At 36.2% G+C, this 230,686-nt stretch carries 195 protein-coding genes and 2 tRNA genes (2 of these 197 only partly in view); 92 read left to right on the forward strand and 105 right to left on the reverse strand.

Going from position 1 to position 230,686, the window contains the following annotated elements:
• A protein-coding gene (gene msrA, locus SJY44_RS12590) for a peptide-methionine (S)-S-oxide reductase MsrA (RefSeq protein WP_396589986.1) crosses the window boundary here: on the reverse strand, window positions 1-167 show its 5' portion. 394 nt of this gene lie to the left of the window's left edge; only the first 167 of its 561 coding nucleotides appear in the window; its start codon is at window positions 165-167; its stop codon lies beyond the left edge, outside the window.
• A 159-nt stretch (window positions 168-326) separates the two neighbouring features.
• Here msrA and SJY44_RS12595 point away from each other — a divergent pair, with 159 nt between their 5' ends.
• On the forward strand, window positions 327-989 hold the full coding sequence (locus tag SJY44_RS12595; RefSeq protein WP_298926924.1) for an ABC transporter ATP-binding protein: 663 nt from the start codon (window positions 327-329) through the stop codon (window positions 987-989).
• A 4-nt stretch (window positions 990-993) separates the two neighbouring features.
• Window positions 994-1,758, forward strand: a complete 765-nt coding sequence (locus SJY44_RS12600; protein ID WP_396589987.1) for a TIGR02757 family protein — start codon at window positions 994-996, stop codon at window positions 1,756-1,758.
• Here SJY44_RS12600 and SJY44_RS12605 read toward each other — a convergent pair.
• The 3 genes from SJY44_RS12605 to SJY44_RS12615 form a co-directional block, all read right to left on the reverse strand.
• Window positions 1,755-3,578, reverse strand: a complete 1,824-nt coding sequence (locus SJY44_RS12605; RefSeq protein ID WP_396589988.1) for a cytochrome-c peroxidase — start codon at window positions 3,576-3,578, stop codon at window positions 1,755-1,757. The genes SJY44_RS12600 and SJY44_RS12605 overlap by 4 nt on opposite strands.
• A 71-nt stretch (window positions 3,579-3,649) precedes the next feature.
• Window positions 3,650-5,221: a hypothetical protein gene (locus SJY44_RS12610; protein WP_396589989.1), complete on the reverse strand. Its 1,572-nt coding sequence runs from the start codon at window positions 5,219-5,221 to the stop codon at window positions 3,650-3,652.
• Between the two features lie 216 nt (window positions 5,222-5,437).
• Complete coding sequence (locus SJY44_RS12615; protein ID WP_396589990.1) at window positions 5,438-6,574, reverse strand: Gfo/Idh/MocA family protein; 1,137 nt, start codon at window positions 6,572-6,574, stop codon at window positions 5,438-5,440.
• A 141-nt stretch (window positions 6,575-6,715) separates the two neighbouring features.
• Between SJY44_RS12615 and SJY44_RS12620 the strand changes: the two genes are divergently transcribed.
• The 10 genes from SJY44_RS12620 to SJY44_RS12665 all read left to right on the forward strand — a co-directional run bounded on the left by SJY44_RS12620 (window position 6,716) and on the right by SJY44_RS12665 (window position 16,254).
• Window positions 6,716-8,203, forward strand: a complete 1,488-nt coding sequence (locus SJY44_RS12620) for a S10 family peptidase (protein WP_396589991.1) — start codon at window positions 6,716-6,718, stop codon at window positions 8,201-8,203.
• A gap of 12 nt (window positions 8,204-8,215) precedes the next feature.
• Window positions 8,216-8,797 carry a hypothetical protein gene (locus SJY44_RS12625; RefSeq protein WP_298926943.1) on the forward strand — a complete coding sequence of 194 codons (582 nt, stop codon included), beginning with the start codon at window positions 8,216-8,218 and terminating at the stop codon, window positions 8,795-8,797.
• Between the two features lie 43 nt (window positions 8,798-8,840).
• Window positions 8,841-9,470, forward strand: coding sequence for an SGNH/GDSL hydrolase family protein (locus tag SJY44_RS12630; RefSeq protein WP_396589992.1), 630 nt, complete (start codon window positions 8,841-8,843; stop codon window positions 9,468-9,470).
• Between the two features lie 119 nt (window positions 9,471-9,589).
• Complete coding sequence (locus tag SJY44_RS12635; RefSeq protein WP_396589993.1) at window positions 9,590-10,510, forward strand: M43 family zinc metalloprotease; 921 nt, start codon at window positions 9,590-9,592, stop codon at window positions 10,508-10,510.
• A gap of 3 nt (window positions 10,511-10,513) precedes the next feature.
• Complete coding sequence (locus SJY44_RS12640) at window positions 10,514-10,966, forward strand: hypothetical protein (RefSeq protein ID WP_396589994.1); 453 nt, start codon at window positions 10,514-10,516, stop codon at window positions 10,964-10,966.
• 8 nt (window positions 10,967-10,974) lie between these two features.
• The gene (locus tag SJY44_RS12645; protein ID WP_396589995.1) at window positions 10,975-11,982 is read left to right on the forward strand and encodes a glycosyltransferase; all 1,008 of its coding nucleotides are present in this window, start codon (window positions 10,975-10,977) and stop codon (window positions 11,980-11,982) included.
• 102 nt (window positions 11,983-12,084) lie between these two features.
• Entirely contained in the window at window positions 12,085-14,007 is a 1,923-nt protein-coding gene (locus SJY44_RS12650; protein WP_396589996.1) for a BatA domain-containing protein, read from the forward strand.
• The gene (locus SJY44_RS12655) at window positions 14,004-15,257 is read left to right on the forward strand and encodes a dihydroorotase family protein (RefSeq protein WP_396589997.1); all 1,254 of its coding nucleotides are present in this window, start codon (window positions 14,004-14,006) and stop codon (window positions 15,255-15,257) included. The genes SJY44_RS12650 and SJY44_RS12655 overlap by 4 nt, the downstream gene beginning before the upstream one ends.
• Before the next feature lie 4 nt (window positions 15,258-15,261).
• Window positions 15,262-15,585, forward strand: coding sequence for a hypothetical protein (locus SJY44_RS12660; RefSeq protein WP_396589998.1), 324 nt, complete (start codon window positions 15,262-15,264; stop codon window positions 15,583-15,585).
• A gap of 9 nt (window positions 15,586-15,594) precedes the next feature.
• Window positions 15,595-16,254 (forward strand): alpha/beta hydrolase, encoded by a 660-nt coding sequence (locus tag SJY44_RS12665; RefSeq protein ID WP_396589999.1) that lies wholly within the window; start codon window positions 15,595-15,597, stop codon window positions 16,252-16,254.
• Here SJY44_RS12665 and SJY44_RS12670 read toward each other — a convergent pair.
• Window positions 16,251-16,745: a hydrolase gene (locus SJY44_RS12670; RefSeq protein ID WP_396590000.1), complete on the reverse strand. Its 495-nt coding sequence runs from the start codon at window positions 16,743-16,745 to the stop codon at window positions 16,251-16,253. The two genes, SJY44_RS12665 and SJY44_RS12670, sit on opposite strands and share 4 nt — an antisense overlap.
• A gap of 5 nt (window positions 16,746-16,750) precedes the next feature.
• Window positions 16,751-17,515: an MBL fold metallo-hydrolase gene (locus SJY44_RS12675; RefSeq protein ID WP_298927818.1), complete on the reverse strand. Its 765-nt coding sequence runs from the start codon at window positions 17,513-17,515 to the stop codon at window positions 16,751-16,753.
• Between the two features lie 87 nt (window positions 17,516-17,602).
• Here SJY44_RS12675 and SJY44_RS12680 point away from each other — a divergent pair, with 87 nt between their 5' ends.
• Window positions 17,603-19,054 (forward strand): TonB-dependent receptor, encoded by a 1,452-nt coding sequence (locus SJY44_RS12680; protein WP_298926968.1) that lies wholly within the window; start codon window positions 17,603-17,605, stop codon window positions 19,052-19,054.
• Window positions 19,055-19,127: 73 nt separating this feature from the next.
• On the opposite strand, the gene bcp is transcribed toward SJY44_RS12680, so the two are convergent.
• Window positions 19,128-19,580 (reverse strand): thioredoxin-dependent thiol peroxidase, encoded by a 453-nt coding sequence (gene bcp / locus SJY44_RS12685; protein WP_396590001.1) that lies wholly within the window; start codon window positions 19,578-19,580, stop codon window positions 19,128-19,130.
• Window positions 19,581-19,635: 55 nt separating this feature from the next.
• Between bcp and nth the strand changes: the two genes are divergently transcribed.
• Window positions 19,636-20,298 carry an endonuclease III domain-containing protein gene (gene nth / locus SJY44_RS12690; RefSeq protein WP_396590002.1) on the forward strand — a complete coding sequence of 221 codons (663 nt, stop codon included), beginning with the start codon at window positions 19,636-19,638 and terminating at the stop codon, window positions 20,296-20,298.
• Window positions 20,299-20,546: 248 nt separating this feature from the next.
• Here the strand turns inward: nth and SJY44_RS12695 are convergent, their stop codons facing one another.
• Window positions 20,547-21,128: a sigma-70 family RNA polymerase sigma factor gene (locus SJY44_RS12695; RefSeq protein ID WP_298926975.1), complete on the reverse strand. Its 582-nt coding sequence runs from the start codon at window positions 21,126-21,128 to the stop codon at window positions 20,547-20,549.
• A 247-nt stretch (window positions 21,129-21,375) separates the two neighbouring features.
• Here SJY44_RS12695 and uvrA point away from each other — a divergent pair, with 247 nt between their 5' ends.
• Together uvrA and SJY44_RS12705 are read left to right on the forward strand one after the other, a co-directional pair.
• Window positions 21,376-24,153, forward strand: a complete 2,778-nt coding sequence (uvrA, locus tag SJY44_RS12700; protein ID WP_396590003.1) for an excinuclease ABC subunit UvrA — start codon at window positions 21,376-21,378, stop codon at window positions 24,151-24,153.
• A gap of 36 nt (window positions 24,154-24,189) precedes the next feature.
• Entirely contained in the window at window positions 24,190-24,771 is a 582-nt protein-coding gene (locus SJY44_RS12705) for a Crp/Fnr family transcriptional regulator (RefSeq protein WP_396590004.1), read from the forward strand.
• Window positions 24,772-25,255: 484 nt separating this feature from the next.
• Here SJY44_RS12705 and SJY44_RS12710 read toward each other — a convergent pair whose 3' ends face one another.
• Window positions 25,256-25,339, reverse strand: coding sequence for a hypothetical protein (locus SJY44_RS12710; RefSeq protein ID WP_396592092.1), 84 nt, complete (start codon window positions 25,337-25,339; stop codon window positions 25,256-25,258).
• A gap of 424 nt (window positions 25,340-25,763) precedes the next feature.
• Here SJY44_RS12710 and SJY44_RS12715 point away from each other — a divergent pair, with 424 nt between their 5' ends.
• Window positions 25,764-27,008 carry a hypothetical protein gene (locus tag SJY44_RS12715; protein WP_396590005.1) on the forward strand — a complete coding sequence of 415 codons (1,245 nt, stop codon included), beginning with the start codon at window positions 25,764-25,766 and terminating at the stop codon, window positions 27,006-27,008.
• A gap of 50 nt (window positions 27,009-27,058) precedes the next feature.
• Here the strand turns inward: SJY44_RS12715 and SJY44_RS12720 are convergent, their stop codons facing one another.
• The 4 genes from SJY44_RS12720 to SJY44_RS12735 are packed head-to-tail and all read right to left on the reverse strand — an operon-like array spanning window position 27,059 to window position 32,507.
• A complete protein-coding gene (locus SJY44_RS12720) occupies window positions 27,059-28,519 on the reverse strand; it encodes a lipopolysaccharide biosynthesis protein (protein ID WP_396590006.1) in 1,461 nt (486 codons plus the stop codon).
• Window positions 28,504-29,787 (reverse strand): glycosyl transferase family 1, encoded by a 1,284-nt coding sequence (locus SJY44_RS12725; protein ID WP_396590007.1) that lies wholly within the window; start codon window positions 29,785-29,787, stop codon window positions 28,504-28,506. Before SJY44_RS12725 ends, SJY44_RS12720 begins: the two co-directional genes overlap by 16 nt.
• On the reverse strand, window positions 29,787-32,222 hold the full coding sequence (locus SJY44_RS12730) for a YfhO family protein (RefSeq protein ID WP_396590008.1): 2,436 nt from the start codon (window positions 32,220-32,222) through the stop codon (window positions 29,787-29,789). The genes SJY44_RS12725 and SJY44_RS12730 overlap by 1 nt, the downstream gene beginning before the upstream one ends.
• 24 nt (window positions 32,223-32,246) lie before the next feature.
• On the reverse strand, window positions 32,247-32,507 hold the full coding sequence (locus tag SJY44_RS12735; protein WP_396590009.1) for a DUF4834 family protein: 261 nt from the start codon (window positions 32,505-32,507) through the stop codon (window positions 32,247-32,249).
• 85 nt (window positions 32,508-32,592) lie between these two features.
• On the opposite strand from SJY44_RS12735, the gene SJY44_RS12740 reads away from it, so the two are divergent.
• Together SJY44_RS12740 and SJY44_RS12745 are read left to right on the forward strand one after the other, a co-directional pair.
• Complete coding sequence (locus SJY44_RS12740; protein WP_396590010.1) at window positions 32,593-33,576, forward strand: transporter; 984 nt, start codon at window positions 32,593-32,595, stop codon at window positions 33,574-33,576.
• A 66-nt stretch (window positions 33,577-33,642) separates the two neighbouring features.
• Window positions 33,643-34,761, forward strand: coding sequence for a GTP cyclohydrolase (locus SJY44_RS12745; RefSeq protein WP_298927001.1), 1,119 nt, complete (start codon window positions 33,643-33,645; stop codon window positions 34,759-34,761).
• On the opposite strand, the gene SJY44_RS12750 is transcribed toward SJY44_RS12745, so the two are convergent.
• From SJY44_RS12750 to SJY44_RS12760, 3 genes are all read right to left on the reverse strand, one after another.
• A complete protein-coding gene (locus SJY44_RS12750; protein WP_298927002.1) occupies window positions 34,762-36,021 on the reverse strand; it encodes an aminotransferase class I/II-fold pyridoxal phosphate-dependent enzyme in 1,260 nt (419 codons plus the stop codon).
• 127 nt (window positions 36,022-36,148) lie between these two features.
• Window positions 36,149-37,189: a PLP-dependent cysteine synthase family protein gene (locus tag SJY44_RS12755; RefSeq protein ID WP_396590011.1), complete on the reverse strand. Its 1,041-nt coding sequence runs from the start codon at window positions 37,187-37,189 to the stop codon at window positions 36,149-36,151.
• Window positions 37,190-37,261: 72 nt separating this feature from the next.
• On the reverse strand, window positions 37,262-39,400 hold the full coding sequence (locus tag SJY44_RS12760) for a S9 family peptidase (RefSeq protein WP_396590012.1): 2,139 nt from the start codon (window positions 39,398-39,400) through the stop codon (window positions 37,262-37,264).
• Window positions 39,401-39,460: 60 nt separating this feature from the next.
• Between SJY44_RS12760 and SJY44_RS12765 the strand changes: the two genes are divergently transcribed.
• Window positions 39,461-39,787, forward strand: coding sequence for a YbaB/EbfC family nucleoid-associated protein (locus SJY44_RS12765; protein WP_396590013.1), 327 nt, complete (start codon window positions 39,461-39,463; stop codon window positions 39,785-39,787).
• A gap of 6 nt (window positions 39,788-39,793) precedes the next feature.
• On the opposite strand, the gene SJY44_RS12770 is transcribed toward SJY44_RS12765, so the two are convergent.
• Both SJY44_RS12770 and SJY44_RS12775 read right to left on the reverse strand, forming a co-directional pair.
• Complete coding sequence (locus tag SJY44_RS12770) at window positions 39,794-40,819, reverse strand: threonine aldolase family protein (RefSeq protein WP_396590014.1); 1,026 nt, start codon at window positions 40,817-40,819, stop codon at window positions 39,794-39,796.
• A 13-nt stretch (window positions 40,820-40,832) separates the two neighbouring features.
• Entirely contained in the window at window positions 40,833-43,235 is a 2,403-nt protein-coding gene (locus tag SJY44_RS12775) for a zinc-dependent metalloprotease (RefSeq protein ID WP_396590015.1), read from the reverse strand.
• 82 nt (window positions 43,236-43,317) lie between these two features.
• On the opposite strand from SJY44_RS12775, the gene prfB reads away from it, so the two are divergent.
• From prfB to SJY44_RS12795, 4 genes are all read left to right on the forward strand, one after another.
• Window positions 43,318-44,413 (forward strand): peptide chain release factor 2 gene (prfB, locus tag SJY44_RS12780; RefSeq protein WP_396590016.1). Its coding sequence is split into 2 segments (ribosomal slippage): window positions 43,318-43,380 and window positions 43,382-44,413, totalling 1,095 coding nucleotides; the frame shifts between segments, so codons are not numbered across the junction.
• Between the two features lie 14 nt (window positions 44,414-44,427).
• On the forward strand, window positions 44,428-44,769 hold the full coding sequence (arsC, locus tag SJY44_RS12785) for an arsenate reductase (glutaredoxin) (RefSeq protein WP_396590017.1): 342 nt from the start codon (window positions 44,428-44,430) through the stop codon (window positions 44,767-44,769).
• A 124-nt stretch (window positions 44,770-44,893) separates the two neighbouring features.
• Window positions 44,894-45,370, forward strand: a complete 477-nt coding sequence (locus tag SJY44_RS12790; protein WP_396590018.1) for a hypothetical protein — start codon at window positions 44,894-44,896, stop codon at window positions 45,368-45,370.
• Window position 45,371: 1 nt separating this feature from the next.
• Complete coding sequence (locus tag SJY44_RS12795; protein WP_396590019.1) at window positions 45,372-47,894, forward strand: TonB-dependent receptor domain-containing protein; 2,523 nt, start codon at window positions 45,372-45,374, stop codon at window positions 47,892-47,894.
• A gap of 27 nt (window positions 47,895-47,921) precedes the next feature.
• Here SJY44_RS12795 and SJY44_RS12800 read toward each other — a convergent pair whose 3' ends face one another.
• On the reverse strand, window positions 47,922-48,095 hold the full coding sequence (locus SJY44_RS12800) for a hypothetical protein (protein WP_163422079.1): 174 nt from the start codon (window positions 48,093-48,095) through the stop codon (window positions 47,922-47,924).
• 142 nt (window positions 48,096-48,237) lie between these two features.
• Between SJY44_RS12800 and fumC the strand changes: the two genes are divergently transcribed.
• Entirely contained in the window at window positions 48,238-49,635 is a 1,398-nt protein-coding gene (gene fumC / locus SJY44_RS12805) for a class II fumarate hydratase (protein WP_396590020.1), read from the forward strand.
• 76 nt (window positions 49,636-49,711) lie between these two features.
• On the opposite strand, the gene SJY44_RS12810 is transcribed toward fumC, so the two are convergent.
• Window positions 49,712-50,599 (reverse strand): hypothetical protein, encoded by an 888-nt coding sequence (locus SJY44_RS12810; protein WP_298927033.1) that lies wholly within the window; start codon window positions 50,597-50,599, stop codon window positions 49,712-49,714.
• A 168-nt stretch (window positions 50,600-50,767) separates the two neighbouring features.
• Here SJY44_RS12810 and SJY44_RS12815 point away from each other — a divergent pair, with 168 nt between their 5' ends.
• Together SJY44_RS12815 and SJY44_RS12820 are read left to right on the forward strand one after the other, a co-directional pair.
• Window positions 50,768-51,544, forward strand: coding sequence for an MBL fold metallo-hydrolase (locus tag SJY44_RS12815; protein WP_396590021.1), 777 nt, complete (start codon window positions 50,768-50,770; stop codon window positions 51,542-51,544).
• A 66-nt stretch (window positions 51,545-51,610) separates the two neighbouring features.
• Window positions 51,611-52,297 carry a hypothetical protein gene (locus tag SJY44_RS12820; RefSeq protein WP_396590022.1) on the forward strand — a complete coding sequence of 229 codons (687 nt, stop codon included), beginning with the start codon at window positions 51,611-51,613 and terminating at the stop codon, window positions 52,295-52,297.
• Between the two features lie 6 nt (window positions 52,298-52,303).
• Here SJY44_RS12820 and ettA read toward each other — a convergent pair whose 3' ends face one another.
• From ettA to SJY44_RS12835, 3 genes are all read right to left on the reverse strand, one after another.
• Complete coding sequence (gene ettA, locus SJY44_RS12825; protein WP_396590023.1) at window positions 52,304-53,995, reverse strand: energy-dependent translational throttle protein EttA; 1,692 nt, start codon at window positions 53,993-53,995, stop codon at window positions 52,304-52,306.
• A gap of 31 nt (window positions 53,996-54,026) precedes the next feature.
• Window positions 54,027-54,203 carry a CAL67264 family membrane protein gene (locus tag SJY44_RS12830; protein WP_233782090.1) on the reverse strand — a complete coding sequence of 59 codons (177 nt, stop codon included), beginning with the start codon at window positions 54,201-54,203 and terminating at the stop codon, window positions 54,027-54,029.
• A gap of 72 nt (window positions 54,204-54,275) precedes the next feature.
• Window positions 54,276-55,259: a Gfo/Idh/MocA family protein gene (locus SJY44_RS12835; protein ID WP_396590024.1), complete on the reverse strand. Its 984-nt coding sequence runs from the start codon at window positions 55,257-55,259 to the stop codon at window positions 54,276-54,278.
• Window positions 55,260-55,326: 67 nt separating this feature from the next.
• On the opposite strand from SJY44_RS12835, the gene SJY44_RS12840 reads away from it, so the two are divergent.
• Window positions 55,327-56,955 carry an acyl-CoA carboxylase subunit beta gene (locus SJY44_RS12840; RefSeq protein ID WP_396590025.1) on the forward strand — a complete coding sequence of 543 codons (1,629 nt, stop codon included), beginning with the start codon at window positions 55,327-55,329 and terminating at the stop codon, window positions 56,953-56,955.
• Here the strand turns inward: SJY44_RS12840 and SJY44_RS12845 are convergent, their stop codons facing one another.
• The 16 genes from SJY44_RS12845 to SJY44_RS12920 all read right to left on the reverse strand — a co-directional run bounded on the left by SJY44_RS12845 (window position 56,956) and on the right by SJY44_RS12920 (window position 77,175).
• Window positions 56,956-59,118 (reverse strand): TonB-dependent receptor plug domain-containing protein, encoded by a 2,163-nt coding sequence (locus SJY44_RS12845; RefSeq protein ID WP_396590026.1) that lies wholly within the window; start codon window positions 59,116-59,118, stop codon window positions 56,956-56,958. It abuts the gene before it with no gap.
• A gap of 183 nt (window positions 59,119-59,301) precedes the next feature.
• Window positions 59,302-61,059, reverse strand: a complete 1,758-nt coding sequence (locus SJY44_RS12850; protein ID WP_396590027.1) for a hypothetical protein — start codon at window positions 61,057-61,059, stop codon at window positions 59,302-59,304.
• Window positions 61,060-61,201: 142 nt separating this feature from the next.
• Window positions 61,202-62,944 (reverse strand): carboxypeptidase-like regulatory domain-containing protein, encoded by a 1,743-nt coding sequence (locus SJY44_RS12855; protein ID WP_396590028.1) that lies wholly within the window; start codon window positions 62,942-62,944, stop codon window positions 61,202-61,204.
• Between the two features lie 83 nt (window positions 62,945-63,027).
• Window positions 63,028-64,374, reverse strand: coding sequence for a M24 family metallopeptidase (locus SJY44_RS12860; protein ID WP_396590029.1), 1,347 nt, complete (start codon window positions 64,372-64,374; stop codon window positions 63,028-63,030).
• A gap of 32 nt (window positions 64,375-64,406) precedes the next feature.
• The gene (locus tag SJY44_RS12865) at window positions 64,407-65,522 is read right to left on the reverse strand and encodes an AMP-binding protein (protein WP_396590030.1); all 1,116 of its coding nucleotides are present in this window, start codon (window positions 65,520-65,522) and stop codon (window positions 64,407-64,409) included.
• Window positions 65,503-66,441, reverse strand: coding sequence for a lysostaphin resistance A-like protein (locus tag SJY44_RS12870; RefSeq protein WP_396590031.1), 939 nt, complete (start codon window positions 66,439-66,441; stop codon window positions 65,503-65,505). The genes SJY44_RS12865 and SJY44_RS12870 overlap by 20 nt, the downstream gene beginning before the upstream one ends.
• Complete coding sequence (locus tag SJY44_RS12875) at window positions 66,432-67,484, reverse strand: o-succinylbenzoate synthase (RefSeq protein WP_396590032.1); 1,053 nt, start codon at window positions 67,482-67,484, stop codon at window positions 66,432-66,434. Before SJY44_RS12875 ends, SJY44_RS12870 begins: the two co-directional genes overlap by 10 nt.
• Before the next feature lie 158 nt (window positions 67,485-67,642).
• Window positions 67,643-69,604, reverse strand: coding sequence for a sensor histidine kinase (locus tag SJY44_RS12880; RefSeq protein WP_396590033.1), 1,962 nt, complete (start codon window positions 69,602-69,604; stop codon window positions 67,643-67,645).
• Between the two features lie 559 nt (window positions 69,605-70,163).
• Window positions 70,164-70,919: a response regulator gene (locus SJY44_RS12885; protein ID WP_298927073.1), complete on the reverse strand. Its 756-nt coding sequence runs from the start codon at window positions 70,917-70,919 to the stop codon at window positions 70,164-70,166.
• Between the two features lie 33 nt (window positions 70,920-70,952).
• Window positions 70,953-71,861 (reverse strand): 1,4-dihydroxy-2-naphthoate octaprenyltransferase, encoded by a 909-nt coding sequence (menA, locus tag SJY44_RS12890; protein WP_396590034.1) that lies wholly within the window; start codon window positions 71,859-71,861, stop codon window positions 70,953-70,955.
• A gap of 2 nt (window positions 71,862-71,863) precedes the next feature.
• Window positions 71,864-72,463, reverse strand: coding sequence for an SPOR domain-containing protein (locus SJY44_RS12895; RefSeq protein ID WP_298927078.1), 600 nt, complete (start codon window positions 72,461-72,463; stop codon window positions 71,864-71,866).
• Between the two features lie 163 nt (window positions 72,464-72,626).
• Window positions 72,627-73,457 carry a S1 RNA-binding domain-containing protein gene (locus SJY44_RS12900; protein ID WP_396590035.1) on the reverse strand — a complete coding sequence of 277 codons (831 nt, stop codon included), beginning with the start codon at window positions 73,455-73,457 and terminating at the stop codon, window positions 72,627-72,629.
• Between the two features lie 75 nt (window positions 73,458-73,532).
• The gene (locus SJY44_RS12905; RefSeq protein WP_298927083.1) at window positions 73,533-73,874 is read right to left on the reverse strand and encodes a DUF2853 family protein; all 342 of its coding nucleotides are present in this window, start codon (window positions 73,872-73,874) and stop codon (window positions 73,533-73,535) included.
• Window positions 73,875-73,915: 41 nt separating this feature from the next.
• Window positions 73,916-75,655, reverse strand: a complete 1,740-nt coding sequence (gene menD, locus SJY44_RS12910; protein ID WP_396590036.1) for a 2-succinyl-5-enolpyruvyl-6-hydroxy-3-cyclohexene-1-carboxylic-acid synthase — start codon at window positions 75,653-75,655, stop codon at window positions 73,916-73,918.
• Between the two features lie 55 nt (window positions 75,656-75,710).
• Complete coding sequence (locus tag SJY44_RS12915; protein ID WP_396590037.1) at window positions 75,711-76,772, reverse strand: chorismate-binding protein; 1,062 nt, start codon at window positions 76,770-76,772, stop codon at window positions 75,711-75,713.
• A complete protein-coding gene (locus SJY44_RS12920) occupies window positions 76,753-77,175 on the reverse strand; it encodes a hotdog fold thioesterase (RefSeq protein WP_298927091.1) in 423 nt (140 codons plus the stop codon). Before SJY44_RS12920 ends, SJY44_RS12915 begins: the two co-directional genes overlap by 20 nt.
• A gap of 73 nt (window positions 77,176-77,248) precedes the next feature.
• Here SJY44_RS12920 and SJY44_RS12925 point away from each other — a divergent pair, with 73 nt between their 5' ends.
• Window positions 77,249-77,884, forward strand: a complete 636-nt coding sequence (locus SJY44_RS12925; RefSeq protein ID WP_313789622.1) for an esterase — start codon at window positions 77,249-77,251, stop codon at window positions 77,882-77,884.
• Window positions 77,885-77,887: 3 nt separating this feature from the next.
• Entirely contained in the window at window positions 77,888-78,286 is a 399-nt protein-coding gene (locus SJY44_RS12930; RefSeq protein WP_396590038.1) for a VOC family protein, read from the forward strand.
• On the opposite strand, the gene SJY44_RS12935 is transcribed toward SJY44_RS12930, so the two are convergent.
• From SJY44_RS12935 to SJY44_RS12950, 4 genes are all read right to left on the reverse strand, one after another.
• Window positions 78,279-79,208: a hypothetical protein gene (locus SJY44_RS12935; RefSeq protein WP_396590039.1), complete on the reverse strand. Its 930-nt coding sequence runs from the start codon at window positions 79,206-79,208 to the stop codon at window positions 78,279-78,281. The two genes, SJY44_RS12930 and SJY44_RS12935, sit on opposite strands and share 8 nt — an antisense overlap.
• A gap of 84 nt (window positions 79,209-79,292) precedes the next feature.
• Complete coding sequence (locus tag SJY44_RS12940; RefSeq protein WP_396590040.1) at window positions 79,293-80,549, reverse strand: NAD(P)/FAD-dependent oxidoreductase; 1,257 nt, start codon at window positions 80,547-80,549, stop codon at window positions 79,293-79,295.
• A gap of 1 nt (window position 80,550) precedes the next feature.
• Complete coding sequence (locus tag SJY44_RS12945; protein ID WP_396590041.1) at window positions 80,551-81,561, reverse strand: 4-hydroxyproline epimerase; 1,011 nt, start codon at window positions 81,559-81,561, stop codon at window positions 80,551-80,553.
• The gene (locus SJY44_RS12950) at window positions 81,562-82,470 is read right to left on the reverse strand and encodes a dihydrodipicolinate synthase family protein (protein WP_298927104.1); all 909 of its coding nucleotides are present in this window, start codon (window positions 82,468-82,470) and stop codon (window positions 81,562-81,564) included.
• A 130-nt stretch (window positions 82,471-82,600) separates the two neighbouring features.
• Between SJY44_RS12950 and SJY44_RS12955 the strand changes: the two genes are divergently transcribed.
• Entirely contained in the window at window positions 82,601-83,443 is an 843-nt protein-coding gene (locus SJY44_RS12955; protein WP_396590042.1) for an AraC family transcriptional regulator, read from the forward strand.
• A 71-nt stretch (window positions 83,444-83,514) separates the two neighbouring features.
• Complete coding sequence (locus tag SJY44_RS12960; RefSeq protein WP_396590043.1) at window positions 83,515-85,071, forward strand: M28 family peptidase; 1,557 nt, start codon at window positions 83,515-83,517, stop codon at window positions 85,069-85,071.
• A 54-nt stretch (window positions 85,072-85,125) separates the two neighbouring features.
• On the opposite strand, the gene SJY44_RS12965 is transcribed toward SJY44_RS12960, so the two are convergent.
• A tRNA-His gene (locus tag SJY44_RS12965) sits at window positions 85,126-85,201 on the reverse strand.
• A 329-nt stretch (window positions 85,202-85,530) separates the two neighbouring features.
• Between SJY44_RS12965 and SJY44_RS12970 the strand changes: the two genes are divergently transcribed.
• Window positions 85,531-87,618, forward strand: a complete 2,088-nt coding sequence (locus tag SJY44_RS12970) for an ATP-binding protein (protein WP_396590044.1) — start codon at window positions 85,531-85,533, stop codon at window positions 87,616-87,618.
• On the opposite strand, the gene bshB1 is transcribed toward SJY44_RS12970, so the two are convergent.
• The 3 genes from bshB1 to SJY44_RS12985 are packed head-to-tail and all read right to left on the reverse strand — an operon-like array spanning window position 87,619 to window position 90,966.
• Complete coding sequence (gene bshB1, locus SJY44_RS12975) at window positions 87,619-88,341, reverse strand: bacillithiol biosynthesis deacetylase BshB1 (RefSeq protein WP_396590045.1); 723 nt, start codon at window positions 88,339-88,341, stop codon at window positions 87,619-87,621.
• Window positions 88,342-88,351: 10 nt separating this feature from the next.
• Window positions 88,352-89,521, reverse strand: coding sequence for a trans-sulfuration enzyme family protein (locus SJY44_RS12980; protein WP_396590046.1), 1,170 nt, complete (start codon window positions 89,519-89,521; stop codon window positions 88,352-88,354).
• Between the two features lie 35 nt (window positions 89,522-89,556).
• Entirely contained in the window at window positions 89,557-90,966 is a 1,410-nt protein-coding gene (locus SJY44_RS12985; RefSeq protein WP_396590047.1) for an MATE family efflux transporter, read from the reverse strand.
• Between the two features lie 254 nt (window positions 90,967-91,220).
• On the opposite strand from SJY44_RS12985, the gene SJY44_RS12990 reads away from it, so the two are divergent.
• Complete coding sequence (locus SJY44_RS12990) at window positions 91,221-92,525, forward strand: M14 family metallopeptidase (RefSeq protein WP_396590048.1); 1,305 nt, start codon at window positions 91,221-91,223, stop codon at window positions 92,523-92,525.
• 4 nt (window positions 92,526-92,529) lie between these two features.
• Here the strand turns inward: SJY44_RS12990 and ccsA are convergent, their stop codons facing one another.
• Entirely contained in the window at window positions 92,530-95,700 is a 3,171-nt protein-coding gene (gene ccsA / locus SJY44_RS12995) for a cytochrome c biogenesis protein CcsA (RefSeq protein ID WP_396590049.1), read from the reverse strand.
• Window positions 95,701-95,874: 174 nt separating this feature from the next.
• Entirely contained in the window at window positions 95,875-96,552 is a 678-nt protein-coding gene (locus tag SJY44_RS13000; RefSeq protein ID WP_396590050.1) for an RNA polymerase sigma factor, read from the reverse strand.
• 103 nt (window positions 96,553-96,655) lie between these two features.
• Here SJY44_RS13000 and SJY44_RS13005 point away from each other — a divergent pair, with 103 nt between their 5' ends.
• From SJY44_RS13005 to SJY44_RS13040, 8 genes are all read left to right on the forward strand, one after another.
• Window positions 96,656-97,030, forward strand: coding sequence for a hypothetical protein (locus SJY44_RS13005; protein ID WP_396590051.1), 375 nt, complete (start codon window positions 96,656-96,658; stop codon window positions 97,028-97,030).
• A 105-nt stretch (window positions 97,031-97,135) separates the two neighbouring features.
• Window positions 97,136-97,513: a hypothetical protein gene (locus SJY44_RS13010; RefSeq protein WP_396590052.1), complete on the forward strand. Its 378-nt coding sequence runs from the start codon at window positions 97,136-97,138 to the stop codon at window positions 97,511-97,513.
• Between the two features lie 84 nt (window positions 97,514-97,597).
• Complete coding sequence (locus tag SJY44_RS13015; RefSeq protein WP_396590053.1) at window positions 97,598-98,359, forward strand: Rossmann-like and DUF2520 domain-containing protein; 762 nt, start codon at window positions 97,598-97,600, stop codon at window positions 98,357-98,359.
• Window positions 98,343-98,870, forward strand: a complete 528-nt coding sequence (locus SJY44_RS13020; RefSeq protein ID WP_396590054.1) for a KdsC family phosphatase — start codon at window positions 98,343-98,345, stop codon at window positions 98,868-98,870. Before SJY44_RS13015 ends, SJY44_RS13020 begins: the two co-directional genes overlap by 17 nt.
• On the forward strand, window positions 98,863-99,465 hold the full coding sequence (locus SJY44_RS13025; RefSeq protein WP_396590055.1) for a Maf family nucleotide pyrophosphatase: 603 nt from the start codon (window positions 98,863-98,865) through the stop codon (window positions 99,463-99,465). Before SJY44_RS13020 ends, SJY44_RS13025 begins: the two co-directional genes overlap by 8 nt.
• A 36-nt stretch (window positions 99,466-99,501) precedes the next feature.
• Complete coding sequence (locus SJY44_RS13030) at window positions 99,502-100,458, forward strand: septum formation inhibitor Maf (protein ID WP_396590056.1); 957 nt, start codon at window positions 99,502-99,504, stop codon at window positions 100,456-100,458.
• A 104-nt stretch (window positions 100,459-100,562) separates the two neighbouring features.
• Window positions 100,563-103,094, forward strand: a complete 2,532-nt coding sequence (locus SJY44_RS13035; RefSeq protein WP_396590057.1) for a PIG-L family deacetylase — start codon at window positions 100,563-100,565, stop codon at window positions 103,092-103,094.
• 111 nt (window positions 103,095-103,205) lie between these two features.
• The gene (locus SJY44_RS13040; RefSeq protein WP_298927143.1) at window positions 103,206-104,912 is read left to right on the forward strand and encodes a sodium:solute symporter; all 1,707 of its coding nucleotides are present in this window, start codon (window positions 103,206-103,208) and stop codon (window positions 104,910-104,912) included.
• A gap of 48 nt (window positions 104,913-104,960) precedes the next feature.
• Here SJY44_RS13040 and SJY44_RS13045 read toward each other — a convergent pair whose 3' ends face one another.
• Window positions 104,961-105,806, reverse strand: a complete 846-nt coding sequence (locus SJY44_RS13045) for a DUF2911 domain-containing protein (RefSeq protein ID WP_298927145.1) — start codon at window positions 105,804-105,806, stop codon at window positions 104,961-104,963.
• Between the two features lie 214 nt (window positions 105,807-106,020).
• On the opposite strand from SJY44_RS13045, the gene SJY44_RS13050 reads away from it, so the two are divergent.
• From SJY44_RS13050 to SJY44_RS13080, 7 genes are all read left to right on the forward strand, one after another.
• Window positions 106,021-106,518, forward strand: a complete 498-nt coding sequence (locus SJY44_RS13050; RefSeq protein WP_298927148.1) for an SRPBCC family protein — start codon at window positions 106,021-106,023, stop codon at window positions 106,516-106,518.
• 4 nt (window positions 106,519-106,522) lie between these two features.
• Window positions 106,523-107,215, forward strand: a complete 693-nt coding sequence (locus SJY44_RS13055) for an SDR family oxidoreductase (RefSeq protein WP_298927150.1) — start codon at window positions 106,523-106,525, stop codon at window positions 107,213-107,215.
• Window positions 107,215-108,525, forward strand: a complete 1,311-nt coding sequence (locus SJY44_RS13060; protein ID WP_396590058.1) for a cryptochrome/photolyase family protein — start codon at window positions 107,215-107,217, stop codon at window positions 108,523-108,525. Before SJY44_RS13055 ends, SJY44_RS13060 begins: the two co-directional genes overlap by 1 nt.
• A gap of 116 nt (window positions 108,526-108,641) precedes the next feature.
• A complete protein-coding gene (locus tag SJY44_RS13065; RefSeq protein ID WP_298927155.1) occupies window positions 108,642-110,069 on the forward strand; it encodes an amidohydrolase in 1,428 nt (475 codons plus the stop codon).
• A gap of 75 nt (window positions 110,070-110,144) precedes the next feature.
• The gene (locus tag SJY44_RS13070; protein WP_396590059.1) at window positions 110,145-111,029 is read left to right on the forward strand and encodes a VOC family protein; all 885 of its coding nucleotides are present in this window, start codon (window positions 110,145-110,147) and stop codon (window positions 111,027-111,029) included.
• 2 nt (window positions 111,030-111,031) lie between these two features.
• Entirely contained in the window at window positions 111,032-112,036 is a 1,005-nt protein-coding gene (locus SJY44_RS13075) for a pirin family protein (RefSeq protein WP_396590060.1), read from the forward strand.
• A gap of 159 nt (window positions 112,037-112,195) precedes the next feature.
• On the forward strand, window positions 112,196-114,169 hold the full coding sequence (locus SJY44_RS13080) for a tetratricopeptide repeat protein (protein WP_396590061.1): 1,974 nt from the start codon (window positions 112,196-112,198) through the stop codon (window positions 114,167-114,169).
• Window positions 114,170-114,196: 27 nt separating this feature from the next.
• On the opposite strand, the gene murA is transcribed toward SJY44_RS13080, so the two are convergent.
• From murA to SJY44_RS13095, 3 genes are all read right to left on the reverse strand, one after another.
• The gene (gene murA, locus SJY44_RS13085; RefSeq protein ID WP_298927165.1) at window positions 114,197-115,504 is read right to left on the reverse strand and encodes a UDP-N-acetylglucosamine 1-carboxyvinyltransferase; all 1,308 of its coding nucleotides are present in this window, start codon (window positions 115,502-115,504) and stop codon (window positions 114,197-114,199) included.
• Window positions 115,505-115,519: 15 nt separating this feature from the next.
• Window positions 115,520-116,185 (reverse strand): DUF4290 domain-containing protein, encoded by a 666-nt coding sequence (locus SJY44_RS13090; protein ID WP_298927168.1) that lies wholly within the window; start codon window positions 116,183-116,185, stop codon window positions 115,520-115,522.
• Between the two features lie 85 nt (window positions 116,186-116,270).
• Window positions 116,271-116,558 (reverse strand): DUF493 family protein, encoded by a 288-nt coding sequence (locus SJY44_RS13095; RefSeq protein WP_298927170.1) that lies wholly within the window; start codon window positions 116,556-116,558, stop codon window positions 116,271-116,273.
• Window positions 116,559-116,647: 89 nt separating this feature from the next.
• Between SJY44_RS13095 and SJY44_RS13100 the strand changes: the two genes are divergently transcribed.
• From SJY44_RS13100 to SJY44_RS13120, 5 genes are all read left to right on the forward strand, one after another.
• On the forward strand, window positions 116,648-117,211 hold the full coding sequence (locus tag SJY44_RS13100; protein WP_298927173.1) for an ATP-binding protein: 564 nt from the start codon (window positions 116,648-116,650) through the stop codon (window positions 117,209-117,211).
• Entirely contained in the window at window positions 117,211-119,103 is a 1,893-nt protein-coding gene (locus SJY44_RS13105; RefSeq protein ID WP_396590062.1) for an ATP-dependent DNA helicase RecQ, read from the forward strand. Before SJY44_RS13100 ends, SJY44_RS13105 begins: the two co-directional genes overlap by 1 nt.
• Window positions 119,081-120,049 carry a methionyl-tRNA formyltransferase gene (gene fmt / locus SJY44_RS13110; protein ID WP_396590063.1) on the forward strand — a complete coding sequence of 323 codons (969 nt, stop codon included), beginning with the start codon at window positions 119,081-119,083 and terminating at the stop codon, window positions 120,047-120,049. Before SJY44_RS13105 ends, fmt begins: the two co-directional genes overlap by 23 nt.
• Before the next feature lie 176 nt (window positions 120,050-120,225).
• Window positions 120,226-120,498, forward strand: a complete 273-nt coding sequence (locus tag SJY44_RS13115; RefSeq protein WP_055392938.1) for an HU family DNA-binding protein — start codon at window positions 120,226-120,228, stop codon at window positions 120,496-120,498.
• Window positions 120,499-120,623: 125 nt separating this feature from the next.
• A complete protein-coding gene (locus SJY44_RS13120) occupies window positions 120,624-121,184 on the forward strand; it encodes a YqgE/AlgH family protein (RefSeq protein WP_298927185.1) in 561 nt (186 codons plus the stop codon).
• Between the two features lies 1 nt (window position 121,185).
• On the opposite strand, the gene SJY44_RS13125 is transcribed toward SJY44_RS13120, so the two are convergent.
• Together SJY44_RS13125 and SJY44_RS13130 are read right to left on the reverse strand one after the other, a co-directional pair.
• A complete protein-coding gene (locus SJY44_RS13125; protein WP_396590064.1) occupies window positions 121,186-122,031 on the reverse strand; it encodes an aminotransferase class IV in 846 nt (281 codons plus the stop codon).
• A 54-nt stretch (window positions 122,032-122,085) separates the two neighbouring features.
• The gene (locus SJY44_RS13130) at window positions 122,086-122,469 is read right to left on the reverse strand and encodes an START-like domain-containing protein (protein ID WP_396590065.1); all 384 of its coding nucleotides are present in this window, start codon (window positions 122,467-122,469) and stop codon (window positions 122,086-122,088) included.
• A 136-nt stretch (window positions 122,470-122,605) separates the two neighbouring features.
• On the opposite strand from SJY44_RS13130, the gene SJY44_RS13135 reads away from it, so the two are divergent.
• A tRNA-Met gene (locus SJY44_RS13135) sits at window positions 122,606-122,682 on the forward strand.
• 323 nt (window positions 122,683-123,005) lie between these two features.
• Here SJY44_RS13135 and SJY44_RS13140 read toward each other — a convergent pair.
• The 7 genes from SJY44_RS13140 to SJY44_RS13170 all read right to left on the reverse strand — a co-directional run bounded on the left by SJY44_RS13140 (window position 123,006) and on the right by SJY44_RS13170 (window position 131,557).
• A complete protein-coding gene (locus SJY44_RS13140; protein WP_396590066.1) occupies window positions 123,006-123,428 on the reverse strand; it encodes a hypothetical protein in 423 nt (140 codons plus the stop codon).
• A gap of 85 nt (window positions 123,429-123,513) precedes the next feature.
• Window positions 123,514-124,071: a hypothetical protein gene (locus SJY44_RS13145; protein WP_396590067.1), complete on the reverse strand. Its 558-nt coding sequence runs from the start codon at window positions 124,069-124,071 to the stop codon at window positions 123,514-123,516.
• A 41-nt stretch (window positions 124,072-124,112) separates the two neighbouring features.
• A complete protein-coding gene (locus SJY44_RS13150; RefSeq protein WP_396590068.1) occupies window positions 124,113-125,891 on the reverse strand; it encodes an OmpA family protein in 1,779 nt (592 codons plus the stop codon).
• 2 nt (window positions 125,892-125,893) lie between these two features.
• Window positions 125,894-127,468 carry a hypothetical protein gene (locus SJY44_RS13155; RefSeq protein ID WP_396590069.1) on the reverse strand — a complete coding sequence of 525 codons (1,575 nt, stop codon included), beginning with the start codon at window positions 127,466-127,468 and terminating at the stop codon, window positions 125,894-125,896.
• A 7-nt stretch (window positions 127,469-127,475) separates the two neighbouring features.
• A complete protein-coding gene (locus tag SJY44_RS13160; protein WP_396590070.1) occupies window positions 127,476-128,093 on the reverse strand; it encodes a hypothetical protein in 618 nt (205 codons plus the stop codon).
• 10 nt (window positions 128,094-128,103) lie between these two features.
• Window positions 128,104-128,919, reverse strand: coding sequence for a DUF4412 domain-containing protein (locus tag SJY44_RS13165; protein ID WP_396590071.1), 816 nt, complete (start codon window positions 128,917-128,919; stop codon window positions 128,104-128,106).
• A gap of 304 nt (window positions 128,920-129,223) precedes the next feature.
• A complete protein-coding gene (locus tag SJY44_RS13170; RefSeq protein WP_396590072.1) occupies window positions 129,224-131,557 on the reverse strand; it encodes a response regulator in 2,334 nt (777 codons plus the stop codon).
• Between the two features lie 717 nt (window positions 131,558-132,274).
• Between SJY44_RS13170 and SJY44_RS13175 the strand changes: the two genes are divergently transcribed.
• Together SJY44_RS13175 and SJY44_RS13180 are read left to right on the forward strand one after the other, a co-directional pair.
• Window positions 132,275-134,194, forward strand: a complete 1,920-nt coding sequence (locus SJY44_RS13175; protein ID WP_396590073.1) for a DUF294 nucleotidyltransferase-like domain-containing protein — start codon at window positions 132,275-132,277, stop codon at window positions 134,192-134,194.
• On the forward strand, window positions 134,194-134,871 hold the full coding sequence (locus SJY44_RS13180; protein WP_298927193.1) for a 3'-5' exonuclease: 678 nt from the start codon (window positions 134,194-134,196) through the stop codon (window positions 134,869-134,871). Before SJY44_RS13175 ends, SJY44_RS13180 begins: the two co-directional genes overlap by 1 nt.
• Window positions 134,872-134,874: 3 nt before the next feature.
• On the opposite strand, the gene acs is transcribed toward SJY44_RS13180, so the two are convergent.
• Window positions 134,875-136,815 carry an acetate--CoA ligase gene (acs, locus tag SJY44_RS13185; RefSeq protein WP_298927826.1) on the reverse strand — a complete coding sequence of 647 codons (1,941 nt, stop codon included), beginning with the start codon at window positions 136,813-136,815 and terminating at the stop codon, window positions 134,875-134,877.
• Between the two features lie 166 nt (window positions 136,816-136,981).
• On the opposite strand from acs, the gene SJY44_RS13190 reads away from it, so the two are divergent.
• Window positions 136,982-138,400 (forward strand): amidohydrolase family protein, encoded by a 1,419-nt coding sequence (locus SJY44_RS13190; RefSeq protein ID WP_396590074.1) that lies wholly within the window; start codon window positions 136,982-136,984, stop codon window positions 138,398-138,400.
• 15 nt (window positions 138,401-138,415) lie between these two features.
• Here SJY44_RS13190 and SJY44_RS13195 read toward each other — a convergent pair whose 3' ends face one another.
• From SJY44_RS13195 to SJY44_RS13210, 4 genes are all read right to left on the reverse strand, one after another.
• The gene (locus SJY44_RS13195) at window positions 138,416-140,191 is read right to left on the reverse strand and encodes a sodium:solute symporter family protein (protein ID WP_396590075.1); all 1,776 of its coding nucleotides are present in this window, start codon (window positions 140,189-140,191) and stop codon (window positions 138,416-138,418) included.
• A gap of 3 nt (window positions 140,192-140,194) precedes the next feature.
• Window positions 140,195-140,449 carry a DUF4212 domain-containing protein gene (locus tag SJY44_RS13200; RefSeq protein ID WP_299167769.1) on the reverse strand — a complete coding sequence of 85 codons (255 nt, stop codon included), beginning with the start codon at window positions 140,447-140,449 and terminating at the stop codon, window positions 140,195-140,197.
• A gap of 107 nt (window positions 140,450-140,556) precedes the next feature.
• Complete coding sequence (locus tag SJY44_RS13205; RefSeq protein ID WP_396590076.1) at window positions 140,557-141,510, reverse strand: phosphoribosylaminoimidazolesuccinocarboxamide synthase; 954 nt, start codon at window positions 141,508-141,510, stop codon at window positions 140,557-140,559.
• Between the two features lie 6 nt (window positions 141,511-141,516).
• Window positions 141,517-142,470, reverse strand: coding sequence for a PhoH family protein (locus tag SJY44_RS13210; RefSeq protein ID WP_298927205.1), 954 nt, complete (start codon window positions 142,468-142,470; stop codon window positions 141,517-141,519).
• Between the two features lie 123 nt (window positions 142,471-142,593).
• Between SJY44_RS13210 and SJY44_RS13215 the strand changes: the two genes are divergently transcribed.
• The 5 genes from SJY44_RS13215 to dnaN all read left to right on the forward strand — a co-directional run bounded on the left by SJY44_RS13215 (window position 142,594) and on the right by dnaN (window position 147,362).
• Window positions 142,594-143,424: an S-adenosyl-l-methionine hydroxide adenosyltransferase family protein gene (locus SJY44_RS13215; protein WP_396590077.1), complete on the forward strand. Its 831-nt coding sequence runs from the start codon at window positions 142,594-142,596 to the stop codon at window positions 143,422-143,424.
• Window positions 143,425-143,727 carry an antibiotic biosynthesis monooxygenase family protein gene (locus tag SJY44_RS13220; protein ID WP_298927211.1) on the forward strand — a complete coding sequence of 101 codons (303 nt, stop codon included), beginning with the start codon at window positions 143,425-143,427 and terminating at the stop codon, window positions 143,725-143,727.
• The gene (gene gldF / locus SJY44_RS13225) at window positions 143,727-144,458 is read left to right on the forward strand and encodes a gliding motility-associated ABC transporter permease subunit GldF (RefSeq protein WP_396590078.1); all 732 of its coding nucleotides are present in this window, start codon (window positions 143,727-143,729) and stop codon (window positions 144,456-144,458) included. Before SJY44_RS13220 ends, gldF begins: the two co-directional genes overlap by 1 nt.
• The gene (gldG, locus tag SJY44_RS13230; RefSeq protein WP_396590079.1) at window positions 144,458-146,122 is read left to right on the forward strand and encodes a gliding motility-associated ABC transporter substrate-binding protein GldG; all 1,665 of its coding nucleotides are present in this window, start codon (window positions 144,458-144,460) and stop codon (window positions 146,120-146,122) included. The genes gldF and gldG overlap by 1 nt, the downstream gene beginning before the upstream one ends.
• 121 nt (window positions 146,123-146,243) lie before the next feature.
• Window positions 146,244-147,362, forward strand: a complete 1,119-nt coding sequence (dnaN, locus tag SJY44_RS13235) for a DNA polymerase III subunit beta (protein ID WP_396590080.1) — start codon at window positions 146,244-146,246, stop codon at window positions 147,360-147,362.
• Window positions 147,363-147,413: 51 nt separating this feature from the next.
• On the opposite strand, the gene SJY44_RS13240 is transcribed toward dnaN, so the two are convergent.
• Window positions 147,414-147,773, reverse strand: a complete 360-nt coding sequence (locus SJY44_RS13240; protein ID WP_396590081.1) for a DUF4870 domain-containing protein — start codon at window positions 147,771-147,773, stop codon at window positions 147,414-147,416.
• An 87-nt stretch (window positions 147,774-147,860) separates the two neighbouring features.
• Here SJY44_RS13240 and mnmE point away from each other — a divergent pair, with 87 nt between their 5' ends.
• Both mnmE and SJY44_RS13250 read left to right on the forward strand, forming a co-directional pair.
• On the forward strand, window positions 147,861-149,231 hold the full coding sequence (gene mnmE, locus SJY44_RS13245; RefSeq protein ID WP_396590082.1) for a tRNA uridine-5-carboxymethylaminomethyl(34) synthesis GTPase MnmE: 1,371 nt from the start codon (window positions 147,861-147,863) through the stop codon (window positions 149,229-149,231).
• A gap of 50 nt (window positions 149,232-149,281) precedes the next feature.
• Window positions 149,282-150,025: a tyrosine-protein phosphatase gene (locus SJY44_RS13250; RefSeq protein WP_396590083.1), complete on the forward strand. Its 744-nt coding sequence runs from the start codon at window positions 149,282-149,284 to the stop codon at window positions 150,023-150,025.
• On the opposite strand, the gene SJY44_RS13255 is transcribed toward SJY44_RS13250, so the two are convergent.
• Genes SJY44_RS13255 through SJY44_RS13265 form a run of 3 tightly spaced genes read right to left on the reverse strand, consistent with a single transcriptional unit; the run spans window position 150,026 to window position 155,182 of the window.
• Window positions 150,026-152,398, reverse strand: coding sequence for a GumC family protein (locus tag SJY44_RS13255; protein WP_396590084.1), 2,373 nt, complete (start codon window positions 152,396-152,398; stop codon window positions 150,026-150,028).
• Between the two features lie 19 nt (window positions 152,399-152,417).
• Window positions 152,418-153,191, reverse strand: a complete 774-nt coding sequence (locus SJY44_RS13260; RefSeq protein WP_396590085.1) for a polysaccharide biosynthesis/export family protein — start codon at window positions 153,189-153,191, stop codon at window positions 152,418-152,420.
• 47 nt (window positions 153,192-153,238) lie between these two features.
• Window positions 153,239-155,182, reverse strand: coding sequence for a polysaccharide biosynthesis protein (locus tag SJY44_RS13265; protein WP_396590086.1), 1,944 nt, complete (start codon window positions 155,180-155,182; stop codon window positions 153,239-153,241).
• A 289-nt stretch (window positions 155,183-155,471) separates the two neighbouring features.
• On the opposite strand from SJY44_RS13265, the gene SJY44_RS13270 reads away from it, so the two are divergent.
• From SJY44_RS13270 to SJY44_RS13290, 5 genes are all read left to right on the forward strand, one after another.
• Window positions 155,472-156,560, forward strand: coding sequence for a glycosyltransferase family 4 protein (locus tag SJY44_RS13270; protein ID WP_396590087.1), 1,089 nt, complete (start codon window positions 155,472-155,474; stop codon window positions 156,558-156,560).
• A 43-nt stretch (window positions 156,561-156,603) separates the two neighbouring features.
• On the forward strand, window positions 156,604-157,830 hold the full coding sequence (locus SJY44_RS13275; RefSeq protein WP_396590088.1) for a DegT/DnrJ/EryC1/StrS family aminotransferase: 1,227 nt from the start codon (window positions 156,604-156,606) through the stop codon (window positions 157,828-157,830).
• Between the two features lie 2 nt (window positions 157,831-157,832).
• Complete coding sequence (locus tag SJY44_RS13280) at window positions 157,833-158,423, forward strand: sugar transferase (protein WP_396590089.1); 591 nt, start codon at window positions 157,833-157,835, stop codon at window positions 158,421-158,423.
• Between the two features lie 15 nt (window positions 158,424-158,438).
• Window positions 158,439-159,410 carry a GNAT family N-acetyltransferase gene (locus SJY44_RS13285; protein ID WP_396590090.1) on the forward strand — a complete coding sequence of 324 codons (972 nt, stop codon included), beginning with the start codon at window positions 158,439-158,441 and terminating at the stop codon, window positions 159,408-159,410.
• A 70-nt stretch (window positions 159,411-159,480) separates the two neighbouring features.
• Window positions 159,481-160,467 (forward strand): GNAT family N-acetyltransferase, encoded by a 987-nt coding sequence (locus tag SJY44_RS13290; protein WP_396590091.1) that lies wholly within the window; start codon window positions 159,481-159,483, stop codon window positions 160,465-160,467.
• Window positions 160,468-160,477: 10 nt separating this feature from the next.
• Here the strand turns inward: SJY44_RS13290 and SJY44_RS13295 are convergent, their stop codons facing one another.
• Window positions 160,478-161,707 carry a GNAT family N-acetyltransferase gene (locus SJY44_RS13295; protein ID WP_396590092.1) on the reverse strand — a complete coding sequence of 410 codons (1,230 nt, stop codon included), beginning with the start codon at window positions 161,705-161,707 and terminating at the stop codon, window positions 160,478-160,480.
• Between the two features lie 220 nt (window positions 161,708-161,927).
• The gene (locus SJY44_RS13300; RefSeq protein WP_396590093.1) at window positions 161,928-163,430 is read right to left on the reverse strand and encodes a polysaccharide lyase family 1 protein; all 1,503 of its coding nucleotides are present in this window, start codon (window positions 163,428-163,430) and stop codon (window positions 161,928-161,930) included.
• 392 nt (window positions 163,431-163,822) lie between these two features.
• On the opposite strand from SJY44_RS13300, the gene SJY44_RS13305 reads away from it, so the two are divergent.
• The 12 genes from SJY44_RS13305 (at window position 163,823) to SJY44_RS13360 (ending at window position 176,922) form a co-directional block, all read left to right on the forward strand.
• On the forward strand, window positions 163,823-164,848 hold the full coding sequence (locus SJY44_RS13305) for an NAD-dependent epimerase (protein WP_396590094.1): 1,026 nt from the start codon (window positions 163,823-163,825) through the stop codon (window positions 164,846-164,848).
• Between the two features lie 160 nt (window positions 164,849-165,008).
• On the forward strand, window positions 165,009-166,010 hold the full coding sequence (locus SJY44_RS13310; protein ID WP_396590095.1) for an SDR family oxidoreductase: 1,002 nt from the start codon (window positions 165,009-165,011) through the stop codon (window positions 166,008-166,010).
• A 129-nt stretch (window positions 166,011-166,139) separates the two neighbouring features.
• A complete protein-coding gene (locus tag SJY44_RS13315) occupies window positions 166,140-167,468 on the forward strand; it encodes a UDP-glucose dehydrogenase family protein (protein WP_396590096.1) in 1,329 nt (442 codons plus the stop codon).
• Window positions 167,469-167,482: 14 nt separating this feature from the next.
• A complete protein-coding gene (locus tag SJY44_RS13320; RefSeq protein WP_396590097.1) occupies window positions 167,483-168,553 on the forward strand; it encodes an acyltransferase family protein in 1,071 nt (356 codons plus the stop codon).
• Window positions 168,550-169,836, forward strand: coding sequence for a nucleotide sugar dehydrogenase (locus SJY44_RS13325; RefSeq protein WP_396590098.1), 1,287 nt, complete (start codon window positions 168,550-168,552; stop codon window positions 169,834-169,836). Before SJY44_RS13320 ends, SJY44_RS13325 begins: the two co-directional genes overlap by 4 nt.
• Before the next feature lie 53 nt (window positions 169,837-169,889).
• Entirely contained in the window at window positions 169,890-171,215 is a 1,326-nt protein-coding gene (gene murJ, locus SJY44_RS13330; protein WP_396590099.1) for a murein biosynthesis integral membrane protein MurJ, read from the forward strand.
• Between the two features lie 85 nt (window positions 171,216-171,300).
• The gene (locus SJY44_RS13335) at window positions 171,301-172,392 is read left to right on the forward strand and encodes an O-antigen ligase family protein (protein ID WP_396590100.1); all 1,092 of its coding nucleotides are present in this window, start codon (window positions 171,301-171,303) and stop codon (window positions 172,390-172,392) included.
• Entirely contained in the window at window positions 172,389-173,465 is a 1,077-nt protein-coding gene (locus SJY44_RS13340; RefSeq protein WP_396590101.1) for a glycosyltransferase family 4 protein, read from the forward strand. Before SJY44_RS13335 ends, SJY44_RS13340 begins: the two co-directional genes overlap by 4 nt.
• A complete protein-coding gene (locus tag SJY44_RS13345; protein WP_396590102.1) occupies window positions 173,462-174,001 on the forward strand; it encodes an acyltransferase in 540 nt (179 codons plus the stop codon). The genes SJY44_RS13340 and SJY44_RS13345 overlap by 4 nt, the downstream gene beginning before the upstream one ends.
• Window positions 174,002-174,109: 108 nt before the next feature.
• On the forward strand, window positions 174,110-174,691 hold the full coding sequence (locus SJY44_RS13350) for a serine O-acetyltransferase (RefSeq protein ID WP_396590103.1): 582 nt from the start codon (window positions 174,110-174,112) through the stop codon (window positions 174,689-174,691).
• A 1-nt stretch (window position 174,692) separates the two neighbouring features.
• On the forward strand, window positions 174,693-175,751 hold the full coding sequence (locus tag SJY44_RS13355) for a glycosyltransferase (protein WP_396590104.1): 1,059 nt from the start codon (window positions 174,693-174,695) through the stop codon (window positions 175,749-175,751).
• 61 nt (window positions 175,752-175,812) lie between these two features.
• A complete protein-coding gene (locus SJY44_RS13360) occupies window positions 175,813-176,922 on the forward strand; it encodes a glycosyltransferase (protein ID WP_396590105.1) in 1,110 nt (369 codons plus the stop codon).
• A 29-nt stretch (window positions 176,923-176,951) separates the two neighbouring features.
• On the opposite strand, the gene SJY44_RS13365 is transcribed toward SJY44_RS13360, so the two are convergent.
• The 3 genes from SJY44_RS13365 to SJY44_RS13375 all read right to left on the reverse strand — a co-directional run bounded on the left by SJY44_RS13365 (window position 176,952) and on the right by SJY44_RS13375 (window position 179,752).
• Window positions 176,952-177,959 (reverse strand): polysaccharide deacetylase family protein, encoded by a 1,008-nt coding sequence (locus SJY44_RS13365; RefSeq protein ID WP_396590106.1) that lies wholly within the window; start codon window positions 177,957-177,959, stop codon window positions 176,952-176,954.
• A gap of 287 nt (window positions 177,960-178,246) precedes the next feature.
• Window positions 178,247-178,873, reverse strand: a complete 627-nt coding sequence (locus tag SJY44_RS13370; RefSeq protein WP_396590107.1) for a GNAT family N-acetyltransferase — start codon at window positions 178,871-178,873, stop codon at window positions 178,247-178,249.
• Window positions 178,874-178,885: 12 nt separating this feature from the next.
• On the reverse strand, window positions 178,886-179,752 hold the full coding sequence (locus SJY44_RS13375; protein ID WP_396590108.1) for a 3-keto-5-aminohexanoate cleavage protein: 867 nt from the start codon (window positions 179,750-179,752) through the stop codon (window positions 178,886-178,888).
• 283 nt (window positions 179,753-180,035) lie between these two features.
• Between SJY44_RS13375 and SJY44_RS13380 the strand changes: the two genes are divergently transcribed.
• Both SJY44_RS13380 and SJY44_RS13385 read left to right on the forward strand, forming a co-directional pair.
• Window positions 180,036-182,285 carry a TonB-dependent receptor plug domain-containing protein gene (locus SJY44_RS13380; RefSeq protein ID WP_396590109.1) on the forward strand — a complete coding sequence of 750 codons (2,250 nt, stop codon included), beginning with the start codon at window positions 180,036-180,038 and terminating at the stop codon, window positions 182,283-182,285.
• A gap of 2 nt (window positions 182,286-182,287) precedes the next feature.
• A complete protein-coding gene (locus SJY44_RS13385) occupies window positions 182,288-182,656 on the forward strand; it encodes a heavy-metal-associated domain-containing protein (RefSeq protein ID WP_396590110.1) in 369 nt (122 codons plus the stop codon).
• Window positions 182,657-182,733: 77 nt separating this feature from the next.
• Here the strand turns inward: SJY44_RS13385 and SJY44_RS13390 are convergent, their stop codons facing one another.
• The 18 genes from SJY44_RS13390 to SJY44_RS13475 form a co-directional block, all read right to left on the reverse strand.
• A complete protein-coding gene (locus SJY44_RS13390; protein ID WP_396590111.1) occupies window positions 182,734-182,958 on the reverse strand; it encodes a hypothetical protein in 225 nt (74 codons plus the stop codon).
• Between the two features lie 119 nt (window positions 182,959-183,077).
• Window positions 183,078-184,442, reverse strand: a complete 1,365-nt coding sequence (locus SJY44_RS13395) for a tyrosinase family protein (protein WP_396590112.1) — start codon at window positions 184,440-184,442, stop codon at window positions 183,078-183,080.
• Between the two features lie 23 nt (window positions 184,443-184,465).
• Window positions 184,466-187,105 carry a fibronectin type III domain-containing protein gene (locus SJY44_RS13400; RefSeq protein WP_396590113.1) on the reverse strand — a complete coding sequence of 880 codons (2,640 nt, stop codon included), beginning with the start codon at window positions 187,103-187,105 and terminating at the stop codon, window positions 184,466-184,468.
• 352 nt (window positions 187,106-187,457) lie between these two features.
• The gene (locus SJY44_RS13405; protein WP_396590114.1) at window positions 187,458-188,639 is read right to left on the reverse strand and encodes a GNAT family N-acetyltransferase; all 1,182 of its coding nucleotides are present in this window, start codon (window positions 188,637-188,639) and stop codon (window positions 187,458-187,460) included.
• A gap of 261 nt (window positions 188,640-188,900) precedes the next feature.
• The gene (locus tag SJY44_RS13410; RefSeq protein ID WP_396590115.1) at window positions 188,901-190,073 is read right to left on the reverse strand and encodes a GNAT family N-acetyltransferase; all 1,173 of its coding nucleotides are present in this window, start codon (window positions 190,071-190,073) and stop codon (window positions 188,901-188,903) included.
• A 39-nt stretch (window positions 190,074-190,112) separates the two neighbouring features.
• A complete protein-coding gene (locus tag SJY44_RS13415; protein WP_396590116.1) occupies window positions 190,113-191,060 on the reverse strand; it encodes a hypothetical protein in 948 nt (315 codons plus the stop codon).
• 3 nt (window positions 191,061-191,063) lie between these two features.
• Window positions 191,064-192,431, reverse strand: coding sequence for an MBOAT family O-acyltransferase (locus SJY44_RS13420; protein WP_396590117.1), 1,368 nt, complete (start codon window positions 192,429-192,431; stop codon window positions 191,064-191,066).
• Between the two features lie 94 nt (window positions 192,432-192,525).
• Window positions 192,526-194,232, reverse strand: a complete 1,707-nt coding sequence (locus SJY44_RS13425; RefSeq protein WP_396590118.1) for a carbamoyltransferase — start codon at window positions 194,230-194,232, stop codon at window positions 192,526-192,528.
• A gap of 30 nt (window positions 194,233-194,262) precedes the next feature.
• Entirely contained in the window at window positions 194,263-195,432 is a 1,170-nt protein-coding gene (locus SJY44_RS13430; RefSeq protein ID WP_396590119.1) for an OmpA family protein, read from the reverse strand.
• Between the two features lie 118 nt (window positions 195,433-195,550).
• Window positions 195,551-196,009, reverse strand: coding sequence for a hypothetical protein (locus SJY44_RS13435; RefSeq protein ID WP_396590120.1), 459 nt, complete (start codon window positions 196,007-196,009; stop codon window positions 195,551-195,553).
• A 4-nt stretch (window positions 196,010-196,013) separates the two neighbouring features.
• Window positions 196,014-197,156: an N-acetyl-alpha-D-glucosaminyl L-malate synthase BshA gene (gene bshA / locus SJY44_RS13440; protein WP_298927284.1), complete on the reverse strand. Its 1,143-nt coding sequence runs from the start codon at window positions 197,154-197,156 to the stop codon at window positions 196,014-196,016.
• 29 nt (window positions 197,157-197,185) lie between these two features.
• A complete protein-coding gene (locus tag SJY44_RS13445; protein ID WP_396590121.1) occupies window positions 197,186-200,098 on the reverse strand; it encodes a glycoside hydrolase family 3 N-terminal domain-containing protein in 2,913 nt (970 codons plus the stop codon).
• 89 nt (window positions 200,099-200,187) lie between these two features.
• Window positions 200,188-200,673 carry an ABC transporter ATPase gene (locus SJY44_RS13450; protein ID WP_396590122.1) on the reverse strand — a complete coding sequence of 162 codons (486 nt, stop codon included), beginning with the start codon at window positions 200,671-200,673 and terminating at the stop codon, window positions 200,188-200,190.
• Between the two features lie 30 nt (window positions 200,674-200,703).
• Window positions 200,704-201,558 carry a LamG-like jellyroll fold domain-containing protein gene (locus SJY44_RS13455; RefSeq protein WP_396590123.1) on the reverse strand — a complete coding sequence of 285 codons (855 nt, stop codon included), beginning with the start codon at window positions 201,556-201,558 and terminating at the stop codon, window positions 200,704-200,706.
• Window positions 201,559-201,579: 21 nt separating this feature from the next.
• A complete protein-coding gene (locus SJY44_RS13460; protein WP_396590124.1) occupies window positions 201,580-202,371 on the reverse strand; it encodes a (Fe-S)-binding protein in 792 nt (263 codons plus the stop codon).
• 10 nt (window positions 202,372-202,381) lie between these two features.
• On the reverse strand, window positions 202,382-203,704 hold the full coding sequence (locus tag SJY44_RS13465; RefSeq protein WP_396590125.1) for a 4Fe-4S dicluster domain-containing protein: 1,323 nt from the start codon (window positions 203,702-203,704) through the stop codon (window positions 202,382-202,384).
• 3 nt (window positions 203,705-203,707) lie between these two features.
• Complete coding sequence (locus SJY44_RS13470) at window positions 203,708-204,673, reverse strand: MlaD family protein (protein ID WP_396590126.1); 966 nt, start codon at window positions 204,671-204,673, stop codon at window positions 203,708-203,710.
• A gap of 67 nt (window positions 204,674-204,740) precedes the next feature.
• On the reverse strand, window positions 204,741-205,943 hold the full coding sequence (locus tag SJY44_RS13475) for an N-acetylmuramoyl-L-alanine amidase (RefSeq protein WP_396590127.1): 1,203 nt from the start codon (window positions 205,941-205,943) through the stop codon (window positions 204,741-204,743).
• 130 nt (window positions 205,944-206,073) lie between these two features.
• Between SJY44_RS13475 and SJY44_RS13480 the strand changes: the two genes are divergently transcribed.
• Both SJY44_RS13480 and SJY44_RS13485 read left to right on the forward strand, forming a co-directional pair.
• Window positions 206,074-208,758 (forward strand): putative LPS assembly protein LptD, encoded by a 2,685-nt coding sequence (locus SJY44_RS13480; protein ID WP_396590128.1) that lies wholly within the window; start codon window positions 206,074-206,076, stop codon window positions 208,756-208,758.
• 58 nt (window positions 208,759-208,816) lie between these two features.
• Window positions 208,817-209,197: a RidA family protein gene (locus tag SJY44_RS13485; RefSeq protein ID WP_396590129.1), complete on the forward strand. Its 381-nt coding sequence runs from the start codon at window positions 208,817-208,819 to the stop codon at window positions 209,195-209,197.
• On the opposite strand, the gene SJY44_RS13490 is transcribed toward SJY44_RS13485, so the two are convergent.
• The 4 genes from SJY44_RS13490 to SJY44_RS13505 form a co-directional block, all read right to left on the reverse strand.
• Window positions 209,190-210,041 (reverse strand): N-acetylglucosamine kinase, encoded by an 852-nt coding sequence (locus SJY44_RS13490; protein ID WP_298927302.1) that lies wholly within the window; start codon window positions 210,039-210,041, stop codon window positions 209,190-209,192. The genes SJY44_RS13485 and SJY44_RS13490 overlap by 8 nt on opposite strands.
• Window positions 210,042-210,112: 71 nt before the next feature.
• A complete protein-coding gene (gap, locus tag SJY44_RS13495; protein WP_298927304.1) occupies window positions 210,113-211,114 on the reverse strand; it encodes a type I glyceraldehyde-3-phosphate dehydrogenase in 1,002 nt (333 codons plus the stop codon).
• 21 nt (window positions 211,115-211,135) lie between these two features.
• Complete coding sequence (gene pfkA, locus SJY44_RS13500) at window positions 211,136-212,122, reverse strand: 6-phosphofructokinase (RefSeq protein WP_298927306.1); 987 nt, start codon at window positions 212,120-212,122, stop codon at window positions 211,136-211,138.
• Between the two features lie 131 nt (window positions 212,123-212,253).
• The gene (locus SJY44_RS13505) at window positions 212,254-216,675 is read right to left on the reverse strand and encodes a translocation/assembly module TamB domain-containing protein (RefSeq protein WP_396590130.1); all 4,422 of its coding nucleotides are present in this window, start codon (window positions 216,673-216,675) and stop codon (window positions 212,254-212,256) included.
• Between the two features lie 102 nt (window positions 216,676-216,777).
• Here SJY44_RS13505 and tsaD point away from each other — a divergent pair, with 102 nt between their 5' ends.
• The 3 genes from tsaD to SJY44_RS13520 are packed head-to-tail and all read left to right on the forward strand — an operon-like array spanning window position 216,778 to window position 218,876.
• Window positions 216,778-217,806, forward strand: coding sequence for a tRNA (adenosine(37)-N6)-threonylcarbamoyltransferase complex transferase subunit TsaD (gene tsaD / locus SJY44_RS13510; RefSeq protein WP_396590131.1), 1,029 nt, complete (start codon window positions 216,778-216,780; stop codon window positions 217,804-217,806).
• A gap of 36 nt (window positions 217,807-217,842) precedes the next feature.
• Window positions 217,843-218,169, forward strand: coding sequence for a TfoX/Sxy family protein (locus tag SJY44_RS13515; protein ID WP_396590132.1), 327 nt, complete (start codon window positions 217,843-217,845; stop codon window positions 218,167-218,169).
• Between the two features lie 2 nt (window positions 218,170-218,171).
• Window positions 218,172-218,876, forward strand: a complete 705-nt coding sequence (locus SJY44_RS13520; RefSeq protein WP_298927315.1) for a 16S rRNA (uracil(1498)-N(3))-methyltransferase — start codon at window positions 218,172-218,174, stop codon at window positions 218,874-218,876.
• Here the strand turns inward: SJY44_RS13520 and SJY44_RS13525 are convergent.
• On the reverse strand, window positions 218,873-219,658 hold the full coding sequence (locus tag SJY44_RS13525) for a DUF1223 domain-containing protein (RefSeq protein WP_396590133.1): 786 nt from the start codon (window positions 219,656-219,658) through the stop codon (window positions 218,873-218,875). The genes SJY44_RS13520 and SJY44_RS13525 overlap by 4 nt on opposite strands.
• A 39-nt stretch (window positions 219,659-219,697) precedes the next feature.
• Here SJY44_RS13525 and SJY44_RS13530 point away from each other — a divergent pair, with 39 nt between their 5' ends.
• The 3 genes from SJY44_RS13530 (at window position 219,698) to SJY44_RS13540 (ending at window position 222,650) form a co-directional block, all read left to right on the forward strand.
• Window positions 219,698-220,348, forward strand: a complete 651-nt coding sequence (locus SJY44_RS13530; RefSeq protein ID WP_396590134.1) for a DUF4159 domain-containing protein — start codon at window positions 219,698-219,700, stop codon at window positions 220,346-220,348.
• Window positions 220,349-220,351: 3 nt separating this feature from the next.
• Window positions 220,352-221,452, forward strand: coding sequence for an AI-2E family transporter (locus SJY44_RS13535; protein ID WP_396590135.1), 1,101 nt, complete (start codon window positions 220,352-220,354; stop codon window positions 221,450-221,452).
• 73 nt (window positions 221,453-221,525) lie between these two features.
• Window positions 221,526-222,650, forward strand: a complete 1,125-nt coding sequence (locus tag SJY44_RS13540) for a class I SAM-dependent methyltransferase (protein WP_396590136.1) — start codon at window positions 221,526-221,528, stop codon at window positions 222,648-222,650.
• Between the two features lie 49 nt (window positions 222,651-222,699).
• On the opposite strand, the gene SJY44_RS13545 is transcribed toward SJY44_RS13540, so the two are convergent.
• The 6 genes from SJY44_RS13545 to SJY44_RS13570 form a co-directional block, all read right to left on the reverse strand.
• Window positions 222,700-223,587 (reverse strand): type IX secretion system membrane protein PorP/SprF, encoded by an 888-nt coding sequence (locus SJY44_RS13545; RefSeq protein ID WP_396590137.1) that lies wholly within the window; start codon window positions 223,585-223,587, stop codon window positions 222,700-222,702.
• Between the two features lie 16 nt (window positions 223,588-223,603).
• Entirely contained in the window at window positions 223,604-228,133 is a 4,530-nt protein-coding gene (locus SJY44_RS13550) for a gliding motility-associated C-terminal domain-containing protein (RefSeq protein WP_396590138.1), read from the reverse strand.
• Window positions 228,134-228,141: 8 nt separating this feature from the next.
• The gene (locus tag SJY44_RS13555; protein WP_396590139.1) at window positions 228,142-228,687 is read right to left on the reverse strand and encodes a DUF4347 domain-containing protein; all 546 of its coding nucleotides are present in this window, start codon (window positions 228,685-228,687) and stop codon (window positions 228,142-228,144) included.
• Between the two features lie 260 nt (window positions 228,688-228,947).
• A complete protein-coding gene (locus tag SJY44_RS13560; RefSeq protein WP_396590140.1) occupies window positions 228,948-229,454 on the reverse strand; it encodes a Crp/Fnr family transcriptional regulator in 507 nt (168 codons plus the stop codon).
• Window positions 229,455-229,719: 265 nt separating this feature from the next.
• The gene (locus SJY44_RS13565) at window positions 229,720-230,439 is read right to left on the reverse strand and encodes a M15 family metallopeptidase (RefSeq protein ID WP_396590141.1); all 720 of its coding nucleotides are present in this window, start codon (window positions 230,437-230,439) and stop codon (window positions 229,720-229,722) included.
• On the reverse strand, window positions 230,439-230,686 hold the 3' portion of the coding sequence (locus SJY44_RS13570) for a prolyl oligopeptidase family serine peptidase (protein WP_396590142.1). It continues 478 nt past the right edge of the window; 248 of the gene's 726 nt are visible here — the last part of the coding sequence; the start codon falls outside the window, past its right edge; the stop codon is at window positions 230,439-230,441. The genes SJY44_RS13565 and SJY44_RS13570 overlap by 1 nt, the downstream gene beginning before the upstream one ends.

Below are 230,686 nucleotides of genomic sequence, written 5' to 3' on the forward strand. Positions count from 1 at the left end.
CTTCCGGTACAAATTTCTCGATATGCTGGATTTTTGATTTCTCCTCCCGTATATCCCGAAACTACCTCTTGAACGCCATTAAGCCTTTGAAAAACAGCTTCTGTACACCAAAAACAACCGCCAGCAAATATGGCGGTTTCTAAAGAATTATTATTCTGTTTATTCATTCTTTTGTAAAGTTAAACAAAGTTAGTGATTCCACAATTTGAAACCAATTATAAAATTTTGATAAGTAGTCGTTACAAGATGCTAAAACTTTATTTGAAACTTACGATTTTTGTTCACTCAACTGTAATCATTACTTTCACCCCAATAAGCGGTTTTACATGATAAAGGCGAATAACATCCAAAAATACTATGGTGACCTTCAAGTTTTAAAAGGGGTTGATCTAGAGATAAAAAAAGGCGAAGTGGTATCCATTGTTGGTGCATCTGGGGCCGGGAAAACCACATTGCTGCAGATTTTGGGCACCTTGGATTCCCCTTCCAACAAAAAGGAAAGTTCATTGTTAATTCATGATACGGATGTTACTCAACTAAATGACAAGAATTTGGCTAGGTTTAGAAATGAACATATTGGATTTATTTTTCAGTTTCATCAATTATTACCAGAATTCACCGCTTTAGAAAACGTCTGTATTCCAGCTTTTATAAAAAAAACTCCTAGGGCTCAAGCTGAAAAACGCGCAAAGGAGCTTCTAGACTTTTTAGGTCTTTCTGATAGATATGACCACAAACCCAACGCTTTATCCGGCGGTGAACAACAACGTGTGGCTGTAGCCCGCTCATTGATTAATAACCCTTCTGTGATTTTAGCAGATGAGCCCAGTGGTAACCTAGATTCTGAAAGCGCAGATAACCTTCACCAACTTTTCTTTCAACTTCGTGATGAATTTGGACAAACCTTTGTTTTGGTGACCCATAATCTAGAACTGGCCAACATGGCGGACAGAAAGCTAACCATGGTTGACGGATTGATTGTTTCTTGATCTTATGACAAAATCCGAGCTGAAAGATTTTCTGGATGAAAAGGTAGTGCAATACAATAATCCCAAGTTCCTTGAAGATGATCCCCTACAGATTCCACATCGTTTTTCAAAAAAGGAAGATATAGAAATCAGTGGTTTTTTAACTGCTACCATAGCCTGGGGAAACCGAAAGAGCATCATAAACAATGCCTCGCGAATGATGGAGCTTTTAGATAATGCTCCTTATGATTTTGTTTTAAATCACACCGATACAGATTTAGAAAAATTGGTTCCTTTTGTCCATAGAACATTTAATGGCAATGATTTGTGCTATTTTATCCAAAGCCTGCAAAACATATATACCAAACACAATGGGTTAGAAGCTGTTTTTGTGAAGCATCAGCAGAAAGATTCATTGCAATCCGCTATATCAAAATTTAAAGCCATTTTTTTTGAATTGCCACATCAAACCAGAACCATGAAACATGTTTCCGACCCTAACAAAGGGTCTGCCGCAAAACGCATCAATATGTTTTTACGCTGGATGGTTAGGGACAGCAACACCGGGGTTGATTTTGGTATTTGGAAGCAACTAAGCTCAAGCCAACTCTCATGTCCCCTAGATGTGCATTCTGGCAATGTCGCCCGAAAACTAAAATTAGTAAAGCGGAAACAGAATGATGCCAAAGCTTTAGCTGAGTTGGATAAAAGCTTAAGAAAACTGGACTCAAAAGATCCAGTTAAATACGATTTCGCACTTTTTGGACTTGGAGTTTTTGAAAAGTTTTAATACACCTCTCCTACCTCAGTATCTGTAAGGGTTTTTATAAAGGCCACTAGTGCTTTCTCTTCTAATTCCGATAGTTGTAGATTATCAAAAGGAAGAGTTTGGTATGGTAAATCAAAGCCTAGCCCACCACCCCCACCAAGGTTGTAGAAATTGATTACTTCCTCCAAACTTTTATAAACTCCATTGTGCATATATGGTCCCGTTAGTTCTGCATTTCTAATTGTTGGAGTTTTAAACATCCCACGATGTACCTCCAATTCCTCATTATGCCTCCAATAAAACCCTAAATCATCATCTAATGTTTTGTTGCTAGAAGTTTCAGGCACACCAACAACTTCCTTTTCATGCTCCGTAAAGAATGGTGGAACCGTCCCATTTGTTAACGGTATAAAATGACAGGTAGCACAAAGTGCTTTGCCCATATATAAATTAAAGCCCAATTTTTCTTCTTCAGTAAAAGTGTCCTCCTCACTACGGATGTTTTTATCAAACTTAGAATTGAATGCGTTCAACGTTGAAATATAAGAGGATATGGCACGAATGATTTCCGTATTCCTAGCAGAAATTCCGCCATACGCATCTTTAAACAGTGGAATATATGTGGTGTCCGCTAAAATTTCTGTTGAAAATTCATGTACAGAACTATCAAACTCCTTATCATTCGTAAATACAGATGTAATTTGATCTAATAAATTCGGAGATCTGCCATCCCAAAAAAAGCTTTGTTGAAAAGCTGCATTAATCAATGTTGGTGTATTTCGCTGCAATAACTTTCCGTTCTTATCCAAGTTTAAAGCTATTCCGTCTGCCCATGCTTTATTTGGATTATGGCATGTAACGCAGGCCATTTTTCCATTTTGGGACAGTTTGGGGTCAAAAAAAAGTTTCTTGCCCAATGCAATTTTTTTTTCTGTGGGGTTACGGTTGATGGCCGGTGTAAAAAACTCAACATTAAACGAATCTTCTTCAAAAAAAGTTGGTGCATCAAAATTGAAGGGTTTGTTGTTTACTCCAACCCACAACTTACTTTCTTTACGTATGGCAACCCAATCTCTTGTAATTGGATTCATATATTGCCGAATAAAAGTATAGCGGTCAAAGGTCTCAAAATTGGTGTTTGACTTAACAAAACCCACAGCCTTTTCTATATTGTTTTGAAACTGCAAATCCAATTCTTGATTTTTATTTAGAATTATTTTTCCAATACTTTTAGTATAGACCTCTTTTAGACTTTCCAGGGAAACTATGGTTTCATTTAATCCAAGCTGGCTTACCGGTGTATCAAAACCAGAAATTGACAGACTAATAATCCGCATTAATTGTTGGTGGGTGGCAATAAAGAAACGTTGGGGAGTAACTTCTCTATCACGTATGTAGTTTTGAAGGTTTTTGAGCATCCCAATGGTAATTGAGACTTCCTCTTTATATCGTGTTTCACTTTCCTCACCTTCATAAATACTTTCTTCAATTTTTTGTAAACCTACTGGCAGTAATATCTTTTGACTATCATCAGTAACGACCGGAAGCGCAGGCCCATTGGCTCTATGCCCTACTCCAGGGTTAAGATATGAAGCATATGATTCTGCTTTTTTAAAGGAAATTCTTGCCTTTTGGAATACTACTTTTGCACCATCACTCGTCATTGGCAGTTTTGAGAGCTCATCCAAAGCGGTTATGGCATCGGTAATATGCTTTAAATAATAGTCCTTAACGGGTTTCCAATCAACTTTGCTTTGTTCATTTGAAGCAATAACACTTTCTTTTGGCTTTTGCTTACAGCTGAGACTAAAAACCAATAAAACAACTAATAGGCGATTCATTTCTGGCAATTTTTTAAAGAAAGAAAGACCTCCATTAAAAATGGAGGCCCTTACATTGATAATACTTAAACTTATCTGGGGAGTCCTTTTAAAATAACTATTTGACCTCCTTGATCATCTTCTCTTGCACCGTTTGCTATAGCGGTTGCATTAGTTTCCATATCATGACCGTCAATATTCTTAAAATCATCACTTTCCCAATAATGAGGCTGTAGGTTCAACAAGAATGTATTTGGAACGCCTATTTTGTCCGATATATCCTCCAATGCTCCAAATTCTCCACTAAAACCGGTACTTCCATTAGGGTCGAGGTCTTGTCTAACTACTAATTCCAATACTGTTTTGATGTTGTTACCATCCAAATCGGACTGATAGATATATGCGGCATGCCCCCTATCAAAAGAGTTAGGGTCTTCCTGAACGTAAACAAAGTTTTCGGTAACGGTAATGTTATCTGGACTTTGTAGGCTTGCTAAGTTTCCGTCCATATTATTGGTATCTGTATTACCGGAAATAATCTGTGTCAACTTTCCAGTAAGTGGATTCGCCTCATCCAATTCCAATTTATAAACTGTTCCCCAGTCGTTGTATGTACCTCTACCAGGTCCTCTTCCGGTCACAGCGACAAATACATTTCTTCCGTTTTCATCAGACCCCTTTTGGTAGTCCACGTCTTCTACCCTCATAAATGCTGATGCAAAAACTGCTACACAAGCATCCTCCATTTCAGACTTGGTCAAAGAAGCACCATTGGGTATTTCCACGAACTCAAAATCGTATGTCACGCCATAATCCAAATTACTTTCATTATAAATTGTGGAGGCGACAACATCGGTAACGCCATCTGCACCATCAGAAATTTGCTTAAGTCTTAATACGTAAATCTTTCCATTGTTTAGGTCCGCATCCCCTTCTTCTGAATAATATAAAGTTATCTGACCTTCGGAACCGCTGGAATCATCATCTCCACCTATTATTACAGTTTTACCAGTGTAAGCATCTTTTGGTAATGGAACTGCGTTTTCCCAGGAGAATTCACCTAAAGCATCCAAACCAAAATCTGCGGTTGGGGTTGGGGTGTCAATATAGGGGTCTATCCCTTTAACATCATAATTAAAGCTTTCAGAAGCGGAAAGAAAAAGGTCGGTTGCCCCACCATGTATATCAGCTTCCCACATAGTACCTGAACATTGACGTGCAAAATCAGCAACACCAGAGTTCAATAACCAATCCCCGCCTATAGGGTTCAGGTTTTCATCCAATTCTATTCGTGCAACTGCATAATCGTCTTCCGCATTTACAATATATAGGTAACCATCACTATTGGGGTCCTTTAAAAATCCAGCACCATCTGCTGCTCCTACAAACTGAAATCCATCATCAAGTATATCAGTTGAGCTAACTAGGGAATACGCTTTTACAAAATTGAACTGAGGTTGAATGGCCACCAAAGGTTCCAATTCTGATTTGTTTTCAAACATGGTAGCAGCTGGAATAAAGTCTTCCCCGTCCTGGCCATCTTGACCATCCACTCCATCTACACCATTGGTTCCATCCAGTCCGTCTTCACCATCACAACCAGTAAAGCCAAACCCAATGGCTATTGTAAATATTAATCCAAATAACAATTTCTTCAAATTCATAATTTTAGTTTTAGGTTTTGTTGAATTCTCCAAAACTATTTATGAACCCTTAGCATTTGGTTACCTCAATATATTGATTTGATTATGTCATTTTTAAGAAACTGTTAGTTTGTAAAGTTTAAGTGTACTTAATGTTCCTAAAATTTAAGCTAAATGTTAACTTCATTTTTTAGAAACCCTGAATGGACCGTGATGTATGAAATAGCTATGGAATCACTATCCTGCAAAACCATAATTAGGAGTAAAGTTTAGTTTTACTTTCTGGCCTCCTTTGGAAATGGATTCATATATCGCCTCCACAATCATCATATCCCGTTTTCCCATTTCACCAGGGACTCGATTGATTGTATTAAGCTGAATATGCTTTGCAAAGTCGTCCATTTGTAATTTTTGCTGGCTTTCTTGGGGGAAATTTAACTCGCCTTGGGAAGTCCTTCCTGCTAAGGGAATATAAGTACTAGCAGGGTCCAGTTCAAACCAACCTCTTTCACAGGAAGCAAAAAGTCTGTTGGCCCTTACATTGTGTGAAGTCATAATGTTTCCAACTGCACCGCTTTCAAATTCAAATTGGGCAGTAATTGTTTCGTCGGTATCTTTAAAATAGGATGGTCTTGTGCTATACTCTTGGGCTGCAACCGAAATTGGGTTTTCCCCTGTTCCATAAATAACGCTTTGGATTGCATAAACCCCCATATTCATTAATGCCCCGCCTCCAGATAATTTTTTGTTCAACCGCCATTGGTCAGGGTCGGACATGGAGCGGTACCCTGCATCTGCAGAAATATAGTTTATGGAACCGAAAGCTTTTTCTTTCACCAATCGCTTTACTTCTTGCGTATATGGTTCCGAATGCAATCGATATCCAATCCCCAGTTTGACGTTGTTTTCCTCACACGCTTGAATTATGGCATCGCATTCCTCCACGTTCATTGCCATTGGTTTTTCGCAAATGACATGCTTTCCCGCTTTGGCTGCCCTAATAGAAATATCTGCATGCATGCTATTTGGAAGCACTACATAGACCACATCAATAGCGTCATTTTTGACGATTTCATCAAAATTTTGATAGTTGTAAATATTCTCCTTTGGAATACCATATTTACTGGCCCAAACTTTTTCTTTTTCCGAGGTTCCTGTTACTATTCCCGCCAAATAACAATATTCTGTTTCTAATAATGCTGGTGCCAATTGATAAGTACTATAACTACCAAGACCTACCAACGCAATACCCAATTTCTTTTTATTTTGATTCGTTCCCATTGCACAGGCCATTGGTGCAGCCGCCATTAATGTAACCCCTCCTACTCCTTTGGTTAAGGTTGAGTTAAAATCCCTTCTAGAAATTTTTTTCACGACATCTGGTTTTAGTGACAAAAACTAAAGTTATAAATAAAAGGCTCTTAATGATAGGTTTCAGTCTAATTAGAATTGCTTTAATACAGAAAAATGTCATCCAAAATACTTAATTTTAATACCAGACTAATTTAACACGAAATGATAAAAAATCAACTTGCCTTTTGCATGTTATTATGCACCACAATTGCATTCTCCCAAAATAGAAAATTACCAATAGACACCACTGTTACCACCCAGCACAGTGTTACCATAAACGGTACAAGTCTTAATTACACAGCAACTACAGGAACCCAGCCTGTTTGGGATGACATGGGAGAGCCCATAGCTTCTCTTCATTATACGTACTACACTAGAAATAATGTAAAAAACAGGGCAGAGAGACCATTATTGATATCGTTTAATGGAGGTCCAGGTTCGGGATCCGTTTGGATGCACCTTGCATACACAGGCCCTAGAGTTCTTAAAATAGATGATGAAGGTTACCCAACCCAACCATATGGGGTGAAGCAAAACCCCTATTCTGTTTTGGACGTTACCGATATTGTTTATGTTAATCCAGCAAATACGGGATACTCCCGTACCATTCCTGAAACAGGCGACAAAGTTGACCGAGATAAGTTTTTTGGAATTAATGCTGATACCAAATACCTTGCGGAGTGGCTGAATACCTTTGTTACACGAAACAATCGCTGGAGGTCTCCTAAATACATTGTAGGGGAAAGCTATGGTGGAACTCGGGTAATGGGACTTTCTTTGGCTCTACAAAATCAACAATGGATGTACCTTAATGGGGTAATTATGGTTTCCCCTGCAGATTATAAGGTAATTCGAGTTGGTGGTCCAGTTTCAAGTGCATTAAACTTACCTTACTATACAGCAGCTGCGTGGCATCATAAAGTATTGCCTTCAGATTTACAAGGCAAAGATTTATTAGATGTTTTACCAGAATCTGAAGAATATACCGTCAACACTTTAATACCAGCAATAGCCAAAGGTGGTTTTATTTCTGATGCAGAACGTTCGGCCGTAGCTAAAAAAATGGCCTATTATTCCGGATTGAAGGAAAAGGATATACTCGATCATAATCTAAATGTTCCCACTCAATTTTTTTGGAAGAATTTATTGAAGGACAAAGGAGCTTATAATATAGGAAGGCTGGATAGCCGTTATTTAGGGATTGACAAGCAACTTTTTGGCGACAGTCCTGATTACTCAGCTGAGTTGACTTCATGGTTACATAGCTTCACTCCTGCTATTAACTATTATCTACAAGAAGAGTTAAAATTTAAAACGGACATCAAGTATAATATGTTTGGCCCAGTGCATCCGTGGAATAACGAAGATGATAATACCAGAGACAACCTTCGTCAAGCAATGGCCCAAAACCCCTATTTGAATGTTTTGGTTCAATCTGGGTATTATGATGGGGCAACAACTTATTTTAATGCTAAGTACACTATGTGGCAGGTAGACCCCAGTGGACGAATGAAAGATCGTTTTGAGTTTAAAGGCTATCGTTCTGGCCATATGATGTACCTAAGACGTGAAGATTTGCAAAAAGCCAATGACGATATAAGATCCTTTATTCTTAGGACTATGACAAAAGGAAAAAGTGCTAAATACTAATAACTAAAGAATATGAAACAGTATGTAATCTTCTGCTTAATGATGGTTTTTGCCATGCAAGTTGGCGTATCACAAGAAGTTCCACCAAAAGAATGGCAGATAAAAACAGCATTATTGGCCGTGCCAGCCGACTATAAGGATGGAGCAAAGGTATATGGATATGATGCCAATGGAAATTTTACCACCTTAAGAGAAGGTGACAATGATTATATAGCACTAGCTAATGACCCAAAAAAAGAAAAATTTTCCACAGCGGCATATCATAAAGACTTGGATCCTTTTATGGCAAGAGGTAGAGAGTTAAAAGCCCAAGGGAAGGAATTTAAAGAAATTTTTGATATCCGAGAGGAGGAAGTGAAATCTGGTAAACTAAAGATGCCAGATAAGGCAACGCTATGCGTATTTACTGGAGAGGTTAGCGCTTATTCGCAAGAAATTGAAAATGGCTATGTTCGTTATGTTTTTTATATTCCTTTTGCTACAGGAGAATCTACTGGACTGCCAACAACACCTACCCCTCCAGGTCATGCATGGTTGATGGATCCTGGAACGCACAGAGCACATATTATGATTACGCCTCCAAAGAAAAAGTAAAATGCGCCTTTTAATAGTAATATACCTTTTATCAACCCTATATATGAGTGCTCAAGATTGGCCGAATCTGACCAAATATCAAAAAGCGAATAGTGAGTTGACTGAGCCTTCTTCTGATGAAAAAAGAGTTGTCTTTATGGGCAATTCCATCACCGAAGGCTGGTCCATGGCTAACCCCAATTTTTTTTCTGACACGGCTTATGTAAATCGCGGTATTGGCGGACAAACCACTCCTCAAATGTTACTGCGATTTCGGCAGGACGTAATTAACCTAAATCCCAAGGTAGTGCTCATTCTTGCGGGCACTAACGATATTGCGGGAAACACTGGCCCAATGACCCTTGAACAAATTAGGGACAATATCCTTTCTATGGTTGAATTGGCAGAAATAAGTGGTATCTGCCCAATTATTTGTTCCGTTTTACCTGCTTACGATTATTCGTGGCGCCCAGGTTTAAATCCAAACACCAAAATACCAAAACTTAATACAATACTCAAAAGAGTAGCCGAAGAAAAAGGTATCATCTATCTTGATTATTTTACTGCAATGGCAGATCAAAGAAACGGACTTCCAAAAGACTTGGCTGAAGATGGGGTTCATCCCACAAAGAAAGGATATGACATCATGGAAGTTCTAGCGACTAAAGCTATCAAAGAAGCGTTAGCTAAATAAAGAACAACTAAACTTACTGTGAAAATGAACTGGTTTTTACCATGGGGTATCCACTAAGGTGCTAGATATGTTAGCCTTCAAAGATGTAGCAAAGAAAGTTAAAGGCATAATCTAAAAAGTTGAAAAAAAGAGCATTTAAAAAAATCGTTTTGTTGATACTGCTATCATCAATCGCATGTTCTAAGAACGATGAAGGGGTGTCACCTGTTGACCCAAAACCAGGTCAAGACGTAGTGTTCCTTCCGGTTGTAGTTCACGTGATTCATTTTGGCGAAGCCATAGGAGAAGGTCCAAACCTTTCGGATGAAAGAATACAGCGTCAAATTGGGATATTGAACGAGGATTTTAGACGTAAGCAAGGAACAAGAGGCTTTAATAATCATCCGGCAAGTGAAGATTCAAAAATTGAATTTATTTTGGCCAAGCAAACCACTGATGGAGTATCCACGAATGGTATTAATAGAATAAACGCTGATCAAGTTACCATACCAGATTTGGGTTATAACCAGAACCATTATGCGCAGTATGATTATTGGCCGCCAGATCAATTCGTCAATATATGGATAACTCCCTTACCAGAGTCCGCCATGTGTCTGGCTTTAGGAGAAGCCACCGGACCGGATACTGAGCTCCCTGGCAGTGAATTCTTAGCTTTGCCAGGACCTAACGATGCAGAAGGAATACTTGTAAATTGGATGCATTTTGGAGAATCCGATATTGATTGTCATGCAAAATATGGTCGAACGTTAACACACGAGATGGGGCACTATTTAGGATTGCTCCATACTTGGGGCAACAGGGACTGTGAATCAAATGATTATTGCGATGACACACCGGCAGTTGATGAGCCGGTTTACGGTCGAACAACCTTTATGGGTTGCAATAATGAAACTGTATTGATTGAGAATTATATGAACTATACGGAGGACGATGTAATGAACATGTTCACAAAAGATCAAATAGCTAGAATGCACTATGTATTAAAAAATCATACAGGTCGAAAAGCATTAATTAATAGTGTTGGCCTTAGTAATCCCTAAAAAATGTCTCATTCCAATCCAAATAAGTGGCACAAAAAACCATTGACAGATCATTCACAACTAAGCGATAAAGAATTTGAAGCTTTGTTTGAAAAAGGAGACCTACCTCCTTCTCTCTTTAGTCATGAAGCACATCTAAGATTGGCCTGGCTTTACATTAAAAAATATGGCCAAGAAAAAGCGGCTGAAAAAACATGTGAAGAAATAAAACAGTTTGACCGTTTACATGGGAAAGGAGATAAATTCAATACCACTGTTTCTGTTGCTGCCATCAAAATGGTACATCATTTTATAAAAAAATCAGAATCCAATGATTTTTATACGTTTATAAATAAATTCCCAAGGTTAAAGACAGGTTTTAAAGAGCTGTTACATCAACATTATGGCCTGGATATCTTTTCAAATAAAGAAGCCAAAACCAGTTTTATAGAACCCGATTTGCTGCCTTTTGATTAATTTGCAAAATGCAAGACCCTAGGGTAAGTATTCTAATTCCCTTTAAAAATACAGCGCACTTTCTTTCAGAATGCCTAGACTCCATTTTAGAGCAAACGTATTCTAATTGGGAGGTATTGGCAGTCAACGATCATTCTGAGGATGGGAGTTTAGATTTACTCACTGTTTATGCTCAAAAGGATTCGAGAATCAAGGTTTTCAACCATGAAAATCATGGCATCATCACTGCCCTGAGAACTGCTTATAAGAATAGCTCGGGAGATTTTATAACACGAATGGACTCCGATGACATCATGAAACCCAATCGGCTTGAGGTTATGGTAAAATCCTTGATTGAAAATGGAAAAGGACATGTAGCGATTGGAAAAGTAAAATACTTTTCAGAAAGGGGAATCAGCAATGGATATGAGCGTTATGAGGCGTGGTTAAATGAGTTAACTGAAGTTGGAGAGAATTACAATGAGATTTACAAAGAATGCGTAATCCCTTCACCTTGTTGGATGACATATAAAAAAGACCTTGATACCAGCGGTGCATTCGAGCCGGACAGGTACCCTGAGGATTACGACCTTACCTTTCGATTTTATGAAAAAGGATTGAAGGTTATTCCTTGTAATGAAATTTTACACCTTTGGCGAGATTATGATAGCAGAACTTCCCGTACCAGCGAACATTATGCCCAAAATTATTTTTTGGAAATAAAGCTTTACTATTTTTTGAGACTGGATTATGACAAAAACCGCCCATTAGTACTTTGGGGTGCAGGATTTAAGGGAAAAACCATTGCAAAAAGTCTTTTGGAAAATGAAATTGATTTTATCTGGCTATGTGATAACCCACAAAAGATTGGAAAAAACATCTATGGTAAAGAGTTGGTACATTTTAAAACCCTGAAGGATATAGAAAGCCCTCAAAGTATTATTTCTGTTGCCAATGAACAGGCCCAAAAAGAAATTAAGGGCTTTTTCAAAGGCATAAATCAACAGTCCATGCATGACTATTTTTTCTTTTGCTAGGACAACATCAATTCATGCGTAAATAAATTACCAAAGTCTTAACAACATAAATTCTAAGTCAAAATTGTTTTAATCCCTATATTTGTTCAATCAAAGTTGGGAATGCAATTTAAACATCCAGAAATCCTTTGGGCCCTCGTACTTCTTTTAATTCCCATTTTAATTCATCTTTTTCAATTACGCCGTTTTAAGAAGACTCCTTTTACCAATGTAGCTATGCTACAAAAAGTAGTTTCTGAATCCAGAAAAAGTAATACACTAAAAAAATGGTTGCTATTGCTCACCAGACTGTTGTTATTTGGTGCCTTAGTAGTTGCTTTTGCTCAGCCTTTTTCTGCAAAAAAGACGGCTTTACAGCAAAAGGAAACCGTAGTTTATTTAGATGATTCTTTTAGTATGCAAGCGAAAAGTAATGGCCTTTCATTGATGGAAAAATCTATTCAGGATTTAATAAAAAATATTGACCCTGAAAGTACTTTTAGTCTCTTTACAAATGAGAGAACTTATAAAAACGTTACCATCAAGGATATTCAAAACAACCTGCTATCACTTCCCTATTCACATAAACAATTAAGTCTTGAAGAAATACAACTAAAAGCTGGAACCTTATTTTCCAATACTGACAATACATCCAAGGATTTAGTTTTCATTTCAGATTTTCAGACAAGAATGGGAACATTGACCAACGATTTGGACTCAATCATCAATACCTACTACGTCCCTGTACGCCCAAAAGAAGCTCAAAATGTTGCCATTGACTCTGTCTATTTGGAAAACAGTACAACAGAGCAATCTAAACTTACGGTATTGTTGTCAGGAGAGTTAAATGATGAAAACTTGCCCATATCCTTGTACGATGGTGAAATCTTGATTGCCAAAAGTTCTGCTGATTTTAAAGCAAATGGAACAGCCGAAGTTGAGTTTTCAATTCCTTCAAACAAGGAATTAAATGGGCACTTGCGTATTGTGGACAATAGTTTGAGGTATGACAATCAATTCTTTTTCAATATTAATAAGAAAGAAAAAATAAAGGTTTTGGCCATTAGCGATTCAGATAGTGGTTATTTGGAACGCCTATTTACTCAAGACGAATTTATTTACAATAAGTACCTATTGAATCAGTTGGACTACAGTGTTTTGGACCAACAAAATGTTGTGATTCTGGATAATTTGAAAGTTATTCCCAACAGTTTACAAAAAGTACTTCGTACTTTCAAAGAGGACGGAGGAACATTGATCATAATTCCCTCAATAGAAAGCGATTTGACTTCTTATAACCAGTTTTTATCTGGTTTCTTTGCTACTCAGTTTGTTGAAAACCTGAACGTAAATAAGAAAATAACCACTATTTCTTTCCAACATCCATTGTACAAGAATGTTTTTGAAAAAGAAGTGTACAATTTTCAATATCCCAACGTAAAACAATTTTTTAAAATTCAATCTAGAGCGCCTAAAATACTTTCTTTAGAAGGGAATGAAGCCTTTTTGTCAGGTACTGATGGGTTTTACTTTTTCTCTACTTCTTTAGAAATTCAAAACTCAAATTTTAAGAATTCACCTTTAATCGTGCCCACTTTCTACAATATGGCAGCATTCAGTTTAAAAGCGGCTGATGCATACCATACTCTTGGAAGAACAAATACAATTGATATCCCCATAGGTTTGGGTAATGATAACATATTAAATGTGTCAAAAGAAGGCTATGAGTTTATTCCTTTACAGCAGACATTTCCAAATAAAGTAAGATTGACTTTTGGGGACACCCCTACTGTTGACGGTATTTTCAGCATCAATAATGAAGGTGAACCCTTTAAAAATATAAGCTTTAACTACCCTAGAAATGAGAGCAATTTGAGTTATTTAGATATTGACACTATTGAAAATAAAAACACACAAGATTCCATTACTTCCCTTTTTGAGTTTTTGGAAGCGGAAAGCAGTATTACCGCTTATTGGAAATGGTTTGTTATTTTAGCACTGCTTCTAGCCCTTGTGGAAGTAATTATTCAAAAATTTGTTACATGAACATTCTGCTGAAGTCTGCAAAAATAGTATGTCCAGAAAACAAGGCACTGCATTTAAAAAAGCGGGACATACTTATAAAAAAAGGAATAATTGAAAAGATTGCTGCATCTATTGATACACCCTCCGGGGTTAAAACAATTGAGCGTAAAAATCTTCATGTTTCCTTAGGTTGGTTTGATACGAGTGTAAGTTTTGGAGAACCCGGCTTTGAAGAAAGGGAAACCATAGAAAATGGTCTTGGTGTTGCAAGCAGCAGTGGTTTTACGGATATTATATTGAATCCGAATACAAATCCATTACCAGATTCAAGTTCAGATATTGTTTTTTTGAAAGAAAGAGCAAATGGAAATAGTACAAACTTGTATCCCTTAGGGAGCCTTACCGTTAATTCTGAAGGAAAAGACTTGGCAGAACTCTTTGATATGAAGAATTCGGGAGCGGTAGCTTTCTATGACTTTAAAAGACAGATTTCTAACCCAAACCTTTTAAAGATTGCACTGCTATATGCTCAAAATTTTGATGGGCTTGTGTATTCTTATCCGCAAGACGGACAAATAAAAGGAAAAGGTATCGTGCATGAAGGACATGTTTCCACGATGTTGGGGCTAAAAGGAATACCGGCCATGGCAGAAGAACTACAGATAGCCAGGGACTTGTTTATTTTGGAATACACAGGTGGAAAACTGCATATACCCACGATTTCAACAGCAAATTCTGTAAAACTTATTGCCAATGCTAAAAAGAATGGCTTAGATATAAGTTGTAGTGTGGCTATCCATAATTTGATCTATACCGATGAAAATTTAAAAGAGTTTGACACAAATTATAAAGTAATGCCTCCCTTGCGAACCAAATCTGATTGTAAGGCACTCATCAAAGGGTTGAAAGATGGAGTGATTGATTTTGTAACCTCGGACCACATACCAATTGATATTGAAGATAAAAGAGTGGAATTTGATAATGCAGCTGCTGGAACCATAGGATTAGAATCTGCATTTGGAAGTTTGATCCAAATTTTTGACTTGGAAGATACCATTGCCCTTTTAACTAAAGGCCGAGAACGTTTTGAACTGGAAACCCCAACTTTTAAAGAGGGCACAAAAGCTTGCGTAACTTTGTTTGAGGTTGATTCTGACACTATTTTTAGTATGGACAATATTCACTCCATCTCTAAAAACAGTATGTTTTTGGGTTCTCCATTAAAGGGTCGGGCATACGGCGTAATCAATAACAATCAAATCTTAATCTAATATTTTGAGCGAGGCTAATTCAGGAAAAACCGCTGCAATAATAGGATATATAACAATCGTGGGATGTCTTATTGCAATTACAATGAACATGGAACCTAAAAATTCTTTTGCTCGTTTTCATATACGTCAAGCATTTGGAATTCATGTGTTTTTTCATGCGTTGGCCATTGTATTTACCTTTATGGGTGTAGTCTATGCCCCTTTTGTCCTCTATATTCTTTACTTGATACTTTTGGTGTCTGGATTTGTACAGGCATCAAATGCAAAAACCAAACCGCTGCCTTTTTTAGGCGACCATTTTCAAAAATGGTTTACCTTTATTGCATAATTTAGATAGATGTCCCCCACCCCATTATCTTTAGAGTACCTACTTCGTCCTTCATCCATCAAATCGGGTAAAATCCCTGCATGTTTTATGTTTCATGGTTATGGTAGCAATGAAGAAGATTTGTTCTCATTTGCCCCTGAGCTCCCCGAAGAATTGTTAGTGATTTCAGTCAGGGCACCTTATGACCTTGAGCCTTTTGGACATGCTTGGTATGCCATTAATTTTGATGCTGAATATGGAAAGTGGAGTGATGATGAGCAAGCAAAAGTATCTAGGGATAAAATAGTTTCCTTTATTGATGAGGCTTGTGATGCTTATAATTTAGATAAAGAAAACATTACGTTATTGGGTTTCAGCCAAGGAACAATTCTTAGCTACTCCGTTGCACTGTCCTTTCCTGAAAAAATAAAAAATGTAGTTGCTCTTAGTGGATACATCAATAAAGGTATTTTATTGGATGGTTATGAAACTAAAAATCATAGTTCTTTGAATATTTATGCCTCTCATGGTCAAGTTGATCAAGTAATTCCTTTGGAATGGGCACAAAAAACTCCGGATTTTCTTAAAGCTCTAAATATTAATCATAAATATGAGGAGTTTCCCATAGGTCATGGGGTCTCACAACAAAACTTTTATTCATTTAAAGAATGGTTGGTTAAGCACATTTAGTTGCTTCGGGCATAAAGCAAGTGATCCATTAAAATAAAATCTACTCCCAAATCATCTTTAAGCTCATATTTAATCACCAAATCTCCCCAGTATTTGCCATCGGAAAAATCAGCTAGAATCCATTTGTGATTCAATATTTTGATTTTATTGATTTTAAAATCATTTTCCATGCCTTCATATGGCACCAAAGGATTATTTCCTTTTTTTTCATTGGTTTCCAGTAGTTTATCTTCAATGTAACGGGCGGGGTTCTTTAAATTCAGGTGGTCATAGTACGCCAATGCATCATCATTGTTCTCTAATGAGAAATATTGAATATCCAGTATTTTCAATTGAGATTGTTGAAGGGAATCTTTTAACTCAGTAACTTCTTTCTTTAAGTCACCAATATCTTCGTTAACAGCTTTTTCAAAATTGCCTGTACTTATAAATTGGTACAGGACTATTAAGGCGGCAAATACAAAAAGGTAAAGGAAAATCTTGTTTTTCATTATTCTTAAATCTTCAATTGTAAATTATCGTAAGCCAAAAATATATTCTTTGGAAGTTTTTTCTGCACTTCTTCATGAAAGCCCAACATATGGCTAATATGAGTGAAATAAGTTTTTTCTGCCCCTACCATTTGTGCAAAGGCAATTGCTTCTTGTAAATTAAAATGTGAGTGATGAGGCTCCTCTCGAAGCGCGTTGACCACCAGCACCTTTGCTCCCATCATTTTTTTAATTTCTGCTTCTTCAACACTTTTCACGTCTGTTAAGTAAACAAAATCACCAAAACGGTACCCAAACACTTGAAGACGGTTGTGAAAGGCTTCAATAGGTATTACTTCCAAGTCTTCTAGTTGAATAGACTCATTATTGACAACCTTGGTAACTTTTACGGCAGGTGCTCCAGGATATCTATTTTCATCAGCAAAAATATAATCAAATCTTCTGTTAAGTGAGCTAATTACTCTTTCGTGTGCATAAATGGGGATATCACCTTGCCGAAAGAAAAAAGGTCTAATATCATCTATTCCCGCGGTATGGTCTGCGTGTTCATGGGTAAACAGAATACCATTCAATTTGGTTACCGAATTTGTCAACATTTGCTGTCTAAAATCTGGTCCGCAATCAATTACGTAATTAAAGTTTCTCCATGAAATCAGTACAGAAACCCTTAGTCTTTTATCTCTTGGATCCTTGCTCAAACATACTGGATGATCACTTCCAATTACAGGAATTCCTTGAGAGGTTCCTGTTCCTAAAAAAGTAATGGTCATCATATCATCCATTAAAATCAAAATTATAACTTATTTATTTAATAGATTGGATGAAGAGTGTAACTTTGCTCATATAAAATACTGGTTATGTCCACTGCAACAAGCAACCAAAATCCTTTTGAAAATATTCCTTCGACAAAGGCAAAAACACTAAGAATCAATTTAAATCCCAATATCTACGGAACTTTTGCCGAAATAGGTGCCGGTCAAGAGACCGCAAGGCAATTTTTTAGAGCCGGGGGTGCATCTGGAACTATTGCAAAAGCTATGAGTGCCTATGATAAATCTTTTAGTGATGCAATATATGGTGTTGAAGAAGATGGCCGGTATGTGACACAGGCACGCTTAAAACGTATGTTGGCTCATGAAATGCAATTGGTGGAAGAGCGAATTAGCCGCGAAAACAACCCTGATTATCTTTTCTTTTCTTTTGCCAATACCGTGGCAACCATTGATTTCTCAAAACGATATAAAGGACATGGTTGGATTGGTATCCGGTTTCAATTGGATCCAAAACAAAAAGAATTTGATGAGATTGTTTTACATATCCGCTTTAAACAAACCGAAGCAAGATTACAGCAAGAGACATTGGGTACCTTGGGTGTTAACCTTATTTATGGGGCATTCTTTAAAAACCACAAACCAAAGAAGTTATTAAAATATCTGTACGATCATATTGATAAGGATACCATAGAAATTGATATGGTCAATTTTACTGGGCCTCATTTTAAAGAAGTTGACAATAGATTAATGAGTCTACAGCTTATTAGAAATGACATGACAGATGCCGTAATGTTTGGACCTGATGGAAATAACTTGTTACCGGCTTCAGTACTTTATAAAAAGAACATTTTAGCCTTAAGAGGTAGTTTTAGGCCAGTTACCAAGGTAAACATGGACATGTTCCAAAAATCGTATGACATTTTTATACGGGAACAAACCGTGGAATATGAAAATACCATTGTAGTTTTTGAAATTACCCTCTCTAATCTTAAAGCATCTGGAGAAATTGATGAACAAGACTTTATGGACCGTGCAGAGCTTTTAAGCTCATTAGGACATACCGTGCTGATCTCCAAATTTCAGGAATATTACAAACTTGTAGAATACTTTAATAATTATACCAAAGCTAAAATTGGACTTACCATGGGAGTTAACAATTTGGTTGACGTTTTTGATGAAAAGTACTATCGTGATTTAAGTGGTGGTATTCTAGAAGCTTTTGGAAAGTTATTCTTTAAGGATTTGAAGGTGTACTTATACCCCATGAAGGATGTTGCTACTGGGCAAATCATGACCAGTAACAATGTGAAGGTACACCCGAGAATGAAGGAACTTTACAAGTTCTTTAAATATAATGGGAAGGTAATGGACATTATAGATTATGATCCAGATATCATGGATATTTTCTCAAGAGAGGTATTAAAGCGAATTACTACTGGCGAGGACGGATGGGAAGAAATGCTTCCAGAAGGTATCGCAGAAATGATTAAAGAAAAACAGCTTTTTACCAGAAAGTTATTACCAGAAAAAGCCTAGAAATCATCTTTGTAATAACAAAAAACAGCACTTTCCAAATGTGGAGGTGCTGTTTTTTAAGTATAGTTAGTGTTTAGTTTAAAAGTTGTGCGGCGTGATCTTTCGTCTTTACTTTTTCTATCACCCTTTCAATTACTCCCTCTCCATCAATGACAAAAGTGGTTCTATGCAATCCGTCATATTCCCTCCCCATAAATTTCTTAGGACCCCATACACCAAAGGTTTCTATTACCGTATGGTCTTCATCTGCCAATAATGGGTACTGAAAAGCATATTTATCTCTAAAATTTGTTTGTTTTTTCTGAGAATCTTCGCTGACCCCTAAAATTTCATATCCTTGTTCCTGCAAAAGTTTGTAATTATCCCTCAAATTACAGGCCTCAGCAGTGCAACCTGGAGTATTTGCGCGGGGATAGAAAAAAACCACCAATTTCTTTCCTTTATAATCTCTAAGATTAATAGTGTTTCCATCTTGGTCTTTTGAAGAAAATTCAGGTACTTTATCACCCACTTTTAGCATGTTCATATGTATTCAATCTTTAATTTATTGTTTAATATATTTTTTATAAAGTTAAACAAAAATGAATAAACTTGACAAAATTAATTTCACGATTAAAACGTTGGATGAACTTTATCCAACAATCCCAATACCTTTAGACCATAAAGACCCATATACATTATTGGTTGCTGTGCTCCTATCTGCACAAAGCACAGACGTACGCGTAAATAAAATCACTCCTCTACTATTTGAAAGGGCTGACAATCCGTATGATATGGTAAAACTTACTGTTGATGAAATACGTGAGATTATTAGACCAGTAGGCCTCTCCCCTATGAAATCTAAAGGCATTCATGGGTTATCGCAGATTCTGATTGAAAAGTATGATGGAGAAGTACCACAAGAAATTGAACTATTGGAAGAATTTCCAGCTGTTGGGCATAAAACTGCCAGCGTAGTGGTTTCTCAAGCATTTGGAATTCCGGCCTTTCCGGTAGATACCCATATCCATAGACTTATGTATCGCTGGGGGTTCACCAATGGTAAAAATGTGATACAGACTGAAAAAGATGCCAAGCGATTATTTCCCAAAGAAATCTGGAATAAATTGCATCTTCAAATAATTTGGTATGGCCGGGAATATTCTCCAGCAAGAGGATGGGACATTGACAAAGACATCATTACAAAGACAATTGGGCGAAAAACAGTGCTTGATGAATACTATAAAACCAAAAAGAGCCGCTAATTGCGGCTCTTTTTGGTCTTTTTTTGAAGTTGTTAATTCAACGTTACTTCAAATTTGTGTTTTTTGTAATCAACTACTTGAATCGATTTAGAGTAGCTCAGCAAGAAATCAATTGTTTCTCGTCTAGCTTTTACCGATTTAACGGCTTTTTGTTCTTCAGAGTAAATGTTTTCCATATTCTAGCATTAATGTTACAATTAGATAACGCCGCTAAAATGGAAATATTGCTATGTTCGACCTAATGCAGATTAATTCGTTAAAACGATATTATTGCGCTCAACTATCTTTCTTAGGTTGATTAGAGCATATCGCATTCTTCCTAAAGCTGTATTGATGCTCACTCCTGTATTCTCGGATATTTCCTTAAAACTCATATCCTTATAGATTCGCATCATCAAAACTTCTTTTTGATCTTCAGGTAATTCATCAATCAAAAACGTTAAATCGCTATCAATTTGATCTTTGATGATTTGTTTCTCAGCATTTAGCTTTTCATCTCTTATAACAGAGAAGATGTTGAAATCATCACTACCCTCAAACTTGGGCATTCTTTTATTCTTACGGAAGTGGTCAATGATAAGGTTGTGTGCAATACGCATTACCCATGGTAAAAATTTACCTTCTTCACTATAAGAACCTCTCTTAAGTGTTTTAATTACCTTAATAAAAGTATCTTGAAAGATGTCCTCTGCAACATCTCTGTCCATTACTTTAGAATAAATAAAACTGGAAATTCTTTGGTTATGCCTGTTGATTAAGACTTCAAGAGCCTTTTCTTCACCAGCAATGTAATTCTTTACTAATATCGAGTCTTCAATCTGTAGTTCCATACAAATTACTTTTTGGTTAAAATTAGGAGCCTCCCTTCTGTTAAGAAAGACTTTAGTTATTAGCTTAATTTTAAAAAAGTAATTATTTCTGTATAGGCCTATCAGGTTTTTAATTACACATCAAATATAGATAAACAGTGTGCCCAGTAAAAAACAATGTTGTGATTTGGGCATTTTTAGATGTTAACTGATACAATATACGTATTAAGTGTGGTGTAGCGTATCTTTGAAACGCAAATTTTAACATATGACCCTTATCAAGAACGTGGATCCCAAGCGTAATATTATTATTAAAGGTGCTAAACTTCACAATTTAAAGAATATAGATGTTGTAATTCCTAGAAATAAGCTGGTAGTGATTACTGGGCTTTCAGGTTCTGGCAAATCTAGCCTTGCTTTTGATACGCTATATGCCGAAGGTCAAAGACGCTATGTAGAGAGTCTTTCTTCGTATGCAAGACAATTTTTAGGAAAACTGGACAAACCCAAAGTAGACTATATAAAAGGTATTGCTCCTGCCATAGCCATAGAGCAAAAAGTTAATTCTACAAATCCAAGATCAACAGTAGGGACTACAACAGAAATCTACGATTACTTAAAATTACTATATGCCCGTATTGGTAAGACCATATCCCCAGTTTCTGGCAAAGAGGTCAAAAAAAATACGGTTACAGATGTTATCAATTACATAAAACCTTTAGAATTGGGCACCAAGCTATTACTCTTGGCGCCTATTACTATTAAGGATGAACGAGACCCAATAAAGTCTTTAGAGCTTTTCTCTAAACAAGGGTATGCGCGTATTAAATATAAAGGAGACGTTTTACGAATAGATAATGCTCCAGCAACTATTGGCAGAAACTTTGATTTGGTTGTGGACAGGGTCATTGTAAAAGATGATGAAGATTTTTACAATCGTTTGGGCAATGCAGTGGACAACGCATTCTTTGAAGGAAATGGTAAATGTATCATTGAAAGCTTAGAAAGTGGCGAAACCAAAACCTTCAGCAATCAATTTGAATTGGATGGAATAAAATTTTTAGAACCCAACGTACACCTCTTTAGTTTCAATAACCCTTATGGAGCTTGTCCCAAATGTGAAGGTTATGGAGATGTAATAGGTATTGATGAAGATTTGGTCATTCCAAATACGGCCTTGTCAGTTTTTGAAAACGGAGTTTTCCCTTGGCGAGGAGAAAGTATGGGATGGTACAGAGACCAGTTAGTAAATGCCGCTTACAAGTTTGATTTTCCAATTCACAAACCTTGGTTTGAATTAACTGAGAAACAAAAACAATTGGTGTGGGACGGTAATGAACACTTTATAGGTATACATGCATTTTTTCAACAACTAGAAGAAAAAAGCTATAAAATTCAGAATAGAGTAATGCTTTCCCGTTACCGTGGAAAGACCAAATGTTCAGTTTGTAAAGGGAAACGATTGCGAGAAGAAACCAACTATGTAAAAGTAGGCGGGTATTCTATTTCGGATTTAATTGAATTGCCGATAAAAAAGTTGACTCCATTTTTTGAAGAATTACAACTTTCTGAGCATGACAATACCATAGCTAAAAGATTACTAAAAGAAATCACCACCCGATTGGATTTCTTGAGCAAAGTAGGATTAAGTTATCTAACGTTAAATCGAAAATCGAACACACTATCTGGCGGAGAAAGCCAACGTATCAATTTGGCCACTTCTTTGGGCAGCAGTTTGGTGGGGTCCATGTATATTTTAGACGAACCCAGCATTGGTTTGCACCCAAAAGATACCGAAAACCTAATTGAAGTATTGTTGTCCCTTCGAGATTTGGGAAACACTGTTATTGTGGTTGAGCATGACGAAGATATCATGAAAGCCGCTGATGAAGTTATAGATATAGGTCCAGAGGCGGGAACCTTAGGTGGTGAAGTTGTTGCTACAGGTAGCCTGGACCAAATTCTGACATCCAATTCCCTAACAGCAGATTACTTAAATGGTACCAGGGAAATCAAAGTGCCTTCAGAACGTAGAAACTCCAAGCATTACATTCAAATAAAGGGAGCAAGAGAAAACAACCTTAAAAACATAGACGCTACCTTTCCTTTAAATGTACTTACCGTGGTAACGGGAGTTTCCGGTAGTGGAAAAAGTACTTTGGTCAAAAAAATATTATACCCCACTATTTTAAAAGAAGTAGGTGGTTACGGTGAAAAAGCCGGTCAGTTTACTAAAGTAGAAGGCAAATACAGTCATATAAAACATGTAGAGTTTGTAGATCAGAATCCAATCGGTCGTTCTTCTCGATCTAATCCGGTTACCTATATAAAGGCCTATGACGATATCCGTAATCTTTTCTCTTCGCAAAGGTTGAGTAAATTAAGAGGGTATCAACCCAAGCACTTTTCATTTAATGTAGATGGAGGACGTTGCGAAAAATGTAAGGGAGAAGGTGAGATTACAGTAGAAATGCAATTTATGGCGGACGTGCATTTGGAATGTGATGTCTGTTCTGGTAAACGTTTCAAAAAAGAAATTCTTGAAGTTCAGTTTGAAGGTAAAAGTATTGATGACATCTTAAACTTGACAATTGATGAAGCCATTGAACACTTTAAAACCCATAAACAAGACAAGATTGTAAACAAGTTACAACCATTGCAGGATGTAGGTTTAGGCTATGTTACTTTAGGGCAATCCTCCTCTACCCTTTCTGGTGGCGAAGCACAACGTATTAAATTGGCTTCCTTTCTAGTAAAGGGAAATACCAAGGAAAAAGCATTGTTCATTTTTGATGAACCTACCACGGGACTACATTTTCACGACATAAAAAAACTGCTGAAATCTTTTGATGAACTTATAGCCAAAGGACATTCCGTTATTGTGATAGAGCATAATATTGAATTGATAAAATGTGCTGACTATATTATTGACCTTGGTCCAGATGGTGGTGAAAATGGAGGCTATTTACTAGCCGAGGGAACTCCAGAAGAGTTGGTTCAAAATAAAAATTCACATACTGCAAAGTACTTGTCAGAAAAACTATAACATATATAATGTTCTGATAACTATTTTCAATACGATATGCCAGAAGAAATAAATCCTTTGTTAACGTTTATTCTCGATACTGTTGCCATCCCAAAAAGTGAGGCACAGGAAATTGTGGCCAGTTTTCAACATAAGAAATTGAACAAAGGTGAATTTCTAGTAAGGGAAAATCAAATAAGCGATGACTACTTCTATTTAGAAAAAGGTTTGATGCGCACATTTTTATATGATTTGGAGGGCCATGAAATAACAACCGATTTTTTTGTTGAAAACAATATTGTCTTTGATGTTACTTGTTTTTTCAATCGTGTTCGTTCAGAAGTTAATGTTCAAGCAGTTACAGAATGCACTGGCTATCGAATTTCTTACGAAGAACTCAATGCCCTTTTTCATAATAAACATGCTTTTCGTGATTTTGGCCGTGCCGTCCTGGTGAAGGGTTTTATTGCTTCCAAAAAAAGAAGTTATGCCATGATCAACAAAACGGCGGAAGAGCGATATCGAGGATTATTGACTACTAATCCCAAGATTTTGAAATATGCTCAATTAAAACATATTGCCTCATATCTTGGAGTAACAGATAGCACGTTGAGCAGACTTAGAAGAAATCTGCAGTAATATTATTTCTTGCCTTTTGTCAAGTAATATTTATAAGGTTCAATGGAAATTTGTCATATAAACTTTATACAAATGGCAGAATCATCAATGTATCTATCCATAGGGTTTGTGCTGACCACCCTAATTACACTTTGGTTTCTTTTCAAAGCATCAAAGAACATAAAAGTGATAGTGGGTATTACCATCTGGATGATAATCACGGGCATACTTGGAATTTCCGGGTTTTACAGAAATGTAGAAGCTTTTCCGCCACGGTTTGTTTTTTTAATTGGTCCGGCAATCTTATTTATTCTAGCCGTTTTTCTGTTGCAGGATGGACGTAAGTTTGTGGATGGTTTGGATTTAAAATGGTTAACACTGCTTCATATGGTTAGAGTTCCTGTTGAGTTTGTCTTGCTTGCCATCTTTTTAGATGGATTGATTCCCGAACTCATGACTTTTGAAGGCTACAATTACGATATACTCTCAGGAATTACGGCTCCTATTATTTATTATTTGTTTTTTGTAAAAGGTTGGATTGGCAAAAAAGGCCTGTTACTTTGGAACATTGTCTGTTTATTGCTCTTATTAAACATCCTTACTATAGCCATTTTTAGCGCTCAAACTCCTTTCCAAAAATTGGCGTTTGACCAACCCAATATAGGTGTAGCGTATTTCCCATTTGTATGGTTGCCAGCTGTAATTGTACCTATCGTATTGTTTTCCCATTTGGCAAGTATTAGGCAATTATTGGTGATTCTTCCCAAAAAACTTTAAAGAATAAAAGGTTGACCTAGCTCTATGTCAAATGGGCATCAAACCAAACTCTCCTTTCATGAAATTCACCATCATCAATCTTAGAATTAAGTCTGCAAATAAAAATATCTAAATCATTTTTAAAATAAATACCTAATAATCAATTAGTTAGATTTAATTATTTTTTTTTGGCACGCTGTTTGGTATTTACTTGTCGGGATGTGAATAATTGCATTCGGAATTTAAAACCTTATAGTATGAAACATTTAGTACTCATTTTTGCAGCGGTTCTTTTAGGTACTCCAAGTATCAAAGCTACCACCATGGAAGATAAGGTTGCCATCAGCAATGCTTATAGATACGGAAACTCTTTCATTTTTGTAGAAAATGGAATTACGTTTTCTGTATATCCCGATGGAGAATTTGATTTTTATATAGACAATCAAGTAAATGTTGGTGTCAATGCCCGTGTTGGGAATGTTGGTTTAACATTTAACTCAGGATATAACTACAACCCTTTTGTTCAATATGATGATTACGGTTCTGTAGTACAAGTAGAAAACATCCCTGTTTATTATGACCATTACGGACGTGTATCACAAATAGGTAGTATTGATGTATGGTACAGAAACGGTCGTGTACGTAGACTTGGTGGATTGAACGTTTTTTACAATGGTGGTGTATTTAGTCACCATACTGGATATATCAATATCTATAACAGACATTATGTGTACAGACCTTTTCATAGGTATTTTGCAAGACCGGCAGTATCGTTTTGTAATGTTTATAACAGACCATATAGAAGGTACTACAACCCTGTAAGATATACGTATTACAGACCTTACAGAAACAACTATAGAAGATCTTATGCATCTTATGGTAAAACATATAGAAACGATAGAAGGCATAGAAGAGACAATATCTATAGAAATGACAGAAGAGTTTCGCAACGAAACAATAGTGTAAGAAGAAATGATAATTATGGTAGAACCAATAGATCTGTAAATCGTAACGATTATAGATCGGATACCAGAAGAGTGAGTGGAAATACTACCACAAGAAGGTCTGTTGATCAAGGTAACTATAGAAAAGGAAATGCTGTAAGCCGTTCTAATAACAGTGTAAAAAGAAATACTGGCACTAGTAGAACAGTAAAACAGAGTGAGTATAGAAGAGGAAATGTTGCCTCAAGAAGCAATAATAACAGCAGAACGGTTACACAAAGACAAGTGACGCGAAAGCCGAACAGTAGAACTGTAACCAAACGAGAAGTAACCACAAGCCCAAGAAGCAAAACGGTTACCCGCAGTACAACTAATACTTATAAAAGGCCACAGGCTAGAAAAAATACAAGCAGGTCGGTTGCAAGTAGAAGTAGTGCACCAAAAAGGACTGTATCCAGAAGTACTAAGACAACAGTAAAAAGAAGTTCTGGTAATACAAGTTCAAAAAGAAGTAGTAATTCAGGCACTAGAGCAAGAAGCTCACGAAGAGTGCAATAAAGATAGTTTTTAGGTTGGTTAGTTGTTTACCCCGTAGTTGGATTTATCCGCTACGGGGTTTTTCTTTTCAGCCATTTGGAAAGTACCCCTGAAACATCCTCTGAAATTTCAAAACGATATAAAATACCAAGGTACATCAACACAATTAGTGCAGATTTTAAAATGATATTTATGATGGGGTGAAACGGAAACTGCAAAAGATGAAATAATATACCCAATAACATCAGTGTAGCAAAAACTTTAAATGTAGCTCCCGTAAAAGGTAAGAAACCAAATTTTAGCTTTACAAAAACAAGCTTTACTAAATTAAATATGAATATGGAAATAAAACTGGCCAGTGCAGCACCTTCCAGTCCAAGCTTAGGAATAAGCAGAAGATTAAGAAGTATGGTAAGCAAGGCAAGACAGATACCAAAAATAAGTACCGTTTTATAGTATTTTGAATTGAATAAAATAGAATTATTATTCCCTAACATAGAATCGAACACCTTTGCCAAACCAATCAAAAAAACAATGGCAAATCCATTTCTGTAAGATTCTGGAAGTAGTTGGTATAAGTCTTCCAAATTGAGAATAATCAATACAAATAATATTCCTGAAGCAATAAACAAGGTCAAGGAAGTTTTTTTATACAAGGTTTCCAGTCCAAAAAGATTGCCCGAGTTCAACAATTCAGCGGTTAAAGGATAGGTAATTTGGTGCATTGCCCTGGAAGGCACAATAATTACCGTAGCAATGTAAACCGCCACCCCGTAGTAAGCCACATTTTCAATTTTAATAAACTGATTCAGCATCACCTTGTCTATTTCCAATAAAATCAAAGCCGCAGAACCGCCTAGAATAATCAAAAAAGTATAAACAAGTATCTCCTTGGTGTTAGAAGGGAAACTAAAATTAAACTTCGGGAAACGAATGCTGTAAGCATATAGTTTGATAATGGCAGTTCTTAAAAGATAAAGACCAACCAAACATTTAAAGAAAAGGTCCAAAGAGATTACATCAAAGTATAGCAGCAATAGTAATATAGAAACCCCAATACGTCCAAACACCTCTTTCATGAAGTTGCCAAAAACCGACTTTAAATGTACTTTACACCAAGAGAAGAATACTTCAAAATATGCCATGGATAGCGCTACCAAAAAAACATACCAGACATAATCTTTCACCATGGGGTTTACCTGTGAAATCAGAGCCCCTAACTGTTCTTGAAATAAAAAGGTGATAATGCCCAAAGGCAAAATACCAAGTAACGGTATTAACAACATCAAAGTCAAGAAACCATCTTTTTCAGAATTTTGATAATTACTATAAAACTTCACCATGGTATTGTGCACGCCAAATGCCATTAACGGCATTAAAATAGCGCCAGAGGCCAATATAAAAGTAACCAAGCCAAAATATTCATCAGGCAAAATCTTAGTGTAGAGAAACAATGTATTTATCGCTCCAAAAACAAACCCCAAATAGGTGATGCTAATGTTTTTTAAAGACTGCTTTAAGACGATTCCCATTGAATGAAATTTGCCAGTGCTTTGGTAAGTTCTTTTCTGTGGTACTTTTCAATTCCTTTAGAATTAAAATGCAACGCTCCCTTTTCATATTTATCAAACCAGTTTAAAAGTACATTTTTTAAAACAGTCTTATCACTTTGATTGCATATCTCCCCGGAACCGGTTTCTTCAACAATTTTTCCTGCTTCCCATCCTTTAGGACCCACCGCTAAAATGGGGCGTTTGGCATTTAAATACTCAAACAGTTTTCCAGGGATTATCCCTTTAGTTTCTTCTGAATCAATTTCTAACAATAAAAGAACTTGTGACTTTTGCTGTATTTCCAATACTTTTTCATGAGAGAGATAACCTAAGTGCTGTACATACGAATCCAATCCATTAGAGCTAATAGATTCTACGACCTCTTCCCCTACTACGCCCGTCAATTTAATTTTTAGCTGGTTTTTAAAAGCTACATTTTCTTCAATCAATTCTTTTAATGCTTTCCACAATGCAATTGGGTTTCTCCCTGTGAGCAAAGAACCAACATGGGAAATAGTAAAATCAGCATCCAGTGTAATCGGATCAAGAGTTTCATCAAACCCATTGGTAATGACCTCAATTGGCTTATTTGTAATTTGTTCAAACTCCGTTTTTGTAATGATACTGGTAACTACAATTTTATCGCAACCAACAAGTACCGCTCTTTCCAACGCTTTATGTTTTTTTTCAGAAGATTTTGATAACCGCAATTTCTTATGATAGCCAATAGAAGTCCAAGGATCCCTAAAATCAGTGATCCATTGTATTTCCTCTTGTTGCTTTAAACCAAGTCCAATTAAATGTAAACTATGAGGAGGTCCTGAAGTGATAATCGTCTTAATCCCTTCCTTTTCAATAACCCCTGAAAGATATTTTATAGATGGTTTTACCCAAAATTTACGAGCGTCGGGAATAAATAGATTTCCCCTGATCCAAAGCAAAGTTCTCTCTACAATAGATGGTTTCTTTTCTTGAATAATACCAGAACTAATAGTTTTGGTCTTTTTTTTAGATAACAAAGAAGCCCATGCATAAGGCTCTTTTATAGGCTGTTTTAATATTTGAATACCTTCTGGAATTTCATTGACCAAGTTTTCATCTATAATGGGGTAACTTGGGTTTTGGGGAATATATACAATGGGTTCAATATTAAAATCCCTTAAGTATTTTACAAATTTTAGCCATCGCTGTACTCCCGGTCCACCAGCTGGTGGCCAATAGTATGTTATGACCAAGATTTTACGCATTAAGACTTGGTTTTTGATTTCTTAGGCCGAAGTGAAAATCCAAGGCCCCCAACAATAATGAGTCCAAGTAAAATAGAACTGCCCAAGGCAATTTTACTTCCTGTTTGAATGATTTCAGGTTCAAATTTAAACTCAATCTCATGCTCACCTGCTGGCACTTTAATTCCACGCAGTGCATAATTTATCTTATAATGCGGCGCGGCTTTTCCATCAACAAAGGCATTCCAACCAGATGGATAATGCATCTCAGAAAACACAGCAAAACCATCGTTGGTATTTGCTGATTGATACTTGATATAGTTAGGTCGATAATCCAATAGCTGTATTGATGCAGTTGAGTCAACAACATAATTGGATTTTGTTACTGTTGGATATGTATTGGTATTGATTACCGCTTGCTTTTTAGATTCAAACCCCTTTAATCCTTGGATTTCATCATTTGCAGATTTAACAAATTTTAATTGCTCCACAAACCATGCATTTCCATTGGTATTATCATTAACGGCCGGAAAACTATTCCCTTCTTCGTCCTGTTGAATGATATATTTTACATTCAACATATTCAATACCTCAATATTGTTTTGGTACAAATGGTGTTCAAACAAATCTTGAAGTTGTCTAGGTTTTGCTGCATGGTACCCTCCAACCGAATTATGAAAATAAGAGGTCCTAGCGCCATTTAACCCTTCTTGTGGATCAAAAACTCGAAACACAGAATTGTCCTGTTTAATCAGTTCGTCTATTTGATTGGCCTGAAACGGTGTATTGACGTTTCTTTGGCGAACAAAATCATCGTTGTTTACATAACGTAGGCTCACTCCTATCAAATCAAACAAAATCAATGCTCCCAAAACCAGTGTAACTAGGTTTTTGCCAAGTTTTTCCTTTATAAAAAGCCATAAAGCAACAGCGGTCAGCAAAACAAAAATCAAAGATCTAATCGTGTCACTTACATAAACGGCTTCTCTATCCCTATGAATCATGGTCATTAACTCATCTCCAAAGTAGCCTCTATACGTTTCATCCCGTAAGCCATCAAAATCAAAAAAGCCTTTCAGTAAAAATATGAATACACCCAAGCCTAAGGTTATAAAGAAACTAAGTTTGAGTGCAGTCAGTTTTTTTGTTGCTTTTACGTTTGATTTAAAAAGTTCTCTTACTCCTAAAATACCAAGAACTGGAAGGCACAACTCCAAAACGACTTGGATAGACGATACTGCTCGGAATTTATTGTATAGCGGAAAATAGTCAATCATAAAATTTGTCAACGCCGGGAAATTTTTCCCCCAAGACAATAACAAGGCTAAAATAGCACCTGTCAATAACCACCATTTCTTCTTGCCTTTAACCATAAACAAGCCGAGTACAAACAAAAAGAATATTATAGCACCCACATATGCAGGTCCTGCCACTATTGGCTGGTTCCCCCAGTATAATGGCATACCTCCTGAAAATTCAAGTGCCTTTGTTGGAGAAAGACCTTGTCCAGTCAAATATTCATAAGCCTTGGATTTTTTTCCTAAATCTTCATTTCCAGAACCCCCAAATAATCGCGGAGAAAATAAGTTTAATGACTCCGCTATGCCATAACTATATTGTGTAATGTATTCTTTATCAAGACCGCTCTCAATTTCCTTTGAACTACCGTCAGGTTTTATAGTCAACTCAGATTTTCCACGGGTACTCCAATCTGCATATTCTTTAGTGGCCATAAGACCTGTCGCATTTGTAGCTATGGATAATGCGACCGCTGCAATCAAAATTCCAACCGAAACAAAATAGTGTTTTAACTTTTTGTCCTTTATGGCATAAATCAGATGAACTAACCCCAGGACTAGAACCAACAGCATAAAATAATAGGTCATCTGGTAATGGTTGGCATTAATTTCCAATGCCATCGCTAAAGCAGTAAGGATAAAGCCCAATAAATACTTCTTTCTAAAAACAAGCACAATTCCGCCTAAAACCATAGGAATGTAGCCCAGCGCATGTGCCTTTGCATTGTGCCCCACACCAAGAATAATAATGAGATATGTGGAAAAGCCGAAAGCCAAGGCACCCAAGACCGCTAATCGGTATTCAACCTTTAGACAGAGCATTAGAACATAAAATCCTATCAAATACAAAAACAGATAATCCGCCGGTCTTGGTAAAAACCGAATCAGTCTGTCTAATTTCTTGATATAATCATGTGGGTAATTGGCTCCTAACTGATATGTGGGCATCCCGCCAAAAGCACTATTGGTCCAATAAGATTCCTCCCCCGTCAATTCCTTGTAGTCATTTCGCTCCTTGGACATACCTTTGTACTGGGCAATGTCCGATTGAAAAATCGCTTTGCCCTGAAGCACCGGGTAAAAGTATACTAGTGAGGCTAAAATGAATAAAGCAATTACACAAATATTGGTGATAACGGCTTTTGGAGAAAGGTTCATGGATTGATTTTGAAAAGACAAATATTAGTCAATTTCTTCAAAATCTATATATTCTCCAACTTTTTTTGAAGGATTGGGCTTTCTAAATGATTTTTTAGAAGATGTGGCCTTTCTTTCATTATCAGGTTTATTTCCAAAATCCTGATAGTTGCCAAATTGTTGTCCAAAACGTTCTTGGGTTTTCCTCATAGCATAATTAAGCAGTTTGGGTGCCAACCATTTTAAAAGCATTTTTACTGCGTAGTATACTAATACAAGTACTAAAATCGTTTGTAATAAAACCATATAACAATAGCTATTGCGTCAAAATTACATTGTTAGTCTTTTAATAAGCCCGAAAGTATCTTAAAATAGTATTAAAATCAGTTATATGGATCTCCACATTATAAAGAAAACCCTTTTTGTCCTCTTTTTTGTTCCGCTTTTTACTAATGCACAATACACAGATGTAATTAACTCCAACAGACCTGGTAGAGCAGTGAGTGCCTATGCTGTTGGGAAAAATGTGGCCCAGGTAGAAGTCGGACTAGTTTATGAGCAGCAGGACAACGCCTCGATAAATTCTGATTCAAATATTTTTGGAGCGGACTTCTCTATCAGATACGGATTGCTCTTTGAAACATTGGAAATTAACTATGAAGGAACCTTCATAAATCAAAATATAACTTTTACAGATTTAGGTACAGATGAAACCAGAACAGATTTTTCTAGAAATAGGTTAGGATTAAAGTATCTGATTTTTGACCCTTTTAAGAATCCAGAGAATAATAAACCTAATCTTTATAGCTGGAGGGCCAACAATGTCTTTCAATGGAAGAACTTAATTCCCGCAGTTTCCCTTTACGCAGGAGCTACTTTTAATTTAGGGGAGAATCCATTTTATGTAGGTGACCCAACAGTATCTCCTAGGGCAGCTATTGCAACTCAAAGTAGGCTTTCACCACGGTTTGTACTTATTTCCAATTTCGCTTATGATAGAATTGGAACGGATTTTCCAGAATTGAGCTATGCCGTTTCGCTTTCGCATGCATTTAAAGATCCCAAATGGAGTGTTTTTATTGAAAACCAAGGAATTAAAAGTGATAGATACTCAGATATTTTATTACGCTCAGGTGTAGCATATTTGGTTAGCCCAGACTTTCAAGCAGATTTTCATTTAGGCTCCAATTTTAAGAACTCCCCTTCCCGTATTTTTGCTGTTTTAGGTTTTTCATATCGATTGGATTTCCACAAGGATAAACTAGTGGCAATTGAGGATCAAAAAGGCGGCCAGAACGGAAAAATCTCAAAAAATTCGGCAAAGAAAAAACAAAAGAAAAAAAAGAAAAAGAAAAAAGATAAAATAGACTTTTAAGTTTTACGGGTATCATTTTTCTTCTGTTTAGAATATTCCTAATATTGGCCTTACAAAAAATAATGTATGGTCACCATAAAGCAAGCTCAGTCCAAAGCTGATTTAAAACAATTTGTAAAGTTTCCATTTTCGTTATATCAAGATTCCCAATATTGGGTACCTCCCATTATCAAAGATGAGTTAGAATCTTTTGATGCGGACAAAAATCCTGTTTTTCAAAATGCCGAAGCCTCATATTTTCTTGCCTATAAAGATGGTAAGCTGGTGGGGAGAGTAGCCGCAATCATAAATTGGATAGAGGTAAACGAGCAGCAACTAAGAAAAATGAGGTTTGGCTGGTTCGATTTTGTTGATGACTTTGAGGTTTCTAAGGCTTTATTGGAAAAGGTGGCGGAAATTGGAAAGCAACAACAACTTGAATATATGGAAGGGCCAGTTGGTTTTTCTAATTTGGATAAGGTAGGCGTATTAACCGAAGGTTTTGACCATATTGGTAACATGATTACTTGGTATAATCACCCATATTACCAATCCCATTACGAAAAACACGGGCTTGTAAAGGAAAAAGAATATTTAGAAAATAAGTTTCCGTTTGCAAATGCCGACCCCAAGATATTTTCCAAAGCCAATTTATTGATTAAAAAAAGGTATAAACTAAGGGAACTTAATTTCACGAATAGCAAAGAAATAATGCCATGGGTAGACAAAATGTTTGATCTATTCAACAGTTCATACTCCAGCCTTGCCTCTTTTGTAAAAATCACAGATGTACAAAAAGAATATTTTAAAAAGAAATACATCAGTTTTATAAATCCGGAGTATATAAAATTTGTAGTTGATGAACAGGATAACTTGGTCGCTTTTGCCATTGTCATGCCTTCATTTTCTAAAGCGTTACAAAAAGCAAAAGGAAAATTGTTTCCAACAGGGGTTTTCCATCTCTTAAAAGCTCGAAAACATAGCAAGGATGTTATCTTTTATTTGATTGGTATTCACCCAGATTATCAAAACAGAGGGGTAACGGCTGTAATTTTCAATGAATATCATAAGACCTTCCTGAAAAGAGGTATTCTCAATTGTATTAGAACCCCAGAATTAGAAGAAAATACAGCTATCAGGCAAATTTGGAAACATTTTGATCCAGTTACCCACAAACGAAGAAGGACATACAGAAAAGCACTATAACTACTCCCCCATTGCTGCTGCAACAGCCGCAGAAAGTCTTTTATAAGTTCCGTTCTCTAGTCGCTCACGTATGGCAGAGAATGCATCCAGGGTCTCAAGTATATCCTGCATGGTATGTGTGGCAGTTGGTATTAAACGTAATAAAATTAACCCCTTAGGTATTACGGGGTAAACCACGATAGAACAGAATATTCCATGGTTTTCTCGTAAATCTTTGACCAAAGCCATTGCTTCGGGGATACTGCCATTTAAATAAACTGGTGTAACACAACTAGTAGTAGTTCCTATATCAAAACCACGTTCCTTAAGACCATTTTGTAGGGCATTTACATTTTCCCACAGTTTTGCCTTAAGCTCTGGCATTGTGCGCAACATGTCTAAACGTTTAAGAGCGCCTTTTACATAAATCATGGGTAATGATTTAGCAAACATTTGAGATCTTAGATTATATTTTAGATATTCTATTATCTCTTTATCAGCAGCCACAAAAGCTCCTGTACTTGCCATTGATTTGGCAAAAGTTGCCAAATAGACATCTATCTCATCTTGAATTCCCTGCTCTTCTCCTGCTCCTGCTCCTCTTTTACCAAGAGTTCCAAATCCGTGAGCATCATCAACAAGGAATCTAAACTTGAATTTATTCTTAAGTGCAACAATTTCTTTAAGTATTCCCTGCTCTCCCCGCATTCCAAAAACACCTTCAGAAATTACAAGTATTCCTCCACCTGTTTCTGTAGCCATTTTTGTAGCTCTCTCCAGGTTTTTTTCTAAACTCTCAACATTGTTATGTTTAAAGGTGAAACGTTTACCCATATGCAAACGAACCCCATCAATGATACAGGCGTGGCAATCTACGTCATACACGATAATATCATCTTTTGATACCAAAGCATCAATAACAGACATAAAACCTTGGTAACCAAAATTCAATAAATAGGAAGACTCTTTGTTTACAAATGCAGCCAACTCTTGCTCCAATTGCTCATGGAAATCCGTATGGCCGCTCATCATACGCGCACCCATTGGGTAGGCTGAACCATGCTCGTGGGCAGCATCGCCATCAACTTTTTTAACTTCAGGTAGATTTGCAAGCCCCAAATAGTCATTGATACTCCATGTAATAACATCTTTACCTTGGAATTTCATTCTGTTGGAGATAGGACCTTCTAATTTTGGAAACACAAAATAACCTTCTGCTTGTGATGCCCATTTTCCCAAGGGACCTTTATTTTCAATGATTCTATCAAATAAATCTCTCATCTACCTCAAAATTGTTTCAAGTGCAAAAATATAGATTTTATGCCAACCTCGCATAATGAATTTGGTATATAAAAAAACGGTAATGGAAACCATTGCCGTTTAGTCATTTACATTGTCAAGCATTAGCTTACTTGATATATTCTATTTTTTCAGGTGTTTCGGCATTCTTTGTATCAAAGAACCCTTGGTTTTCCATCCATTCGTTGCTATACACTTTACTCATATATCTTGAACCGTGATCTGGGAATATAACCACAACGTTACTGTCTTCAGAAAACTCTCCTTCAGTGTCTAATTGATATAAAGCCTGCATTGCCGCACCACTGGTATAACCAACAAACATACCTTCTGTGTTGGATACTTTTCTGGCCATGTGCGCGCTTTCAGCATCTGTCACTTTGATGTAACGGTCAATACAATTGAAATCAGTTGCTGCAGGAATCAAATTCTTACCTAAGCCTTCAATTCTATATGGATATACCTCGTTATGGTCAAATTCACCCGTTTCGTGATATTTTTTCAATACAGAACCATAAGCATCAACCCCTAATACTTTTATATCGGGGTTTTGTTCTTTCAAGTAGCGGGCAATGCCAGAAATGGTACCTCCTGTGCCACTACAAGCTACTAAATGCGTAATTGCTCCATTGGTCTGATTCCAAATTTCTGGGCCTGTAGTCTTATAATGCGCTTCTATATTCAGCTCATTAAAATATTGGTTAATGTATATAGAATTGCTGGTTTCATTATGCAGTCGCTTTGCCACCTCATAATAAGATCTTGGGTCATCTGCACTAACATGCGCAGGACAAACATATACTTTGGCTCCCATTGAGCGAAGCATGTCTATCTTATCTGGGGATGACTTTGAACTTACCGCCAAAATACATTTATACCCTTTTACAATGCTAACCATGGCTAGGCTAAAACCTGTATTTCCAGATGTAGTCTCTATAATGGTGCTCCCGGGCTTAAGAATTCCCTTGCGCTCGGCCTCATCAATAATATAGGCGGCAATTCTATCTTTAGAAGAATGACCAGGATTAAAGGATTCAATTTTAGCGTAGAAATTTCCGGTAAGCGGGTCTGCAATCTTATTTAGCTTAACTAAGGGGGTATTTCCAATTAAATCAAGAATATTGCTATAAGCATTTATCTGTTTTCTCATAACTGGGTCTAGGTAAGGAATGAATTTAGATTACCTCAAAATTTATTCGGTGCAAAAATAACAATTTTTATTTTAAGGTATCTTGCTTTCTAGATCAAGTATGAATGCGTATTCTTTTGCTGTTTCCTTCAAGGATTCAAAGCGTCCAGAAGCACCTCCATGGCCAGCATCCATATTGGTATCCAAAAACAAGATATTATCGTCTGTTTTGTGTTCCCTTAACTTTGCGACCCATTTAGCTGGTTCCCAATACTGTACTTGTGAATCGTGCAAGCCTGTGGAAACATAAATATTGGGATAATCTTTAGCAACAACGTTATCATATGGTGAATAAGACTTCATATAATCGTAGTATTCCTTGTCACCAGGGTTTCCCCATTCATCATATTCACCTGTGGTCAAGGGGATCGAATCGTCCAACATGGTCGTTACCACATCAACAAATGGAACCGCCGCAACTACTCCGTTATATAATTCAGGGGCCATATTTACGATAGCTCCCATTAAAAGCCCTCCTGCAGAGCCACCGCTTGCATATAAGTGATCTGCGCTTGTATATTCTTTCTCTATTAAGAATTTTGAGCAATCAATGAAATCCGTAAATGTGTTCTTCTTTTGCAGTAATTTTCCATCTTCATACCATGGCCTCCCCAAATATTCCCCTCCTCTAACATGAGCAATGGCATAAACAAATCCTCTATCCAATAGGCTTAAACGAATAGATGAGAAATATGGGTCAATCGTGCTTCCGTAAGAACCGTAAGCATATTGAAGCAAAGGGCTGGTGCCGTCCAAGCTGGTATTCTTATGATGCACCAATGAAATCGGAACTTTAACCCCATCTCTTGCGGTTGCCCATAGTCGTTCCGTTCGGTAGTTTGTTTTGTCAAACTTACCTCCTAGAACTTCTTGTTCCTTTAAAACCTTTTGGGTCTTTTTCTCCATATTAAAATCAATGATGGCATATGGTGCTCCCATTTCATTGTAATAATATCGAAGTTCCTTAGTATTAAAATCAAGGTTAACGGATGTCCCTGCTACATAGGTCTCACTAGCAAAGGGCAAATGGTAACTATCAGTTTTATCCCAACGAGAGATTTTTAGCTGATTAAGTCCATTTTCCCTCTCTGAAAGCACATAGTAGTCTTTGAATATATCCACATCTTCCAATAACACATCTTCCCTATGCGGAATAAACTCCTCCCAATCTTTAGAAGAGGTGTTTTCATCTGAAGTTTTCATCAATTTAAAATTGGTAGCACCATCTTTATTGGTAAGGACGTAGAAATTTCCATTATAATGTGCGATTGAATATTCTAACCCTCTTTCTCTAGGTGAAAAAATCTTAAAATCACCTTTTGGGTCATCAGCGCTCAAAATTTGATATTCTGAAGTAAGTGTGCTTACTGAACCTATTACTATGAACTTTCTAGACTTCGTTTTATAAACAAACGTATTGAACGTTGAATCTTTTTCATGAAAAATAAGTTCATCATCAGTAGATGGAGTCCCTAACTCATGTCTATAAATTTTATCTGAACGTAAAGTAACCGGGTCTTTTTTGGCGTAGAACAACGTTTTACCATCATTGCCCCAAACGGAACTCCCTGTGGTATTTTCAATTTTATCTGGATAAACCTCTCCCGTTGCTAACTTTTTAATTTGAATATCATATTGCCTGCGAGAAACAGTGTCAACCGCAAAAGAAGCCATTGTGTTGTCTGGACTGATTGAAATCCCTCTTAAGTTGTAATATTCATGGTCCTTGGCAAGCTCATTACAATTGAACATCAATTCATCATCTGCCTCAAGGCTTTCTTTCTTTCTTGAATAAATTGGATATTCTTGGCCAGTTTCATATTTGGTGATATACCAATACCCATTGTATTTATAAGGAACTGAAGAATCGTCTTCCTTTATTCTAGATTTCATCTCTTGAAAAAGCTCTTCTTGGAATTTCTTGGTATGAGAGGTCATTTTAGCGTAGTACTCGTTTTCCGCATTTAAATGATCTAAAACATCCTGATTTTCCCTATCGTTCATCCAATAGTAATCGTCTATTCTAACGTCACCATGTTTTTCAAGCTTTGCGGGAATCTTTTTTGCAACTGGATGTTGAGCACTCATAGGTTTTTCTTTGATATTTTGACAAGAGGCGGCAAAAGTAAGGTATAAAATGAAAAAAGTACTTCTTAAAACTAAGTGCTTCATAGTTTTTGATTTATGCCAAATTACTACTTTTGAATCTTTAAAACTATAAACAGAAATAGGATGTTTGGAGATATTATGGGAATGATGGGTAAACTAAAGGAAACCCAAGAAAAAGTGAAGGCAACCAAGGAACGTTTAAATACTGTATTGATTGATGAAACATCTTCAGATGGAAAACTGAAAGTTACCCTAACGGCCAATAGAGAAATCAAGTCCATAGAAATTAATGATTCCTTAATGAAAGATAAGGAACAGCTAGAGGATTATCTGGTTCTAACCCTGAACAAAGCTATTGAAAAGGCAACCAATGTTAACGAAGCAGAATTGGCAGCCGTTGCCAAAGATGGGATGCCCAATATTCCAGGAATGGATTCTTTGTTTAAATAGGTCCTACTATCCTATAGTCTTCAATACTTTTAAAAAGTGCAAATGCATTTCTTTGGTATAGTCCAAATGCGTTACAATACGCAGTTTTCCTTGCCCCATGCCAATAATGGAAATATTGTTTTCTTCAAGTTTACCTAGAAAAGACTCTGCAGACAGTTTTGACTCATCTAACTCAAAAATGATGATATTGGTCTCAATTGGTTCCACTTTTTTAATGAATTCCAATTTTTCTAACACCTCGCCTATTTCTTTGGCCTTTCTGTGGTCTTCTTGAAGTCTGTCTATATGATTATCCAAAGCATAAATTCCAGCTGCTGCTAAAAACCCAGATTGTCGCATGCCGCCGCCCAACACTTTTCTTATTCGTAGGGCATTGTCAATAAATTCTCTATTCCCAACTAATACTGAACCTACCGGACAGCCAAGCCCTTTGCTTAAACAAACACTTATAGAGTCAAATAAGCTTCCGTATGCCTTGGCATCTTCGTTTTTTGCTACTAATGCATTCCAAATACGAGCACCGTCTAAATGGTAGTTCAGCCCATTATCCTCACAAACTTTTTTAATCTTTTTTAGTTCTTGGAAATCCCAGCATGCTCCGCCACCTTTATTTGTGGTATTTTCAATACACACCAAAGAAGTCAAAGGACTATGATAAAAATCTGGAGGGTTTATAGATTGTTCTACTTGATCAACCGTCATCATTCCCCTATTGCCATCCACCAATCTACAAGACACCCCACTATTAAAACTGACCCCTCCCCCTTCGTAATTATATACATGGGCATACTTATCACAAATTAGCTGTTCTCCAGGTTGGGTATGCAGTTTAATGGCAGCTTGATTGGTCATTGTGCCACTTGGAAAGAACAATGCTGCCTCCATTCCAAAAAAGCCAGCTACTTTTTCTTCCAGTGCATTTACGCTGGGATCATTTTTAAAGACATCATCACCTACTTTGGCGGTCATAATGGCTTCCAACATACCAGCCGTTGGTTTGGTGACAGTATCACTTATTAAGTTGATTTTCATTTACGGTCGAAGATTAATTCATACAATCCATCCCAATAGGCGAGCCATCCGGAATTTTAGGAACTGGAATAACTTTAAATGCAGAAGGTTTGCTTAGAAAAGCATCTATTCTTCTCACCATTTCTGAAGAAATAGCGCTTTTCCCATTACTCAAAAGAGAGGTTCTTAACTCCTTCAATGATTCATTCGCAATTGCATTTACCTGAGGGTGAACTTCTTTATGTGCAGCAAGATTCATAATATGGTACAAGACCCTAAAATTAATGGTCTGCTGCACTTCATTTAAATAAGTATCCTTATGATTTTCTTCTATAGTATTTTGAAGTAATTTTCCAAAAACATTATTTAACCCTAATTGATCTTTATCAATACTTTTTTGTTGTATCAATCTAGAAGCACGTTCTGGATGCAACAACAGCCCCAAGGTCATATCGGCAGAAGTTTCGGCAGCAGAGAGAGCATCAAAAGAAATTCCTGTTCTCCCTTTAAAAGATTCTCTGGAACGGCCGTAACCTATCGCTCTGGGCGGGAATAAATCCAGTTTTTCTTTTGGAATGGCCACTTCTTCCGCATTTAAAGTCCTTAGAATAGATTTTAAAGCATTCTCTTGCGTAGCTTGGCTTATGGAATAGACGGCACGTTGCCCATCTCCTTTTATAGAATAGTTATAATCCAATCCACCAATTAATTTTGAAACAGCTTCTGTTTGATATCTATGGAAAAAATACAAGGGCGCAAAAACGTCTTCAAGCACTGAGTTGGGTTCCCCTGTACGCACATTATCTATAGAAAAATTATTAATGGCAGTTTTTCTGATCTTCAATACGTTTTCCAATTCCTGAGAAGCATTTCTACCATTATCCCATAAATGTGCCAAGGCATGTGCTCCACCTTGTGGACGCGCATCTTGATCAGAGATATAACGTAATCCATCTGTTTGCGCTTTCTTCAAAATGGAATTGAGTTCTTCTTTTTCGTTTTTCCCACTAGTAAAATCTGAATATGAATAGGCAACGGTTACCTTATCCCAAACCCCAATACCCGTATCATAAGCATTGGAGAAATCAATAGTATTTCCATTAAGTTCAAATTGTGGGTGTGGATAATCCATTACTGAGGCCCTACCATTTGTACTTGCCGCAAAATTGTGGGCAAAACCAAGAGTGTGTCCTATTTCATGTGCAGAAAGCTGACGAATCCTTGCCAACGCCATTTCTAACATGGGCTGGTAATTATCATCGCGTTCAGCAAAAGGCTTGTTCATGAGCGCTTGGGCTATTAAAAAATCTTGTCGAATACGCAAACTCCCCAAACTAACATGTCCCTTAATAATCTCACCAGTGCGCGGATCGGTAATACTGCTGCCGTAACTCCATCCTCTTGTTGAACGATGTACCCATTGGATCACATTATACCTAACATCCATAGGATCGGCATCGTCTGGTAAAACTTTCAGTTGAAACGCATCTTTGTACCCGATAGCTTCAAAAGCTTGGTTCCACCATCTGCCACCATCCAATAAGGCAGAACGAACGGGTTCTGGTGTTCCATTATCCAAATAATAGACAATAGGTTCAACCGCTTCACTTGTAGCAGCACTTGGATTCTTTTTCTCTAAACGGTGTCTTGTTACAAAACGCTTTAGTATTGGTTCTTGAACCGGAGTTGCATAATCATAATATGAAAATGGATATGAACCACAACGTGGATCAAATTCTCTCTTTTTGTAATCATCATCTGGTAATTCAATCAACGAATGGTGTTGTGCCACGGTTACCAAACTAGCATTTGGTGTAACGGAACGAATATTATTTCCTTCAGGAGTTCCACTAAAAGTAAGGGTGACATCGAATTCCACATTTTTAGGGAAGGCTTTGGTCCTATCAAAAGCCCAAGCGCTTTTAGATTTATCCAAACTATAAGACCCCTGCTTCGTTCGCTTCAATCTAGCTGAAACTCCGTGGGCATCACGCATTAAAAAATCTGTGATATCTATTAAATATTTCCCTTTAGATTCTTCTTCAATCTTAAACCCATGCAGTACAGACTTGGCAAAGGCTTGTTGTACAGATTTACGCTCCAATTCATTATTGGTAAGTGCTCTAAATTTTAAGTTAGGCTGAACTAAAAGCAATTTAGCACCTGCCTTTTTAAAGTAGACCACTTGTTCATTTCCCAGTTGGCCCCTATCTAAACCTATATCGTTACTACCAATCCCACTGCTTAATGAGTATACGTACAAGAATTCTTTTTCCAGCTCATCCACTTCCAAGAAAATCTTATCGGAAGTATCATCGTAATAAAAATTGAAGTAGCCATTGAACATTTGATAATCCTTGATTTTATCAAAACTTTGGGCATTTAAAAAGGTGGCCGTGAAGACAATTGGCAAAACGTAAAAAAAGTATTTTTTCATATCAGAATAGTTGTAGCTAAAATTATATAAATTTCGTTGCTCCACAGCATTGAAACACTATTTTTGCTTGAAATTTAATTTTATGGTTACTACAGATCAGCAAAAAGATCTTATAGAGCGCCTTGGTGCGTTAAGGAGGTATCTTTGACATTGATGCCAAACTTATTGAAATAGAGAACGAAGAGGAGAAAACCATAGCCCCAGGATTTTGGGATAACCCACAGCAGGCCCAGGTTCAAATGCAAGTTCTTAAATCTAAAAAAAGATGGGTGGAAGATTTTAATTCTGCTAAGTCCCTTGTTGGAGATTTAGAAGTTTTAATGGAATTCCAAGATGCAGGGGAAATTTCTGAAGAAGAAGTGAACCAGCAATATGACAAAGCAATTCTTACCATTGAAAATCTGGAATTCAAGAATATGCTGTCCGATGAAGGTGATGAACTCACTGCTGTGCTGCAAATAACCGCTGGCGCTGGTGGTACGGAGAGTTGTGATTGGGCAGCTATGCTCATGCGAATGTACCTTATGTGGAGTGAAAAGAACGGTTATAAGGTAAAAGAACTCAACTATCAAGAAGGAGATGTAGCCGGTATTAAAACGGTTACATTGGAAATTGAAGGGGAATTTGCTTTTGGTTGGTTAAAAGGTGAGAATGGAGTGCACCGTTTGGTGCGTATTTCTCCCTTTGACAGTAATGCAAAACGACACACTTCCTTTGCTTCAGTATATGTGTATCCTTTAGTGGATGATACCATTGAAATTGATGTGAACCCCGCAGATATAGAGATTACCACAGCTCGTTCTAGCGGTGCTGGGGGACAAAATGTAAACAAAGTAGAAACAAAGGTGCAGTTGGTGCACAAGCCCACAGGAATACAAATTTCATGCTCGGATTCACGCTCGCAACACGATAATAGGGCCACTGCAATGAAAATGCTTAAATCACAGCTTTATGAAATAGAACTAAGGAAAAAACAAGAAGCAAGGGCCGAAATTGAATCCACAAAAATGAAAATTGAATGGGGTTCTCAAATTCGTAATTACGTAATGCATCCATACAAATTGGTAAAGGATGTTCGCACAAGCCATGAAACTGGTAATGTTGATGCTGTTATGGATGGTGAAATAGATTCATTTTTAAAAGCGTTCCTCATGATGATGGGGCAACGCGAAGAATAAATTAAGATATAGATATGATTAAAATTTATCACAATCCAAGATGTAGAAAATCGCGTGAAGGTTTGGACCTTTTAGAAAAGTCTGGGAAAGATTTTGAAGTAGTTCTATACTTAGAAAATGTTCCCACACATGGTGAGCTAAAAACAATAATCAAACAATTGGGTATTCCTGCCATGGAATTGGTTCGCAAGAATGAAGCAATTTGGAAAGAAAAGTATAAGGGGAAAACGCTTTCAGAAAATGAAATCATTGATGCAATGGTTGAAAACCCCAAATTAATAGAACGCCCTATTGTTATAAATGGAAATGAAGCAGTAATAGGCAGACCTTCCGAAGAAATAAATAAAATAGTGTAACTGAGCCAAAAAATGGCAAGGGTTTTGCATTCAAGAACTTAGATAGAAATCTATTTAACATATATTTAACCAAACTAGGTTAAACCTTGATCTAATTTTAAAATCATACATTTTGAATACAATCATGAAAAACACACAGACCATCATTTTATTCATGCTCTTAATAGGGCTATTTTCAATGCCCACTTTAGAGGCTCAATATGGAAATCGATATGGAAATAATGGGTACGGCAGAAGACAAAGTACGTTGCCTCAAGCCCAAGAAACACCTAAAAAGGAAGATCCGCTTACGGCAGAAGAGCTTGTTGATGAGCGTATGCCCTCCATAACAGAGTCCATAGGGTTAAACCCATTTGAAGAGGCGGTAGTGAGAACAACTTTGATAAATTCCGTTCGGAAAAGAATGGAGCTTAGAATATTGAATTTGGATCCACCCAAAATGCAAGAAGAATTGCAAAAAATAGTGGCCAACCAGAATGAAGAGCTAAAATCTGGCTTACCAGAAGATAAGTTCGATGCATTCCAAGAGCTTCAAGAGAATAGGTTCAATACCAAAAAGGCTAAAAAGAAGAAAAAGAAAAAGAAGAAATCCAAAGAATGATATGAAGAAACTGCTGCTGTCCTTTTTACTACTGAGTACGATAACAACAATTGCACAAAGACCACAAGGACAGGGCAACCGACCAAATCCAATAAAAATTACAGGAAAAGTATTGGATACAGATACTGGTCGACCTCTTGAATATGCTACTTTAATACTCCAGCGCACTAAAAATCCAGAAAGAATAACAGGCGGCATTACCGATGCCATGGGTATGTTTGAGGTAGAAACCTTTCCTGGAGTTTATAATATTCGCATAGAATATATTTCTTACACAACATACGAGGTCAAAGCACAGGTCTTGCGAACTAGTACAGATTTAGGTACCATTAAATTATTTATTGATGTAGAACAGCTTGAAGATGTAGAAGTTGTGGGCGAACGTACCACGGTTGAATTGCGTTTAGACAAGAAAGTCTATAACGTAGGAAGTGATTTAACGGTAAAAGGTGGTTCGGTAACAGATGTTCTGGACAATGTACCATCCGTGACCGTTGATGTTGAAGGCAATATAAGTTTAAGGGGCAATGAAAGCGTACGCATACTTATAAATGGCAAACCTTCTGCACTTTCTGGGCTAAGCCCAGATGCGTTGCAACAGTTGCCAGCCGAAGCTATTGAAAAAGTTGAGGTCATTACAAACCCATCCGCTCGTTATGATGCTGAAGGTACCGCAGGAATCTTAAACATTATCCTTAAACAAAGTAAAACGGCCGGATTGAACGGTTCTGTCAACGTTTTTGCTGGAAACCCAGATAATTTTGGTGGAGCTTTAAGTTTAAACTTGAGAAGGGAAAATTTTAATATTTTTTCAAATACCACATACCGCTATAGAAATGCTCCCGGAAATGCGCAGTTTCTTCAAGAGAATTTTAATGATGATGGCTCTACTGATAGTTTTCAAGATGAGTTTAGAGAATATCGGCGAGAACGAGATGGATTCAATACCAACTTTGGTTTTGAACTTTTCCTTTCGGAAAATAGCAGCATCACCAATTCTTTTGTTTATCGAAAGACAAATGGGGAAAATACAGTCGATGTTGATTTTTTCAATTTTGATGCCCTTAGAAATCCTACAATTCAAAGAAATAGATTTACGCTGGAAGATGAAGAAGATGAAAATGTACAGTATTCCTTAAACTATGAGAAAAAGTTTAAAAAAGACGGGCATGTATTGACCATGGATTATCAATATTCCAAAGGAACGGATTTTGAAAATTCTATAATTGATGAAGTAATTCTCGGTGAAAATATTTCATTACCAACGGAACAAACGATCAATGATGAAAGTCAAATTAACCAATTGGCACAATTTGATTATGTTTTACCCTTTGGTAAGGATAATCAATCACAATTTGAATTGGGATACCGTGGAACCTTTAACAATTTTAATACCGATTTTGATTTTGGTATTCTAAACACAAATGGCTCTTTAAATGTTGATCCAAATTTCAGTAATGAGCTAAACTACCGTGAGTATGTTAATGCAGCATACACGCAAATAGGAACCAAACTAAAGAAATTCAGCATCCTTGGTGGTTTGCGAATAGAAGCTTCAGATATTGGTATTGAATTGGTGGAAACTGATGAGAATACGGATAAAGATTATGTGGATTGGTTTCCCTCTTTGTTTTTGGGCTATGAGTTTTCTGAAATGGAACAATTGACAATTAGTTATAGTCGTAGACTTAGAAGGCCACGATCTAGGTTTATTAATCCATTTCCTTCACGTTCTAGCAATACAAATCTATTTCAAGGTAACCCAGATTTAAATCCAACCTACACCAATGCATTTGATTTGGGCTATTTAAAAAGATGGGATAAACTAACGTTCACCACTTCTGCTTACTATAACCGTTCAACAGGGGTATTTCAGTTTATTACACAAGAAACCGGAGATTTTGTTGAAATTGAAAACCCTAACAATCCTTCAGAGCCAATTTTAGTGCCCATACAGGTGCGCACACCAATTAATTTAGCAACTGATACGCGCTATGGTGGAGAGCTGACAACTACTTATACTCCGAAGAAAGATTGGCGATTTACCTGGAATTTAAATCTCTTTCAACAACAATTAAGAGGAGATTTCTCGTTTATAGATTTTCAAAATGAAGAAGTTGTTCAAAATTTTGATGCCGATAACTTTACTTGGTTTACTCGTTTAAGTGCCAAGTTACCGTTACCCGGGGCAATTGATTTTCAGTCCAATCTTTTTTATAGAGGAAGACGTGTTGATGCCCAAAATGTAAATAAAGGAATACTATCTACAAATTTGGCCTTCAGCAAAGATGTAATAAAGGACAAAGCAACGCTTTCTTTAAATGTTAGCGACCTATTTAATTCTAGAAAGAGAAGAACGGAAACTAGAACAGAAAATGTTTTTACGGAGAGTGAGTTTCAATTTCGCGAACGCCAAATCACATTATCGTTTTTATATCGATTTAACCAACCCCAGAATGAGAGAACCAGAAGGGACAGAGGAAGTGGAGAAAACGGGGATGATGATATAGAATTTGACGGATAACAAAAAAGAGGCTAAAAGCCTCTTTTTTTATTCATTTCGTTTGGCTTTTTTAGCCTCGCGTTTTTCTTTGTACATTTCTATCAAGTTACCGAACAACCAGTAAGGCACTACAAAAGTCAATAAGAAAATCATTAACCAGAAACCGATGGTCAAAATGGTTAAAAAAGCTAAGAAACCTAAATATTGGTCAAAATCAAACATTACTTTTTCCTTTTGTTTAACAAAGATACCGTGATTTGATTAAAAAAAACAAATCTCTAATTAAAAAATATTCATTTGTGCATATGTCATGTAAAATAAATTCATGAACCCCTAACTTTGCATATCCTTAAAAACATAAAAAATGAGTTTTAGAATTGAAAAAGATACGATGGGTGAGGTACAAGTGCCCTCGGAAAAATATTGGGGAGCACAAACTGAGCGATCCCGTAACAATTTTAAAATTGGCGCGCCCGCTTCCATGCCTTTAGATGTGGTTTACGGGTTTGCCTACTTAAAAAAAGCAGCAGCATATACCAATCACGAGCTTGGAGTACTTGCCGTGGAAAAACGAGATTTGATTGCGCAAGTATGTGATGAGATTCTTGAAGGAAAACATGATGATCAATTCCCTTTGGTTATCTGGCAAACTGGTTCAGGTACTCAAAGTAATATGAATGTCAACGAAGTTGTAGCCAATCGTGCGCATGAAATTGCCGGAAAAAAAATTGGTGAGGGCGAAAAAACCATACAACCGAATGATGATGTCAATAAGAGCCAATCTTCTAATGACACTTTTCCGACAGGAATGCATATTGCAGCTTATAAAAAAATTGTAGAAGTTACCATTCCGGGAGTTGAACAACTAAGGAATACTTTATATAAGAAATCACAAGAATTTAAAGATGTGGTCAAGATAGGGCGCACCCATTTAATGGATGCCACTCCCCTAACCCTAGGACAAGAATTCTCAGGTTATGTATCGCAGCTAGATCATGGATTAAAAGCATTACAAAATACCTTAGACCATCTTAGTGAACTTGCTTTAGGTGGAACCGCAGTTGGCACAGGGTTAAATACTCCAAAAGGATATGATGTTTTGGTAGCTAAGCATATAGCTCAATTCACAAAACATCCGTTTAAAACTGCTGAAAACAAATTTGAGGCGCTTGCTGCCCACGATGCCATTGTAGAAAGCCATGGAGCACTAAAGCAGCTTGCTGTATGTTTAAACAAAATAGCCAATGATGTTAGAATGATGGCTTCAGGACCGCGTTCCGGTATTGGAGAAATCATAATCCCTGCAAATGAACCCGGTAGCTCCATTATGCCTGGTAAAGTAAATCCAACACAATGTGAAGCTATGACCATGGTCTGTGCCCAAGTAATAGGGAATGATGTTGCCATTGCCGTTGGTGGTACCCAGGGGCATTATGAGCTTAATGTTTTTAAACCCATGATGGCCTCCAATATTTTGCAATCTGCCCAACTTATTGGTGATGCTTGTGTAAGTTTTGATGTTAATTGTGCCAGTGGCATTGAGCCCAATCATGAAGTAATTAAAACACTTTTGAACAATTCTTTAATGTTGGTCACTGCTTTAAACACCAAAATTGGTTATTATAAAGCTGCTGAGATTGCCAATACAGCACACAAAAATGGAACAACTTTACGCGAAGAAGCTGTTAACTTAGGTTATGTTACCCCTGAAGAATATGATGAATGGGTAAAACCGGAAGATATGGTTGGTAGTTTGAAATAGAAAGCCTTCCAAAATGAATAAAAAAAGCCCGGTTCATAACGAACCGGGCTTTTTTATAAAATACGGATAGTGTGTATTATTTTAATGCGAACTTAGAAGTTCCCAATAATTTTAGACCGTTGTCATATACATTTACCATGTAGTTTCCCTTTTGGAAATCTGAAGCAGGCTTGTTAATGTAATCGCAAACATCTAAAGAACTGTTTTCGTAGTAGAAGTTAGTTCCTTTACTGTAAGTTATAGAAGCACCTTCTTCGCTAGACTTAGAAAAGCTATCTCCCAATACGTTACCTTGAGGATCAAGAACTTCAATAAAGAATTCTCTATCACCAGCTTCAGCAATTACGTTATCAGCAATTGTAAAACATACTTTGAATTTATCAGTAGATTTAGCTCTTGAAGTAGAAACCAATTTTCCGCTGTTTCTTTCTCTAACTGCATCAACAGTAAAAGTAGAAAGACTTAAAGCAGAACCTCTTTCAACAGCATCTGCCAATTGAGTGTTTTGCACTACTAAAGAATCATTAAATACCGTTTGCTTTTCAAGTTCAACAAATGTGCTGTCTCTTTGCATAGCCAATAATGAGTTTGAGCTTGTTAAAGAATCAACTTGCTTTAACAAAGCTTCTCTTTCAGCTTTAAGAACGCTAACTTGTCTTCTGTATCTAGAAAGTGAAGCAATATCAGCTTTCATTCCATGAACAGAATCAATGTATTTTGCAATGTTATCTCTAGCAGCAACCAATTCTTCATTAGTAGCATTACTTTCTAAAATAGCTTTATCATATTCTGATTTCAAGCTGTTTAAATCTTCAACAACCAACTCTTTTTCTTGAGTAAGTGCGGTAGTGGTCTTTTTCTTATCTTGGTAAAGGCTTACTGTATAAATAATAGTTCCTAAAAGAACTACACCTAGTAAACCAGCTATTACCTTTAATCCGTTGTTACTTTTTGTTTCAGTCATAACTTTTAAATTAATTGATCTTGCGTTTAAAGTGTATTTAATCAATTGTGTTCTGTTTATATACGCTTAAGCTTTTATTTTGGATTATTAAGGATTAAATAATGTTAAAAAAATAACCATCAGTATATTGAAAGTGTTAATTTTAAAGGGCTAACAAACTCCTTCGTTATGAAAAAAAAATATTTTTTATCTGCTTTTACCCTACTCTTAATGCTTGCATGTAAGGAAACTAAGGGTCAAAAAGACATGGTTACGTCCAAAGAAGATGTAATCAACGCTTTAAAAATTATTCCGATAGAACATGCTACTACAGTTTTGGAATGGAATGGAATTACCATATATATTGATCCGGTTGGAGGAGAAAAAGCTTTTGAGAATCAGAAACAGCCTGATTTAATTTTAATCACGGATATCCATGGAGACCATTTTAGTTTGGAAACACTGCAGGAGCTAAACACTGGAAAAGCCAAAATCATGGCTCCTCAGGCAGTAGCAGATAAGATACCAGAAGAATTTACCCCTCAAATAGATGTTTTAAACAATGGAGATTCCAAAGAAAGATATGGTATTACGGTTGAAGCTATCCCAATGTACAATCTAAGAACAGAAGCTTTAAAATTTCATGCCAAAGGCAGAGGAAATGGTTATGTGCTTACTATAGGTGGGCAACGCATCTACTTTTCAGGAGATACAGAGGACATTCCAGAAATGAGGGCACTACAAAATATTGATAAAGCTTTTATTTGCATGAATCTTCCATATACAATGACTGAGGCAAGTGCTGCAGATGCCGTCTTAGAATTTAAGCCCAAAGAGGTATATCCTTATCATTATAGAGGTCGCCCAAATGTAAGTGATGTGATAAAGTTCAAAGAAATTGTAAACAAAGGAGATGCAGCTATAAAGGTGGTACAATTGGACTGGTACCCCAATGATGATTTTTAGAATGATGAAATATTGATGGGTTATTGTCGTTAATGATAGTGAATCAACCCAAATCAATACTAAACCATGGCTCCCAAATCCTATGTTTTGTTTGCATTTGCATTAGTTTTTGCTGTAAACACAAGTTTTTCAAATCAGTGTGACAATTTTTATGCAAAAGTCACCTATGGTCTCAGTCATTCAAAAAAGGCTTTAACCGCAACCAATTTTGAGCATCAGACATATTATGCTGAAAGAGCTATGATTGCTCTGGAAAAATCAAAATCCTTCATGGAGGAATGCAGTTGTGCCAAATCTAAGGACAAAACCTTAGACGCCATTGAAAGTTTAAATAAAGCTACAGATCCCGTAGATTGGGATGCAGGGCGTTACTTTTCAAAGAAATCCATTGCCATCATCAATGAGTTAATCACTATTCTAGACGAATGTACTTTAGGTGTTACTGCAACAGCTGTAGTTGAAGATAGCGCAAATAGCTCTCTTGAACACGAAGCATATTCAGATGCAGAAGAAAGTGAACAGAATTCCATGGAAATGGAAATGATAACCGTTTTTGATAAGCATGCCAAAGATAAGTTGGTTTCGACTCAAAAGGCCATTGAACAATTGATTTTGCTTTCAAAATCCTTTGATCATAACTCATCTGAAAATGGAAAAGACCCTAACAGTCTGGAATTCCATCAGAAAGCATACCTTCAAGAGGCAAAAAAGCTGCTTGAAGAAGGGTTAAAAGCATTTGAAAAAGAAAACTAATATTCTTTAACGAATAAGTTTTTTGTATTTAATACGCTTGGGCATAATATCTGTTCCCAGGCGTTTCTTTTTATTTTCCTCATAGTCCGAGAAAGAACCTTCAAAGAAATACACTTGAGAATCACCTTCAAATGCTAAAATGTGAGTACATATTCTATCTAGGAACCACCTGTCGTGAGAAATAACTACCGCACAACCTGCAAAATTTTCCAATCCCTCTTCCAAAGCACGTAGTGTATTTACATCTAAATCATTGGTAGGCTCATCCAAGAGCAATACATTTCCTTCTTCTTTTAGGGTCATCGCCAAATGCAGTCTATTACGCTCACCTCCAGAAAGCATATTTACTTTCTTATTTTGCTCACTTCCGGAAAAATTAAAACGGCTCAGGTATGCCCTTGAGTTTACTTGCTTGCCTCCCATCATAACTAATTCTTGTCCATCACTAAAGTTTTCCCAAATAGATTTCTCTGGGTTAATGTTGGAATGGCTCTGGTCTACATATGCAAGTTTGGCCGTATCGCCTACAATAAATTCTCCTTTATCTGCCGTTTCCTCACCCATTATCATTTTAAAGATTGTAGTCTTACCAGCGCCATTGGGTCCAATAATACCAACAATACCGGCTTGCGGAAGGCTAAAGTTTAAATCTTCATATAACAGCTTATCCCCATAAGCTTTGCTTACACTTTTGGACTCAATCACATTGGTTCCCAATCTTGGCCCGTTTGGGATATAGATTTCCAATTTTTCTTCTAACCGCTTTTGATCCTGACTTAAAAGTTTGTCATAGTTGTTTAAACGTGCCTTTTGTTTTGTCTGTCTCCCTTTGGCTCCCTGTCGTACCCATTCCAGTTCGCGTTCTAAAGTTTTCTGACGTTTTGAGGCTTGTTTACTTTCCTGTGCAAGGCGTTTGGATTTTTGACCCAACCAACTTGAGTAATTCCCTTTCCATGGAATACCTTCTCCCCTATCCAATTCCAAAATCCATCCCGCAACATTATCCAAGAAATAACGGTCATGCGTTACCGCAATTACGGTGCCCTTATATTGTGCCAAATGATGTTCTAACCAATGTACGGATTCTGCATCTAAATGGTTGGTGGGTTCATCTAAAAGCAAGACATCTGGTTCTTTCAACAATAACCTACAAAGTGCTACCCTTCTCTTTTCACCTCCGGACAACACCCCAATCTTTTTATCAGATTCTGGTGTGCGTAGAGCATCCATTGCAATTTCCAGCTTGGTATCCAATTCCCAAGCATTGGATGCATCTATCTTATCTTGAAGTATTGCTTGCTTATCCATCAACTTCTGCATTTTGTCTGCATCCTCATATACTTCGGGCAAACCAAACATATCGTTGATTTTATTGTACTCATCAAGAATGGCAACCGTTTCCCCAACACCTTCCTTGACTATTTCCAGTACGGTTTTTTCATCATCCAACTGTGGTTCTTGCTCTAGATAGCCAACAGAATAGCCCGGTGAGAAAACCACATCACCTTGATAGTTTTTGTCAACTCCTGCAATAATCCTTAACAAGGTTGATTTACCAGAACCGTTGAGACCTAAAATCCCAATCTTAGCTCCGTAAAAAAAGCTCAAATAAATATTTTTTAATACTGGGGTGTTAGCAGTTTTAAACGTCTTTGTAACACCGGACATTGAAAAAATGACCTTCTTATCGTCTGACATCAAGTAGTTTTTTAGTTAAGAAATTGGAAAGCTATACTCTACCTTTAAGTGCATTAAAAACCCAAGCAATTGCAAAGAAACCAACACCTACGGCAGCAAATCCATACCCTGCGACTTCATCATATTTAAAAGCGCCCAACGCTATCATTCCCATGCCCACAAAAATCATTATCCAAGTAGCCCAAGCGAGCACTGTATTTTTATTCATTCCCATATAGTTAGTTCAGTAGAAAATCAAATATCGTAAAAATTGATATAACCATAGTGGCCTAATCGTAGTTTATGCTTCAAACGGAAATTTCACTCCAGCTTTTTCCCGCACTGCGTCCAATAATTCAGCTAAATCTAAGCTATTTTGATGTGACCATAGGTCACTTTGCAGTTTTTTGGCATTAATGCATTTATGTACTTCTTTTATCTCATAAATAAAACCATTTCCCTGTTTTGGAAGATCCACTTTTTGAGTTTCTTCATTTTTTACCAAAGTATAGCCATCCGCTTCATGCCATCTGGGATTGATAAACAACTCTCCTTCGCTTCCGGAAATTTCTGCTTGCATATCAGATTTACTGGTCAATCCGCTATATAACATAGCTTGTGCGTTTTCATATTGAAAAATCATGGATGTTTGCAATTCGGTTCCATTTGAATGAAAATTGGAAGAAGCGAGGATTTGCTTGGGTTTTCCCAAAATTAAATACGCTAAAAAAATGGGATAAATTCCAATATCCAATATTGAACCTGAAGCCAAATTGGGATTTAACAACCTTGAATCCATAGTTCTATCCAAAGCATAAAAAGCAAAATCTGCATGCAAATAGGACACTTTCCCAATTGCACCTTCATCAATTAAATCCTTTACTTTTTTAATAGATGGGTTAAACCTTGACCACAATCCTTCCATAAGAAAAACCTGGTTTTGCTTTGCAACTTCAATAAGTTCTACAACTTCAGGTTTGTTTATGCCCAGCGGTTTCTCGCAAAGTACATGCTTACCAGATTGCATGGCTTTAATTGCTAAATCTTTATGAAAGTTATGTGGTGTAGCTATATAAACAATATCTGCTGTGTCAGATTCAAAGAGTTCATCATAACTGCCAAATACATTTTTAATAGAAAATTCATCAGCAAACTTTTGCGCCTTATCCAAAGTTCTAGAAGCTACCGCAGAAATTTCAGCGTCTTCAACGAGTTGTAAGCTCGAAGCAAATTTGTCGGCAATATTTCCAGGGCCAATAATGCCCCATTTAATTTTACTTTTCATATGTAATCAAAAGTAATGATTATAACTCCTTATCTTTAACCAACAAGATGAAATTGGTTTATAAACTATGGATATCAACTTCAATAAAAACGAAGATCATAATAAATTAAAACTCTCAGAGCTTAGAAAAAAATTGACGGAAGTCAAGCTAGGCGGAGGTAAAAAACGTATAGAAAAACATCATGCCAAAGGCAAGATGACCGCTCGTGAGCGTATTGAGTATCTTTTAGATAAAGATACAGATACTGTTGAAATTGGTGCTTTTGCAGGAGACGGTATGTATGAAGAACATGGTGGTTGTCCATCTGCTGGGGTCGTGGTGAAAATTGGATATATTCAAGGTAAACAATGTATTGTTGTAGCCAATGATGCCACTGTTAAAGCTGGGGCGTGGTTTCCGATAACCGGGAAGAAAAACTTACGGGCCCAAGAGATTTCCATTGAAAACAGACTGCCCATAATATACTTGGTGGATAGTGCAGGAGTATATCTGCCCATGCAGGATGAAATTTTTCCTGATAAAGAACATTTTGGTAGAATTTTCAGGAACAATGCCATAATGAGCAGTATGGGAATAACACAGATTTCTGCAGTAATGGGAAGCTGCGTTGCTGGCGGTGCATACTTGCCCATTATGAGTGATGAAGCTCTTATTGTGGATAAGACGGGCAGCATATTTTTAGCCGGCAGTTACTTGGTTAAAGCTGCTATTGGAGAAAGTATAGACAACGAAACCTTAGGTGGTGCCACTACCCATTCAGAAATTAGTGGAGTAATTGATTATAAGACCAAAGATGATAAGGATGCTTTAGATAAAATAAAGAATATCGTTGGTAAGATTGGAGATTTTGACAAAGCTGGTTTCAATAGAGTTGAGACCAAAAAACCAGTTGAAGATCCTAAGGACATTTATGGTATTCTTCCGGCATCAAGAGGTGATCAATATGACATGTTGGAGATTATTAAAAGACTGGTAGACAACTCTGAATTTGACCAATACAAAGAAGGTTTTGGAAAGACCATTCTAACTGGTTATGCCCGTATTGATGGCTGGGCAGTAGGTATTGTGGCTAATCAAAGAAAAGTGGTCAAAACCAAAAAAGGAGAAATGCAGTTTGGTGGTGTTATCTATTCTGATTCTGCCGATAAAGCCACAAGGTTTATTGCAAATTGCAATCAAAAGAAAATTCCATTGGTCTTTCTACAGGATGTTACGGGTTTTATGGTGGGCAGTAAAAGTGAGCATGGCGGTATTATAAAAGATGGTGCCAAAATGGTAAACGCCGTGAGCAATTCGGTCGTTCCTAAATTCACCATAGTTATTGGAAATAGTTATGGAGCAGGGAATTATGCCATGTGTGGAAAAGCTTATGACCCAAGGTTGATTGTAGCTTGGCCAAGTGCAGAGCTTGCCGTTATGAGCGGAAATTCCGCCGCTAAGGTATTATTGCAAATTGAAAAAGCTTCGTTGGAAAAAAAAGGAGAGGTATTGGATGCTGAAAAAGAGAAAGCGTTGTTTGATAAAATTAAGCAGCGTTATGATAATCAGATTTCACCATACTATGCCGCATCCCGCATATGGACAGATGCCATTATAGATCCATTGGAAACCAGAAAATGGGTTTCCATGGGAATTGAAGCAGCAAATCACTCACCTATTGAAAAACAATTTAATATGGGGGTTTTACAAGTGTAGCTATTGTACAGTGAATTTGGCCAATTGTTGTTCATCATCCATATCCTGAAGACGAACCAGATGTTCCTCACTAGTTTGGTTAGGCTTTCCAAAATTGTATTGAACAGTACATTTTAGAAAAGTTGGCGCTTTATTGCCACTTGTTCTATTACCAAGGTAAGTAACGTTCAATATCCAATCTCCCTTAGTATCGGCACCAACAATTTCAAACTGCTCATTGGCAAAACCGTGTTGCAATTCATCCAAAATTCTCTTTTTATCACTTGCGTCCGTATGTTCCCAATTAAAAAACCGCTTTTGGGGATTTACAAATTGAACAACAAACTCAGCATCTGGATTGTTCCAATCCAACATCAATCTTGCATTATAGGTTAGATTGTTCAGATACTTCTGATTCACTTTTTTGATGTCTAGATTTTTTCGCTCCTTATTTATCAAATTTCGTATCTCGGTACCAACAACTTTTTCCAGACTACCAAAATTTAGCTTTATGTTAGCCGTACCATCCGCAATGGTATTGAACATATTCAAGGCATCCTGATAGTTTCCCATATTTCTATGAGCTATGGCCACATCAAAATAGGGTTGGATTTTATTTGGAAAGGCATCCAACATCTTATTGGCGGCCAATAGTGCCATTTTATGATTTCCGCTTTCTTCAGATTTTAAAAACATTCCTCTTAGTTCTTCAAATTTGGTATCCTCTTTCTCTAGAATGTTTGATAAAATTCGCTCCGCTATTTCTTGATTGGAGGTATAGAAAAACCCATAAACATCCAACAGATATTCCGAAGTTTCCAAATATTTACCTCTTTGATTTAGATAGATATTGTATGCTTCTTGCAGGTCTTTTCCTTTTTTCAGCTCTTTTAAATATGGCGTCACCAGGGTCTTACTGTTCACCTTGATCTTGCCATCATAAACATTATTGGTTAAGCGCGCTAAATCTTTTTTTTGTTTTCTTGGACCATCAAAAGTGGCAGTTTTAGTGGTAATCAATAGAACACCATTAGCTCCTTCACTCCCATATCTGTTTGTTGCAGAAAGTCCCTTTAATACCGTAATACTAGCGATGTTCTGGGGGTCAATAAAACTTGTGTCAGCAATTTCACCAGAATATGAATTTGACCTTTCCATCGGGACGCCATCAACTACAATTAAACCATAGTTATTCCCCAATATAGAATTAGCAGGACGCATTTTTACTTCACTTAAATCTTCATTTTGTCCTAAACTAACACCGGAAAACTTCCCTTGCACGGCATTATTTACGGTCGTGGAAACAGGAGCAATATCTTCATCAGATATGGACTGTACCGCGTAGCCAATTTTATCTTTATTTTCTTTGCCGTATGCCGTAATTATTTCCTCTTCTTGAACTGGTACTTTCTCGGTTACAATGACTTCATCCAATTGTATTCCACTTTCTTCAAATGAAAAGTTAAGGGCAAAATTATTATCCAATGTATGCTCGGCTATTTTGTTTCCGTAAGACACCACCAAGGTATCACCTACAGCTCCGTTTATTTTAAAATTACCTTGGATGTCAGATGAAATCTGTTTTGCCGGAAAACCTTTAATGTAAATTTTTGCGGAAGCCAAACCACTGGTTCCATTGTATATTGTTCCTGAATATTCTTTTTGATTTTCCTCAGAAGCCTTTTTATTCTTTTTGTCCAATAGGTTTACCAAATTTCCATTATTGACAATGGCTAAAAGGTTTAAACTAGCCCTATCAAAAAAATTGCTGCTATTTACAATATAAAGTTCTCCTTCAAAATTTGGCGAGGAAGCACTTATGTTTTGCTTTCCATCGGTAAACAAAAGGACCTCTCCTTTGTCCACATATTCTCCCAATTCTTCATAAGAAGTTGCTCCATCGTAAACTATAGTTTTGAGCTTTTCTTTTATTTCGGACCAGTTGCCAGAAGCTACTTTAAAGTCATTTTTGGAAATAATTTGATTGCTAAATGTAAGCAGGGTCACATCAGCATTTTGAATGGTTTTAAAATAAGCATCCAAAAAATAATATTCTTTTTCAATATCCCTATCCATCATGGATAGTGACACATCCCAACAAATAGTAACATTTTTTTCTTCTTGAGCAAACATTCCATTTTGCAGTCCTGCAAGCAACACTAAGAGTAAGCCTATTCGCTTCATTTTCCTTTAAGATTTAAGAACGATTAAGTTGAATTAATCTATTTTAGGGTTATGCCGTTAAAGCTTTCATTGAAGTTCGCTAAAGGTAAAAAACTATAATTAAACAAGTATTTATTTCAAGGAACATTTTTTGATTTCCATACTTGTTGAGAATATGGAAAAGAATAACTTAATGAAGTTCTTTTAATTTAAGGATAGTGATGCTCCTTTATTAATACGGAACAGCGCTTGGTTTACATTTTTGGTCCCAAGCTTAAATACCTTTACCTCTTTTCGTTGCAATTTTGAACCGTAATTATGATACACTATTGCTTTTAAATAAGTTGGCGTTAAACTTTTGTTTCCCAAGTATTTCACATTGACCTTCCAATTTCCTGAAAACGAGTCGTCTATCAAATATTCTGCGCAAGAATATCCAAAATCCTTTTCTTGACTAATAGTCTTTGCATTTTCTTGGAGAGTATGTTTCCATGTATAATATTGATTGTCTGGGTTTACAAACTGAAGTTCAAATTCAGCCTCACTATCATTCCACTCCAACATCAAACGAGTACTGTCAAAATCTTCATCTTCAACCTCTATTTTCATATTTGCCGGACTCTTAATCATATCGGTCTTTTCTAACGTAAGAAGATTATTGAATTCGCGATTAATAATTCTTGAAAAACTACTGGTGTCCGTTTCCATTAAACCTTCATCTAACAGATAAAAATAACGGGCATACAGTACTGCCGCTCTTTTCATGTTATTGAGGTTTCTATTGCTTTTAGCAAGATCCAGATAAGATTGTCTATACTGCGGACGTAGAATAAAAGCACTTCTAAAGGCTTCATGTGCCAAATTATATCTTTCATGTGATTCATACATATAAGCCAACGCCTTTAAAAGCACTGCGTTGTTTTGGAACAAGCCGTAACTATTTTTGATGATAGTATCAGCATAGTCTTTTTGGTTCCATTTCTCATAAAAATATTGGTAAGAATCCAATAAAAAATATGGGGAACTTGAATATTTTTTTGAATTTTCTTCAAATGAGGCCTTTGCCACTTTAAAACTACTGGAGCCTTGTAATTCTTTTAAGTATGTAGGCGCATTTTTCATTACTTTTTCTTCTGTAAGGGCCGTACCATTGTATTGATTGTTACGAAGTCTCATTCTATCAAGATATAGTCCATTTTTATCTTTTGGAATTGTTGTACCTGTTTTAGTGTTAATCACCACCACTCCTCCTTTGGCCAAATTTCCATACCGAACCGTTCCAACGGCTGATGGTATAATAGCAATGCGGTCAATATTTTGAACGTCAATAAAATCTGGGAAATCTGTAAATACCTGACCATCTATATCAAAAACCGCAGGCCAACCGCTTCGTAAGAAAACTGCTCTGGCTCCACCAACTGTATTTCCTCCGCCAAAACCCATTCCTGTGGATACCCTTACTCCAGCAAATCTTCCTCTAAGTACATTCTCAAAATTATACTCCCCAGGTAAAAATTCATCTGCATCCATTATTCTCAAGGAATAAGAGGTCTTTTCCTTATTTAAATACCCAAAAGCTGTTTTGATGATATTTGGATTGTATGGATAATCCATTTCCAATTCTTTCTGGCTATTACGCCTATTCCTTGTAACCGTTACATTCTCTAATTTTTCCACTCTAGGGAACATTACCACATTTAAAGTCCTTGTAACATCTTCCACCCGTATCTGTAATGGTTCCATTCCATCTGCATTGTAAAATAACATGTCGCCAGTGCTCGCGACAATTTTATACCTACCATCTGTATTAGAATTGGATGCAACACCTTGGTTCACTACTTGAATTCTAACATTTGGCATTGGACTTCCGCCATTTGTAACCTTCCCGCTTATTAAACGTTCTGTTGCTAAACCGGAGAAAATCATAAAAAAGGATGCGATAAAAGTGAAGAGTTTTTTCATAGCTTTAAGTTTAGTCACCATATCAATTGATTGATATAGTGATAATTACTTCCTTAAATTACTAAAAGAAAAATATAAAGACGATTTTAGTTTCCTAAATATTCCTTAATTCTAAGATTAAGCAAAAGTTCTTTTTTCTATTTTAATTCAAAGAAATGGATACTCCGTTATTGATTTGGAACAACGCTCGGTTAACATTTTTGGTTTCTAATTTAAAGACTTTTGTTTCCTTGCGCTGCTCTGTGGAGCCAAAATTGTAATAGACATTGGCTTTTAAAAAGGTGGGAGTCAAACTCTTATTTCCCAAATACTTCACATTAACATTCCATTTTCCTTTTTCAGGTTCATAGATTAAATATTCTTGGCATGAAAAGCCATGGATTTTTTCATCCTGAATCCTTTCAGCATTATCTACCATTGTATGTTTCCAAGTAAAATATTGTCTCTCTGGATTTACAAATTGTAGTTCGAACTCGGCTTCACCGTTATTCCATTCAAAAACTAAGCGGGTGCCTTTAAATTCTTCTTCCGTTTTTAAAAATGTTTTATCACTTAAAATTGTGCTATGATGTACAAGGAGATTGTTAAACTCTTTTTTTATTATTGGTGAGAACGATTCGGAGCTCTTGAAAAATGATTTGTCGACCAAATAATTATACCTAGCATAAAGTCTGGCTGCATTATCTACATCATTTAAATCACGATAATTATTTGCCAAATCCATATAAGACTGCGCATAATGCGGTCTTAGAATAAACACTTTCTTATAAATCTCAGCAGCCCATTTAAAGTCCCCTACTTCATCAAGTTTATAGGCAAATGCTTTAAGTATGGTTGGGTTTGTTGCAAATTCTTCTTCAATTTTTTTTCCTATTCCCTTCCGGACTTCCTTGTCATCAAATTCATTTTTAAAAAACGAAAAAACATCCAGATAAAAGTAAGGTGATTTGGAGTATCGCTTTTCTTGTTCTTCAAACACTTTCTTTGCCTCCTGTTTGTTAGTGGCCAAGTAGAACTCGTTCAAATATTTTGATTTAGATAGTTGTTCGTTTTTGACCGTACTCCCTTCCTTAAAAAAATTATCCCGCAACCTTGCTTGGTCATAAGGTTTATCCTTTCCAGGCTCTCGCCTGCTAAAACTTGCAACTTTAGTATTTATAATAATCAATCCCCCTGCCGCAATACTACCATATTTTGCGAGGCCAATAGGCGTATTTATTACTGCAATACGCTCCATACTCTCCAAAGAAATGTAAATAGGAGCATCCGCTGTAATTAGTCCATCGACTTCAAAAGCAGCTGGTCTTCCATTACTCATTGAATTAAATTTTCTTGGCAGAAAAACCTTAGGTCGTGCAGGATCAGACCTATCTACCTTTATTCCTGGTATTCTATTCTCAAGCGCAGTAACAAAATCAATTGCCGAAGGATTTAAATCGTCAGTGTCAATAATCCTTAATGAAAATCCCGTTCTTTCTTTGTCCAGTATTCCAAACCCTGTTTTAATTAGGTTTTTGTTTTCATTAAATTCATTAAGTAAATCTTTCTGGGTTTTTCGCTTTCTTTTTGTTACGGTTACACCTTCTAGTTCCTCAACCTTATCATACAATGCTATATTTAAAAACTCGGTAACATCTTCAATGATAATCTCAACGGGTTGCTTTCCCACATAACTATAGACTAAGGTTTGCCCTTCGTTAGCAAATATTTCATATTTACCCAGCTTATTTGTTTTTATTCCTATGTCCGTTCCTTTTACAAGGATATTTACATTTTGTAAAGGTTCAAACCCATCGGTGATAATTCCGCGGATTTTTTTAATCTCTTCTTGCGAAAAAATGATTGAAGTGAGTAATAAAAAGGTCAAGAATACTATTTTACGCATAGTCATACGGTTTAATTCAACCTTCTTAAAGTTAAGGAATTAAACAACATATTGTAAAAACGACACAAGGGAGATATAAGAATTTAATGTCCTAAATGTAGTTTTACTCTTGGTATTAGCAATAACTCTGTTTGCCGCCCATTTACATATCTAAAGCCATCTTCACCATAAAATCCAGCTTCTTCCAACATAATCCGAATATCCCGTTTCCATTCTGGGATATTGACCGTAGCATTCAATTCAATGGCATATACTGTATTAGGGTTTAAGGGATAATTGTCCCCGTCATCTTTCATTACTCCTCCTTGGGAGTCCCACATGCCTATTGTAGTGCCCGCAGAGTGTCCGTAAGTTCCTAAGGGGTGCGTATAGATTGCAGGACGTAAACCCGCATCCCTGGCCTCCTGTAGCGCTTTAGCCAAAATTTCGTTACCAGTCCTGCCCTTTACCATGTTTTTTGTCAAGAAATCTTGAACGCGATTACCATCTTTTAAGGCATTCACTAAAAATGCTGGTGCTTGCTTCTCATTGGGTTTTAATACATAGGCCAATTCTTGGCAATCGGTGTTCAGTCTTAAATAAGTGATTCCAAAATCACAATGCAACAAATCACCGGGTTGAATAATTAAATCATCTGGCCTACCAGAGAATGAATACAAATGACCTACAAGTTCCTCGCTAGTTCGTTGCACATCTACGGTAGGATGAAACCAGGTTTCCAATCCCAAATCTGTAACTTTTTGACGCATCCACCACTCTACTTCTGTTGTGGTCGTAACTCCTGCCGTTATAATTTTTTCGGAAAAAGCTTCAGTAATAATATCATGGGTAATATCTACCAATTGGTCATATATCACCATTTCTCTTGGCGTTCTGGTTTCAATCCATCTTACCGCTAACTGTTCAGCTGAAACTACTTTGGATTGATACTTTTTTGGAAGATTGGCCATAAATTCATCATAATCCGTTTTGTCCAGTCCATCTGCAATATTATGATCTTTAGAAAAGTTGAGACCAATCTTTTTTGGATTCCGTTCCTCGATCAACTGCATGAGTCTTTTCCATTGGTTGGGTTCTTTTTCTTTATCCCAAGCGGACACAATGCTCTTTCCAACATTGTAACGAGCCACCGCCAGTTTATCTATGGTACCTTTTGCACTATCTCTATAAAAAAGCAGAATGGTTCTCCTTCTTGCATTTAACCAGGTGGCGGGCAGCATTGTTTTTATTACCGGGTCCTCATTATATTCCCTAGAAATTACCACCCACATGTCAATTTCTGTGTCATCCATTAATTTGGGAAGCAAGTTGTTGAACCGTTCTTCTAAAATTTCGTCTACCACTCTAGCACGCTCAGATTCTGGCAAAATTTGTTGTGAATAGGAAAGAACAGAAAATGCAATAAATAAGGAAAGGGTAATTTTTTTCATAAAAGTTGATTTATCGTTTGAATTTACAAAACTTAACTAATCTGAAGTAAAGTTTTTTCACGATCTATCTTCCCGCTTTCGGTTTCAACAAAGGATTTTAATAGATGGATTTCCTTTGGAACTTCGTATTTCGTCAGTTCCTTCAATCCATTTATCTTTTTGAATAACTCAGTTTTTGATACCTGCTCATCTTCAACAAGTAAAATCAATTTTTGACCCAGTGTATCATCCGGCATTCCAGCTACAAAAAAACGTGAATGTATTATTGAGGATAGTTTTGCTTCAATTTGTTCTGGAACTAATTTGATTCCCCCAGAATTAATAATCGAATCATATCTTCCAAGCCATTTAAAATGGTTGTCATCTATTAATTCTACCATATCATTGGTGATGATTTCAACATCTGAAATATTTGGAGCATTGATGACCAGACATCCCCTGTTATCTGTTGAAACTGTTATACCTGGTAGTGTTGTAAAATAAGTCTCGACTGCGCTCGACTTGACATGATTCTCGACCGTGCTCGACTTGACATAGTCATTGCCGATTCTCTTTACTGCTATGTGGGTAATGGTCTCCGTCATGCCATAGGTTTCAAAAATCTTACTCGAAACCAATTCCAATTTTTCTTTCAAACTTTTGGCGATTGGAGCGCCCCCAACTATAAGGGTCCCTATTTGTGGGAGTTGTTCTAGAGAATTTTCTACTTGTAACGGCACCATTGCTGCAAAATCATATGTACTATGAGTATTTGCCAATGGAGTTGATGAAGGCGCTACATAATCCAATGCCAGCCCTAAAACCATAGCTCTAACCAACATCATTTTGCCAGCGATTCCGGAGCATGAAAGACACAGCAATGCTGTATCCCCCTCACTAAGATTAAAGTGTTTACCGGTAGCTATGGCCGAATTGACCATATGCTCCTTTTTTAGAATGATTTTTTTAGGTTTTCCTGTAGAACCAGAAGTATAAACCTCTACCGTTGGCTTATCGGTTAACCAATCCAATAAAAAAACACCTATTGAAGCTTCAAAAGAATCACCTTCCTTTATTACACTATAGGCTATTTCTGAAAGTTCATCAAGCTTATAATGAACCCCGTTTAATTTAAATGCGGGTTGTATGTTATGCCAATAGAGATTCACTGTCGTTCTGAGCTACAAATTCTTCCTTGGTAAGTACTTTACCAAATAGTTTTTCTTTCCAATTGCTCCATCCATATTTTCGGGAGAACAAGAACAACAAAATGGGAAATACCACAAATACAGGAATCAAAGCATCCCAACCTAAAACTGGTTCAGAAATATCTCTGTAAATGGAATCTGTTTGAAAGGCAGTCCAATCTGCAGTAACCAAAAGGGCGGTTATTAAATTGTTGGCAGCGTGGAAGCCTAGGGCCAACTCCAATCCTTCATCCATTAGGGTCATAATCCCTAGAAAAAAACCGGTTCCTATATAATACACCATAATGCCATAGCCCAATTTTTCCACTTCTGGGTTTGCAATATGCATTAATCCAAAAAGAACAGAAGTAACCACAAGCGGAACCCAGCGGTTCTTTGCCAAAAGACCCAAGCCTTGCATCATATGTCCTCTAAAGAGATATTCTTCAAAACTGGTCTGCAAAGGAATCAGAAGAATAGCAATAATGGCCAAGGGTATAAATTTGGACATATTAAAATTGAGCTCATAACTATCTGGAGAAAAGTAAATATCTATTACGGTTAATAAAATGGTTAACCCTCCCCACAATCCGAAAGCAAAAAAGATTCTCTTCCAATCTACTTTTTTTCTTGACGTAGTCAATGATGTTATGGATTGTTGATGAACCAAGAAGGTCCATCCGAGTACAACAATAAGGCCAACTGCCAAAGGAGCTAAAAGAATAATCAATACTAAATTAGAGCCAAATTGTTCAATCATTTGTTGCAAAGCGTCCTCTACACTGACCGGAGAAGTTACCGTTGCTACATAATTAATGCCCATAAAACCAATAAAACATATTGGTATGATGAAGTATTTCCATAGCCCTATATTGCCTTTGTATCCCTGTTCTATATACATAAATCTTCTATTAAATTAGTCTTCCAATGTTTATCCTTCCTATAGAATAGCTTTCCGTTGGAAACCTCTAATGGGCTGTCCAAATTATTGGTAAATAAACTACCAGTACCCAATCCTTGTGGCATATCCGTTTTTAAGGAATAAGTCCATTGCGCAATGGCATTAAGCCCAATATTGCTTTCCAATGCACTGGTCACCCACCATCCAACACTATATTTTTCGGCCAAATCTATCCATTCCTTACATCCTACATAACCACCAACCAAACTAGGTTTTAAAATGATGTATTGCGGCTGAATGGTTTGTAGCAATCTTTCTTTTTCTGTTACAGTAAAGATGCCAATTAATTCTTCATCTAGAGCTATGGGCAAAAGAGTCTCTTTACAAAGTGCTGCCATTGCCTGCCAGTTATTTGGTTTAATGGGCTGCTCAATGGAGTGAATATGATATTCTGATAATTGTTTTAACTTCTCTAACGCATCTTCCTTGGAAAAAGAACCATTGGCATCAACTCGAAGTTCAATCTCTTCAGGAGTGAAATTTTTTCGGATGGATTTTAAAATGGAACGTTCTTTCTCAAAGTCAATTGCGCCAATCTTCATTTTAATGCAACCAAAGCCATCTTGTAGTTTTTGTTGTAATTGAGAGAGCATAAAGGCTTCGTCTCCCATCCAAATTAAACCATTAATGGAAATGGGGAATTCGTTTTTGGTAAATTCCGAAGGAAATAATTCAAATGGATTATCTGAATTGAAGGATAAAAAAGCCTGCTCCAAGCCAAATTGGATTGATGGAAATTCAATGAGCTGTTTTAGCAGTTCTTCTTGACCCAAGTGAATGTTATCGCAAACCCATGATAGTTTAGATTCGTAATTTGGAACATCATCAATACTTAACCCTCGTAAAATGCCGCACTCACCAATTCCATAAGTATCTCCATTTCTCAAAATAAGAAACCATGTTTCTTTTTTAGTCATCACACCACGTGAAGTTCCACTGGGGGTTTTAAATTCGAGAATGTACTTTTTATAGGTAGCTTTCATCCAATGGTTTCAAATTTAACCATATTTAGCTTGAATTTTATTCAATGTGGATTAGATAATTTCTAAGAACTTTTTTGAACAAACAATAGATTCTGGCAGGAAAGGCAACGGCATGCAAAAAGAGAAAAACTTGTTGCGCTTTGGAAAAAAGATAAGAATTAATTAAAGTTGAACCAGAACCTTACTCCTTCGCTTGCTTTATCAATATTCAATTTGGATTGAAGTTGATTTACCAATCTATTCATCAAACGAATGCCCATAGAGGAATGAGTGCGCTCTTCCGTATCTTCAGGCAGTCCTATCCCGTTGTCCGTATATTCAAAATATCCTTGCTCCCCATTTTTACGAAGATGGATGTAGATTTTTCCGTTTTCATCATTTTCTGGAAAGGCATACTTAAAAGAGTTTGAAACCAGTTCATTTAAAATCAAACCAAATGGAATGGCCCTATCAATATCCAATTCTGTGCCTTCAGCATCAATGGTGATCGTAATGTTATGGCCACCTTTTTTATAAACTGACTGCACGCTGTTAATCAAACTTTCAATATAGCCTTGCATTTCAATAACAGACAAGTCATCATTTTGATACAACTTCTGATGGATAAGTGCCATGGCCTTTACCCTACTCTTTCCTTCTTCCAATGCCTCTATGGCCGCCTTACTTCTAGTATTTTTGGTTTGCAAACTCAATAGACTGGAAACCATTTGAAGGTTGTTCTTTACCCTATGGTGAATCTCTTTTAATAAAGAATCTTTTTCAACAAGGGCATTCTCAATAATGTGTTTTTGTTCCGCTATTAAACGTTGGTTTTTAATACTTTTTAAATACGCATAGACCAATCCGGCAAAACCAAGCAACGTAAAAATCAAAGAGATAAAGACCAAGTTGATTCGCTCATCCTTTGCTTTCATTTCACTACGCGCCAGCTCATTGATTTGCTTTTGTTCATCTATCAATCGCTGCGAATTCTCTAGGTCCTCATTGGCCACTATAGTAACCAATTGTTGTTTTATAATTGAAGATTGCGTTTTGGTAAGAGAATCTTTTATTCTTTCGTTGCGCTTATAGTACGTAGCGGCATTCTTGAAATTTTCAACTTTGTCATAATATGCGGCAAGTAAACTATTCCGTTTAATATTTTGTACCGTATTTATGTTTTCAAAATCAATATTCAAGCTTTTCTTAGCGGCAGAAAATCGTTCTAATTGTAAATTAGCATCAGCAAGGTTAAGTATATTCTCAATGACTTCGCTTTTGTGCGCATTTTTTGAAGAGGTGGTTAAAACTTCAATACTTGTTTCCAACAAAGGGATGGCATCTTCATATTGATTCAACAGGACATGACATTTTCCAATGTTTCCTTCAATTTCTGCTTTTAACAAGTCACTTTCAAAAAGTTGTTCCTCTGTCTTTTGTTTTGATATATCATTAAGAAAAACATCCAAATAAGCCTTCGCCTTCTTTAGCTCACTCAATGCAGTTGGGGCAGAGTTGTCCAACCTCAAGTAGTTACCCACCTTACTGTGATATTTGGCCAGACCATAAGAATCATTATCTGCAATGGTAGGCTTAACCTCCATTATATATTGGTTTCTAGCTTTTCTGTATAATCCTAGATTGCTGTAGATATCATAGAAAGCAACATTTTCCGTCAGGCCAAGTTCTCGTTTTTCCTTCCTAATTTCTATTTGCTTATCGTATAGTTTAAGGTTGGCATAATTGCTATCCAAAACATCCAAAACAATCTTTTTTGAATTAGAGTCCAAGGAATCTTTGGAAGCATAAAGTTCTTTTGCCAAAACAATACTCTTATCATACTCACCTAAATCATTGTAGACCTGTGTCTGCATAACCTGATAAAGACGGGTAGCTATAGTATCGTTGGTCTTTTGAGCATTTGAAAGATATACCTTGATAGTATCTAACCAATCATAAGCAGAGTTGACATTGTATCTATTTACGGAGTTGAAAAAAACATCGAACCGGCTTGAAGGGCCATTAGTATCTTGGAACTCTTTTAAAGTACTCTCCTCTTCATTTTCTATAGACTGTGCAGAAGCATTCAATAGAAAAACAAAAAATAATGCCGAGAAAATTCTTTTTAAGTTACGTCCCATTAATATACCTCGCGTAATAGCAGAAAGATTTAGAAAGTCTATAATTATTTTTTTATGCTTACTGTTGTTTGTATCAATTTTACCGTAGTAAAACCTACTATTAAATTGAATGATCAATACACAAAAACCTTAGTTATTGTAAGCAACTTTTCTAATCGTTGCTGTATATAAAGAACGCTAGTTTAGACACAAAATTAAATCCAATCTAAAGGAGTTATTCGGTATTGTTGTGAAAGTGCCCATTTCTGTTGTGAAACGGCTTTAAGCATATGTGAAAACCCTTTTATCGATGTTTTTTGCATTTCATGGATTGACAAACCTTCTGAAACTAAAAAAGGTCCCGTCAAATTTGACAAGACCCTTTTACGAGAACACTATATGAAAATGAAAAAATTACTTTTCTGAATTAATAACACTGCTAAAGTATATGCATAACTACACAGTAGAAAAATATTGTTGTGAACTAATCAAAAGTTGTGGTAATTCAATGTTTCTGGGATGATTGCATAAAAAAAGTGCCAAAAGGCACTTTTAAAATTATGATTACAATGAACTTGTATTAACTATTCATTGAAGAGATTATGAACTCTTTAAAATCCTTGGATATAGGTATCAAGTTATTGTTTATGACAATATCTTTTGAATTGATTGCATCAATATGGTCCACATTAACAATGTAGGACTTATGCGCTCTATAAAATTTATTTTTGGGCAATTTCTCCAAATAGTCCTTCAACGGAGAGCGAACCAAAAACTTTTTATCTACAGTATTTACCTCTAAATATACATTGTCCGCCTTGATGAATTGAATATCACCAAATTGTATCCTATAGTATAGATGTTGTTTCTTAACAAAGATAGAATCCTTTAAAACAGAATTGGAAGTGAAAGTATCACCTTCGTTTCCAGTAATTTCTTTACTATTCTCCTTTCGGGCATAATTGAAATTAGACAAGGCTATTTCAATTGAGGTATACAAGTCCTGTTGTTCAAAGGGTTTAACCAAGTAACCATCCGGTTTAACTGTCTTTGCATTTTCAACTGTGGCTCTGTCCGAGTTAGAAGTTACAAAGATGAATGGAATGTTATATACGTCTCTAATGTGCTTTCCTAAGTCTATTCCTGTCTTATCCGAAGCCAGAATAATATCAATAAGCACCAGGTCTATGTGGTTATTTTTCAATACTTCAACAGCCTGTTCGTAAACTATCACATTGTCAACAATCTCATACCCGATTTCTTCAAGCATAGATTGCATATCGTCTGCAATAATTACATTGTCCTCAACAATTAGTATTTTAATGGGGTGTTCCAAGTTTCGTAAGGTTTAGTGAGTTGTAAACCAAAATTACAAAAAATTATTAACTGCTACATAGAACAGCAAGGAGAGTAAGAAAGTGCTCAACGCTAATTTTTTAAGTTCTCCATCAAGTTTTACAGGTTCCTTTGTAATAATAACCTTACGGATATGTATTATAATAGGTATAAAAGCCAACATATAGAATGCATGGGAAATACCGATTTTCTCAATCCAAGTATATCCCAAAAGGCAGAGAAAAGCTAGTGTAATGAGCAAAACATGATAGCGTTTGCCGTTTTCGAAACCCATCTTAACAACGAGTGTGTTTTTTTCATGTTTTTTGTCTGAGGAAATATCCCTTAGGTTGTTCAAGTTTAAAACACCTACACACAATAATCCGATGGTGATTGCTGGCAATACCGAAACCCAATCCAGCGATTTTGTATAAAGAAACATACTTCCTAAAACACCAACCAATCCAAAAAACAGGAATACAAATATATCCCCAAAACCTTTATATCCATATGGCTCGGAGCCCATGGTGTATCTAATGGCTGCCCAAACGCATAAAATTCCTAGAACAAAAAACGAAAGAACATATAGAAGGTTTTCTTTTCCGAATGCCAAATAAATCAATCCCACGGCAACAAGCATACTTATCATTGAAGAGGCAACTATACCTTTTCTAAGTCCTGATTGTGTTAGCAAACCACTTTGTAAGGCTCTTGCAGGTCCTATTCTATCTTCATCATCAGTTCCCTTTACACCATCTCCATAGTCGTTTGCAAAATTGGAAGTGACCTGAAAACCAACTGTTGTCAATAGCGCTAAAATAAAAATAGAAAGTTCAAAAAAGCCCTGCTTTACTGCTAATGCAGTTCCAACGATAATTCCCGATAGTGATAATGGAAGTGTTCGTAACCTAGCAGCTTGTATCCAAGCCTTACTTTTTCTCAAAATTAATAAGGGTCTTCTATTTTAACCCTTTTTCCATCTTGGTAAGAGGCAACAAAAGCATCTTTAAAGCCCATATTGACCAATTGCTTTCTGAAAGATTGAGCCTCATCCAATGTTTCAAAGTTTCCTAATGAATATGCGTAGAAAGGGTTGGTTTTAACAAAAAGTGTGTTCGTTAGGGCTTCAGAAGCCAAAGTAACATTATTCTCAACAAATGATTTTACCTGAACCGAGTAAACCTTTTCTTTATCTAAAAATGCTTTTGCCAAGTAAAATTCCTTAACCAAGCTAAGCTCTTCATTTTGTACTTTAAGATTACCAATTCTAGTTTTTATAGCATCTAAGCTGTCAATGGAAACCAGTAGGTTATTTTGATTTTCAAATGAATTTTTACTGCTAAGGCCAGCAGTAAAAGATGTGATGGCAAGGGTTCCCACAACAAAAAGAGCCGTAAAGCCGAGCAGTATATTACGATGCAATCTTACCTTACGTAAATCTTTGTTTTTATACTTTATTTGATCCAAAAGTCTTTCGTTAATAATCTGGGCCTTGTCTATATCCTTGTGTAGGTCCAACAAATCACTTTCTTCAATAAAAGGCATATTAGGAGGGTATGAGTTCCGACGTTACGCTAAAAGCATAATTGTCAGTGAGTTATTATCTACTTATACAAAAGTAAAATATTTGACCTAAGAAAAAAATTTAACAGTATCAATTTAATTCATTTTGAATTAACATTTCTGTAACATATTTAATTTCAGGTAGTTACAAAAGATAAATACCATCATCTGCTATGGTAATTTTTCTTTCTTTGTACAACGTTCCTATTGCTTTTTTAAATGCTTTTTTACTTAAGTGCAATGTATCTTTGATTTCTTCCGGAGTGGATTTATCATGCAAAGCCAAAAAGCCATTATTTTCTTGCAGTTTTTCAAAAATGAATTTCGCGGTTGGCTCCAACATTTTGGCCCCTATTTGCTGCAAGGAAATATCCACTTTATTATCTGGTCTAACAGCTTTTATGTAACCTTTCATTCTGTCTCCAATGGCAATTGGTTTAAAAATATCACTTTCAAATATCAGTCCCTTGTACTTATCCTCTATTATGACTTCGCGCCCTAAAGGTGTTTTTCTACTTATCATTATTTCCACTTCACTGTTCACTTCTAAAGCAAAACCTTCATTGGATAGAAATTTATTTAACCGACTAGAACCAGTCAACCTAAAGGTTTTTTCATCCAAATAACAGTGTACAACATATTTTTTTCCTTGTTCCATTTCAACTCCCTGTTCTCTAAATGGAACCAGTAAATGCTTCTCTAAACCCCAATCCATAAATGCGCCATAAGCACCTACTTCAACAACTTTTAGGAATGCAAAACCATTTCGTTTTACAAAAGGTTTAAGGGTTGTGGCTATAGGACGTTCACCATTATCCAAGTAGCAAAAAACTTCTAAATCTCCATCAATTTCAAAATCGTCCGGAACATATTTATTTGGCAATAGAACCTCTGTTCCCTCTTCATCCCCCAGAAACAAGCCAATACTTGTGCTTCTTAGCACTTTTAGTGTGTTGTAATTTCCTAATTCTATCATAGGACAAAGGTAGATTGAAATATGGGTATAAAAAAAGCCGCTTTACAGCAGCTTTCTTTACATGATAATACTATGTTAGTTGTAAATGGATTCTTTACCAAAATGCTTGGCTAGCATATAGTAAATAACCGCACGATGCTTGTTCTTGTCCGATCTTCCATATTTATCAATAACGCTATTGATTGCATCCATTAAATCAGAACTATCCGCAAGACCCAATTTCTTCATCAAGAAGTTGTTTTTTACAGTCTGTAATTCTTTGTCATCTGATCCAGAAACTTTTGAAGCATCCAAATTATAGATAGCTGGTCCTAGTCCAATGGCCACTTTGGTCAACAAATCCATGTTTGGCGTTTCACCAAACTTGTCTTTAATGTCCGCGGCATACTTTACAATTAATTCATCTCTTTTACTCATGGTAGTTAGTGTTCTTAAAAGATTAAAATATTACTTAGGTTCTAAGATATAAAATCGAAGTAACTAAGCAAAATTTTGTTATTCTCTAGGCGAGGAGTAACTACCTCTAATATTTTAGGCATTTCCGAGGGATTATAGAAGTTTTTCAAGCTAGTATTCAATTGTTTTTCATTCTCAATCCTTTCGTATATAAATCCATGCATTTCAGCAAGGTGACTTGCTGTTTGTTGATGCGTGGTTTCAAAAAAAGTGGAGAAATCATCCGTGTCTTCTTGCCCTGGTAAAATTCTAAAAATACCTCCGCCAGAATTATTGATGAGTATGATCCTAAAATCCGGGTTTTTATAATTGTTCCAAAGGCCATTGCCGTCATAAAAAAAGCTAAGATCACCAGTAATTAATACTGTTGGCGATTTCTCATAAATAGATGCTCCAACTGCTGTGGAAGTACTGCCATCAATACCGCTTGTACCCCTATTGCAAAAGACCTTTAGAGATTTATCCATAGGAAACAATTGACTATACCTTACTGTAGAACTATTTGCCAAATGTACTTGGTACCCTTTTGGTATATTTTGTTGTATCTGGCTGAAAGCCTTAAAGTCTGAAAAACCTATTTCGGACAAATATGTCTCCCGCTTACTTTCATAGTTATCCCTTACCCTACTCCAATATGAATTGTAGTTGCCATCTGCCCCTGGTTTTGAATCTGGCATCGCTCTAAAAAAATCCACGGGGGAAACTTTTATATGTTTTGAAAGACAAAAAAAGGTGTCCAACGCTTTTTTCCCATCAATATGCCAATGTGTTTTGGGTTTATAATTTCTTAAAAAAGCCTTTATCTTTTTTGAAACAATCAATCCGCCAAATGTTACTAGTAAATCAGGTTGAAGCGCTTCAAAAAGATCCTCACGTTTATCTGATTTTTCTATTGGAGCAATGATGCTATCGATACTCGGAAAAAAATTGGGATGATGCACATTGGACGTAGTTTCCGTAAATACCAAGACGTTGTCATCATTTGCCAGCTTTTCCAAAATTTCATTTTCAATTGAGTCGGGTTGATTTACCCCTACCAAAACCATTTTACGCTTACTGGTGTTCCAAATGGAAATCAATTCCTTCAAATCATCAATTTCTTGACTGCTTTCAGCAGGAAACATGGTGTCTGGGATATTTACACTAGCTTTTTCAGTAAGGCCATATAAAGGTTCTTCAAAAGGTATATTGATATGTACCGGTGTCTTTTCTAAAATTGCTTTATCCAAAGCCAGTGCTAGTTCCGCTTCATTAAACTTTTGAATTTTTTCTTGAGTTTCTAAAGAATTTGTTTCAGAAAAAGACAAGACTGTCTCAGTAACATGGCTTACATCTTGCTTCAAATTGGCCGAATACCCAATGTGGTTTTCAAAAACATTTTTTTGACGAATGGTCTGTCCATCGCCTACATCAATTTTATAATTAGGTCTATCAGCAGAAACTACAATCAAGGGAATATCACTGTAAAATCCCTCCGCAACAGCAGGATAGTAGTTTAAAAGTGCACTGCCGGACGTACAAACCAAGGCTACCGGTTCCTGTAATTGCTGGGCCATTCCTAAAGCAAAGAATCCCGCACACCTTTCATCCACAATGCTAAAGCACTTAAAAAAAGAGTTTTTAGTAAAGCTCAGTGTTAATGGTGCGCTTCTGGAACCAGGAGAAATAACAATATTTTTAATTCCCCTAGATTTAAAATAAAGAACAACCGTTTGCGCTGAGGGGATATTTGAGTACATCATTGGTAACAAAAATACATCTCAAAAAGGTATTCCCCTAAAATTCTATACTATGAAATTAGATGATGTTCAACATGGTCTTGCTTTTGTTCTGTGTCTCAGACCATTCACTTTCCGGGTTGGACGCTGATGTAATTCCTCCTCCAACAAAAACAGATGCATTTCCATTACTGATTTCCATACATCTTAGGTTCACGAACAGATTTGCTTCCCGTTCTTTTTTAAGGTTGAGTTCACCTAGAAATCCTGTATAAAAAGTACGCTGATAATCTTCGTTTTTTAGGATAAAGTCTTTTGCTTGTAATGAAGGAATTCCACAAACAGCCGGTGTAGGGTGCAAAGAGTTTATAATATTCTTTATGCCTGTTGTGGCAGGCAATTTCCCCTTGATATCCGATTTTAAATGCCACAGATTTCCTGCTCTAACGGATTCAGCTTTGCCCATATCCAGTTCTATCAAATTGTTTACCAGTTTTTCCTTGACATAGTCTGAAACCATTTTCTGTTCGTCGATTTCTTTACTTCCCCAATTGGGCACAGAGTTCTCCTGTATTGGAAGTGTTGCTGCCAAAGACATTGTATGTAATACTTCATCCTTTATCCTCACTAAAGTTTCAGGAGTAGCACCGCACCAAACACCGATTTTAGGGTGAAAAAACAAATAACAAAAAGCATTGGGATATCTTTTTAAAAGGGTATTAAAGATTTCTTCCGGACTTCTAGAAAGTTTTACTACTATTTTTCTGGATAAAACAACTTTCTTAAGTGCCCCAGTATTTATTTCATTGATCCCTTTTTTAACTAGCTCCAGGTGATGGTCTTTTCCTAAATCAGTAGTTGATACTTCATGATTATCACTTACATCTTCGATGCTAAAAGGAACTTCCACTACCTCATCAGCATGTATCAGGGTTGCATTGTCCTTTAAATCAAAAGGAGCAAAAACAAATCCTTTTTCTTCAAAATTGGTGGTGCTATTTAATTCATCATTGGATTGAAAAACACCAATTACCTGACTCTCTAGTGGTTTTCGATAAATAGAAAAAGGAAGGTCGTTTTCAAAACAACGATTGACCTTTTCAAGAAGCTTATGGAAATCTTTATTTTTTTGGTAAGGCAATGGTAGTGAGTTTACAGTTGGAAATTAAATCACCTTCCTCATTGGTGATTTTTATTTCCCATAGTTGAGTGGTCCTCCCTTTATGGATTATGGTCGCCTTGGCATACACAAACCCTTCTCGTATTCCTTTTACATGATTGGCCGCTATCTCTATACCCCTAACATAAAACTCCTGTCCATCTAAAAAAATATAAGAAGCAGCGCTACCAACGCTTTCTGCTAAAGCTACGGAGGCACCTCCATGCAAAACACCATCAGGTTGATGTACCTTAGGGGTTACCGGCATTCTACCAATTAAGAAATTTTCACCTACATCTATATAAGTAATGTCCAAGGTTTCCATCAATGTGCCCTTGCAAATACCATTGCAAACAGATAGAATTTTCTCTTTATGCTCGTTCATCCTTCTATTTTTTGTAAAATTACGGAAAGCTATGTCAATAATATATTAAGTAAGGCTAGACAGAATACATTCAATGGAAAAGACCGTATCATATACCACAAAAAACACCTATATAACGCTTAATACGTTAACTCCTAAAACAAAAAATGTATGGTTGGCCTTTCATGGAATTGGGTACTTAAGCAAATACTTTATAAAGTATTTTAAAGATTTAAACGCTGAAGAAAACTACATTATAGCACCACAAGCTCCCTCTAAATATTATTTAAAAAATGAATACAAATACGTTGGGGCCAGTTGGTTAACAAAAGAAAATACATTGACCGAAACCAGTAATGTCATTAATTATATTGATGCAATTTTTGATGCCGAGCAAATACCTTCAGACCATAACCTTATTATATTTGGTTTTTCTCAAGGAGTATCTATTGCCACACGTTGGATAACTCAAAGAAAAATCAATTTTAAAACGCTTATTCTTTATGCAGGGGGTATACCAAATGAACTTGAAAAAGAAGATTTTGATTACTTGGACTGGAATTCATCCAAAGTTAAAATAGTATATGGCAACACCGATGAATACATGAATATGGAACGATTAAAAACTGAGAAAAATAAAATCACTCATCTTTTCCAAGAAAATTCGGAAATCATCAGTTTTGATGGTGGTCATGAAATGAAACCGGGAATAATTAAAACCTTAATTTAATTAATGAAAGAATCAAAAAGGTATTTGGCCAACGTAACCCTTGTTGTAAAGGACTATGATGAAGCCATTGATTTCTATACACAGAAATTGGGCTTTAGACTTGTTGAGGATATTAATCTTGGAGATGGAAAAAGATGGGTGCTAGTTGCTCCCAATGATGCCCAATGTAATATTTTGTTGGGAAAAGCAGTGGGTGCTGAACAAGAAGCTGCTATAGGAAACCAAACTGGCGGTAGGGTATTCTTTTTTTTACATACCAATAACTTTTGGGAAGACTACAATACTATGAAAGAAAAAGGTGTGATTTTTAAAGAAGAACCCAGAAAAGAAAGTTACGGGACGGTAGTTGTGTTTGAGGATCTGTATGGAAATCTATGGGATTTGCTGCAACTAACTAGTTAGGATTTTCCTCCTTGGTTTCCTCAACAGGGTAATACGTTATTTTACGGGTAGTATACGTGTTCTCTGGAGTAATAATCTGCTTAATCCAATTCTTTTCCGCATTACTATCAAACTGAAAGATGTATTCTTTTACAGACATTGAATTTGAGATCTTTGTGACAACTTTTTCCAACATGTCATCTGTATCATAAGAGTAGATCATTTTTTTATCTGAGACAAATTCTTTCTTGGTCGGACTATGCAAAAACACTTCTTTAGAAACAAGTTTTCCTGTAACATCATACACCTCTTCTATAGCCTTGTTAGACTCCCCATCAATGTATTCTTTGGTCAAAACCACTTTAAAAGTACCTTTCGTATTTTTCCGTTCAGATGTTCTAATGGATTTTTCCATTATTCCATTTATCAAAAAACTTTTTGTGAGCTCATTTTTATATGGAGTATACTCAACACTCGTTTCATCTACCCCTTCACTATTTGAGGTTGTAATCTTAGTCAGTTTTCCTTTTTCATCATATTCATACTCCTGTTGTTCCAGAAACTCTTTATCATACGAAATAATTTTTTCCAAAATTCTTTTTGGAGACAAAGTATCAATGGAATAAAAATTCGCCATAGATGTGGTTTCATCCAATACATTATCCTTATAACTCTCCATCCGCTTTTCTAGAAGCTCGCCATTATCATATTTGTAATACGTAATATCCTGGTCAGTGTCATTGTATTGCGTAACTGTCTTTGTTAAAAAACCCTCCTTGTTAAACTCAAAAAGTTCTTTGCCATAATCCGTGATGACCAAGCATGACTTCACCTTTCCATTAAGGTCAAAATCTTGGACTTTAAATATCTGAATCTCCTGAGCCCATAAACTAGGAATCAGTAGAATAGAAAAAAAGAAAAAGGCAATGTAGTTTTTTACCATGGTGCAAAATTACTTCTAAATGAGGCAACTAAAAAATTAATACTATGCTCTATATCTAAATTAACCGAAAGAAAACGATAATATCTAAAACTTACGCTCAGGAGCGAAAGGAGCAATTTCCATAGAAAGTTTTTTCTCAGAAATCATCTCAGATATCAATTTACCTGTTGCTGGTCCCAGACTCCAACCCATCATTGCATGCCCAGTTGCAAATATTAGGTTTTCATACTCTTTTGATTTTCCTATATAAGGCAATCCATCTGGAGTAACTGGTCTTAACCCGCATTGCGCATTGCTTTTGTCTTCTTCGGAAATCTTAAGTCCTTTGTAATATCCCTCTGCGCCCTTAGCAATGGCTTCAACCCGTTCTTTTCTTATAATATTGTTGATGCCCGAAAACTCCATGGTACCTGCAAAGCGAGTGAATCCGTTCATAGGGGTAACAGCCATCTTCGCTTCCATTAAAACGGCGGGCATAGAGATATTTGTAAAAGCGGCTACGTTTATACGATACCCTTTACCTGCTTGCAAAGGCAGTTTAACATTCAACTTTTTTGAAAGATGGGAAGTCCAAGAACCCGCTGCAAAAACAACCTCGTCTGGTTTATAAGTCCTTTTGCTCGTTTTTACTTCCGCTATTCTGTCTCCATTAATAACAATATCTAAAACTTCTTCATTTTTATTGATTGCCACTCCTTGTTTTGGCAAAAATTCCAACATTCTCTCCATAAACTGGGTTGGAGTTGTATGCCTATCACATTCATAATGGAAGGCTCCAAGAGCATTAAGTTCTATATTTGGTTCCATTTTTCGCAAACCATTGGCATCTAAATCATTGACTTCTAAACCTAAATCGCCTGCCCGTTTTGCAACCTCCATTTCATGATTTCTTTCTTTCTCAGTCTGATAAATCATTAACAGCCCTTTTCGCTCCAGTTGAAAATCTCCCAAATCTCCTGAAGCTTTTATGCCTTCAAAAAGGTCTCTGCTGAGAAGATTAATATCCATAATTACCGGCATAGCTTTTTCTACCTTGGCTTTAGTGGATGACTTTTTAAAGTACCAGGACCATTTCATGAATTCCATATCAAGTCTGGGTTTTATATAAAAAGGGCTGGAAGAGTCAAACATATACTTGATTCCTTTTGAAATCATGCCCGGAGAGGCCAATGGAATGATATGACTTGGCGTTATATAACCTGCATTAACAAAAGAAGCTCCAGAGGTTATATCAGATTTATCCAAAACAGTAACCTGATGTCCCTCCTTCTGTAAAAAATAAGCAGTTGAAAGGCCCACTATGCCCCCACCTATTACGATAACATTTTTATTAGCACCCATATTAAATCACCTGAAATCCATGCGCGTATGGATCATCATCTGTATCAATTGTAATTGTATTTCTGCCATATATCTTGGCCCACCCTTGAACACTGGGTATAATGGCTTTTTTGTTGTTGAGAAAAGTTTCCTTTTCCACTTTCCCAACAAATTTAGAGCCTATAAAACTTTCATGCACATATTCTTGGCCCAAGTTTAACAGTCCCTTTCCATTTAGTTGTGCCATACGTGCGGAAGTGCCTGTGCCACAAGGAGATCTATCTATAGCCTTTTCCCCATAAAAAACGGCATTTCTGCCAGATGAGTTTTCATCGATTGGTTCGCCTGTCCAAAGTATATGGGATACATGATTGATATTCGAATTTTCGGGATGTATAAACTCACCTGAATATTCTTTGTTAATTCTTGTTCTAATTTCTTGAGAAAACTGAATCAACTCACTCGCTGTAAAATCTTGGATTCCGGAGAAATTGGACTGCGGGTCTACGATGGCATAAAAGTTTCCTCCAAAACCAACATCAAAAGTTAATTCTCCCAATACGCTACTTTCAACTTTTAGTTTTTCAGCTGCCAAGTAACTTTTTACATTGGTCAACTTTACCCACTCTACTTTCTCTCTAGGCTTGTGATAATCAATTTCAACCAAACCTGCAGGTGTTTCCAACTTTACTTTTCCTGGTACTTTGGGTTTAATCAACCCTTCCTCTAAGGCAATGGTCATCGTCCCTATGGTTCCATGTCCACACATTGGCAAACAACCGCTGGTTTCTATAAAAAGAACTGCGATATCGTTTTCAGGATTATGAGGTGGATATAAAATACTACCGCTCATCATGTCATGCCCTCTCGGCTCAAACATTAAACCAGTACGAATCCAATCAAACTCTTTCATGAAATGCTGTCGCTTTTCCTCCATGGTGCTCCCTTCAAGCTTAGGACCGCCTTCTACTACAAGTCGAACAGGATTTCCGCAGGTATGTGCATCAATACACTTGAATATGTGCGTACTCATTTAGAACACGGGGATTTGAGGTCTGGTCTTTACTCCTTGATCAATAATAGCAAGTACTCTATCACGTTCTTTGCCTTGAAGTGGTAACCTAGGCAGACGAACATTCTCGGTTCCTATGCCTGTGGCAACTTCCGCCAGTTTTATATTCTGAACCAACTGCGGATTAATGTCCAACTCCAACAAAGGCATAAACCAACGGTAAATAGCTGTAGCTTCTTCCACTCTACCAGCTTTTACCAATTCATAAATGGCAACGGTTTCTCTTGGAAAAGCGCATACCAAGCCTGCTACCCAGCCATCTGAGCCCATTAGTAAACTTTCCATTGCCAAGGTATCAACCCCGCAAAGGATTTTTAGTCTTTCGCCAAACCTATTTTTAATACGTGTTATGTTCGTGATATCTCTGGTAGATTCTTTAACTGCTTGTATGTTGTCATATTCCAATAATTCATCAAACATATCTAGGGTGACTTCAATTTTATAATCCACAGGGTTGTTGTACACCATAATTGGTAATGAAGTACTTTGGGCAACCGCTTTAAAATAAGCCATTGTTTCATAGTCTGTAGACTTGTAACGCATGGGCGGAAGCATCATAAGTCCCTTAGCTCCATATTTTTCCGCATTTTCTGCCGCCAGTATTGCCTTTTTTGTAGTTTGTTCGGCTATATTCATCACTACGGGAATCTTTCCATCTACCAAATTAACGGTATGCTCAATCAACGTTCGTTTTTCATCATCATCTAATGTGCTTGCTTCCCCAAGGGTACCTCCTAAAATGATGGCATTGGCTCCGGCTTCTATCTGAGCGTTTATATTTACCGCGAACATTTTCATGTCCAATTTGTCTTCTTGGGTAAATTTGGTGGTAACTGCAGGCATAACACCTTTCCAACTAAACTGTGTCATAGTTTACTTTTATTTTTTGTCAAAAATAGAGTTACATCTTCTTTTTAAATTCCTGAAAATTATCTTATACTAGTATTATTTTATCCTATTATTCCAAATAATATATACTTTTAAGATAATTTGAGAATACATGAAAGTATACACATTTAAGATACCCAAAAAACCTGGAGAAAATATCTCGGTGCAAAGTGATAAAGGACCGGCGTTTTACGATAAACTCCATCAGCACGGAGAAATTCAGATAAGTCAAATTCTTGAAGGTGCAGGAAAATTGATTGTTGGAGATAGCGTCCATTCATTCAAAAGCGGAGATTTCTTTATCATAGGGAGTGGAATGCCACATTTGTTCAAGAGTGCAGCCAGCTCTACAAACTCACATATGATTTCCCTCTTCTTTAGAAAGGATTCCTTTGGCAGTACTTTTTTCGACATTGAAGAAATGAAGGAATTACAAAGTTTTTTTCTTCATGCCAAAACCGGCTTTAAGGTAATTTCCCCTAACCGTCCATTTATTGAAGATATGAAGGGTTTAATTTCTTCAGGGCATTTTTCAAGGTTTATGGTTTTGATTCGTTTACTTAAAAAACTAAGTGAATCTCAAAAAACGAAGCTTTCAGGATTTGTGCAACAAAAACAGCTATCCAATGACCATGGTGAGCGGTTACGGGCTGTATTCGATTACGTAATGAAAAATTTCAATCAAAAAATTGAGCTGGATACCATTGCTAAATTAGCTCATATGACACCCAATGCGTTCTGCAGGTTTTTCAAAGAAAGAACCAATAAAACTTTTTTCAGGTTTTTAATCGAAGTTAGGATTGAGCATGTATGCCAACTGCTTCTAAACCATACGGACATGACTATTGTGGAGGCTGCCAATACCTCTGGGTTCAACTCCATTTCAAATTTTAATAGAAAGTTCAAGGAAATAAAGGGAATTAATCCAACCGAATATCTTCGACAATTAAATTAAACATGCCATAAAAAATAAATACAGTTGCTATGGTTTCGTTATTTTTGGGAAATTTTGATAACAAAATATCTATGAAGAAAATAGCGCTGATTGTTTTTAGTCTTGCATTTTCCTGCAACACGGCTCAAAAAACAGTTTCTGAAGTTTCCAATACCGCAAAAGAAGCCGATCCTGTTGTATATGCGGAAACCATTACCCAAGATGAACTCAAGGAACATTTATATATATACGCTTCTGATGAGTTTGAAGGAAGGGAAACCGGACAGCCAGGGCAAAAAAAGGCTGTTGCTTACCTTAAAAATCAATATGAAGCTTTAGGTATTCCTGCTGCAAAAAAAGATGGCGACTATTTGCAAAATGTTCCGTTAGAAGTAACTAAAGTTCCAGAAGGGAATATTCAAATTAATGATGCTGTTTTTCAAATAGGTGAAGATGTAGTCACATTTGATGCTGCAAGTGGCACTTACAATGATATTGTATATGTTGGGTACGGAATTGAAGATGGTGATTATTCTGACTACAAAGAGTTGGATGTAAAAGGAAAATTGGTTTTAATTAAATCTGGTGAACCTGTAAATGCAGATGGAACCTATAGTCTTTCTGGAACCGATAAGAAATCCGCTTGGAGCAATATGTCCGAAGCCATGGGCAAAAAATCCAACCTTGCCATTGAGAAGGAAGCTGTAGGTGTTTTGTATTATGATACCCAAAACTACTTGAGATTTAAAGGTTATTTTGATTTTATGAAAAATAATAAAGGTGGAAAGATGTCTCTAAAGGAAGAGGTTACCAACAGTTTTATTGTTCTACTTAATCAAGAATCTTCCACAGCTATAATGCCGGACATTGAAAAAAACAATACGCCTAAATTAATTTCCACATCTATAAAACTCAATGCCACAAGCGGAAACGATGAAGTAAATTCTGAAAATGTAATTGCAATCATCAAAGGATCAGAAAAACCAGATGAATATGTAGTGGTGTCTTCCCATTTAGATCACATTGGCGTTACTGCCGATGGTCAAATAAATAATGGTGCTGATGATGATGGCTCTGGAAGTGTAGCACTGCTAGAAATTGCGGAAGCTTTTAAAACCGCCAAAGAAGCTGGTCAAGGACCAAAACGTTCTATAGTGTTTTTGCATGTTACAGGTGAGGAAAAAGGGCTTTTGGGTTCAAAATATTATACAGACTATGATCCTGTTTTGCCATTGGCGCAAACCGTTGCAAACCTTAATATTGATATGATTGGTAGAATTGACCCAAAAAGAGAGGGAGACAGAAACTATTTATATTTGATTGGTTCTGACAAACTCAGTACGGATTTGCATAATCTTTCTGAGGAGGTCAATAAGAAATACACCAACATTGAGTTTGATTATACTTATAATGATGAAAATGATCCCAACAGGTTTTACTACAGGAGTGATCATTACAACTTTGCTAAAAACAACATTCCCATTATTTTCTACTTTAATGGAACCCATGCAGATTATCATAGACCAGGAGACACACCTGATAAGATAAATTATGATCTTTTAGAAAATAGAACACGGCTTGTTTTTTATACGGCTTGGGAAGTTGCTAATAGGGAACATAAAGTAGTGGTGGACAAGGCCTCTAAGTAGAAATGATTATTGTATTAAAGTAAAAAAGCCCTCTTTTGAAGAGGGCTTTTTTTTGGGTGGAAGACGGGATTCGAACCCGCGACCCTCGGTACCACAAACCGATGCTCTAACCAACTGAGCTACAACCACCATTTAAGCGGTTGCAAAAATACTTTTTTTTATCAATTCAATCAAAAGAATTTGAACTTTACATTCACAAATAGTAAAAAGATTTGTTATCATTTCTTCTTTAGCATCTTCACGGTTTTGTATTTGTCTGTATTCAAACTAATAAATTATAGAGTACGTTTCTGAATAACCAATACTATTTTAAATATCCTCCATTATCGTATTTCTTATAAAACATCGATGAAATGCACTCTTTGAAGGGCAAAACACACAATTATCGCTTGTTCACAACAATTAATTCCAAAAAAAACTATTGAAAACTATTTTTACTAATCAAGGTTTAAAGATTTTATGTCCCAAATAAACCATTCCTTAAAGCTCCAATGTCTACTTGGAAAAGTAGTCATGGTTTTTTGTGCGCTACTATTTGCTTCTTCTGTTGAAGCCCAAAAAGATAAAAGAGATAGTATTGCATACAGATTAAAGCGCTTAGAATCCACAAATCGCTTCAACCCAAAGGATACCACACATATAAAATTGTTGTCAAGTCTAGCATTCTCTTATCGCTATATTAACAATGATAGTCTTTATTCAATCTCAAACAAGGTTTTAGTGCTTAGTGAAGCCGTAAACTTTACTTATGGTAAAATTAGAGCCTTTCAAGCATTGGGGAATTATTATTCTGATGAAGGAGATCGTCAAAAATCCAAAAAATTGTTTAAAAAAGCCTTAAAATTGGCAGGAGATGCAGAGGACAAAGAATCCGAACTAAGCATTATCAATGGTTTGGCAAATGATTATCGTGACGATGGCAACTTTGCTGAAGCATTAAACATGAATTTAAAAGGAATTGATGTTGCCAAACTGATTGACAGTAAACCAATGCTTTCTATTCTCAATGAAAATATTGCCGGTTTGTATGCCGACCAAAAGGACTTTGATAATGCGCTCATTTTTTATGATACGGTACAGGCAATAAACAAAGCGTTGGGCAATGACAAAATTCATGCCGAGACCCAGAGCAATATGGCTTCGCTATACAAAGATTCTGAGAACTTTGATCATGCTATGTTCAACATCAACAAAAGTATTACCACATTTGAAAAACTTAAAATCTATGATTGGTTGGCCTATGCCTACCAGGTAAAAGGGAGTATTTATCTGGAGCAAAAAAAGTACCAATGGGCATTGTACTGGTACGATCAAAGTAACTTGTTACATGACCAACAATTGGATGATGATAGGGAAAAAATTCAATTGCTCAACGGTATGGCCAAAGTATATTTAGGCTTGGGAAGGGATAGCCTTTCTTTACAATATGCAAATGTTGGTTTACAATTATCTGAAAAAATTAAATCATTACAAGGCCAAATAGATTGTTCTGAAACTTTGTACGAGCTATATAAAAACAAAGAGGACCATACTCGTGCGCTAACTTATTTAGAAACCTTTACAAAACTTTCAGACTCTCTTTCTAAAGACAAGAACAAGCAAAGTCTTTCTTTATTAAAGACTAAAATGCAATACGAACAAGAGAAGCAAGAACTTATCGCCTCTAATGAAGTGGCACTGGCTAAACAAAGAAGCTATATCTATCTTGCCATAGCAATATTGATAATCCTAGCTATCATTACGTTCATAATAAGGCGCAGTGAGCATATTCAGAAAAAGCTGAACAAGGAGCTACAAGAAAAATCTGAAGTGGTAAGTGAAAGAGAGTCCCAGCTAAATGAAATCAATAAAACGAAAACCAAACTGTTTTCTATTATTGGTCATGACTTAAGAGGTCCTATAGGTGCATTGCAAGGAATTTTAAAATTGTTTACCGACGGTGAGATTGGAAAAAACGAGTTCATCTCGTTTATACCCAAATTAAAATCCGATGTGGAGAATATATCTTTTGCTTTAAACAATCTACTGTCATGGGGGCAGACACAACTTAATGGTGTAGTTACCAAGCCCAAAAGAATTTCTTTGGATAAATTAGTTAGTGGAAACGTGAGTTTACTCTCGGAAGTAGCCGCTGGTAAATCCATAAAAATAATAAATCAATTACCAGAAAATCCACTTATTTGGGCCGACCAAAATCAAATTGATATTGTCATTAGAAATCTGATGAGTAATGCAATCAAGTTTACTCCAGAAGATGGTCTCATAACTATTGAAGCTGAAGAGAAAAGAGATGTGTGGCAAATTATGATTCGCGATACCGGAATTGGCATGAATAAAGAAATTCAGAAAAAAATCTTTACGGACACAACCAATATCACCACTTATGGTACCAATAACGAAAGAGGTACGGGTCTGGGGCTTTCGCTATGTAAAGAAATGATTCTAAAAAATAATGGCGAAATTTGGGTAGAAAGCGTGTTACGCAAAGGGTCTTCCTTTTATTTTACCGTGCCAAAAGCTGAAAATAGGTACCAAAAAGCTGGGTAGTTAAATAAGGTCATCTAGGTTATCCACTCCAACAAAACGTTCTGCGTTAAACCCTTCCGCGTGTTCCACGCCAATAAGCCTTCCTAAATCCCTAGCTCTGTAGTTTACACTATCTATAAAGTTTTTACTACTGATAGGTGTTTCAGGCTCATTACTACTTGGGTCAAAAAATTGTGATCCATAAGCCAAAATAGACTCTGTCTTTTTTTCAATAAATCCTGATACATCCACTGCAAAATCCGGTTCCAAATTTTTCCATTGTATAAAATGATAGACAACCTTTGGGCGCCAGGCTTCTTGCCATTCATCATCGCCGTCCATTTTAGTATCTATCTTCACCAGACCGCTCAAAAAACAGGCATCACTTACCAATTTGCTTCCTTTGGGATGATCAATATGCCTGTCATCAATAGCGTTACAGAGAACAATTTCAGGGCGGTATTTACGAATCATTTTAATGATTTCCAGCTGGTGCTCCTTATCATTTACAAAAAATCCATCTGCAAATTCCATATTTTCCCGAACTGTAATTCCCAGAATTTCAGCAGCTTTGGTTGCCTCTTTATCCCTAATTTCTGCTGACCCCCTTGTTCCCAATTCGCCTCGGGTCAAATCAATTATTCCCACCTTTTTTCCTCTGGAAACTTCTTTGGCTATTGTGCCACCGGCACCTAATTCTGCATCATCAGGATGTGCTCCAAATACTAAAATATCTAATTTCATCAATGTGTTGTTATGCTGGCACAGCCATAGATTTCACTTTTGAAATGGCCTGTTCAATATCCCCTACTAAGTCTTCTATTTCTTCTATACCTAACGAGAATCTTATCAACGAATCTTTAATCCCTTGTTTTTTGCGATCCTCAGGGCTCATTAGAGCATGAGAAGTTTTTGTAGGTGAAAGAACGGTACTTTCAATCCCAGCCAAACTCATAGATGGTTTTATGAGTTTAAGGTGTTTAAAAAATAAGGAGGTATCAATTTCAGAATTCAATTCAAAAGAGAGCATTCCGCCAAATCCTTTCATCTGAGATTTTGCCAGTGCATGGCCTGGATGGGTTTCAAGCCCAGGGTAATATACATTTTCAATATCTTTGCTTGCGCTTAAATATGTTGCCATTTTCATGGCGTTGTCATTTTGTGCATTTACTCGAATACCCATTGTTTTAATACTACGCTCCAAAAGCCAAACAGTATAATCACTTAAACTGCCTCCAAAACAAATGGCCGTCTGAAAAACCTTATCCATGTACTCTTGCGAAGCCGCAATAACACCTGCACAGATATCTGAATGTCCACCCATATATTTTGTGGCGCTGTGTAAAATAACATCTATTCCAAAATCGATTGGATTCTGATTTATTGGGCTTGCGAAAGTATTGTCTATCATTGATACAATCCCATGTTTTTTGGCCAATTGTCCAATACCAGCTAAATCTGTAATCGTCAACAGTGGGTTAGATGGCGTTTCTATATAAATCACCTTGGTATTTGTCTTGATTTCTTTTTCAAAATCATCAACATTCCACCCATCTGTAAACGAATAGCTGATTCCATATTTTTCAAATTGGGTAACCGCGAAATTATAAGTGCCACCATACAATGTTTGCTGCAATACAATATGATCACCGGCCTGCAAAAAGGCCATTAACCCAGTACTGATGGCAGCCATACCGCTTCCAAAAATCAAAGCAGCTTCGGCATGTTCCAAAGCCGCTAATTTTTTGCACAATGCTTCTTGATTGGGCGTATTAAAGTATCTAGGATAACGCTTTATATCTACATCTTCAAATGCATATGAAGTACTCATATATAAAGGCGAAACAGCGCCTTTAAATTGAGTATCCTCTAATTCTCCTGTATGGGTGCAAGTGGTATTTATACCTTTTTGATTTATATTCATTGCTGTAAAACTTTAGGTTAAAGATACAAAACCACTTATACTTGAACTTGCTTCCAATTTCCTTTTTTAAACCAGATTATTGACATTACAGCTAAAAGAATTTCAGCTGCAGTGATTGCAATAAATACGCCTATTGCTCCAAAATCCAATACTATGGCTGCTACATAAGCTATTGGCAATTGAAACATCCAAAAAGAGAAAAAATTAATCTTAGTTGGAGTTTTTGTATCGCCAGCACCGTTGAATGCTTGAGTAACAACCATACCGTAGGCGTAAAATACATACCCTATCGCAATAATCTGAAGACAGAGCGCTCCGTTTTCAACCACAGTTGGTGTTGCATTGAACCATGAGATAATAGTCTTAGCAAAAATTAAATAAACAAGAGAAACCAAGCCCATAAAATATGCATTGTACTTTCCTGTTTTCCACACGGAGACCTCTGCCCTATCCGGTTTTTGAGCACCAAGGTTTTGACCAACCAATGTTGCCGCGGCATTGCTCATTCCCCAAGAAGGCATTAAAGTAAACATGATGACCCTTATTGCTATGGTATAACCTGCCAATACTTCACTGCCAAATTCTGACATAATACGCATTAGGAAAACCCAACTAGACGTCCCTATTAAAAACTGAGCTATGCCTCCCAAGGAGACTTTGACCAAATTGACCATCACCTTTAGGTTAAAAACCAAATCTTTGAAGGCCAATTTAATTTTACCCCAACCAAAGAACAAAATACCCAATTGAAAGAGCACAGCGGTTCCACGACCAATATTGGTGGCAATAGCGGCGCCCATTACACCATATTCAGGAACTGGTCCCCAACCAAAAATAAATATGGGGTCTAAAATAATATTCAAACCATTGGATAATACCAGAGTCCACATGGCAATAGAGGCATCACCAGCGCCCCTAAAAATTGCATTGATCAAAAACAACAGCATTATGGTTATGTTACCTCCAATTAATAACTTGGTGTAACCATATCCCTCCTCAATCAAGTCAGGTTCACCACCCATTAATGCCAATATTTCTTTAGCATAGAAGATTCCCAGGATTCCGAGTAAAATAGAAATGATTACACCCAGACCGATAGCCTGTACGGCTGCCTCTCTAGCTCCTTTAACATCCTTTTCTCCTATTCTTCGCGCCACAACGGCCGTTGCCGCCATACTTAGACCAATTGCCAGTGCGTAGACCAGAGTGATTACAGATTCAGTTAGGCCAATGGTAGCTACAGCATTTACGCTTACTTGAGAAACGTAAGCAATGTCGACCAAGGCAAATATGGACTCCATGAGCATTTCTAAAATCATGGGAATGGAAAGCATGAAAATCGCCTTGCGGATGCTTCCTGAAGTAAATTCTGTCTCTTTGCCAGTTACGGCAATCCAGAAATAATTAAGTAATTGTTTTAAAGAAGGTATCTTGGAATTTGTCATTATAAAAAATTATGTGTGAAAAAAGAATGAATATGTCAACCTGGCCGAATAAGTTTTTCGGCTACTTTTTTGGCTCAAAGCCAAAGGTGACATCTATCGTATACATAATTCTTATAACTTCATGATAAAGCAAAGATGCTAAAAAAAATGATATGCTACATCCGAATGCACATTATAAATTCAAAAAAAATTATAAAGTCATACTTTTATACTTAACTAGAAATCATCAAAACCAAAACACTAAAACCTTCTCTATGAGATTTATTTTAGCAACCCTGTTCATTGCGGTATTAGTCTTTACTTCTTGTAAAAACACAGCCAGTCCCATTGCTGCAGATACAGCCGTAAAACAAAAACCATCCGGTTATCAAGGTCAACAGCCGAGTCCTATTGTGCCCACCGTAAATAGACCTGTGCAAAAACAGTGGAAAGGAATATGGTCTTTTGATGATAATACCACCTTTTTCACCAATGATTTTGATGGTGCTCGTCTAAACGGAGTTGCAGTCGATGGAAATGATCATTACACCATATGGATAACCGCAGAAAATACACCTATTAATGTAAGTCCATGGTACGCATTTAAGGTGTGGACAGAAAATCCACGAGAGATTACCATTAAACTATCTTATCAAGATTCTAGAAGCCGTTATTATCCAAAAATCAGTACAGATGGCATTCACTTTAAACCCATTGACAGCACTGCTTATAAACCTATTAACTTAGGAGAAGGGGATTTTGGCATTAAAGCGGCACCAGAATTTGTTGAGTTGACCTTAGCAATTAAAAAAGAACCTATTTGGGTAACAGCGCAAGAATTATATACTTCCAAACGAGTAAAAAGTTGGGTGGATTCTCTTTCTGTAAAGCCATTTATCTCTAACTACGAAATAGGGAAAACTACAGAAGAACGGTCAATGCAGCTTATGGAAATAAAGGGAGATAGCACAGCAAAAAAGGCATTGATGATTATCTCTAGACAGCATCCGCCAGAGGTTACCGGTTTTATTGCAATGAAATCTTTTATTGAAACAATTTCTGGAGAAAGTGCACAGGCTGAAAAGTTTAGAAAGAACCATACAGTTTTTGTGGTTCCGCTGATGAATCCAGATGGGGCAGATAATGGTCATTGGAGGCATAATATGGGTGGTATTGATTTAAATAGGGACTGGCAAAATTTCAACCAGCCAGAGACCAAAAGTGTACGAGACTTTTTAAATAAAAAAAGTAGTGAGGGGTATGAGTTTGTTTTTGGTGCTGATTTTCATTCTACCTGGGATGATATCTATTATCCTTTGGACACAACAGTTACCGGCCAAAAGGGTAAGATTGTATTTGATTGGATAGAAAACATAAGCGATAGGTTACCTCAGAAAAAATCTAACGTAAAAGCTTCAGATAAGTTAGACCCTACCATGGTTTCGCGAACTTACTTTTACGTAAAACATAAAATGCCAGCTATTGTTTTTGAACTTGGCGATGACACGCCAAGACCATTTTTAAAAGAAAAAGGAAAGGTTGCTGCTGAAGAATTAATGCGTCTTTTAGACGGTGATTAAAAAGTTATTTTGCGTAATTGACTCGATACCTCCAAAAACTTATGCCGCCTAAAATAAACACCCCAAGTACGGTAAACCATATGAAGTTGGGAGTTATTACTTGGTCACCGCTTGCATAACTATGCAAACCAACCAAATAAAAGTTGACTCCAAAATAGGTCATCATAATACTGGCAAAGGCTATAATACTAGCAAAGCTAAAAGACCATTTTCCTCTGAGTCCGGGTACCAAACGCATGTGTATTACAAACGCATAGATCATAATGGAAATTAAAGCCCAAGTTTCCTTGGGGTCCCATCCCCAATAACGCCCCCAGCTTTCATTGGCCCATTGACCTCCTAAAAAGTTACCAATGGTAAGCATTACAAGGCCGGTGGTCAAAGCCAATTCGTTAATAACTATGAGCTCTTTTAAATTAAGTTCCATACGCTCTTTATTCTTCTTGGTGGTAAGAATAATCAGTAGCAAAGAAACAACACCTAAAATCATACCAACGGTCAGCGGTCCATAGCTGCCAACAATTACCGCTACATGAATCATTAGCCAATAGCTGTCCAGAACAGGCTGCAAATTGGCTATGGCGGGGTCTATCCAACTTTGATGGGCTACTGCGAGAAGCAAGGACGTTACAAAGGCACTTGCTGCCAGCGTCAACTCACTTTTCCTTCCCAAAGCCAAGCCTATTGCCATGGTCGCCCAAGAAACGTACAAAATACTTTCATAGGCATCACTCCACGGAGCATGGCCAGAGATATACCAGCGTAAAATAAGACCTGCAGTATGCCAAACAAATAAGATAATCACCAATCCTTTAAGTGCGTATGCAGCTGCCTTCCAAATTTCTCTGTCTTTAAAAATTCGGAATATCAGGATAAAGAACAGCAATAAGCCAACCATACCGTAATACTTGTACAATCGGTTGAAAATATCCAACTTGTTGTACATGATTTCAATCTCTACCTTTTTCTCATCAGGAAGCACCTCAGCACCATGGTTTCTTTGATTCTGTTTAAAAGCTTCTAGCAACATATCTGGCTGGGTATAATCTCCAGAAGCAATTGAAGTTTTAAGGGAACCCAAATAATAGGGCATTGAATTTCTTATGAAATTGGAATACAAAGAATCTGACACTTGATATTGTCCGGAACGATATTCAATGGCCGATATCCATTTATTATTTTCATCATTCAACAAGGGAAATATTTTAACGATCTGTCCGCTAAGGGCTATGTTTAACAAACTTAACCGTTCACCAACCTTTTTAAAATCCTTTTCAAAATTGGAAGGATTAGTGGTTGAAGTTGCCTTCTCCAAATAAGGTTGCAGCTTATAAGTCCCTTTCTCGTCAAAAAAATCTGTAGCTTTTACATACTTTGTTCCCTTTGGCACATCAATAATACTCCGAAGACTATCATTTTCTTTTTTTCCAAGTGCTATAAATTCGGTGTTGTACCAAATCCCTGGATTCATCATCATGGAAAGGAAGACTTGATTTGCCGTAAAGCCGTCATAGGTATTCTTCCCGCTTAGTCTACGCAACAACTCTGAAGCAAATGTATGAATGGGTTTCATTCTACCTCCTTCATCTTGAATAACAAGTGCTCCAAAACTTTCAGCATGTAGCTCGTCCACAATGGTGGTTTGAATAATGGAATCTACCAGTTCCTGTGGTGGAAGATTGGAATGTTCGTGGTTTTCAGAACCCTCATGTTGGGCTGTAGCCAAAGAAGTAAACAAGAAAAAAGCAGCTGCGGCCAAAGTTGCTTTTTTGGCTTTGATTTTTTCCAAAGATTTTTGAAGATCACGAAAACGGGTTTTCCCAAAGAACATGATTCCCATTAGCCCCAGATAGAGTAAAAAGTAACCAATATAGGTAATCCATGTACCCCAAAAGTCATGATTGACGGATAAAACAGTTCCTTTTTCATCTGGGTGAAAGCTGGACTGAAAGAATCGATATCCTTTATGGTCCAAAACATGGTTCATAAAAATATCATAGTCAAATGGACGTTCATCTTCAACAGTAATCTTACTCATAAAAGAAGCATAACCCGCTTCTGTACCTGGGTATTTTTCAGCAATAAAGTCATTCAACTGAATTGAAAATGGAAGCTCATATACTTTAGACCCGTAACTGAGCGAAAAATCCATCCCGCCTACTTTTACCTTATCTGAAAAATTGGAACTACCCTTTCCTCCCAATAATTTCTGTTCTACAGTTTCCCCATTTACAGTTATGGATACCACCAAAGCATCTTGTGTTGCCTCTGTAACTTCATTATCTGGAACTTTGACCACTCCATAACTCCCTTTAACCAAAGGTTCAGGAATTACAAACTGCATTCCGGCCATATTGTACAGGGAACGTAACTGTAATGTTTGAAGACTGTCATTCACGACTTCTCCTCGCAATTGATCGGCCATTCGCATAAAATCTCCAGAAAAAGGGGATTTAATTTGATAACCCTCGCTGTTCGAGTAAATATTTATCGCCCCATCCGTTTCATTGTTCAAAGAAAATAACACGTTATGAATACTGGCAACCTTTCCGTTTTCCAAATAGTGCTCATGGCGTTCACCATCACCTGCTTCAACAATTTTAAGGTATTCATTGCCGTTTTCATCTGGAATCAATCCTTCTTCTGCCCCAGCTATAAAATCAACATAAGAAATAGTAAAGGGTTGGCCATTAAAATCTGATTTCCATGGTAAACTGGAACGCATACCTTCTGGAGTAATAATCAAATCATCTTCTAACACCCTGCGTTTTGTCTCTCCTCCAATATCACCATCCACAAAAGCTGTTAAATAGGTTTTATCCGAATAAAATCTATTTTCGGTATTTCCTTCCCTAATGGGCATCACGCCTTCATAGCTTATATATCTTGTTACAAAAGCTCCAATTATGATCAAAACCCATGAAAGGTGCAGGGTGAGCACTGGCCATTTTTTCCAGCTGAAAAGTTTATAGCGGAACATATTCCCTACAAAATTGATGACAAAAAATACCATAATGGCCTCAAACCAGGTGGCATTGTAAATGTAAATTCGAGCTGTTTCAGTACTGTACCAACTTTCAACAAAAGTTCCAATGGCCATCGCAGTAGCGAAAACCAAAAAAAGAACAGCCATAAGTTTTGTAGAAAAAAGGGTCTTTTTAAGAATGTCTATCATCTAATTGCAGATGTGTTTTCAGCATGCAAAAATACCATCTTTTTACCATTTATCTTGGTGTTGATGCCCAGAAAAGGTTAAACAAATTTGTTAATTCTTCAAATTCCCAAAAGCTATGTCATGATGTTATTCAAATTGTAGAAATATACTTAGCAACGTCTATTAACAAATGCCTTAAAGTATCTTACACATAACGGTATCTGTGATTCTATCACATTTGCTAAAGCCAAAGCCAAATACGTCCTCTTTGTTAGCCGTGAGTTCATAAAGTTTTTCTTTTAGCATGCTTTTAGCTCGATGCAGGCGTACCTTAACATTTGAAATCGAAACATCCAAACATTCAGAGATTTCCTTAATTTTCATTCCCTCAATCTCCCTTAGCATGTATACCGTACGATACTTGATATCTAAAGAGTCAATGGCGTTTTCTAAAAGTTGTTTTGCCTCGTTTATAATAATTCTTTTTTCGGGATTCAATTGATTGTTATCAGGTATTTCCAAAATAGTATTTTGTTTTATTTCTGATGGTCGACGGTTCAAATCAATAACTTTTTCCTTTTCTTTTAATCGGGCCAAAACTTCATTGATTCCTATTCTAATTAGCCAGGTGGTATAAGATGAAGCATGTTTAAATTGATATAGTTTTTCGAATGCTTTTAAATATGTGTTTTGCATGATATCTTCAATTTCTGCGATATCATTTATATAACTTCTAATCACACGAAAAAGCTTTTGGTTATTTCGTCTCAAAAGAATTTCATACAGCTCCTTTTCACCTGAGAGAATGCGCTTAATTATTTCAGATTCAGGTATTTTATGGCTGTTAAAATCGCTTATTTTAATCGGTTCCATCATTTTGCTTTGTCTTTAGATGGTGTTTCATATAAATAGTTACAAAATTTTGTAACCTTTTTGAGCTTCTCTTATCTAAAGTTAAAAATTAATAAACCAATAAATGATGGATTCAAATGTTCAACAAGTAAGATTAATATTAAAATACACCTATGGTTTAGTTCCTATTATCGCTGGACTGGATAAGTTTACCAATCTATTGACTGACTGGAGTCATTACGTTTCCCCAGGGCTTTCTGATATAGTTCCATTAGAAGCTGGTGCATTTATGATGGTTGTTGGGGTAATAGAGATTATAGCTGGCGTTCTTGTGCTAGTAAAGCCAAAAATTGGCGCTTTAGTGGTTATGGCATGGTTAATAGCCATTGCACTTATTTTGGTTCTTAGTGGCACTTTTATAGATGTCGCAGTCAGAGACCTTGTAATAGCTGTAGGCGCATTCTCACTAGCTAAGTTGTTAGACTCTAAACCGTTATAACACCTTGTTAGTCTAATTACTTCCGTAGATTTCACTACAAGGCTTGCCTATTATTCTTGATTAAGAACCTGAAACTAAGTAACTTTAAGAAAAAACACTATGAAAATGGACAGAAAAACTTTTATCAAAAAAACGACAGGTGCCTTGCTTGTGGTAATTCCTGCGTATTCAATTTTAAGCTGCTCTGGTGATGACAGTGCAAATGGGGATCCTAACATTGATCCAAGTTCGCGTGATTGCGCCGCGAATGGTGCCAATGCAATTTCTATTAGCAGTAATCATGGCCATACCCTTACCGTTCCAAAAGTGGATATTGATGCTGGCGCTGAAAAAGAATATTCCATACAGGGAGGGTCAGGACACAATCATAAGGTGAAATTAACTGCTAGTAATTTTGCTTCTTTAAGAGGAAACAATCAAATTACTATCGAGTCCACTACTGGAGGGGCTCATAGACATGATGTCACCGTAGCATGTGCTTAAAATGATTATTGTATTTATAGCCGCCAAAACCTGGCGGCTTTTTTTGTTTTAGCCTTTTACACTTCATTGGCTTATTTTTGATTCATGTACTCAATTATTATTTTGGGAACGGGTAACCTTTCTCAGCATTTATGTCATTCTTTTTCGGAGGTAAGTTCAATAAATCTTATACAGGTATTTGGGCGAAATACAGAAACTTTGAAAAAGTTTAGCACATATGCGGAGACTTGTTCCAATCCTAATGAGATTAAAGATGCAGATGTTTATATCATTGCTGTAAAAGATGATGCCATTGCCAAAGTTTCTCAATCGCTTACCAGTAAAAAAGGAATTGTAGTGCATACCTCTGGAGCTGTTGAAATGGATGCCATAGAATCGGTCAACAGTGGAATCTTTTATCCTTTGCAAACTTTTACCAAAGGTAAAGCCATAGATTTTAAATCTATTCCTATTTGTATTGAAGCAAAACAAAGTTCAGCCCTTCAAGTATTGCGGTTATTGGGAGAGGCAATTTCAGAAACGGTTTATGAAATAACTTCTGATCAAAGAAAAAAGTTACATCTCGCCGCAGTTTTTGCCAACAATTTTACCAACCATTTGTATAGTATCAGTGAAGATATTTGTCTGCAAGAAGGATTACCCTTTGAGCTTTTGCAACCCTTAATACTTGAGACTGCCAAAAAAGTACAATCTATTACTCCAAAAGAAGCACAGACCGGTCCGGCAAGGAGAGATGATAAAAAGAGTATTCAAAATCACTTAAGTCTATTAAAAGATAAAAAACAAACCGAACTTTACATTTTATTTAGTGAAGCCATAAAAAAAGTATATGAAGAAGAATTATAAGGAACTTTTAAATGATATTACCACCTTCGTCTTTGATGTTGATGGTGTGTTTACTGATGGTTCAATTTTGATAACTACCCAGGGAGAAATGCTTCGCAAAATGAATGTTAAAGATGGTTATGCACTAAAAACTGCTTTGCAGAAAGGATATAAGGTCTGTATCATTTCTGGTGGCACCAATGAAGGTGTCAAGGAGCGCTTAAAAGGGCTTGGAGTAACAGATATTTATTTGGGAGCCCATCATAAGCAAGACCCTTTGGAAGAGTATCTTGACATTTACAATATTGATGCTAAAAACGTTCTATATATGGGTGATGATCTCCCGGATATACCTCCTATGAAAATGGTGGCCCTTGCTACCGCTCCGCAAAATGCGGTTGCAGAAGTGAAGGCTATTTCTGATTATGTTTCGCATAAAAATGGTGGTGAAGGCTGTGTACGTGATATCATAGAACAAGTATTGAAAGTAAGAGGCGATTGGAACGATAATTATAGTGCCAAGAATGATTGAACCTAATCCTCTAAACGAAAAACTTAAAGGCTACAAGCTTATTTTAGGTTCTGCCTCCCCAAGAAGAAAAATGTTTTTAGAAGAAATGGGGTTAGATTTTGAGGTAATGCCAAAATCTATAGAAGAAGTCTACCCAGAAGAATTACAAGGAGAAAAAATATCTAGGTTTCTCGCTGAATTAAAAGCGACTCCATTTAAAGGTGAATTAAAGAAAAACGAGATTGTGCTCACTTCTGATACCGTAGTATGGTATAAAGGGATGTCTTTGGCCAAAGCCTCTAACAAAAAAGAAGCTTTTGATATGCTTCGCACATTATCAGGAGATTGGCACGAAGTGATTACCTCTGTTTGCCTTACCACACCAACAATCCAAAAAACGGTAAGTGCAACTACCTGGGTAAAACTTATGGATTTTACCGATGAAGAAATCGAACATTACATTGATATGTGTAAACCTTTCGATAAAGCAGGTGCCTATGGCATACAAGAATGGATCGGAATGGTGGGAATTTCTAAAATAAAAGGACCATATACTAACGTTGTTGGCTTACCTACTCATTTAGTTTATAAAACGTTAATGGACATGGTTTCCTAAGCAGGGTTCCTTAATTTTACTAAAATTCCTTCCGTTATGAAAAAACTATTCAAAATAGAGTTTGCTATTGTATTGCTTTTAGTGATTTCTGTCACCTTAGTTTCTTGTGTTGAAAAAACGAAGGCCTCTAACAAAGAAATGGCTCTCAATACCGAAGAAGTATCTGAAAAAGTTGAAAGCCCAAAAAAGCAACTTTCTGAAGATTTTAAAAAATACTGGTATGCCGGTAATGCCGAAATCACTTCTTATAAATTAGAACAAGCCAGATATGGTGAAATTAGAGATGGGCATTCCGTACTCATATATGTTACTGAACCATTCTTGCCAGAAAAACAAGTAAAGGCCGACAGAGATAATTCCAATAATATTCCTGTCCTAAAACTAAACACCACAAAAAAATACTTAACAGGCATTTATCCTTACTCTGTAATGAGCAGTACTTTCTACCCGGTTTATGACAACCAACATGCAGTAAAAACAAGCCTGTCCATGCAAGAATGGTGTGGACACATGTATTCACAAATCAATAATAGGAAGCAATTTGAATTTATGTCCCACTCCTATTTTGAAAATGAAGCAGATCAAAACATAACATTGGAAAAAGATCTTCTGGAAAATGAAATATGGAACAAAATTAGAATCAATCCTAACGATTTACCTGTTGGAAATTTAAAAATGATTCCATCTCTGGAGTACACAAGGTTAAGACATGTAGAACTTAAGGCTTACAATGTAAAAGCTGAGCTATCAAAAAAAGAAGGAATTAGTAGCTATACTTTGGTTTACCCAGATTTGGAAAGAAGCCTTAGTATTAATTTTACTTCTGAGTTCCCCTACGCAATCGAAAGTTGGTCCGAAGATTTTAAAAGTGGCTTTGGTCCAAAAGCAAAAATAATGACCACAAAGGCAACAAGGTTAAAATCTTTAAAGACAGCCTACTGGGGGCAGAACGGAAATGAGGATCTAATCTTAAGAGATAGCTTAGGGCTATAGTCTTACCGTTTTTGTTATAATCGCACCCTGTTAAAGATGTTCTAAATTGCATCCAGCGTGATTTGAATCTTTCTATATTTGGAGCAACCACTAAAAAACTTCCTATGCGAAACTTTTGGGTCAGCGTTCTGACTTTAGCTACCGTTGTTTCAAACACCTACGCCCAAAGGCCAAATAAACCTTCATCTACAGAAATACATCATAGCCTTCAAAAATTAAATTTTTTAGGTACGGCACTATATATTGCTGCCCATCCCGATGATGAAAATACTAGATTGATTTCCTATTTGTCCAATCATGACAAGGCACGCACTGCTTACCTTTCCATTACGAGAGGTGATGGTGGTCAAAACTTGATTGGTTCAGAACTAAGGGAGCTTTTAGGCGTTTTAAGAACTCAAGAACTCTTGGCTGCCAGAAGAATTGATGGTGGAGAACAATGGTTTACACGCGCTAATGATTTTGGGTACTCCAAACACCCTAACGAAACTTTGAAAATATGGGATAAAGAAAAGGTCTTGGGCGATGTTGTCTGGGCCATCAGAAACCTAAAACCCGATGTTATTATAAATCGGTTTGACCATAGAACTCCTGGTTCTACTCACGGGCATCATACTTCGTCGGCCATGTTGAGCATGGAGGCTTTTGATATGGCCAATAACCAAAGTGCCTATCCAGAACAATTACAGCTTACCTCCACATGGCAACCAAAAAGAGTGTTTTTCAATACCTCTTGGTGGTTTTATGGTAGTCAAGAAAATTTTGAAAAAGCAGACAAATCCAACATGTTGAAAATGGATATTGGTGTTTTCTATCCAGAACTTGGACTTTCCAACAATGAAATAGCATCAATGGCCAGCAGCCAACATTTATGTCAAGGTTTTGGTAGAGTAACTACAAGAGGTTCTCAAGATGAGTATGTAGAATTATTAAAAGGAGATTTACCAGCAAGTAACAATTTGTTTGATGGTATAAACACCACCTGGTCAAGAGTTGAAGGCGGTAAGGCCATAGGCGATATTTTATACAAAGTGGAAGAAGATTTTGATTTTACAAACCCTTCAACACATGTTCCAGAATTGGTCAAAGCATATCAGCTATTGCAAAACATAGAGGATGCACATTGGAAAGCTTTAAAATCTGAAGAATTAAAGTCACTCATATTGGCATGCTCGGGACTGTATTTGGAAATTAGCGCTGAATCCGCATCCACTACACTAGGTAGTACCTCTAAACTTAATGTAGAAGCTTTAAACCGAAGCACACAAAATGTTACCCTGAAAGAAATCAAACTGATGGGTTCAGAAACAAACATGCTGCCCAAAAAGGTTTTATCAGAAAACAAGAAAGAAAACTTTAGCATTGAATTCCCCGTTCCAGAAACAGCAATCATTTCCGGTCCGTACTGGTTAAAAGAACAAGGTAGTCTGGGCATGTATACGGTTAAAAGCCAAAAAATGATTGGGAAGGCAGAAACGCCAAGTGCTTTCAATGCTCAATTCACGCTAGATTTTGATGGTGTTCAAATTAATTTTGAAAAGCCTGTTGTATACCGACATTCAAAACCAGACAGAGGGGAATTATACGAACCTTTTGTGGTGCTTCCGGAAGCAACTTCCAAAATAGAAGAAAAGGTTTTAATTTTTTCCGATTCCAAAACCAAAGATGTATTAGTAAGTGTAAAAGCTGGAAAAGATAGTGTTTCGGGTGAAATAGCATTGCAACATCCTTTGGGGTGGACGGTTTCTCCAAAAAGCAAATCCTTTTCAATTACGCAAAAAGGACAGGAACAATCCGTTACTTTTAAAGTAACACCACCTGATACGGATAGCGAAGGCAAAATCTCTCCAATTATCACTATTGCCAATAAGTCATATGACAAAGAGCTAGTGGAAATTGGTTATCAACATATTCCCAAACAATCTATCTTATTGCCTTCCGAGGCCAAGGTGGTTAGAATGAATATTCAAAAATCAGGAGAACATATTGGTTATATAGTTGGTGCAGGAGATAAAGTTCCAGAAAGTTTGAAGCAAATCGGATATCAAGTGCATATCATTGATCCAAATGACATTCAAAAAGGGTCTTTGGACAAATATGATGCAGTAGTAGTTGGTATTAGAGCATATAATGTTGTAGAAGATTTAAAGTTTAAGCAGCCTATTTTGTTTGACTATGTTGAGCGTGGCGGAAATATGATAGTACAATACAATACGGCAGGTAGATGGTCCAAGCAATTTGAGAATATTGCTCCCTATAACCTTACTTTATCAAGGGATAGAGTCACGGACGAGACAGCAGCTGTAAATATTATAGCAAACGATCATTCCCTTGTCAATTTCCCTAACACTATTAAGGAAAGTGATTTTAACGGATGGGTTCAAGAGAGAGGCTTATATTTTCCTAAGGAATGGAGTTCAGAGTTCACACCAATACTTTCAATGGGTGATGAAGGCGAAGACCCAAAAGATGGTAGTCTTTTAGTGGCTCCACACGGAGAAGGTCATTACATTTATACAGGTTTAAGCTTTTTTAGGGAACTTCCTGCTGGTGTATCCGGAGCATACAAGCTTTTTGCAAATATGCTTTCCGTTGGAAAAAGTGAAGTAAAAACCGAGAGTGATGTCAAAGGATAACATGGAAAATAGGCCTATTTGGAAGAAAGAGTATTCAATAGTGCTTCTGCTTAATTTTCTTTATATTTTGATTTTCTACTTCATAATGGTACTAAATAACTAAAATTCTTAATGGGCGTATTAGATTGGATTGTTCTAGGCAGTGCACTATTATTTATTGTTGGATATGGGGTTTGGAAAACCCAAGGAAGTAAAAATGTAGATGATTATGTTCGCGGTGGCAATGATGCCAAATGGTGGACAATAGGTCTATCCGTAATGGCCACTCAAGCCAGTGCTATTACTTTCCTATCCACTCCGGGACAAGCTTTTCATGATGGATTGGGTTTTGTGCAGTTCTACTTTGGATTACCATTGGCCATGATTGTTATTTGTTTGGTATTCATTCCTATTTATAAAAAACTAAAAGTTTTTACTGCATATGAGATGCTAGAAGGTAGATTCGATTTAAAAACCCGAACGCTTACGGCAATATTATTTTTAATTCAGAGAGGTTTAGCTGCAGGAATAACAATATTTGCACCTTCTATCATACTTTCCGCGGTATTAGGTTGGGATTTGCGCACATTGAACATCATCATTGGAGTTTTGGTTATCATCTATACGGTATCTGGAGGTACCAAGGCCGTTAGTGTGACGCAAAAACAACAAATGTTCATCATAATGGTGGGCATGTTCTTTGCTTTCTTTTTTATTCTTGGTTCCCTTCCAACAGGGGTATCTTTTGGAGAGGCCTTAAAAATTGCCGGGGCAAACGGAAAACTGGAGGTTTTAGATTTTAGTTTGGATACCAATAACAGATACACATTCTGGAGCGGTATAACTGGCGGATTCTTTCTAGCACTCGCCTATTTTGGAACAGACCAAAGTCAAGTACAGCGATATCTTTCCGGTAAATCTGTTCGTGAAAGTCAGCTAGGTCTTATTTTCAATGGTGTTTTTAAAATTCCGATGCAGTTTTTCATATTATTGGTTGGCGCAATGGTGTTCGTTTTTTATCAGTATAACCCATCCCCTTTAAACTTCAACCCAGCTGCTACCCAAGCGGTTATGGAATCAGAATACTTAGGAGAATATAAAGCTTTGGAACAAGAACATTTAGTACTAGAGCAAGAGAAAAAAATGGCTCAAAATGCTTTTTCTGCTGCTCTGGAGTTGAAGGAATACAATGCAATTGAGCAAGCTAAGCAGGACATTTTAAAAATTAACCAGAGAGAAAGAGCAAGCAGAGATACAGCCAAAACTTTAATAGCAAAAGCCAGTGATACGGTAGAGACCAATGATAAGGATTATGTTTTCATTCACTTTATTTTGGATAACCTGCCTACTGGACTCATTGGGTTACTTTTAGCCGTTATTCTCTCCGCTGCCATGTCTTCCACTGCATCCGAACTAAATGCCCTTGGAACGATTACCGCCCTTGATTTATATAGGAGAAACAAAAAAGAGAAAAAAGATGAGAAGCATTATGTTCTTGCAACCAAAGGATTTACACTGCTTTGGGGTATTGTAGCTATTTGCATAGCTTGCTTTGCCAATCTTTTTGACAACCTCATACAACTTGTAAATATTATTGGTTCCATCTTTTACGGCAATGTTCTGGGCATCTTCCTATTGGCATTCTTCTTCAAGTTCGTAAAAGGAAATGCTGTGTTTATAGCTGCACTGGTAACCCAAGTCATTGTAATTATTGGATGGTATATGGACTGGATGTCCTATCTATGGCTAAACGCATTTGGATGCATTTTGGTCATTTGCCTTGCAATGTTAATTGAAAGCTTCGATAGTTTTCTAAGTAAGCCTCCAATAAAGGCATAAAAAAACCCACGCTAGTAGCGTGGGTTTTCATTTTTTAAAAGAGAAGCCTTAAAGAGCTCCCCATTCTTTTAAAGAATCTTTGTTCATTTTAACATAGTCATCATTTCCTGCAGTTTCAGATGCAGCTAATGATTTTTTAGCAGTTTCAATAGCCGCTTTCTTATCCCCAGCCTTGGCATAAATCAAGGACTGCTGACGTAACTGCCAAAATCTTGGCTCTTCTGTCATGGACATTGCTTTTTCCATCCATTCTTTAGCTTTGGAAATATCTTTATCCGCATTTAAATAATAAACCGCTGCAGTATAATAATCTCCTGCACTGGGTCCTGCCAATGTATTCTCAATATCCTTAAGAACAGTTGCATCAGAAGGAACAGTAAAAGGAACAGCTACATATGCCTTCTCCCATAGAATTCCCAAGTTAGCTCCAGTACTTTTTAAATCATCAATAGTAATGGTAAATGTTTCTACCGGCATTGACATTGGATAAACTTGTACGGTAGTTTTCGCAACCACTTTACTATCATCCCATTCTTGTGGAGTTCCGCCTCCTTGAGTGTCAGTATAAAAGAATACTTCCCAGTTAGATTCACCTGGCTTTGTAAAAACTGAATATGTACCAGCCTTAACTTCTTGATCAGCTATGGCAACATCAGTGCTAAAGCTAACTTTTGTGTATGCATTAGCTCCTGTTCTCCATAATTTATTATAAGGAACCAAATCTCCAAAAATTGTTCTTCCGCGCATTGAAGGCCTTGAATAATCCACAGTAACATCAGTCAAGCCAACCGTTTGTTCCAATTTGGAAGAAGGGCTTGGGGCAGGGGTTGTAATCTGAGCTTCCACAGTAAGGGAAACAGATACAACGCATAGTAATAAGAGTAATTTTTTCATTAGAAAGTGTTTTAGATTTGTTAGTGCAACAAAACTAAATATAAAGGGATGTTAGGATTGTTAAGAAACCCTTAAAAGAGTGGTCCATCTTAAGGCAGGTTATAACACTTTGTTTGGTTTGAAAAAGACTTACGAGGAGAAGGCAATCTATTTTGTTTAATATTTTATGTTTTTTGTTAAACAATTTGAAAGTATCTTTGTAAAAAATTCTTAGATGAAATTATATCAGCTCCACTCAACCCAAGTATTGCCTATATCCAAACAAGAAGCATGGAATTTCTTGTCTAGTCCTAAAAACTTGAAGGTAATTACACCGGATCACATGGGGTTTCATATATTATCCGGAGCCGATAAACCAATGTTCTCAGGGCAAATCATTCAATACATCGTAAAACCATTTCCTTTCTTCAATACAAAATGGGTAACTGAAATTACACACGTGGCCCAAGGTGATTATTTTGTTGATGAACAGCGTTTTGGTCCTTATGCCTTGTGGCACCACAAGCATTTTCTTAAAGAAGTAGAAGGAGGAGTGCTTATGGAAGACATTATAGACTACAAACTTCCTTTCGGTATTTTGGGTCAGTTGGCCTATCCAATCGTAGTCAAAAAACAACTGCGGGAAATTTTCAAATACAGGGAGCAAAAATTAATTGAGCTTTTTGGAGAAGTTGAGGGTAAATCAAATACGCTCGAATTAAAATCAATTTAGAAGAATGAAAAAGAATATTTTACTAATTGGCGGATCGCACGGTATTGGTTTTGAAATGACTAAAAGTCTTGTAGAAGAAAACAATGTCTATGTTGCTTCAAGAACCAATGAAGAATTAGGAAATCTAGATGTACACCACATCCTTTTTGATGCCACTACGGATTCTTTGAATGAAACTCAACTTCCTGATGAAATTCACGGTTTTGCTTACTGCCCTGGTAGTATCAATTTAAAACCTTTTAAAATGTTATCAGTTGATACCTTTAAAGAGGACATGGATTTGAACTTCTTTTCTCTTATAAATGTGGTCAAAACAATACTTCCTAAAATGGCGGAAGGTTCCAGTATGGTGTTTTTTAGTACTGTTGCAGTAGGTACTGGAATGCCATTTCATACAAGTGTTGCAGCGGCAAAAGGTGCTATTGAAGGCTTTTCCAAGTCAATGGCGGCAGAGTATGCTCCAAAAATACGCGTAAATACCATTGCACCTTCCCTAGTAGATACACCACTTGCAAAACGTTTGCTCAATAACGATAAGAAAAAGGAATTAATGTCAGAAAGGCATCCCTTAAAAAGATATGGAGAAACAGCAGATATTGCCAACTTAGCGGTATTCTTGCTAAGCGAAAAGAGTACATGGATTACTGGGCAAGTTTTAGGAGTTGATGGCGGAATGTCCACTTTGAACGTAAATTAATGAAGGAAAAGATTTGTATTTTTTGGTTTCGCAGGGATTTGCGTTTAGATGATAACGTGGGTCTGTACCAAGCTTTGCAAACGGAGTACCCAGTTCTGCCCATTTTCATTTTTGATACTGAAATTCTTGAAAAACTGCCTAAAAATGATGCAAGGGTTTCTTTTTTTCATGGACAGCTTCAAATGATGCAAAAAAAGCTTCAGAGCAAGTTTGAAAGTGGTGTTGCCATGTATAAAGGCAATCCACTTAGAGTTTTTGATCAGCTTATAAAAGAGTTTAATATTGATTCAGTCTTCACAAATCATGACTATGAACCATATGCTAAAGATCGTGATATGCAAGTGCAATCATTTTTAGATAAAAATGGTATAAACTTCTACACATTTAAAGATCAAGTCATTTTTGAAAAGAACGATATACTAAAAAATGATGGAAATCCATATGTAGTCTACACTCCTTATAAAAACCGTTGGAAAGAAAACTTTAATCCATCAGTTCATCTTGTAGAATATGATACGTTTTCCAACTTTCATAAACTTTACAAGAAGGCGAATCTACCGAATTTGCAACTCAATGATATCGGTTTTGAGCAATCTAATATAAATGTTGAGGATTATAAGGTCACTCCTACCCTTATTCAACACTATGAAGAAACTAGAAATTTTCCAGCAAAGAAAAATGGAACGTCAAGATTGGGGCCTCATCTACGGTTTGGAACAGTTTCCATACGCAAAATGGTAAAAAAAGCTATTGCTGAGGAAAATGAAGTATTCTGGAACGAGCTGATTTGGCGTGAGTTTTTCATGCAAATTTTATGGCATTTCCCAAATACAGTGAATAATGCCTTCAAGCCCAAATACGACCGAATAGTCTGGCGCAACAATGAAGTAGAATTTGAATGTTGGAAAAAGGGGCAAACTGGCTATCCTTTAGTAGATGCTGGCATGAGAGAACTGAACACAACTGGTTTCATGCACAACAGAGTTCGTATGTTGGTAGCAAGTTTCCTATGTAAACATCTATTAATAGACTGGCGTTGGGGAGAGGCCTACTTTGCGGAAAAGCTATTGGATTATGACCTTGCCAGCAATATTGGTAACTGGCAATGGGCCTCTGGTAGCGGTGTGGATGCTGCTCCATATTTTAGAATATTCAATCCGACTACTCAAGTGGACAAATTTGATAGCCAAAAGGAATACATCAATAAATGGGTTCCTGAACTTCAAGACCTTACCTACCCTCCTCAAATGGTCGACCATAAAATGGCTCGAGAACGTTGTTTAAAAGTTTACAAAGAAGCTGTAGGTTAACTCTTTTTCAGTATTTTTAGTATTCGTTTTTATCCTTTAGGTTTCTTCCTATATAAATCAATGATTTGCCTAATGATACTGACTTTCTAAATGCGGACTAATTCAAACATTATAACATGAAAAAATTAACTACCCTAGTACTTCTTTGCTTGCTTTCAATACCTATGACAGCGCAAAAAATGAATTCAAACAAGAAAGCAATTGTTGCCTCCGTTGAAGCACATAAAGAGAACCTCATTAAGATAAGTGACTCTATTTGGGCTCTTGCTGAAACGGCATTCAACGAGTCTAAATCTGCAGAGGTTTTGGCAGACTATGCTGAGAAAAACGGATTGACCGTAACTAGAGGTGTAGCGGACATCCCCACTGCATTTACTGCTACTTATGGTTCAGGAAAGCCAGTAATAAGCGTTTTGGGCGAGTTTGATGCACTACCCGGTCTTTCGCAAAAAACGGAACCTACCAAAAATCCACGGATTGATGGAGCACCTGGCCACGGATGTGGACACAACATGTTCGGTGCAGCGAGTTTAGGAGCTGCAATAGCCATAAAAGAACAAATAGAAGCTGGAAAATTAAAAGGTACTGTGAAATTCTTGGGGACTCCTGCAGAAGAAAAGTTTTTTGCAAAAGTTTGGATGGTAGAAGCTGGGCTTTGGGATGATGTAGATGTAAATGTAAGCTGGCACCCGGGGGCTAATATAGAAGCCGATGTACAGAGTGGTCTCTCTTTGATAGATTTTATAGTGGAATTCTATGGACAGGCTGCACATGCCTCTGCAGATCCATGGAATGGTCGTAGCGCTTCTGATGCTCTGGAACTGTACACAACAGGAATGAACTACTATAGAGAACACATATTGCCAACATCTAGAATCCATTATCATATTCAGGATGGTGGACAAGTTGTAAATGTTGTGCCAGATTATTCTAAGATTTGGGTAAGGGTACGTGATCCTAAGCGTAAAGTAATGCTTCCTACTTATGAACGTGTTAAAAAAATGGCCGAGGGAGCAGCGATTATGGCCAATGTGGATTATAAAATATCCTTGGTTTCAGGAATTTATGAGGTTTTGGTAAACAGAGCTGGAGGAGAAATTATGCAAAAGAATTTGGAGCTTTTGGGCCCAATTTCATATACCGAGGATGAAATCACATTCGGCAAGGCCATTCAAAATGCAACAGGAAAACCTGAAATAGGAATGGATAGCAAAATTCAGCCTTTACGAGAAACGGAAAAAAGTCCAGGAGGTGGTTCCACAGATGTGGGTGATGTAAGTTGGAATGTGCCAAACATTAACCTAAGTGTAACCGTGGCACCTAAAGACACTCCTTGGCATTCTTGGGCCGTTGTAGCATGCGGTGGTATGAGTATCGGCCATAAAGGAATGGTCTATGCCTCTAAGGCAATGGCTATGACTATGGCGGATCTTTTTGAGAATCCAAAATTGGTAGAAAAGGTAAAAGAAGAGTACAGGACTAGAAAAGGTGATGAAAAATACGAAGCCATGATTGATGGTCCTCCACCTATCGGAAAAAACTAGACAGAATAGTTGAATTCTGCTAGATAAAATAGCGCGAAAAAAGGAACGCCATAAACCTTGAGGTAAACAATAAAAATGAAGAAGTATTTAGTGGTATTTGCCATGGGGTTGATTTTTCAGTCCCATGGTCAACAAAATAAATTGTCTCTTTTTGATAACCTAATCGGGAAAACATGGAAGGCTGAAGGCAAATGGGGTGATGGCTCAAAATTCAAACAAGAAATTGAGTTAAAATACAGCTTGGATAGTACGCTAATCATTACAGAAGCACTTGGCTTTACCAATAAAGAGCAAACTGTTTACGGTCCTAAGAACCATGGTATTCGAAAGTTTGATGAACAGTCAAATACCATCAAGTTTTGGGAATTTGATGTTTTTGGTGGAGTAACAGAAGGTACAGTTAAAAGCAAGGGTCGAGATATTATTTACACCTACGCTTATGGTGAATCAACTGTCACCGATTACTGGCAATATGTAGATGCACATACTTATGATTTTATTGTTGGTGATTTTGAGAATGGTCAATGGAAACAAAAATACTTAAGTACTCAATTTACTACCGCTAAAAGAAATGGGGTAAGTTTTGATTTTGACCATCAATCCCTTGTGGTCACCAATCTCATGAAAACAGGAGATTTTTACAAAGATGTTTTTGGTTTTGAGGAAATTCCACATCCAGAGCGAAAACCTGGATTCAGGTGGTTCAATATTTATGGGAACTCTCAATTGCACTTGATTAAAAAGGATGTCATTGAATTCAAAAAAGATAAGAGCATTCATTTATGCTTGGCAGTTCAGAATTTAGAAGGTTTTATTGAGCGTTTAATTTTAAAGGACATTGACTTTTATGATTGGCCCGGTAACAAAGGTTCTGTAACCGATAGAGCTGATGGTGTAAAACAGATTTACATTCAAGACCCTGAAGGCTATTGGATTGAAATAAACACAGCAAAACATTAATTATGAGTGATGCTATACTACAAACATTTCCTTTGGGTTTTCCATGGCAGACGCAAGATCCTTTTCTTTTTTGTGTGTATCATTTAGATCATTACCCAAAAGGAATTGAGACCATGGGACCAGATCCTAAACTTCTTGAAGGTAGAAATATGGGGAATGACTTTACCATAAAAGATGGATGGCGAATGTATCATGGGCAGACCATTCCAGGTTTCCCATATCATCCGCATAGAGGGTTTGAGACCATTACCATTGTGAACAAAGGGTATTGTGATCACTCAGATTCTCTGGGAGCAGCAGGAAGGTTTGGAGAAGGTGATGTGCAGTGGATGACTGCGGGGCGTGGAGTTCAACATTCAGAAATGTTTCCCCTGCTAAATACTGACAAAGACAATCCATTAGAGCTGTTTCAAATTTGGTTGAATTTGCCCAAAGCGGATAAGTTTGTGGAACCTCATTTTAAAATGCTGTGGCATGAAGATATTCCAATTATCGATGAAGGAAATGCTCAAATAAAGGTTGTTGCCGGAAGTTATAAGAATACTACAGCCAATGACCCTGCTCCCAACTCATGGGCTGCAAAAGATGAAAATGAAGTAGGTATTTGGAACATTCATGTCGATGCCAATTCGGAATTTACGCTTCCAAAGGCAAATACGCTTGTTACTAGAACACTTTATTTTTATGAAGGCTCTGAAATCTATTTTGGAGACCGAAAAGTGAATCCAAATTTTGGAATTGCTTTGGATGCATCACAAGAGGTTACTATAAAAATTGGCTCGGAAAAGGCGCATTTCTTATTGTTACAAGGCAAACCCATTGACGAACCTGTAGCAAAATATGGCCCTTTTGTAATGAACACAGATGAAGAGATCCAACAGGCGATGGAAGAGTATCGCTTGACCCAATTTGGAGGTTGGCCTTGGCCCTATCCAGATAATGTACATGATAAAAGTAAAGGACGATTTGCATTATACCCCGGAGGCAACTTAGAAGAAAAAAGTTAGATATGAATATCTAATTTGGATTTTTGTTCAATTCAACTAAACTTGAAATCAAATTGTTGTCCACTTATACAATTAATAGTTAGTTTTATACATATTTCCCAAGAAACCTCCAGTTTTATTAGGCATTTTGTCTAGGTATAACTAACTATATTATCATCTATGAGGCTTCCTACTTCCTTGTTTAAATCATTAATTACCATACTGTTGGCTACAACTTTTTGTTCTGCCCAAACAAAAAAGTTAGATAGTATTAAAAATCTTATGAAGACCGCCAATGATACTACAATGGTTAGTCTTATAAGATGGCGAGGCAACTATACACGGCCCCAAAGTACCGAAGAAGCGCTAAAGCTATATGATCAAAGTATAGAAAAAGCGAAGGAAATTGGTTTTGTACAAGGAGAAATCAAAGGTTTGTATTCCATTGGGGTAAGTTATGGCATGGCTGGCAACTATCCCGAATCACTTTTCCATTTAAAACAGTCCCTTGCCCTGGCAATCGCTCATAGCAAATTTGAAGATGTAAGTCTTAACTATGGAGCTTTGGGTATCGTTTATAAGCGCATTGGAGATTATTCAACAAGTCAAGACTATTACCTTAAGGATTTAAAACTGGCAGATTCACTTCAACTGGATACTGATAAATCAGACACCTATATAAATTTGGGGATTTTGTATGATTTAATGGACCAACAAGAAAAAGCAGTTGAAAGTTATGAAAAAGCGCTGGAGGTGGTACCAGAAGCTGATAGGGCCAATAAAGAAAAAACTGTTTTGGTCAACCTTGGAGACATGGACTTTGAAAATAAGGACTATGAGGCTGCCCTTAAAAAATTTATAAAAGGTGCTGCCTACGACAAAACCCAGAATAACGAAATAAACCTTTCCATTTCGTATGGTGAAATTGGCACCTGCTATCTTAATTTAGGTCGATGGAAACAAGCTGAAGATTATCTCTTAAAATCGTTAAAGCTTGCCCAAAAACTGTCTCTACAGCAAGAAGTTGTTGTGGCTTACCAAAATCTTGCCGACCTGTGGTTCCGTCAAAAAAGATATACTAAGGCTCTTGAATATTCGAACAAGAACTTGGAGTCTTTAAAAACAATGATTGGAGCATACGAACAAAAAAAAGATGCACATGAACTAGCAAGTAGAATCCACGAGGAAATCGGCCAACTTCCCAATGCTATACAGCATCTTGACCAAATGATGGCTTACAAGGATAGCCTGCTCAATGAGGCAAAAGTCAGGGAAATCCAAAATTTGCAAGTACAACATGAAGTATATCTCAAAGACAGGGAAATCCAAGGGAATGTACTTCAGTTGACGCTGCTCAACACTCAGGTTGCTCTCAACAACAGAAGGATGGTTTATCTATCCATTATCGCATTCCTTCTCCTATTTTCTGCTGGATTACTCTACTTTAGGTTTAGGGCAAAGAAGAGGGCAAATACTCAATTACAAGATAAAAACCAGTTAATCTCCGAGCAAAACCAGATTATTGAGGAAATGAATCAAAGATTGGAGAAACAAATGTTGCGTGCCCAAATGAATCCGCATTTTATCTTCAACTCCCTGAACTCTATACAGCACTTGATCAATTCTGACGACAGAATTAATGCCTTGAATTATCTTTCCAAATTTTCCAAGCTATTGCGTCAGGTACTAGAAAGTTCTATAAACATAAATTTGGTTTTAAGGGAAGAAATCGAATTGCTTAAAATTTATTTAGAACTGGAATCACTTCGATTCGACAATGCATTCAGCTACGATGTGGTTGTCGATGATCAACTGGATATCAACGAACATGAATTACCTATGTTACTAGTCCAACCCTATGCGGAAAATGCCATAATACACGGTTTAATGCCCAAACAAGGTTCAAAAGAACTTTTAATAGCATTCAATGATAAAAATGACTTTGTGGAATGTATCATAATGGATAATGGCATTGGAATCAACACTGATAAAAAGCAAGAGGAATCAGGAAATCCATCTAGGGGCATGTCGATAACGGCTAAACGAATTGAAAATCTAAAAAGGTTCACAAGCGAGAAGTTAATTAAGATAGAAAACTTAAATAAAGGGACTGCTACTGGAACAAAGGTGACAATCTTAATTCCAAAGAATTAAAGCATTCTATTAAATAGCCTCAAAAAACTAAACACGAACAATCTTAGCACCTATTGCCCTCAAACGTTCATCAATATTTTCGTAACCGCGATCTATTTGCTCAATATTATTGATTGTGGAAGTTCCCTTGGCCGAAAGCGCCGCTATCAGCAAAGAAACACCAGCTCTAATATCAGGAGAAACCATTGTGGTGGCTTTTAATGTGGATTTAAAATCATGCCCAATAACCGTAGCACGGTGTGGGTCGCATAAAATAATTTTGGCACCCATATCAATTAACTTATCCACAAAGAACAATCGGCTTTCAAACATTTTTTGGTGAATGACCACCTCACCTTTTGCCTGGATGGCCACAACCAACAGAATACTCAACAAATCCGGTGTCAAACCTGGCCATGGAGCATCAGCGATCGTAAGAATTGAACCATCAATATAATTCTGTACCTCATACCCATTCTCATGTCTCGGAATATAGATGTCATCACCCTTACGTTCTAGCTTGATACCCAATTTTTGAAAAGCATTGGGTATTTGTCCCAAATCATCCCAACTCACATTCTTAATTGTAAGTTCACTACGGGTCATTGCTGCCAAACCTACCCAGCTACCAATTTCAATCATATCTGGTAACATAGTATGCTCGGTACCTCCTAAAGTCTCAACACCTTCAATGGTCAAAAGATTGGAGCCAATACCAGATATCTTCGCCCCCATTCTGTTCAACATCTTGCATAATTGCTGCAAGTAAGGCTCACACGCAGCATTATAAATTGTGGTCGTGCCTTCCGCTAAAACGGCTGCCATTACAATGTTTGCGGTTCCGGTTACAGAAGCCTCATCCAAAAGCATATAAGTACCCTTGAGTTTTTCAGCTTCTACACCGTAAAAATATTCCTCCTTGTTATATCTAAATTTTGCTCCAAGCTTAATAAACCCTTCAAAATGGGTATCCAAACGTCTTCTTCCTATTTTGTCTCCACCTGGTTTGGGTATATAGCCCTTTCCAAATCTTGCCAATAACGGACCTACAAGCATAATGGAACCCCTCAACCCGCGACCATCTTGTTTAAACTGGTCAGATTGCAAGTACTCCAAGTTGATGTCATCTGCTTTAAAAGTATAGGACCCTTTACCTTTTTTTTGGATTTTAACACCCAAATCTTCCAGCAAAGCGATAAGCTTATTTACATCAATAATATCTGGAATATTATTAATAGTGATTTTTTCTCCTGAAAGCAAAACCGCACAAAGAATTTGTAGTGCTTCGTTCTTTGCGCCTTGAGGTGTAATTTCACCATGAAGTTGGTGGCCACCCTCTATTCGAAATGTTCCCATGTATTCCTTTGGAATTTAATACCTCTTTTTTCCTCTATTATTGTTTCGCTGACCTTTCTTATTGTTATTGTTACTGGTGCCGTTCCTGTTAGATTTGGCCAAGCGATTCTTAAGGAATTGTCCACTATCAGTCAAACTTTCACCATCCGGAGCTAAATCAATCTGTCCATCGCTCAAGTCTTTTAGATGATTAAAGATTGCTGAGTCTTCCACAGTATCCTTGTTCCAGTTCAGATAGCATTTTTTCATGTGATTTGCTATGGCATATTCCAAGCCAGAACGCATATCGCCCTTTTCCCAGCTTATGGCAACATCTACCATTCTTTTGATGTTGTTTCCATAAAACCTGTATTTAGGATGGTTTTGCGGATATTCCAAAGGTTCTGGACGTTGTTGCAATACTTCTTTAGGGGTAATTGGGAAAGGGGAATCTACATCCAATTTAAAATCAGACATGATAAAAAGTTGATCCCATAGTTTATGCTGAAAATCAGGAACATCACGAAAATGCGGCTGTAGATTGCCCATTACACTTATAATGGATTTTGCAACTTTATTTCGTTCTTCCCTATCCGCTATGGAAACTGCATGGTCAACCATTTTTTGAAAATGACGGCCATACTCGGGAATGATGAGCTTAGAGCGCTCTGTATTATATTCTAAATTCTCTACTAGATTCAAATTAAAGAGTTTAATGAAGTTAAATTATTGGGAAGTATATCCAATAACGTTCGCAAAATAATAAAATTATAGCAATCCGCGTGATTTAAAGGGAAATAACCCCTTCTACTGTAGATACTTCCTTGTATTTGGCAATTACCTCGTCAGGACTGTCTAAATGTACAGTAATGGAAATACTGGTATACGTACCTTTTTTAGATTTTTTTGATTCTATGACCGCCCCTGTGTTGTTGAAAATGTTATTTATTTGCTCTATTCGCTCCTCATCCGTAGGCACAATAAATTTGTATAAATAGTTAGATGGCCATTTTGTGGTCTCCAACAATTGTTCTTTAAGCCTAGAATAAAACTCATCGGATTTCTCCTTCTCCATTCTGCTATTTTTTTACAAAGATATGGGTTAGTCTACAATTTTTTTTCCTTCTTCCTATTTCATTACTTTGTGTTTATAAATATTTGTGGTTGAACAACAATAAAGTAGTCATTACAGGAGCACCGGGAACAGGAAAAACATCTATCATAAATGGGTTGGAAGACAAAGGTTATTATTGTTTTCACGAAATTATCAGGGATATGACCTCAAATGCAAAAAAAGAAGGAGAGGCGGAAGCATTTGTATCCAACCCTTTGGTCTTTGTAGAGGATGCTTTACAGTTCAATAAAGATTTACTTTCTGGCAGGGTGCAACACTACAAAAATTCATTAGAATTAGACGTTCCTTTTAGTTTCTTTGATCGTGGTGTTCCGGATGTCCTTGCATATATGGACTTCTTTGATCAAACGTATCAGGAAGAATTTATTTCTGCTTGTGAGGACCATCGCTACGACTCCATATTTATTGTGCCCCCGTGGCAAGAGATTTACATATCTGACAACGAAAGACTGGAAACATTTGATGAGGCAGAGAAAATTCACGAGGCTCTAGTCAACACCTATACTAGGTTTGGGTACGATCCCATTATTGTACCAAAAAACCCAGTTTCTGATCGTATAGCATTTGTTTTGGAAACACTTAATCCTAACTAGTGCAAAAGGAAGCTAAAACCATTTTAAAAGAGTACTGGGGTCATGATGGTTTTAGAGGGTCTCAAAAAGAAATCATTGATACTGTTTCAGATGGGAAAGATGTATTGGCATTAATGCCCACTGGAGGAGGAAAATCTGCTTGCTATCAAATTCCGGCCTTGTTAAAAGATGGTATTTGCATTGTTGTTTCACCTTTAGTTGCTTTAATACAAGACCAAGTAAGTCAGTTAAAAGAAAGAGGTATCAAAGCTCTTGCGCTTACTGGTGGTATTTCTTTTGAGGAGTTAAACGACCTTTTAGATAATTGTCTGTACGGGAATTATAAGTTTTTGTATTTATCTCCTGAACGTCTTCAGCAATCCATAGTTCAGGAAAGAATAATGGAAATGAACATAAATGTTATCGCTATTGACGAGGCACACTGTATCTCTCAATGGGGAAACGATTTTAGACCTGCTTACTTAGATTGTGCCATTCTTAAAGACTTAGCTCCAGATGCCCCTATGATTGCACTCACCGCTACCGCAACACCGAAGGTGGTGGAAGATATTGTTGAAAACCTACGGTTAAATCAGGCTAAAATATTTAAAGATTCCTTTTCTAGGTCAAACATTGTTTTTAAAGTAAAAGAGACAGAAGACAAACGCTATCAGTTAAAAAAATACGTGAGTGCCAACCCTGGAAGTTCAATTGTCTATGTGCGTTCCCGTAAAATGTCTTTGTTTCTTTCTGAGTTTTTGAACAAAAATGGTTTTAAAGCCTCGTTTTTTCATGGTGGGATTTCAAGAGCTGAAAAAGAGCAAAGGTTAGAGCATTGGTTAAAAGAGAAAGTAAATGTTATGGTTGCTACCAACGCTTTTGGGATGGGCGTGGACAAACCTAATGTGCGGCTGGTCGTGCATTATCAAATACCAGATAGTTTAGAGAGTTATTTTCAAGAAGCAGGAAGAGCAGGAAGAGACGGTAATACATCAACAGCTATTCTTCTTACTACAAAAGAAGATGAAGAATTGGCAAAACAACAATTTTTATCCTCTTTGCCAGATGTTGATTTTGTAAAGAAACTATATATGCAGTTGAATAACTATTTTCAGATTTCTTATGGGGAATCAACTGCAGAAACCTTTGCATTAAAATTCAATAAGTTTTGTAAACGATATGAGTTTAATCCTAACATGGCTTATAACGGATTAAGGATTCTTGACCAAAACTCCGTAATTGCATTGTCCGATACTTTTAATGAAAAGACTGCACTCAAATTTGTAGCTTCAAAAGCAGGTATTTTTGAATATCTAAAAAACAATCGTAAAAAGGCTCCTATCATTCAAACCATTCTGCGTACTTATGGAGGAATAACAGATTATGAAACGAAAATAAATCTTCATCTATTATCCAAAAAAACTGGAGTACAAGAAAAAGTCATTAAAAAAATACTGGAACAATTACACAAAGATGGTATTGCAGAGTATAAAAATATCACAAGTGATTTAGAGGTTACTTTTTTAGTGCCTAGAGAGGACGATCGTACCATTAACCTGTTTGCAAAAAAAATTAGAGATTTCAATACTGTAAAACAGGACAATATGACCTCCATGTTGGATTATGTAAAAAACACGAAAGTATGTCGCAGTGTTTTCTTACTAAACTATTTTGGAGAAAAAGCAAAAGATAAATGCGGTACATGCGATATTTGCACAAAAAAGGACAATGTGCCCTCAGGCACATTAAAAGATAGGGTATTTGACCTCTTGAAGACGGCTCCGCATACCTCTAGACAATTAATGCAAATAGTTGAAGGTGAAGAAAAGATAGTACTACAGGTGCTACAAAGATTGTTAGAGGACGAATTAATTATATTGAATCAGAAGAATGAATACATCATCAAAACATAATAATCCTTTACGAATTGTATTTATGGGCACTCCCGACTTTGCAGTGGGAACTCTAAAAAGCATTCTAGACGCTGGCCTTGATGTTGTAGGTGTAATCACAGCTCCGGATAGACCAGCAGGTAGGGGTAGAAAAATTCAAGAATCAGCGGTTAAACAATTTGCGGTTGCACATGATCTAAAAGTATTACAGCCTACAAACCTTAAGGATGAAGGGTTTTTGGATGAACTAAGAAATCTAGGTGCAAATCTTCAGGTAGTGGTTGCTTTTAGAATGCTGCCCAAAGTCGTTTGGCAAATGCCCCAATACGGAACGTTTAACCTTCATGCTTCTCTCCTACCCCAGTATCGTGGTGCGGCTCCAATAAATTGGGCCATCATTAATGGTGAAACAGAAACGGGCGTAACTACATTCTTTATCGATGACAAAATTGATACAGGAAACATTATACTTCAAAAAACCGAAGCAATATATCCGGAAGATAATGTGGGTACACTGCATGATAGGTTAATGGAGCTTGGTGCTAAACTAGTTGTGGAAACCTGTCTGCAAATTGCCAACAATGATTTTTCAACCACTGCACAAAAAGAATTTGATGATTTAAAACCAGCCCACAAAATTCATAAAGAAACCTGCCAAATAAATTGGAACGCTCCATTGAACAAAATACAGGACTTTATAAGAGGCCTGAGTCCTTATCCCGCTGCGTGGACACATTTGATAAATAATGGAAAGGAAGAAGGCATGAAAATTTATAAAACAAAAATGGAACCTTGCGAACATGAGCATCCTATCGGTAATCTTTTTTCAGATAAAAAGACTTTAAAAGTTGCTACAAAAGGAGGATATCTTCAAATTCTTGAATTACAATTACCAGGGAAGCGAAAAATGCAAGTATCTGAAATTCTGAATGGTCTAAATTTTGATAAAACTGCTCATCTTCGCTAAGCCCTTACTATCACTAGGCTTGCAAATGACCCCATTTTTTTTCAACTTTATCAACAAACCTTTCAAGTTATTAACAAAAAGCCCTATTTCCCTTGGTTTTACTTGCGTTAAAAGCAAATCCATATAAATTTGTTTAGCATTAAAATTATATTAACAACAATTAATTTAATTCCATTATGAACAAAACAGAATTAATCGATGCTATGGCAGCCGATGCGGGCATCACTAAGGCAGCAGCCAAAAAAGCATTGGAATCTTTCTTAGGAAATGTAGAGGGATCACTTAAAAAAGGAAACAGAGTTTCTTTAGTAGGTTTTGGTTCTTGGTCAGTATCCAGGAGAAACGCAAGAGATGGTAGAAACCCACAAACGGGACAAACTATCAAGATTGCAGCTAAGAACGTTGTAAAGTTCAAAGCAGGAGCAGAATTGAGCGGCTCTGTAAACTAATCAATTAGATTTTCAGATATATAGAAGCACTTCTTTTAAAAGAAGTGCTTTTTTATTTTAACAAAGTTGTAGTTTTTTGTAATTATCAGATATTATATTACATTTAGAAATAAGAATGTTGCACTATGGTTAGCGATGAACCTAAAAAAGGGAAATTATTGGTTGCGGAACCCACACTAACTGGTGATGTTTCTTTTAATCGGTCTGTAGTCTTACTCGCTGAGCATAACCATGAAGGTTCTGTAGGGTTTATCCTGAATAAACCATTGGATTACAATATATGTGACCTTATTTCTGAGATTACAATTCCCTTCAAAGTTTTCAATGGTGGGCCTGTGGAGCAGGACAACCTATATTTTATTCATAAAGTTCCTGAACTTATTGATGATAGCATCGAAATTTCGGATGGTATTTTCTGGGGAGGTAATTTTGAGAAAACCGTTGAGCTTATCAATAACAAAACCATTTCGGAACAAGATATCCGTTTCTTTTTGGGGTATTCTGGTTGGGACTCTAGCCAGTTAGACCAAGAGCTTTCTTCAAAATCATGGGTAGTAGTGCAAAATGAGTATGAAAGCAGCATCCTAGAAAAATCTTCCAATGCATTTTGGAAGGAGAAAATGGTGGAATTGGGTGGTGATTATTTATTATGGTCCAATGCCCCTGAAAATCCCTCTCTAAACTGATTTAGCCAATTCTAGCTTTGGCATTCAATTTTCCCAAAAGATTTTTTGCAACAGTATTAGTATATTCTTTTTTCCGGTATTTGTATATAGGTCTTATACCCTGAATGCTATTTGTTATAAAAAGTTCATCTGCTTTTTGAAGTTCAAATGGTGATATGGATTCTTCCAACAATTGATAATCCTCAGTAGAGTCAATTATTTCCATTAGTTTTTTTCTAATAATACCATTCAAACAGCCATCATCTAAAGGTGGTGTTTTTATAATATTCCCTTTTATCAAGAAAAGGTTTCCGTTAATGACTTCAACAACCTGTTTATCATTATTGATTAGCAAACAATTATTATATCCATTTTCTTTTGCGTAAACACTTGCCACAACATTAAGTATTTTATTGGTGGTTTTTAAGTTGGAGAGCATGTCTTTGTTCACAAAATAATCTTTGAACAGCTCCACTTCATAACTTACCTCATCGATAAGATAAAACGGAGATTCCAACGAGCTTGTTTCTATAACAAATGAAACTTCATTAGTTGTGGGATTGTACAATCCTCCTTCGTTCCTAAAAACGGTCAATCTAACCCTAGCTGGCTTTGCTTCAAAACCATTTTCAGTGATAGTTTTTATAATCTCTTCTTCAAGAAACTCCAAAGTAAATTCCATAGGGATTTCCATTCTTAGGATCCGCATGGAGGCCATCAACCTAAAATAATGATCTTCCCAAAAAAAGATAGTACCATTAATGCACCTAACAGTTTCAAAAAGAGCATCACCGTACTTTAGTCCCCTATTGTTATAATTGAAAATACTTTTTTCTTCTGAAAAAAGTTTGCCGTTAAAATTGACCATAAAAAAAGCCTTGAAAAAATCAAGGCCAAATATACGTTTTAGTTAAGAACCCTTCTATTTTGATCCAAGTACTTGTTTAAGATCCGATACTTGGTTTTCCCAAAGCATTTTTGCCTCATCCACTTCATCCTCATCAGCAAAATCAGTTATGAACAAAGAAACATCCTTAGTAATTTCGTCTACAATGATGCGCATTTCAAAAAAGCTGTCGTCTTCATTTTCTTCCCAAGAAAACTTAACAAACTCATCACTTTTTCGTTTCAACATCTTTGCATTTTCCTCAGAACCATCCCAAATAAAAGTGAACATTTCACTACGGGAATTTACATTGTCTGCATACCATTCAGATAAACCAGAGGGAGTGGAAATATATTGGTAAAGCAACTGTGGAGAAGCTTGAATAACAAACTCTATTTCAAATTTAATCTTATCACTCATTATAGTGCTCAATTTTTCCTTTCAACATTTGATATAATTCGGGAAGATATAAAAATAAATATCAAATAATAAATTAATTTGAATTTTGATTGAGCAAAAATTAAACTTTATATTTGCACCCGCTTAACGGCACCATGGCGAGGTAGCTCAGGTGGTTAGAGCGCAGGATTCATAACCCTGAGGTCGGGGGTTCAAGTCCCCCTCTCGCTACCATAAACCCTTGAAATTCAAGGGTTTTTTGTTTTATAGGGATTAAACACATTCGTTCCAAAAACCTTAGAGTGCAAAGCAAGGTTATTACGAAAATTGTGCATCTTAAATTACACAACATCTCTGATTCTTAGCTCATTCATTCAACATTTGATAGGAAATGAGAAGTTGAAATCAGTTATTAAAGAACCTCTGTTAAAGCCAAGGTTCTTTAATTACAACTATAGAGGTTTTAATAGTCTAGTCCAAAATGGTTCATTACGGCATGATAGTCATTTGTATCAACGTCTGCATTTTTCATAATTTCCATTTTTAAAGTATAAATTTTATTCAGCTTCAATTTCCTTTTTAGCGCTTGTCTTGTTATAAATTTTTATAAACCCATCTGCCACCTCATGTGCTAAAATCAGTTGATTCTTATTGATTCTTATTGAATTATTAAATGACTCTCCTTTGCCGATATCGAGTATATCTTTATAGCCTTGCCCGGAATAACGCGCCTTAGATTTTGTTAAATGATAGGTTCTGGTGGATTTCAAAGAATCATTTTCATACCTGTTAAACCTACACTCAGGTGTAAATTCTATGACGATTTTCTTCTTTATTGGAAACCCTCGCCCAGTTATACCTCCGCTTGTTTGTACCAACTGCCATTTTCCTATTACTCTTTCTTGAAGTGATTGAGAGAATACTTGGCTATTGAACCCTAGATTTGTTATTAAAAAAATTAGTATTAATATGTTTTTCATATTGCTTCCTCTTTCTGCGAGTAATAACGTTTTAAGAAATTAAGTGGTTTTCTTAAATCAAAGAGAGCCACTTGATCCAACCTTCTTAAATAAGCTTGGCCTCTTTTGAGATAGCAAGACTAACCCCTACGGTATATCCATTTTTTTGGAATGATCCGGTAATTAAAATGCTTTCATTTTGGTATAGCACATTAACATTGGATAAAATGCCAACAATTTCGCCAGTTGAACCGCTTTTCCAATTTAGTTTTACATTTCTTTTGTCAACCTTTCCCTGACTGTCTTGGTGCACATAAATTCTCACCTCGTTGCTTTGGTTATTGTCATTACGTTTTCCTTTAGGGTTGGCCTGAATATAGTCACGACCTTTATAGGCAATAATTATGCTGTTACGAAATGAAAGATCTAAGGAAGAGGCCACATCGCCCTTTTTTGGAGCTTTAAGAATCGTTAATGACCCGGTCATAAAATAGGCTCTTTTATTGCCTAGAACATCTTTCATAATACTTGAAAGATCTATCGGGTCATCTACATTAACCGTTGTCGAGGAGTAACTTAAATTCATCTTTTGAATTTTCAAATCGTTGGCCTTAACTGAAAAGACCATACATACTACTGCGATTGTACTTAAAATTGTTTTCATCATTTTTAGTTTCAAATAATTAATAGTTATGGGGAACTATTTTAATTTGGTAAGACCAGCACCTCAACCCTTCGGTTTTTGGCTCTATTCTTATCACTATCGTTTTCTACCAAAGGTTTAGATTCTCCTAGACCTTTTTCTTTCCATCTAAAGCCAGCTCCAGGTATTAATTTTTTTAACTCGGCAGATACGCTTTTTGCTCTTGCCAAAGACAATCTTTGATTACTCTCGGCACTACCTACATCATCCGTATGGCCTTCTACAATGACACTTCCTTTTTTGAGTACAGAAATACTTTTGGCCAATACTTTTAAAGCATCAATGCCTTCCGGTTTTAATACAGATTTACCCGTGGCAAATAACACTTTGCTATCTAAGTTCAAGCGCATGGCCGCACCAATAGCTGCAATAGCATCAACATCGGCACCTGGTAAACCACTGTCCATTTTTAAATCGGTGAGTCGTACATAGTAAAACAGTTCTCCCTGTTTTACAAAAGGGGCAATGTCAACCTCAGAAACGCCGCCATCAATTTTGCCAACCCTTACCCAAGTTTTACCATCTTTTGAAATTTCTAGGTTAGTCGGCTCAATTTGACCAATTTCAAAAATATAGAGGTCAGGGCCATTGACATTGGTCAAGGCATTATCAATAAATTGAATCGTGAGCGTGCCACCAAGACCCAAACTGTGTATACCAGTTATATCTTCCACATCAAAACCTTTAATTACATCTGGTTCACCTAGCACATTGTTTTTTTGTTGGGTCATTAATTTGGGGTGGTTTGCTTTTACAACCCTATCAGCAAATGAAAGTTTACCTAAAGGCAAATAGACCGCCTTTCTCATATGACCTACATAAGTTTGCCCGGCTTCTTCTCCAAAATATAAATTGGGGTTTAACTGTTTAAATTTTTTCTTGGCAGTTTTTGCCTTTCGCTCAAAATCTTTTTTAAATATCTTGACTGTTTTTCTTTGATGCTCAATGGTACGCTGGTAACGAGGACTGGCCTTTAATTCACCTGAAGCAATTGCCTCTTCTGTTTTCTCCAATTGGGCAAGTAATTCTACTGCTTCCTTGTCGCTATGCAATTGGCCCGATAATTTTCGTAAGGCTTCTATCTTTTCTAGTTCGTCCTCACTGGCCGGTACTTCATTTTTCCCAGCCACATCTTGCATTAAGTAACTTGCTTCTGTAAGGTCCATTTGCTCCATAACGTTGGTACCAGCCAAGGAATCAATCTTTTTTAATTTGGCCATCGTTGCTTCCGGCCCAGATTCTGCCTGTACCAACAGAATGGCTTCCTCTAAGGAAACTCCAGTAGCAGTGTTTTTTGATGCCAATTGTTCTTTAGATATTTTGCCTTTGGCGATGTTACCCTCTTTTGCTAGCCGAGCTTCTTCTCTATTCTTTATGGCTTCCTGGGCAAGAATTTTTAGACTATCTGGGTTATTGATGAGTTTTTCCATTTCCTCTCGTGAAACTCCGCTGTCTTCGAGCAAATCTAAAATGACCTCCATCGAAATCATTTCTTGCAATGAGCCCATACTCCCATCTTCTGAGCTACCGCTCATTTGCAATAGTTTTTTCAGTGCTTCTGTTTCAGGAGAAACATTATTTTCTTCTTTATCACCAGTGTTAAAAAGCCCGCCCAGTTGTTCTAGTGAAACTTCTAAATCCTCAGTTGATGCTTCTGATTGGTTTTCTTCGGAATTGATTCTATTTTCAGAATCGACCTCTGAACTGCTATCTTCTTTGACAGCTTCAGCGCATGAATAAAAAAGAGCAGTTATTGCGACTAATAGGATATAGTTTTTCATTTTTAGTCAATAATTTTAGTTCTACTATAATATTCTACTAGAGCTTTTGCTTGCTCTTTTATTGCTCTGCTTTGCCTACCATCAGGATTTTGAGTTGTATGACATGTCTCCATGGAAGCTACTACTCTTCTCATAGATTCAATATATTCATCAAATTTGGTGTTATATGCTATCTTAAGAGTTCTTACAGCAGGCATTATATTATCATGTAGAATACGTTGCCAAACAATTGCGCTTACTCCATGGACATTAGATCCAGCATTACCCCATGCTATTTTGTTATTTATGTCTTTAATTTCATGGGCATAAAAACTTTGAAGGTATTGAAAGTAGGCATCCCTAACTTGTAGTTTGCTTCTCCATTGCTGAAGACAGCGTGTGCAGGCAATTATATCATCACATAAAATAACAATTTGAGCTTCGTTATTTTGATTTTCCTCATCAAACTCTCGATCACGTTCTGATAGCAAAGCAACTTCTTGTTGGAGTTGCCGAACCTGTCTTCTTAACTGCTCTAACGCTTCACCGGTTTGATCAGAAGGAGGTACTCTTTGATCACCATCAGTAGGTTCACCGGGCATATTTTCACGGTAATCCCTATCAAATTCTTCATTAGCTTCTTTTATTCTTCTTAGAACTTCTGCAGCTTCTTCACCAGTTAATTCTCTAACTCCTGGTGCAGTGTCCATACGAAGAAGAACTGTTTCTAAAGAGGTGTCTCCTGCAACGACCATATCAGCCGCACCTATATTCATTACGGTTTCAACTGGTACTTGGTTAGCTACATTGCTTGTACGATATTCAACAAATACCGCATCTCCATTTGGATTACCAATAGGTACTGATTTCGGTGCATTGGACTGCGCCATTGTATAAGCCGAAAGACACAGCGCAAACCAAAGAACAAGGGTGGTTTTGGATTTTTGTTTTCGAATTAAAAACACCCCTAGCAATACTATAATTAAGGACAGTAACCCAATAATAATATACGTGAGTGTATTGTCATTTTTTTCTGAATTAGTTTCAGCAATGCCCTCATTTTTGAAAGATGTCCCATTCTTATCAGTGTCAGCTATAGTTGCAATACCCAAATTACTTAAATGCCTGTTGTATTCTTCTATATCATCCGTGACTCTAATAAGGCTTTTGGTTGATGGAAATTGCAGTCCTACTTTAACAATAATTAAGTATGGAATACCAGCGACTTTTGAAGACACGCCAATACCGGCAATTCCCATAGTTCTAAATATTTTATCTACGAACTTTTCACCGTCAGTTGAAATTTGTGATTCGACATTATCCCATTTTTCTTTATGAAAACTTAGGTCAATGTTGTGGTTAGGGGCTTTTGAAATAATCCTCACCATCACAGGGGCTTTGACCGAGAGCCCTTTAACCACAAAACGTTGTAAAGAATCAATACCTCCGGTTGTCCATTCCATAGCACCCATATAAGCACCATCATCCAGTTTGGTTAATTTTATTTCATGCGTAACAACTTTTCCAAAGGGGTCTATTAATTGGGTATTTCCTAAATAGCCGAATAGTAAAAATGATAGAATGATTATGATTCTCATTGTTATATTATTTTCTATGTTTCTTGAGTAGGTAATTAGCTAAATCAGTCATTTTCAACCGTAACTCTTCATGTTGTTCTTTAGTACGGTCGTTATTTGCGCTTCTAATACCATAGTTCATTAAAAAAGCTTGGTCATAATGTTCATTGTAAATGAGGAGTCTACCGTGAGCGGGTTGGTATGCTAGATAACAGTCACCTGTTTCCGCTAGTTGTATGTCCATTCCCATAATTTTTAAGCCTTCCCTTTTTCGTTTTAAATAACTCTCGATTTCTTTTTTATTCTGCGCCTTTGCAGTTGGAAAGGGGCCCCATGAGATTCCTGAATCATCACCTAAAGTGTTTTTCCCAAAACCTTTGAGGTTAAAAGCACATTTTCCTTGCCGTGGATATTGCGAGAGGTTAAGGTCTGTTTCAGCTACTTCAAGTACTTGCGCTAGTTCAGAAATATCAATATCACATTTGAAGTCGATTAACAGCGAACTGTAGTCCCCGGACTCTAAGGCCTTGGTATCGGCTTTTACTTCGTTAGTTGGGGCAGAACTTGATATAGTGGACGAGTCTTTTTTATCGCTTTTACAGGCTATGAAAAGCGTAAATATTAATAAAGCAATTATATTTTTCATTTGTTTAGTTTTAAAATGAGTTATTGTAATCAGCGGTTTCAATGCTAAAATTGGTTTCTCTTAGTGATGTGCAAATCATTTTTATTGGTTTGGGATTTTTTTGTGAGTAGTCTATCATTTTCATTTCAAGAGTAAGACCGTCTACCATGCTCACCCATGATTGATCTATACCTTTTAATCGCTTTATTTTCTTTGATTTTAGTTGTGTAAACGCTTTTTGAAATGAAATATCTGCTTCTTGTGTCACCCAAACTGTTCCTGACAGCTGCGGTCCAGTAACTTGAAATTCTTTACATATATACCCTATAATTTCTTTAGACTTACCAGTGGCCGAAATAGTAAACTCATTGCTATTCATTTCAGCGTCTTCGACTTCGTCCAAATCAATTTGTATGGAACTACTTGTTTTACGGTCGCCAAAATCCATAAAGGTGTGTATAGCAGAATTGGGCAAATCCATCACGGTAAAAAACTCTTGGTCTTTACCTGCAGTAAAAGAACTACCCATATATTCATCTTGGTTGGTTAAATAGTAGATGATATCTATAGTTTCCTTTTCACTAATAACTTCCATGATGTATTGATGGGTGAATTTATAAGTGGGTAGTTTTTCTGCTTTTTTCTTTTTAAAAAGCTTGCCTTTATTGTTAAATACAGTATCAAAAGTTTTCTCTGTTTCTTTTGCTGTTTTTTCTTCAACTTTTTGGGCAACTTTGTCTTTAGCTGCTGCTTCAGCTTTTTTTGTTAGTTTTTTCCAAAACTGTGCATTACTAACTATGGAAAAACTTAGTGCTGCAATTAATAGCACCATTTTTATTTTTTTCATACCCCTTACTTTTTATTAAAACTTATCTTTTTAATCACCTTATTTCTATGGATGATTTTTAAAACATAACTACCATCCTTTAAATGGTTGATGTTTAAGTAAATTTGTTTTTCGGGGGAACTATCAAGTGTACCTTTAAGGCTATTATGCTTTTGCTCCATGGCCAACTTGACTTTGAGAAATGCAATTCATAATCGCATTCAAAAGCGAATGTAGTCTGTGGTTTTAGAAAGGGCTATAAAATATGTAACAAGAGCTATAAGTCATGTAACAAGGCTCTAAACAGTAGTATTTGTAGAGTTGTTCAGGTGGATTTTTTTGCTGCCAAGAATTCTGAAGGTGTACAATTATAGGCTTCTTTAAAGCATTTACTAAAATAGGCGTGGTCATTAAATCCTACTGTATAGCCTACCTCTGATATATTAATATCTGAGTTTGTTAGAATTTGAACCGCTAATTTTAGTCGTTGTGATTTTATGAATTCTGAAGCTGAGAGTCCCGTTAAGGCTTTTAGTTTTCTATGCAATTGCATACGACTCATGTTCATGGTTTTACTAAAGTCTTCAATTGTAAAAGTTGATGCTTTGAGCTTTTCACCAAGAATAATTTGAACCCGCTCAAGAAACTTTTCATCAACGGATGTAATTGCAATATCCTTAGGTCTTAAAATAACTTCTTGGCTATATCTTGATTGCAACTTTTTTCTTAGTGCAACCAATGAAGCTGTTTTTGATTTTAGAATTTTTTGATTAAAAGGTTTGGTAATGTAATCATCTGCGCCTGTTTCAATACCAGTTAACTCATTTTCATCACCTGCTTTTGCTGTTAAAAGAATAACGGGAATATGACTGGTGAGTTCATCATTTTTAAGCGTATCGGTAAGCTCAATACCATCTTTTATAGGCATCATTAAATCAGAAATGATGATATCCGGTATTACATCCAAAGCTTTTAAAATACCTTCCTCTCCATTTATCGCTTGTACCACCTCGTATTCTTTTTTAAAGGTATCAGTTAACAAAGTTCTTACGTCTGCATTATCTTCAACAATAAGAAGAATTGGAAGTTCATTGTCTTGCCTTGTTATTTCCTCATGAAGCTCTTTTGTTTCTTGATTAAGGGAAGTAACAATAGGTAAAGGATCAATAGTTTCTCTAATCTCTGCATTTTTAAGTTTTTCTTTCTCTATACATAACGAAACCTCAAATAATGACCACTTATTTACTTCGCTGGTAACACTTATCTTTCCCCCATGTAATTCTGTCAACTCTTTTACTAGAGACAATCCAATTCCAGCGCCTTCATTTTGGCCATCTGTTTGATAAAATCGATTGAAAATTGTTTTGATTTGTTTATTCCCAAGACCTTGGCCTGAATTTCTAACCTTAATCCATAAAAAATTGTTTTCAATAGTTACCTGAAGAAGAATCTCACCCTTCACTGGGGTGTATTTTATAGCATTCCCCAGCAGATTGACAACAATGTTTTCAAGAGCTTCCCGGTCAAACCAAACTTTTTCTTCCTTATTTTGAATATCTGTTTTAAAGTTGATATTCTTTTGTTTGGCGAGATATAAAAATGATTCACACCACGCAGCTATCATTTGGATCGCACTATTCTTCTGCAATAGTAATTTTCGATTTCCACTATCAATTTTTGAAAGCTCTAAAAGCTGGTCTACTAAAGATGAGAGTCTTTTCGTATTTCTCTGGGCTATTTCAAAATGTTTTCTTTTTTCACCTGATAAATCCAATTCTTCCAGGGTTTCCTGTATTGGCGAGGAGATTAACGTTAGCGGAGTTCTAAATTCATGTGAAATATTGGTAAAAAAGTTAGTTTTTAGGGTATCAATTTCACGAAGTTTCGTATTTGTTTTTTGCCGGTTTCGATAGAAAAATAGTGTAAGGATTAAAATTGCGCCCACCAAAAAAAGAGAGAAAATATATTGCGTTCTATTCTTGTTTAAGATTTGATTTTTTAATTCAACTATTTGTAACTTTTCTTGATTCTCTTTGTTTTCTTGCTGACTTTCAATAAAGGCAATGTTATTTTTTTTTGTTTCTAAAGTTGTCTTAATGTCGTTTAATTCTTTTAATAAATTGTACGCTTTGTCTTTATCACCAATGGCCATATAAGATTCTGCCAACTTATCTAGAAGAATTAATTTTCTAGCTTTAAAAAGGTTTTTGTTTTCTATAATCTTTAACGCAGTCTCTCCACTTTGAATGGCGTTTTCATACTGCCCATATTTATTGTAGTAATGCGTAAAATAGGTATATGGTAGACATAAATATATACTGTCGCCGGTTTTTTCAAAAAAATTCTGTGATTTTTTTAGATAATGAAGCGCTTCTTCTTGCTTATTAGTTAGCACATAGGCATATCCAATAGTACCATACAGTACACCTTCTTGATATTTATTCGAATTCTTGTATTCTTCTTCAAGCTGTTTGTATTCTTCTAAAGCCTTGTGGGGGTTATTCAGATTAAATAATTCTATATGCGCTAACTTTAATTTACAAAAGTTAAAAAACCTTTTGGCTTCTATTTTTTTTGCAACATTAAATGCTTTTAGATAGTATATTTTCGCCCGCTCCGGATAGCTTAAATGCTCATAAATCCATCCTATATTGGTCAAAGCATTACAATGAATAGATGTTTCACGAGTAAGCTCAATCTTGCTTATGTGTAAAAGTTGGGTTAAAGCACTCTGATAATCTTCTTTCTTTATATAATACTCCGCCTGTCTGCGTAAGTAAATTGTCTTGTAATAACTGTTATCCATTCTACCTATAAACTCTTTTGCCTTTGCCATATATAGTTTGATAGAATCTTCTTTCTGAGTTTTATAATGGTAGTGCATTAAACTCGTATATGCCAAAAATTCGTTGTCCACATCTTTCTCTGTTTTGGAAAGTGATAGTAGCTTATGATAGCTTGTAAATGACTCTTTGAGGTTTTCCGTTCCAAAAAAAACTTCTCCTTTAAGGAACTGTACAAATAACAAATGAGAGGTATTGTTTTCTTTTTTCGCTTTGCGCTCGTAGTTGTTAAGGAAAGTTATCTTTTCATTAATGCTTGTTAGTAGCTCTAATCGATTATACAATTCTATTTTTGATTCAATACCTCCCAATTTGAGTTCGGAAACCTGCAATACGCTATCAACCTTCTTTTCCGTCTGCGCTTTGGGTGACATCACAATAAGAATATGAAAAAGCAGAACGTAGTATTTCATCATATTGATTTTAGGTAACTAAAAATAGTAAAATAAAGGAGCATCACTATTTATGGCTCTCTTCTTGGCTTTTTTCTTTTTACATATCCCGGCAATTGGTTTTAGACCTAAATTTGTGGTATGAAAAATACCATTTCTGAACGGGTTGCAGATTTTCTTAAAAACTTCCCTCCTTTTAATATCTTGGAGGGGAATCAGTTACAAAAGCTTTCCTACGAAGTATCCATTATCTACAAAGAAAACAACAGTATAATTTTCACAGAAAATGAGGAACCTCATGAATATTTTTATGTAGTCCACAAAGGTGCCATAGCCCTTGCAAAAAAAGACACGACCAATATTCTGGATATATGTGATGAGGGAGATATTTTTGGTTTGCGCCCCTTAATGGCAAAGGAGAAATACAAATTAGAGGCAAAGGCACATGAGGAAACGATATTATATGCTATCCCAATCAAGGAATTTAAGCCCATTGCCCTTGAAAATAAAAGGGTAGGTGATTTTTTGATTGAAAGCTTTGCTTCTAACACCCGCAATCCATATTCAATAAAACATAGTGGAAAGCTATATGGTGTTTCTAATAGTACTGATACAAATCCGGAAAGTAAACTTCTGGATCTTCAACCAGTTCGTTATTCCACAAATTTGGTCACTTGCTCAGAAAGCACCAAAATAAAGGTGCTTGCCAATACCATGACCATTAACAATGTGGGGTGTATTCTGGTTGTAAAAAAGAACCTTCCTGTTGGTATTATAACAGATAAAGATATCAGAAATAAGATTTTTACGGGTCTGGTGCCTATTACTGGGACAGCAAAAGAGGTTATGACATCCCCTGTTATCACGTACCCAAGAGAGCTTACCATTACCCAGGCTCAAATGGCCATGATGAAAAGCAACATAAGCCATTTATGCTTAACCGAGGATGGAACTCCTGAAACTCCTGCAGTGGGAATACTGTCCAAACATGATGTAATGGTGGCAATCGGTAACAATCCTGCGGTACTAATGCGGGCCATTAAAAGATGTAGAAGCACCAAAAGTTTACGTTCTATAAGGCATGGGGTAATGAATTTGCTAAGGGGATATTTAGAGGAGAACATTCCTATTAGGCTAGTTTCCAAAATTATATCTGAGCTAAATGATGCCACAATAAAACAGGTGATAAAAATTGTCATCAAAAATATGGATACCGAGCCGCCCGTTAGATTTGCATGGCTCACCATGGGAAGCCAAGGAAGGGCTGAACAATTATTGAATACAGATCAGGACAACGCCATTCTTTTTGAAGATGTCCCAAAAAACAAGCGAAAAGAGACCACTGCTTACTTTTTGAAACTTGGAGCAATGATAACCAAGGAACTTAATACTATAGGTTACGAATATTGTCCTGCAGAAATGATGGCTTCCAATCCATTATGGTGCCATAGCCTAAGCGAATGGAAAGAGGTGACCACCCATTGGATCAGTAACCCTGGACCCGATGAAGTGCTCTTATCCTCCATCTTTTTTGATTACAATGTTACCTATGGAGATAAAAAGCTTACTGATGAGCTTTCTAAACACATTTTTGAGAGTGTAAAAGACCATCCGTTGTTCTTAACACATTTAGCCAGTGGAGCTTTACAGAACCCATCTCCTACTGGGTTTTTCAGGGATTTTTTAGTGGAACAGGATGGAGCCCATAAAGATTTTTTTGATCTTAAACTTCGTGCATTGATGCCCCTGATAGATGCGGCAAGAGTATTGATTCTCTCCCATTCTGTAAAGTCTATCAACAATACGGCGGAACGCTATGAGAAACTGGCAGAACTGGAACCCCAAAACAAAGAATTCTATTTGGCATGTTCCTATGCCAGCAAAGCGTTATTAAAATTTAGGACCATTCAAGGTTTGCAACATAATGATTCAGGTAGGTTTATAGCTTTGGACAAGCTCAACAAAGAAGAAAAAATAAAACTTAAAAGAACTTTTAAAACCATTAAGGAAATTCAAGAATTATTGCAGGTACGGTTTCAAATCAAGAATATTTTAGGGTAATGAGACTTTTTCAAAAGAGAAAACAACAGGATTTACCAACTTTCTGGAAAGACTATTCCAATCAGTTTAAAGATAAACTTCCTGTCAACATTAATGAAAATCAGTTTGTAATTTTCGATACAGAAACTACGGGGTTTAGTTTTGATAGAGATAGAATCCTTAGTATTGGGGCTTTGAAACTCATCAACAAAAATATTCTGGTTAAAGAAAGTTTTGAGGTATACATTACCCAAACTCATTATAATGCTGATAGTGCTGAGATTCATGGTATTCTTAAAAAAGGAAAGAAAGAATGCATTACTGAAATTGAAGCGTTGGAACAATTCTTATCCTACATTAAAAATCATGTTTTGGTTGGACATCATGTAATGTTCGATGTTACCATGATCAACGAGGCCTTAAAACGTAATGGATTACCCAAACTGAAAAACCAAACACTTGATACTGGATTACTTTACAAAAGAACCTTACTTACCTCACCTGTACTGCAAAAGAAAGAGCAGTATTCTTTGGATGATTTGGCAGAAAAATTTAGCATTTCCAAAAAAGATAGGCATACAGCCTTGGGAGATGCCTATATTACCGTGATATCTTTCCTTGCTATTTTAGACAAGCTCAAGCCAAAAAATCTTGGTGACCTCATCAACAAACAAAAGCCACCAAAATTTGGACTTTGAGAATTATAGGCTCTCTTCAATAATTTTCTCAACAACCTCAGGATTCAATAAAGTTGAAATATCCCCTAAATTATCAGTTTCCTTTGATGCAATTTTTCTTAGAATACGTCGCATGATTTTTCCACTACGAGTTTTTGGTAATCCTGGTACAAATTGAATTTTATCCAATTTAGCGATAGGGCCAATATGCTCTGTAATCATCTGATTGATCTCTTTTTTTAGATTATCACGATCTCTAGATTCCCCCGTTTCTTTAAGAATAACATACCCATACAAGGCATTTCCTTTAATATCATGTGGAAAACCAACTATAGCAGATTCTGCAACAGCAGGGTGTTCGTTAATGGCGTCTTCAATAGGTGCTGTACCTAAATTATGACCAGAAACAATGATGACATCATCAACTCTACCAGTGATTCTATAATAGCCAACCTCATCCCTTAAAGCGCCATCACCAGTAAAATATTTGCCCTCATAAGCAGAAAAATAAGTGTCTTTATAGCGTTGATGATCTCCCCAAATCGTTCGTGCAATAGAGGGCCATGGAAATTTAATGCACAATCGACCATCCGCTTGATTACCTTTTATTTCTTTACCATGTTCGTCCATTAAGGCCGGTTGAATTCCTGGCATTGGTAAGGTAGCATAGGTTGGCTTGGTGGGTGTTGAAAACGGAATTGGTGAAATGAGCACACCGCCCGTTTCTGTTTGCCACCATGTATCCACAATGGGGCATTTCTTTTCACCAACATGATCATTGTACCAGTGCCATGCTTCTTCATTTATAGGTTCGCCAACTGTCCCTAAAACCTTCAAACTGGAAAGGTCATATTTGGTTACAAAATCCAAATTCTCTTTTGCCAGAGCTCTAATAGCCGTAGGAGCTGTATAGAATTGGGTGATTTTATGCTTTTGAACAATATCCCAAAATCGACCAAAATCCGGGTATGAAGGAACACCTTCAAACATAACGGTTGTGGCACCATTGGTTAAGGGGCCATACACAATATAAGAATGACCTGTAATCCAACCAATATCTGCTGTGCACCAATATATATCTTCCTCTTTATACTGAAACACATTTTTAAACGTATAGGCAGTATAAACCATATAACCCGCTGTGGTGTGCATCATTCCTTTTGGGCGACCGGTGGACCCTGAAGTGTATAAAATAAAAAGAGGGTCTTCAGCTTCCATAATTTCAGGGACGCAATCGGAGTATGCCTTATCCAGTAATGGTTGTAACCAATGATCTCGACCTTTTTCCATCACAATATCCGCATCGGTGCGTTTAACGACCAGGACTGTCTCTACACCTGGACACTGTGTTAGTGCATCATCTACAATACCTTTTAAATCTATTGTTTTGTTGCCTCTAAAAGAACCGTCAGAAGTAAGCACCATTCTTGCTTCACAATCATTGATTCTCGTGGCTAAAGCGGTAGAGGAAAACCCAGCAAACACCACTGAATGAACAGCGCCAATTCGAGCGCATGCCAAAACTGAAATAGCCAACTCAGGAATCATAGGTAGATAAATAACCACCCTATCCCCTTTTTGAATGCCTTTATCCTTTAAAACATTGGCAAACTTGCATACGCGCTCATGTAATTGTGCATATGTAATATGCTGCGCTTCTTCCTTTGGGTCATTGGGTTCAAAAAGAATGGCCGTCTTATCTCCTCTAATTCGCAAATGCCTATCAATGCAATTTTCGGTAATATTGAGTTGAGCACCATCAAACCACTTTATTTCTGGTTTAGAGAAATCCCAATCCAATACGGTATCCCATTTTTTTCGCCATTCAAAATGCTCTTCCGCTACTTCTTCCCAAAAAGCTTCAGGGTTCCGTACTGATTTTCTGTATACTTGAAAATATTCTTCTAAATGTTTGATGTGGTAATTGCTCATGAGTGAACTCGAAAATTTTTGAACTTTAAAAATAGCAAAAAAGAAACAGTGCTTTCACGATTCTATAATTAATCGACGGAAGGGAAATGTACGACTTTAACTTACTAAACAGCATCGACTAATGACTTACAAAAAACAGGAGCATTCTTAACAAAAACTGTAAATTGTGCCCAGCTACTTCAACCAAATAAAATAAATCATGCGAAACCTTTCCTTCTTAATAGCAATATTGCTTGCTAATTTTTCTGTTTTTGGGCAAACTAACCTATCCAAAGAAACAAAGGCCTACGTATCTCATGAAAGGGGAACATACCTGCTCCAAAACCTTACGTTAGTTGATGGCACCGGAAGTGCTGCCAAAACAAATCAAGATATTCTCGTTGTTGCCAATACCATAGAAAAAGTAGGTATGGATTTGCCAATACCTAAAAACGCCACTGTTTTGGATATGGAAGGAAAAAGTGCTATTCCTGGCTTGGTTATGTTACATGAACATTTGTTCTACCCAAAAACCACTCCAGAGCATATTTACGGTGTGGATCAAATGAGTTATTCTTTCCCAAAATTGTATCTGGCCGCTGGAGTTACTACCATGCGAACCGCTGGAAGTATTATGCCACAAGCAGATGTAAATATTAAAAAGGCCATTGATAAAGGACAAACCCCTGGTCCTAATATGGATGTGACCAGTCCCCATCTAGATCGAGAAGGCCTAGGAATCTATGAGTTAGGTGCTTTTACTTCAACTGAGCAGTTTATAAATGCCATCAATTTCTATGCGGACATGGGTGTAACGTCAATCAAAGTATACAATTTTATTACTCGAGAAGATCTTAAGGCAATTGTAAAGGCAGCGCATTCGAGAAATATGAAAGTTACAGGTCATTTATGTTCCATCACCTATCGAGAAGCCGCTGATATTGGAATTGATAATCTGGAGCATGGTTTCTTTGCAAGTAGTGATTTTGTCCAAGATAAGGTTGAAGATGAATGCCAACCTTTTAAAATGCGCAAGGCCATGTTAGAAATGTCAACAGATTCAGAAATGGTGACCGATCTTATCGACCATTTGGTGAGGAAAAAAGTTGCTTTGACCTCAACCATTAATGTTTTTGAGCCGTACACGGGTAGAGAAGTTGTGCCAGGTGGCGGCACCGAAGCGCTTTATACTAACGCCAAAGAAAGAGTGTACAAAAGATGGGCAAGCAAACAAGGTAGAGATTCCTTGGACTATATATTATTCAACAAATCTAAGGTTTGGGAAAAAATGTTTTATGATGCTGGTGGCCTGTTAGTGGCCGGTACAGACCCAACTTATGATGGTCGGATTGTAGCTGGCTATGCCAATATGAGATTGTTGGAATTATTTGTGGAAATGGGCTTTACCATTCCAGAAGCCATTAAAATATCCTCACTGAATGGGGCCAAGTATTTAGAAAAAGAGGCCTCTATTGGAACTATAGCACCTTCTAAAATTGCAGATTTGGTTATTATTGATGGAGATATCAGCAAAGATATATCGGCAATACGTTCTATAGATACCGTGTTTAAAAATGGTATTGGGTATGATTCCAAAAAACTTTTTGAGGCAGCAAAAGGCTTGGTCGGTATTCGTTAAATTTGATTTTTAGCTCTAGTGTTCCACAGCATCCCCTGCCCCACTCGGAATCCTTATGTTTTCTACAATTTCCTGAACATTTTCAGGTGGTGGGGAAGTAAACCCTGAAACCACAAGGGCAACTGCAAAGTTGACCAACATACCCACTGTGCCAAACCCTTCTGGTGAAATACCAAACCACCAATCTTTAGCTGTACTTGTTTCTGGATTTCCAATCCATTGCAGCTTAAAACGAGCAATGTAATATGTTGTTATGGCCAAACCAGCAATCATACCAGAGATGGCTCCTTCCCTATTCATTCGCTTGCTAAAAATACCCATCACGATAGCCGGAAAAAAGGATGAAGCTGCCAAACCAAATGCCAATGCTACTACTGAGGCCACAAAACCAGGTGGGTTAATACCAAAATAGCCTGCAACAATTACGGCCAAAACCGCTGAAAGACGAGCAATCAATAATTCTTTTTTATCAGATATATCCCTTGCAAACTGCTTTTTAATCAAATCGTGCGAAATGGAAGTTGAAATGACCAATAACAAACCAGCTGCAGTTGAAAGTGCCGCGGCCAAACCACCTGCGGCCACCAAGGCAATAATCCAATTGGGGAGTCCTGCAATCTCTGGATTTGCCAATACCGTAATGTCTCGATCCACATACAGCTCATTCGCAGTCATGCTAGGATTGGAAATTTTTCGTTGGCCATATTCAGCTCTACCCTCAACAAATTCAGGCTTTTTGCCTTCAACAGCAGAACCGGGTAAATATTGTATTTTCCCATCACCGTTTTTATCTGTCCAAGCGATAAGACCTGTATCCTCCCATTTAGTGAACCAAGAGGGGATTTCTTTATACGGAGTGTCTTGAACGGTTTCCATTAGATTGGTACGTGCAAAAACAGCTATGGCAGGAGCTGTAGTGTAGAGAATCGCAATAAACAATAGCGCATACCCTGCAGATTTTCGGGCATCCTTTACTTTGGGAACCGTAAAAAACCTGATAATAACATGTGGTAATCCTGCAGTGCCCATCATCAAAGCAGCTGTAATAAAGAATACATCCGTTGTAGATTTAGTACCGTCTGTATATGCGGTAAAACCGAGCTCGGTCATAAGTCCGTCTAATTTATCCAACAGATAGACCCCATCTTCACCAGCGGAACCAAAACCTAGCTGAGGAATTGGATTCCCCGTTGCCATAAGAGATATAAAAATAGCAGGTACCATAAAGGCAAAAATGAGCACGCAATATTGTGCAACTTGCGTATAGGTAATGCCTTTCATTCCACCTAAAAAAGCATAGAAAAGCACAACGGTCATTCCAATATATACACCAGTGTTTACTTCAACATCTAAAAACCTGGAGAAAACCACGCCGACTCCACGCATTTGACCAGCAACATAAGTGAACGATACGAAAAGTGCCGCAACTACAGCTACTGTTCTTGCCACATTGGAATAATAGCGGTCACCAATAAAATCTGGGACAGTAAACTTTCCAAATTTTCGTAAATATGGAGCAAGTAGTAATGCTAACAGTACGTAACCACCTGTCCATCCCATTAAGTACACAGAGCCATCATAACCTGAGAAAGCTATAATCCCTGCCATTCCTAAAAAAGAGGCCGCAGACATCCAGTCTGCAGCTGTAGCCAGGCCATTAGCTAAAGGTGAAACCCCACCTCCAGCAATATAAAATTCTTTGGTCGACTTAGCTCTAGACCATATCGCAATTCCAATATATAGGGCAAAAGTAATTCCGACAATGATAAACGTCCATGTTTGAATTCCCATATCTTATTCGTTTACCTCGTATTTTTTATCCAATTTGTTCATCAAACGGACATAGACAAAAATCAGCAATACAAAAACATAGATAGAACCTTGTTGAGCAAACCAAAAGCCCAATTTAAAACCACCCAAGCGAATGGTATTCAGTTCATCTACCAATAAAATACCAAATCCGTAGGAGACCAAGAACCAGATGGTTAAAAGAATAGAGAGGTACTTTAGATTTTCCCTCCAGTATTTTTTTCGTTGTGAGGCATCCATTTTTAGTTCAAGGTTGGTTTATTCTTGAAATATAAGAAATATGATGCAATAACCTAAAAAGCCATTTACCCTGATTAAGGTAACTTCTATAAACTTATTGTAAAAGGTTAAATTGAATTGAGGTATGAAGATATATTCTGACCAATGCGCTCTTGAATATTGGAAACATCTGCCTTCTCAAAAGTTTCTCCCATAATGCTCTCGTAAAGCTCAATGTATCGTTCAGAGACTGATTCTACATAAGCATCACTCATTTTTGGAACTATTTGCCCTTCCAATCCCTGAAATCCATGAGAGATTAGCCATTGGCGAACAAATTCTTTTGATAGTTGCTTTTGCGTCTCGCAATTTGCCTGACGTTCTTTATAGCCTTCAGCATAAAAATAACGGGACGAGTCTGGTGTATGGATTTCGTCTATCAAAACGATTTCGCCATCTTTAGTCTTTCCAAACTCATATTTGGTATCGACTAAAATCAATCCTCTCTTGGCAGCAATTTCTGTCCCTCTTTGAAATAATGCTCTAGTATATTTTTCCAATACTTCGTAATCGGTTTTAGACACGATTCCCCTATTCAGGATTTCAGCTTTGGAAATATCTTCATCATGATCTCCTTTTTCAGCTTTAGTGGCCGGTGTTATAATGGGTTCCGGAAATTTATCGTTTTCCTTCATTCCCTCAGGCATGGGTTCCCCGCACAAAATCCGTTTCCCTGCCTTATACTCCCGCGCTGCATGACCCGAAAGATAACCGCGAATTACCATTTCAACTTTGAAGGGTTCGCACGCCTTACCTACGGCTACATTAGCATCTGGGGTGGCCATTAACCAGTTTGGAACAATATCTTCCGTGGCTTGCATCATTTTAGTTGCAATCTGGTTTAGAATTTGACCCTTGTATGGAATTCCCTTTGGCATTACTACATCAAACGCAGATAAACGATCTGTAGCAATCATAACCAAAATATCATTTTCCAAAGTATAAACTTCCCTCACCTTTCCTTTATAAATGGCCTTCTGACCAGTAAAGTGGAAATTGGTGTCCATTAAAGTGTTTGACATGCGCTGTTAGTTATGGTGCTCAATATTCTTATAAGCGTCAATGACTTTTTTGACCAATTTATGACGAATTACATCTTTATCGTCTAGATAAATCATGCTGATTCCCGGTACATTCTGCAAAATCAAAAGGGCTTCCTTTAAACCAGAAGTCACTCTGCGTGGAAGATCTATTTGCCCGGGATCCCCTGTTAATAAAAATTTGGCGTTTTTACCCATCCGTGTCAGGAACATTTTCATTTGGGCATGAGTTGTGTTCTGAGCCTCATCTAAAATAACAAAGGCATTGTCCAAAGTTCTACCCCGCATAAAGGCCATAGGTGCAATTTGAATAGTACCGTCTTCTATGTACTTGTCAAGTCTCTCGGGAGCGATCATATCCCTGAGCGCATCATAAAGCGGTTGCATATAAGGATCCAGTTTTTCTTTTAAATCTCCGGGAAGGAAACCGAGATTCTCCCCTGCTTCCACCGCAGGGCGAGTTAAAATAATTCGTCTTACTTGTTTTTCCTTTAATGCTTTTACGGCCAAGGCTACACCTGTATAGGTTTTTCCTGTACCCGCAGGGCCGATGGCAAAAACCATATCATCTGTTTTACAAGCATCAACAAGACGTCTTTGGTTTGCTGTTTGAGCCTTAATCAGTTTACCACTTACACCATGTACCAAAACATCTCCACTGCTTTTAGAAGACGTGTAATCTTCCTTGCCATTGCTGGTAAGCACACGTTCAATCATATTCTCATCCAGCTTATTATATTTAGCAAAATGGGTTGTGAGCATATCAAATCGTTTATCAAACTCTTCCAATAGCTCTTCATCTCCGTAAACCTTAATTTTACTGCCACGTGCAACAATCTTAAGCTTAGGGAAATATTTTTTTAATAATTCTATATTTTCATTGCTTTGCCCAAAGAAATCCTGTGGGCTAATATCTGTAAGTTCTATGATTAACTCGTTCAAAAAAAGTGGGATATTTTAAGGTTATTTTTGAAGAAATTTTATTCTTTCTTTTTTATTTAATTTTACCCCACAAACTTAACCAAAAATCATTTTGAGCACGGAAAAACATATCAACAGTATTGCATGGCAATCATAACACTAACTACAGATTTTGGGCATAAAGACCACTTTGTAGGTGCCATTAAGGGGACAATCTTAAATAATTTGCCAGAAGTCAGTATTGTTGATATTTCGCACGCTATAAGTCCGTTTAACATCCAAGAGTGTGCTTACATCTTAAAAAACGCCTATCGTTCTTTTCCAATAGGCACTGTGCACGTGGTTGGGGTGGATTCTGAATTATCTCCCGAAAATCAACATATTGTGGTGCTCGTAGATGGGCATTATTTTGTTAGTGCCAATAATGGTGTCATTTCTTTGATTACTTCAGAAATTCAGCCAGAAAAGGTCATGCAAGTGAATATTCCCAATTTGAATTCTGCTTCTTTTCCAGTACTTGATGTGTTTGTGCAGGTTGCTTGCCATATAGCAAGGGGTGGAAAGTTAGAAGTAATTGGAAAGCCTTTTGATGCCCTCAGGGAATTGAAAGAATTTGAGCCTAGAGTTACCAATGATGGTAAAACGATAATTGGCAATGTAATTTACATTGATAACTATGGCAATGTAATAACCAATATACAAAGGGGTCTTTTTGAAGCTTATAGAAATGGAAGAAGTTTTGAAGTGATTGCAAGGACCAACAAAATAAAGACCATTCATAATAGCTATAATGGGATTATCAACTATAATCTGGAAAAGGGACAACGTAGAGGCCCAGGAGATGCTTTGGCGCTATTTAATTCAGCGTCCTATTTGGAGCTCGCAATATATAAAAGTGATCAAAATACTGTAGGTGGTGCTTCTACCTTACTTGGACTCAATTACAGGGATACTGTAACCATAAATTTTCTGTAAATGCTCATCCGTATCGTAAAACTTACATTTAAACCCGAAAATATTCCTAGTTTTGAACGAATTTTTGAAGAATCAAAACACGGTATATTGGCTTTTGAAGGTTGCACTTTTGTAGAATTATATCAAGACCTTAAAAATCCATGTATCTTTTTTACTTACAGTTTTTGGAATGATGAATCAAATTTGGAAAGCTACAGAACATCAGACTTCTTTAAAGGTGTTTGGTCCAGTACCAAAGTATTGTTTGCAGAAAAACCCGAAGCTTGGAGTGTTGCTAAAATTCAATCCTCAAACCAATTTTAATGTTTGCAATTTTTAAAAGAGAGGTACAATCTTTTTTTACATCACCTATAGGGTATTTGATTGTGGGCCTGTTTTTGTTGCTAAACGGTCTCTTCCTATGGGTCTTCAAGGGAGATTTCAATATTTTTGATTATGGTTTTGCCGATTTAGGAAACCTATTTTTATTGGCTCCCTGGATTTTTATCTTTTTGGTTCCAGCAATTACTATGAAAAGTTTTTCCGAAGAACACAAAGTTGGGACCTTAGAACTGCTGCTAATAAAACCCATATCTATTTGGAAATTGGTTTTGGGGAAATTCTGGGGAGCGTTTCTTTTATGTATTATAGCAGTCATACCTACCATTATTTATGTATTTGCAATTTCAAATTTGGGAATAACTGAGGGTAACTTTGATTTAGGAGTTGTTTTGGGTTCCTATTTTGGTCTTCTATTCCTGATCGGAGCTTACACTTCAATAGGGCTTTTCTCTTCAACACTATCAGATAATCAGATTGTATCCTTTATCATAGGTATTCTAATGTGTTTCCTTCTTTTTAATGGTTTTGATGCAATTTCATCCTTGTTTGCGGATGGAGAAACGCAACGGTTGATTCAAGAAATAGGTGCTAAATCGCATTTTGACAGTATTGCCGGAGGGATAGTAGATACAAGGGATTTACTTTATTTTATTTCATTAACGCTGTTCTTTCTGTACCTCACCTTTCTACGACTAAAACAAATACCAAGATGATGGGGAAATTTTTAATTTCTGTTCTTAAAGCTCTAGTTGCGGTGATTATTCTAAATGTCATCGGTAGTTTTGTTTCCACCCGTTTTGATTTAACAGAAGACAAACGGTTTACTTTATCCGCACCGGCTATTGATGCAGCTAAAAAGTTTGATTCCCCTGTAGTGATTGACATTCTTTTAGAAGGAAATATTCCACCAGAATTTTCCAAACTAAAAATAGAGACCATTCAACTATTGAAGGCTTTTGCTTCTAAAAACAAAAACATTAAATACAATTTGGTGAACCCTCTGGAGGATGAAACCCAAACACAAGAGACCATTGCCAATTTACAACGTATTGGTCTAACACCGGCCAATGTAACGGTAGAAGAAAATGGGAAAGTTTCTCAAGAACTTGTTTTTCCGTGGGCCATGGTCAATTATAACAACCAAACTGTTAAAGTTGCGCTTCTAAAGAACAAACTTGGTTCATCCACAGAAGAGCGTGTTAACAATTCCGTGCAACAACTGGAATATGCTTTCGCAGATGCTTTCACCAAATTGAGCATCACTGAAAAGAAACGAGTAGCGGTCATCAAAGGTAATGGAGAATTGGAAGATATCTTCTTGGCTGACTACTTGACCACAATTCAGGAATACTATAACATTGGTGCCATTACCTTGGATTCTGTTGCCAAGAATCCCCAAAGAGTCTCAGAACAATTAAAGGGTTTTGATCTTGCAATCATTGCAAAACCAACAGAAGCGTTCTCAGATGGAGAAAAATATGTTATGGATCAGTTCATCGTAAATGGAGGGAAATCCATTTGGTTAATAGATCAAGTGGCCATGGAGGTGGACAGTATTTTTAAGGGTGGCGGAAGTGCCTTGGCTACACCCCGAAATTTAAACCTTAACGATTTCTTCTTTAAATATGGTGTAAGGATAAACCCTGTTTTAGTTAATGATCTTTACTTCACACAAATAGTATTGGCCTCAGGTGAAGGAAATGATTCGCAATATAATCCGGTACCATGGTATTATAATCCAATGGTCTTTTCTAGAAACAATCACCCCATCAATACTAATATAGAAGCTGTGCGGTATCAGTTTGCAAACGCAATGGATGTTTTAGAGAATGATTATCAAAAAACAGTTTTGTTAAGAAGTTCTCCATTATCAAAAACTGAAGGTACTCCAAAACAAATAGGCTTGAATATTTTGGACACACCACCAAATAAAGAAGCCTACAATAACGGTAATCAACCATTGGCCGTATTAATAGAGGGAAAATTCACTTCTATGTTTAAAAATCGGGTGAGACCAATAAAATTGGAAAATACCCTGGAAGAAGGAGGCAATAACAAAATGATAGTAATTTCTGATGGGGATGTTATCAAAAATCAATTAAGAAATGGCAGACCTTTAGAATTAGGTTATGATAAATGGACCAATAGTTCTTACGGCAACAAAGAGTTTTTAGTCAATTGCACTAATTACCTCTTGGATGATACGGGACTTATAAACATAAGAAACAAGAAAGTATCCATACCATTATTGGATGTTGAAAAAATTACTGAACAAAAAACGAAGTGGCAACTTATAAACATTGGGGTTCCCGTTCTTTTGACTTTGGTCCTGGGCATTTTCTTTGGTGCCTCCCGCAAGCGTAAATATGCAAGTTAAGTGTTGATAAATTTGTTTCTTTACTTAAGCGTTTTAAGATATATTTGTTTCTATTGATTTTATGAGTTTTACCCACAAGAAGATTTCTGGGCAAACACAATGCTAAAAAAGAGTTCTGTTAATGAAATTTATCGTATCCAGTACATATTTATTAAAACAATTACAGGTTTTAGGTGGTGTAATCAACAACAGTAATACACTCCCAATTCTAGACAATTTTCTTTTCGATTTAAAACAAACGAAACTAACTGTTTCTGCCTCAGATTTGGAAACAACCATGAGTTCTGTATTAGAAGTTGATTCTGATGCAGAAGGCACCATTGCTGTTCCAGCTAGATTGTTGCTAGATACTTTGAAGACTTTTCCAGAGCAGCCCTTGACATTTGTTGTGGAGGATAACAATACAGTGGAGATTAGCTCTAACCATGGTAAATATGCTTTGGCATATGCCGATGGAGCTGAATTCCCAAAGGCAGTAGAAGTCTCTAATCCAAGTTCCACAACCTTACTTGGTGATATTTTAGCAACAGCTATTAACAAAACCATATTTGCTGCTGGAAATGATGATTTACGCCCTGTTATGAGTGGTGTTTTCTTCCAGTTTTCCACTGAAAATTTGACTTTCGTAGCTACTGACGCTCACAAATTGGTAAAATATCAACGGCATGATGTTACAGCGTCTGAAGTCGCAGAATTTATAATGCCAAAAAAACCATTGAATCTTTTAAAAGGTATTTTATCAGGTTCAGAGTCTGAAGTTACTATTGAATATAATGACAGTAACGCAAAATTCATTTTTGATAATTCAGAGCTGATTTGCAGATTGATTGATGGAAAATATCCTAATTACGAAGCTGTTATTCCAAAAGAAAATCCTAACAAACTATCTATTTCTAGAAATCAATTTTTGAGTTCTGTTCGCAGGGTTTCTATATTTTCCAATAAAACCACACACCAAATACGATTAAAGATTGCAGGTGCTGAATTGAATATTTCTGCAGAAGATGTTGATTATAGCAATAAGGCCGAAGAAAGGCTTTCTTGTTCTTATCAAGGTGATGATATGCAAATAGGGTTCAACTCTAGGTTTTTGACAGAAATGCTCAACAACTTAACTTCTGATGAAGTTTCCTTGGAAATGAGTTTACCAAACAGGGCAGGAATTTTAACACCCGCTGATGGATTGGATGAAGGCGAACACGTTACCATGTTGGTTATGCCAGTTATGCTGAACAACTAAATATTCAACCTAAATATTTTGAAAGCTAGAGCAATTGCTCTAGCTTTTTTTTTAAACGAATGGGATGGTCAAAAACTTAGACGGTGATTCCCCATTAGCTGCCTTTACCGCATTTACTATTGGTAATACAAAGCCTAAAATGGCAACTCCAATTAAGCCCAGAATTCCTAACCCCAATAATAAAATTGCCGGAATGCTAATTATTATATAAAGCAATAAGCTTAACTGTAAATTAATTACAGCTTTCCCATGTTCATTCATTCCTTCAACAGTCCTCCTAGATGTTAACCAGATGATTAGAGGCACTATAAACCCTCCAAAACCAGTTACATAGTGCAATAACTGCGAAAGATGTGTTATGGATAACAATGTGTTATCCTTCCTAATTACATTTTGATTGATGATTTCCATTTTTTGATTGATTTTAATGATGTACTATATCAGTATACTTTTTTGAACTAATGTTACAACATTCTAGTAATTCGTATTTTTGCCCTTATGTCTAAAACAAATACAATTATTGCTTTAGCAACTCCCTCTGGAACAGGTGCAATAGCAGTTATAAGGGTTTCTGGACCTGAAGCCATCGAAGTTTCAGATACTGTATTTAAATCTGTTAGAGGAAAAAAGCTGAAAAATCAAAAAAGTCATACCATTCATTTGGGTCATATCATAGAAAATGAAAAAGTCATGGATAAAGTTTTAGTTTCTTTGTTTAAAGGACCTAATTCTTATACTGGCGAAAATATCGTTGAAATTTCCTGCCATGGTTCTCCATACATACAGCAACAGATTATTCAGCTTTTTTTGAGAAAAGGTTGCTATATGGCATCTGCTGGTGAGTTTACACTACGTGCTTTTTTGAATGGTAAAATGGATTTAAGTCAGGCAGAAGCCGTTGCTGATTTGATTGCCAGTGATAGCGAAGCTGCCCATGAAATTGCAATGCAACAAATGAGAGGTGGATTTAGCAATGAAATTCAAAAACTACGGGAAGAATTATTAAACTTTGCTTCTTTAATTGAGTTGGAGTTAGATTTTTCCCAAGAAGATGTTGAGTTTGCAGACCGAACTCAATTTAATGAATTATTAAATCGTATTAGTGAGGTTCTAAAAAAGCTAATTGATTCTTTTGCCTTAGGTAATGTAATTAAAAACGGAATACCGGTGGCAATAGTTGGTGAACCTAACGTAGGTAAATCTACGCTCCTAAACACGTTGCTAAATGAAGAAAGGGCAATTGTTAGTGATATTGCTGGCACAACTCGTGATACTGTTGAAGATCAGATAAGTCTTTATGGAATAAATTTTAGGTTTATAGATACTGCGGGAATTCGAGAAACTAAAGATGTTGTAGAACAAATTGGTATTGATCGTACCTTTGATAAAATTGAAAAGGCCAAGCTGGTCATCTACCTTTTTGATGGTCCGGGTTTTGATAGATCAGAATTGGAAAACATAAAAAAACGCTATCCAAATAAAGAACTGTTACCCCTCTGTAACAAAGTAGATGCATTGGATAGTATTCAAATAGAACAGTTGGAATCAGAAATTCCAACTGTTCTATTTATTTCAGCAAAAAATAAAACGGGAATATCAGATTTAGAAAAAAATTTGTTTTCCTTAGTAGATGCAGGTGCTTTAAGCGGAGATGAGACCATTGTTACCAACAGTAGGCATTATGATGCGTTATTAAAGGCTTTAGAGGAAATTCAGAAAGTTAAAGAAGGAATAGATATTGGTATATCCAGTGATTTAATTTCCATTGATATTCGTCAAGCGCTTTTCCATTTAGGTGAAATTACCGGGAGTGTTACAACCGATGATTTACTTGGAAATATTTTTTCTAATTTCTGTATCGGAAAATAACTATTAGGCAAGCACACTTATCGCTTATCTTTGCAATCCAAATTTTATGCATGTTCAGTTTTTTTCATAAGAAAATCTTTTTAGTGGACTACCTCCACGGACTTGTGGATATGCATAATCACATACTTCCAGGGATTGATGATGGAGCAAAAACAGTTGATGATTCCATTGATTTAATAAAGGGGTTTTCAGAGTTTGGAATAACTAATTTTGTTTGTACTCCTCATATTATGAACAACTACTATCCCAATACTCCTGAGACCATTAAGAAGTCCTTTGAAATTTTAAAAAAAGAAATAGAAAATTTAGGTCTGGATACTATCAAAATAGATAGTGCCGCGGAGCATATGATAGATGACAATTTTGAAAGTATATTGCAAAACAATGCGGTAATGTCTCTTAAAAACGATTATTTACTTATTGAAATGTCTTACTTACAACCCTCTTTCAATTTTGATAACGCAATAGGTGAAATCGCAAAACACACTTACTTTCCCATTCTAGCACATCCAGAAAGATATGTTTACTTTCATCGCAAATATGGTACCTATTTAAAACTAAAAAAACAGGGAATTCTTTTTCAAATGAATTTATCCTCCCTAAATTCGGAGTCTTACGGAAGTGAAGTTCAAAAGATTGGCCAAAAGCTCTTAGAGGATAAACTTATAGATTTTATAGCTTCCGATGTACATAATCTAAGACAATTAAATCTAATTAAAGAAACAAAAATATCCAGAAAAACGTTAAATGTAGTTCTCCCAGTTATAGATCAAACAATCAAAACCTTTTATTGATTAGGAGAATTTCCACCATTTCTTGACAGTCTTACCATAACCGTATCCATATTTACCACCATAACCCAAGTCCGAACTTTTTACATCATTCACTATAAAAGAAAGTCCATTTAGTTTACCCTGTTTTTTCAGTTTTAACGGAAACTCAAGTACTTTAGACTCAGTGTATCCAGCACGAGTAACATAAAGTACGTGATTAGCATATTGACTTATCAATAATGTATCCGTAACAACCATTAAGGGTGCAGTATCCACAATTACATAATCATACTCCTGGGTAACTTTTTCAAAAAGCTCGGAAATTCTGCTATTCATAAGAAGTTCAGCAGGGTTAGGAGGTATTTTCCCAGAAGCAATTATATCTATATGAGCAGCATCGGTTTCTATTTTTTTAATAATGTCCTTTAATTGTACTTCATCACTATATAAAAATTCTGTCAAGCCTCGCACATTATCGGTAGTCCTAACATTTCTGTCTATGCCAGGTAAAAAAGAGTTTAACTTGGGGTTTCTAATGTCAGCTCCTATTAAAAGAACTTTTTTATGAGTATTTGCAAAAATTACTGCCAAATTAGAGGCAATAAAAGATTTACCTTCACCTGGTGTTGTGGAAGTCACAAAGATTATATTATTCTTTTCTCCATTTTTCTTGGGCCTGATTATATAATCCAAATTAGCCCGAAGAATTCTTAATGATTCGGCCAATACAGATCTATCATCTTTCTGTACTAACTTATCTTGCTTTTTTGTAATCTTAGGAATCTCAGCTAAAACAGGAACTTCATTAACCAATTTTTCTAAATCCAATTTATTATGAACTTTATTATCCAATAAGTCCTTAATATATACAACTGAGAATGGAATCAATAACCCTAAAATAAGAGCGGCTAGATATACAATTTTGGTTTTTGGCGAAACTGGAAACGGACTAGATGCATATGCCAAATCCACAACTTTTGATTTGGGCGTGGCCGAGGCAAACGTAATTTGGGATTCCTCCCTTTTCTGTAAGAGATATAAATACAGGTTTTCTATTGTATTCTTTTTTCTGGCTATATCCGTCAATACTCGTTGATTTTTGGGAGCTTGATATAGTCTTGACTGTGCTTGAGATAACTGTTTCCCAAGATTATTGACAGTTAAATCCAAATTGTTAGTGACATTGCCCAATCCAGACTGAATGCCTTGCTTTAATCCATCAAGCTGTTCGTTTAATCGAAGAATAGTAGGGTGCTTTTCACCCGTATCTTCAAGCAGTCGTTTCCGCTCCTGTATCAACTCGTTATATTTCTGAGTAGTATTTGCAATAGTTGGGTCAGACAATCCTACATTGTATGCTATTAAATCATACCCTTGTTTACTATCAACTTCATCCTTCATTGCCGAAGCGATCATGAGTTGTACACTGGCATTCTGCAACTCCTTCTCACTAGCAGCACTTACGTTAAGACTCATATTGGCTTGTGATGCAACATCTGCCAGCCCCCTATTGGCCCGGAATTCTTCCTCAGTCTGATCCGCAGATGCCAAATTTGAGTAAATATCATTTATTCTATCATCAATAAAATTGGAAGTCCTGTCAGCTATTGCTTTCTTATCTTCTATCGCATTTTTGTTATAAACATTAACTAAAGAATTTATGATATCTATAGCTTTTTGTTGTATTGGATCGACTAACGAAATATCCAGTATGTTGGAGAACTCGCTCACTGGTGATACTCTTATTCGAGATTGATAAATTTGTGCCATTGCCGCTACTGGACTAACTACGACTTTATATCTTCCTTTTGATAAACTGATACCCGTATTTGGTGTCATTACCATATCACCAATCGGAGTAGAAACGTTTTTCCCATATGCAACTGTTTCCACAGGGGCATCTTCTTCTTTTTCAGCATAGTCAAACGTAGTATCGTTGGATAAATCAACAAAAAACGTAAACCTAGAATTATGTATTACCGAATCTGGTTCATAAAAACTAATGTTAAATGGAAAAGGTTTTCCATAAATTTCAGAATCCACTATATTGCCTAAAGTATAAACTCTGATATTAATCCCAAGTTCTTTGACCACCTGCATGAGATTGGATTTAGACTTGATAATTTCAACTTCATCCTCAACTTTATTTTGTCCTCCAGAAATAAAATCCAAGTCCCTGAACACACTTAATTCTGATGATGAGCTTTTCTCCTCAATAATTTGAATTTTAGCTTGGGCTGAATATTGCGGCACGGAATACCTGATTTGCAAGTATGCGATACACAAGGCCAGTATTACCGAAAGTACAAACCACTTCCAATACTTTGTGTATCCCAATATCAATTCTTTCAAATCAATTGGCCCATTAGCCATTCCAAATTTCTTATTACTCATTCAAGAAAAGATTATGACATTAGTTTCTGGTCAACAAGACCACCGCAGATGTAATCAGTATAGATACTATTGAAATAGCTATTGAAGCCCGATTATCTAGATTTGAAGCTGTAACCGCAGATTTATTTGGTTCTACATAAACTACATCGTTCTGGGTAAGATAATATGCAGGTGATTTCATTGCATCCTTAGTGGTTAAATCTATTCTATGATGTACTTTGGTACCATCAAAGTCCCGCATAACTAAAATGTTATTCCTTAATCCCTTTATAGTCATGTCACCTGCTAGTCCTAAAGCTTCTAAGATTGTAATTTGTTCTCCGTTAACTTGATAAGTACCAGGTCTTCTAACTTCTCCTAACACAGTAATAGTGAAATTGCGTAAGCGAATATTAATAATTGGGTCCGTCAAATAATCTGAAAGATTATTTCGCAATAATACTCTTACGCCTTCCGGAGAAAGCCCTTCTATTTTTATTTTTCCAATCACTGGAAAATCAATCTCTCCGTTGTTATCAACAATATAGTCAACTTGTTCTGGGCGTATACCACCTTCAGAGGACCCTCTATAAAGGTTAAATGGAAGGCTGGCTTCCGGGTTCAAGGTTGATACATGTATGCTTACAACATCATCAATTTTAAATTTTGGCTCAAATGTATTGTTATCCACCAAAGTTTCAAAATTAGATGCATCTTGAAAGTATACAACATCCTTTTTTGATCCACAAGAAAATATTATCAATGAAAGTGAGAGTAAAAAAACTATTCTAAAAAATATCAGTTTTAGGGTCATTGTGAGAAAATTAGATTATGCACCATTTATTGGTAAAAATAGTGAAACTATGATTGAAGTAGAGCTTTATCTTGAATTTCATCATTCTTTATTTGGTTCTTTCCGGAATCATCTAATTTACACAGTTTTGAATTTTTTGAAATGTACTCAGGAACTATGGCTTTCATAAGTTTAACCGTGTTCTCTTTGAAAAATATGTTAGTTACACAAAGCTCATCAATGGCCGCTCTTATCCTTGTATATTCCAACTCCCGTACTTTACTTATCATGATTTTCTTATGATAAGTTGGTAACGTATTCTCCCCATTGGCCAAAAGTTCTTCGTACAATTTTTCTCCAGGACGCAAACCTGTTATTTTAATTTCTATATCTTCAGGATATCTCAATCCAGATAATCTGATCATGTTTTTTGCCATGTCAAAAATTCGCACGGACTCACCCATATCAAAAATGAAAATCTCACCACCTTCACCCATTGCTCCTGCTTCTAAAACAAGTTGTGAAGCTTCTGGAATTGTCATGAAATATCGTGTAATATCCTTGTGCGTTACTGTTAACGGTCCACCTTTTTCAATTTGTTTTCTAAACAAAGGAATTACTGATCCATTGGAACCCAATACGTTTCCAAAACGGGTTGTGATAAATTTTGTCTTACCCTGCTGTTCCATACAGCTAATATACATCTCAGCAATTCGCTTAGTAGCTCCCATTACATTAGTAGGGTTAACAGCTTTATCAGTTGAAACAAAAACAAATTTATCCGCATTATAGTTTACAGAAAGGTCAGCAATAACCTTTGTTCCAGCAATATTGATTTTTATTGCTTCATAGGAATTATATTCCATAAGAGGCACATGCTTATAGGCTGCAGCATGAAAAATTATGTTCGGACTATACTCTTGAAAAATATGATTCATTCTACTTTTGTCTCTGATATCTGCAACTATTGGAATAAAATTATGAAATCCATTTTGCTTTAACTCCTGCTGTAAATCATATAATGGAGATTCCGCTTGATCTAGTATAATAAGTGTTTTATACTTGTATTTGCAAATTTGCCTTACCAATTCACTACCAATAGATCCAGCTCCACCAGTTACAACTACAACTTTGTCCTTCAATTCTCCATCTATTTTTGAGCTTTGAATACTTATAGGGGCTCTATCAAGTAAATCTTCAATTTGGACTTGTTTAATTTGAGAAATTTTCAGTTCTCCGTTTATCCAATCTTCAACTGGAGGCACAATCTTTACTTTTACTGGCAGATCTACAATATCATCCACTAGTTTTCTTAGTTCGCTTGGAGCTATATTCTGTATTGAGAATATGATTTCAGAAATATTATGATAATGGATAAAGCTTTCATTTACCTTTTTTGAATCAAAAACTTTAATTCCATTAATCTGCTTTCCTATTTTCTGAACATTGCTATCTAAATAGCCAACAACGCGCAATCCTATTTTGGAGTGATTTACCAAAGCATTATGTGCTAATATTCCAGACTCTCCGGCTCCATATATTAGAACATTTTTAGATGTGTTTTGATTTGAATTCTTTAGGTATTCAAATCCTGCTTTAAAAATATATCTGGAAACCGTTAAAGCAATAAATGTCAATAAGCTATTTATGATGATAATCGATAGTGGTATTGTGAACCCATTAATAAAATTCGCCGATCTATTAGCCAACACTACCACTATAGTTGCAATACTGGCCAAACAAATCGCATTAAAAATTGCATATACATCTTGAACTCCCGTATGTCGTACCACTCCTTTGTAAGAACCAGAAATTAAAAATGACATTAGAAAAACCAAAGCAACTATAGGCAGTTGCATCAAAAGTTTTTGATGATCAAAATCAAAGCTTAAGTTAAAACGAATACAATATGATATTATAAAAGAAATGGATACTATGAATAAATCGATGGCCAAAACCATCCATTTTGATGCATAACGATCCACTTTATCAAAGAAGTAATTATATATCACAAATAGATTTTTGATGGGGTTAATTTCCATTGCAAACCTAAACATTGTTGTCAGAATTAATTATTTAATTCGGTAAATTAAAATATATCATCGCTTAAGTGCGCGTATTCTATTTGATGAGTTTTTTTACTTGTTCATTATAAGAATAAAAATAGGTGTTTCAGTAATTGGGTTTTAAGGTCCAGGTTCTTTTATCAGATATATAGTGACGTTTAACTAAAATCCAATTTAACTAATAACAACCTTTAACAATAATTAGGATATTTGCCATATCAAAATAAGCAGGTGTATGAAGAATAATCTATCTATTTGTCTTGTTGGGGGTGAAGACGCCCATAAAAGAATAGAGCTCTCTCAACACCTGATAAAAAAAGGTTTTGATGTTACCATCTTAGGCACCAAATCATACCAATACCCAAGCAATGTAACTTTTGTGAAGTATGAATTAAATAGAAAATCAAATCTTTTTTCTGATATCGTTACCATTTCACAGTACAGAAGAATTTTAAAAAAGAGGGAATTTGATATTGTTCAAACTTTTGATACAAAACCAGCTTTTATACTACCTATTTCTGCCATAGGCTTAAAAGTTAAGATTGTGAGAACCATAACAGGTTTGGGTACCATTTTCATGTCAGAAGAAATAAAATACAAAATCTTCCGAGCAATTTATCATTTATTGCATCGCTCTATTAGAGCAAAGGTTGCTCATACTACTTTTCAAAACGCGGATGATAGAAATTACTTCATTAAAAAAGGATTAGTAGACAAAGAAAAGAGTTCTTTGATTTTTGGCAGCGGAATAGACCTATTACAATATACTAGCCCTCCTCCTAAAACTAACAAACGTTTTACTTTTATTTGCGTTGCTAGACTTGTTTATGAAAAGGGCATTGTTAATTATTTAGAAGCGGCTAAAATTTGTTCTGAAAAAGGATATGATTTTAATTTTACGCTCGTTGGCCCACTTGAAGAAAATTCAAACAAACTTAATAAGCAAATACTAGAAGATTACAAAGACTATATTGACTGGCTAGGATCAAGAAAAGATGTAAAAAACTTACTTGCCCAATCAAATGCATTTGTTCTCCCTACTTTTAGAGAAGGGTTTTCTAGGGTACTTTTAGAAGCTTCTGCAATGGGGTTACCATCTATAACTACCAATGTACCTGGAACAAGGGAGATTGTTAGAACAAATAAGGAAGGGCTCTTAGTAGATGTCAACAACTCTAATGAATTGGCCCATGCAATGATAAAGATGGCCACTGACAAAAAATTGCACAATATCTGCTCTGTAAATGCCAAAAATCACGTAAAGCAATTTGGACTAGATCGAATTAGCAATCAATATATAAACTTATATAGGAAAATAGGTTAGTTGAACCTGACAAAACCTGAAAAGATTAATAGAAAAATAAATTATGAAGATACCATTTTCTCCACCATATATAAATGATGAAGTTAAACTAGAAGTTTTAGATTCGTTAAACTCCGGTTGGATTACCACCGGTCCGAAGGTCAAAAAATTGGAAAGTGAAATTGAAAGTTATACAGGTGCGTCCAATGTTCTTTGTGTAAACTCTTGGACTTCTGGAGCCATTTTAATTTTAAAGTGGTTTGGTATTGAAGAAGGCGATGAAGTTATCATACCTGCATACACTTATTCAGCCACTGCCCTTAGTGTCATTCACTCTGGCGGTGTACCAGTAATGGTAGATGTGAATGCCGATTTTAACATTTCCGCCACGAATATTGAAAAGGCAATTACTGAAAGAACCAAAGCCATTATGCCTGTGGATATAGCGGGTTGGCCATGCGATTATGATCGCATCAATGAATTGGTAAGAAAGAAATCGCATCTTTTTTTACCTAAAACTGAAATTCAAGAACAGCTGGGAAGAATACTGGTTATCTCTGATGCAGCTCATTCCATCGGTGCTTTATATAAAAATAAAAATGCTGGAGTACTTACAGATATTACTATCTTCTCATTGCATGCTGTGAAAAATGTTACGACAGCTGAGGGAGGAGCTGTATGCCTTAATCTCCCGGAACCTTTTGATAATGGAACTCTTTACTCCAATCTTAGATGTTATTCGCTGAATGGACAAACCAAGGATGCTTTTACCAAAAACAAAGCTGGTGCCTGGAGATACGATATTATTTACCCAGGTCTAAAAATAAACATGCCTGACGTGTTAGCTGCCATTGGATTGGGTCAAATAACAAGTTATAGAACCGAAATTTTACCGAAAAGACAAGAAATATTTCAGGTATATAACTCTTTTTTTAAAAATAAAGAGTGGGCAATCTTGCCAAATTTTTCAAGTGATGGTTCCGTTTCATCTTGTCATATATATGCACTCAGAATTAAAGATACCACAGAACAAGAGAGAGATAAAATTATCGAACTGATTTCTAAAAAAGAGGTTGCCGTTAATGTACATTTTCAGCCACTTCCTTTGTTAAGCTTGTTTAAAGAATCTGGGTTTAAGATTTCTGATTTTCCAGTAGCATTCGACCAATACAAAAATGAAATATCCCTTCCAATCTATCCTCAGTTAAAAGACGGAGAAATAAAGTTTATATGTGATACCGTATCTGAATCTGTGGAAACTGTTTTAAGGTTTAAAAAAGCCAACGTTTAATCATGAAAAGAGTTTTAGATATACTTCTCTCATTATTGGGCATAGTTTTTCTGTTGCCTCTGATGTTGCTCATTATGTTAATCATAAAATTAACCTCTGCAGGACCTTTACTATATAGACAGCAGAGAGTTGGCTTAAACAATAAGGATTTTAAAATTTTAAAATTTCGGACCATGTACATAGGTTCTGATAAAAAGGGACTACTAACAGTCGGTGACAGAGACCCAAGAGTTACAAGGATAGGTTACGTTTTACGAAAATCAAAACTGGATGAACTCCCTCAATTGTTTAATGTTTTCTTTGGGGAAATGAGTTTAGTAGGACCTCGACCTGAGGTTAGGAAATATGTTGATTTTTATACGAAAGACGATTTAATGGTTTTAGAGGTCAAACCGGGAATAACCGATTATGCCTCTATTCATTTTAGAAATGAGAATGAGTTACTCAAAGATTCAGAAAATCCGGATACCAAGTATATCAAGGAGATTTTGCCAATTAAACTAAAATTAAATAAAGAATATATTAAAAGAAAAAGTGTTTTTGAAGATTTTAAAATAATCTTCAAAACCTTTTCCTCTATTCTAAATAAATAAATCGAAGCTCTTAAAATGGTAATTAAAGAAAATCCTTTTACTTCTTCCATATATAACACACATTGGTCTGATTGTTTTTACCAAAGTAAAACACTATCCACATTCAATTTTTTGAATGGAATTGCATTTACTAAAAATAAATATCTCCCACTCTACTTTAATGCTGGTAAAGGAAAGTCATATGGCATGTCCTACACATTAAAAAAATCGAATGAAATTAAAGACTTTGCCCATAAAACAATCTTTATATATGATGTGCTAGACTATTTTAAAATAGATAAATCAATTTCCGTTAAAGGATTAGGACTAAAAACATTGTTTTCCAATGAAGGGTATCTAGTGGAACTTGAAAGTTTTGATAATTTTGATTCATATCTAAATAATCAGTTCAACTCAAAACAAAGGCATAAACTAAGATCAAGTATAAAAAAACTAGAGAGTTCACATGATATTGCTTATGAATGGTACCATGGTGAAATAACAAAAGACACCTTTACTTCTCTTCTCAATGCTTTTTATGATTTTATTAATGTTAAATATGAAAATAAAAAAGAAAAGAATAGTCATTTAAAAACAGGGGTTCGGAGTTGGTACAACAAAATGCTTTTTCAAATGATTAATGAAAAAAAGGCCTCATTTTTTGTTATCAAAGATGGTGGAATTCCAATATCTGTCAATCTATGCTATCATGCAGATAATGTAATGTTTGGAGCTGCAGCTCTTGCCAATTTCAAATACAAATCTTACGGTATGGGGTCCATTGCCATTTTAAAGTCTATTCAATGGGCGTTTGATAATGATGTCTCATTTTTTGATATGTCTAAAGAGTCATTTGGGTATAAACACAGATGGGCTACAAAAAAGTACATTGCCAGGCATCATATGTTTTATGATAAAAAATCTCTAATTGCGGTTTCATTGGTGAACTTCATTTCAATTTTATACAAGATGAAACAATTGAAAAAAAGAATAAGAGTTAATTCATAATACGTAAGCAAAAGTGTTTCTGTATAATTACTCTCAATTGACTTAAAATTGTTTGGAGATAATTCAAAAAATGAATTCAACAACACATAACATGATATTAAAGAACAATCCTTTTACATCGGAATTATATGTAAAAAAATGGATGTCTAATTTTCATAACTCAGGAAATGCGAGACAGTTTAGCTTCATTGATGATATAAAATTTACAAAGCATTCTGTTTTGCCTTTATACTTTAATATAGGAATGTTCAAATCTTGTGGTATGTCATACACCTTGTCAGAAAAAACACAAAGTGACTTTAAACACAGGACTTTTCTAGTATATGATGTTCCCGAGTACTTTGAAGTAAGTACCGAAAACGCTCCAACCAGATTAGGAATCAAAAAGATTCCCCAATATTCAGGTTTTTTAGCAAAACTTGATGATTTTGAGGACATAGACGATTACCTCAAAAAACAATTTCCAGCAAAAAAAAGAAGAAAAGTATTATATCCCAAGAAACAGCTTGAGGAATCATTTAGCATTTCTTACGAGTTTTATTTCGGCTCAATATCAAGAGATTCTTTTGATTTGCTGATGAATTATCTCTATGACTTAATTGAGGCAAAATTTGAAAAAAAACAAAATACAAATAGTCATACAAAAGAAGGAATTCGAAAATGGTATGAAGATTTAATCTTCGACATGATAAATGAAAATCAGGCATCATTTATAGTAGCAAAAAACGAAGATACTCCAATTGCAATAACTTTAAATTACCATTCTGAAAATATCTTGTTTTCTGCTGTTCCCGGGACAGATATGGCATATTCAAAATATGGAATAGGTTCAATCATGAATATGAAAGCTATCGAATGGGCATTAGAAAATGGGTATTCTTATTTTGATTTATCAAAAGGAAGTTATGGATATAAACATAGATGGTCTACTATGGAATATAATTTTGAATACCATGTACTATACGATAGAAAATCTCCAATAAGTGTTTTAACAACTGCCTACATAGTTTTTTACTATAGGCTGAAACAATATTTGCGAAAAAAACTAAGAGGGTAATCTAAAATAATTAGTCCAGCACTATTTTGTGTAACAATGACTCTCCTTGAATAACATAGTAGTTTTCAGTCTTATGCTGATAGACTATTACATTTTTTATAGGTTGCGGTTTTGAAAATAACAAATCGTAAATAATTGATCTCAACTTATGATGAGTTTCTTCTATAAGAAAAACCCTATTTAGATTCTCCTTATTGAAATTGGCTAAATCTAATTCACTAACTTCAAATTTATCATTTTCTTTATCTTCTTTTTTCCCTAAATAGAACTTGATTCGAGAATAAACCTTATTGATGTTTTTATCTCTTAAAAACTGTTTAAATTTAAAATAACCGTACAAATAATTCCCCAAAAGCGCAGCTTTTATAGAGTTTCGGTCATATAGTATATGGTTTTCAAAGTAATAAGATTCATTTGCCCATCTTGTCTTGTAATCATAAGTTCCTTTGGAATAATCAAATTTCCTAATACCATTTTCAAAACACCAGCCCATTATTTTAATTATCAAAACGTGTCCTAAATTATACCTTCTAAAATCAGTATCGAATGTTGTTATTGCAAAATAAGCACGTTCATCAGATAGAAAACAAAATGATATCGCTATAGGTTCTTTATCACTGTAAATGACATTTAACGAGGCTTCTTTGTTCAAAATCATCTGGTAACAAAGGTCTTTGTAGTAATTCCTAAGTTTTAAGATGTTATTTTCAAGGCCTAACTCTCCAAATCTTTTTCCTATCAGTTCGATCAATTTTTCAAAATGAAATTCGTATTCTTCTACAGAAATGGTACCATGAAAAACTTTAAACGAAGTGCTAAAATTGCCATCTAATCTTTTGAGATATTTTCTAAGATTAGTTCGGCTTTTCGAAGAAAATTGTTTGGAAAAATAGTCCTCAAAGCAGTTGAAATCAGTTAAATTAGATAAGTACCCTTTATACTGAGGAACAATTCTAATTTTTAGATTTGAGTCAGACTTAATCCCCTTTCTAATTCTATCTGAGAGAACATCATAAATTAAAAAGGTTTTTCCTTTATAATCTGTTTTCTCTTTATTTATATCGTAGAACGTTCCATTAGTAATATTTTTTCCGACATTATAATAGAAAAAAGAAAGCTTCCCATTTATAAATCTTAAGGGATTAATAAATTTAAAGGATGAACTGGTGGCATTTTTCGAGAAATGCTGTGTCCAAGAAGAAATAAAATTTTCACCAAAAAATGGGTGGCGATTTTCCATATTGGCAGATTTAGATTGTTGCATTGTGCAAACATACCAATCCAATAGATTCCTTCAAATCATATACTTAAAAACACGTTGAAATATATCCAATTATCTTTAAAAGTATACATGTACTTACGCATGTTGAAAACATATTGATGAAAAATGAAGAAGGAGGCTTAGATAAGCCTCCTTCTTCATTTTTCATTACAGCCAAAAATTTTATTCAAGTTGTTTACTAATCCTGTGTTAAAGAATACAAATACTCCTCAATATTTGTGTACCCATTATCGTCAGAATCACCTGCACTATCATCTACATCTGGATTAAAACCATTAGCAATTTCCCAGCTATCTGGCATACCATCATTATCAGAATCAACCCTAGCAGTTCCTAAAGCCAAGTCAGGAAACCCTCCAACTTCTTCTTGTGTATCAATTATACGACCCGTTCCATTCCTAAATTCACTTAATATTCTTTCATCAACAGCATCTACATGCGGCACCTTTGCACCTGAATTCCCAAGAACATCCTCTAAAGCAACTGCCGGTCCTGTCGCCACTATATTACTACTAATTGGAGGTGAACTTTGCATTACAGAATTATATGTAGCATCGTATTCTACAGAATTACCTGGAACCACAAACACGTTATCTGAAATATAAGATTTTGTAGTATTCAAAGAATAATCACTGTCTGTAATATAATCTATCATTTGAGGATTACTTGATTTTGCTCCATCAGCTCCCGATTTATAATAGTTCCCTATTACGGCAAAAACATTTCCAGAACTAATACCAGAAGCATAACCAAAATTATAAACCACATTGTTAATCATCTCAAATGAGTTTCCTCCTCCAGAACGTATATTTCTTTCACTATTATGAGCAAGTAGGTTTTGATAGAAAGTGATTTTCTGGGCATTTAGACCTATCAACGCTCCTTTTGAATGAGCACCCTTGTCATGATGCGAGCTATTTAAAGCTTCAGAAATTATGCAATTTTGTATGGTAACGTTTTCTAAAGGGTCAGTTAATCTTCCTGCCATTCCTATATTTTCGTCAATTGCCCAACTAATAGAACAATGATCAAAAATCATATTGTCACCTCCCCTGCTCCCGAATAAGGAAAGCCCGTCATAATCGTCACTATTTCCACCAACAACAGTTCCATTTGCATTTTTGTAGCCGCCGTCACCGACTCTTATTCGTAAATACCTAAAAATAACATTGCTAGCGAATATTCTGATGGAAGCACCTGAGATGGTAACTCCTCCACTATTTGAAGGTGCGGATTGCCCGGCAATAGTGATGTCATCATTGTTTATAGTAATACTTGAAGACAAGTTTATTGTTCCTCCTACATCAAAAATTACTATTCTCGCTCCTGATTCTTCACAGGCAGCTCTTAACGAACCTTCACCACTATCATTCAAATTGGTAACTTTTATAACTTTACCTCCTCTACCGCCAGTGGCATTACTCCCAAAACCCATTGCAGAGGGAAAAGCCTTAAGTGCTCCTGAAATAAACTCTGTAGGTCCCTGTTCTTCTTCTTCATTTGTTTGCCCTTCATTGTCTTCTTCTACATTTGGCTCTTCTTCATTTTCCTCTTCTATGTTCTTTTCAACTTCTTCTTGGATAGATTCATAAAATAAATCATTGTCCTTGGCACAAGAACTAAGCAGGTTAATACAGGTAAAAAAGAAGATTACAAGCATTAGGTTATAAGAGATTTTCATGATGTGAGGTGTATTTGGGGTTTAAAATTATAGATTTAAAATAAGAGTGTCGTTGAAATACCGGTTTTTTCGATAAAATGCACTTTTTTATAAGAACCCATTGTTTCAACGAAATTTCTTTTTTGATATTAACTTGTTAAATGCACACCCCTTGTACGTAGTTTACCGATTAAATAGATCATCTCATCGGTGATTTTAACACCTTATTAGATGTTTTTTCGATGAACTACAGTTTTCGTTAACATCTTGAGAGTATTTGCTTCAAAAACACTCTTCAACATATCCAACTGATTTTTATTTGACCGATACAATAAGTATTTCATCAAAGTTTACCCAAAAAAGCCTTTAAAGCCATTTACTATTTTGATATTTGCCATATAAAATAATATGACATGAAGTTATTGGTGACTGGGGCCGCAGGCTTTATAGGATTCCATGTTTCTAAAAAACTATTAGAAAAAGGGCATGTTGTAATCGGCCTTGATTCTATTAATGATTATTATAGTGTAGATCTGAAATTAGCTCGTTTATCGGAGTTGGGTATTAGTTCCCAAAATGCTCAACGGTACAATGAAATGACACAAAGCGATACATTTTCTTCATTCAGGTTTATAAGACTAAAACTTGAAGATCGTGCTAACCTTCCAGATATTTTTAGAAATGAAAAATTTGATGCCGTTTGTAATCTTGCGGCACAAGCTGGTGTGCGCTATAGCCTAGAAAATCCTGAAGCTTACATTGATAGTAATATCTCTGGATTTTTAAACGTTCTTGAATGTTGTAGAAATTTTTCCATTGAGCATTTGGTATACGCTAGTAGCTCTAGTGTGTATGGTTTGAATAAAAAGGTACCATTTGAGACTACTGATAATGTGGATAACCCTATAAGCCTCTATGCGGCAACTAAAAAAAGTAATGAGCTCATGGCCCACACCTATAGTCATCTTTTTAAGTTTAAGACTACCGGGTTACGTTTCTTCACAGTATATGGTCCTTGGGGAAGACCAGATATGGCAATGTTCCTTTTCACGAAAGCAATTTTGGAAGGAAATCCAATAAAAGTTTTTAATAACGGTAAAATGGAAAGGGACTTTACCTATATAGATGACATCGTGATAGGGGTAGTAAAGATTCTTGAAAAAAAATCTTCTGCAAAAAAAGAAAATAACAAGCTATACAGTGTTTACAATATTGGCAATAATAGTTCTGTTAAACTTATGGACTTTATAAATGCAATAGAGCAAAAATTGAACCTTATCGCAAAAAAAGAATTCCTTCCTATGCAACCTGGAGATGTGCAAAAAACATGGGCCAATGTTAATGACTTAGTTAAAAACTATGCCTACTCCCCAAACACTCCTATTAAAAAAGGAGTTTCAGAGTTTATTGATTGGTACAAGTTTTTTTACAACAAGTAGCTCATTTATTCTTGCAAGTTTTCTTTTGAAAAAGATCTGAAAAAAACCAATAATGTTTTTACTCCTAACACTTAATCGAATTTAATTGGCATTTAAAATAAAAGCCATAAAAGTTAATTTTCTTTTGCTGATTTTTGCAGTCAATTTGTAAATCTCAATAATGAACGGTACAACACTTGATTTTGATTCCAAATATCTGGTTTTAGTAACTGGCGGTGCCGGTTTCATAGGTTCTAACCTATGTGAATGGCTTTTGTCCAATGGAAACAGGGTTCGTTGCCTAGATAATTTTGCCACAGGTAAAAAAGAAAATATTGAGCCTTTTTTGTCTAATAACAATTTTAGCTTAATTGAAGGGGACATCAGAAATTTAGAAGATTGTCAAAACGCCTGCAAGGATGCTGATTATGTGCTTCACCAAGCTGCTTTGGGTTCAGTCCCCAGATCTATAAACGACCCCATTACCAGCAACGAAGTGAATGTATCTGGATTTTTGAATATGTTGACCGCTGCAAGAGATGCTAAGGTAAAACGTTTTGTATATGCCGCCAGTAGCTCAACATATGGTGACTCTAAAGGTCTCCCGAAAGTTGAAGATATAATTGGCAAACCATTATCCCCCTATGCAATCACTAAATATGTGAATGAGTTGTACGCAGATATTTTTAGCAAAACATATGGCATTGAAACTATTGGACTTAGATATTTCAATGTATTTGGGAGAAGACAAGATCCAAATGGAGCGTATGCCGCTGTTATTCCAAAATTCGTTATGCAGCTGATGAATCATGAATCTCCTACAATTAATGGGGATGGAAGTTATTCAAGAGATTTCACCTATATTGACAACGTAGTTCAAATGAACATCTTAGCTATGATTTCCAATAAAAAGGAAGCTGTGAATACCGTATACAATGTGGCTTTTGGGGAACGTACCAATTTAAATGATTTAGTTGGCCTTCTAAAAGAGAACCTAAGCGTTTTTGATAGTGAAATTACAAAAGTAAATGTAATCCATGGAACGAACAGACAAGGAGATGTACCACATTCACTGGCTTCCGTGGAAAAAGCTAAAAATCTTTTAGGGTACAACCCAAAGTATAGCATTGAAGAAGGACTTAAAGAAGCTGTAAAGTGGTACTGGGGAAACCTGAGAAACTAGTATCCAATGTTTCTTGGTTCTCGGTAAACTTTCCAAGCTCAATTCTATTATATCAATATTTCTTGACAAGAAGAACTGATCTAAATAGTATTTTTGCCTTAATTTTTTAACAATTAAATTGAATCCTGAATGAATTTGACTGTAATAGGTACTGGTTATGTTGGACTTGTTAGCGGCACTTGCTTTGCTGAAATGGGAAATACAGTAACCTGTATAGATATAGATACAAAAAAAATTGAAAAACTTAGACAGGGAGTCATTCCAATTTACGAACCAGGACTAGAAGCAATGGTTCAAAGGAATATTCAAAACAGAACGCTTCATTTCAGTACAAATTTAAGCCACCACCTTGACAATTGTGATATTGCATTTATAGCCGTTGGCACACCCATGGGAGAAGATGGTTCTGCTGATTTGCAGTACGTTCTCCAAGTTGCAAAAGAAATAGGTCAGCATATGACCACCCCCCTTATAATAGTAGATAAATCAACAGTTCCCGTAGGCACCGCAGACAAGGTAAAGTCTACTATTGAGAAGGAGTTAACAGCACGTAATGTTAACATTGAGTTTCATGTGGTTTCCAATCCTGAATTCTTAAAAGAAGGAGATGCGATCAATGATTTCATGAAGCCAGATAGAGTAGTAATAGGGTCAGATGATTCAAATGCCACAAAAAAGATGAGGAGTCTTTATGCGCCATTCTTTAAAAGTAATGCCGATCGCCTTATTACAATGGATGTTAGATCTGCTGAAATGACAAAATATGTGGCAAATGCCATGTTGGCCACTAAAATTTCATTTATGAACGAAGTTGCCAATATCTGCGAACTCGTTGGCGCTGATGTAAATAAAGTTCGCATCGGGATTGGTTCTGATCAACGAATTGGATATAGTTTTATTTACCCTGGCAGTGGATATGGTGGATCATGTTTCCCAAAAGATGTCAAAGCCTTAAAAAAAACTGCTTCAGATTACGGTTATCAAGCACAACTCATAGGAGCGGTGGAAGATGTAAATGATAGACAAAAATTTGTGATTGCTGAAAAAATAATCAAAAGGTTTGGAGAAAACCTTTCCGAAAAAACATTTTCCATATGGGGCTTGGCCTTTAAACCTGGAACTGATGATATGCGTGAAGCTCCCGCCATATATGTTGTCAAAGAATTGAGCAAAAGAGGTGCAAAAATACTGGCATATGATCCCAAAGCTATTGACGAAGCCAAACACTTCTATTTAAAGGACGTTCCAAATGTAGATTATCGTGACTCAAAATATGAAGTTCTTGAAAATTCTGACGCTCTTGTTCTATTGACCGAATGGAAAGAATTTAGATCACCTGACTTCGATGAAATCAAAAAGCAGTTAAACCAAGCCATTATATTTGATGGAAGGAACCAGTACAATGACGCATTAATGCAGGAAAAGGGATTTGAATACTTCCAAATTGGAAAAAAATAAGAATTCAAAAAAATATGACTAAAAAGCTACAATCAGATTCTCAATTGCCTAAAAAAATCGATAGTATTGATTTTTTGAGGGTATTTGGTATAGGTATTGTGGTTCTTAGGCATTCCTTTGCCCCTTTTACTGGTTCTTGGAAAATAGGAGAAGTATTTAGCTATAGTGAATCAGCAAATGTACTTGGTTCTTACATTTCCACTATTTCAATGCCTCTTTTTGTTTTTATTTCCGGCTTTTTATACTGCTACCTAAGAAATAATCTAAAGAAATATAAAACGTATCCTATTTTAGTCAAAAAAAAGGTCAAAAGACTTCTTATACCTTTTCTATTATTGTCTCCTATATATATATACTTTTTCTTAGATTTTAATTCAACTTTAGAGTTTCTTAATTATATATGGGCCGGTCCTGGGCACCTTTGGTTTCTTTCAATGATTTTTTTGCTTTTTCTACTGTTTTATCCATTGGAACCCTACTTCAAAAAAAACATTTTAAAGAGCATAGTCATCATATTATTTTTGTTTTCACTGAGCCCTATTACACATTATATTGGCATTCCTACCTTGGCCAAGGTGTTCAAATACCTCCCTTTCTTTTACATGGGATATCTTTTCCATCTAAAAAATGAGATTGTATTGCATTATTTAAAAGGGAAATTCTTTTTGTTTTTTCTAATACACCTAACCCTTTTTGTTTTTTTCCTGATTCTTCCAAATTATATTGAAAATAGAATTTTAGGGAGCCTAATCGCACATTTCAAACTTATACCATTGGGGATTTTTTCTATCGCGTTCATCTATATCCTTTTTATCAAGTTAGAAGAACTTATGCCAGAAAGATTTAAGAAACCAATACAGTTTATCAATAATAACAGTTATTATATCTATTTAATTCACGAACCTTTTCTAAAACTATTTTATGAGATTGATTCCATCCAATATTTACCCATTTATCTAGTTATTGTGTTAGGGTTTACTACAAGTTTCATGGGATCCTTGTTTTTGGGAGAAGTAATCTTAAAATTCAAACTCGGCAGATTATTGATAGGTGCCGAAACTAAAAAATTAAAATTTAATCAATGAAAGAATCATCAAAAATCGCCGTAATAGGCTTAGGATATGTAGGGCTGCCATTAGCTCGTTTGTTTGCTACAAAATACCCTGTTATCGGTTTTGATATTAGTAAAAATAGAGTTGAAGAACTTAGAACAGGAGTTGATACTACCTTAGAAGTAGATAATGACGTTTTAAAAGAGGTTTTGGCCGATACAAGTGATATTCCGACCACTGGTTTATACTGCACAGATAGTCTTGGTGATATTTCAGATTGTAATTATTACGTTATTACCGTACCAACTCCGGTAGATAATACAAACAGACCCATACTAACTCCGCTATACAAAGCCAGTGAAACTGTAGGTAATGTTCTTAAAAAAGGTGATGTAGTTATTTATGAATCAACGGTTTACCCTGGGGTCACCGAAGATGAATGCGTTCCTGTACTAGAAAAAATGAGCGGTTTGGAATTTAACAAGGATTTTTTTGTGGGCTATTCCCCTGAACGTATAAACCCAGGTGATAAGGAACATACCGTAGAAAAAATTCTAAAAGTCACCTCAGGGTCAACACCAGAAATTGGAAAAAAAGTTGATGCCCTTTATGCATCTGTAATAACTGCCGGCACGCACCTTGCGCCAACAATTAAAGTCGCCGAAGCGGCTAAAGTGATTGAAAACTCTCAAAGGGATATCAATATTGCTTTTGTAAATGAACTAGCGAAGATTTTCAATTTAATGGACATTGACACTAATGACGTATTAGAAGCTGCTGGTACAAAATGGAACTTTTTACCTTTTAAACCAGGTTTAGTCGGTGGACATTGCATTGGGGTTGATCCATACTATTTAGCACAAAAGGCCCAGGAATATGGCTATCATCCTGAAATTATATTGGCAGGTAGGCGCATGAACGATGGCATGGGGAAATATGTTGCATCAGAAGTTGTTAAGCTCATGATCCAAAATGACATCAAAGTAAAAGATTCCAACGTTTTGGTTTTAGGAATTACTTTCAAAGAAAACTGTCCAGATGTTAGAAACACAAAAGTAGTTGATGTAATAAAAAACTTAGAAAATTATAGAATCAACATGGATATATATGATCCTTGGGTAGAACCTGAGATAGTATATAATGAGTATGAACTTAAAACACTTAAAGAGCTTCCGTCCAAAAAGTACAATGCCATTATATTGGCTGTTGCGCACAATGAATTTTTGAAACTTGACTTAAATGAAATGTTATCGGACAAGGGAGTAGTTTACGATGTAAAAGGTGTTTTAGAAAAAGTGGCCACTAAATCACTGTAGTTTGTGGTAATTTAATCCCTCAAGATTATATGTTATCATCAAAATTACGGAACATGTTGCAAAAGTTAGGAAGATTGGCAAAACAGCCTCTTGTCCTAAACTTTGCAATAGTTGGCGGGATTACGGTTATAATAAAGTTACTCGGGTTCTATAAAGAGACCATTGTTGCTTCTACTTTTGGTCTTTCCGAATTACTGGACACTTTTTTGATCGCATTATTGATTCCAACTTTCATACAAAATGTGTTCATAAATGCTCTGAAAAATATTTTCATTCCAAATTACATTTCAGAGATAAAAGGTGAAGGTAAATTAGCTCAATTCCAATCAATAGTATTCGTTATAACTTTATTATTTTGTATTGTTTTCTGTCTTTTAATCCTGCTTTTTTCAGATGTTTTTCTTGATACTCTTTTCCCAGGGCATTCTGATCATTATTATGAGCTTATAAGGAAACAATTATACATAGTGCTTCCATGCATATTTTTTTGGGGCTTTTCAACCTTGGCAAACGGTCTACTGGAAATTTCCGATAAATACCTGGTATCGAGTTTAGGAGGTATCTTTTCTGTAATATCCATTATTATATGTTTGGTTTTTTTCAAAGAACAACTTGGGGATATGGTACTTGCTATTGCAACAGTTATAGGGAGTTTTCTAAGTTTTATTTTTGTTTTTTCAGCTGCACTTATATTTAAAGAGATAAAGCTGTCCGTACCTAAATTGAATGCAAATTCCAGATTGATGATTCAGCAATTACCTCCAAAAATATCTTCTGGTTTACTTGCTGGACTCAATAATTTTGTGGATCAATTTTTTGCAGCCCAACTAGTTGTAGGCTCCCTATCAGCAATTAACTACGGAATTAAAATACCGTCCTTTACTATTAGCATCTTAATGATAGCCTTGGGTAAAGTACTATTACCACATTTTTCAAGGCAAATAAATGACAATATCCTTAGAGCGTATTCTCAACTATTTAAAATGCTTAGATTAATTTTTATATCCGCCTCTATAGTAGTTATTTTTGGAATCTATTTTTCTTCTGATATAATATCTTTACTTTTTGAAAGAAATGCGTTTAATTCTGAAAACACTAAAGTTGTTGCCAATATTCAGATAATCGCACTTATTTATATTCCATTTCATATATGTACATTGATATTAGCACGCTTTCTTACAAGTATAAATAAAAACAAGTTCATGGCTTGGATTTCTCTATTTTGGCTTACAGCTAATATTATATTAAATTATTTGTTGATTAAACCATACGGGGTGTATGGTTTAGTTATGGCTACAACTATAATATATATTCTAAGTAGTTGTTTATATTCATATTATACTTATAACCAATATCAAATAGCTAAATCAAAATTATAAAATGTAGCAACAGTGCCTTTCTGATAATTTTACTATTAGAAACTCTTAACTTGGACTATTTTACAAAAAGAACTGTTGCATTATTATGAGTGAATTCGTAAGATATATAGCACTTGGATTAATAATACTTAACATGCCTTCTTTCCTGCTGGTAAAGGTCAGTTCAACAGCTGGGAGTTTGAGCAGTGCCTTAATGTATTCAATTCTGATTTTCTATGCCATCTTGGCGAAAAGGGTTGTGTTTTTAAAATTCTTTTTGATTCTGGGGTTAAGTTATTTCATCATTTCCGGTCTCCAGCATTATAGTGGTGATGAATCAGTTTATGTTTCAACTTTCATAAAGTTCTTTATCATAATTATATTTGGGGCAGAAGCTGCTCGAAAAACCTCAATAACCGAAGTATTTTATATACTCTTAATAGGGGCATCTTCAATTATAATAAATGCAGTATTATTTGGCGATAGCTATGGCCGATATAGTGGTTTTTATTTAGATCCAAATGCCGCAGGTTTTATATGTATAACCGGTTTTGCCATTACATTTGGCCTAAAAAAGAGAAAACTCCAGTTAATTGGACAATTTGTTTTTTCTCTTGCAGGATTTCTGACATTCTCGCGTACCTTCATTTTGTTATGGATAATCCTTATTCTTATATCTTTAAGATTAAATCCAAAAAACATAAAAGTTCTGCTAGTTGGTGCATTGATGATAACATTGCTCATATCCTTTGCAAGCATTTTTAAGTTAAATACAGTTAGATTTAATCAGCTAAAATCGATTATTAACAATGAACAGGTTTCAACCAGTGAATTAAACAAAGGGTCACGTACCACAACGTGGTCGTATTTTTACGATTATATTTATGACAAACCCATGTTCGGTAATGGTTATGGCTCATTTCAAGGTAGAGGCTTACGAAGAGTCGGCCCTCACAATTCATTTCTTTTGGTTATTGGTGAATCTGGAATATTTCCCTTTGTCGTTTTCTTAGGACTATATGCATTTATAGTATATAGAGGTTTCCTCATTTTTAGTGATAAACCATATCTTTTGATGATGGGTCTAGGTCAATTTTTGTTTTTATTGACAAGTCATAATTATTTTACCGCTTCTTACTTAATCTTAACCACAATTTGGATTTATTTGAAAACAAAAGAAACATCTAAGGAAATATGAGGCTAGATTTTGTCATAGCGCATCTTGGCAGTGGAGGAGCACAAAGGGTAATGGTATTACTTGCCAATCATTTTTGCTCTTTAGGTTATGAAGTAAACATTATCACTTTCAACAAAGGATTAGCCTTTGATTTGAATAAAAACATCAATTTGGTCAATCTTCATGATGGTAAAATTCCTAATCATACACTAAGGAGTTTATGGAAACTGCTTACTTACTATAGAAAGAAAGATAATAGACCTTCTATTATGATTTCCTTTATAACACAATTAAGTTTTGTTGCCATTATTGCAGCTAAATTATATAGAATAAAAATAATAGCTTCAGAACATAGTAATTGTCTAAGTGCTCAGAAGCCCATTTTCTTAACAAATTTTGTGCGTAACTTTTTGTATCCCCTTGCAGATTATCTTACTGTATTAACATCTTATGATGTTGATTATTATTTAAAGAAGAAAATCAATGTTACTGTTATGCCAAATCCTCTTACCTTTGATATTGCACCTATAAAAGACTCACCAAAATCTAAGGTAGTGGTTGCTGCAGGTAATCTTGACAGGTATCATATTAAGGGCTTTGACAACCTTCTGGATATCATGACCCCCTTACTATTGGCAAAGCCAGATTGGAAATTAAAAATAGTGGGGGGAGGTGAAAAGGGACTTAGTTTTTTAAAAGCTAAGGCAATGGAAAACAAAATTTTGAATAGTTTAATCCTCCCAGGTTTTAGAAGTGATATTGCGGAAATTATGCAGGAGTCGGAAATTTTCATCCTTTCCTCTAGGCATGAAGGCTTACCCATGGTCCTATTGGAGGCTATGTCACAAGGTATGGCATGTATATCCTACGATTGTATAACTGGACCTTCTGACATTATAACACATAATCTGGATGGATTTTTGGTTGAAAATCAAAATATAGAGGAAATGAAAATGCAAATGGCTATTTTAATGGATGATGAAAGTATCAGAAAAAGATTTAGTCAAAATGCCATTAGAAGCCTGGAAAATTTTAAAATCGAAAATATTTCCGCCAAATGGGAGAACCTTTTTAACAATCTCATCAAAGAATGATTAGAAGTATATTTAAAATTCTAAGAAATTATTATCATATCTTCACTAAATCAGGTGTTGAATATGCTAGAAGTTTGGGTGTAAATGTTGGGGAGAATTGTAGAATTCTCACATCTACATTTGGTTCTGAACCTTGGTTAATCACAATTGGAAATAAAGTAACCATTACTGCTGGAGTACGTTTATTGACACACGATGGAGCAACTTGGCTATGTGAAGATGAAAAAGGTAGAAGACACCTGTATAGAAAGATACAAATTGGCAACAATGTTTTTATAGGATCCAATGCCATATTGATGCCGGGCGTCAATGTTGAAGACAATGTGATAATAGCCGCTGGAAGTGTCGTGACAAAATCCATACCCAGCGGGGTTATTGTTGGTGGAAATCCAGCAAAAATTATTGGTGACTATCACAAGTACAAAACCAGGGCGCTTAATGAGTTTGTGTCCGATGCAGATATCGATTTCAAAAAAGGAAAGAAAACTTATAGCAACGAAGCGTTAGATACATCTTTCAAAGATTATTTGAAGTAAAATTCCTATTTCAGTAATTTATTTGTCTTATTTATACCAATATTATAAACACAGAAAAAGTCGTTAAACAAACCTTTTAATGTTTAACACTCTCAATTTCAACTTAAGATGATAGATTCCAAAAGAAGATATAAAGAATATATAGAGGCCGATAGAAAAGCACGAGGAATTAAAACTGTTGGTCTCAAATCTAGATTAAAAGAATTGATTTACCCAACGCCTACTTGGGAATTTCAAAAAAGACTTAGAAAGCTTGAATACTATAATAACTGTAAAAGAGGTATATTTTCCAGTTTGTATAAAAGATATTTGAATTATAGGTTTAGAAAATTATCAATTAAACTGAATTTTTCAATTCCTTTAAATGTTTTTGGCCCTGGTTTATGCATACTTCATTATGGTACTATTGTGGTAAACTCAAGAACCAGAGTGGGGAAAAATTGTAGAATGGAAGTTTGTGTAAATATTGGAGCCTCAGGTGGTACTTCAGATGCCCCAACAATAGGTGATAATGTTTATATAGGCCCTGGCGCAAAAATCTATGGAGGTATTCAATTGGGCAACAATATTGCTATCGCGGCCAACTCATCCGTTAACAAGTCTTTTGAAGAGAATAGTATTCTTATTGCTGGATCACCAGCTAGGAAAATCAAGGAATTTGATGTTAAAACCATAATTAAACATATCTGATTTGAAAATTGAAATCACTTTTGTTCTTCCATCTCTATCGGCAGGTGGAGCGGAACGTATTATGTCTTTTATTGCACAGAACATAAATCCGGAAAAATTTAATAGCACACTATTGATAGCTGGTTATGAGAAAGATAGCGCCTATACCGTTGAAGGGATCAAGGTGGTCTATTTGAATAGTGCACGTGTTAGGTATAGCATAAGGGCAATATATAGCTATCTAAAAAAAAACAAGCCAACTATTGTCGTAAGTTCAATTGCTCATTTAAATACAAGTATAGCTTTAATCTCTATTTTTTTTCCGAAGATAAAATTTATAGGTAGGGAAGCTAATGTTTTAAGTGTGATCAAGCAATTTAAAAAAGGAAATGATTGGTTTCAGTCATTCTTACTTAAAATAAGCTATCGCCTATTCGACGCTATTATTTGCCAGTCCAAAGACATGATGAATGATATGTTGACCAACTATGGAATTCCAGAATCAAAGCTTATACTCATCAACAACCCAATTACCGATGAGTTCGAGGTAAAAGCCGATATAGAAAGCCAAAATGAAAGTCCCCGAAGTTTTGTAACCGTGGCTTCCTTAAAAAAGCAGAAAGGGCACTTAAGGATTTTAAATGTATTGGCCAATGTACAGTATCCATTTACATATACTTTAATTGGTGATGGCCCTCAAAAGGATATTATTTTTGAAACCGTAAAAACTCTGGGACTAACCAAAAAGGTGACACATATTCCTTTCTCCTCAGAGGTATCAAAGTATCTGGCTAAAAGTGATTTTTTTCTTCAAGGCGCATACGTTGAAGGATTTCCAAATTGTCTTCTTGAAAGCTCAGCAGTGGGCACTCCAATAATCGCATTTAAAGCACCTGGAGGTTTGGATGAAATTATACAACCAGATGTTAATGGCTATATAGCTGATAATGAAATGGAATATCTAGAATATTTGAACTTAGAAAAAAAATGGGACCCCAAGAAAATTAGTCAATCTGTTTACAACAAATTTTCTAAAGAAATTATTATTAAAAAATACGAAGATTTATTTTTTAAAGTTTAGCTGGACAAGCTAAAATAATAGTCTTTCCCCCTCGTTATTCTAGTCGTTGAACACTTACAAAATGAAATTGAAAAAAGATATTGATTGGCTTACCATTGTTACCCATGATGCTAATGGAGGAGCCGAACAAACACAAAAAAACCTTATTTCCTATTTATTGGAAGAAGGTAAGATATGTCATGTAATCATTTTAAGAAAAAAGCATGTTAGCTTTTGGAATGACTTAGAAGATAAATGCAAAATTGTCTATTTTCCTTTTCCATCACACTCAGTAGGATATCTTTGCCTTTTACCATATCTAATATGGTTAAAGAGTAAAAATAATATTTCATACATTTTCTCCTCTCAAACTCTAATCAATGGTCTTGTAGGTGGGTATAAAAGATTTGGCATACTAAAAAAGTCAAAAATAATTGTTAGAGAGTCCACTTCCATTTTTCAAAGATCTTTAAATTTCTTAAATAAGAGAAAGTATTTACTTGCATACAAATTGGGATATCCAGGTGCAGATTTAGTTATTTGCCAAACAGATTTTATGAAGAAGGAGCTTATAAAAAATCTTTCTTCTTTAGAAAAGAAAGTGAAAATCGAGGTAATATCAAACCCAATAAATCATAAAGAAATTAGATTGAAAGCGCTAGAAGTTATTCCTAGTCTCGAAACTGATAACTATATGGTAACAGCTGGAAGGTTGATTCCTGAAAAAGGGTATGATCTTCTAATAGATGCTTATCAAAAAGTTCATTCCAAGTTAGAAGGGCATAAATTATTTATTCTAGGCAAAGGTCCTGAAGAGGAAAATTTAAGAACTCGCATAAACACCCTAGGACTAGAGAATCAAATCTTTTTGAAAGGATCTGTACCAAATGTATATCCCTATTTTAAGAATGCAAGACTGTGTGTTATGTCTTCTCGTGTTGAAGGTTTTCCCAATGTCTTACTTCAAATGATGTCGCAAAACGAAAATGTGGTATCCACCCTATCTGCAGGTGATATTGGCGAAATTCCGTGCATATACACATCACCAGTTAATGATACCGAACAACTTGCATCTACTATTCTTGAATGTTATAAATCAGATAATTCGGGAAAACGCAAAGTCATGAATCAATTTCTTAAGAAAAGAGGATTAGACGTTTTTATAAAAACAATAGAAAACCATGTAGTTTAAAGTAGTTTGATTTCCATCACTCAATAATATCAGGCAATTGATTTCTGCTTGATTATTTTATCCAAAGAAGAGGCAACCTCTGCCATGGTAATACTTTGAAAACCATAGACTTTATTCAATTTTCTGTAGTGCTTCATTATTTCATTAAGCGTACTAAAATTTTCATTTGTATTGGTACCAAAGTTATGCGGGTGCCACCAAAGGTGATAAATCCTATCATTTTTTGCTGCATAAGACATTCCTCTTTTTATGCGTGCCAACTTTAGTTTTTCCAGTAAGATCCCTGTCTTAGCTTTGTATGGTCTTAAAAACCTACTTGAAGGAAGGTTGTATGGTTTCTCCTTTGACAAATCATCCATCGTATAAGTATGATGTCCCGAAATGTTAATATAGCAATCCAAGGTTCTAAAAACTCTTTTCATCAAGGAAGTTTTTTCTTCACTCTCAGGACGATGAAACCATATTTCCTCATTACCTCTATAAATCTTTATACCATTATCAATGCATACTTTTAAGTGCTCTTTACTACTTTGATTTCTTGGAAAAACAAGGGATTTGATACTAACTCCCTTTTCTTTGGCAATTCTAACCGCTGCTTTCATATCTGCACCAAAGTCGATTGGGGTCTGTCCGTTCTCTTGACAATAGTAATGTGAAAAAGTATGACTCCCTATCTCATGTTCCGAAGATTTTTTTATCAACTCAATCAATTCTGGTGCATAATGGTAAGGATCTTCTTTTGAGTCCTGTTTAACTTCTTTGAAATTATCTTCATATGGAGAGAGACCAAGATCCTTATATGTCGGCTTTATGTCAGGGCTATACTTAACAAGTTCTGTTTTGTTCTTTGCAAATAAAAAGCCAACTGTAGCAAAAGTTGCACGAACTTCGTACTTCTCAAAAAGTGATAACAATTCTGGAAGGATTTGATGGACTTTCGCAATGGAGTCTCCATAAGAATCCAAAGATCTTTTATCCCTTACACCCCAGAACAACTCAAAATCCAATGATATTACAAATTTCCCCTTAGCTTCCATAAACTACTGTTATATAATAGATATACTTACATATATGTTCGCAAATTATATATAAATACTTTACACAAATGATGTCACTCACCTTTGTATGTTCTTAGAAGTAAATTCCACTCATATTTGACAACCTAATATGCAAGTAAAGCTTGCTTTTCCTTGTTTTTAATTTTTCATTTACCCTAACTGATACAATGGGAATTTACAATCTTCAAAATATATTTGGCAATAACCTTGGTTATTTTTCTCTAAATCTATCTCTGCAATATTGCTGTTAGCATTATCGTAAGGATTTAAAAAGTTTTTAAAACCCCTCCCCTTTTATATTTTCTAAAAAATACAACAGTCCAATATAATTTGGCGTGTTGAGCTTTTAGTTTCTTTTTAAATTTTAAAGATGATTTGTTAAAGTAATCTGTTATACTATAAATCTTATTAACTCCTCTTTTTCTTAAAAACGCATAACTATGGTATCGCAAGTACGGAGCCAAGTTTTTACCTCTATGACCGTTCAAGGTAAACATGTTCAATAAATAGGCTTCGTCCTCTTTCAAATCAACCCTTTTATGTCTAAAATCAATAGTATTGTATTCAATGAACATAAAGGCTGCGATTTCCTGATTTTGCTTAACTCCAATGCATGTTTGTCCTTTATCAAACCCTTTACATAATTTTTGAACATTACCCACATTAGATTTCTCCCCTACTATTACCATATCCTCCTTGTTCAAAAATTCTATGGCATAAGTATCTGAATCCATGGGTATTATAGGTTCTTCAATTTTCAATACATCTTCTACTTCTAAATATTCAATGCAAATGTCCAACCCAATCTTTTTTAGTCTATTTCTTAACCCAAAAAGAAAAAGTCCATATTTGATTTTATCTCGAAACCAACTAATTCTTGTCTTTAGATTCATAATCTAGTTCACTTAGATTTTACGCCCATAACTTCCATCACCTGGCAACAAGTTCATTTTCTTACGCAACTCTTCAGGTTTCATTATTGCTCTAGAATTTGCCTTAGCAATAGTATGAACACGTCTAAGCAGGCTCTCATTTGTGGCCAATTCGGTTCTGTCCGTATCGTACCAAATGTTATCTTCAAGTCCCACCCTTACTCCTCCACCTATCGCAATGGCGATAGAATTCATTTGTAATTGGGTCGTTCCGATACCTGCTAAACTCCAAAATGAATTCTTGGGTAAGTCTTTTATCATTATTCCGGTATGTAACAGATCAGCTTGAGCACATGCTATATTCCCCAATAATAAGTTAAAGTAGTAAGGCGATTGTATGAGCTCTTTATGTTCTAAATATTTTGCATAATTTATCATACCCGCATCAAAAACTTCTAGTTCAGGAACAATACCCTGTTCTTTCATAACACGCGCAAGATCTTGAATCATTTGTGGTGAATTTGTACTGGCCACTTTATTGAAATTTAAAGAGCTTAGTGTCAAACTGCCCATATCAGGCTTCAAATCTCCCTCTAAAAACAAGGCTTCTGATCGTTGTTCCAACTTATTGAAATTTCTACCACTTAGCGATACACATATCACCAGTTTTGAATCAAATTTTCGAATTCCTTCAATAATTTGCGCGTAGGTTTCTTTTTTATAGGTTGGAATTCCTGTATCCTCATCCCTTGCATGTAAATGCACCATGGTGATACCTATTTCTGTGGCTCTGTGCACATCCTCCACTATCTCTGAAACAGTTACTGGAACATGAGGAGTCATTTCCTTAGTCGGTATCATACCGGTAGGAGTGAAATTGATAATTAGGCTTTCTTCCATAAGTTATTGATTGTTTGATGGCTAAGCTAAAATTCTTTTAACTATTCTAGTTTTTTTATTAGTTCAAAGGATAATCAAATCGGTTATTCGACCAGTTTTCCTTCAAAAAAGCCATTAAATTGACCTATTTGTTTTTCCAAAAACTCCGTTGAACTGGTTTAGATGAACTTTGAAAGAGAAAGTAACATCACTAGCATTGTATTGGTTAATTTTGATACATGATAATGCAATATTATTCATGTACCGATCTTTCTGATATTCATCATTTTTTTCATTGTATTAAATGAAACGCTTTGTTTTACTATTACTTCTACTAATACCTGTGATTGGAATTTCACAATCCAAAATTCGGGGTACCATATTGGAACTTGATGCCAAAAAAAATGAGATTTTACTTTCCGGAGTGCGGGTTTATTGGTTAGGCAGTTCCATAGAAACAACTACGGATGAAAATGGAAGATTTAGCATTCCTTATGAGAAAGGGTTTCAAAAAATTGTAGTGGAATCTCCTAATCATGAAAGCATTACTGTTCTGGCAAACAGACCAAATTTGGGAAAAATACGCCTGCATAAACAAGTGAACTTAGAAGAGGTAATTGTTGAAAAAGAGGTTGAACCTCTACAAAAATCCTTGTTTAACGTCCAAAATGTAGTAACAGTAAGTAGTAGGGAAATGCTTAAAGCCGCATGCTGCAACCTTTCTGAAAGTTTTGAGACCAACCCATCCATTGATGTGAATATTTCTGATGCCGTAACTGGTGCAAAACAAATTCAAATGCTAGGTCTCACAAGCCCATATCTTTTATTCACTCAAGAAAACATGCCACTAATAAAAGGGGCTTCTCAAATCTATGGCCTTTCTTTTATACCTGGGTCTTGGGTAGAAAGTATACAGATAACAAAAGGATCAGGAAATGTTGTTAATGGTTTTGAAAGTATTTCAGGTCAAATCAATACAGAACTTGTAAAACCATTAACTGATAAAAAGCTTTTCGTAAATCTATATGGAAATAACTACGAACGTTTTGAATTTAATACCAGATATAATGAAACATTCTCGGAAAAATTGGGAATGGGAATATATATCCATTCTAATCTAAGAACTGGTAAAATAGACAACAACTCTGACACATTTTTAGACACTCCATTATCGAAGCAAATTAATGTAATGAATCGTTGGCAATATTTAGATTCTAAGAATGGGTGGGTTGGCTTTTTAAATTTACAGTATTTAGACGACCAAAAACAAACTGGACAGGTGTCTTTTGATCCAAACACTGATAAATTCACAAATAATTTCTGGGGAAGCGAGGTGGAAACGCAAAGATTGGATGTTTCAGGTAAGCTTGGGTATGTTTTTCCAAAACTCAAATATCAAAGCCTAGGCCTTCAGCTTGCTTACAGTCAACATAATCAAGATTCGTATTACGGATTTAATCAGTATGACATTTTGCATGATTCTTTCTATTCTAACTTAATCTTCAATAGCATCATAGGTAGTACCAGACATAAGTTCAAAGTTGGGTTAAATTTCAACTACGATAGTTTTAACGAAAATGTAAATGAGGAAAAGTACATACGAGCGGATAAATCCATTGGTTCATTTTTTGAATATACTTATGATAGTTTAGAAAAACTGAGTTTTGTTCTTGGTTTACGCGTGGATAATCACAACAGGCTGTCTACTTTTATAACACCAAGATTTCATTTAAGGTACTCTCTATGGGAAAAAGCGAGCATAAGAAGTTCTATCGGAAAAGGGCGACGATTATCAAATATTTTTGCTGAAAACCAACAGTTATTTGCATCTGCAAGACAAATAAACGTAATAGAAAATGATGGTCCTATTTATAGTTTAAATTCCGAAAAAGCATGGAATTATGGTGTTGGATTTATACAAAAGTTCTATTTAGGGAATCGTCCGTTTGAATTTTCTTTTGATTTTTATAGGACCGTATTTCAAGATCAAGTGGTGGTTGATTGGGAGAATCCAACAGAAATATCTTTTTATAACCTTACTGGTGAAAGTAGCTCAAATAGCTATCAAATAGACTTAAATTATGAACTTTTACAAAGTTTAAAAGTTCGTATGACCTATAAGAATTATAATGTTCCCATTGACTATGCTTCTGGAAGGTTTCAAAGGCCTTTTCAATCATCAGATAGGTTTTTCACAAACTTAAACTATGAGACCTCCAGTGGACATCATGGTTCTCAATGGCGTTTTGACTTCACATATAACTGGCAAGGCAAACAAAGAATTCCCACAATGGCAAATGAAACATTATCAACTTTCAAAGATGGGTTTTCAAAAGGTTATAGTATATTGAATTTTCAAATCACAAAAGTTTTTTCCCACGGATTTGAAGCTTACTTGGGAGGTGAAAATATAGCTAACTTCACTCAGGCGAACCCAATAATAGGCAGTGATGACCCATTTGGACTATTATTTGATACGACACAGGTTTATGGCCCAATATTGGGAGCAACATATTATGCTGGAGTTCGTTTTAAAATTTTAACAAACATCTAATTATGAAAAAAAATCTTCTTTTTACTGTTTTGTTTATTGTATACATTACTAATTCTTTTGCACAAGAAAAAAACAAAAATTTAGTCCTTGATGTTAAAGGAAATTGTGGAATGTGCAAAGCTCGAATAGAGAAAGCTTGTCAAAAAATGAAAGGTGTTAAATTCGCATCTTGGGATATAGCTTCCAAAAAACTCTCGTTAGTGCTTGATGAGGCCAAATGTTCCCCTCTTGAGGTGAAAAAAATCATTGCCTCAGTTGGACACGATACAGACGAAACCAAAGCTAATTTGGACACCTATGAAAAACTACCCGCTTGTTGCAAATACAGAGATCCAAATAGTATAAATATGGATCATAGTGGTAAACATTAAAATTAGATAAAGGGGAGCTACGATGGAATTTCCACATGTAAAACATTCAAAAAGCTCACTTAACTTCAAAAGCATGCTCAATACTTTACAGTCTCTACTTCAAACTTTTTTTCTTCAATATTAACACTCTTCACCTTATACCTGTAACAATTGCCGTTAATAGGTTGTTCAAGATAATGTGCAAAATTGATACCTTCAATACTAAATTGAAGTAGTGCATCATGCCTATCTAATTTAAAAACAAAAGACTTAATCTCTGAGGTATCTCTGTTTGATAAATCGTTGAAAGAATGGGAAAACATTCTCACATTAGTTAAATGATAATTCGAATGGTTTATAACGCTTATCCATGTATCGTCTTGACTTTTACGTTTGAGGCTAAGTAAAGTAAGAATTAAAAACATCAACCATGCAAGCCTTATCATAGTTTTATGACTCTCTTGGCCAGCAATAGTTCGCCAGAACCATCTGTAACCCTAACAACATAAACACCTACTTTTAGACCGTATAGTTTATTAATGATTATGCTATCGGTGTTTTGAAAAAATTCCTCTTTGACCAACATTCCCATCATATTAAATACTTCTACTTTGCAATCTGTTCTTTTGTTCAAATTAATGGTAATCTTCTCCGTAAAAGGATTAGGAAATGCTTTTAAGATAATAGGAGAATCATCATTTTCATTTTCTTCCCAAACAATTGGCTCAAGGTCTACAAAATCATAAGGTTTTTTCTTTCTGATAACCGGTTGCCCAGATTTAGCAGCCAAAATAGCCGTCTCCGTATCTATTTCCATAACAAACTGACTTCCTGGTTCGGCCTCAAATCCTGGCTCTAAAATTATCTGATTAACAGATTCAAACTTACATACTGTTCCCGAGGGCACAATAAAATCATTCCCTGCCTCTATTGTATATTGGTAATAAAAATGTTCTTCAGCATTATATGTATTGCTTACAATATAATTGTCCAATTCTGCTAGCTGGTTTTCGGCATAAAAAACACCCAAAGACCTAGTGTCTGTGATATCATTGGGATTTACTAGAGGTAAAGTCTGGCCATCAAAAGAATAAGTCCCATCATAACGCAACATTGAATCAATAATATAGAAAGAACCTTGATTTGCTTCTTCCCAATCATCCCATACCTTGTCAACAAATGTATGGTGCAAATAAAAGGCAGGATCACGTGGAGATGCTGAAGTTGGCATAACTCCTCCTGTCCATATGTGAGGGCTAGCATGTCCTCTTCCTCTTTCAAAATTATTTGAAAATGTATAAAAATCGTTAGTAGACAAAAGATTAGCCAATCCCTGTACTGAAATTAAAGTCCCTGAAGCTCCCAAGTTTCTTCCTAAACTCCAGTTGGTATCAAAGCTTCCTAAAAAACCCTCGTCCCACAATGACGAATTTACAGATTGATCTGTGGAAGAATCCCAATATGCAAGACTAATTCTAGGGTTTATATCCTGCACAGCCTGCTCCATTTCGAACATTTGTCTTCTATGCCAAGGAAGAAAAATATCTCTTTCAGCCTCATTCAACAAGTTAAAGTGAATATCTAATCGTGTAGGATCTGCTGTGTTATCAAAAGAGAAAAAATCCATATGGAAATTTGCCAAATCATTGAATAAATCCGGGCCTTCACGTAATTGATAAAACGCATTGACCAGTTCAGCCTTTTCGTAATCAGTCATCTCTAAATGATTCTTCCGAATACTCTGGCCATTAGTGCTCCACGTAATAATTATGCAGAAGATTACACTTAATTGGTAGATATGTTTCATAAAATAAATATATTTCCTTTGACTTAGTTTTTATTCTTGTCTCCTTTTATTTCTTTCTCCAACTCAAATAATCTAACAAGAATCTCCTCTACACGATTATTTTCATTTTCAAGCCTCTGTATTTTCTTTTCTTGTTGAATAGTATATAACGTTAGTTCTTCAATCTTTTGGAGTAATTTGGCATTCATTAGTCCTAAATCAATTCCTTTTTCCTCAACTTCTTCAGCACTCGGAATGTTAAGCAAATGTCCATACTCCAAAATATGGTTTTCAACTTCCTGTAAGGAAGGAAGTCCATATTTTTTTGTGAAAACAAAATCAGGCCAATTTACTTGCAATTCCACTTTTACGCTCTCTGCAATAACGTTACCAGCTACCGCTAGTCTATATCCCTGAGTATCTGTTGTACCAATACCTACATTTCTATCCGCAAACAAATCTCTAGCTTGCCAATCTACTGTAATCAGATTAGCATTATCTGTAGTATAATTTGTTGCCCCACCAGAGGTATTAATATTTGTTGTATTACTGACAGGTGAAGTGTTTCCCGCACCGTCCAACGCAAATACCGTAAAGGCATATCCCGTGGAGGGTGTAAGGCCCGTTACATTGAACGTTGTGGCTCCCCCGGTAAGCCCGATGCTATTGCCATCCTGAAAAACCTCATAATCAGTCACCCCGATATTATCGGTGGAGGCATTCCAGCTTAGGTCAGTGGTGGTATCTGTTGTATTACCAGCCGCTAGATTGGTTGGTGCCGTGGGTGAATCCGTATCGGCCAATGTATTCATGTTCTCTGTATTACTGACAGGTGAAGTGTTTCCTGCAGCATCCAATGCAAATACCGTAAAGGCATATCCCGTGGAGGGCGTAAGGCCCGTTACATTGAACGTTGTGGCTCCCCCGGTAAGCCCGATGCTATTGCCATCTTGAAAAACCTCATAGTCCGTGACCCCAACATTATCGGTGGAAGCATCCCAACTCAGGTCAGTGGAGATCTCCGTTGTATTGTTGGACGCCAAATTCCCAGGTGCTGTGGGAGCTTCCGTATCATCTTCCAATGTATTCACGTTCTCTGTATTACTGACAGGTGAAGTGTTTCCCGCACCGTCCAACGCAAATACCGTAAAGGCATATCCCGTGGAGGGTGTAAGGCCCGTTACATTGAACGTTGTGGCTCCCCCGGTAAGCCCGATGCTATTGCCATCCTGAAAAACCTCATAATCAGTCACCCCGATATTATCGGTGGAGGCATTCCAGCTTAGTTCAGTGGTGGTACCTGTTGTATTACCAGCCGCTAGATTGGTTGGTGCCGTGGGTGAATCCGTATCGGCCAATGTATTCATGTTCTCTGTATTACTGACAGGTGAAGTGTTTCCTGCAGCATCCAATGCAAATACCGTAAAGGCATATCCCGTGGAGGGCGTAAGGCCCGTTACATTGAACGTTGTGGCTCCCCCGGTAAGCCCGATGCTATTGCCATCTTGAAAAACCTCATAGTCCGTGACCCCAACATTATCGGTGGAAGCATCCCAACTCAGGTCAGTGGAGGTCTCCGTTGTATTGTTGGACGCCAAATTCCCAGGTGCTGTGGGAGCTTCAGTATCCAATGTATTCACGTTCTCTGTATTACTGACAGGTGAAGTGTTTCCCGCACCGTCCAACGCAAATACCGTAAAGGCATATCCCGTGGAGGGTGTAAGGCCCGTTACATTGAACGTTGTGGCTCCCCCGGTAAGCCCGATGCTATTGCCATCTTGAAAAACCTCATAATCAGTCACCCCGATATTATCGGTGGAGGCATTCCAGCTTAGGTCAGTGGTCGTACCTGTTGTATTGCTTGCCGCCAGATTGGTTGGTGCCGTGGGTGAATCCGTATCGGCCAATGTATTCATGTTCTCTGTATTACTGACAGGTGAAGTGTTTCCTGCAGCATCCAATGCAAATACCGTAAAGGCATATCCCGTGGAGGGCGTAAGGCCCGTTACATTGAACGTTGTGGCTCCCCCGGTAAGCCCGATGCTATTGCCATCTTGAAAAACCTCATAGTCCGTGACCCCAACATTATCGGTGGAAGCATCCCAACTCAGGTCAGTGGAGATCTCCGTTGTATTGTTGGACGCCAAATTCCCAGGTGCTGTGGGAGCCTCAGTATCACTTCCTACAGGTATTATTGAAACATTATCTAAATAAATATCTGTGCCAGCTAAACCTCTATTATAAAACCGTAGTGTTTGATTGGCCGAATTTGTAGTAAATGTAATAGTGAACTCTTGTAAAGTTGAATTGGCAGTGGTAATTGGTGGGTTAATTGTAGGAACAGAAGATGTCACCCCTGCCCAAACTTCAACTTGAATATTAGCTCCAGGTCCTTCAGCTAAATATACTTTCATTTCATAATCAGTTCCATTTTCCAAGTTTGGAGTAATTTGAACCCTGTCGTTTGCTCCATCCACACTAGTTCCTCTATATGAATATGTCCCCACAGCAACAATTCCTGTTTCTACAGCGGTTGTACATCCAATTCCTCGAATATCTGCTAAGGAACCTACAGAATTAGCCTCATTAATGGCCGAAGCAGCATTTGCTGAGGTAAATTGTTCTTGAGCATTTACTTGAATGGCCAAGAAGAGCATAAAAAAGATTGATAGTAGTAGTTTCATGGCATGCATTTTCTGATTTTTAGTTGTTTAAAAGGATATTATTTCAAAAGTAATTCATTATTCTCCCATCAGAATTTTAATCTATGAACTGCATATAACCTCTATAAACTACATAAGAAAACAAGTATTGATTTGGTATAAGAAAATTTTCATTATCAAGCTGAAAAACAGCACCTTTATTGCTTGTTCTATGTATCACAGAATGTTATTTTATATCTATGTTTTTTCAACATAATGAAAGTTGGTCAATTTTTAAATCAACACTGAATATTTGCTCACAAATAATTCCGATTTGCATCATGTATCGTAAAAAAACTCCTCAAATATTTTTCTGATTTATAGTGGTTTTGATTCAAGTTCCCATTGGGCTTTTAGTATACTCAAGTTTCATCTTGTTCGATTTTCCTTCAATAAAATAGGTGTTATTGCTAGCTTTGTAGACTTGAGTAGAACTAGAATGCTCAAAATTTATGTATTGAAAATCATATACTTTTTCTCGTAAAAATGAGTACTGCTGGAGTTCTTCAATATTAAGTTTTAACAACTCGTCCCTGTTAACAATATTATCAATGGGAATAGCTTGTACCTGTAATTTAAAATCCTCATCCTTTAAAGGGGCTTTTTCTCTTTGGAGAGAAGAAATCAACTTCCAGCTGAAGAACTGACTTTTTTTGGCACTTAATAGTTTTTTCAATACCGCAAGTCTTCCCACCACATAGGCAGTTGCCATCTTGCCAATACTGGCGCCACAATAAATAATATGACTTTTATATGTAAATATAACATTACTCCATTCTCTTTTGTAGCGAAGATCACCCCACATCATATCATAGCGATCAAAACCATTGTTCAAACACCATTCTACATTTTTTACAGTATCTATTTGACCTAACCCGAACTTCGCATAATCAATATCATATGAACAAATTGTGCTTACCAAAATGTTTTGGTAATTATATCCTAAAGAAATTGCTATAGGTTTATCTTTTACACATATTGTAAAAAGAGTTGCCTTTTTCAATAAGATTAAATCATAGACATTTTGTTTATATTCCTTCCATCTTTTTAAACCTTCGTGCTGCATTCCTTTCTGAGAAAATCGTTTTTGAATCATTAACCGAAAAGAATCGAACAACATATCATACTCTTCTCTCTTAATTTCACCATAATAAGATTTATAGGAGATATCAAAACATTGTTCCAACCTTCTTATCTTCCTATTGATTTGTTTTCGCTGTCTTTTTAAGTTATCCTTCATATAGTCATCCACATTTGAATATCCTTCCAAGTTGGCCATAAAACCAAGTCTAGAAGGTATTTCAAAAGCATTGCATCGATCTTCCTTGTTTATTTTAATATCAAAATAAGGTGGAACGCAGCCTACTACAACTATTTCACTGTTTCCATTTTCGGAAAATGTTTTATTCCCATAAATGATTTTGTTATTTGTATTGTTCCTAATACTTTCATAATGCGGAATAACCCTTCCTTTCTCAAAGAGTTCAAAATAGAAGTTTAACCTTTTTAGCTTCATTTCTTTTCAATTATTTAATCCTTATACATATCAATTAAAATAGTCAAGTATAATCCTATTATCAAAACAAATGTTATATAACCAATAGCTGTCCTACCTGCCAAACCAATCAGGTCATTAGATAGCACAGAAGGTTATCAAATAGAAAATACTTGGGGGAATAAATTTAAGAGGGGGAATAAAACCCGACCTTTTATAGCTTAATCAGGATTCATCGAAAATCTTGGGGAAAGATATTATGACACTAAATGTACGTTTTTTTTATAAAAACTCAAGTTTTATTTTGTTGGTTTTACCTTCAAGCAAATACATTTTTTCTTGAATTTCATAAACATTTATAGTTCTTGAATGTTCGCTATTGGCATATTGAAAATCATAGGTTGGTTGACGTAGTAAAGCATATTCTTCGGAGTCGTCGATGTTAATTTTAAATAACCCATCCTTAGAGTACGCATTGTCCAACTCCATAATTTTATAAATTGGTTCTCGTTTTTTATTCTTTTGTGGTTTCTGCTTTTTTCTAAAAACATTAAGTTTTTTAAAACTAAATGGCAAAAGATTCTTTGCCTCCAAAAATTTTTTAAATTGAGAAAACTTTGTGATGGTGAAAGCTGATAGTATTTTTCCCAAGTTCCTTTTTGCAAACAAAACATGGTCTTCATAAGTGAAGATGTTGTTACACCATTCACGTTTATACCTAAGGTCTCCCCACATCATATCAAAGTTGTCATACTCATTTTCAAAACACCATTCAATTTTTTTCAGAACCTGAATATTCCCAAGTCCAAACTTTGAATAATCAATATCATAAGAAGAAATAGCACTAACCAATATGTTCTGAAAATGGTAACTTAATGAAATTGAAATCGGTTTTTCACCATCATAAATACCAAAGAGTGAAGCTCTTTTATTCAAAATCATATTGTAAACTGTTGTTTTATAATCTTTCCATCTTTTTAAACCCGCATGCTCTATGTTTTTTTGTGAAAAACGTTTTTGTATCATCACTTCAAGTGCATCAAAAAGTGAGTTATATTCGGCTATGTTCGCTTCACCATAAAGTGTTTTGTAGTTAATATCAAAACATAGTTCCAGCCTTTTAAGCTTGCGTATGATATTTCTTTTCTGCTTTTTCAGGCAATCTTCCATATAACCATCTACACTATCATATCCTTTCAAGTTGGCTATAAATCCTTGGCGTGAAGATATTCTAAAGGCTCCACAACCAAAATTTTGATCCAATTCAACATCAAAGTACGGAGGAACACAACTAACCGCATACACTTTATTTTTTAGGTCCGTGGGGAAATTGTCTTTACGATTTAAAGACTGACCATTAGTATTATTATGAATACATCTGTAATGTGGAATTATAGAATCCTTTTCAAAGAACTCAAAATAAAAATTTAACCTATCAAATTTCAACAACTTCATTTTTGAGACAGTTTGGTTTCACTATTTGACTAAACCCTTCTAATTATTTAACAACTTTTCCTTTCTTAGAAACTCAACAATTTCCTCAGCTATCAATGTTCTTCCAAGGTTGTTCCAATGTGCATCATATATTAATGTCACTGGTTCCTTGGCATTCTTAAATGCTATACCATAATCAATATAACGTAATTTATGTTGGTCCAAGTAATCTATAAAAACTTTACTGGTTACCCTACTATCCAAAAGAAAGGTAGTTTTCTTTTTGTTGAATCCGTATTCGGATATTAATTTCTTGAAATTGGACATATATAAACTATCAATTTCATATACAGAAGGAGCCTCCTTTTCTGAAACCCTTTTCTTTTTAACAAACATGCTTCTAACATTTCTGTTAACATCTTTAATCTTATCCAGAAAACCAATATTTAATATATAGGTTGCCAGTTTGGAATACTTAAGGAAAGGAAAAAAGGGTTTACTGAACTTGGCCCTATGATACTCATTCCTTAAAAGGTCATCCTCAAATTTAATGTCAATAATTATATGATCAATCAAATCAAAGCTATCCTGATTATTATGTATCTTAAAAAGATGGTCTGCCAAATCGGTTGCAGAATGCCCATATTCGTATACTTGAATTCCTTCAATATGGTCTTCGACTTTTTTTCCCAAAGACTGTTTATAGTCTTGATGAAAACCTTCAATAAATGAGTCCCCGATTATCGCTATTTCAAAACCATCTATAGAAGGCTGGAAATCTCTATGGGAATTATATCCTGCTTTATTGATATGAAATTCCGCATAATTTTGTCTTCGATTTCCGTGTACTGAATATCCATGCTGCCCGGGCATCCATTTGTTCACATTATCATTATCAACAAATCTTGTTGGCATATCATTGTGAAGATGGAAAACCCGAACCAGTATTTCCAAGAATAGAAAAATGAGCACCAAATAGATTATGATCTTTGAAAGTAATCTAAACATAACTCAGAATTGGAAGTAAATAAATGATCTATCAACACCGCTCTCATAAAACAAAAGAATTCCAAATGCAATCAACGCATACATAATGAACCTCATAACTTTTGAGCTAAAGTTAAATGGGCTACGTTCATTTTTTCTTATTATATATTCATATATTACAAACAAACCTAAAAGGATGTGAAAATCGATCATCCTGTAACCTTTTGGGTGAAGGTAGGGTTGATAGGAAAAATCAAAAAAAGTGCGGCCAAGATAAGCAAATGCCCCAGATAAAGAATCTGCTCTAAAAAACACCCAGGTGATGGTGACCATAAAAAAAGTTCCAAGAACTAATATCAACTCCTTTAAACTTGGCAGTATTCTGCTTTCTGCTAATATGGTCTTTGTATACTTTCTATTATTTCCAAGTAAAAGAGTTGGAGCAAACAACATTGCATGAATACCACCCCAAAACACAAAAGTCCAATTTGCTCCATGCCAAAGCCCGCTCACCAAAAAAATAATGAAGATGTTTCTAACTACTTTAATCTTTTCAACTTTGGACCCCCCAAGAGGAATATAAAGATAATCTCTAAACCAGGTAGACAAAGAAATATGCCATCTTCGCCAAAACTCTCCTATGCTTCTTGAAAAATATGGGAATTTAAAATTAGACATCAATTCTATTCCAAATAACTTGGCTGTACCAATAGCTATATCCGAATACCCTGAAAAATCTCCATAAATCTGAAAGCCAAAGAACAATGCCCCCATTAAAAGTGTTGTTGACGGATATGTTCCCGCATTGTTGAAAATGTCATCAACCATTGGAGCTAAAGAGTCTGCAATAGCTATTTTTTTAAATAACCCCCATAAAATCAATCGTAATCCCCCAGCAATTTGACTATACTTAAATTCTCTTTTTTTTAGAATCTGGGGAAGTAGATTAGAGGCCCTCTCAATAGGTCCCGCAACAAGCTGCGGAAAGAAACTAACATAGGTCGCGAATGAAATAAAATCTTTGGTTGGAATCAATTTCTTCTTGTAAACATCCAGAGAATAGGACATCGTTTGAAATGTATAAAAGGAAATACCAACGGGCAATATAATTTTCAATGTCCATGATTGATGAATTGAAAACCCTAAAAAACGAAACGTCTCAATAAAAGAATCAGTAAAAAAATTAAAATACTTGAAAAATGCTAAAATACCAATATTGCATATTACGCTGATCCAAAGAAAATAACGTCTCTTATTTTTAGCTTCTGTCCTGTATATCCATTGTCCTACAATAAAGTCAACCAAAGTGGAGAATAAAATTAGAAGCAGAAAACGCCAATCCCACCACCCATAGAACATATAACTAGCTAAAAGCAGGAGTAAGTTTTGCATCTTGATACCCTTGTTTTTAAAAAACCAATAGATAATAAAAACAATGGGTAAAAAAACTAAAAACTCAAATGAATTAAAAAGCATCTATTTGTTGTTACTTGACCAAAACATAATTACCAATTACCAAAGCGTCCAATCCTGTGGAGAAAAAACATCTTATGGCATCTTTTGGAGATTCTACAACAGGTTCACCTTGAATGTTAAAACTTGTATTCAATACTACAGGTACTCCAGTTATCTTGCCTAATTTAGTAATTAACTCATGATATTTTGGATGTAGCTCCCTTCGAACCGTTTGAAGTCTTGCACTTCCATCCACATGGGTAATCGCAGGAATTACCGGTTGTTTATTTTCATGGACTTGACAGACTTTCAACATAAAAGGGGCCTCTACTTCCAAATCAAAATACTCCTTATAGGATTCAATAGTGGCTGATGGAGCAAAAGGTCTATATGCCTCTCTAAACTTTACTTCCGAGTTGATTTTATCTTTCATATCGGGAAATGCTGGGTTTGCAAGTATGCTTCGACTCCCTAGGGCTCTAGGTCCAACTTCCATTGCTCCCTGAAACCATCCTATGATTTTTCCTTGTTCTAACAATCCAGCAGCTACTCCACATACGTCTTCAAAATATTCAGACTTTAGCTTAGCACCGTCTAAAACTCTTTTTATTTCATCATTTGTATAAAAAGTACCTATGTATGGGTTATCATGAACAAACATTCTAGACTTTCCAAGTAATCCATTATACAAATAAAAAGCTGCTCCCATGGCCGTACCATTATCACCGGCGGCAGGCATAACATAAACATCTTTAAAAGGGCTTTCCCTTACAATTCGCCCATTCATAACGCTATTTAAAGATACTCCGCCAGCTATCACTAGATAATCAGTCTTAGTTTTTTTATGAAGGATTTTACAGATTTCCAGCACCCTGTCTTCCAACACAATTTGAAAAGCTGCTGCTAAATCCATATGATGACTCTCAAAGGCGGCTCCTGATTCTCTAGGTTCGCCAAACACCTGGGTAAACTTTTGAGAAAATCTTTGATCTGCCATATATTGAAAATTGAAAAAGCTGAGATCTAGTAAAAATCCACCATTCTCATCAACTCTTATAATTTTTTCAACTTTATGTTTAAAAGTGGATGGATTGCCCATTGGAGCCAAACCCATGGTTTTTCCTTCATCATAATTTGGTTTAAATCCACAAAATTGGGTAATCGCCTCATAAAAAGATCCCAAAGAGTGTGGGAAAAAATTCTCACTCAACTTGCTAATATCATTATTTTTACCATGGCCAATCCATGTAGTGGCCCATTCACCTGCTCCATCTATACCCAACAATGCAGCTTCCTTAAAAGGAGAAACAAAAAAAGAACCCGCCACATGTGAGAGATGGTGTTCGATAAAGTGAACTTTGGGAGAGGTTTTTGTGTTTTTCCAGCACCTGTTGTACCAATTCTTGAAATTGCGCTGCTTTAAATAGGCATGTACTAAATTATGAGCTATAAATCCAAATAGATTTCCAGATTTTGCTATCCTGATAATATTTCCTAAGAAATACCATGTTTTTTTTCTCCAGTTGTGCTTAGGTTTTATGGAAACCGCAATATAATCTATATCGGAATAAGCTATCCCAGCCATTTTCAGACATCTATCAATAGCCATTTTGGGAAACTCCGCTGTATGTTTTTGACGGTTTAGTCGCTCTTCTTCTATTGCCGCTATCAGCTTACCATCTTTTACGATACAAGCAGATGAATCATGGAAGTAGTAGTTCAACCCAAGTATTACCATACCTTTTGTTATTTTATTGGCTTGATTATATTACAAACTTACTATTTCAAATGCTGATCTTCTGTTTTCACTATGTTTAGTTTCTGAGCAAGGCGTATCGTTATCACATTCATTCGTCAGTCTAGTCTCTCCAAATGCATCATACTTAACTCTCTCAGACGCAATTCCCTTAGAAATCAGATACTCAACGGTTCGTTTTGCTCTTTTTTCAGATAGCCATTGATTATAGGTATCTGTTCCTCTAGAATCTGTATGTGCAGAAACCTGGATGACCAAACTTGGAGCACTTTCCAATATTCCAATCAATTTATCCAGAACCTCTTTATCTGCAGTGGAAAGATATGATGAATTCAATTTAAAATAGACTCTCCCAAGATTTTCAACTTCATCTTTAACTTTTGCACGCTTAACTTCTTCTTTTTTCTCTTTTTCTGCAGCCAATCTTGCCGCTTCTTTTTCTTTTTCCAATCTTTCTGCCAACAAACGAGCTTCTTCATCGGCTCTTTCTTTAGCAGTTATAGAGTCTTGAACCCTTTGTTGCTCTTTCTCAATTTCTTTTAAAAGTGCCAATTTTTCTTCTCCCTTTCTTGAAAGTTCTTTTTCAACATTAAATCGGTATGCAACTCCTACCGCATGTTGTATATGATTTGAAGAGTTTTCAGTGTTCATGGTCCATTTACCACTAGAGCTAAAATCCAAGCCCCAATGCTCAGAAAACCATGTTCTAAATCCTAAAACTGCATTATAAGTTCCTCTACCTTGATTGTTTGCATCGGTATAACCGACTCCAATACCAACATAGGGGTCAAAAAAACCAGTTTCTCCTAAAATCATATTAAGATCATAGCTTACACGAAAATCTAATCCGAAGTAATCAACATCTTCAGGGTTTACCGCATTATCTACTATTTTTCCTTCTTTATATTTGTTGTACGTACCTATTGCCTCAAGTCCAACTCCATTTTCAAAATAACGTCCAATACTTATTCTAGAAGGAAAAGGAACTACGTTCCAACCTTCTTTAAAATCAAATAGTTCACCGAATTCATCACCAGAATCATCAATAATATTCGTCCCGATGGAGACAATCCACGAACTTTTAACAATACTATCCTTTCTTGTTAATTGGGTTTCTTGAGCTGTAAGTGCTAAGGAAAATAAAAATACCAACACAGCAATAACTGGTTTTGTAGCTTTCATAATGTAAAATTTGAGGATTTGAGAACAAAACTAGTTCAACCGTACAAAATGACATCTTTTGTACTTTCAAGTGCTTTTATTTTCGATAAGAGGATTAAATACAAATAATTGTTGCCTTCTACCAACCCAATTTTTCGAGACTTAGTCTCTTGGAAGTATGGGGTATTTTATAAATATAGAATGGGTAGGAAACAAACTGATTTTCTGAGCTTTTCGCCTCTTTTGGAGGAACCATTTCAATTGTTATTAAAATTTCACTTTCAGATTCTTCAGTCTTTGAAAGCTTAGGTATCATCTGTCCTTTTTGCTTTCCTAAACAGACAATCAGGACTATTTCCTTTGAGAAATCTATAACAGGGACGGGAAGTCCCGGTTTGCGAGTTTTATTTATTGTAGTATAGAACTTGTTCAGAGATTTTACGTCCCTAACGACCATAGTCTCATATTCGTCAATACCGCTATATCCATCCTGCGCAATCAAAATCATATCATCCTTTTCTCCTGAATCTAATTGTATTTCCTTCTGGGCCTTACATGAGGTCAAACAGATAAATAATATCAACACAAAATGTCTCATTAAATTAATATGAATTCTTGAATCTTGATTTAAACGCATTCTCATAAACTTCTTCATATAATGGCAAAACATGCAAAATATCAAATTTAGAAGCCACTTTAAACGCATTTTCCTTGAATTTCTCCAACACTGCATCATCTCTTAATATCTGCAACGCCTTTGATGCCATCTCATCCACATCGCCTACGTTGGCGAGAAATCCCGAAATACCTTCCTTGTTAACTTCTGGGATTCCACCTGTATTGCTTGAGATTACAGCTACCCTGTTGATCATCGCTTCTAAAGCGGCCAAACCAAAACTTTCTGTTTCTGATGGTAATAAAAATAGATCCGAGAAGCAAAGTATCCTATCTATCTCGTTACTGTTACCTAAAAACAATACTTTATCCTTTATTCCCAAATCATCACAAAGCTGTTCTGCCATTTCTTTTTCAGGTCCTTCCCCTACCATCATCAGTTTTGCTGGGATTTCCTTTTGAATTTTATGAAACACATGAATTACATCAGGAATGCGTTTTACCTTTCTAAAATTACTGATATGGGTGATTATCCGTTCATCTTCATGAGCCATCAAAGATCGCTGGCAATCAGTATAATCCAGACTATATTTTGAAGTATCTATAAAATTAGGAATGACTTCAATATCTTTTTCAATATCAAAGATTTCCAGAGTACTTTGTTTTAAATCTTCTGAAACTGAAGTCACCACATCAGACTTGTTAATACTGAAGGTAACCGCTGGTTTATAAAATGGATGTTTGCCCACTAAAGTTATATCCGTACCGTGAAGCGTTGTGATCATAGGAATAAAAATTCCCTCTTCTTGAAGCATTTTTTTGGCCATATACCCCGCATAGGCATGCGGAATTGCATAATGTACATGCAAAAGTTCTATTCCATAGAGCTTGATTGTATCTACTAATTTGCTGGACAATGCCAATTCATATGGCTGATAACGGAACAAAGGATATTCGGGTACATGTACTTCGTGAAAATGAATATTATTCCCTAAAAGTTCTAAACGTACAGGCTGTTTATAGGTAATAAAGTGGACTTCGTGCCCTCTTTCCGATAGAGCAATTCCCAATTCTGTGGCTACAACACCACTGCCTCCAAATGTAGGGTAACAAACAATTGCAATCTTCATAACAACAAATCTAAATCAATATTTACAGTCTAATTTATAATAGAATCATAAATAGCTTGCTGAATTCTTGTTCTTAAGGCGGACTTTACCAAAAGTGTATTGCTGGCTGACGGATATGTTCTGTTGGATAAAAAAACATAAACAAGTTCTTCATCTGGGTCAGCCCAGGTATACGTTCCTGTAAAACCGCTATGGCCAAAGCTTTTTCTTGATACACACCCGCAAGTTGGTCCTTTATCCTTTATTTGGGGTTTGTCAAACCCAACTCCTCTGCGCACATCTTTATGGCAGAAATAGCATGTATTGAATTTTTTTACTGTTCGGTCATTTAAAAAACGCTTACCTCCATATACTCCTCCTTGAAGATACATTTGCATTATTTTAGCTACATCATTGGCATTACTAAACAAACCAGCATGTCCTCCTACTCCACCCTGCATAGCTGCTCCCATATCATGCACGTATCCTTGTACTGTCTGGTACCTAAAATATTTATCTTCTTCTGAAGGAACAATTTCATTCTTTGGAAATTTGTTCAAGGGATTGAAAGAAGTACGTTGTAAGCCCATAGGAATATACAAAAACTCATTTATCAATTCATCTATGGATTTCTCGTAGGTGTCTTCAATATATTTTTTAAATACATAATACGCCACATCGCTGTATCTATACCTGTTCGATTTTAATGATTGTCTACCGATTCTATTATAAATTGAATCTTTGTATGCATCTGTCAAATAAAGATTGTCAGAAACTCGGTATGAAAAACCATCAGTGGGTTGATTTCTATAAAAATCTGAGGATGGTTTTCTGTTTTTAGTCAAAGTGTCTATGTAAAAAGCAATCCATGCAGGTAAACGACCATAATGGGAAAGGGCTTTTAGAACGGTTACATCTTTTAATTCTGAAGAATCATATTCGGGTATCAACTCTTTGAACGTATTGTTCAGTGCAATTTTTCCTTCCTCCTCCATTTTCATTATCAAAGGCAAAGTAGAAAGGATTTTAGTCAATGAAGCCAAATCATAGATTGAATTATCATCAATTTCTTGTTCTGAGGCGTATGTTGGTTTGCCAAAACTCTTATTGTAGATAACCTTTCCTCTTTTTGCGATTAAAACTTGCGCTCCAGGAAACATCAAAGAATCAAGACCAACCTTTACTAAACTGTCCACAACAGCCAATTTGCTTGAACTTAAGCCAACCCTCTCTGGAATACTGTATCCTAAGCGCTTTAGTGTATTTAAATTAGTTCCTGTGTTGACTGGGAATTTGTCATTTGCTGAAACTGGCAATGTTCCATTGGCGTCCAAAGCACCAAAAATGACTTCAGCTGCTTTTTCCTGGGCAATTTCACTATTTTGATAGGCCAACACTACTCCATCAATCGTATCAAAATTTACTACATCCAAAAGTGCATAGGGTTTTGCAAATACTGAAAGTATGGTGTTGCTAGTTCTAAGTCTAGATATTTCTTGTAGCCAAAAAAGCTCGTTTTTAGAAAACTTATACCCCTTCCAAGGACTCTCATTACTTTTATGAAAACCTATAATTACTAAATTAAATTCTGCCAATGCTTTTCGGTACCCAGCCGCATCCTTAGCATTAATTTGTGTGATTTTCGCATATTTAGATAGTGTTTCAGAAAATACTTCTCCAGAATCATCACCAAATTTTACGTATGCAATTTTTTTATTTTCAAGTTTTTTTATGGGGAGTAGTGAAAAATTGTTCTTCACAACCGTAATTGCATTTTCAATAGCCTCTTCATATATGACATCATTTTCAATGTCGTTCAAATCCTCATAAAGATTTTCTAACGCTACAGCCTTGTAATTAGATAGGCCAGCTTTATACTTGGCCATCAATATTTTCTTGACAGAGTAAGCAAGTCTTTCTTCTGTGATTTTTCCTTCGTTATATGCCTCAAACAGTTTTTCTTTCGCCTTCAGAACGTTTTCAGGCATCAAAAGCATATCGTTTCCTGCAAGGAACGCTTCAAGTTCCACTTCTCCTTCTGGTGCAAATTTAGAGACCGCTTTCATGTTCAGCGCATCTGTAAAAATCAATCCTTTAAATCCTAATTCGGTTTGTAACAAACCTGAGACTATCTGTTCAGATAGTGTGGAGGGCAACCCTTCTCTAATTTCTATATTAGGAACATCTAGATGCGCAACCATTACTGAACTCAATCCGTTACTTATCAAACTTTTAAATGGAAATAGTTCTATAGAGTCCAATCGCTCTTTTGTTGAGCTGATTATGGGTAAAGCCTTATGGGAATCTGTTGCTGTATCGCCATGTCCCGGAAAATGTTTCCCGCAGGATAAAACACCTGCATCTTCCATTCCTTTCATAAATGCTATTCCTTTTTGGGCAACGTTCTTAGGATCTTCTCCAAAAGAACGGTTTCCTATAATCGGATTTTTTGGATTGTTGTTTACATCTATATCCGGTGCAAAATTGATATGCACTCCAAGTCTTTTTGCATGTTTCCCTATTTGAAAGCCTACTTTTTCAACTATGGAACTATCTTTTATCGCTCCCAAGGTCATATTCCATGGAAAAGCATAGGTAGAGTCCAAACGCATTGCAAGACCCCATTCCGCATCCATTCCTATCAATAACGGTATTTTGGAATGCGACTGATATTCGTTGACAAGTTTGGCTTGGCGAACAGGACCGCCAGTTGAAAAGATTATCCCACCAAGATTATGATCCTTTATGAGTTGTTTTATATTATCAGTTGCGGTTTTATTTTGGCTCGAAGAAATACTCACCATAAACAATTGTCCTATACGCTCTTCTACGGACATGTTATTGTATTTGGTATCTACCCAACCAAGTTGTGCCAATGAATCTTTAGTAATCAGTGGGTTGTTCTGACCACTAACACCTATGAAAAACAATAAGAAAAAGGGAAAGTAAAGGTTTATCCGCATAAATATCTTGTCTAGGACATGAACTTACAACTGATAAAAATATTGTATTTCACCGAAGAAAGCACTGTATTTAGGATAATTTAAGGATATCATCCTACAAATCTTGAATGCCAACTATCACTAGCGGGAACTTCCCAATGCTCTTGATATTCAATTTTACTAGCCACTAGGTTGTTAAATACAATGGTATTACTTGATATAGCCTTCTCCCTGGCCATTCTCTTAAAGTCTTTTAATGACTTATATGTTACATACTCCCCTTGTTTAAACGAAACATTCATTCTATCCAATAATTCCACATTATATTTTTGTTCCATACTTTGGATAAAATGAACTGAAGTATCAATTGAACATCCTGATGCTCCGGCTTTGCTTTGATCTAACCCAATTACTATAAACCGTTTGTATTTTAGCTCAAAGCCAGCTTCCAATTCACTCCCGTGGGCTGTCCATTCCTTTAAAAATGCTGTTAAACTTTCCTCTACTTCTTTTAGTTCTGCATCACTAAAGCTTCTATTGCACTGGTAAATCCAAATTCTAGCATTATCAGGAAGTGTTTCAAAAGGTACTAACATGAAATTATATTTGTTTAAGTGTATGCTCAATCAATTTAAGATGGACTTTAAGCCCTCTTTAGTATTGAAAATGAGTTCTATTTCTTCTTCGTTTAATGGTCTCCTAAATACTGCCAATTCATCCAGTAATCCTATGTAGTTTAATCCCAACATAATATTTGCTTTTTCCTCATCCCATGTAAAGGGATCTTTTATGTTAGGTGAAGCGCCCATGCTTTTACCATTTACAAACAATTCTGAAGTTCCGTTATCTGTATTTAACCCAGAAAAGTTAATGACAATATGTGTCCAGTCTCCCCTATTAAATTGAGGCTGTTCTACCGTAACCAATCGTCTCAAATAGTCTTGATTCTCATCTGGCCCTAATTTCTTTGGATTCCAAACTTCCAAATCACCTAGCACACCCAACCTAAAATTCCTTGGATTATTTTTGGTGAAATCGACCCATAGGGCGGCGTCATTATAATTTACATCGGTTATTTGAATAGGATCACAGTAACCAGGTTCTAAATCTTTTTCTGGATCCAATTGTAACCAGAACGATACCGCTCCACTCCAATTTTCCTTGGAATAGCCCATGTTTTTATGGGCTTTAAAAAAGGTGGTCATTCTGCTTTTTTTCTTAAAATCCAATGCATCCCCAGACAATCCCTTGCCCTTGGCAATTACCACATCTGGATTCAGTAATCCAGGTTTTGCATTTTCAATGTTCTTTCTTAAATCAGCTGTATAAATGTCTTTGTCTCCAACTGCTACATCTGCAGAAGTTCCATTATCAAACGAAGCGTAGAACAATAGATCATCTGCCATTTTATTTTCTGCCGAAAATGCTAGCATCAAAACAATACCAATAACAAGACTTACATATTTAAAAAGATGTTTCATACTATTTGGAAATTAAATTGTCTATAAACCTTCAGCATTAGCAATAAGTTCTGCTACATCCAAAACGGTAACACTCCCCTCTTTTTCATGTGCTTTAATTCCGTCTGTCATCATAGTATTGCAATAAGGACAGCCAGTTGCAATAATGTCAGGATTGGTATCCAATGCATCTTTTGTACGCAACACATTAATATCCATATCTCCTTTTTCTGGTTCTTTGAACATTTGTGCGCCTCCGGCACCGCAGCATAGTGCTGTTTTTTTATGCCGTTTCATCTCTACAATATTCGCATTCGTTTTTTTGAGAACCTCTCTAGGTGCATCATAAACCGAGTTCGCTCGTCCTAAATAACAAGGGTCGTGGAATGTAATACGTTTTTCTTTGTAAAACTCACCTTTAACTGACAGACGTCCATCATCCATTAGCTCTTTTATGAATTGTGTATGGTGAACAACATCATAGTTTCCTCCCAAACTTGAATATTCATTTTTCAATGTATTGAAAGAATGTGGGTCGCAGGTTACAATTCTCTTTATTCCATAGCCATTTAAAAGCTCTATATTCATCATAGCCTGCATTTGGAACAAGAATTCATTGCCTGCACGCTTCGCCACATCTCCAGTGCAACTTTCCTCCGGTCCCAAAACTGCAAATTCAACATTGGCTCTATTCAATATTTTCACGAAAGCCCTCGAAATCTTTTTAGCTCTATCATCATAACTTCCCGCAGAACCTACCCAGAACAATATTTCTGGCTGTTTACCTTCGGCCATAAATGCTTCCATGGTTTTTACACTAAGTTCCTCACTCATAGTTCTAGATTTATTCGTTTACCCAGTTTAAACGATCCATTTGATTATATGGCCATGGCGCACCATTGTTTTCAATATTGGACATCATATTGTTCAGTTCCATGGGTGCCGCTGACTGTTCCATTACCAAAAACCTTCTCATCTCTACAATAATGGATAAGGGGTCTATACTTACAGGACAGGCTTCAACACATGCATTACATGTAGTACATGCCCATAATTCCTCATGACTAATATAATCTCCCAATAATTGCTTTCCGTCTTCTATAAATTCCCCTTTATTGGTATCCATGTTTTTACCAACTTCTTCCAGTCGGTCACGAGTGTCCATCATTATTTTTCTTGGAGAAAGCTTTTTTCCCGTCTGGTTAGCAGGACATTCTGAAGTACATCTGCCGCACTCCGTACAAGTATAGGCATTGAGCAATTGCACCCAGTTTAAATCCATAACATCTGAAGCTCCAAATTTTTCAGGGTCTGGAGCATCATCTGCAGGGGCTGCAAATGGGTCCGCTGAAGGGTCCATCATCAGTTTTACCTCATTGGTGACCGCTTCTACATTGTTAAACTTACCTTGCGGAGTTAACTTTCCATAGTATGTATTTGGAAAAGCAAGTAAAATATGTAAGTGTTTGGAATAATATAGATAGTTCAGAAAAGATAATATTCCAATAATATGCAACCACCAAGCCGTACGCTCAACTAGTATCAAATTAGAAATTGACATGCCATCAAATAATGGTGCTATCAGTTGACTCACAGGAAAGGCTCCTGCTTTTGTATAATGAGCGGCATCTAATTGCTGTAATTGAAAATCGGCCGCATTCATTGTTAAAAACAAAAGCATCAGGACCAATTCAATATATAAAATCATATTGCCGTCTTTCTTGGGCCAACCATCCATTTCTGGTTTTATAAATCGCTTTAGTTTGATGATATTTCTTCTAATCCAGAAAACAACAACGGCAACAATGACCAAGAGGGCCAATACCTCAAAAGAACCTATTAAGAAATCATACAATGCTCCCAAAGGAGCAAATATTCTATGGGTTCCCAATACCCCATCTATGATAATTTCTAAAACTTCAATGTTAATGATTACAAAGCCTACATAAACGATAATATGCATCAACCCCGCAATAGGACGAACAACCATCTTGGTTTGTCCTAACGCAATCCGTGCCATATTCTTCCAGCGCTGAGGCTTATTATCACTTACATCAATATCTTTTCCCAGCTTAATGTTCCTAGATAATTTTTTGACATTTTTTGAAAAAAAACCTATTCCAATGATAAGGACAATGGCAAAAAGTATATTGGGCAAGTACTCCATATATTAATTCTGGTTTTGTGCGGCCGGATCATTTTCTGGAAGCTCGTATTCTTTTTGCTTCTTTCCAAAAACTGAAACATTAACGTACCTTTTTGGGTTAAGCCTAAAATCTTGCAATAGCAGGTCTAATTCTTTTGAGGCTGAAGTAAGATTTTCATACAACTTATCGTCCTGGGCAAGTTTACCTAAGGAACCTTCTCCTTTTTCAATTTTTCCAAGCACTTTATTAAGTTTCTCTATGGTTGTTTGAAAGTTAGAAACAGTTTCTGCTAAACCAGCATTTGCTAATGAATCTGAAAGCTTGGAAAAGTTAGCGGTAATATTATCTACATTTTTTAAGGAGTTATCCAATTGCTCTTTATTGTTTTCCAATAAAACATTTAATTTATCTGCGCTGCCCTTAAAAGAATTAACCAAATCATTTAGGCCAGCAATACTTTGTCTCAATTCTATTCTAGTCTGGTCATCAAGTACATCATTGACATTCATAAGCAATGAATCAGCATGTGAGACCGCACCTTCAACCTTCATTTGCAATGGTGTTAATTTCTCCTGCACCAAAGCTGTAAGCCCTGGTTTAATGCTGGACTTAAGCGTATCTCCAGATTTTGCCATGGGTGAATCATCAAAAACTGGATGGATTTGAATCCCTTTTCCCCCAATTATCCCTGTATCATAAATCTCAGCCTGACTGTTCTTCGAAAAATCATATCCTTCGTTAATCGAGAATGTAACAACAGATCTAAATTTATTGTCACTGAACTTTATACTTACCACATTACCTACAACAAGACCATTTATAGAAACCTGGGTTCCTTGTTGTAACCCACCTACATGGTCGTATACCGCATAAAACGTTTTGTTGTTTTCAAAAAATGAAGAGGACTTTAGATAACTTAACCCGAAAATCAATGCTAAAATTCCCGCAAGTACTATAATCCCAGTTTTGATTTCCCTGGATAGTTTCAAAAGGTTCTGTTTACTGTTCAAACAAAATTAGGAATATTTTTGACAAGGTAGCTACTGTTCTTTGCTCCTATTTTAACGCCTCGGATATTGACACTCTATTTCCGTTCTTATAAGCCACAATATAAGCCGTGGTGTATCCTTTAGTTGCCGCCTTTGCCTTAAGAAGCTTTGCATCATCAAAAGAGCTTGCATTTCCGTACATGTAGCGATACAAGTTTTTAAAAGGTTCTTTGGATAACTTATCCAATCCTTTAAAATTTTCACCCTTGAGAGGGATATTTTTGGCACTTGCCATAAGCTGCACCTTGAAAACCACACCACTTTTAGCTGGTTTTGTATCCGTTGATTTTTCTTTAACTGGCTTTACATCGGTTTCTTTAGAATTTGAAACGGTGGAGCCTGCGGTATTTGTTGATTGCGCTTTTTTTGTTGTTACATGAACTGCTCCAGAAGTATCTTCAATTACAACAGGCACATCACCAGGATCAAATCCGGTCGCAATATTTTTCTTGTAAGCTAGAACAGCTTCTGCAATGGCCATTCCCATTTCACTTTGGCCTTTCTTTGAATTTAAATAGCTTCCTTCATTTTTATTGGTCAAAAAACCTGTTTCAACAAGAACGCTGGGCATAAAAGTCTGGTGTAAAACTATAAAACCTGCCTGTTTTACCTTTCTGTCCTTTCTTTTCAATTTTTTAGTGAAGTTATCCTGGAGCTTTTTACCCAACAAAATGCTTTGGTCCAAAAACTCTTCTTGCATAATGGTAAGCCCTATTACAGATTCTGGAGAGTTAATGTCATATTCTGCATAGCGCTTTTCATAATCATCTTCTAAATAAATTACTGAGTTCTCCTTCTTTGCTACCTCAAAATTTTGTCTATTAACATGAAGTCCAAGAACAAAAGTTCCTGCTCCATGGGCATCTGAGCTATGCGAATCGCAGTGAACAGACACAAAAAGATCTGCATTTGCCTGATTGGCAATTTCTCCTCTAACAAAAAGGTCAACAAACGTATCGTCCTTTCTAGTATAAATAACTTTGATGTTTGGATTTTTCTCTAATTCTTCACCAGCTTTCAGTACAATACCTAACGCAATATTTTTTTCTAAGTATCCATTCCCTAGGTTACCTGGGTCATGACCACCATGCCCTGCATCTAAAACAACGACAAACTTATCTTTTGGTGGTACTTCGGTATCATTTTTGGTAAATGAAGTCAAAGGAAGTATAAAGAGTAGAACAAAAAAAGCTAGCTGACTTTTATTCATAAGAACTAAGTAATTATAGCGTTCTGAAATGGTTAAAAATATTGTAATCCCCAATCAACAGAACAAAAAATATATGTAAGTTTGATCCCAAAAACTAGGCCAAACTAGCACAAAAATAGGATTTATCACGTTGCAATCAAACAAACATCTTTTAGTTTTCCTTTTTGTTCTCCTTGGCGGCACAATAAATCTTCTGGCACAGGAAGATCTTATTACCCCTTTGCCAATAAAGGGAATGAATGATAGCATTACCGCTCCCCTGTTACCACCTAACATATTAAACGACTCTATTTCCACTGATTCAATACAATCAGATTCCGTTCAAGGGAAGCAACCCTTATTACTTGACAAAATTAAGTATAAAGCTAAGGATTATGTGAAACTGAGTCAAAAAGACAATAAAATTTACTTATATAACGAGGCTGAGATATATTATCAAGATACGGAACTCAAGGCTGGTGTAATTGTGATGGATTACATTAAGAACGAAGTATATGCCGGTAGGTTACAAGATTCTACGGGCACCTATTCCCAGTTGCCCTTTTTTAAACAAGGGACCAATGAGGTTAGACCAGATTCGATAAGGTTTAATTTTGATACTCAAAAAGCGCTAATCTGGAATTCAAGAACAGAACAACAAGCTGGACTGGGCCAGTTGGGTAGTGATGCAATGAAGATCTATGCAGAAAAAACAAAAAAGGAAAATGATTCTGTTTACTTTTTAAGTGAAGGAAAATTGACCACATCCAAAGACACAGTTGACCCTGACTACTATATTAGAATTCGCAAAGCCAAATTTGTACCCAAAAAGAAAATAATAGCAGGTTTTAGTAACATTTACATTGTGGATATTCCTACTCCGGTTGCATTACCTTTTGCATATTTTCCTTTAACTACAGGACGTTCTGCGGGATTGATATTCCCAACCTTTGGTAATGACCCCAATAGGGGTTATTTTCTTCAGAACGGGGGATATTACCTGCCAATAAGTGACTATGTGGATTTAAGCCTTACGGGTGACTTTTATACAAACGGGAGTTATGGTTTTAGGGCCCAATCGGTTTATGCAAAGCGATATAAATTTAGGGGTAATATAAATTTCAATTTTGAAAACTTAATTCAGAGTCAAAAAGGTTTTGATGATTTTAGCCGAACAAGTAATTACAACATTCAAATAAGACATACGCAGGATGCTAAAGCAAGTCCAAATTCTAGGTTTTCCGCTTCTGTAAACTTAGGTAGTAGCCAGTTTTTCACCAATTCATTGAATCAGGTCAACCGATCAAATACGCAAACCAATACGTTTGCTTCGTCCATAAGCTATTCCAAAACTTTTCCGGCATATCCGTCCGTAAATACTAGTTTGACATTGACCCATTCCCAAAACTCAAGAACACAGGCCATTCAAATGTCATTGCCAACTTTTCAAGCAAGTATGGAACGTATTTTTCCTTTTGCAAAACGTGATGGTATAAAAAAAGGAATTGTTCAGAATGTCAACTTTCAGTATGATGTAAATGGACAAAATAGTATAACCACAACGGAAGAGGACTTTTTTACCAGTGCAATGTTTGAAGGCGCACGTGTAGGAGCAAGACATAGAATTCCTATTGGAACCAATTTTAAGGTAGCAAAATATTTGAGCGTAAGTTTAAATGGTAATTATGAGGATGTTTGGGCGCTAGAGACCATTAGTCGAAGATTTGATGCTGAGCAAGAAGAAGTGGTTACAGATACCATTCCCGGGTTTGACAGATTTAATAGATATAACCTTGGGGCCAGTATGGGTACAGTTGTTTATGGTACATTTAACTTTGGGGAGGATAAAAAAATACAGGCTATAAGGCATGTTATGCGTCCATCAATAAGTTATACCTACGCTCCTTCATTTGAGCAATTTTATGAAACGTATACTGATGGTGACGGGGATGATGTACAATACACTCCTTTTGAAACCAGCTTATACGGAAGACCTTCCTTAAGTAAGAGTAATTCCATTGGCTTTTCATTACAGAATACACTGGAAGCCAAGGTCAGGGACAAAGATTCGACTGCTTTAGAACCAAGAAAAGTTAACATACTTAGTAATCTTACCCTATCCACCAGCTACAACTTTGAAGCAGATTCACTGAAATTAAGTCCTATTAACCTTAGTGGAGGTACTGAGATTATAAAGAATGTTCCCATTAACTTCTCTGCCACATTAGATCCATATGCGATAGATAACAATGGGAGAAGAATCAATACTTTCAATGTTAGTAACGGGGGTGGGCTTTTACGATTGACCTCTGCTAGAATCAACACAGGATTCTCATTAAGGAGTGATATGTTTAAAAAAGGTGGCGGTAAAAACAATGAAGAACCTCAAGATCAAGAACCTGATTATGGCGCAAATCCTTTTGAATTGGAAGGAGCGAGAGATGGGGAGACCTTTTTTAAGAATGAAAACCCAGATTCTGATGAAGTGGACAATCCAATTTACAATACCAAAATTCCTTGGGACATGAGGTTTACCTATGTAGCCACCTATAGCAATAGTAACAGACAAAAGGAAATAACCAATCACTCATTAATGTTTTCTGGGAATGTTCAACTTTCTCCTAAATGGGAAGTTGGGTTTAACTCCGGTTATGATATTAAAAACAAGGGTTTTGCTGATACACGACTTAATTTTAAAAGGGATTTAAATAGTTTTCGTTTGAGCTTTGATTGGACACCTTTTGGAAGGTTTGAACGATGGTATTTCTTTATTGGGATAAAGAGTTCCATTCTTAGTGATCTTAAATGGGAGAATAGAAGTCAACCTTTTAGATAAGAGATAAAATAAGATTAAATAACTTGCTTAATATATTGTCAATTAAAAAATCCTTTTCATGAAAAAAATAATAAATACTCCAAACGCTCCAGCTCCAATAGGTCCTTATAACCAGGCAGTTTTTATTAAAGATACACTATATATTTCAGGGCAAATTCCTATTGATCCATCAACAGGTGTATTGGTTGAAGGTGATATTAAAAAGGAAACCAGACAGTCTATGGAAAACCTAAAGGCAATTCTTTCTGAAGCTAATATGACTTTTGAAGATGTAGTAAAGACTTCCATCTTCATTAAGGATATGCATCAGTTTTCTGAAATAAATGAGGTGTATGGAGTCTATTTTAATGCCGAAACCGCTCCTGCAAGAGAAACTGTAGAAGTTGCTAATCTTCCAAAGTTTGTAAACGTAGAAATTTCTATGATCGCAATTAAATAGTCTCTCTATGGAATTCCATTAGACCTTCTATTGGACGCCTACGGATAACACCTAAAATTAAGTCATTTCGCTCTAGTACAGTAGCAAGTTCATCACTTAAAAAATGTGCAATACTGCCAACAAAGTTTATAGGAACTTTAGTGGCCAGTTCAAATTGCATGATATAATTATTCACAAACTGTTGCAATCCTTTGTCTATAACACCTCGGCAATATGGATGATCCTTATTTTCAATTATAAATCGGGCAAAGGTTGCCAAATAGGTATTGGGGTTGGGCTGTTTGTATAAGTGTTCCTTTATTACATCAGCTTCCAAATTATATTCTTTTGCAAATCTAATGCCCAAGTCCTGAGGCATTTTATGAAAATAGTAATCTCTTAAAAGTTTCCTTCCGAAAAAATTACCACTACCGTCATCCATTAAAATGTAACCTAAAGAAGTTACTTTTTGGAACAATTGATGCCCATCATAATAGCTACAGTTTGAACCTGTACCCAAAATACATACAATTCCTTGATGTCCTATTTTGGTAGTGGAATAGATTGCTGCAAAGGTATCTTCTCTTACCTCTGCTTTTGCATTTGGGAAAAAGTCCTTGAAAATTTCCTTCAAAAAATTCTTCATCCTATCGGTACCGCAACCAGCACCATAGAAATACAATTGGCTTACGACATCTTTGTTTTTGGAAAGTTCAAAATTGTTGGCTAATCTGTCCTCAATTACCTCTCTTGTTAACACTTCAGGACTAAGCCCTAGTGTCTGGGTAAGGAACAATTGTTCGCCGGTTTTATCCAAAGCAATCCAATCAGATTTGGTTGCTCCACTATCCACAATCAATATCATATGCCAAATTTTATTATGAATCCTGAAAAAGATCTATTGCCTTTTTCAGGATTTACTTGTAAGAAAATAAATTACAGATTTGCTACGTGTTCAGCTAAATCAACTAATTTATTGGAATAACCCGCTTCATTGTCATACCAAGAAACAACTTTGAAAAACTTCGAGTTTAATTCCATACCAGCTCCTGCGTCAAAAATGCTTGTTCTTGCATCTCCTACAAAATCTTGCGAAACAACAGGTTCATCTGTATATCCTAAAATACCGGCCATATCTCCTTCAGAAGCATCTTTAAACGCTTTCTTAATTTCATCGTAAGAGGTTTCTTTTTCTAACCTTACAGTCAAATCAACAACAGACACATCTGCAGTTGGTACACGGAATGCCATTCCTGTAAGTTTTCCCAAAAGTTCTGGGATTACTTTTGTTACCGCTTTGGCAGCTCCTGTAGATGCAGGAATGATGTTCAGCATAGCACTTCTACCTCCTCTATAATCTTTTCTTGACGGGCCATCTACCGTTAATTGTGTAGCTGTAGTAGCATGAACAGTGGTCATTAGGCCTTCTTCTATGCCAAATTTATCATTCAATACTTTTGCCAATGGCGCAAGACAGTTTGTTGTACAAGACGCATTTGACACAATTGTATCTGACGCTTTTACGTCATTGTGGTTAACACCCATTACAAACATTGGTGCGTCCTTAGATGGTGCAGAGATAACAACTTTTTTAGCTCCTCCATCAATATGATATTGAGCCATTTCCAAAGTTGTAAAAATACCTGTACATTCAGCAACTATATCAGCTCCTACTTCATCCCACTTCAAAACTTTAGGGTCTCTTTCTGCAGTAATTCTTATTGTTTTTCCATTTACAACAAGATTTCCGTCCTTCACTTCGACTGTACCATCAAATCTTCCATGGACTGAATCGTATTCCAACAAATATGCAAGATGCTCTACATCCAACAAGTCATTAATCGCCACAACATCAACATTACCTCTCTTTACTGTTGCACGAAACACCAATCTTCCTATTCTACCGAATCCGTTAATTCCTATTTTCAAATTTGACATTTTTACTGTATTTGGTTATAATTATGTAGTCATTATATCAGAAACTCTTAAGAGTTCTTCATCTATCTCTGTATGTGCTTTAATTGCCTCACTTATTGGTGTAAGTATTAATTGATTATCTCTTATACCTACCATATAGTTGGACTTCCCTTCCAATAAGCTTTCTACCGCCTTTACCCCCATTCTACTGGCGAGAACTCTATCAAAGCATGTTGGGTTTCCTCCTCTTTGCATATGCCCCAGAACGGATACTCTAACATCATAAATAGGTAGATGTTCCTCAACATATTCCTTGAGTTCAAAAACATTCTTTCCAATTCTATCCCCTTCGGCAACAATTACTATACTAGATGATTTCCCAGACTTCTTGCTTCGTTTTAAAGAATCTAACAAACGTTCTAAACCAAGGTTCTGTTCTGGAATTAAAATTTCCTCTGCTCCAGCTCCTACTCCAGCGTTTAAAGCAATATGTCCTACATCTCTACCCATTACCTCAACAAAAAAGAGGCGGTTGTGCGAACTTGCCGTATCGCGTATTTTATCAATAGCGTCTACAACAGTATTAATAGCTGTATCAAAACCAATGGTATAGGTAGAGCCCAGAATATCATTATCGATAGTACCTGGTATTCCCATCACAGGGAAGTTGTATTCTTCATTAAAAGAAAGAGCCCCAGCAAAACTTCCATTACCACCAATAACAACAAATGCGTCTACACCTTCCTTCTTTAACTGATCGTAAGCCTTCTTACGACCCTCTTTGGTCCTAAACTCTTCACATCGTGCAGATTTCAGAATTGTTCCTCCCTTATTAATGATGTTGTTTACACTACGGGCGTCCATAGGTTTAAAATCTCCATCTATCATCCCCTCATAGCCTCTGTAGATACCAACACATTCAATTTTCAAATATGCGCAAGTACGAACTACGGAGCGAATTCCAGCATTCATTCCTGGAGAATCACCACCTGATGTAAACACTGCTATTTTCTTAATTTCTGATGCCATTCAAAATTTTAAAAAACCAAAACTAGGAAACTTTATTTAATTAATGAATGACATATTAACTAATTTGTTTTCAGGCGTTTTCGCAAACGTTTTCGTAATTTTTTTTATCAAAAAATGATAGAAATATAACCTTAATTAGGTAACTTTTTGGAAGTCTTGTCTTTAGCAGTGAAACGAATTAGACTATCTTTTCCCATAATCTCCGTGGATCGTTGAAGTTCTGGGGCAACAATCTTCTTTTCCTTCTTTTTGAATACTTTCCGCATCAACTCTTTAAAACTATTAAAATCAACTTGATACGAAAGACCCAGGCCTTGTGTATATCCTTGACGTTCTGCCAAGAACTGTTGTATCTGGTTCTCTCTGTTAAAAATTTTAGCGCTTAATGTTCCTTCCTCATTAAGCAGTACCTGAACTTCCACATCTCCTGCAACTACGGTCTCAGATACTCCACCCACAGGAACTCCTACCCTTCCATTTACCAAAACCCTATCTGATATTTGGGTAGAAACTGTTACTCCTATTCTGTTTTCTGTTTGAATATCTGCATTAGCATCTAAATACCCTTGCTCATATGAAACGCCTAAATTGAATTTATCATTATCACCAGATAGGATTTGATTGAGAAGTCCAGATGCCGTTTGAATCAAGTTACCTGTTACAGCTTGTTGGTTTATACCTGTTTGTTCATTTACAAAAGTTCCTTGAGCCAAAAGGAAAAATGCATTACGCTCTTTTACCGTTGGATCTTGTAATCTATATTCTAGTTCTGATTGCACCACAGAATTGGTGCCAGGAAAATCGATATCAAAGTTAATGTTGGGGCTTTCCAATTCGCCATCTAAGCGTACAACGACTTCTGTTGGTATTCTTGCTTTATATCCCTGGTTATCCAGCAACGGTGCTGGGTTAGCGTTAAGCGCATAAACAGCTTCCAGATTAAGTTGTGCAGCCAATGGATCACGCTCCCAAAGTATTGTGCCTCCGGGGCGTACCTGGAATTTCTTATCTATTACCCCTCCATACCTAAAATTGTACTCTCCAGTAACCGCAACAAATTCCCCATACATATTGAATTTTCCATTGGTATTGATTTCTATAAGAAGAATACCTTCTCCTGTCCCTTTTAAGGAACTTCCTGTGCTCTGGTCCACCACAATTTCAACCTCAGCTTCTGGAGTTACCGCCAAGTCAAAAGCCATTTCCAAACCTTGGTAATCTTTTAGCACTCGTTCTTGTTTGAATGATTCGGAACCACCTTTTTCTATAAAATTGATAAATGAATAATCTCCAACACTCGTTACGTCACTAAGCGGTATTTTTAATGATGTTCCTCTTGCAGTGGTTGCATCCACCGCAATATTTAGAGCATCAGTAGAGCCATAAATACTTCCCGTCCCATTTATAAAACCCTTTCCATAGTACAGCGCTTCTTCATCGAATTCGGTATTCAGAATCATAAAGCGGTTATTTTTTGTGTCTACATCCAAATCAAGGGACCAATCATCAAAAGCGGTGTGGTTTATAGTTCCATCGAGAGTAGCTGTGGTACCTTCAACTACATCTGAAAGTCCAATATTGTCAAAGTAAAAAGTCTGGTCAAAAAGCCGAACTCGCGAATATGGTGCAAAATCATAATCTACATTTAGATAAGGTATGCCAATTCCTGCATCATTTAAACTAAGCGCACCATTTATTGCAGGGTTAGAAACACTTCCTGTTATTTTGGCATTTCCGCTAACACTACCTCTAATGTTTGAGACTACTCCATCTCCTAAAGCACTGAAAGGCTCAAGACGAAAATCGGTGAAGTTTGCGGCCAGATCCAACTGTCTATTATTGTTTTGGTTTGTAACCTTGCCATTTACACTCAACCGCTCTTTTCCATTATCATTTAAATAGGTGCTAACGCCAAACTGTGTTAAATCATTATTCCCAAAAATGCCTATTTCTAAATCTCCTTGACGGATTTTGTTAATACTAAAATCCCTAATATTTAAACTGGAAGTTGGTAAATACTTACCATCTTTTTGCAAAATGTTGAGAAACCCATCTACGGATCCATCCAATTTTAAGCTGTCTATTTCTGGAGTTATCTTACTGAGTGAGACAATTTTAAACTGTAGGTCCAAATCTTTGTATGTTGAATCTGCCAATTCTCCCCGTAGTCTTATTTGTTCCCTATCACTATTGTCCATCACAACGTCCTCAATCCTAATACTGTCCAAAGTTCTATTGATAATAACTTTGTTTTTGTTGTTACCATCTTTATTAAGCACCCAAACATTTCCCTTGAAATTGACATCAGATTTTTTTAGTCCGATTACCGATTTATTTTCTTTATTGAATGTATGATAGAAATTAAGCTTATAGCTGTCGTTGTACTCACTTCCTCCTCTAAACTCTGTTCTAAAGAATAAGGTATCCTTTAATTTGGTGTTAATAAGGTTGAAATCCTTTACATCATAGTAAACTGTGGACATATCCTCAACTGAAACGAAGGTGTTAAACAGTGGGTTCTTATTGTCAATTTTCAGTTCTATATTGTCAAAATCATTTCCAAAGGCTTCAATACTCGGAGACTTAAAGGTGAGTTTAAAATCTCCTTCATCTGAAACTATATTCCCTCGAATAAAGGTATTAGGGTCAAAAACAACCTCAGGAAAAAACACATCAACTATTTTATTATAGATTTTAAAGTTAAAGTTGAGCCTTTGTCCTTCCGATATCTCGAAAGGTTTGTAGTTTGTGTAGATGCTTCCTATGGAGTTCTGCACCAGTTTTCCTATTTCTTTTACCTTGAATTTTCCTTTTACATAACCGGTAATAATGTCTGGAGAGTTTATTTCCACGGTTCGCACAGTGTCTTGATCAAATGAGGAGGATACTGCAAAATCATCAAAATAATAGGTTTCGTTCTTATTTTGATACGTGGTATTTGAAAAACGTAATTGCCCCATGATATTATCCAGGGTGGTACCTTCAATGTCCATATTTAAATCTCCTTTAAAAATAGATACACTGTCATTGATGAAGTTTAACTTTTTAAGATCTGCATGAGCCACAGAAGCAATGAAGTTGAAGTTATTGGCATTGTCTCCAAAATCAGCCAATCCCTTAAAATCAAATTGAAAATTTTCATCTTTACTCACTAAAGAACCATCAAAAAGTTTTTCTTTTAAAACTCCAGATACCTTAAGGTTGTTGTATTCATAATTATTGAATTCCAATTTATATACTTCTCCAATAACCTCTGTATTCAAATATTCAGATGTAAAACCTTTTCCTTCCACATTGACATCCATAGTAGCTATACCCAACTGGTCATTTTCTGCAAAATTTCCTAAATCAAAATTTATTAGTGACACAAATCCAATGTAAGAAGCGTCATCTATTGCTTGAATGTTGGTCATTTGCAAATCCGTATAACTACTACCTATGGCGGTGTTCAAGTTAATCTGCACATCTAAGGAAGTTTCCGTCACCTCCGCATCTCCTCGGATGGTAAACTGACCAAGTCTTTGTATAGAAGAAGGGATATTTTTCCCTAAAATATTCGGTAAAAGCGATCTTAGCTGATAGTAACTAGATGTAAGGTTATCTATATCTGATCGCATTATAAATGGAGCTTCTTTGCTAAACATATTGTCAAACTCAAAGTCGCCTCTAATACCAGTGTTTTCAGATTGGATAAATAATTCCTTTACTTGCAATTTGTTTAATACCCCACTTAAATTTCCGGCAAATGAAACTACTTTATCCGTACCAAATTCATTGTAAAATGAGTTGACTTCGTTAAGTGCTATAGTGGATTCATTAAAATCTGCAACGACATTCACCCGATCTAAAAATTCTTTAAAATCTTCACGATTATAATTGAATACCAAGTCGCCTTTAATTTTAGATTCTTTGGTTTCAATTCTTAAGGAATCAAAGCGCATCTGCTGTTTGGTATACTTAAATTCCGTAGAAAGGTTTTTTAACCGTAACCCTCGTTTAGTCTCCAGTGATAAACCATTAATGCCAAGAGTAACTTCAGGCCCCAAAACTTGAAAGTCTTTTGCCAACACATCCATACTGGAGAAATCCAATATCTTTTGAGACTCCAAGTTTTCATCAATAAGTTTAAATTTCCCTTCCGAAATTTGTATTTCATCAGACGACATAAAAAAAGGTGGAGTGCCCGGTGCTCTGGGTTGTCCATCATCTAATTTTGCAACAAATACATCTAAATTGGTATCCCTCTCCCCTTTATAGGTTTTCAAATTGAAAAACAAGCCATCCACATCAATATCACCAAACTCCATTTTACCGTTGGCCATATTTCTAATGTTTAGAATGGAGGTGGTCAATTTTTCAATATAAACCAAGGTATCTTTTTGGTAATCTTCAACATAAATTCCCTTTATACCGGTGTTTAAATTGAATAATGATAAACTAAGACGATTTATGGAAATATTGGTGCCAAATTCTTCATTTAGAGATTCTGTGGCATATTTGGCCATCTTGGTCTGAACAGCAGGAATTGAAAGTATCAAGGAGCCCAATACCATTAGTAACAGAATCGCTAATATAAATCGTAACAGTATTTTCCTTAGTTTTCTGATAGGGCTTTATGTTTTACCTTTGCTTGACCAATTTTTGTTCCAAAACCTGTGGTAAATAAAAAAATATACATTCTTGCAATAGAATCTTCCTGTGATGATACTTCTGCGGCCATTTTGTGTAATACAAAAGTGTTAAGCAATGTAGTGGCAACACAAGAAATACACAAGCAATATGGAGGTGTTGTTCCAGAATTAGCATCTAGAGCCCATCAACAAAATATAGTTCCTGTAGTACATCAAGCCTTGGCCAAGGCAAATATCGATAAAAAACAACTATCCGCCATAGCTTTTACTAGAGGTCCAGGACTTATGGGTTCTTTATTGGTAGGTGCTTCTTTTGCCAAGTCATTATCATTGGGGCTCAACATTCCATTGATTGAAGTAAACCACATGGAAGCCCATATTTTGGCTCACTTTATTGATGATGAAAGCATGACCGTTCCAGAATTCCCTTTTTTGGGCATGACCATTAGTGGAGGACATACCCAAATTGTTAGGGTAAACAATTATTTTGACATGGAAGTTCTTGGTGAAACGTTGGATGATGCTGTAGGTGAAGCTTTTGATAAAAGTGCAAAATTGATGGGGTTGCCGTATCCAGGCGGGCCATTAGTAGACAAAAATGCACAACTTGGGAACCCAAGAGCGTTTGATTTTCCAAAACCAAAAGTTGAAGGACTTAATTTTAGTTTTAGCGGGTTAAAAACAAGTATTCTATATTTTCTACAGCGAGAAACAAAAAAGAATCCAGATTTTGTTGCTGAAAACATCAATGATATCTGCGCTTCTGTACAGTATACTATCTTGGAAATTTTAATGGACAAGCTCAAACTTGCGGTAAAGCAAACTGGAATTCAACAGATTGCCATAGGAGGAGGAGTTGCGGCCAACTCTGGGATACGAGAAAGACTAAAAGAAGCTGAAGAAACATTGGGATGGAAAACCTATATTCCCAAATTCCAATATTGCACAGACAATGCAGCAATGATAGGCATTGTTGGTTATTTAAAATTTCTAGAAAAACAATTCACTGACCAAAGCGTAGGGGCCAAAGCCAGATATGCTATTGGAAGTTGATTTTTAATTTCTAACTTTTCACTTTCAAATTGAAAAATGGCATATAACGAAGAAATAGCCTCTAGAATACGCCATGCTTTGGCAATATTTCCAGAAGAATTTACCGAAAAGAAAATGTTTGGGGGTGTTGCTTTTTTATATCATGGGAAAATGACCGTAGGCCCTGTAAAGAATGATTTAATGGTACGGATTGTAGATAATAAAATGCCAAATATTTTAAATCAAGAATTTGTAAGACCAATGGATTTTACTGGAAAACCAATGAAAGAGTTTGTTTTTGTATCCCCTGAAGGTTTTAAAACTGAAGAACAGCTTCAAAACTGGATTGAACTTGGTCTGGAACACGCAAAAAGTAAATTATAGCCATGCAACTCTTTTACAACCCATCTCTTGACAATAGCTTTAAGCAATTCTTTTTCTCTCCTGAGGAAAGCAAACATATTTTAAAGGTTCTAAGAAAAAAAGAAGGGGATATTTTACACATTACCAATGGAAAAGGATACCTCTTTCAGGCTGAAATCTTAACAGCAGATCTTAGAAAATGCAAAGCGCAAATAATTTCTACGGAAAAGAGTATTCCTAAACGCTACAGCCTCCATCTTGCAGTTGCCCCAACCAAAATGAACGACCGCTACGAATGGTTTTTAGAAAAAGCTACAGAAATAGGTGTTGATGAAATAACCCCTATCATTTGCGAACATTCTGAGAGAAAGACCGTAAAATTAGAACGTATGGAGCGGGTGTTGCAATCCGCAATGAAACAATCATTGCAAACCCATTTACCCAAGTTAAATCCTGCAATTTCTTATAAAGAATTTATGAATCAGGAAATGAGCGGTCTCAAATTTATTGCGCATTGTGATGAAGGTGAAAAAATGGAACTGAAAAGAAGGGTTGCAGCAGACAAAGACCTTGTCATTCTTATAGGTCCCGAGGGTGATTTTTCAAAGAACGAAATTAATCAAGCATATAACAAAGGTTTTGTTCCAGTATCTCTCGGGAACAATCGCTTAAGAACTGAAACAGCAGCTATTGTTGCCTGCACAACCGTTTCCATCATTAATAGCTAACCAGTAATCGGGGTTTTAGCAGCGCCCGTAATATCCAAATCATCAGTTTCCACAAGTACCATCAAGGTCAACTTATCTTTTGAAGACACAATCTCTGGAACTGCAATTGAAGATGTTCCTTTTTTAGTGGCCATCGGAATATATTTTTCCGCCACTACTATGTTGCTATTCTTTAAAGTTCTGTTTCTGTTTTCTCCTCTTTTAACAGAAGTTGTGCGCTCATCCAGTACTAAAACAACCCTTAGCAGTTTGTCTTTCAAATCTCCTTCAATAGAATAGTCAAACGATATTGAATTATGACTGGATTCATTAATATCCAAGTCTAAAACGTTATTGGTTTTTTTTGCTTTGTATTCGTTAATCTTAGAATACATTTTAGATTGATTTGAACCTACAAAATGCTCTTTTCCATTAATCACCAATTGTGGTGTGTAATTACTTCGATATTGGAACTTTCTATTATAGTCCCTCTGTTTTTTTGTATAGACCGATTTACTAAAAGGATCTTCCCAACCTATGTAGTTCCAATAGTCCACATGATAAGACAATGCATAAACCTCTTCCGTATACTGGTTTTTCACTTTCTCCAAAAGCACATCAGCTGGTGGACAACTAGAACAACCTTGTGAAGTAAAGAGTTCTAAAACTACGGGAGCTTTATGTACTATAGTTTCAATCTTTTTGTCCGCATACTTCACCTGTTCCATACCATCTGCTTTATACAAGGCCACAAGTGACATTCCAAAAAGAGCCATCGAAGAAATTATGATTTTTTTAAACATGAATACTGTATTTTTGATTTCTTAGTTATTCGTAGGGAAATGAGACAACTTACCAAGCTATGTGGTTTTTTAACTTTTTTTGTGATAGGCCTTTGCCACTCCCAAGAAATTGCGATTCTAAAATACGGTGGTGGCGGTGATTGGTATTCCAATCCTACGGCTTTGCCAAATTTGATTCAGTTCTGCAATAGCAACATAGGCGCCAAAATAAACCCAAAGCCAGAAACGGTAGAGATTGGCAGCGTTTCTATATTTCAATATCCCTATCTTCACATGACCGGTCACGGAAACGTTTTTTTTACTGATGAAGAAGCAGAAAACTTAAGTACTTATCTGCTATCAGGCGGTTTTTTACATATTGATGATAATTACGGCATGGAACCTTATTTAAGAAGGGAATTGGAAAAAGTATTTCCAAATAAACAATTAGAGGAACTCGGTGCTGATCATCCTATTTTTAATCAGAAGTATAAATTCCCAGCTGGCTTGCCCAAAATCCATGAACATGATGGAAAAAGGCCTCAAGCCCTAGGTATTTTTGAAGAAGGAAGACTAGTTTTATTGTTCACTTTTGAAAGTGATTTAGGGGATGGCTGGGAAGACCCATCGGTACATAACGACCCAGAAGAAATTAGATTGAAAGCACTACAAATGGGTGCTAATATTGTAGAATACGCCTTTAAAAGCTAGCTTATGACCTCTAAAACTATAGCCAACGGAATTTTAAGGGCAGTAACCATTATTGTTGGTATTGTTCTTTTGGGATATTTTTTATTTAAGATTCAATCCGTTCTGGCCTATTTGGCCATTGCAGCAGTAATTGCTCTTTTAGGAAGACCAATTGTTCTTTTTTTAAGACGAAAATTAAAATTCCCCAATACCCTTGCTGTTATCATTACTATGGTCTTGATGTTAGCTATTTTTCTTGGAATTCTAGCGCTCTTTATTCCTTTGATTTCTGAACAAAGTAAAAACCTGTCTCTTTTGGATATTGAAGCTTTAAAAGCAGATGTAAATACACTTTACTTACAGATTCTAGAATATTTTGGTGCTACCACGGACAACGTTACCCACTTGATTGAAGACTCGGATTTGGAGAAAAATGTATTGGAAGGGTTAGATTTGGGATTCATCCCCGACTTCCTTAATTCATTTGTCAACATATTGAGCAACTTTAGCATCGGTCTTTTTTCCGTTCTTTTTATTTCATTTTTCTTTTTGAAGGACAGCAAACTTTTTCAAAATGGCATGCTGACTTTTGTTCCTGACAATAAAGAAAGTAATTTGGTGAAATCTGTTGATAAAATCAATGGGTTACTATCCAGATATTTTGCTGGAATTTTACTTCAACTTTTTATTTTATTCGTTATTTATACCATTGCACTTTTGGTTGCTGGGGTAGAAAATGCTATTGTAATTGCATTCCTTTGTGCCCTCTTCAATATCATTCCATACATAGGTCCAATCATCGGTGGTGCAATCATGATAACTTTGACAATGACCAGTTTTTTAGGGGCAGATTTCAGTACTGTAATTTTGCCAAAAGCACTATACGTTTTTATAGGCCTAATCATTGGTCAACTTATTGATAATTTCTTTTCTCAACCCTTTATTTTTTCCACAAGTGTAAAATCACATCCTCTAGAAATCTTTCTGGTAATCATTATTGCGGGGCTTGTATTTGGTGTTGTTGGCATGGTGGTAGCGGTACCAGGATATACTGCAATAAAGGTGATTTTAAAAGAGTTTTTAGCTGAAAATTCGGTAGTCAAAAAGCTAACTAGAAACTTATAGTTATAGTTTGAATAAAATAATATTAAATACTGGTTTACAGGACTTTATAAATAAAAATTGGAATACTGACATCGTGTCAGTTTTATTAAAAAAACAATTTTTTGAAGGAGTTTCTCAAAAAGAGCTGGTTCAGCAGCTAGAAGCTAAAAAAAGGTGCAAAGACAAACTCCCCTCTTGGTTCAATGCCCCCAACATTTACTACCCAAATAAACTGAATGTTGAGCAAACCAGTTCAGAACAAACAGCTCGCCACAAATCCAAACTTATCAGCGGAAAAACACTCTTGGATTTAACCGGTGGATTTGGTGTTGACTCTCACTTTTTTTCAAAACAATTGGATACGGTTTTTCATTGTGAAATCAATTCAGAATTAAGTGAAATTGCAAAACATAATTTTGAAATACTTGGTCAAAAAAATATCATCTGTGTTCCTGAAGATGGGCTTCAATTCTTAAAAAAAACTGATGAAAAATTTGATTGGATTTTCATTGACCCCTCACGAAGAAATGATAACAAAGAAAAAGTTTTTTTACTGAAAGATTGTGTGCCTAATCTTCCAAAAAATCTTCCCTCTCTTTTTGAGAATACTAAAAATGTTTTAGTCAAAACCTCCCCCCTATTAGATATTTCTCAAAGCATTAAAGAACTGGATTTTGTAAAAGAGATCCATATTGTTGCAATCAACAATGAGGTAAAAGAGTTGCTTTATATTTTGGAACACGGTTTTAAGGAAGATATTTCAATAAATGCTATAAACCTCACCCAAAATCAAGAAGTGCTTTTTAGTTTTAGTTTACTGGAAGAACCTTCTGCGGTTGTTAAATATGATAATCCTGGAAAATACTTGTATGAACCCAATTCCGCTATTTTAAAATCAGGTGGATTTAAATCTGTAGCGAAAGCCTATGGCGTGAAAAAGCTACACCAGCACTCACATTTGTACACTTCTGAAGCCTTGGTAGGTTTTCCGGGAAGAGCCTTTGAAATAGTTAGCGTTCATCCTTATGCCAAAAACACTCTCAAGAATCTAAAGCTTACCAAAGCGAACATCACCACCAGAAATTTTCCCATATCCGTGGCAGAATTGCGCAAAAAACATAAGATTAAAGATGGGGGGGATGTTTATTTGTTCTTTACTACTAATGTGAATGAAAAACACATTCTTATAGTATCAAAAAAGGTGCAATCGACTTTTTAGAGTCAAGATTGCACCTTCGTTCTTTTCTTTCAAGATGAGAAAACCTACTTTACATAGTCAATCTCATAAAAAGCTCATGGGAACTGTTATCAATGTTACTTATTGAGCTTTCCATAGAAGCTTCATAAGCATATCCGATATGAAATCCAGAGCTTATGTCAAACATGAATAGTCCGCTGAGTGCTTCATCCAATCGATAAGATGCTCCGAACCTAAAGCGTTGACCAAAGTCAAAAATTGAAGTAATATCTACTGACAGTGGAGATGCGTCAACATAACGCAGCATGCTACTTGTCTGTAATGTTAAGTTCTTGTTCAACTTAAAATCGTATCCCCCCGTCAAGTACATATGTCTTCTATCTGTGCTCATAAAGGCATTACCGTCACTTTCTTCCAAACGACTGGGAGTCAATAGCTTTGGTGCAGATAGTGACACAAAATAGTTGTCATGCTTTAAATAAGCTCCCACTCCCACATTTGGAGTAAATCTACTCTCAAAATCCATTAAAGAACCATCTTGCCCCATGCCGTATGTTACAAGTCCAGCGGTATTTGCGCTATAAGAATTTCCACTTGCCTTAAGACCTAAGAAGAGGGTATAATCTTCATTGATCTTTAGTTTATATGAAAAATCTATAGCCACCCATGTTTGATTCTCTATAAAGGTTTGATCGTTTAAAATAGCCACCCCCAAACCAACGTTTGCACCAACAGGCATGGAGAAAAGTGCACTTTGACTCTCTGGAGCCCCCTCCACTCCAGCCCATTGACTTCGCAGTCCCAAGGTTAACTCTGCAGATTCGCTGGTTCCTGCATAAGCAGGGTTAATAAGGTTCATATTATATCTATAAAAAGTATATTGAGGGTCTTGTTGTGCAGCCATGAATTGAGTGCATAAACCTATGGTTATACCAAAAACCAATATTAAATTTTTCATTATTTTATTTTTTTGACTAATAATTAATATAAATCCAACCTTGTATCGGTTTTGATCCATCACCCAAATCAATAACATACATATATGATCCAGGTGGCAGTTTCTCATTATTGTTTTTATAGAAACCCTCCCAATTGTTTTGATAACCCTTTGTAGCAAATACCTCGTGGCCCCATCTGTTATATACCCGTACCACATTGTTAGGGTAATTAGTTATTCCCGGAACTACCCATCCATCGTTCATTCCATCTCCATTTGGTGTAAACGCCTGAGCGGGTACTATTAATGGTTCACTATCGGTTGGAAAATCATCATTATCGTCGACCAATCCATCATTATCATCATCGTCATCTGCATTATCTCCTGTTCCATCTCCGTCAGCATCGGCATCTTCGCTTGGGTCCAATGGAAAAGCATCTTCCATATTTGGAGTTCCATCGCCATCAGCATCAAGATCTGTATTGTCCCCAGTACCATCGCCATCGGTATCGATGTCCTCTGTAGGGTCTAGTGGAAATGCATCTACCGTATCTGGGGTACCATCACCATCTGCATCAAGGTCCGCATTGTCACCTGTGCCATCTCCATCGGTATCCATATCTTCATTGGAATCAAAAGGAAAAGCATCTTCCATATTTGGAGTTCCATCGCCATCAATATCAGAATCGGTATTGTCTCCTGTACCATCACCATCGGTATCGGTGTCCTCTGTAGGATCTAGTGGAAATGCATCTACTGTATCCGGGGTACCATCACCATCAGCATCAAGGTCCGCATTGTCACCTGTACCATCGCCATCGGTATCCATATCTTCATTGGAATCAAAAGGAAAAGCATCTTCCATATTTGGAGTTCCATCTCCATCAATATCAGAATCGGTATTGTCACCAGTGCCATCGCTATCGGTATCGGTGTCTTCCGTGGCATCTAATGGGAAATCATCATCCATATCTAGGGTGCCATCATTGTCATCGTCAGTATCAGCATTGTCACCCGTACCATCACCATCGGTATCGGTATCCTCCGTGGCATCCAATGGGAAATCATCGTCGGTATCCGAAGTGCCGTCATTGTCATCGTCAGTATCAGCATTGTCACCCGTGCCATCGCCATCGGTATCGGTATCCTCCGTGGCATCCAATGGGAAATCATCATCGGTATCCGGGGTGCCATCATTGTCATCGTCCATATCTGCATTATCTCCCGTACCATCGCCATCGGCATCGGTGTCTTCTGTGGCATCTCTTGGAAAATCGTCATCGGTATCCAAAGTGCCATCTCCATCGTCATCGTCATCATATACATCTGGGTCACCATCTCCATCCAAATCTTCCAAAGCAGTTAAAACAAAATCGTAATTTGTAGTACTCACTGCATCTGACAGATCCTTTACTTTGTAGTTTATCGTTGCATAGTCAGTTCCAAATTCTCCAGTCCCTGTTGTAAATACCAACTGGGTGACGTCATCTATCATATCATCATCTTGTACCGGATTACCATTGTAAGTCAATTGACCATTACTTGGCACATTGATTACTTGTATTCCATTAAAAGAATCTCCAATATCATCATCATAAAAAGCAAAATATGAGGCTTCAAAACTGAATGCTACATCCTCTATAATTTCTATGCTAAGATTAGCTCCTTCCGGTAAATCGTTGACTAAAGTCACATTTATAGTAGCTGTAACAGTTTCCGTAAGTGTATTGGCATCTTCAAAACGATACGTAAAACTATCTGAAGTTACCTCATCCCCGTTATGGACATAATTAAAGGTACCATCTTGGTTCAATGTAAATGATGAAGCATGGGATGGGTTATCCACCAAGTAATAAATCCTAGGATCTCCATCTACCTCAATATCATTAGAAGAAACATCGTCATCTAAGGTGTCATTTTCATTGATATTATACGTTTCTGCAACTGCCGTTGGTAAATCATCATCTGGAATAATGGATAATGTAATGTTTGCAGTAACCTTGGTACCGGCGTCATCCAACTCATAGGTTACAGTATCACTCCCATTCTCATTTTCATTGGGCGTATAAACAACCTGATTACTTCCATTTACAACTGCGTTTCCTTTGGTCCCTTGTGCAGTGATAGTCACTGTAGGAGTGTTATTGGTATCATAGACATCATTATATAGAACATCTATGGGGGCCGAGACCGAATCTTCATCCAAAATGGCCAAATCATCATCCGCTCCCACTACCAACGCAATGTTAAATGGTCCAAAAGAAGCAGTCCCAGTATTGCTTGCATTATCCCTGGCTTCCGCATGTATGTACCATCCTGTTCCACCACTTGAAAAAGAGACTATTTTAGATTGACTATTACTCCATGATGACCAGCTGGATGCATCTGAAGCAGGTGGTGTTGCATTCTGGATCAACACATATCGTTGCACATCAAAACCACTACCTAGATTTTCATCTTGGAAAGTGAGCAGAATTGGGTCTCCAGTATTCATAGATCCATTCTCAGGGGTCGAGCTCAAGGTTGGGTTTGTAGTATCATGAGTTACGGTCAGTGTCCTATAAAAAGGTTCTGACCAAACACCTGTATTGGTTTGTACTCTTAGGCTAATTATATATTCAGCCGATAGATTGTTATATGTTGAAAAATCCGTCATTTCCAAGGTAGAGTTGTGGATTTCCGTATCAGTTGGATTTCCTTCAGAATCATAAACCCTTTGAGTCACAATCCATTCTTCCGTTGACAAAGTTCTACCGTATGGGTCTATGGAATTGTTCTCAATAGTTATGGTCATGTTCCCAGTATAGGTAAACAACTCATCTGGTTGTATATTGAACTGCGCAACCGGTAAGTCCTCACTTGTTGCCGAACTGCTACTATCTACCAATATGTAAACACTTGTTGGACTACTCCATACACCTTGATAATCTTGCACGGTAAGCATAACAAGGTATTCCCCATCGGCCACCGAGTTCTTATCAAAAATCCCATTGGTCCAATTGTTGGATGAAGCGGCATCCACAGACTTCCATTTCCATTCTGTTTGTGCAATACCATTATTGGCTCCGCCATCTAAATCATAAGATGTGTCATTAAAAACTCCCGTAGCTGAACTATAGGTAAAACTCGCTACTGGTTTTCGATGAAAAAATAAGGTTGTAGGTGAGGTCGGTAAATCTTCAAAAGTAAAAGAATACCTTCCAGGTTTTTCATAATACTCTGGGACATCTTCTAAATATAGGTCATTCCAAGAGACTCTTCCTTCATTATTGGGAAAGAATGTTTCATCATGTGTTATCTTCCATCGTCCACTGGGGAAACTTGCATTGGCCGTATTGGTTTTCATTTCAGTAGGGTCAACAGCAATTTCAACTGAAGTGCCTGCGATAAAATAGTCTCCATTGGAAACGGTTTCAAACACATATTGATCATAAATGTATTGGGCCATGTCATCCATCCATGTAGGCCAACTTCCCAAGTCCCTGTTTATAAAGGTTCCTTTATCATTGTTTTGTTGTACAAAGCGTTCAAATTGTGTTCTGTTATCATCAAGCCCCCATCCAATGTAATGGATATCTTCATTGATAGTCCGCATTAAAATTTCAGCTAGGTCATCATCGTTATTGAAATCTTCTACTTCCTGATCATCTAAATTTACATTAAAACGCATGGCACTATTCCGCCATTGTGGCTCTCTTAGAACATCTTTGAATTTTTTAAGAGTTAAACTTGTTACCTCAATATTTTTAAAAGTAGCAAAGGGTTGGCTGTTAGAAAAGAAACCATAACTTCCTCCAATATCCTCAGTAGCTGTATAATCGATAACTTGAACATCATCTATCCAAATTTTAGCATTTTTGCCATTGACCTCCAATTTAACATGATACCATGTGGTATTGGAAGAGGGGTTAAATATGGTGCTTTCTGCACCTTGAAGACCTCTTAGATAATGCTGTGGGTTTGCTGTACCATCATCTCTTGTGATTTCATAAAGTCCTGATGCAAAACCATGAGATGGTATAAATTCTGAAGTAGTCAAGGTGCGTACAGCTCCCGAAAGATTAAACAAGTAGGATCCAACTGAACCACTTTCCATTCCGAAGGTAATTCCCATATCATCATTATCACCTCCAGAGGTGGTAATATCTACTTCTAGGGTATAGTTTGAAGAATCAAAAACTGGATCATAAAAACCAGCTAATAAATCATTGTTTATTCTTCTTATAACTTTATCAGCATCTACAAACTCCCATGTTTCAGGATTATACCCCCATCGTGTCCAATTATTGAAAATGGCTCCAGCATCCTCCGCATTAGAAGATATCGTGGTACGTTCAAATCCTTGTACATAAAGTTTTTCTGCTGGAATTCCTTTGCTTTCCAAAGCTGCTCCAAGATCTTCCTCAAAGGTATCAATGCTTTGACTTGTTATTCCTACTGTTAAGACCACATCAATATTCGGTCCCTGTTGAACTTCCATGTTTACTGTTTGGGCTGTCAAAGGCTGATATGACACACCCAAAAACACTACTAAGAATCTTAGTAATTGGTAATTTTTGCTATTCATAGTTGGTATTATTTAAATAAAGAAGTTGTGATAGTTGCAGAAGAAGTGGAGAAATCAAAAGTAAATTCCTCATCAACTGTTTCACAACTAAAACAGGAAGCAACATTGAAATTAGTTTTGGAGGCAATCATTTCTAAAAGCTCTATGCCTTTTGAATCTTTAGCCAAATTGCATGAATAAACCAATAGGTTTACATTCTGATAGTTTATAAACGCATTGCCGTTTAAATTTTCAGTAATTACAGTTGAGCTATAATTTTGATTGCCCACTGTAATTGATTTGCTATCCGTATTGCAAAAAAGATGGATATTTCTAGCTTGTTGGTTTAAGTTAAGTGCGCTTACCAGAATTTCTTGAATAGTGGTATTTGAGGTCGTTTCAATATACTGCACATCGACTGGAAGTGAAGCTAGCAATCCCTGAACATTGGGAAAGTTTTTGTCCACAATTACCACATCAGCACTTTGAGCATGTAAGGTAATTGTTGTTAAAGCAATACAAAAGAACAGGTAGTTCTTTAGGGTTTTGTTCTTGGTCAAGGAGGTTTTTCTCATGATATTTTGTAAATATTTTCTTACATATTATCAGGAAAACGGAAGAGCTTTGGTGTTATTTTATGAAATCGTCAAGGAAATTGACAAATATCAATTTTACATCATTTTTTTAAGAAATAATAGCAGGTATAGGGCCAAAAGCCATGCATGGATAGGAATTACCTCCCTTTGATTTTTTAATTTGAAGGGCATTCTGGGAAACTATGGGTGTTAAAAATCAAAGATGTTTGGTAATATTTATAAAAGAAAGGCGGTTTAAATCATACACTTTCTTTCATAATCCTTGAAAGGGTTTCTGGTCTCATCGCCAAAAAAGAAGCCAAATGTTTTCTTGGAATTCTGTCAACAAGTTGTGGTTTGTTGTTCTCTATAAAGTAATTCAGTCGTCTCTTGGCATTTGGTATCCTAGCTAAATAGACTCTGTTTTCTGCTAGAATGTAATATTCTTCAAGGAGCAATCTGTTTATTTGACGAATCTCTGGAAAATTGTTGAGGCAAAACTTATAATCTTCATAATCCAAGTAATCACAATGGGTGTCCTCTAGACTTTGTATGTACTCTTTACTCTTTTCATTTCTGAAAAAACCGGTTATGGAAGTGAAAACCTCATTCTCTGAATCCATCCATGTGGTAATCTCGGTTGAATCACTTACAAAGTACCCTCTTACCAAACCCTTTTTAATTATATAAAGACGGTTGCAAACCTCACCCGCCTTACTTATTATTTCATTTTTATTAAAAAAACAACTCTTAACGTTCTTACTCAAAAAGGATTTTAAACTTGGACTAAGTGGGTAAATGGAATTAAGATAGAGAATTATGTACAAGTTCTTCTCTATATTCTGGCTTGGAATCATTAAAAAGTTTGTTTTTGGAGGTATTGAACGATTTGCCAAAAATAATAAATTGAAGTGATTTTGAGCTTTTTTGGGTTTGAAGGTTTTACTTATGCTTTTGAAGAATTTGTTATGTTGACGGTAAGCTATATAGGCATATTTTTTGCTTTGGGAAAATTTCAATAATAAGTAAAAATCAATTACATTCCCATTTAAAATTGGCCACTTTATCATTGGAGCCAGCCGAGAGATTGTAATGCCACCATTCTGTCCTAATGGACCAAAATCCATGGGCTTCCATTGTTTCTTTCAGAAGTCTTCGATTGGCCAATATCTCCTCAGGCAAATCTACATTGTCATGGTATGCTCTTTTTCCAAAAAAATCGAAATCAGTTCCCATATTCAATTCGTTACCATCCAAATCAACTAAAGTAATATCCACTGCCCCTCCTTTATTATGGATAGAACCTTTTACAGGGTTTGCGACATATTGCGGATTTGGGACAATCTCCCACATCTTATATTGAACCGAATTTGGTCGGTAGCAATCAAAGAATTTTATTTTTACTCCATTTTTTATAAAATCCCTATTCGCTTCAATCAATGCTTTAGCTGTCTTAACTCTAGTATAGCACTCTGCACAATCGTATACTTTTGCTTTTAGGAAGTTATTTTCAGTTGCATAACGCATATCATAGGCAAAACCCTCGTTAAAATCCGCCAATCTTACAAAAGTGGTATCTGCTATACCTTCAAAAGATTTCAATACCTTTTCTTGAATTTGATTTGCTAGTGAATCTACTACGTTTACGGTATCACGTTCTGAGCTTGGTAAAATAACACTGACTGAGATATTGCCATTTCGCTTGCAACTAAGAATACCAACAATTAAAAAACATAAAAACAGCTTTCTCATTAATCTCTTTTTTGTTCAGCCAACCATTCATACAACTCTTCTGTAGTGTAGGCCTTACTCCATGAATTATGCCCTACATCTTTATACCTAGTGTACCTCACATCATAATTCATTTCTTTGAGCTTGGCTACCATTTTATCCGATTCCTCTACAGAAATCACCTCATCTCTGTCTCCGTGAAATACCCATATAGGCATTTTCTTATTTATCCAATGGGCATAAGGCAAAGGAGCCATTCCGCATACCA

Origin of the sequence: Allomuricauda sp. R78024, assembly GCF_044596045.1 — a bacterium.
Taxonomy (GTDB): domain Bacteria; phylum Bacteroidota; class Bacteroidia; order Flavobacteriales; family Flavobacteriaceae; genus Flagellimonas.

Bases quoted from the DNA above. Each gene is read 5' to 3' on its own strand.
- SJY44_RS12800 (WP_163422079.1), bottom strand. From the start codon at position 48,095: ATGTTTGATTTTGACCAATATTTAGGTTTCTTAGCTTTTTTAACCATT.
- fmt (WP_396590063.1), top strand. From the start codon at position 119,081: ATGAATACATCATCAAAACATAATAATCCTTTACGAATTGTATTTATG.
- SJY44_RS13565 (WP_396590141.1), bottom strand. From the start codon at position 230,439: ATGAGAAAGCTGTTTTTATGTTTTTTAATTGTTGGTATTCTTAGTTGC.
- dnaN (WP_396590080.1), top strand. From the start codon at position 146,244: ATGAAATTTATCGTATCCAGTACATATTTATTAAAACAATTACAGGTT.
- SJY44_RS12775 (WP_396590015.1), bottom strand. From the start codon at position 43,235: ATGAAAAAATACTTTTTTTACGTTTTGCCAATTGTCTTCACGGCCACC.
- SJY44_RS12680 (WP_298926968.1), top strand. From the start codon at position 17,603: ATGTCCACTGCAACAAGCAACCAAAATCCTTTTGAAAATATTCCTTCG.
- SJY44_RS13520 (WP_298927315.1), top strand. From the start codon at position 218,172: ATGCAACTCTTTTACAACCCATCTCTTGACAATAGCTTTAAGCAATTC.
- SJY44_RS12730 (WP_396590008.1), bottom strand. From the start codon at position 32,222: ATGAACCTTTCTCCAAAAGCCGTTATCACCAATATTTGTGTAATTGCT.
- uvrA (WP_396590003.1), top strand. From the start codon at position 21,376: ATGACCCTTATCAAGAACGTGGATCCCAAGCGTAATATTATTATTAAA.
- SJY44_RS13140 (WP_396590066.1), bottom strand. From the start codon at position 123,428: ATGAAAAACATATTAATACTAATTTTTTTAATAACAAATCTAGGGTTC.
- SJY44_RS12645 (WP_396589995.1), top strand. From the start codon at position 10,975: ATGCAAGACCCTAGGGTAAGTATTCTAATTCCCTTTAAAAATACAGCG.
- SJY44_RS12845 (WP_396590026.1), bottom strand. From the start codon at position 59,118: ATGAAGCGAATAGGCTTACTCTTAGTGTTGCTTGCAGGACTGCAAAAT.
- SJY44_RS12715 (WP_396590005.1), top strand. From the start codon at position 25,764: ATGAAACATTTAGTACTCATTTTTGCAGCGGTTCTTTTAGGTACTCCA.
- SJY44_RS12920 (WP_298927091.1), bottom strand. From the start codon at position 77,175: ATGAACGAGCATAAAGAGAAAATTCTATCTGTTTGCAATGGTATTTGC.
- SJY44_RS13335 (WP_396590100.1), top strand. From the start codon at position 171,301: ATGAGTGAATTCGTAAGATATATAGCACTTGGATTAATAATACTTAAC.
- SJY44_RS12740 (WP_396590010.1), top strand. From the start codon at position 32,593: ATGGATCTCCACATTATAAAGAAAACCCTTTTTGTCCTCTTTTTTGTT.
- SJY44_RS13030 (WP_396590056.1), top strand. From the start codon at position 99,502: ATGAAAAAACTATTCAAAATAGAGTTTGCTATTGTATTGCTTTTAGTG.
- SJY44_RS13005 (WP_396590051.1), top strand. From the start codon at position 96,656: ATGATGGATTCAAATGTTCAACAAGTAAGATTAATATTAAAATACACC.
- SJY44_RS13465 (WP_396590125.1), bottom strand. From the start codon at position 203,704: ATGGAGTACTTGCCCAATATACTTTTTGCCATTGTCCTTATCATTGGA.
- SJY44_RS13490 (WP_298927302.1), bottom strand. From the start codon at position 210,041: ATGATATTGATTGTGGATAGTGGAGCAACCAAATCTGATTGGATTGCT.
- SJY44_RS13395 (WP_396590112.1), bottom strand. From the start codon at position 184,442: ATGAAACATATCTACCAATTAAGTGTAATCTTCTGCATAATTATTACG.
- SJY44_RS13515 (WP_396590132.1), top strand. From the start codon at position 217,843: ATGGCATATAACGAAGAAATAGCCTCTAGAATACGCCATGCTTTGGCA.
- gldF (WP_396590078.1), top strand. From the start codon at position 143,727: ATGTTTGCAATTTTTAAAAGAGAGGTACAATCTTTTTTTACATCACCT.
- SJY44_RS12990 (WP_396590048.1), top strand. From the start codon at position 91,221: ATGAGATTTATTTTAGCAACCCTGTTCATTGCGGTATTAGTCTTTACT.
- SJY44_RS13200 (WP_299167769.1), bottom strand. From the start codon at position 140,449: ATGGATGCCTCACAACGAAAAAAATACTGGAGGGAAAATCTAAAGTAC.
- SJY44_RS12855 (WP_396590028.1), bottom strand. From the start codon at position 62,944: ATGCGTAAAATAGTATTCTTGACCTTTTTATTACTCACTTCAATCATT.
- SJY44_RS13080 (WP_396590061.1), top strand. From the start codon at position 112,196: ATGAGGCTTCCTACTTCCTTGTTTAAATCATTAATTACCATACTGTTG.
- SJY44_RS13165 (WP_396590071.1), bottom strand. From the start codon at position 128,919: ATGAAAAAAATAAAAATGGTGCTATTAATTGCAGCACTAAGTTTTTCC.
- SJY44_RS13160 (WP_396590070.1), bottom strand. From the start codon at position 128,093: ATGAAAAATATAATTGCTTTATTAATATTTACGCTTTTCATAGCCTGT.
- SJY44_RS13020 (WP_396590054.1), top strand. From the start codon at position 98,343: ATGAAGAAGAATTATAAGGAACTTTTAAATGATATTACCACCTTCGTC.
- SJY44_RS12955 (WP_396590042.1), top strand. From the start codon at position 82,601: ATGAAAGTATACACATTTAAGATACCCAAAAAACCTGGAGAAAATATC.
- SJY44_RS13350 (WP_396590103.1), top strand. From the start codon at position 174,110: ATGATAGATTCCAAAAGAAGATATAAAGAATATATAGAGGCCGATAGA.
- SJY44_RS13255 (WP_396590084.1), bottom strand. From the start codon at position 152,398: ATGAGTAATAAGAAATTTGGAATGGCTAATGGGCCAATTGATTTGAAA.
- SJY44_RS12875 (WP_396590032.1), bottom strand. From the start codon at position 67,484: ATGAAAGCTACCTATAAAAAGTACATTCTCGAATTTAAAACCCCCAGT.
- SJY44_RS13055 (WP_298927150.1), top strand. From the start codon at position 106,523: ATGAAAAAGAATATTTTACTAATTGGCGGATCGCACGGTATTGGTTTT.
- SJY44_RS12895 (WP_298927078.1), bottom strand. From the start codon at position 72,463: ATGCCTTTTATTGAAGAAAGTGATTTGTTGGACCTACACAAGGATATA.
- SJY44_RS12620 (WP_396589991.1), top strand. From the start codon at position 6,716: ATGATAAAAAATCAACTTGCCTTTTGCATGTTATTATGCACCACAATT.
- SJY44_RS12930 (WP_396590038.1), top strand. From the start codon at position 77,888: ATGAAAGAATCAAAAAGGTATTTGGCCAACGTAACCCTTGTTGTAAAG.
- SJY44_RS12835 (WP_396590024.1), bottom strand. From the start codon at position 55,259: ATGAAAAGTAAAATTAAATGGGGCATTATTGGCCCTGGAAATATTGCC.
- SJY44_RS13000 (WP_396590050.1), bottom strand. From the start codon at position 96,552: ATGGAACCGATTAAAATAAGCGATTTTAACAGCCATAAAATACCTGAA.
- SJY44_RS12750 (WP_298927002.1), bottom strand. From the start codon at position 36,021: ATGAGAGATTTATTTGATAGAATCATTGAAAATAAAGGTCCCTTGGGA.
- SJY44_RS13485 (WP_396590129.1), top strand. From the start codon at position 208,817: ATGAAAAAAATAATAAATACTCCAAACGCTCCAGCTCCAATAGGTCCT.
- SJY44_RS12735 (WP_396590009.1), bottom strand. From the start codon at position 32,507: ATGGTTTTATTACAAACGATTTTAGTACTTGTATTAGTATACTACGCA.
- SJY44_RS12675 (WP_298927818.1), bottom strand. From the start codon at position 17,515: ATGACCATTACTTTTTTAGGAACAGGAACCTCTCAAGGAATTCCTGTA.
- SJY44_RS13310 (WP_396590095.1), top strand. From the start codon at position 165,009: ATGAACGGTACAACACTTGATTTTGATTCCAAATATCTGGTTTTAGTA.
- nth (WP_396590002.1), top strand. From the start codon at position 19,636: ATGAATAAACTTGACAAAATTAATTTCACGATTAAAACGTTGGATGAA.
- SJY44_RS12960 (WP_396590043.1), top strand. From the start codon at position 83,515: ATGAAGAAAATAGCGCTGATTGTTTTTAGTCTTGCATTTTCCTGCAAC.
- SJY44_RS13040 (WP_298927143.1), top strand. From the start codon at position 103,206: ATGGGCGTATTAGATTGGATTGTTCTAGGCAGTGCACTATTATTTATT.
- SJY44_RS12770 (WP_396590014.1), bottom strand. From the start codon at position 40,819: ATGAAAATCAACTTAATAAGTGATACTGTCACCAAACCAACGGCTGGT.
- SJY44_RS13290 (WP_396590091.1), top strand. From the start codon at position 159,481: ATGAATTCAACAACACATAACATGATATTAAAGAACAATCCTTTTACA.
- SJY44_RS13095 (WP_298927170.1), bottom strand. From the start codon at position 116,558: ATGGAGAAGGAGAAATCCGATGAGTTTTATTCTAGGCTTAAAGAACAA.
- SJY44_RS13240 (WP_396590081.1), bottom strand. From the start codon at position 147,773: ATGGAAATCATCAATCAAAATGTAATTAGGAAGGATAACACATTGTTA.
- SJY44_RS13365 (WP_396590106.1), bottom strand. From the start codon at position 177,959: ATGGAAGCTAAGGGGAAATTTGTAATATCATTGGATTTTGAGTTGTTC.
- SJY44_RS13405 (WP_396590114.1), bottom strand. From the start codon at position 188,639: ATGAAGCTAAAAAGGTTAAACTTCTATTTTGAACTCTTTGAGAAAGGA.
- SJY44_RS12850 (WP_396590027.1), bottom strand. From the start codon at position 61,059: ATGAAAAAACTCTTCACTTTTATCGCATCCTTTTTTATGATTTTCTCC.
- SJY44_RS12610 (WP_396589989.1), bottom strand. From the start codon at position 5,221: ATGAATTTGAAGAAATTGTTATTTGGATTAATATTTACAATAGCCATT.
- SJY44_RS13045 (WP_298927145.1), bottom strand. From the start codon at position 105,806: ATGAAAAAATTACTCTTATTACTATGCGTTGTATCTGTTTCCCTTACT.
- SJY44_RS13190 (WP_396590074.1), top strand. From the start codon at position 136,982: ATGCGAAACCTTTCCTTCTTAATAGCAATATTGCTTGCTAATTTTTCT.
- SJY44_RS12970 (WP_396590044.1), top strand. From the start codon at position 85,531: ATGTCCCAAATAAACCATTCCTTAAAGCTCCAATGTCTACTTGGAAAA.
- SJY44_RS13250 (WP_396590083.1), top strand. From the start codon at position 149,282: ATGTTCAGTTTTTTTCATAAGAAAATCTTTTTAGTGGACTACCTCCAC.
- SJY44_RS12745 (WP_298927001.1), top strand. From the start codon at position 33,643: ATGGTCACCATAAAGCAAGCTCAGTCCAAAGCTGATTTAAAACAATTT.
- SJY44_RS13375 (WP_396590108.1), bottom strand. From the start codon at position 179,752: ATGGAAGAAAGCCTAATTATCAATTTCACTCCTACCGGTATGATACCG.
- ettA (WP_396590023.1), bottom strand. From the start codon at position 53,995: ATGTCAGACGATAAGAAGGTCATTTTTTCAATGTCCGGTGTTACAAAG.
- SJY44_RS13385 (WP_396590110.1), top strand. From the start codon at position 182,288: ATGAAAAAAAATCTTCTTTTTACTGTTTTGTTTATTGTATACATTACT.
- SJY44_RS13285 (WP_396590090.1), top strand. From the start codon at position 158,439: ATGGTAATTAAAGAAAATCCTTTTACTTCTTCCATATATAACACACAT.
- SJY44_RS12640 (WP_396589994.1), top strand. From the start codon at position 10,514: ATGTCTCATTCCAATCCAAATAAGTGGCACAAAAAACCATTGACAGAT.
- SJY44_RS13280 (WP_396590089.1), top strand. From the start codon at position 157,833: ATGAAAAGAGTTTTAGATATACTTCTCTCATTATTGGGCATAGTTTTT.
- mnmE (WP_396590082.1), top strand. From the start codon at position 147,861: ATGTCTAAAACAAATACAATTATTGCTTTAGCAACTCCCTCTGGAACA.
- SJY44_RS12755 (WP_396590011.1), bottom strand. From the start codon at position 37,189: ATGAGAAAACAGATAAATGCTTATAGCAATATTCTTGATTTAATTGGA.
- SJY44_RS12725 (WP_396590007.1), bottom strand. From the start codon at position 29,787: ATGCGTAAAATCTTGGTCATAACATACTATTGGCCACCAGCTGGTGGA.
- SJY44_RS13435 (WP_396590120.1), bottom strand. From the start codon at position 196,009: ATGAGACATTTTGTGTTGATATTATTTATCTGTTTGACCTCATGTAAG.
- menD (WP_396590036.1), bottom strand. From the start codon at position 75,655: ATGATGTACTCAAATATCCCCTCAGCGCAAACGGTTGTTCTTTATTTT.
- SJY44_RS13295 (WP_396590092.1), bottom strand. From the start codon at position 161,707: ATGGAAAATCGCCACCCATTTTTTGGTGAAAATTTTATTTCTTCTTGG.
- SJY44_RS13325 (WP_396590098.1), top strand. From the start codon at position 168,550: ATGAAAGAATCATCAAAAATCGCCGTAATAGGCTTAGGATATGTAGGG.
- SJY44_RS12900 (WP_396590035.1), bottom strand. From the start codon at position 73,457: ATGATAGAATTAGGAAATTACAACACACTAAAAGTGCTAAGAAGCACA.
- SJY44_RS13430 (WP_396590119.1), bottom strand. From the start codon at position 195,432: ATGAAAGCTACAAAACCAGTTATTGCTGTGTTGGTATTTTTATTTTCC.
- bshA (WP_298927284.1), bottom strand. From the start codon at position 197,156: ATGAAGATTGCAATTGTTTGTTACCCTACATTTGGAGGCAGTGGTGTT.
- SJY44_RS12945 (WP_396590041.1), bottom strand. From the start codon at position 81,561: ATGAGTACGCACATATTCAAGTGTATTGATGCACATACCTGCGGAAAT.
- SJY44_RS12595 (WP_298926924.1), top strand. From the start codon at position 327: ATGATAAAGGCGAATAACATCCAAAAATACTATGGTGACCTTCAAGTT.
- SJY44_RS12830 (WP_233782090.1), bottom strand. From the start codon at position 54,203: ATGAATAAAAATACAGTGCTCGCTTGGGCTACTTGGATAATGATTTTT.
- SJY44_RS13270 (WP_396590087.1), top strand. From the start codon at position 155,472: ATGAAGAATAATCTATCTATTTGTCTTGTTGGGGGTGAAGACGCCCAT.
- SJY44_RS12870 (WP_396590031.1), bottom strand. From the start codon at position 66,441: ATGTATATAGAACAGGGATACAAAGGCAATATAGGGCTATGGAAATAC.
- murA (WP_298927165.1), bottom strand. From the start codon at position 115,504: ATGGGAACATTTCGAATAGAGGGTGGCCACCAACTTCATGGTGAAATT.
- SJY44_RS12815 (WP_396590021.1), top strand. From the start codon at position 50,768: ATGAAAAAAAAATATTTTTTATCTGCTTTTACCCTACTCTTAATGCTT.
- SJY44_RS13460 (WP_396590124.1), bottom strand. From the start codon at position 202,371: ATGAGTGAGGAACTTAGTGTAAAAACCATGGAAGCATTTATGGCCGAA.
- bcp (WP_396590001.1), bottom strand. From the start codon at position 19,580: ATGAACATGCTAAAAGTGGGTGATAAAGTACCTGAATTTTCTTCAAAA.
- SJY44_RS13415 (WP_396590116.1), bottom strand. From the start codon at position 191,060: ATGTTTAGATTACTTTCAAAGATCATAATCTATTTGGTGCTCATTTTT.
- SJY44_RS13530 (WP_396590134.1), top strand. From the start codon at position 219,698: ATGAGACAACTTACCAAGCTATGTGGTTTTTTAACTTTTTTTGTGATA.
- SJY44_RS13370 (WP_396590107.1), bottom strand. From the start codon at position 178,873: ATGAATCTAAAGACAAGAATTAGTTGGTTTCGAGATAAAATCAAATAT.
- SJY44_RS13550 (WP_396590138.1), bottom strand. From the start codon at position 228,133: ATGAATAGCAAAAATTACCAATTACTAAGATTCTTAGTAGTGTTTTTG.
- SJY44_RS13320 (WP_396590097.1), top strand. From the start codon at position 167,483: ATGACTAAAAAGCTACAATCAGATTCTCAATTGCCTAAAAAAATCGAT.
- SJY44_RS12705 (WP_396590004.1), top strand. From the start codon at position 24,190: ATGCCAGAAGAAATAAATCCTTTGTTAACGTTTATTCTCGATACTGTT.
- SJY44_RS13070 (WP_396590059.1), top strand. From the start codon at position 110,145: ATGAAGAAGTATTTAGTGGTATTTGCCATGGGGTTGATTTTTCAGTCC.
- SJY44_RS13390 (WP_396590111.1), bottom strand. From the start codon at position 182,958: ATGTTTTCCCATTCTTTCAACGATTTATCAAACAGAGATACCTCAGAG.
- SJY44_RS12880 (WP_396590033.1), bottom strand. From the start codon at position 69,604: ATGGGACGTAACTTAAAAAGAATTTTCTCGGCATTATTTTTTGTTTTT.
- gap (WP_298927304.1), bottom strand. From the start codon at position 211,114: ATGTCAAATTTGAAAATAGGAATTAACGGATTCGGTAGAATAGGAAGA.
- SJY44_RS13010 (WP_396590052.1), top strand. From the start codon at position 97,136: ATGGACAGAAAAACTTTTATCAAAAAAACGACAGGTGCCTTGCTTGTG.
- SJY44_RS13445 (WP_396590121.1), bottom strand. From the start codon at position 200,098: ATGCGGATAAACCTTTACTTTCCCTTTTTCTTATTGTTTTTCATAGGT.
- SJY44_RS12695 (WP_298926975.1), bottom strand. From the start codon at position 21,128: ATGGAACTACAGATTGAAGACTCGATATTAGTAAAGAATTACATTGCT.
- SJY44_RS13035 (WP_396590057.1), top strand. From the start codon at position 100,563: ATGCGAAACTTTTGGGTCAGCGTTCTGACTTTAGCTACCGTTGTTTCA.
- SJY44_RS12670 (WP_396590000.1), bottom strand. From the start codon at position 16,745: ATGAAAAACAAGATTTTCCTTTACCTTTTTGTATTTGCCGCCTTAATA.
- SJY44_RS13215 (WP_396590077.1), top strand. From the start codon at position 142,594: ATGGCAATCATAACACTAACTACAGATTTTGGGCATAAAGACCACTTT.
- SJY44_RS12630 (WP_396589992.1), top strand. From the start codon at position 8,841: ATGAGTGCTCAAGATTGGCCGAATCTGACCAAATATCAAAAAGCGAAT.
- SJY44_RS13050 (WP_298927148.1), top strand. From the start codon at position 106,021: ATGAAATTATATCAGCTCCACTCAACCCAAGTATTGCCTATATCCAAA.
- SJY44_RS13425 (WP_396590118.1), bottom strand. From the start codon at position 194,232: ATGGTAATACTTGGGTTGAACTACTACTTCCATGATTCATCTGCTTGT.
- SJY44_RS13505 (WP_396590130.1), bottom strand. From the start codon at position 216,675: ATGGTATTGGGCTCCTTGATACTTTCAATTCCTGCTGTTCAGACCAAG.
- SJY44_RS12860 (WP_396590029.1), bottom strand. From the start codon at position 64,374: ATGAAAAAAATTACCCTTTCCTTATTTATTGCATTTTCTGTTCTTTCC.
- SJY44_RS12950 (WP_298927104.1), bottom strand. From the start codon at position 82,470: ATGACACAGTTTAGTTGGAAAGGTGTTATGCCTGCAGTTACCACCAAA.
- SJY44_RS13340 (WP_396590101.1), top strand. From the start codon at position 172,389: ATGAGGCTAGATTTTGTCATAGCGCATCTTGGCAGTGGAGGAGCACAA.
- SJY44_RS13060 (WP_396590058.1), top strand. From the start codon at position 107,215: ATGAAGGAAAAGATTTGTATTTTTTGGTTTCGCAGGGATTTGCGTTTA.
- SJY44_RS13380 (WP_396590109.1), top strand. From the start codon at position 180,036: ATGAAACGCTTTGTTTTACTATTACTTCTACTAATACCTGTGATTGGA.
- SJY44_RS12980 (WP_396590046.1), bottom strand. From the start codon at position 89,521: ATGAATATAAATCAAAAAGGTATAAATACCACTTGCACCCATACAGGA.
- SJY44_RS13400 (WP_396590113.1), bottom strand. From the start codon at position 187,105: ATGAAACTACTACTATCAATCTTTTTTATGCTCTTCTTGGCCATTCAA.
- SJY44_RS13130 (WP_396590065.1), bottom strand. From the start codon at position 122,469: ATGAGTGATAAGATTAAATTTGAAATAGAGTTTGTTATTCAAGCTTCT.
- SJY44_RS13525 (WP_396590133.1), bottom strand. From the start codon at position 219,658: ATGTTTAAAAAAATCATAATTTCTTCGATGGCTCTTTTTGGAATGTCA.
- SJY44_RS12765 (WP_396590013.1), top strand. From the start codon at position 39,461: ATGTTTGGAGATATTATGGGAATGATGGGTAAACTAAAGGAAACCCAA.
- SJY44_RS13145 (WP_396590067.1), bottom strand. From the start codon at position 124,071: ATGAAAACAATTTTAAGTACAATCGCAGTAGTATGTATGGTCTTTTCA.
- bshB1 (WP_396590045.1), bottom strand. From the start codon at position 88,341: ATGAAATTAGATATTTTAGTATTTGGAGCACATCCTGATGATGCAGAA.
- SJY44_RS12625 (WP_298926943.1), top strand. From the start codon at position 8,216: ATGAAACAGTATGTAATCTTCTGCTTAATGATGGTTTTTGCCATGCAA.
- SJY44_RS13360 (WP_396590105.1), top strand. From the start codon at position 175,813: ATGAAATTGAAAAAAGATATTGATTGGCTTACCATTGTTACCCATGAT.
- SJY44_RS13260 (WP_396590085.1), bottom strand. From the start codon at position 153,191: ATGACCCTAAAACTGATATTTTTTAGAATAGTTTTTTTACTCTCACTT.
- murJ (WP_396590099.1), top strand. From the start codon at position 169,890: ATGTTGCAAAAGTTAGGAAGATTGGCAAAACAGCCTCTTGTCCTAAAC.
- SJY44_RS13195 (WP_396590075.1), bottom strand. From the start codon at position 140,191: ATGGGAATTCAAACATGGACGTTTATCATTGTCGGAATTACTTTTGCC.
- SJY44_RS13205 (WP_396590076.1), bottom strand. From the start codon at position 141,510: ATGTCAAACACTTTAATGGACACCAATTTCCACTTTACTGGTCAGAAG.
- SJY44_RS13475 (WP_396590127.1), bottom strand. From the start codon at position 205,943: ATGAATAAAAGTCAGCTAGCTTTTTTTGTTCTACTCTTTATACTTCCT.
- SJY44_RS12790 (WP_396590018.1), top strand. From the start codon at position 44,894: ATGAAAAACACACAGACCATCATTTTATTCATGCTCTTAATAGGGCTA.
- SJY44_RS13155 (WP_396590069.1), bottom strand. From the start codon at position 127,468: ATGAGAATCATAATCATTCTATCATTTTTACTATTCGGCTATTTAGGA.
- SJY44_RS13545 (WP_396590137.1), bottom strand. From the start codon at position 223,587: ATGAAAAATTTAATATTGGTTTTTGGTATAACCATAGGTTTATGCACT.
- SJY44_RS12925 (WP_313789622.1), top strand. From the start codon at position 77,249: ATGGAAAAGACCGTATCATATACCACAAAAAACACCTATATAACGCTT.
- SJY44_RS12940 (WP_396590040.1), bottom strand. From the start codon at position 80,549: ATGGGTGCTAATAAAAATGTTATCGTAATAGGTGGGGGCATAGTGGGC.
- SJY44_RS13300 (WP_396590093.1), bottom strand. From the start codon at position 163,430: ATGAAAATCTCTTATAACCTAATGCTTGTAATCTTCTTTTTTACCTGT.
- SJY44_RS12905 (WP_298927083.1), bottom strand. From the start codon at position 73,874: ATGAGTAAAAGAGATGAATTAATTGTAAAGTATGCCGCGGACATTAAA.
- SJY44_RS13220 (WP_298927211.1), top strand. From the start codon at position 143,425: ATGCTCATCCGTATCGTAAAACTTACATTTAAACCCGAAAATATTCCT.
- SJY44_RS12840 (WP_396590025.1), top strand. From the start codon at position 55,327: ATGGATATCAACTTCAATAAAAACGAAGATCATAATAAATTAAAACTC.
- SJY44_RS13305 (WP_396590094.1), top strand. From the start codon at position 163,823: ATGAAGTTATTGGTGACTGGGGCCGCAGGCTTTATAGGATTCCATGTT.
- SJY44_RS13455 (WP_396590123.1), bottom strand. From the start codon at position 201,558: ATGAAACATCTTTTTAAATATGTAAGTCTTGTTATTGGTATTGTTTTG.
- arsC (WP_396590017.1), top strand. From the start codon at position 44,428: ATGATTAAAATTTATCACAATCCAAGATGTAGAAAATCGCGTGAAGGT.
- pfkA (WP_298927306.1), bottom strand. From the start codon at position 212,122: ATGGCATCAGAAATTAAGAAAATAGCAGTGTTTACATCAGGTGGTGAT.
- SJY44_RS13420 (WP_396590117.1), bottom strand. From the start codon at position 192,431: ATGCAAAACTTACTCCTGCTTTTAGCTAGTTATATGTTCTATGGGTGG.
- SJY44_RS12795 (WP_396590019.1), top strand. From the start codon at position 45,372: ATGAAGAAACTGCTGCTGTCCTTTTTACTACTGAGTACGATAACAACA.
- SJY44_RS13075 (WP_396590060.1), top strand. From the start codon at position 111,032: ATGAGTGATGCTATACTACAAACATTTCCTTTGGGTTTTCCATGGCAG.
- SJY44_RS12760 (WP_396590012.1), bottom strand. From the start codon at position 39,400: ATGAAGCACTTAGTTTTAAGAAGTACTTTTTTCATTTTATACCTTACT.
- SJY44_RS12985 (WP_396590047.1), bottom strand. From the start codon at position 90,966: ATGACAAATTCCAAGATACCTTCTTTAAAACAATTACTTAATTATTTC.
- SJY44_RS12605 (WP_396589988.1), bottom strand. From the start codon at position 3,578: ATGAATCGCCTATTAGTTGTTTTATTGGTTTTTAGTCTCAGCTGTAAG.
- SJY44_RS13410 (WP_396590115.1), bottom strand. From the start codon at position 190,073: ATGAAGTTGTTGAAATTTGATAGGTTAAATTTTTATTTTGAGTTCTTT.
- SJY44_RS12935 (WP_396590039.1), bottom strand. From the start codon at position 79,208: ATGGTAAAAAACTACATTGCCTTTTTCTTTTTTTCTATTCTACTGATT.
- SJY44_RS13125 (WP_396590064.1), bottom strand. From the start codon at position 122,031: ATGGTCAATTTTAACGGCAAACTTTTTTCAGAAGAAAAAAGTATTTTC.
- SJY44_RS13315 (WP_396590096.1), top strand. From the start codon at position 166,140: ATGAATTTGACTGTAATAGGTACTGGTTATGTTGGACTTGTTAGCGGC.
- SJY44_RS13150 (WP_396590068.1), bottom strand. From the start codon at position 125,891: ATGAAAAACTATATCCTATTAGTCGCAATAACTGCTCTTTTTTATTCA.
- SJY44_RS12665 (WP_396589999.1), top strand. From the start codon at position 15,595: ATGTCCCCCACCCCATTATCTTTAGAGTACCTACTTCGTCCTTCATCC.
- SJY44_RS13450 (WP_396590122.1), bottom strand. From the start codon at position 200,673: ATGTTAGTACCTTTTGAAACACTTCCTGATAATGCTAGAATTTGGATT.
- SJY44_RS13015 (WP_396590053.1), top strand. From the start codon at position 97,598: ATGTACTCAATTATTATTTTGGGAACGGGTAACCTTTCTCAGCATTTA.
- SJY44_RS13175 (WP_396590073.1), top strand. From the start codon at position 132,275: ATGAAAAATACCATTTCTGAACGGGTTGCAGATTTTCTTAAAAACTTC.
- SJY44_RS13065 (WP_298927155.1), top strand. From the start codon at position 108,642: ATGAAAAAATTAACTACCCTAGTACTTCTTTGCTTGCTTTCAATACCT.
- SJY44_RS13025 (WP_396590055.1), top strand. From the start codon at position 98,863: ATGATTGAACCTAATCCTCTAAACGAAAAACTTAAAGGCTACAAGCTT.
- fumC (WP_396590020.1), top strand. From the start codon at position 48,238: ATGAGTTTTAGAATTGAAAAAGATACGATGGGTGAGGTACAAGTGCCC.
- SJY44_RS13115 (WP_055392938.1), top strand. From the start codon at position 120,226: ATGAACAAAACAGAATTAATCGATGCTATGGCAGCCGATGCGGGCATC.
- SJY44_RS12810 (WP_298927033.1), bottom strand. From the start codon at position 50,599: ATGACTGAAACAAAAAGTAACAACGGATTAAAGGTAATAGCTGGTTTA.
- SJY44_RS13120 (WP_298927185.1), top strand. From the start codon at position 120,624: ATGGTTAGCGATGAACCTAAAAAAGGGAAATTATTGGTTGCGGAACCC.
- SJY44_RS12650 (WP_396589996.1), top strand. From the start codon at position 12,085: ATGCAATTTAAACATCCAGAAATCCTTTGGGCCCTCGTACTTCTTTTA.
- SJY44_RS12820 (WP_396590022.1), top strand. From the start codon at position 51,611: ATGGCTCCCAAATCCTATGTTTTGTTTGCATTTGCATTAGTTTTTGCT.
- ccsA (WP_396590049.1), bottom strand. From the start codon at position 95,700: ATGATAGACATTCTTAAAAAGACCCTTTTTTCTACAAAACTTATGGCT.
- SJY44_RS12655 (WP_396589997.1), top strand. From the start codon at position 14,004: ATGAACATTCTGCTGAAGTCTGCAAAAATAGTATGTCCAGAAAACAAG.
- gldG (WP_396590079.1), top strand. From the start codon at position 144,458: ATGGGGAAATTTTTAATTTCTGTTCTTAAAGCTCTAGTTGCGGTGATT.
- SJY44_RS12720 (WP_396590006.1), bottom strand. From the start codon at position 28,519: ATGGGAATCGTCTTAAAGCAGTCTTTAAAAAACATTAGCATCACCTAT.
- SJY44_RS13275 (WP_396590088.1), top strand. From the start codon at position 156,604: ATGAAGATACCATTTTCTCCACCATATATAAATGATGAAGTTAAACTA.
- SJY44_RS13535 (WP_396590135.1), top strand. From the start codon at position 220,352: ATGACCTCTAAAACTATAGCCAACGGAATTTTAAGGGCAGTAACCATT.
- SJY44_RS12600 (WP_396589987.1), top strand. From the start codon at position 994: ATGACAAAATCCGAGCTGAAAGATTTTCTGGATGAAAAGGTAGTGCAA.
- SJY44_RS13180 (WP_298927193.1), top strand. From the start codon at position 134,194: ATGAGACTTTTTCAAAAGAGAAAACAACAGGATTTACCAACTTTCTGG.
- SJY44_RS13555 (WP_396590139.1), bottom strand. From the start codon at position 228,687: ATGAGAAAAACCTCCTTGACCAAGAACAAAACCCTAAAGAACTACCTG.
- SJY44_RS13345 (WP_396590102.1), top strand. From the start codon at position 173,462: ATGATTAGAAGTATATTTAAAATTCTAAGAAATTATTATCATATCTTC.